Annotated in this window: 203 protein-coding genes, 13 tRNA genes and 2 pseudogenes (1 of these 218 cut by a window edge); 143 read left to right on the top strand and 75 right to left on the bottom strand. The window is 44.6% G+C overall.

Going from position 1 to position 230,686, the window contains the following annotated elements:
• Positions 1 to 1,023, bottom strand: the 5' end (the start) of a protein-coding gene (mutS, locus tag SO_RS16035; RefSeq protein ID WP_011073287.1) for a DNA mismatch repair protein MutS. It extends 1,548 nt beyond the left edge of the window; 1,023 of the gene's 2,571 nt are visible here — the first part of the coding sequence; the start codon lies at positions 1,021 to 1,023; the stop codon falls past the left edge of the window.
• Positions 1,024 to 1,403: 380 nt separating this feature from the next.
• On the opposite strand from mutS, the gene recA reads away from it, so the two are divergent.
• The 13 genes from recA to SO_RS15970 all read left to right on the top strand — a co-directional run bounded on the left by recA (position 1,404) and on the right by SO_RS15970 (position 8,659).
• Positions 1,404 to 2,477 carry a recombinase RecA gene (recA, locus tag SO_RS16030; protein WP_011073286.1) on the top strand — a complete coding sequence of 358 codons (1,074 nt, stop codon included), beginning with the start codon at positions 1,404 to 1,406 and terminating at the stop codon, positions 2,475 to 2,477.
• Between the two features lie 17 nt (positions 2,478 to 2,494).
• Complete coding sequence (locus SO_RS16025) at positions 2,495 to 2,974, top strand: regulatory protein RecX (protein WP_405130462.1); 480 nt, start codon at positions 2,495 to 2,497, stop codon at positions 2,972 to 2,974.
• A gap of 278 nt (positions 2,975 to 3,252) precedes the next feature.
• Positions 3,253 to 5,877: an alanine--tRNA ligase gene (alaS, locus tag SO_RS16020; protein ID WP_011073284.1), complete on the top strand. Its 2,625-nt coding sequence runs from the start codon at positions 3,253 to 3,255 to the stop codon at positions 5,875 to 5,877.
• A gap of 9 nt (positions 5,878 to 5,886) precedes the next feature.
• On the top strand, positions 5,887 to 7,143 hold the full coding sequence (locus SO_RS16015) for an aspartate kinase (RefSeq protein ID WP_011073283.1): 1,257 nt from the start codon (positions 5,887 to 5,889) through the stop codon (positions 7,141 to 7,143).
• A 118-nt stretch (positions 7,144 to 7,261) separates the two neighbouring features.
• Entirely contained in the window at positions 7,262 to 7,459 is a 198-nt protein-coding gene (gene csrA, locus SO_RS16010; protein ID WP_006082602.1) for a carbon storage regulator CsrA, read from the top strand.
• Positions 7,460 to 7,662: 203 nt separating this feature from the next.
• Positions 7,663 to 7,754, top strand: a tRNA-Ser gene (locus tag SO_RS16005).
• Positions 7,755 to 7,774: 20 nt separating this feature from the next.
• Positions 7,775 to 7,851, top strand: a tRNA-Arg gene (locus tag SO_RS16000).
• A gap of 31 nt (positions 7,852 to 7,882) precedes the next feature.
• Positions 7,883 to 7,959, top strand: a tRNA-Arg gene (locus tag SO_RS15995).
• 83 nt (positions 7,960 to 8,042) lie between these two features.
• Positions 8,043 to 8,119 (top strand) — tRNA-Arg (locus SO_RS15990).
• Positions 8,120 to 8,162: 43 nt separating this feature from the next.
• A tRNA-Arg gene (locus SO_RS15985) sits at positions 8,163 to 8,239 on the top strand.
• A 43-nt stretch (positions 8,240 to 8,282) separates the two neighbouring features.
• A tRNA-Arg gene (locus tag SO_RS15980) sits at positions 8,283 to 8,359 on the top strand.
• A gap of 36 nt (positions 8,360 to 8,395) precedes the next feature.
• A tRNA-Ser gene (locus SO_RS15975) sits at positions 8,396 to 8,487 on the top strand.
• A gap of 95 nt (positions 8,488 to 8,582) precedes the next feature.
• A tRNA-Arg gene (locus tag SO_RS15970) sits at positions 8,583 to 8,659 on the top strand.
• 601 nt (positions 8,660 to 9,260) lie between these two features.
• On the opposite strand, the gene SO_RS15965 is transcribed toward SO_RS15970, so the two are convergent.
• From SO_RS15965 to hpf (SO_RS15955), 3 genes are all read right to left on the bottom strand, one after another.
• Positions 9,261 to 12,137: a valine--tRNA ligase gene (locus SO_RS15965; RefSeq protein WP_011073282.1), complete on the bottom strand. Its 2,877-nt coding sequence runs from the start codon at positions 12,135 to 12,137 to the stop codon at positions 9,261 to 9,263.
• Positions 12,138 to 12,152: 15 nt separating this feature from the next.
• Entirely contained in the window at positions 12,153 to 12,617 is a 465-nt protein-coding gene (locus SO_RS15960; RefSeq protein WP_011073281.1) for a DNA polymerase III subunit chi, read from the bottom strand.
• Positions 12,618 to 13,693: 1,076 nt separating this feature from the next.
• The gene (hpf, locus tag SO_RS15955) at positions 13,694 to 14,050 is read right to left on the bottom strand and encodes a ribosome hibernation-promoting factor, HPF/YfiA family (protein ID WP_011073280.1); all 357 of its coding nucleotides are present in this window, start codon (positions 14,048 to 14,050) and stop codon (positions 13,694 to 13,696) included.
• Between the two features lie 300 nt (positions 14,051 to 14,350).
• Between hpf (SO_RS15955) and SO_RS15950 the strand changes: the two genes are divergently transcribed.
• Positions 14,351 to 15,043 (top strand): cytochrome b/b6 domain-containing protein, encoded by a 693-nt coding sequence (locus SO_RS15950; RefSeq protein WP_011073279.1) that lies wholly within the window; start codon positions 14,351 to 14,353, stop codon positions 15,041 to 15,043.
• 82 nt (positions 15,044 to 15,125) lie between these two features.
• Here SO_RS15950 and SO_RS15945 read toward each other — a convergent pair whose 3' ends face one another.
• Positions 15,126 to 15,575: a c-type cytochrome gene (locus SO_RS15945; RefSeq protein ID WP_011073278.1), complete on the bottom strand. Its 450-nt coding sequence runs from the start codon at positions 15,573 to 15,575 to the stop codon at positions 15,126 to 15,128.
• 189 nt (positions 15,576 to 15,764) lie between these two features.
• Between SO_RS15945 and trpR the strand changes: the two genes are divergently transcribed.
• Positions 15,765 to 16,040, top strand: coding sequence for a trp operon repressor (trpR, locus tag SO_RS15940; protein WP_011073277.1), 276 nt, complete (start codon positions 15,765 to 15,767; stop codon positions 16,038 to 16,040).
• 32 nt (positions 16,041 to 16,072) lie between these two features.
• Here trpR and SO_RS15935 read toward each other — a convergent pair whose 3' ends face one another.
• Positions 16,073 to 16,450: a hypothetical protein gene (locus SO_RS15935; protein ID WP_011073276.1), complete on the bottom strand. Its 378-nt coding sequence runs from the start codon at positions 16,448 to 16,450 to the stop codon at positions 16,073 to 16,075.
• A 192-nt stretch (positions 16,451 to 16,642) separates the two neighbouring features.
• On the bottom strand, positions 16,643 to 17,311 hold the full coding sequence (slyD, locus tag SO_RS15930; RefSeq protein WP_011073275.1) for a peptidylprolyl isomerase: 669 nt from the start codon (positions 17,309 to 17,311) through the stop codon (positions 16,643 to 16,645).
• Positions 17,312 to 17,952: 641 nt separating this feature from the next.
• Here slyD and thrA point away from each other — a divergent pair.
• From thrA to SO_RS15905, 5 genes are all read left to right on the top strand, one after another.
• Positions 17,953 to 20,421, top strand: a complete 2,469-nt coding sequence (gene thrA / locus SO_RS15925) for a bifunctional aspartate kinase/homoserine dehydrogenase I (RefSeq protein ID WP_011073273.1) — start codon at positions 17,953 to 17,955, stop codon at positions 20,419 to 20,421.
• Positions 20,418 to 21,356, top strand: a complete 939-nt coding sequence (gene thrB / locus SO_RS15920) for a homoserine kinase (RefSeq protein WP_011073272.1) — start codon at positions 20,418 to 20,420, stop codon at positions 21,354 to 21,356. The genes thrA and thrB overlap by 4 nt, the downstream gene beginning before the upstream one ends.
• Before the next feature lie 72 nt (positions 21,357 to 21,428).
• A complete protein-coding gene (thrC, locus tag SO_RS15915; RefSeq protein ID WP_011073271.1) occupies positions 21,429 to 22,712 on the top strand; it encodes a threonine synthase in 1,284 nt (427 codons plus the stop codon).
• Positions 22,713 to 23,328: 616 nt separating this feature from the next.
• Positions 23,329 to 24,213 carry a substrate-binding periplasmic protein gene (locus tag SO_RS15910; protein ID WP_011073270.1) on the top strand — a complete coding sequence of 295 codons (885 nt, stop codon included), beginning with the start codon at positions 23,329 to 23,331 and terminating at the stop codon, positions 24,211 to 24,213.
• 198 nt (positions 24,214 to 24,411) lie between these two features.
• On the top strand, positions 24,412 to 27,696 hold the full coding sequence (locus SO_RS15905) for a S41 family peptidase (RefSeq protein WP_011073269.1): 3,285 nt from the start codon (positions 24,412 to 24,414) through the stop codon (positions 27,694 to 27,696).
• A 104-nt stretch (positions 27,697 to 27,800) separates the two neighbouring features.
• On the opposite strand, the gene SO_RS15900 is transcribed toward SO_RS15905, so the two are convergent.
• From SO_RS15900 to SO_RS15880, 5 genes are all read right to left on the bottom strand, one after another.
• Positions 27,801 to 28,229 (bottom strand): hypothetical protein, encoded by a 429-nt coding sequence (locus tag SO_RS15900; RefSeq protein WP_011073268.1) that lies wholly within the window; start codon positions 28,227 to 28,229, stop codon positions 27,801 to 27,803.
• A gap of 141 nt (positions 28,230 to 28,370) precedes the next feature.
• Positions 28,371 to 28,808 carry an OsmC family protein gene (locus SO_RS15895; RefSeq protein ID WP_011073267.1) on the bottom strand — a complete coding sequence of 146 codons (438 nt, stop codon included), beginning with the start codon at positions 28,806 to 28,808 and terminating at the stop codon, positions 28,371 to 28,373.
• 113 nt (positions 28,809 to 28,921) lie between these two features.
• A complete protein-coding gene (locus SO_RS15890; protein ID WP_011073266.1) occupies positions 28,922 to 29,275 on the bottom strand; it encodes a DUF3325 domain-containing protein in 354 nt (117 codons plus the stop codon).
• Positions 29,272 to 30,951 carry a PepSY-associated TM helix domain-containing protein gene (locus SO_RS15885; RefSeq protein ID WP_011073265.1) on the bottom strand — a complete coding sequence of 560 codons (1,680 nt, stop codon included), beginning with the start codon at positions 30,949 to 30,951 and terminating at the stop codon, positions 29,272 to 29,274. Before SO_RS15885 ends, SO_RS15890 begins: the two co-directional genes overlap by 4 nt.
• Position 30,952: 1 nt before the next feature.
• Positions 30,953 to 31,321, bottom strand: a complete 369-nt coding sequence (locus SO_RS15880; RefSeq protein WP_011073264.1) for a DUF3649 domain-containing protein — start codon at positions 31,319 to 31,321, stop codon at positions 30,953 to 30,955.
• A 380-nt stretch (positions 31,322 to 31,701) separates the two neighbouring features.
• Here SO_RS15880 and SO_RS15875 point away from each other — a divergent pair, with 380 nt between their 5' ends.
• The 3 genes from SO_RS15875 (at position 31,702) to SO_RS23265 (ending at position 34,403) form a co-directional block, all read left to right on the top strand.
• Positions 31,702 to 33,270, top strand: coding sequence for a methyl-accepting chemotaxis protein (locus tag SO_RS15875; RefSeq protein ID WP_011073263.1), 1,569 nt, complete (start codon positions 31,702 to 31,704; stop codon positions 33,268 to 33,270).
• 231 nt (positions 33,271 to 33,501) lie between these two features.
• Positions 33,502 to 33,858, top strand: coding sequence for a ribosome hibernation-promoting factor, HPF/YfiA family (hpf, locus tag SO_RS15870; RefSeq protein ID WP_011073262.1), 357 nt, complete (start codon positions 33,502 to 33,504; stop codon positions 33,856 to 33,858).
• 404 nt (positions 33,859 to 34,262) lie between these two features.
• Positions 34,263 to 34,403 carry an isochorismatase family protein gene (locus tag SO_RS23265; protein WP_238560605.1) on the top strand — a complete coding sequence of 47 codons (141 nt, stop codon included), beginning with the start codon at positions 34,263 to 34,265 and terminating at the stop codon, positions 34,401 to 34,403.
• 64 nt (positions 34,404 to 34,467) lie between these two features.
• Here SO_RS23265 and SO_RS15860 read toward each other — a convergent pair whose 3' ends face one another.
• The 3 genes from SO_RS15860 to SO_RS15850 all read right to left on the bottom strand — a co-directional run bounded on the left by SO_RS15860 (position 34,468) and on the right by SO_RS15850 (position 38,090).
• Positions 34,468 to 35,190: a YebC/PmpR family DNA-binding transcriptional regulator gene (locus tag SO_RS15860; RefSeq protein ID WP_011073261.1), complete on the bottom strand. Its 723-nt coding sequence runs from the start codon at positions 35,188 to 35,190 to the stop codon at positions 34,468 to 34,470.
• Positions 35,191 to 35,477: 287 nt separating this feature from the next.
• Positions 35,478 to 36,680, bottom strand: a complete 1,203-nt coding sequence (locus tag SO_RS15855) for an IS256-like element ISSod4 family transposase (protein ID WP_005054087.1) — start codon at positions 36,678 to 36,680, stop codon at positions 35,478 to 35,480.
• A 250-nt stretch (positions 36,681 to 36,930) separates the two neighbouring features.
• A protein-coding gene (locus SO_RS15850; protein WP_141135407.1) for an IS3-like element ISSod1 family transposase occupies positions 36,931 to 38,090 on the bottom strand; the annotation gives its coding sequence in 2 pieces (ribosomal slippage) (positions 36,931 to 37,841 and positions 37,841 to 38,090; 1,161 coding nt in all).
• Between the two features lie 244 nt (positions 38,091 to 38,334).
• Between SO_RS15850 and SO_RS15845 the strand changes: the two are divergent.
• Both SO_RS15845 and SO_RS15840 read left to right on the top strand, forming a co-directional pair.
• Positions 38,335 to 39,696: pseudogene (locus tag SO_RS15845) on the top strand (methyl-accepting chemotaxis protein); the annotation flags it as partial.
• 318 nt (positions 39,697 to 40,014) lie between these two features.
• A complete protein-coding gene (locus SO_RS15840; RefSeq protein ID WP_011073260.1) occupies positions 40,015 to 40,239 on the top strand; it encodes a TIGR02922 family protein in 225 nt (74 codons plus the stop codon).
• Positions 40,240 to 40,393: 154 nt separating this feature from the next.
• Here the strand turns inward: SO_RS15840 and SO_RS15835 are convergent, their stop codons facing one another.
• The gene (locus tag SO_RS15835) at positions 40,394 to 40,975 is read right to left on the bottom strand and encodes a TetR/AcrR family transcriptional regulator (protein WP_011073259.1); all 582 of its coding nucleotides are present in this window, start codon (positions 40,973 to 40,975) and stop codon (positions 40,394 to 40,396) included.
• 129 nt (positions 40,976 to 41,104) lie between these two features.
• On the opposite strand from SO_RS15835, the gene SO_RS15830 reads away from it, so the two are divergent.
• Complete coding sequence (locus SO_RS15830; RefSeq protein WP_011073258.1) at positions 41,105 to 42,172, top strand: alkene reductase; 1,068 nt, start codon at positions 41,105 to 41,107, stop codon at positions 42,170 to 42,172.
• A gap of 76 nt (positions 42,173 to 42,248) precedes the next feature.
• On the opposite strand, the gene SO_RS15825 is transcribed toward SO_RS15830, so the two are convergent.
• Positions 42,249 to 44,669, bottom strand: a complete 2,421-nt coding sequence (locus tag SO_RS15825) for a Lon protease family protein (RefSeq protein ID WP_011073257.1) — start codon at positions 44,667 to 44,669, stop codon at positions 42,249 to 42,251.
• A gap of 541 nt (positions 44,670 to 45,210) precedes the next feature.
• On the opposite strand from SO_RS15825, the gene SO_RS15820 reads away from it, so the two are divergent.
• Entirely contained in the window at positions 45,211 to 47,850 is a 2,640-nt protein-coding gene (locus SO_RS15820; RefSeq protein WP_011073256.1) for a sensor domain-containing protein, read from the top strand.
• Positions 47,851 to 47,957: 107 nt separating this feature from the next.
• Positions 47,958 to 49,187 (top strand): DEAD/DEAH box helicase, encoded by a 1,230-nt coding sequence (locus SO_RS15815; RefSeq protein ID WP_011073255.1) that lies wholly within the window; start codon positions 47,958 to 47,960, stop codon positions 49,185 to 49,187.
• Between the two features lie 133 nt (positions 49,188 to 49,320).
• Here SO_RS15815 and SO_RS15810 read toward each other — a convergent pair whose 3' ends face one another.
• Complete coding sequence (locus tag SO_RS15810) at positions 49,321 to 49,830, bottom strand: hypothetical protein (RefSeq protein WP_011073254.1); 510 nt, start codon at positions 49,828 to 49,830, stop codon at positions 49,321 to 49,323.
• A gap of 201 nt (positions 49,831 to 50,031) precedes the next feature.
• On the opposite strand from SO_RS15810, the gene SO_RS15805 reads away from it, so the two are divergent.
• From SO_RS15805 to SO_RS15750, 12 genes are all read left to right on the top strand, one after another.
• Positions 50,032 to 50,985, top strand: coding sequence for a YbgA family protein (locus tag SO_RS15805; protein WP_011073253.1), 954 nt, complete (start codon positions 50,032 to 50,034; stop codon positions 50,983 to 50,985).
• An 87-nt stretch (positions 50,986 to 51,072) separates the two neighbouring features.
• Entirely contained in the window at positions 51,073 to 52,110 is a 1,038-nt protein-coding gene (locus tag SO_RS15800; RefSeq protein WP_011073252.1) for a MerR family transcriptional regulator, read from the top strand.
• The gene (gene phrB, locus SO_RS15795) at positions 52,100 to 53,638 is read left to right on the top strand and encodes a deoxyribodipyrimidine photo-lyase (protein WP_011073251.1); all 1,539 of its coding nucleotides are present in this window, start codon (positions 52,100 to 52,102) and stop codon (positions 53,636 to 53,638) included. Before SO_RS15800 ends, phrB begins: the two co-directional genes overlap by 11 nt.
• Before the next feature lie 44 nt (positions 53,639 to 53,682).
• Entirely contained in the window at positions 53,683 to 54,129 is a 447-nt protein-coding gene (locus tag SO_RS15790) for a nuclear transport factor 2 family protein (protein ID WP_011073250.1), read from the top strand.
• Positions 54,129 to 54,929, top strand: coding sequence for an SDR family NAD(P)-dependent oxidoreductase (locus SO_RS15785; RefSeq protein ID WP_011073249.1), 801 nt, complete (start codon positions 54,129 to 54,131; stop codon positions 54,927 to 54,929). The genes SO_RS15790 and SO_RS15785 overlap by 1 nt, the downstream gene beginning before the upstream one ends.
• The gene (locus SO_RS15780) at positions 54,926 to 56,176 is read left to right on the top strand and encodes an NAD(P)/FAD-dependent oxidoreductase (RefSeq protein ID WP_011073248.1); all 1,251 of its coding nucleotides are present in this window, start codon (positions 54,926 to 54,928) and stop codon (positions 56,174 to 56,176) included. The genes SO_RS15785 and SO_RS15780 overlap by 4 nt, the downstream gene beginning before the upstream one ends.
• Entirely contained in the window at positions 56,173 to 56,964 is a 792-nt protein-coding gene (locus SO_RS15775) for a DUF1365 domain-containing protein (protein WP_011073247.1), read from the top strand. The genes SO_RS15780 and SO_RS15775 overlap by 4 nt, the downstream gene beginning before the upstream one ends.
• 1 nt (position 56,965) lies before the next feature.
• Entirely contained in the window at positions 56,966 to 58,222 is a 1,257-nt protein-coding gene (locus tag SO_RS15770) for an SAM-dependent methyltransferase (protein WP_011073246.1), read from the top strand.
• Positions 58,223 to 58,243: 21 nt separating this feature from the next.
• On the top strand, positions 58,244 to 58,816 hold the full coding sequence (locus SO_RS15765; protein WP_011073245.1) for a DUF2878 domain-containing protein: 573 nt from the start codon (positions 58,244 to 58,246) through the stop codon (positions 58,814 to 58,816).
• 20 nt (positions 58,817 to 58,836) lie between these two features.
• A complete protein-coding gene (locus tag SO_RS15760) occupies positions 58,837 to 59,385 on the top strand; it encodes a chalcone isomerase family protein (protein WP_011073244.1) in 549 nt (182 codons plus the stop codon).
• The gene (locus tag SO_RS15755) at positions 59,373 to 59,924 is read left to right on the top strand and encodes a DUF3833 domain-containing protein (RefSeq protein WP_011073243.1); all 552 of its coding nucleotides are present in this window, start codon (positions 59,373 to 59,375) and stop codon (positions 59,922 to 59,924) included. The genes SO_RS15760 and SO_RS15755 overlap by 13 nt, the downstream gene beginning before the upstream one ends.
• 94 nt (positions 59,925 to 60,018) lie before the next feature.
• Positions 60,019 to 60,228, top strand: coding sequence for a hypothetical protein (locus SO_RS15750; RefSeq protein WP_011073242.1), 210 nt, complete (start codon positions 60,019 to 60,021; stop codon positions 60,226 to 60,228).
• Positions 60,229 to 60,286: 58 nt separating this feature from the next.
• On the opposite strand, the gene SO_RS15745 is transcribed toward SO_RS15750, so the two are convergent.
• A complete protein-coding gene (locus SO_RS15745; RefSeq protein ID WP_011073241.1) occupies positions 60,287 to 60,631 on the bottom strand; it encodes a DUF3634 family protein in 345 nt (114 codons plus the stop codon).
• A 154-nt stretch (positions 60,632 to 60,785) separates the two neighbouring features.
• Between SO_RS15745 and SO_RS15740 the strand changes: the two genes are divergently transcribed.
• A complete protein-coding gene (locus SO_RS15740) occupies positions 60,786 to 60,971 on the top strand; it encodes a hypothetical protein (RefSeq protein WP_011073240.1) in 186 nt (61 codons plus the stop codon).
• 148 nt (positions 60,972 to 61,119) lie between these two features.
• On the opposite strand, the gene SO_RS15735 is transcribed toward SO_RS15740, so the two are convergent.
• From SO_RS15735 to SO_RS15720, 4 genes are all read right to left on the bottom strand, one after another.
• Positions 61,120 to 61,195, bottom strand: a tRNA-Thr gene (locus SO_RS15735).
• 21 nt (positions 61,196 to 61,216) lie between these two features.
• Positions 61,217 to 61,292, bottom strand: a tRNA-Phe gene (locus SO_RS15730).
• A gap of 522 nt (positions 61,293 to 61,814) precedes the next feature.
• Positions 61,815 to 61,890 (bottom strand) — tRNA-Thr (locus tag SO_RS15725).
• 21 nt (positions 61,891 to 61,911) lie between these two features.
• A tRNA-Phe gene (locus tag SO_RS15720) sits at positions 61,912 to 61,987 on the bottom strand.
• A gap of 387 nt (positions 61,988 to 62,374) precedes the next feature.
• On the opposite strand from SO_RS15720, the gene SO_RS15715 reads away from it, so the two are divergent.
• The gene (locus SO_RS15715) at positions 62,375 to 62,926 is read left to right on the top strand and encodes a cytochrome b (RefSeq protein WP_011073239.1); all 552 of its coding nucleotides are present in this window, start codon (positions 62,375 to 62,377) and stop codon (positions 62,924 to 62,926) included.
• A gap of 4 nt (positions 62,927 to 62,930) precedes the next feature.
• Entirely contained in the window at positions 62,931 to 63,506 is a 576-nt protein-coding gene (locus SO_RS15710; RefSeq protein WP_011073238.1) for a YceI family protein, read from the top strand.
• An 80-nt stretch (positions 63,507 to 63,586) separates the two neighbouring features.
• Here SO_RS15710 and SO_RS15705 read toward each other — a convergent pair whose 3' ends face one another.
• Entirely contained in the window at positions 63,587 to 63,865 is a 279-nt protein-coding gene (locus tag SO_RS15705; protein WP_011073237.1) for an oxidative damage protection protein, read from the bottom strand.
• Between the two features lie 9 nt (positions 63,866 to 63,874).
• Positions 63,875 to 64,972, bottom strand: coding sequence for an A/G-specific adenine glycosylase (gene mutY, locus SO_RS15700; protein WP_011073236.1), 1,098 nt, complete (start codon positions 64,970 to 64,972; stop codon positions 63,875 to 63,877).
• Positions 64,973 to 65,151: 179 nt separating this feature from the next.
• Between mutY and trmB the strand changes: the two genes are divergently transcribed.
• From trmB to SO_RS15675, 5 genes are all read left to right on the top strand, one after another.
• A complete protein-coding gene (gene trmB / locus SO_RS15695) occupies positions 65,152 to 65,868 on the top strand; it encodes a tRNA (guanosine(46)-N7)-methyltransferase TrmB (RefSeq protein ID WP_011073235.1) in 717 nt (238 codons plus the stop codon).
• Positions 65,869 to 65,916: 48 nt separating this feature from the next.
• Positions 65,917 to 66,243, top strand: coding sequence for a YggL family protein (locus tag SO_RS15690; RefSeq protein ID WP_011073234.1), 327 nt, complete (start codon positions 65,917 to 65,919; stop codon positions 66,241 to 66,243).
• The gene (gene glsB / locus SO_RS15685; RefSeq protein ID WP_011073233.1) at positions 66,243 to 67,157 is read left to right on the top strand and encodes a glutaminase B; all 915 of its coding nucleotides are present in this window, start codon (positions 66,243 to 66,245) and stop codon (positions 67,155 to 67,157) included. The genes SO_RS15690 and glsB overlap by 1 nt, the downstream gene beginning before the upstream one ends.
• Positions 67,158 to 67,333: 176 nt before the next feature.
• A complete protein-coding gene (locus SO_RS15680) occupies positions 67,334 to 68,155 on the top strand; it encodes a YggN family protein (RefSeq protein ID WP_011073232.1) in 822 nt (273 codons plus the stop codon).
• Between the two features lie 474 nt (positions 68,156 to 68,629).
• Positions 68,630 to 69,568 carry a LysR family transcriptional regulator gene (locus SO_RS15675; protein WP_011073231.1) on the top strand — a complete coding sequence of 313 codons (939 nt, stop codon included), beginning with the start codon at positions 68,630 to 68,632 and terminating at the stop codon, positions 69,566 to 69,568.
• Between the two features lie 627 nt (positions 69,569 to 70,195).
• Here SO_RS15675 and SO_RS15670 read toward each other — a convergent pair.
• The 9 genes from SO_RS15670 to SO_RS15630 form a co-directional block, all read right to left on the bottom strand.
• Entirely contained in the window at positions 70,196 to 72,043 is a 1,848-nt protein-coding gene (locus tag SO_RS15670; RefSeq protein ID WP_011073230.1) for a DUF885 domain-containing protein, read from the bottom strand.
• Between the two features lie 187 nt (positions 72,044 to 72,230).
• Positions 72,231 to 73,436, bottom strand: a complete 1,206-nt coding sequence (locus tag SO_RS15665) for an IS256-like element ISSod5 family transposase (protein ID WP_011073229.1) — start codon at positions 73,434 to 73,436, stop codon at positions 72,231 to 72,233.
• Between the two features lie 62 nt (positions 73,437 to 73,498).
• Positions 73,499 to 74,656 carry a radical SAM family heme chaperone HemW gene (gene hemW / locus SO_RS15660; protein WP_011073228.1) on the bottom strand — a complete coding sequence of 386 codons (1,158 nt, stop codon included), beginning with the start codon at positions 74,654 to 74,656 and terminating at the stop codon, positions 73,499 to 73,501.
• Positions 74,656 to 75,273, bottom strand: a complete 618-nt coding sequence (gene rdgB, locus SO_RS15655; RefSeq protein WP_011073227.1) for an RdgB/HAM1 family non-canonical purine NTP pyrophosphatase — start codon at positions 75,271 to 75,273, stop codon at positions 74,656 to 74,658. Before rdgB ends, hemW begins: the two co-directional genes overlap by 1 nt.
• Before the next feature lie 117 nt (positions 75,274 to 75,390).
• A complete protein-coding gene (locus SO_RS15650) occupies positions 75,391 to 75,825 on the bottom strand; it encodes a DUF4426 domain-containing protein (protein WP_011073226.1) in 435 nt (144 codons plus the stop codon).
• A 67-nt stretch (positions 75,826 to 75,892) separates the two neighbouring features.
• Positions 75,893 to 76,183, bottom strand: coding sequence for a DUF167 family protein YggU (gene yggU, locus SO_RS15645; protein WP_011073225.1), 291 nt, complete (start codon positions 76,181 to 76,183; stop codon positions 75,893 to 75,895).
• Positions 76,183 to 76,731 carry a YggT family protein gene (locus SO_RS15640; protein WP_011073224.1) on the bottom strand — a complete coding sequence of 183 codons (549 nt, stop codon included), beginning with the start codon at positions 76,729 to 76,731 and terminating at the stop codon, positions 76,183 to 76,185. Before SO_RS15640 ends, yggU begins: the two co-directional genes overlap by 1 nt.
• Positions 76,732 to 76,807: 76 nt before the next feature.
• On the bottom strand, positions 76,808 to 77,626 hold the full coding sequence (gene proC, locus SO_RS15635; RefSeq protein ID WP_011073223.1) for a pyrroline-5-carboxylate reductase: 819 nt from the start codon (positions 77,624 to 77,626) through the stop codon (positions 76,808 to 76,810).
• Positions 77,627 to 77,850: 224 nt separating this feature from the next.
• Entirely contained in the window at positions 77,851 to 78,564 is a 714-nt protein-coding gene (locus SO_RS15630; protein ID WP_011073222.1) for a YggS family pyridoxal phosphate-dependent enzyme, read from the bottom strand.
• A gap of 35 nt (positions 78,565 to 78,599) precedes the next feature.
• On the opposite strand from SO_RS15630, the gene SO_RS15625 reads away from it, so the two are divergent.
• The 4 genes from SO_RS15625 to hemH all read left to right on the top strand — a co-directional run bounded on the left by SO_RS15625 (position 78,600) and on the right by hemH (position 82,517).
• The gene (locus SO_RS15625; protein WP_011073221.1) at positions 78,600 to 79,637 is read left to right on the top strand and encodes a type IV pilus twitching motility protein PilT; all 1,038 of its coding nucleotides are present in this window, start codon (positions 78,600 to 78,602) and stop codon (positions 79,635 to 79,637) included.
• Positions 79,638 to 79,646: 9 nt separating this feature from the next.
• Entirely contained in the window at positions 79,647 to 80,759 is a 1,113-nt protein-coding gene (locus SO_RS15620; protein ID WP_011073220.1) for a PilT/PilU family type 4a pilus ATPase, read from the top strand.
• Positions 80,760 to 80,932: 173 nt separating this feature from the next.
• Positions 80,933 to 81,463: a glutathione peroxidase gene (locus SO_RS15615; protein WP_405130463.1), complete on the top strand. Its 531-nt coding sequence runs from the start codon at positions 80,933 to 80,935 to the stop codon at positions 81,461 to 81,463.
• A 70-nt stretch (positions 81,464 to 81,533) separates the two neighbouring features.
• On the top strand, positions 81,534 to 82,517 hold the full coding sequence (gene hemH, locus SO_RS15610; protein WP_011073218.1) for a ferrochelatase: 984 nt from the start codon (positions 81,534 to 81,536) through the stop codon (positions 82,515 to 82,517).
• Between the two features lie 62 nt (positions 82,518 to 82,579).
• On the opposite strand, the gene ruvX is transcribed toward hemH, so the two are convergent.
• The 4 genes from ruvX to SO_RS15590 form a co-directional block, all read right to left on the bottom strand.
• On the bottom strand, positions 82,580 to 83,005 hold the full coding sequence (gene ruvX / locus SO_RS15605; RefSeq protein WP_011073217.1) for a Holliday junction resolvase RuvX: 426 nt from the start codon (positions 83,003 to 83,005) through the stop codon (positions 82,580 to 82,582).
• A gap of 27 nt (positions 83,006 to 83,032) precedes the next feature.
• A complete protein-coding gene (locus SO_RS15600) occupies positions 83,033 to 83,596 on the bottom strand; it encodes a YqgE/AlgH family protein (RefSeq protein WP_011073216.1) in 564 nt (187 codons plus the stop codon).
• Between the two features lie 335 nt (positions 83,597 to 83,931).
• Positions 83,932 to 84,261, bottom strand: a complete 330-nt coding sequence (gene yciH / locus SO_RS15595) for a stress response translation initiation inhibitor YciH (protein WP_011073215.1) — start codon at positions 84,259 to 84,261, stop codon at positions 83,932 to 83,934.
• Between the two features lie 150 nt (positions 84,262 to 84,411).
• Positions 84,412 to 84,726 carry a hypothetical protein gene (locus SO_RS15590; protein WP_011073214.1) on the bottom strand — a complete coding sequence of 105 codons (315 nt, stop codon included), beginning with the start codon at positions 84,724 to 84,726 and terminating at the stop codon, positions 84,412 to 84,414.
• A gap of 180 nt (positions 84,727 to 84,906) precedes the next feature.
• On the opposite strand from SO_RS15590, the gene SO_RS15585 reads away from it, so the two are divergent.
• A complete protein-coding gene (locus SO_RS15585) occupies positions 84,907 to 85,467 on the top strand; it encodes a DUF4136 domain-containing protein (protein WP_011073213.1) in 561 nt (186 codons plus the stop codon).
• A 352-nt stretch (positions 85,468 to 85,819) separates the two neighbouring features.
• Complete coding sequence (locus SO_RS15580; protein ID WP_011073212.1) at positions 85,820 to 86,461, top strand: trimeric intracellular cation channel family protein; 642 nt, start codon at positions 85,820 to 85,822, stop codon at positions 86,459 to 86,461.
• Positions 86,462 to 86,497: 36 nt separating this feature from the next.
• On the opposite strand, the gene tpx is transcribed toward SO_RS15580, so the two are convergent.
• The 3 genes from tpx to SO_RS15565 form a co-directional block, all read right to left on the bottom strand.
• A complete protein-coding gene (gene tpx, locus SO_RS15575; RefSeq protein WP_011073211.1) occupies positions 86,498 to 87,091 on the bottom strand; it encodes a thiol peroxidase in 594 nt (197 codons plus the stop codon).
• 111 nt (positions 87,092 to 87,202) lie between these two features.
• Complete coding sequence (locus SO_RS15570; RefSeq protein WP_011073210.1) at positions 87,203 to 88,030, bottom strand: mechanosensitive ion channel family protein; 828 nt, start codon at positions 88,028 to 88,030, stop codon at positions 87,203 to 87,205.
• Positions 88,031 to 88,061: 31 nt separating this feature from the next.
• Positions 88,062 to 88,592, bottom strand: coding sequence for an OmpA family protein (locus SO_RS15565; protein ID WP_405130464.1), 531 nt, complete (start codon positions 88,590 to 88,592; stop codon positions 88,062 to 88,064).
• A gap of 345 nt (positions 88,593 to 88,937) precedes the next feature.
• Between SO_RS15565 and ltaE the strand changes: the two genes are divergently transcribed.
• Both ltaE and SO_RS15555 read left to right on the top strand, forming a co-directional pair.
• The gene (gene ltaE / locus SO_RS15560) at positions 88,938 to 89,951 is read left to right on the top strand and encodes a low-specificity L-threonine aldolase (protein WP_011073208.1); all 1,014 of its coding nucleotides are present in this window, start codon (positions 88,938 to 88,940) and stop codon (positions 89,949 to 89,951) included.
• 170 nt (positions 89,952 to 90,121) lie between these two features.
• Complete coding sequence (locus tag SO_RS15555; protein WP_011073207.1) at positions 90,122 to 91,585, top strand: HDOD domain-containing protein; 1,464 nt, start codon at positions 90,122 to 90,124, stop codon at positions 91,583 to 91,585.
• A gap of 4 nt (positions 91,586 to 91,589) precedes the next feature.
• Here SO_RS15555 and SO_RS15550 read toward each other — a convergent pair whose 3' ends face one another.
• From SO_RS15550 to SO_RS15525, 6 genes are all read right to left on the bottom strand, one after another.
• Positions 91,590 to 92,162, bottom strand: coding sequence for a nuclear transport factor 2 family protein (locus SO_RS15550; RefSeq protein ID WP_011073206.1), 573 nt, complete (start codon positions 92,160 to 92,162; stop codon positions 91,590 to 91,592).
• 34 nt (positions 92,163 to 92,196) lie between these two features.
• Complete coding sequence (locus SO_RS15545) at positions 92,197 to 93,021, bottom strand: M90 family metallopeptidase (protein ID WP_011073205.1); 825 nt, start codon at positions 93,019 to 93,021, stop codon at positions 92,197 to 92,199.
• A gap of 119 nt (positions 93,022 to 93,140) precedes the next feature.
• A complete protein-coding gene (locus SO_RS15540; protein ID WP_011073204.1) occupies positions 93,141 to 94,865 on the bottom strand; it encodes a GGDEF domain-containing protein in 1,725 nt (574 codons plus the stop codon).
• On the bottom strand, positions 94,862 to 96,307 hold the full coding sequence (locus SO_RS15535; protein ID WP_011073203.1) for an ABC transporter substrate-binding protein: 1,446 nt from the start codon (positions 96,305 to 96,307) through the stop codon (positions 94,862 to 94,864). Before SO_RS15535 ends, SO_RS15540 begins: the two co-directional genes overlap by 4 nt.
• A 176-nt stretch (positions 96,308 to 96,483) precedes the next feature.
• The gene (locus SO_RS15530) at positions 96,484 to 96,912 is read right to left on the bottom strand and encodes a CopG family transcriptional regulator (RefSeq protein WP_164925745.1); all 429 of its coding nucleotides are present in this window, start codon (positions 96,910 to 96,912) and stop codon (positions 96,484 to 96,486) included.
• Positions 96,872 to 97,654, bottom strand: a complete 783-nt coding sequence (locus tag SO_RS15525; protein ID WP_011073201.1) for an AAA family ATPase — start codon at positions 97,652 to 97,654, stop codon at positions 96,872 to 96,874. The genes SO_RS15530 and SO_RS15525 overlap by 41 nt, the downstream gene beginning before the upstream one ends.
• 530 nt (positions 97,655 to 98,184) lie before the next feature.
• Here SO_RS15525 and SO_RS15520 point away from each other — a divergent pair.
• From SO_RS15520 to SO_RS15500, 5 genes are all read left to right on the top strand, one after another.
• Positions 98,185 to 98,643, top strand: a complete 459-nt coding sequence (locus SO_RS15520; protein WP_011073200.1) for a GNAT family N-acetyltransferase — start codon at positions 98,185 to 98,187, stop codon at positions 98,641 to 98,643.
• 302 nt (positions 98,644 to 98,945) lie between these two features.
• Positions 98,946 to 99,155, top strand: a complete 210-nt coding sequence (locus tag SO_RS15515; RefSeq protein WP_011073199.1) for a DUF3820 family protein — start codon at positions 98,946 to 98,948, stop codon at positions 99,153 to 99,155.
• A 126-nt stretch (positions 99,156 to 99,281) separates the two neighbouring features.
• Positions 99,282 to 99,584, top strand: coding sequence for a hypothetical protein (locus SO_RS15510; RefSeq protein WP_011073198.1), 303 nt, complete (start codon positions 99,282 to 99,284; stop codon positions 99,582 to 99,584).
• A 154-nt stretch (positions 99,585 to 99,738) separates the two neighbouring features.
• On the top strand, positions 99,739 to 100,275 hold the full coding sequence (locus SO_RS15505; RefSeq protein WP_164925744.1) for a GNAT family N-acetyltransferase: 537 nt from the start codon (positions 99,739 to 99,741) through the stop codon (positions 100,273 to 100,275).
• A gap of 63 nt (positions 100,276 to 100,338) precedes the next feature.
• The gene (locus SO_RS15500; RefSeq protein ID WP_011073196.1) at positions 100,339 to 100,869 is read left to right on the top strand and encodes a GNAT family N-acetyltransferase; all 531 of its coding nucleotides are present in this window, start codon (positions 100,339 to 100,341) and stop codon (positions 100,867 to 100,869) included.
• Positions 100,870 to 101,210: 341 nt separating this feature from the next.
• Here the strand turns inward: SO_RS15500 and SO_RS15495 are convergent, their stop codons facing one another.
• The 4 genes and pseudogenes from SO_RS15495 to SO_RS15480 form a co-directional block, all read right to left on the bottom strand.
• Complete coding sequence (locus SO_RS15495; RefSeq protein WP_238560491.1) at positions 101,211 to 101,531, bottom strand: pirin family protein; 321 nt, start codon at positions 101,529 to 101,531, stop codon at positions 101,211 to 101,213.
• A 12-nt stretch (positions 101,532 to 101,543) separates the two neighbouring features.
• Complete coding sequence (locus SO_RS15490; RefSeq protein WP_011071113.1) at positions 101,544 to 102,500, bottom strand: IS1595-like element ISSod11 family transposase; 957 nt, start codon at positions 102,498 to 102,500, stop codon at positions 101,544 to 101,546.
• A 40-nt stretch (positions 102,501 to 102,540) separates the two neighbouring features.
• Positions 102,541 to 102,954: pseudogene (locus tag SO_RS15485) on the bottom strand (pirin family protein); the annotation flags it as partial.
• Between the two features lie 10 nt (positions 102,955 to 102,964).
• The gene (locus SO_RS15480) at positions 102,965 to 103,408 is read right to left on the bottom strand and encodes a DoxX family protein (protein WP_011073195.1); all 444 of its coding nucleotides are present in this window, start codon (positions 103,406 to 103,408) and stop codon (positions 102,965 to 102,967) included.
• 162 nt (positions 103,409 to 103,570) lie between these two features.
• Between SO_RS15480 and SO_RS15475 the strand changes: the two genes are divergently transcribed.
• Positions 103,571 to 104,464 (top strand): LysR family transcriptional regulator, encoded by an 894-nt coding sequence (locus SO_RS15475; RefSeq protein WP_011073194.1) that lies wholly within the window; start codon positions 103,571 to 103,573, stop codon positions 104,462 to 104,464.
• Positions 104,465 to 104,531: 67 nt separating this feature from the next.
• On the opposite strand, the gene SO_RS15470 is transcribed toward SO_RS15475, so the two are convergent.
• Together SO_RS15470 and SO_RS15465 are read right to left on the bottom strand one after the other, a co-directional pair.
• Complete coding sequence (locus SO_RS15470; protein WP_011073193.1) at positions 104,532 to 106,283, bottom strand: bifunctional metallophosphatase/5'-nucleotidase; 1,752 nt, start codon at positions 106,281 to 106,283, stop codon at positions 104,532 to 104,534.
• A 97-nt stretch (positions 106,284 to 106,380) separates the two neighbouring features.
• The gene (locus SO_RS15465) at positions 106,381 to 107,472 is read right to left on the bottom strand and encodes a CNNM domain-containing protein (protein WP_011073192.1); all 1,092 of its coding nucleotides are present in this window, start codon (positions 107,470 to 107,472) and stop codon (positions 106,381 to 106,383) included.
• A 144-nt stretch (positions 107,473 to 107,616) separates the two neighbouring features.
• Between SO_RS15465 and rlmN the strand changes: the two genes are divergently transcribed.
• The 18 genes from rlmN (at position 107,617) to SO_RS15375 (ending at position 135,216) form a co-directional block, all read left to right on the top strand.
• Positions 107,617 to 108,738 (top strand): dual-specificity RNA methyltransferase RlmN, encoded by a 1,122-nt coding sequence (gene rlmN, locus SO_RS15460; RefSeq protein ID WP_011073191.1) that lies wholly within the window; start codon positions 107,617 to 107,619, stop codon positions 108,736 to 108,738.
• Between the two features lie 32 nt (positions 108,739 to 108,770).
• Positions 108,771 to 109,559, top strand: coding sequence for a type IV pilus biogenesis/stability protein PilW (gene pilW / locus SO_RS15455; RefSeq protein ID WP_011073190.1), 789 nt, complete (start codon positions 108,771 to 108,773; stop codon positions 109,557 to 109,559).
• Positions 109,556 to 110,680 (top strand): RodZ domain-containing protein, encoded by a 1,125-nt coding sequence (locus SO_RS15450; protein ID WP_011073189.1) that lies wholly within the window; start codon positions 109,556 to 109,558, stop codon positions 110,678 to 110,680. Before pilW ends, SO_RS15450 begins: the two co-directional genes overlap by 4 nt.
• Positions 110,681 to 110,722: 42 nt before the next feature.
• Positions 110,723 to 111,838 (top strand): flavodoxin-dependent (E)-4-hydroxy-3-methylbut-2-enyl-diphosphate synthase, encoded by a 1,116-nt coding sequence (gene ispG / locus SO_RS15445; RefSeq protein WP_011073188.1) that lies wholly within the window; start codon positions 110,723 to 110,725, stop codon positions 111,836 to 111,838.
• 158 nt (positions 111,839 to 111,996) lie between these two features.
• On the top strand, positions 111,997 to 113,274 hold the full coding sequence (gene hisS / locus SO_RS15440) for a histidine--tRNA ligase (protein ID WP_011073187.1): 1,278 nt from the start codon (positions 111,997 to 111,999) through the stop codon (positions 113,272 to 113,274).
• Positions 113,275 to 113,286: 12 nt separating this feature from the next.
• Entirely contained in the window at positions 113,287 to 113,907 is a 621-nt protein-coding gene (locus SO_RS15435; protein WP_011073186.1) for a tetratricopeptide repeat protein, read from the top strand.
• 11 nt (positions 113,908 to 113,918) lie between these two features.
• A complete protein-coding gene (bamB, locus tag SO_RS15430) occupies positions 113,919 to 115,106 on the top strand; it encodes an outer membrane protein assembly factor BamB (RefSeq protein ID WP_011073185.1) in 1,188 nt (395 codons plus the stop codon).
• Between the two features lie 79 nt (positions 115,107 to 115,185).
• On the top strand, positions 115,186 to 116,649 hold the full coding sequence (gene der / locus SO_RS15425) for a ribosome biogenesis GTPase Der (protein ID WP_011073184.1): 1,464 nt from the start codon (positions 115,186 to 115,188) through the stop codon (positions 116,647 to 116,649).
• A gap of 320 nt (positions 116,650 to 116,969) precedes the next feature.
• A complete protein-coding gene (locus SO_RS15420; RefSeq protein ID WP_164925743.1) occupies positions 116,970 to 120,434 on the top strand; it encodes an ATP-binding protein in 3,465 nt (1,154 codons plus the stop codon).
• Positions 120,435 to 120,436: 2 nt separating this feature from the next.
• Positions 120,437 to 121,057: a response regulator transcription factor gene (locus SO_RS15415; protein WP_011073182.1), complete on the top strand. Its 621-nt coding sequence runs from the start codon at positions 120,437 to 120,439 to the stop codon at positions 121,055 to 121,057.
• 197 nt (positions 121,058 to 121,254) lie between these two features.
• On the top strand, positions 121,255 to 123,699 hold the full coding sequence (locus tag SO_RS15410; protein ID WP_011073181.1) for a cell surface protein: 2,445 nt from the start codon (positions 121,255 to 121,257) through the stop codon (positions 123,697 to 123,699).
• Between the two features lie 7 nt (positions 123,700 to 123,706).
• A complete protein-coding gene (locus SO_RS23420; RefSeq protein WP_011073180.1) occupies positions 123,707 to 127,570 on the top strand; it encodes a S8 family serine peptidase in 3,864 nt (1,287 codons plus the stop codon).
• Between the two features lie 668 nt (positions 127,571 to 128,238).
• Positions 128,239 to 129,738 carry a flavocytochrome c gene (locus SO_RS15400; protein WP_011073179.1) on the top strand — a complete coding sequence of 500 codons (1,500 nt, stop codon included), beginning with the start codon at positions 128,239 to 128,241 and terminating at the stop codon, positions 129,736 to 129,738.
• 9 nt (positions 129,739 to 129,747) lie between these two features.
• Positions 129,748 to 130,122: a cytochrome c3 family protein gene (locus tag SO_RS15395; protein ID WP_011073178.1), complete on the top strand. Its 375-nt coding sequence runs from the start codon at positions 129,748 to 129,750 to the stop codon at positions 130,120 to 130,122.
• A 97-nt stretch (positions 130,123 to 130,219) separates the two neighbouring features.
• Positions 130,220 to 131,869, top strand: coding sequence for an HAL/PAL/TAL family ammonia-lyase (locus tag SO_RS15390; RefSeq protein WP_011073177.1), 1,650 nt, complete (start codon positions 130,220 to 130,222; stop codon positions 131,867 to 131,869).
• Between the two features lie 142 nt (positions 131,870 to 132,011).
• Positions 132,012 to 133,136 (top strand): porin family protein, encoded by a 1,125-nt coding sequence (locus SO_RS15385; protein WP_011073176.1) that lies wholly within the window; start codon positions 132,012 to 132,014, stop codon positions 133,134 to 133,136.
• Between the two features lie 121 nt (positions 133,137 to 133,257).
• Positions 133,258 to 134,103 carry a LysR family transcriptional regulator gene (locus SO_RS15380; RefSeq protein WP_011073175.1) on the top strand — a complete coding sequence of 282 codons (846 nt, stop codon included), beginning with the start codon at positions 133,258 to 133,260 and terminating at the stop codon, positions 134,101 to 134,103.
• Positions 134,104 to 134,292: 189 nt separating this feature from the next.
• Positions 134,293 to 135,216, top strand: coding sequence for an IS5-like element ISSod12 family transposase (locus SO_RS15375; protein ID WP_011073174.1), 924 nt, complete (start codon positions 134,293 to 134,295; stop codon positions 135,214 to 135,216).
• Between the two features lie 116 nt (positions 135,217 to 135,332).
• On the opposite strand, the gene xseA is transcribed toward SO_RS15375, so the two are convergent.
• Positions 135,333 to 136,670, bottom strand: a complete 1,338-nt coding sequence (gene xseA / locus SO_RS15370) for an exodeoxyribonuclease VII large subunit (RefSeq protein WP_011073173.1) — start codon at positions 136,668 to 136,670, stop codon at positions 135,333 to 135,335.
• Between the two features lie 122 nt (positions 136,671 to 136,792).
• Here xseA and guaB point away from each other — a divergent pair, with 122 nt between their 5' ends.
• From guaB to tadA, 3 genes are all read left to right on the top strand, one after another.
• The gene (guaB, locus tag SO_RS15365; protein ID WP_011073172.1) at positions 136,793 to 138,259 is read left to right on the top strand and encodes an IMP dehydrogenase; all 1,467 of its coding nucleotides are present in this window, start codon (positions 136,793 to 136,795) and stop codon (positions 138,257 to 138,259) included.
• A 116-nt stretch (positions 138,260 to 138,375) separates the two neighbouring features.
• On the top strand, positions 138,376 to 139,953 hold the full coding sequence (gene guaA, locus SO_RS15360; protein ID WP_011073171.1) for a glutamine-hydrolyzing GMP synthase: 1,578 nt from the start codon (positions 138,376 to 138,378) through the stop codon (positions 139,951 to 139,953).
• A 95-nt stretch (positions 139,954 to 140,048) separates the two neighbouring features.
• Positions 140,049 to 140,633, top strand: a complete 585-nt coding sequence (gene tadA, locus SO_RS15355; RefSeq protein ID WP_274544339.1) for a tRNA adenosine(34) deaminase TadA — start codon at positions 140,049 to 140,051, stop codon at positions 140,631 to 140,633.
• A 459-nt stretch (positions 140,634 to 141,092) separates the two neighbouring features.
• On the opposite strand, the gene mltF is transcribed toward tadA, so the two are convergent.
• A complete protein-coding gene (mltF, locus tag SO_RS15350; RefSeq protein WP_011073169.1) occupies positions 141,093 to 142,529 on the bottom strand; it encodes a membrane-bound lytic murein transglycosylase MltF in 1,437 nt (478 codons plus the stop codon).
• 280 nt (positions 142,530 to 142,809) lie between these two features.
• Here mltF and purL point away from each other — a divergent pair, with 280 nt between their 5' ends.
• The 4 genes from purL (at position 142,810) to cydX (ending at position 150,777) form a co-directional block, all read left to right on the top strand.
• Positions 142,810 to 146,691: a phosphoribosylformylglycinamidine synthase gene (gene purL / locus SO_RS15345; RefSeq protein ID WP_011073168.1), complete on the top strand. Its 3,882-nt coding sequence runs from the start codon at positions 142,810 to 142,812 to the stop codon at positions 146,689 to 146,691.
• A 1,239-nt stretch (positions 146,692 to 147,930) separates the two neighbouring features.
• Positions 147,931 to 149,487, top strand: a complete 1,557-nt coding sequence (locus tag SO_RS15340; protein ID WP_011073167.1) for a cytochrome ubiquinol oxidase subunit I — start codon at positions 147,931 to 147,933, stop codon at positions 149,485 to 149,487.
• 15 nt (positions 149,488 to 149,502) lie between these two features.
• The gene (cydB, locus tag SO_RS15335) at positions 149,503 to 150,642 is read left to right on the top strand and encodes a cytochrome d ubiquinol oxidase subunit II (RefSeq protein WP_011073166.1); all 1,140 of its coding nucleotides are present in this window, start codon (positions 149,503 to 149,505) and stop codon (positions 150,640 to 150,642) included.
• 18 nt (positions 150,643 to 150,660) lie between these two features.
• Positions 150,661 to 150,777, top strand: a complete 117-nt coding sequence (gene cydX / locus SO_RS15330; protein WP_011073165.1) for a cytochrome bd-I oxidase subunit CydX — start codon at positions 150,661 to 150,663, stop codon at positions 150,775 to 150,777.
• Between the two features lie 310 nt (positions 150,778 to 151,087).
• Here cydX and SO_RS15325 read toward each other — a convergent pair whose 3' ends face one another.
• Positions 151,088 to 153,091: a methyl-accepting chemotaxis protein gene (locus SO_RS15325; protein ID WP_011073164.1), complete on the bottom strand. Its 2,004-nt coding sequence runs from the start codon at positions 153,089 to 153,091 to the stop codon at positions 151,088 to 151,090.
• A 272-nt stretch (positions 153,092 to 153,363) separates the two neighbouring features.
• Here SO_RS15325 and SO_RS15320 point away from each other — a divergent pair, with 272 nt between their 5' ends.
• Positions 153,364 to 153,609: an HP1242/YdcH family protein gene (locus SO_RS15320; RefSeq protein WP_011073163.1), complete on the top strand. Its 246-nt coding sequence runs from the start codon at positions 153,364 to 153,366 to the stop codon at positions 153,607 to 153,609.
• Here SO_RS15320 and SO_RS15315 read toward each other — a convergent pair.
• Both SO_RS15315 and SO_RS15310 read right to left on the bottom strand, forming a co-directional pair.
• On the bottom strand, positions 153,594 to 156,674 hold the full coding sequence (locus SO_RS15315) for an efflux RND transporter permease subunit (protein WP_011073162.1): 3,081 nt from the start codon (positions 156,672 to 156,674) through the stop codon (positions 153,594 to 153,596). The two genes, SO_RS15320 and SO_RS15315, sit on opposite strands and share 16 nt — an antisense overlap.
• A 2-nt stretch (positions 156,675 to 156,676) precedes the next feature.
• Entirely contained in the window at positions 156,677 to 157,801 is a 1,125-nt protein-coding gene (locus tag SO_RS15310; RefSeq protein ID WP_011073161.1) for an efflux RND transporter periplasmic adaptor subunit, read from the bottom strand.
• A 136-nt stretch (positions 157,802 to 157,937) separates the two neighbouring features.
• Between SO_RS15310 and SO_RS15305 the strand changes: the two genes are divergently transcribed.
• Entirely contained in the window at positions 157,938 to 158,558 is a 621-nt protein-coding gene (locus SO_RS15305; protein ID WP_011073160.1) for a TetR/AcrR family transcriptional regulator, read from the top strand.
• 175 nt (positions 158,559 to 158,733) lie between these two features.
• Positions 158,734 to 159,609, top strand: a complete 876-nt coding sequence (locus SO_RS15300) for a DUF6268 family outer membrane beta-barrel protein (RefSeq protein ID WP_238560602.1) — start codon at positions 158,734 to 158,736, stop codon at positions 159,607 to 159,609.
• Here the strand turns inward: SO_RS15300 and SO_RS15295 are convergent, their stop codons facing one another.
• From SO_RS15295 to SO_RS15285, 3 genes are all read right to left on the bottom strand, one after another.
• Positions 159,610 to 160,170, bottom strand: a complete 561-nt coding sequence (locus SO_RS15295) for a chalcone isomerase family protein (RefSeq protein WP_011073158.1) — start codon at positions 160,168 to 160,170, stop codon at positions 159,610 to 159,612.
• 275 nt (positions 160,171 to 160,445) lie between these two features.
• Positions 160,446 to 160,925: a DUF2947 domain-containing protein gene (locus SO_RS15290; RefSeq protein WP_011073157.1), complete on the bottom strand. Its 480-nt coding sequence runs from the start codon at positions 160,923 to 160,925 to the stop codon at positions 160,446 to 160,448.
• A 105-nt stretch (positions 160,926 to 161,030) separates the two neighbouring features.
• Complete coding sequence (locus tag SO_RS15285) at positions 161,031 to 163,499, bottom strand: motility associated factor glycosyltransferase family protein (RefSeq protein ID WP_011073156.1); 2,469 nt, start codon at positions 163,497 to 163,499, stop codon at positions 161,031 to 161,033.
• A 270-nt stretch (positions 163,500 to 163,769) separates the two neighbouring features.
• Here SO_RS15285 and SO_RS15280 point away from each other — a divergent pair, with 270 nt between their 5' ends.
• The 3 genes from SO_RS15280 (at position 163,770) to pseC (ending at position 166,895) form a co-directional block, all read left to right on the top strand.
• Positions 163,770 to 164,528 (top strand): IS5-like element ISSod6 family transposase, encoded by a 759-nt coding sequence (locus SO_RS15280; RefSeq protein ID WP_011073155.1) that lies wholly within the window; start codon positions 163,770 to 163,772, stop codon positions 164,526 to 164,528.
• Positions 164,529 to 164,757: 229 nt separating this feature from the next.
• On the top strand, positions 164,758 to 165,753 hold the full coding sequence (pseB, locus tag SO_RS15275; RefSeq protein ID WP_011073154.1) for a UDP-N-acetylglucosamine 4,6-dehydratase (inverting): 996 nt from the start codon (positions 164,758 to 164,760) through the stop codon (positions 165,751 to 165,753).
• A complete protein-coding gene (gene pseC, locus SO_RS15270) occupies positions 165,750 to 166,895 on the top strand; it encodes a UDP-4-amino-4,6-dideoxy-N-acetyl-beta-L-altrosamine transaminase (protein ID WP_011073153.1) in 1,146 nt (381 codons plus the stop codon). The genes pseB and pseC overlap by 4 nt, the downstream gene beginning before the upstream one ends.
• 15 nt (positions 166,896 to 166,910) lie before the next feature.
• On the opposite strand, the gene SO_RS15265 is transcribed toward pseC, so the two are convergent.
• Positions 166,911 to 168,635: a glycosyltransferase family protein gene (locus SO_RS15265; protein WP_011073152.1), complete on the bottom strand. Its 1,725-nt coding sequence runs from the start codon at positions 168,633 to 168,635 to the stop codon at positions 166,911 to 166,913.
• Positions 168,632 to 170,548, bottom strand: a complete 1,917-nt coding sequence (locus SO_RS15260) for a glycoside hydrolase (RefSeq protein ID WP_011073151.1) — start codon at positions 170,546 to 170,548, stop codon at positions 168,632 to 168,634. The genes SO_RS15265 and SO_RS15260 overlap by 4 nt, the downstream gene beginning before the upstream one ends.
• A gap of 207 nt (positions 170,549 to 170,755) precedes the next feature.
• Between SO_RS15260 and SO_RS15255 the strand changes: the two genes are divergently transcribed.
• Together SO_RS15255 and SO_RS15250 are read left to right on the top strand one after the other, a co-directional pair.
• Positions 170,756 to 171,667 (top strand): class I SAM-dependent methyltransferase, encoded by a 912-nt coding sequence (locus tag SO_RS15255; RefSeq protein WP_011073150.1) that lies wholly within the window; start codon positions 170,756 to 170,758, stop codon positions 171,665 to 171,667.
• 20 nt (positions 171,668 to 171,687) lie between these two features.
• The gene (locus SO_RS15250) at positions 171,688 to 172,890 is read left to right on the top strand and encodes a methyltransferase domain-containing protein (RefSeq protein ID WP_011073149.1); all 1,203 of its coding nucleotides are present in this window, start codon (positions 171,688 to 171,690) and stop codon (positions 172,888 to 172,890) included.
• 23 nt (positions 172,891 to 172,913) lie between these two features.
• Here the strand turns inward: SO_RS15250 and SO_RS15245 are convergent, their stop codons facing one another.
• From SO_RS15245 to SO_RS15205, 9 genes are all read right to left on the bottom strand, one after another.
• Entirely contained in the window at positions 172,914 to 174,152 is a 1,239-nt protein-coding gene (locus SO_RS15245; protein ID WP_011073148.1) for an ATP-grasp domain-containing protein, read from the bottom strand.
• A complete protein-coding gene (locus SO_RS15240; RefSeq protein WP_011073147.1) occupies positions 174,149 to 175,336 on the bottom strand; it encodes a class I SAM-dependent methyltransferase in 1,188 nt (395 codons plus the stop codon). Before SO_RS15240 ends, SO_RS15245 begins: the two co-directional genes overlap by 4 nt.
• A gap of 19 nt (positions 175,337 to 175,355) precedes the next feature.
• Positions 175,356 to 176,090: an SDR family NAD(P)-dependent oxidoreductase gene (locus SO_RS15235; RefSeq protein WP_011073146.1), complete on the bottom strand. Its 735-nt coding sequence runs from the start codon at positions 176,088 to 176,090 to the stop codon at positions 175,356 to 175,358.
• Entirely contained in the window at positions 176,083 to 177,828 is a 1,746-nt protein-coding gene (locus tag SO_RS15230) for a thiamine pyrophosphate-binding protein (protein ID WP_011073145.1), read from the bottom strand. The genes SO_RS15235 and SO_RS15230 overlap by 8 nt, the downstream gene beginning before the upstream one ends.
• Entirely contained in the window at positions 177,828 to 178,700 is an 873-nt protein-coding gene (locus SO_RS15225; protein WP_011073144.1) for an N-acetylneuraminate synthase family protein, read from the bottom strand. Before SO_RS15225 ends, SO_RS15230 begins: the two co-directional genes overlap by 1 nt.
• Before the next feature lie 67 nt (positions 178,701 to 178,767).
• Positions 178,768 to 179,037, bottom strand: a complete 270-nt coding sequence (locus SO_RS15220) for a hypothetical protein (protein WP_011073143.1) — start codon at positions 179,035 to 179,037, stop codon at positions 178,768 to 178,770.
• On the bottom strand, positions 179,037 to 180,362 hold the full coding sequence (locus SO_RS15215; RefSeq protein WP_011073142.1) for a motility associated factor glycosyltransferase family protein: 1,326 nt from the start codon (positions 180,360 to 180,362) through the stop codon (positions 179,037 to 179,039). The genes SO_RS15220 and SO_RS15215 overlap by 1 nt, the downstream gene beginning before the upstream one ends.
• A gap of 47 nt (positions 180,363 to 180,409) precedes the next feature.
• Positions 180,410 to 180,485: transfer RNA gene (locus SO_RS15210), tRNA-Arg, on the bottom strand.
• Between the two features lie 55 nt (positions 180,486 to 180,540).
• Entirely contained in the window at positions 180,541 to 181,716 is a 1,176-nt protein-coding gene (locus SO_RS15205; protein WP_011073141.1) for a flagellar assembly protein FlgT, read from the bottom strand.
• A gap of 273 nt (positions 181,717 to 181,989) precedes the next feature.
• Here SO_RS15205 and SO_RS15200 point away from each other — a divergent pair, with 273 nt between their 5' ends.
• Both SO_RS15200 and SO_RS15195 read left to right on the top strand, forming a co-directional pair.
• Complete coding sequence (locus SO_RS15200) at positions 181,990 to 182,622, top strand: FlgO family outer membrane protein (protein ID WP_011073140.1); 633 nt, start codon at positions 181,990 to 181,992, stop codon at positions 182,620 to 182,622.
• On the top strand, positions 182,619 to 183,068 hold the full coding sequence (locus tag SO_RS15195; RefSeq protein WP_011073139.1) for an LPP20 family lipoprotein: 450 nt from the start codon (positions 182,619 to 182,621) through the stop codon (positions 183,066 to 183,068). Before SO_RS15200 ends, SO_RS15195 begins: the two co-directional genes overlap by 4 nt.
• Positions 183,069 to 183,185: 117 nt before the next feature.
• Here the strand turns inward: SO_RS15195 and SO_RS15190 are convergent, their stop codons facing one another.
• The 3 genes from SO_RS15190 to flgA all read right to left on the bottom strand — a co-directional run bounded on the left by SO_RS15190 (position 183,186) and on the right by flgA (position 184,724).
• On the bottom strand, positions 183,186 to 183,611 hold the full coding sequence (locus SO_RS15190) for a flagella synthesis protein FlgN (protein WP_011073138.1): 426 nt from the start codon (positions 183,609 to 183,611) through the stop codon (positions 183,186 to 183,188).
• A gap of 9 nt (positions 183,612 to 183,620) precedes the next feature.
• Positions 183,621 to 183,941, bottom strand: a complete 321-nt coding sequence (gene flgM, locus SO_RS15185) for a flagellar biosynthesis anti-sigma factor FlgM (RefSeq protein ID WP_011073137.1) — start codon at positions 183,939 to 183,941, stop codon at positions 183,621 to 183,623.
• Positions 183,942 to 184,016: 75 nt separating this feature from the next.
• Complete coding sequence (gene flgA / locus SO_RS15180; RefSeq protein ID WP_011073136.1) at positions 184,017 to 184,724, bottom strand: flagellar basal body P-ring formation chaperone FlgA; 708 nt, start codon at positions 184,722 to 184,724, stop codon at positions 184,017 to 184,019.
• Between the two features lie 205 nt (positions 184,725 to 184,929).
• Between flgA and SO_RS15175 the strand changes: the two genes are divergently transcribed.
• The 46 genes from SO_RS15175 to SO_RS14950 all read left to right on the top strand — a co-directional run bounded on the left by SO_RS15175 (position 184,930) and on the right by SO_RS14950 (position 230,626).
• Entirely contained in the window at positions 184,930 to 185,850 is a 921-nt protein-coding gene (locus tag SO_RS15175) for a chemotaxis protein CheV (protein ID WP_011073135.1), read from the top strand.
• Positions 185,851 to 185,952: 102 nt separating this feature from the next.
• Positions 185,953 to 186,792 (top strand): CheR family methyltransferase, encoded by an 840-nt coding sequence (locus SO_RS15170; protein ID WP_164925741.1) that lies wholly within the window; start codon positions 185,953 to 185,955, stop codon positions 186,790 to 186,792.
• A 143-nt stretch (positions 186,793 to 186,935) separates the two neighbouring features.
• Positions 186,936 to 187,340 (top strand): flagellar basal body rod protein FlgB, encoded by a 405-nt coding sequence (gene flgB, locus SO_RS15165; RefSeq protein WP_011073133.1) that lies wholly within the window; start codon positions 186,936 to 186,938, stop codon positions 187,338 to 187,340.
• A 2-nt stretch (positions 187,341 to 187,342) separates the two neighbouring features.
• Complete coding sequence (gene flgC, locus SO_RS15160) at positions 187,343 to 187,759, top strand: flagellar basal body rod protein FlgC (RefSeq protein WP_011073132.1); 417 nt, start codon at positions 187,343 to 187,345, stop codon at positions 187,757 to 187,759.
• A 24-nt stretch (positions 187,760 to 187,783) separates the two neighbouring features.
• Positions 187,784 to 188,563, top strand: a complete 780-nt coding sequence (gene flgD / locus SO_RS15155; RefSeq protein WP_011073131.1) for a flagellar hook assembly protein FlgD — start codon at positions 187,784 to 187,786, stop codon at positions 188,561 to 188,563.
• Positions 188,564 to 188,630: 67 nt separating this feature from the next.
• Positions 188,631 to 189,992: a flagellar hook protein FlgE gene (gene flgE / locus SO_RS15150; protein WP_011073130.1), complete on the top strand. Its 1,362-nt coding sequence runs from the start codon at positions 188,631 to 188,633 to the stop codon at positions 189,990 to 189,992.
• Between the two features lie 172 nt (positions 189,993 to 190,164).
• Positions 190,165 to 190,908 (top strand): flagellar basal-body rod protein FlgF, encoded by a 744-nt coding sequence (gene flgF / locus SO_RS15145; RefSeq protein WP_011073129.1) that lies wholly within the window; start codon positions 190,165 to 190,167, stop codon positions 190,906 to 190,908.
• A 10-nt stretch (positions 190,909 to 190,918) separates the two neighbouring features.
• Complete coding sequence (gene flgG, locus SO_RS15140) at positions 190,919 to 191,707, top strand: flagellar basal-body rod protein FlgG (RefSeq protein WP_011073128.1); 789 nt, start codon at positions 190,919 to 190,921, stop codon at positions 191,705 to 191,707.
• Between the two features lie 12 nt (positions 191,708 to 191,719).
• Positions 191,720 to 192,394: a flagellar basal body L-ring protein FlgH gene (gene flgH, locus SO_RS15135; RefSeq protein ID WP_011073127.1), complete on the top strand. Its 675-nt coding sequence runs from the start codon at positions 191,720 to 191,722 to the stop codon at positions 192,392 to 192,394.
• A gap of 11 nt (positions 192,395 to 192,405) precedes the next feature.
• The gene (locus SO_RS15130) at positions 192,406 to 193,497 is read left to right on the top strand and encodes a flagellar basal body P-ring protein FlgI (RefSeq protein ID WP_011073126.1); all 1,092 of its coding nucleotides are present in this window, start codon (positions 192,406 to 192,408) and stop codon (positions 193,495 to 193,497) included.
• Positions 193,498 to 193,514: 17 nt separating this feature from the next.
• Positions 193,515 to 194,669 carry a flagellar assembly peptidoglycan hydrolase FlgJ gene (gene flgJ, locus SO_RS15125; protein ID WP_011073125.1) on the top strand — a complete coding sequence of 385 codons (1,155 nt, stop codon included), beginning with the start codon at positions 193,515 to 193,517 and terminating at the stop codon, positions 194,667 to 194,669.
• 40 nt (positions 194,670 to 194,709) lie between these two features.
• Positions 194,710 to 196,635, top strand: a complete 1,926-nt coding sequence (gene flgK, locus SO_RS15120; RefSeq protein WP_011073124.1) for a flagellar hook-associated protein FlgK — start codon at positions 194,710 to 194,712, stop codon at positions 196,633 to 196,635.
• An 11-nt stretch (positions 196,636 to 196,646) separates the two neighbouring features.
• Positions 196,647 to 197,858, top strand: coding sequence for a flagellar hook-associated protein FlgL (gene flgL / locus SO_RS15115; RefSeq protein ID WP_011073123.1), 1,212 nt, complete (start codon positions 196,647 to 196,649; stop codon positions 197,856 to 197,858).
• A gap of 95 nt (positions 197,859 to 197,953) precedes the next feature.
• Positions 197,954 to 198,775: a flagellin N-terminal helical domain-containing protein gene (locus SO_RS15110; RefSeq protein ID WP_011073122.1), complete on the top strand. Its 822-nt coding sequence runs from the start codon at positions 197,954 to 197,956 to the stop codon at positions 198,773 to 198,775.
• Positions 198,776 to 199,030: 255 nt separating this feature from the next.
• Positions 199,031 to 199,849: a flagellin N-terminal helical domain-containing protein gene (locus SO_RS15105; protein WP_011073121.1), complete on the top strand. Its 819-nt coding sequence runs from the start codon at positions 199,031 to 199,033 to the stop codon at positions 199,847 to 199,849.
• 129 nt (positions 199,850 to 199,978) lie between these two features.
• Positions 199,979 to 200,365 carry a flagellar protein FlaG gene (locus SO_RS15100; RefSeq protein ID WP_011073120.1) on the top strand — a complete coding sequence of 129 codons (387 nt, stop codon included), beginning with the start codon at positions 199,979 to 199,981 and terminating at the stop codon, positions 200,363 to 200,365.
• A 42-nt stretch (positions 200,366 to 200,407) separates the two neighbouring features.
• Positions 200,408 to 201,778: a flagellar filament capping protein FliD gene (gene fliD, locus SO_RS15095; protein ID WP_011073119.1), complete on the top strand. Its 1,371-nt coding sequence runs from the start codon at positions 200,408 to 200,410 to the stop codon at positions 201,776 to 201,778.
• A gap of 28 nt (positions 201,779 to 201,806) precedes the next feature.
• The gene (locus SO_RS15090; RefSeq protein WP_011073118.1) at positions 201,807 to 202,127 is read left to right on the top strand and encodes a flagella biosynthesis chaperone for FliD FliT; all 321 of its coding nucleotides are present in this window, start codon (positions 201,807 to 201,809) and stop codon (positions 202,125 to 202,127) included.
• 6 nt (positions 202,128 to 202,133) lie between these two features.
• Positions 202,134 to 202,544 carry a flagellar export chaperone FliS gene (gene fliS / locus SO_RS15085; RefSeq protein WP_011073117.1) on the top strand — a complete coding sequence of 137 codons (411 nt, stop codon included), beginning with the start codon at positions 202,134 to 202,136 and terminating at the stop codon, positions 202,542 to 202,544.
• Between the two features lie 294 nt (positions 202,545 to 202,838).
• The gene (locus SO_RS15080) at positions 202,839 to 204,272 is read left to right on the top strand and encodes a sigma-54 dependent transcriptional regulator (protein ID WP_011073116.1); all 1,434 of its coding nucleotides are present in this window, start codon (positions 202,839 to 202,841) and stop codon (positions 204,270 to 204,272) included.
• A gap of 108 nt (positions 204,273 to 204,380) precedes the next feature.
• Positions 204,381 to 205,463: a sensor histidine kinase gene (locus SO_RS15075; RefSeq protein ID WP_011073115.1), complete on the top strand. Its 1,083-nt coding sequence runs from the start codon at positions 204,381 to 204,383 to the stop codon at positions 205,461 to 205,463.
• Positions 205,456 to 206,796: a sigma-54-dependent transcriptional regulator gene (locus SO_RS15070; RefSeq protein ID WP_011073114.1), complete on the top strand. Its 1,341-nt coding sequence runs from the start codon at positions 205,456 to 205,458 to the stop codon at positions 206,794 to 206,796. Before SO_RS15075 ends, SO_RS15070 begins: the two co-directional genes overlap by 8 nt.
• A gap of 191 nt (positions 206,797 to 206,987) precedes the next feature.
• The gene (gene fliE, locus SO_RS15065) at positions 206,988 to 207,326 is read left to right on the top strand and encodes a flagellar hook-basal body complex protein FliE (protein WP_011073113.1); all 339 of its coding nucleotides are present in this window, start codon (positions 206,988 to 206,990) and stop codon (positions 207,324 to 207,326) included.
• A gap of 45 nt (positions 207,327 to 207,371) precedes the next feature.
• Positions 207,372 to 209,060: a flagellar basal-body MS-ring/collar protein FliF gene (gene fliF, locus SO_RS15060; protein ID WP_164925897.1), complete on the top strand. Its 1,689-nt coding sequence runs from the start codon at positions 207,372 to 207,374 to the stop codon at positions 209,058 to 209,060.
• Complete coding sequence (gene fliG, locus SO_RS15055) at positions 209,053 to 210,099, top strand: flagellar motor switch protein FliG (protein ID WP_011073111.1); 1,047 nt, start codon at positions 209,053 to 209,055, stop codon at positions 210,097 to 210,099. Before fliF ends, fliG begins: the two co-directional genes overlap by 8 nt.
• A complete protein-coding gene (gene fliH, locus SO_RS15050) occupies positions 210,086 to 211,036 on the top strand; it encodes a flagellar assembly protein FliH (protein WP_011073110.1) in 951 nt (316 codons plus the stop codon). The genes fliG and fliH overlap by 14 nt, the downstream gene beginning before the upstream one ends.
• The gene (gene fliI, locus SO_RS15045) at positions 211,005 to 212,342 is read left to right on the top strand and encodes a flagellar protein export ATPase FliI (protein WP_011073109.1); all 1,338 of its coding nucleotides are present in this window, start codon (positions 211,005 to 211,007) and stop codon (positions 212,340 to 212,342) included. The genes fliH and fliI overlap by 32 nt, the downstream gene beginning before the upstream one ends.
• Positions 212,343 to 212,353: 11 nt before the next feature.
• Positions 212,354 to 212,797 carry a flagellar export protein FliJ gene (fliJ, locus tag SO_RS15040; RefSeq protein ID WP_011073108.1) on the top strand — a complete coding sequence of 148 codons (444 nt, stop codon included), beginning with the start codon at positions 212,354 to 212,356 and terminating at the stop codon, positions 212,795 to 212,797.
• Positions 212,798 to 212,940: 143 nt separating this feature from the next.
• Positions 212,941 to 214,524: a flagellar hook-length control protein FliK gene (locus SO_RS15035; protein ID WP_011073107.1), complete on the top strand. Its 1,584-nt coding sequence runs from the start codon at positions 212,941 to 212,943 to the stop codon at positions 214,522 to 214,524.
• 82 nt (positions 214,525 to 214,606) lie between these two features.
• Entirely contained in the window at positions 214,607 to 215,131 is a 525-nt protein-coding gene (fliL, locus tag SO_RS15030; RefSeq protein WP_011073106.1) for a flagellar basal body-associated protein FliL, read from the top strand.
• Positions 215,132 to 215,170: 39 nt separating this feature from the next.
• Positions 215,171 to 216,202 (top strand): flagellar motor switch protein FliM, encoded by a 1,032-nt coding sequence (gene fliM, locus SO_RS15025; RefSeq protein WP_011073105.1) that lies wholly within the window; start codon positions 215,171 to 215,173, stop codon positions 216,200 to 216,202.
• A 12-nt stretch (positions 216,203 to 216,214) separates the two neighbouring features.
• Positions 216,215 to 216,589, top strand: a complete 375-nt coding sequence (gene fliN / locus SO_RS15020) for a flagellar motor switch protein FliN (RefSeq protein ID WP_011073104.1) — start codon at positions 216,215 to 216,217, stop codon at positions 216,587 to 216,589.
• A gap of 34 nt (positions 216,590 to 216,623) precedes the next feature.
• Entirely contained in the window at positions 216,624 to 217,031 is a 408-nt protein-coding gene (gene fliO / locus SO_RS15015) for a flagellar biosynthetic protein FliO (protein ID WP_011073103.1), read from the top strand.
• Complete coding sequence (fliP, locus tag SO_RS15010; RefSeq protein ID WP_011073102.1) at positions 217,028 to 217,774, top strand: flagellar type III secretion system pore protein FliP; 747 nt, start codon at positions 217,028 to 217,030, stop codon at positions 217,772 to 217,774. Before fliO ends, fliP begins: the two co-directional genes overlap by 4 nt.
• A gap of 17 nt (positions 217,775 to 217,791) precedes the next feature.
• Positions 217,792 to 218,061 carry a flagellar biosynthesis protein FliQ gene (gene fliQ / locus SO_RS15005; RefSeq protein WP_011073101.1) on the top strand — a complete coding sequence of 90 codons (270 nt, stop codon included), beginning with the start codon at positions 217,792 to 217,794 and terminating at the stop codon, positions 218,059 to 218,061.
• Between the two features lie 4 nt (positions 218,062 to 218,065).
• Positions 218,066 to 218,863 (top strand): flagellar biosynthetic protein FliR, encoded by a 798-nt coding sequence (fliR, locus tag SO_RS15000; RefSeq protein ID WP_011073100.1) that lies wholly within the window; start codon positions 218,066 to 218,068, stop codon positions 218,861 to 218,863.
• 24 nt (positions 218,864 to 218,887) lie between these two features.
• Positions 218,888 to 220,018, top strand: coding sequence for a flagellar biosynthesis protein FlhB (gene flhB, locus SO_RS14995; protein WP_011073099.1), 1,131 nt, complete (start codon positions 218,888 to 218,890; stop codon positions 220,016 to 220,018).
• 377 nt (positions 220,019 to 220,395) lie between these two features.
• Complete coding sequence (gene flhA, locus SO_RS14990; RefSeq protein ID WP_011073098.1) at positions 220,396 to 222,495, top strand: flagellar biosynthesis protein FlhA; 2,100 nt, start codon at positions 220,396 to 220,398, stop codon at positions 222,493 to 222,495.
• An 11-nt stretch (positions 222,496 to 222,506) separates the two neighbouring features.
• A complete protein-coding gene (flhF, locus tag SO_RS14985; protein ID WP_011073097.1) occupies positions 222,507 to 223,883 on the top strand; it encodes a flagellar biosynthesis GTPase FlhF in 1,377 nt (458 codons plus the stop codon).
• A gap of 4 nt (positions 223,884 to 223,887) precedes the next feature.
• On the top strand, positions 223,888 to 224,769 hold the full coding sequence (locus SO_RS14980) for a MinD/ParA family protein (RefSeq protein WP_011073096.1): 882 nt from the start codon (positions 223,888 to 223,890) through the stop codon (positions 224,767 to 224,769).
• Positions 224,762 to 225,475, top strand: coding sequence for an RNA polymerase sigma factor FliA (locus SO_RS14975; protein ID WP_011073095.1), 714 nt, complete (start codon positions 224,762 to 224,764; stop codon positions 225,473 to 225,475). The genes SO_RS14980 and SO_RS14975 overlap by 8 nt, the downstream gene beginning before the upstream one ends.
• A gap of 47 nt (positions 225,476 to 225,522) precedes the next feature.
• Complete coding sequence (gene cheY, locus SO_RS14970) at positions 225,523 to 225,906, top strand: chemotaxis response regulator CheY (RefSeq protein ID WP_007649667.1); 384 nt, start codon at positions 225,523 to 225,525, stop codon at positions 225,904 to 225,906.
• A gap of 13 nt (positions 225,907 to 225,919) precedes the next feature.
• Positions 225,920 to 226,657 (top strand): protein phosphatase CheZ, encoded by a 738-nt coding sequence (locus SO_RS14965; RefSeq protein ID WP_011073094.1) that lies wholly within the window; start codon positions 225,920 to 225,922, stop codon positions 226,655 to 226,657.
• Between the two features lie 15 nt (positions 226,658 to 226,672).
• A complete protein-coding gene (locus SO_RS14960) occupies positions 226,673 to 228,949 on the top strand; it encodes a chemotaxis protein CheA (RefSeq protein ID WP_011073093.1) in 2,277 nt (758 codons plus the stop codon).
• A gap of 20 nt (positions 228,950 to 228,969) precedes the next feature.
• A complete protein-coding gene (locus SO_RS14955) occupies positions 228,970 to 230,094 on the top strand; it encodes a protein-glutamate methylesterase/protein-glutamine glutaminase (protein WP_011073092.1) in 1,125 nt (374 codons plus the stop codon).
• 13 nt (positions 230,095 to 230,107) lie between these two features.
• Entirely contained in the window at positions 230,108 to 230,626 is a 519-nt protein-coding gene (locus SO_RS14950) for a membrane anchored protein in chemotaxis locus (RefSeq protein ID WP_164925896.1), read from the top strand.
• Positions 230,627 to 230,686: the final 60 nt, after the last annotated feature.

The following is a 230,686-nucleotide window of genomic DNA, read 5'->3' as shown; positions in this document are numbered from 1 at the left end:
TGACTCATGCACTGCGGTTTCAAGTAATTCATTGACTGCTGTTTGGCGGGCCAAAATGAGCGCATGATCCCTAAGGGGTTGATGGATCCAGCGTTGCAACATCCGGCTACCCATGGCTGTGGCAGTGTTATCGAGCACTGCAGCTAAGGTGTTATCTCGACCACCACTTAAATTCTGTGTCAGCTCTAGATTACGGCGAGTGGCAGCATCCAAGACAATGGTGTCGGTTTGATTAAAGCGAGTAATAGCATTGATATGGGGTAGGGCGGTACGTTGGGTATCTTTGACATATTGCATTAAGCAGCCCGCCGCTTGCAGCGATAGGCGAGCATCGGTTATACCAAAGCCATGTAAATCCTTAGTGCCAAATTGGGCGAGTAACAGTTTGATGCTGGTATCGTAGTCAAACTCCCATTCTGGGCGGCGGCGTTTACCTTTGAAATGGTGCAATAAATCCAGTGCACCAAAATCTTCGCTATAAAGAATTTCGACCGGATTGGTACGTTGCAATTCGGCTTCGAGGGACTCTTTGGTCTCTAACTCGGCAATAACAAAGCGGCCAGAAGACACATCAAGAGTCGCATAGCCAAAACCTACTTTGCCCTGATAAACAGCAGCTAACAGATTGTCCTGTCGTTCCTGTAATAGGGCTTCGTCGGTTAAGGTGCCTGGAGTGACGATACGTACGACTTTACGCTCAACGGGGCCTTTGGAGGTTGCTGGATCGCCAATTTGCTCACAAATCGCAACCGATTGACCTATCTGTACCAGTTTCGCCAGATAACCTTCCACTGCATGATAGGGAATGCCCGCCATAGGGATCGGATCGCCGCCACTTTTACCACGGGCAGTGAGAGAAATACCTAATAATTCTGAGGCACGCTTAGCATCATCATAGAAGAGTTCATAGAAGTCACCCATGCGATAAAACAGTAACATATCGTGATGTTCTGCCTTCATGCTCAAATACTGACGCATCATTGGGGTGTGTTTTTCTAAATCATCGGTATCTATAGGATTCATTAAATCGTTTTCGTCCGTTATGCCGGCCCTAAATAGGGAATAAAGTCATACAGTAATGGGATCAAAATCAGCAGATTTGTATTCTTACTGTCTAAAATCAATTGGCGCCAATCTTAGCAACAATTTACGGAAAATTGATCCGTAAACCGTGGATATTCACTGTTATCTTGATTAATTCGTCGTGTTGCTATGTAACCGCTTGTCTAAGTTGGAAAATATTAAGACGTAAAAATAATTCATCCTCAGGCCTTGATACTGTATGATTGTACAGTATACTAGTCTGCAGATAATGACAAAGAGCCTCGCTTTTTGATCACCTGCTTTATTAAATTGAATATCACTTTTGACAGTACTGATACTGTCTAGATGAGGGAACAGGAATGAAGGTCGATCCAAACAAAGAGAAAGCACTTGCTGCGGTATTGAGCCAAATTGAGAAGCAATTTGGTAAAGGCTCCATCATGAAGCTGGGCGAAGACCGCTCTATGGATGTTGAGACCATTTCTACAGGTTCTCTTTCCCTTGACGTCGCTCTTGGGGCAGGTGGTTTGCCTATGGGCCGTATCGTTGAGATCTATGGTCCAGAGTCATCAGGTAAAACAACTCTGACATTAGAAGTGATTGCCGCCGCTCAGCGCGAAGGTAAAACCTGTGCCTTTATCGATGCAGAACACGCTCTTGATCCTATCTACGCGAAAAAATTAGGCGTTGATATTGATAACTTATTGTGTTCACAGCCCGATACCGGTGAGCAAGCCCTTGAGATTTGTGATGCATTAACCCGTTCTGGTGCGGTTGATGTGATTATCGTTGACTCGGTAGCGGCATTAACACCAAAGGCGGAGATTGAAGGTGAAATTGGTGACTCACACATGGGCTTAGCGGCTCGTATGATGAGCCAAGCAATGCGTAAGTTAGCGGGTAACCTCAAGCAATCGAACACTCTGTTAATCTTCATCAACCAAATTCGTATGAAGATTGGGGTGATGTTTGGTAACCCAGAAACCACAACGGGTGGTAATGCTCTGAAATTCTATGCCTCTGTTCGTTTGGATATCCGCCGTACAGGCGCTATCAAAGAAGGTGATGAGGTGGTTGGTAACGAGACACGCGTAAAAGTCGTTAAAAACAAAGTTGCAGCGCCATTTAAACAAGCAGAGTTCCAAATTCTATACGGTCAAGGTATCAACCGTACTGGCGAGTTAGTTGATTTAGGTGTAGCCCATAAACTGATTGAGAAAGCAGGCGCTTGGTATAGCTACAAGGGCGATAAAATTGGTCAAGGCCGTGCAAATGCGGGTAAATATTTGACTGAAAACCCAGCTATAGCCGCTGAAATCGATAAGACATTGCGTGAGCTATTGTTGAGTAACCCGAGTGCCCTGGCATCATCGGCATCCGATGATGACAATGTCGAGGGGAATATTGATTTAGAAACAGGCGAAGTGTTCTGAGTCAGTCAGCCCGTCAAATCGCGGTCGCGCTGTTAGCGCGCCGCGATTATTCCCGCCAAGAAATCCGAACCAAACTGCTCGAAAAAGGCTTTGAAGTTCTTGATATCGATCCTGTGCTCGATGATTGTGAAGCGTCTGGATTTATCAATGATAAGCGCTATGCTGAGCTCCTCGTTCGTAGCAACATCGCCCGCGGCCATGGGCCTATACGCATTCGTCAAGCCATCGCTCAAAAAGGGCTTACTAAGGATTGTATCGAGGCTGCGTTAATAGCGACTGATTATGATTGGTTCGAATTAGCCAAAGCCAAAGCCAAAGCCAAAGCCATCAAAAAATATGGTGTCCCTAAAGTGACAGAGGTTAAGGGGTCTCAATCACGAGAGTTGATTGCAAAAGAAAAAGCCAAGCGGGTGCGGTTTTTATTGAGCCAAGGTTTTAGTTATGAACAAGTCATCTATGCCTTAGATTATGACCCTTTGGAAGATAATGATGACTAAGTTAGTGGTATAAACTTGCTTCAGTAAGCTATGCTTGTCATCCCTTATCAATTTCAACACGCCCTAGTTGAATTTGTTCGTTTCCACCACTTTTACGCCACGCTTTGGTGATAAGCCCTGTCTTAGCTGCAAACTCATCGAAAATATTAGATTCCTAAGCGCGATATCGCTATTCAAGGCTGGTCGTCTTTCCTCAGTCTGCTTATAATGCTCGGCAAATAGAAATACGGCTACCTCATGGTGTAGCTGGTCATGCTTACCCAATTCAGGACGATTTCATGTATCAAACGACAGCAGCGCTTAGAAGTGCTTTCCTCGAATTTTTCCGCAGCAATGGTCACCAAGTTGTGGACAGTAGTTCTCTTGTACCAGGCAACGATCCCACGCTCTTATTCACCAACGCCGGTATGAACCAGTTCAAGGACGTGTTTCTTGGCATGGACAAACGTAGCTATACACGTGCGACCACTGCCCAACGCTGCGTCCGTGCGGGTGGTAAACACAACGACTTAGATAATGTGGGTTATACCGCACGTCACCACACTTTTTTCGAAATGCTGGGTAACTTCAGTTTTGGTGATTATTTCAAAGAAGATGCGATTCGTTTTGGTTGGACATTCCTGACCGAAGTATTGATGCTACCAAAGGAACGTCTGTGCGTAACTATTTACCAAACAGACGATGAAGCCTTTGAAATCTGGAATAAAAAAATAGGCGTTGCCGCTGAGAATATCATCCGTATCGGTGATAACAAGGGCGCGCCATATGCTTCAGATAACTTCTGGCAAATGGGCGACACCGGTCCTTGTGGTCCTTGTACCGAAATTTTCTATGACCACGGCGACCACATTTGGGGCGGACGTCCAGGCAGCCCTGAAGAAGATGGCGATCGTTTCATCGAAATTTGGAACATTGTATTCATGCAATACAATCGCCAAGCCTCTGGCGAAATGTTGCCGCTACCAAAACCATCGGTTGATACCGGTATGGGTATCGAGCGTATTGCCGCGATTATGCAAGGTGTTCATTCAAACTACGAAATCGATATTTTCCGCGCTTTGATTGCTAAAGCGGCTGAAATCATCGGTGTGGCTGACTTATCTAACAAGTCACTGCGCGTGATTGCCGACCATATCCGTTCATGTGCCTTCTTAGTTGCCGATGGTGTGATGCCATCGAACGAAGGTCGTGGCTATGTACTGCGCCGTATTATTCGCCGCGCCGTTCGTCATGGTAACAAGTTAGGTGCAACCGAAGCCTTCTTCTACAAGTTGGTTCCGACGCTGATCGATGTGATGGGTGATGCGGCTAAAGGCCTGGCTGAAACTCAAGTTATTGTTGAAAAAGCCCTTAAAGCGGAAGAAGAACAGTTTGCCCGTACATTAGAGCGTGGTTTAGGCATTCTGGATAGCGCATTGAACGAATTACAAGGTGACACCTTAGACGGTGAAACAGTCTTTAAACTGTACGATACCTACGGCTTCCCTGTGGATTTAACTGCTGACGTGTGTCGTGAGCGTAACATTATTGTCGATGAAGCTGGTTTTGAAGCTGCGATGGCTGAACAACGCAGTCGCGCGCAAGCCGCGGGTAACTTTGGTGCCGATTATAACGCAGCACTTAAGATCGATGCTGAAACCGCATTCTGTGGTTACTCAGAACTTACTGGCAATGCCAAAGTCACTGCACTGTACCTAAATGGCGAGTCAGTGCCTGCGATCAACACTGGCGATGACGCTGTCGTTGTGCTCGATGTAACCCCTTTCTATGCTGAATCGGGCGGCCAAGTGGGTGACAAGGGCGTATTAATGGCTCAAGGCATTGAGTTTACGGTTAACGATACGCAAAAGTTTGGTCAAGCTTCAGGTCACAAAGGAACCTTAACGGCTGGCAGTTTAAGTGTTGGCCAAGTGCTTGAAGCCAAAGTGGATAAAAAGCTACGTCACCGCACTCAGTTAAACCACTCTGTAACTCACTTATTGCATGCTGCACTGCGCCAAGTGTTGGGCACTCATGTTACTCAAAAAGGCTCATTGGTTGACCCAGAGCGTTTACGCTTTGACTTCTCCCATTTCGAAGCGGTAAAACCTTTCGAACTTAAGCAGGTTGAAGAGTTAGTCAATACGCAAATTCGTCGTAACCATGAGCTTAAAGTGGCTGAAATGGCGATTGATGAAGCCAAAGAAAAAGGCGCTATGGCGCTCTTTGGTGAAAAATATGATTCACAGGTTCGTGTCGTGACCATGGGCGATTTCTCAATCGAACTTTGTGGTGGTACGCATGTTGGCCGCACTGGTGATATTGGTTTATTTAAGATCACTTCAGAAGGTGGTATAGCCGCAGGTGTACGCCGTATTGAAGCGGTTACAGGTGCTGCGGCTATGGCATATGTGGCGCAGCAACAGGCTGAGCTTGAGGAAGCCGCATCACTTCTGAAAGCTGATGCTCATTCAGTTGTTACCAAACTGAAAGTCCAATTAGATAAAATGAAGCAACTTGAGAAAGAAATGCAGCAACTTAAAGATAAGTTAGCGGCTGCAGCAAGTGCGGATTTAGCGGGTGATGCGGTAGTGGTTAATGGCGTCAATGTGCTGATTAAAAAGCTAGAAGGCGTTGAAGCTGGTGCGTTACGCGGTCTGCAAGATGAGCTTAAACAAAAGCTTAAATCCGCTATTATCGTGTTAGGTGTAGCACAAGAAGGTAAAGTCAACCTTATTGCAGGTGTTAGCAACGACTTAATCGCTAAAATCAAAGCGGGTGAGCTGGTTGCTATGGTCGCCACACAAGTCGGTGGTAAAGGTGGTGGTCGCCCTGATATGGCCCAAGCAGGTGGTAGCCAACCAGAAAATCTGGATGCGGCACTGTCACAAGTATTACCTTGGATTACTGAGCGTTTAGCTTAAGAGGTTGCTGTGCTCGAAAAACGAAAGCTTAGTGGTAGCAAGCTTTTTGTGAAGAAGTTTGGTGGCACTTCGGTGGGTTCAATTGAACGTATCGAAGTGGTTGCCGAACAGATTGCAAAGTCCGCTCACAGTGGTGAGCAGCAAGTATTAGTTCTTTCTGCTATGGCAGGGGAGACAAATAGGCTATTTGCGCTAGCAGCGCAAATCGATCCCCGCGCGAGTGCTCGGGAACTCGATATGTTGGTCTCAACGGGTGAGCAAATTAGTATTGCGTTGATGGCGATGGCGTTGCAGCGTCGCGGTATCAAGGCAAGATCGCTCACTGGCGATCAAGTGCAAATCCATACAAATAGTCAGTTTGGTCGTGCCAGTATTGAGAGCGTCGATACGGCGTACTTAACGTCCTTGCTCGAACAAGGCATTGTGCCGATTGTGGCAGGGTTTCAAGGGATCGATCCTAATGGCGATGTCACAACCTTAGGTCGTGGTGGTTCCGATACGACGGCTGTAGCGCTCGCCGCAGCGTTAAGAGCCGATGAATGCCAGATATTTACCGATGTTTCAGGGGTGTTTACTACAGACCCAAATATCGATAGTAGCGCAAGGCGTCTGGATGTGATTGGCTTTGACGTCATGCTTGAAATGGCAAAGTTAGGCGCTAAAGTACTTCATCCTGATTCTGTTGAATATGCACAGCGTTTTAAAGTACCGCTTCGGGTGTTGTCGAGTTTCGAAGCTGGGCAAGGTACATTAATTCAATTTGGTGATGAATCTGAGCTTGCGATGGCCGCATCTGTACAAGGTATTGCGATCAACAAAGCCTTAGCAACGTTGACCATCGAAGGTTTGTTCACCAGCAGTGAGCGTTACCAAGCACTATTGGCTTGTTTGGCCCGACTGGAGGTAGATGTTGAATTTATCACTCCTTTGAAATTGAATGAAATTTCTCCTGTTGAGTCAGTCAGTTTCATGTTAGCCGAAGCTAAAGTGGATATTTTATTGCACGAGCTTGAGGTTTTAAGCGAAAGTCTTGATCTAGGGCAATTGATTGTTGAGCGCCAACGTGCAAAAGTGTCTTTAGTTGGCAAAGGTTTACAGGCAAAAGTTGGATTATTGACTAAGATGTTAGATGTATTGGGTAACGAAACAATTCATGCTAAGTTACTTTCGACATCGGAGAGTAAATTGTCAACTGTGATCGATGAAAGGGACTTGCACAAGGCGGTTCGGGCGTTGCATCATGCTTTCGAGCTAAATAAGGTGTAATTAAATAACTGTTTGAGTATTGAATACTATTAATTTGTACTCAGCTGACCCTATAATAAGCTCATCTACCGGATGAGTGCCGTGTGTAAGCTGAATTAAGACATAAAGGAGCTATCGAATGCTGATTTTGACTCGTCGTGTTGGCGAAACACTGATGATTGGTGATGAAGTCACAGTTACTGTGCTAGGGGTAAAAGGCAATCAAGTGCGTATTGGTGTGAATGCACCGAAAGAGGTTTCTGTTCACCGCGAAGAAATCTACCAACGCATTCAATCTGAAAAATCAGGTACGCCTTCTGAAGGCGGTAACTTTTAATACAAAGCTTATGCGCGTATTAGCTAGATAAAAAAGTCAGTTTTTTAACTGACTTTTTTATTTTTGAAACCGAAAGATTGGCGTAAATCAACACATTGGCTTGATATAACAGCAATGTGATTAAAAACAGTTCAAATGGAATCGGTTTCAGAAAAAGGGTTTGACTTATTTTCGTCAAACAGTAATATGTGCGCCAAGAAAACGGAGAGGTGGCCGAGTGGCCGAAGGCGCTCCCCTGCTAAGGGAGTATGGGCTTTATCTCCCATCGAGGGTTCGAATCCCTCCTTCTCCGCCATTTCTTACCGATAAAAAACTGCGCGTGTAGCTCAGCTGGATAGAGTACCTGGCTACGAACCAGGCGGTCGGAGGTTCGAATCCTTCCACGCGCACCATTTTTTATTAAAGCAAGATAAAGTACAAGTCGCGCATGTAGCTCAGCTGGATAGAGTACCTGGCTACGAACCAGGCGGTCGGAGGTTCGAATCCTTCCACGCGCACCATTTCTGCATCAGTTATGTTTAACTCATCAGGTTTGAATTTCAGGCGAAATTTTGTAGTTAATTGCTTCAGTAAGTATTTTTAAGCGCGTGTAGCTCAGCTGGATAGAGTACCTGGCTACGAACCAGGCGGTCGGAGGTTCGAATCCTTCCACGCGCACCATATTACATCTCAATGCTAAGGTGTGGAGATAAAAGTTTAAAATGCGCATGTAGCTCAGCTGGATAGAGTACCTGGCTACGAACCAGGCGGTCGGAGGTTCGACTCCTTCCATGCGCACCAATTAGCAGGCAGAGCCAAGGCTTTGTCAGCAAAATGAAAAAATGCGCGTGTAGCTCAGCTGGATAGAGTACCTGGCTACGAACCAGGCGGTCGGAGGTTCGACTCCTTCCACGCGCACCATTTTAGTAAGCAATAGCTTACAAATGCAGATTTTGCGGAGAGGTGGCCGAGTGGCCGAAGGCGCTCCCCTGCTAAGGGAGTATGGGCTTTATCTCCCATCGAGGGTTCGAATCCCTCCTTCTCCGCCATTCTATTCGCAGTGAATGGATTTTATTTGCGAGACTAAAGTGCTTCTTCTAGACTCTAGTCTGTTGATGAATTAGCAACTCAAGTGATCGATTTAGCGCGTGTAGCTCAGCTGGATAGAGTACCTGGCTACGAACCAGGCGGTCGGAGGTTCGAATCCTTCCACGCGCACCATCTATTGATAGATATAGATAAGCCTTGCATAACAGTGCAGGGCTTTTTTATTGGGATTTTTCCGCTGTATCTGCTTTGACCGCAATATCTTTGGTGCTTTAGAGCGTTGATAACCCTCCTTTTACGCTGCCTTATATACTAATCTCCGAGTGTGATTTTATCATCGTAGCTTGCTTCTAAGTGCATAATACCAATCGTATTAACTATCTGTTCATTCAGCGGGAGTTCAACGAGCTTTAGATAAGGCGAAGACTTGAAGGTATAGTGGTGCTCTGTCTAAAGCCTTAAACGTGTATCAAGCGCGTTGCCATGCAGTGGACATCAGCCGCCCTTCGGAAGCCTCACAGACATTCCACTTCTGTTGTTTTGACTTAAAAGGGAATAACCATTTCTGCGTCAATGCGCATTGGATTGAGATGCCTGTGAGCCTCTGAACTGAGTAGATATTTAATGTGATTGCTATAAGGACTGCATTATTAAGGAGCTTGTCTGTTATGCATTGTGAGGTGGATGGCACAACCAATTGATTATAATAAAGCTTGTTTTTTTGGATAAAGAAAAGGGCTGTATGAAACAGCCCTTAGGGGACGTGAGTTAGCTTTTATGCTTCTAACTTAGCAAATTCCGCTTTTTGCTCTGTTAACTTGTCAATATCGCGGCTGAGATCGGCCATTTTGGCGCGCTCTTTATCAATAACGGCTGGCGGCGCTTTTGCAACGAAACCTTCATTGGATAATTTACCTTCGATACGGGCAATTTCTTGGGTTAGTTTTTCAAGTTGTTTGTCGATACGGGCCATTTCGGCAGCCACATCAACCAGACCTGCCATCGGAATTAATAATTCCATCTCACCAATCAAACCCGTAGTTGACATCGGTGCTGTTTCACCTTCACCTAGAATCGTCATACTTTCTAAGCGTGCCAAGGTCGCGAAGAAGGCTTGGTTAGCTTCAATGCGGGCTTTATCTTGAGCACTCACGCCGCGTAATAAGGCGTTTAATGGCTTAGAAGGCGCAATATTGAGCTCTGCACGGATATTACGTACAGCAACAATCACTTGCTTAACCCACTCGAGGTCGGCCATCGCGGTCGCATCCACTTTAGCTGCATCAAATGCAGGGAATGGCGCCAGCATAATGGTGTCACCTTGGACGCCAGTCAGCGGTTTAACGCGTTGCCAGATGGTTTCAGTGATGTACGGCATCATTGGATGCATCAGACGTTGCATCGCTTCTAAAACATTGACCAGCGTATGACGCGTACCACGCATTTGCGCTTCGGTGCCGTTTTGCAGGACAGGCTTAGTTAACTCTAAGTACCAATCGCAGAACTGATTCCAAGTGAACTCGTACAACGTGTTAGCTGCGAGATCGAAGCGGTAGCTTGCCATGTGCTCGTCATAGGTTTTTACGGTTTGGTTGAATAAATCGATGATCCAGCGATCCGCCAGTGACAGTTCCATCTCGCCGCCTTGGTAGTCCGGAGAGTTCGGGCCGCAATCTTGGCCTTCGGTATTCATCAGCACGTAGCGTGACGCGTTCCATAACTTGTTACAGAAGCTGCGGTAACCGTCTAAACGTTTCATGTCCCAATTGATATCACGGCCCGTTGAGGCCATTGCCGCCAGAGTAAAGCGCAGGGCATCAGTACCGTGAGCTTCGATACCGTTCTCGAATTCTTTACGGGTGCTCTTTTCGATCTTGGCGGCTAGCTGAGGCTGCATCATGTTGCCAGTACGTTTTTCAACGAGGGTTTCAAGATCGATACCGTCGATCATATCTAATGGGTCAAGTACATTGCCCTTAGATTTTGACATCTTATTGCCCGCTTCATCGCGGATAAGACCCGTCACGTAGACGGTTTTGAATGGTACTTGTGGTTTACCATCTTCATCTTTGATGAAGTGCATGGTCATCATGATCATACGGGCAACCCAGAAGAAGATGATGTCAAAACCAGTTACCAACACGTCGGTTGGATGGAAGGTTTTTAAATCTTCAACATTGTCAGGCCAGCCTAAGGTGGAGAATGTCCACAGCGCTGAGCTGAACCAAGTATCCAATACATCTTCATCTTGGCGTAGGGCGATTGCATCATCGATATCGTGCTTAGCACGCACTTCTGCTTCGGTGCGGCCTACATAGACCTTACCGTTTGTGTCGTACCAAGCTGGGATGCGGTGCCCCCACCATAATTGGCGAGAAATACACCAATCTTGAATGTCGCGCATCCAAGAGAAGTACATGTTTTCGTACTGCTGTGGCACGAACTTGATATCGCCATTTTCAACGGCTTCGATTGCGGTTTTGGCCATAGGCGCAACTGCTACGTACCATTGGTCGGTCAGCATTGGCTCGATAACTACACCAGAACGGTCACCATAGGGCACTTTTAAGCCGTGCGGCGCGATTTTCTCGAGCAGGCCTAAGGTTTCAAATTCGGCAACGATGGCATCACGGGCTTTGAAACGATCTAAACCTGCGTAGCGCTCGGGTAGGCTGCCATCTAAGCTGGTGTTGATGGTGCCATCAGTGTTAACCACTTCTGCTGATGAGCGAATGGCTGCATCTAAGGTTAACACGTTGAACATGGGCAGCTTGTGGCGCTTACCAACTTCATAGTCATTAAAGTCGTGGGCAGGAGTGATTTTCACACAACCTGTACCAAAAGCCATGTCCACATAATCATCGGCAACGATTGGGATGCGACGATTCACGATAGGCAGCAGAATATATTTGCCAATCAATGCTTGATAACGTTCATCATCAGGGTGAACCGCCACCGCGCTATCGCCCAGCATAGTTTCCGGACGAGTGGTGGCAACTTCTAAATAATCTTTACCATCCGCGGTCAGTTCACCGTCGGCCAGTGGATAACGCAGATGCCACATATGGCCTTGTTTCTCTTTGTTTTCCACTTCGAGATCAGAAATTGCGGTATGCAGTTTAGGATCCCAGTTTACTAAGCGTTTTCCACGGTAAATCAAATCGTCTTCGTAGAGACGGACAAACACTTCTTGAACGGCTTTTGACAAACCTTCATCCATGGTAAAACGCTCGCGATCCCAATCAACCGATGCGCCCATACGACGTAGCTGCTTAGTGATGGTGCCGCCAGATTGTGCTTTCCATTCCCAAACTTTTTCCATAAAGACATCACGACCAAGATCATGGCGGCTCTTGCCTTCTTCAGCTTCAAGCTTACGCTCAACCAGCATTTGCGTCGCAATACCAGCGTGATCTGTACCGACCTGCCACAGGGTATTTTTACCCTTCATACGTTGGTAGCGGATCAAGGTATCCATGATGGTATCTTGGAAGGCGTGACCCATGTGCAGGCTACCCGTCACGTTGGGCGGCGGGATCATGATGCAATAGTTGCCCTGTGAGGCATCGCCGTGGGGTTTAAAATAACCTTTCTCTTCCCAGTTTTGGTAAAGAGTCTGCTCAATGGACTGAGGATCGTATGTTTTTTCCATGGGAACGTATCTGTCTCAAACTAAATTAAGTGGATGTGTCGCTAGATTTTGGGTTGTTAATTCAATCCCTAGGCCACGGTATTGGCGGTAGCGTTCACGTGCTATCACTTTATGTTGGTCGTCATTAGCCACAAAATCGAAGATTTGACCAAAGTTTACCGCAAATGGCGGTACTTGGTCTGCAAGATTAATCAGAAGTTGGCGACTTTTGTTAGGTCCAAGTCGATCAAAACCGATTTCAACGGGTGAACCAGTGGTTGGGCCTTCACCTTTTAGGTTGTGTGGGACAAAAGCACTGGGATCAAACTGCCACAATAACTCGTCAATTTCGAAGGCTACATTTTTATCTTGGCAATGAATGTAGACCTGTTGTTGGTCTATAAACGCTCGTTGGGATAGGCGGCAAGCCAATTGGTATAAATCACTCAGAGCTGTGTTTTCGCCCGTTGGTGGCATCAGATAAAACAGCGCTTGTGTCATGATTTCAATGCCTTGCTTAAAGTTATAGACGAACGGATAAGTTTACACTAAAACTCAGGCGGGGTTAATGTTTGGTATGTGGGTTTTGAGTACTAAATTCGCGAGAATGGTTTATCTAATAATTAGGATATAGAGATGTAAACAGGAAAAATTAAAGCGCACCCGAAGGTGCGCTGGTTGATAAATTGGTCAAGCAAACTGTTCCTCCTCGTTTTTAGGTGTTGTTAACATTAAAGAATGTATTGCTTACTACTTGAATAAACGAATCTATACCCTTTACCACGAATTTTCGTTTATTAAACACTGTAACTCATTATTCAAAAACAAGAATGTAAATAAAGAATATTGGCTAAGATTAGTACACATGAGTACTTAGTATATTTGCTGTTAAGCAGCGAGCCTTGTTCCATATTATTTAGATTCTTCTTGCCAACTCAAAGCAATATTCGCGTCTGCTTATATTGCCGATAATGCTATTAACCTCCTAATATTGTTTGATTGTTCGAAGTTAAATTACAAAAAATATCAATGTAGTGCTTAAAAATTCTAGCGGTATTGCTAACGTCCTCCTCTCTCAGTATTAACATCTATTAGCTATCGCAATTTGCTTGTAACATATAGCGGTTTAAGAGTATGGATCTAATTCTGGAAACGATGTAACAGACAACTCCCTAGTGGTGGTTTGCTTACAATCCCAATTAATGAGTCTTCATTAGCCATAAATTTCTATTTTTTCAGTACTCCATTTAGTGTTAAACCATAAATAAAGAAGTTAAACTGTTCAATTTAATACTAATATTTTGATATGTAGATAAATTCTAAGTTGCTGATATCTTGTGGTTTTGTGTTATTTAAGACTCCTTGTCATAGTACTTAATATATTTTTATAAATTCACATCACTTCGATTCTGATGTCACTTAGTAAAGTGTAGTAGTTATTTAAAGATTCACATTTTTTTTACTAACCATTAAAGCATTTTTTCAAAATTGTGTAAAAATGTTATCTATTAAACTGTATCTACTTAATATCTCTCGAAGTGATGTGGTCTCGCTCTAACGCACTAACATCGAGTAAATTAGGCGGCATCTTCCTCCTCGTAATCCTCCTCTACATTTATTGCTTCTTCAGAGTGATCAATTGATGCAAAACGTTGTGCCTCGGGTTTATGGGTTAATCGATTGAGCTGTTTCTCTAATTTTTGACCCATAGCAGTGATAGCTGCATAAAGATTATCGTGTTTAGCTTGAGCAAAAAGTTCTCCATTTGGGATGCCAACCGATGCTTCAATTTTGAAACCAGGTTTCTCCTCGGTGATAATGACATGGGGATTAATCAACTGCACATCGTGCCTAGAAAGTTTCTCGAAACGGCTTTCAATGCGTTCACGGATTGGGGCAGTTACTTCTAATTGTTTGCTCGTAATCTTTAGCATATGTCGAACCTTCTATTTGTTTTCTTCGGTTTCAGATTACCAATCTATGCCTTTAAAAACGAGAGTTAAATCACACTTTTTACCCGGTTCGATACTGTTCGTTGGATATTTGATCGCTTAGACAAATCTCGGGGATTCTTGGTCGAAAAGACTTGAATTACCAGCCAGAACAGGCCATATTCGATGGGATAACTGCACCGTCTTTCCCCTGATTTACCTATCTTTACTTTAAGTTTTCCACAAGATCCCGATAGAATACCCACTAATTCAATTTCATTGCTCAGGTAAGTGGTAGGTATTATGGAAACCGAACATATCAAGGTTAGAGTCTGGGATTTATCCACGCGCTTTTTTCATTGGGCCATGGTGGCGCTGATGGCATTACTATGGTGGAGTGCCGATGCGGGAGAAATGCAATGGCATCAGATTTTTGCTTACAGTCTGTTAATCTTGATTGGTTTTCGGCTGTTATGGGGCTTGTTCGGCAGTGATACCGCTAAATTCAGCCATTTTGTTCATCATCCCAAGGTCGTGCTCGCCTATTTGAAAGATGTGCGTTCAAAAGGGTTATCTGTGGTACTAGGGCATAATCCGATGGGCGGATACATGGTCATAGCGCTGATTACTATTATTAGTCTGCAGTTAGTCACGGGATTATTTGTAACTGATGATGTGTTTACTGAGGGCCCTTTATATAGCTACGTTAGCTCCGATACCAGTACTTTCCTGACTTGGCTGCATAAGATGAATTTTAACGTGATCCTACTACTGATTGTTGTGCATGTATTAGCTGTGGTTGTGCATGCGGTGAAAGGGGACAAGCTAGTTGGTGCAATGCTCAGTGGCTATAAGCGCATTCCTCAGCGCGAAAATGCTATTGCTGCTAAATCACCGTTAGTTTTTAAGTCTCAATGGCTTGCGCTTATTATTGTGCTGATGCTCGCAGGTTTGGTTTTTGCCAATTTAATGTGGCCAATAGTGCAAGTGTTATAGCGTTGATATCGTTTAGGGTGCATATGTGAGAATAAAAAAGCCTGCAGTAATCGCAGGCTTTTTTAATAACTCAGTCAATCAATTAGTCTTTTTTGTAAACGTCATGACATCCTTTACAGCTCTTACCTGTATCCATAAAGGCTTGCTTGATTTCAGCTTGGTCACCTTTTTGAGCTACGGTAGCAAGAATGGCTGCATTTTCTTGGAAGGTTTTCATCTTAGCGTCAAAGTCGGCCTTATCTTGCCAAACTTTTGCGAGTGCTTCGGTATCGCCTTTATCTGAACCGTCAATAAAACCTTCAAAAGGGATGTGTGAAAGCGCAGCAACATTTTTTGCGCGCATCGCAAAGGTTTCAGCATCGAAAGGCTTTTTACCTTTCATCATGGCGCCCATATCACCAAAGTTATAAGCAATTAGGCTGAATCCAGATTGGCGATATTGAATCGCATCTTTTGCATCTTCAAAATTGTGTGCTTGAGCAGTTGAAGCCAATAAGGTACCGGCAACGAGAGTTAGGAGTATTTTTTTCATCGTATTCTCACAAATTAGCGTCGAAGTGTGACATTGCACTGCTATTGTACACAAATTAACTTAATGTACTAGAAGCAAATTTGTCAGTTTTTGTCTAGAGAAGAGGGATAAACGTAACAAGTTATTTGTTGGCAGAGTAAATCTGCTAAACTGCCGTTGTAATGCTTAAACAATACTTATGGGGCGATTATGCGAGCCAATTGGGACTTAGTATTAGAAAAAATTTTGAGCCATGGGAATTATGAAGAGCTGTCGGTATTATTCCATTTATTGCTGACAGAGGAAGAGCGCAGCGCTATTGCCGGTCGGCTAAAAGTGTTTCAGCTATTGCTAAATGGAGAAATGAGCCAAAGGCAAATTGCAGCCGAGTATCAGGTGAGTATTGCGACCATTACCCGTTGTTCTAACTATTTAAAGAATATGGCACCAAGTCATAGGGATAAAATCCAACAACTCATCAGTTAATTATGTTCGGTGCCATTGGGCCGCAGATTTGATTAAAACTGGGGAGTGGCAGGAATTTTATGGCGACGGTGGATGGAGCGTCTAACGAGAATATACAAACTATAACTGAGTAACATAATGGCCAGCAAAGGATAAAGATTTTTAGGGAAAAATTTAAAAATGGCTAAGGCAGAGAAGAGATAAATAAAAGGCAGTAAATCGTAAATCGTCTTAGGAATATACCCTGATTTTCGGCGTTTGACGGGGTCGGTTCGGCGATTTTGAGAGCGTAAATTGTAAATTCTGGCGCCCAAAACAAATACAACAAAACCAGCAATCAGCGCATAATCAGGTTCGAGCAGCATAAAGCTTAAGCTGCCAGATATCATATAACTAAAGGGTAAAACTTCATATACAGGTTTTGCTAACATATGCACTCCATCGCCTGATGTTTATATCAATTTGAATATATTGATTTTACAGCTGAAAATGCTGTTTTATCTTAAACGTCCCTATTTACCTGCTGATTATACTCATTTGACGATAAAAAAAGCACCTCCTTATTTAAGGAAGTGCTTTTTTATCAGCTCCTCAGGGGGGGCTATTAGGCTTTGCTGCCTATATTAGCCGCGGCAGCCGCAACCACCGTTGCCATCACAACCCGCTTTGGGTGTGTCACAAGCTTCGTGATCATGGTCATGGTGGTGATGGTCATGGTCATGGTCATCAGAGCCACCACAACAGCCACCAGCATCATTGCCTGAACCGCCACAGCATCCGCCGCCATGGCTGTGATCATGGCTATGTCCATGGCCACCGCATCCGCCGTGGGCATGAATATGGCCATGGGCAATTTCTTCCGCTGTCGCTTCACGCACATCGATGATTTCAATGTTAAAACTGAGTGCTTGGCCCGCTAATGGGTGGTTACCATCAACGATCACAACATCGTCTTTTACTTCAACAACTTGAACTGGACGCTGACCCATTTCGGTTTCGGCAATAAAGCGCATACCTGGCACGATATCTTCGATATCACCGAATGCTTCTAATGGTACCGCTTGGCGTAGACCATCATGGTATGGGCCATAGGCCTCTTCGGCGCTGATCGTTACGTCCAGTTTTTCGCCCTTGGCTTTACCTTCTAATGCGGCTTCTAATCCTGGGATCAGGTTTTCTGTACCATGCAGATAGAGCATAGGTTCGGCATCAAAAGAGTTTTCTAAAAGTCTGCCTTCTTGATCTGATAAACGGTAATGAATGGTTACCGCACTGTGTTGGGTGATCTTCATATCGCCTCCGGTTCGGAATGTGCGCGCATAATAACGCGCTTTTGTGGCGCTGGCGATAATTTGAAGTTGCTTATGTTAGATATCGCACAGCTTTTTGTTGGTGGGATTAACCGTCATTTATGATGATAGAAATGCTGAATTGTGATTTTGTACGCATTGCTCTTCGTTGGCAGCTAAAACAGCTTTAAAAGCCTTAATCATATTGAAGTAAAAAATTGTCATTATAATTTATTGAATTTTAATATGTTAAACCGTTTGCAATTGTGCTGCATTACGTTTACGTCAACAGTTATCTGTTGAGGAAAACGTATTTTTACCCTATGAAAACTTGATATTTATTAATCTTGTACCACTAATTTACCCAAGTGAAAGATTTGTTCATAAATAATCCATTTCAGGGGTTGACAAGTCTGGGGGAAAAAAGCAATTCTGTTTTACATCACATTGACATGGATTAGCCCAAACGTATGCATAGCCTAGGTTTCGTAGTAATTACTATTATTACAACCACCACTACAACCAGAGTGGGGGCGGGCTGATACACCCTAAAGAATTTAACGACGAGCCCGCTTCCCACAAAGAAGCGGGCTTTTTTGTTTCTAGCTCTTATTTCTAAGTCGGGCGCGGTACAGGAGATCAAGATGAAAGTAATGAAATTTGGTGGTACCTCGCTGGCAAATTGGCAGCGATTTTCAATGGCGGCGGATATCGTCGCTAAAGCGGCAACAATGGAGCCTGTTGCAACTGTGCTCTCTGCGCCTGCAACCGTGACTAATGCCCTGCTAGAAATGGTGAATTTAGCGGTAAAAGGCGAAGATTATTCGCCTGTTATTCAGCATGTTGAGCGGGTTTTTACCTCTCTGTATCAAGATGCGGTGAGTTCAGGTTTATCGAGTACTCAAAGTGAGCTGCTTTTTGCAGGTCTTGGCGCGCAGCTTGCTCGTTGGCAAGATAGATTACACGGTATCACGTTGCTGCAAGAATGTCCTGACGGTATATGTGCCGAAATCGTGGTGGCGGGTGAGCGATTATCGGCGGCCCTAATGGAACAAGTTATGCTGGCCAAAGGTATTACCTCGGCGCAGCTTGATCCACGTAAGCTGTTTTTAGGCCGTGGTCGTCCGCTCGAGTCAGTGGTGGATATTGCTGTCAGTAAGCCGCGATTTAAGAATCTGTTGCTCGATGAAAAGCGTGTTTGGGTGATGCCTGGCTTTACCGCAGCCGATGAAGATGGCAAGGTCGTGACGTTAGGGCGTAATGGTTCTGACTACTCTGCTGCGGTGCTGGCTGCTTGTTTAGATGCCTCAAGCTGTGAGATTTGGACGGATGTCGATGGGGTTTACAATACCGATCCTCGCGTCGTAGCAGATGCTAAGTTGTTATCGCAGTTAAGTTATCAGGAGGCGATGGAACTATCGTATTTTGGTGCTAAGGTACTGCACCCTAAAACCATTGCACCGATTGCCCAGTTTCATATTCCTTGTTACATCAAAAACAGCTTTAACCCCGATGCGCCTGGGACTTTGGTCTCAAACCTTGCCGACGCAAGTGGGTTACAAGTTAAAGCCATTTCAAACCTCGATAATCAAACAATGTTTGATGTTTCAGGCCCTGGTATGAAGGGCATGGTCGGCATGGCGAGTCGCACACTGGCGGCGATTTCCCGTAGTGGCGTTTCTGTGTCTCTTATTACGCAAAGTTCTTGCGAATACAGCATCAGTTTCTGTGTGGCGACCAGTGAGTCCGCCAAGGTGAAATTGGCGCTGGAGCAAGAGTTTGAGTTAGAAATCAAAAGTGATTTACTCGAACCGATTGAAATGCGCCATGACTTAGCCATTGTCTCGTTAATTGGCGATGGTATGCGCACCCATAAAGGTGTCGCTGCGCGCTTTTTCCAAGCGTTAGCGCAGGCGAGTGTGAATATTATTGCGATTGCCCAAGGCTCTTCTGAACGTTCTATTTCAACAGTTATCGAACAGCGTAAGACCAAACATGCGGTAGCCGCCTGTCATCAGGGCTTTTTCGATGTGCAGCAGTATTTGGATGTGTTTTTAGTGGGTTGCGGCAATGTGGGCGCAGGCTTACTCGAGCAGATCAAACAACAGGCGATCGTGTTAAAAGAGCAGCATATTAGTATCCGTGTCTGCGGTATCGTGAATTCAAGCAAAATGTTACTCGATAGTGCGGGAATCGATTTAAACAATTGGCAAAACCTGCTTGCCGACAGTCAGCAGTCAAGTGATCTTCCTGCATTACTGGCGTGGGTAAAAGAGCAACAATTGTTAAACCCTGTGCTGGTGGATTGCACCTCGAGCGAACAAGTATCGAACCAGTATTTAGAGGTAATGAACGCCGGCATGCATGTCGTCACGCCCAATAAAAAGGCTAACACTCGCGATTACGCCTATTACCAAGCTCTGCGTCAGACCGCGTTGACACAGCGCCGTCAGTTCCTGTACGAGACCAACGTGGGCGCGGGATTACCCGTTATCGATAACTTGAAAAAACTGTTATTCGCTGGTGATAAATTACACAAGTTTAATGGCATTTTGTCAGGCTCTTTATCCTTTATCTTTGGCAAGCTTGATGAGGGGATGTCACTTTCTGAGGCGACTAAACTGGCGCGGGAGAAATGCTTTACTGAGCCCGATCCCCGTGATGATTTAAGTGGCATGGATGTGGCGCGTAAGGTACTGATTTTGGCCCGTGAAGTGGGGTTGAAACTTGAGTTAAGTGATATTGTTGTCGACTCAGTCTTGCCTGAAAGTTTTGATGATTCTGGCGATGTGGAAAGTTTTATGGCGCGTTTACCCGAGGCTGATGCGGCGATTGCGGCGCGAGTCGCTGAGGCGAAAGCGCAGGGTAAAGTGCTGCGCTATGTGGGGCAGATTGAAGAAGGCGCGTGCCATGTGCGCATAGCCGAAGTCGACGCCACCGATCCACTTTATAGCGTAAAAGGCGGGGAAAACGCCCTAGCATTCTACAGCCGTTATTATCAGCCCATTCCCTTTGTGCTGCGTGGATATGGTGCGGGCACAGAAGTGACAGCAGCTGGTGCCTTTGCTGATGTATTAAGAACTTTAAATTGGACTCGTGAGGTGAGTGTATGAGTTTGACCGTTTACGCTCCCGCCTCTATGGGGAATGTGGGGGTGGGTTTTGATTTATTGGGCGCGGCACTTGCACCCATCGATGGCAGTTTACTCGGCGATAGAGTCACTATTGCTGCGGCGGACGGGGGAGTGAGCCTCACTCAAGTGGGGGGGTGGGCGCATAAGTTACCCAGCAATCCCGAGGATAATATCGTTCATCAGTGTGCGGTGTTTTTCTTAAAAGCCCTCGGGAAAGAAAACCGAGGCGTGGCATTAACCCTAGAGAAAAACTTGCCCGTCGGCAGTGGCTTAGGCTCGAGCGCCAGTTCTGTGGTTGCAGCCCTGTATGCGCTGAACGAACATTTTGGTTGCCCCTACGATAAGCAAGCGCTACTCGAACTTATGGGTGAGTTTGAGGGTAAGATCAGCGGCAGTGTGCATTATGATAACGTTGCGCCCTGTTATTTAGGCGGCATGCAGCTGATGCTTAATGTGCCTGGTGCTATCTGCGAGGCGATCCCCAGTTTTAAACAATGGTATTGGGTGGTGGCGTACCCCGGGATTTCACTCTCTACGGCCATGATGCGTAAACTCATGCCAGAACAATACGATAAGTCTGTGGTCATCGATTTTGGCCGTTATTTAAGTGCTTTTGTGCACGCTTCTTATCAGCAAAACGCCCAGCTTGCTATCCAAGTATTAAAGGATGTACTGGCCGAACCTTACCGCGCAGCGGCGATTCCGGGTTATGACAATGCCAGAGCTGCACTCGCCGAATTAGGCATGTTAACCACTGGTATTTCGGGTAGCGGGCCAACCCTGTTTTCGGTGACAGACGATCTCGCCACCGCCAATGCTGCCAAAGCATGGTTAGAGGCCAATTATCTGACCGATGCGGGCGGCTTTGCCCATGTTTGCCGCCTCGATGAGCAAGGTACGCGCAGGGTTGACTAATTTTTCTTACTTTTAAAAGCATTAAGCCCAAGTCTTAAAGGCTTGGCATTAATTAAGGTCGAGTGAGTGAACATGGAACTATATAATTTAAAACACCCTTCGCAGACAGTGAGCTTTAAGGAAGCGGTGCAATTAGGACTCGGTAAAGACAGAGGGCTGTTTTTCCCAACTCAAATCCCGGTGTTGCATGATATTGAGGCGCTTTTGGCGATGCCTTTTGTCGAGCGTAGCAAAAAAGTACTTGGTGCTTGGCTCGCCTCTGAACTGGGTCAAGATATGGTAGATCAACTGGTTGAGCGTGCCTTTAACTTTGATTTACCCTTGGTGGCAGTCGATGAGCAACGTGCGTGCCTTGAACTCTTCCATGGGCCCACCTTAGCATTTAAGGATTTTGGGGCGCGTTTTATGGCGCAATGCATCAATGTCTTTGCTCAAGACTCGCGCTTAACCATTTTAACGGCAACATCAGGGGATACAGGGGCGGCAGTGGCCGATGCGTTTTATGGCCTCGAAAAAGTGAATGTTGTGGTGCTCTATCCTAAGGGCAAGATCAGTGAATTACAGGAAAAAATGTTCACTACTTTAGGCAAGAACATCCACACAGTCGCGGTGGCGTCAGACTTCGATGCATGCCAGCATTTAGTCAAACAGGCTTTTGAAGATAGCGATGTGCGTGATGGTTTGCATTTAAACTCGGCAAACTCAATCAACATCAGTCGCTTACTGGCACAGATTTGTTATTACTTCGAGGCGGTTGCCCAGTCGAAACAGCGTCACGAGGCCGACCCTGTAATTGCGGTGCCCAGTGGAAATTTTGGAAATCTGACCGCAGGCTTGTTTGCCAAAGCCATGGGGTTACCTGTCAAACGCTTTATCGCCGCGACCAACGCAAATGATACCGTTCCACGTTATTTAGATAGCGGTCATTGGCAACCCAATCCTACTCAAGCGACTATGTCCAATGCGATGGATGTGAGCGAGCCCAGCAACTGGCCGCGTGTCGAAGCTATTTGTGAGAAACTTGGTTGGCCACTGGCGGATTTAGTGGGTATTTGCTTGTCGGAAGCACAAACCTCGGAGGCGTTGGTAGATCTTTATGCGAAAGGTTATGTGTCTGAGCCCCATGCAGCGATTGCGGCTAAGGCGTTAACCTTGAATTTAGTGCCTGACGAAGTGGGGATCTTTTTAGGCACAGCCCATCCCGCTAAGTTTAAGGATGTGGTTGACAGGGAGCTTGCCCTTAACTTACCTCTGCCGCCAGAATTAAAAGCGGTAGCGCATAAACCGATATTATCTGCTGAATTAGCCGCTGATTTTGCCCAATTAAAAGCCCATTTATTTGCAGTATTAAGCTGACATTGTAAGCGACGATAAAGGGTATCAGGGTTAAATACAAAGGGAGTCGCTTGACTTCCTTTTTTATAAGTGTAGATAGTGTGTTGATTGTCGTTAACGGTACGCGACTTGTTTCATCCCTCATTTGAGTTAAATGCACTTTAGTTACCCGTCGATTTGCGATTGAAAAATTGGGTAACATTTTTTGTTTAAAGATTTATATCTGAATTTGGTTTTATCTTTATCGTCACTGTTTGTGCGGTTAAACCATAATAATTTCCGCGATATATTAAATAACCATATGATTTTAATGTTAATAAATGAGGTTTTTAACTTTTGTTAGTGGTGTCAATCGTCATATTCATAATCTGATTGATGCTTAAAGATTGACTGTCTTACGGGTGATAAATAAGGCTCTACTCATATAGCATGGTTGCAGACTTATATGGGTGAACGGACAAAAGTAGTTGCGATTATGCATCAATGCCTTCATTCATCTCAGTGAATTGAGTGAGCTGATTAACTTGATGGTATTGGATTAGGTTGCAGATTAATCTTAAAACTCAAAAAGCCGTGCTTGCTCACTGAGCATTAAGCAGTGAATCATCGAAAAATAACTCGAGACGAGGCAATGATAGTGCCAAAGTGCATTGTTCAGTTTAGCCATATCCTGCTGTTATATCTCTTTATCTTTCCCGCTTGGGGCGCGCCATCCGAGGCGAATTTTCCTGTTTGTTTAAATCCGCTTAACGTCGGTTATAACGATTGGCCTCCCTATGCATGGCAGGATGTTCAGGGCGAGGCTCAAGGACTGGATGTTGAATTGCTGCGTACTTTTGCTGAGTTTTTGGGGTGTGAGATTAAGTTTATCAATGTCCCAGCTAAGCGCTCACATCAAATGCTGAAAAGTGGCGCGTTAGATATGATGATGGGGGCAACAAAAATTATAGAGCGTGAGGAATATGCTTTTTTCTCAGAGCCATACCGTGATGAAGAGGTGCGCTTATTCGTATTGGACGAGAAAAAAGATAAGCTTAAGTTAGACCAATGGCAGGATATTTTCACTCAAAAATTACGGCTATTGGTACCGGTGAGTGGCTGGTATGGCGTGGACTATGAGGAGTCTCGGGAGCGTTTAGCCAAGGAAAATTTATTGGTACTGAGTCCCGATGCGGATAAATCGGTGCAAATGCTCACCTATGACAGAGCGGATCTGATTATAGGAGATGCTATGGCGATGCCTTATATTGCGAGCCAACATCAGGGCGTGAGGTTATTGGTACTTAACCCCATTTTGGATCATAACTCAATACACTTAATGCTCAGTAAACAGAGTATGTCTGCCCAACAATTAGCACAATTTAATCGTGCAATTAAGGCGTTAACAACTAATGGCGAAATTGCTCGGATTGTGCACAAATGGCAGCAAATTTCGCTGGCACAGCAAACAAAAATGAGTAATCAGCATGGTCCATTTAATCGCCTGTATGCAGGGCTATTAACGCTTGATTTAGCAAGATAAACATCATTGGAGTTATTGGTGTGGCAAACGTTAATCCTATGACACATTTGCTAAAACTTCTCTTATCTTAAGTTACTGCTCTCTTTATCAATTTCTGTTAGCTTGTTGAATTATTTTCTCAGACTTTGGGCAATTGTTGGTAAATTATGCCCACTTGAAAGTCCATTGCTAACAATAACAATAGGATAGAGACTACACATGAAACTTCGTCACTCAGTTGCCTGCTGCATGCTCGCCCTCGGCACTTTGTCTGCAGCTCAAGTGTTTGCAGCACAATCGACTAGCAATCAAGGTTATTACCGTGCTCCGGCTTTACATGACCAGACCTTAGTGTTTACGGCTGAAGGGGATCTTTGGACGCAAACCCTCGGCCAAAAGGCGGCGACGCGGTTGACCACCTTACCAGCTGAAGAACTCGGCGCGGCAATTTCTGCCGATGGTAAATGGGTGGCCTATGTGGCGAATTACGAAGGTGCGAGTGAGGTTTATGTTATTCCCGTGACTGGCGGTGTCGCAAAACGGGTGAGTTTTGAGAATAGCCGAGTGCGAGTGCAAGGGTGGACCTCTAAGGGAGAAGTGCTTTATTCCACCGACGCTGGTTTTGGCCCCGCGAATAATTGGATGTTGCGTCTTGTTAATCCCGAGAGTTTAACCACAACCGATCTGCCCTTGGCCGATGCGGTGGAAGGGGTGATCGATGCCAATCATCAGTATGTTTATTTTACCCGTTTCGGCCTGCAGGTGACGGGTGACAATGCGAAGGTGTATCGCGGCGGGGCTAAGGGCGAATTATGGCGCTTTAAACTGGGTGGTAAAGACGAGGCGCAGTTACTCAGTGGACAGCACCAAGGCTCTGTCCGCCAGCCGATGCTATGGCAGGACCGACTCTATTTTATTAGCGATAGCGATGGTAACGACAATCTCTGGTCAATGGCCCTTGATGGTAGTGATGCTAAACAGCTAACCCAATATAAAGATTGGCAAATGCGCGGGGCGCGCATGGACCAAGGTAACGTTGTCTTTCAACTAGGGGCGGATATTCATGTTTTTGATATCGCCTCTGCTAAGGATTCATTATTAAACATTGAATTAATTTCAGATTTTGCCCAGCGCCGCGAACATTGGGTAAAAGATCCTATGGATTATGCTACCTCCGCTAATCTTGCCCTTGCTGGCGATAAAGTCGTTATTACTGCCCGTAGCCATGTGGCTATTACTGGGATTGATGGCTCGCGGTTAGTGCAAGTGGCGCTTCCTGGTACTTACAGAGTACGAAATGCCATCCTGAGTCAGGATGGCAAATCGGTTTATGCCATCAGCGATATGACTGGCCAGCAGGAAATTTGGCAATTTCCTGCTGATGGAACCAGTGGTGCTAAACAGTTGACCAAGGATGGCCATACCTTAAGAATGTCGCTGAGTTTATCTAACGATGGTCGCTATCTTGCCCATGACGATAACGACGGTAGTGTGTGGTTATTGGATCTAAAGAAAAATACCAATCAAAAAATCATTAGTAATGGTGAAGGCCTTGGTCCCTATGCCGATATCCGTTGGTCCGGCGACAGCCGTTTTATCGCACTAACTAAATCTGAAATCGGTAAGCAAAGGTCGCAAGTCGTGCTTTATTCGGTGGATGAAAATAAGGCGCAAGCGCTCACCAGCGATAAATATGAATCCTATTCGCCGACCTTTAGCAGCGATGGCCAGTGGTTATATTTCCTTTCTAATCGCCAGTTTACCGCAACCCCAAGCTCGCCTTGGGGGGATCGCAATATGGGGCCCGTTTTTGATAAACGTAGCCAGATTTTTGCGATTTCTTTAGTGAAAAATGCCAAGTTCCCCTTCAGCAAACCAACTGAGTTGACGGCAAAAACGGCTGAAAAAGCCGAATCGAAAGATAAACCGACTCCCGTAAAAATTGATTGGGCGGGGATCAGTGAGCGTCTATGGCAAGTCCCAGTCGATTCAGGCAATTATAGCCAGCTATCTGCTATTGAAGATCGTTTGTATGTACTTGACCAAGCTATTGGTGACGAAAGCCAACCTAACCTCATGACGGTTAAGTTTACCGAGCAGCGTCCTAAAGCTGAGGTGTTTGCTGAAGATGTGGCTAACTACAGTGTCTCAGCTGACGGTAAGAAGTTGTTACTGCGCAAAAAAAGCAATGAAAAGTCGCTGATAATTGTTGATGTGGGCGATAAGTTGGGTGATACCGACAATGCCAAGGTACAGACTGACCAGTGGCAATTAGTAATTTCGCCAACCTTAGAGTGGCAACAAATGTTTGAAGATGCATGGTTAATGCATCGAGATTCTTTCTTTGACAAAAATATGCGCGGTCTCGATTGGCTGGCGACTAAGGCCAAGTATCAACCACTGCTCGATCGCTTAACTGACCGTAATGAATTAAACGACATCTTTATGCAGATGATGGGCGAGTTAGATTCACTGCACTCGCAAGTGCGTGGCGGTGATTTGCCTAAAGATCCTGATGCTGCGAAAGGGGCGAGTTTAGGCGCGCGGCTGCAACAAACCAGCGATGGGGTGAAAATTGCCCATATTTATCGTAATGATCCCGAACTGCCGAGCCAAGCTTCACCCCTAAGCCGTATCGAAGTCGATGCCAAAAAGGGCGATCAGTTACTTGCCATTAATGGCACGCCTGTGACCAATGTTGCCGACGTGACGCGTTTATTACGTAATCAGCAGGATAAACAGGTTCTGCTAGAGCTTAAGCGCGGCGGGCAAAGCCATAAAACTGTGGTAATGCCAGTTAGCACTATGGTCGATAGTCAGTTACGTTATTTAGATTGGGTCAACCATAATGCCAGCGTTGTGACTGAGGCGAGTAAGGGCAAGATTGGTTATCTGCACTTATATGCCATGGGCGGCGGCGATATTGAGAGCTTCGCCCGTGAGTTTTACACCAACTATGACAAAGACGGTTTGATTATCGACGTACGTCGTAACCGCGGCGGTAATATTGATAGCTGGATCATCGAAAAATTATTACGCCGAGCTTGGGCTTTCTGGCAGCCAACCCATGGCACGCCCAATACCAATATGCAGCAAACCTTCCGTGGGCATTTAGTGGTGTTAACGGACGAGCTGACCTACTCCGATGGCGAAACTTTCTCTGCGGGGATCAAGGCACTAGGAATTGCACCGCTGATCGGTAAACAAACTGCCGGGGCGGGTGTATGGCTATCGGGTCGTAATACCTTAACCGATAAAGGGATGGCGCGAGTTGCTGAATATCCACAATATGCCATGGATGGACGCTGGATTCTTGAGGGACATGGTGTTACGCCGGATATTGAGGTCGATAACTTACCCTTTGCCACTTTTAATGGCCAAGATGCACAGCTTGAAACCGCCATTAGTTATCTGAAGGATGAGTTAATAAAGCAGCCGATTCCTGCATTGAAGGCACAACCAATGCCAGCTAAAGGTATGGCAGAAGATATAAAAGCTAAGTAGCTAGCTTTTAAATGAATTTAACTGAAATTTAAGTTAATTCAGTTAAGCTAACCCTGTTCAATGTTTGGGCGTTGTCTGGTAGTTCCCAAGACAACGCCCATTTTTTATGCCCACTCATTAATACTCTCACTGGCATCAACATAAGCTTGCATGGTACTGACTTGCTGTTGGTTCGCCATTTGCGCCACAGTTGCTTCTCTTGCCGAGTCATTGTGACTCAAATAGTAAGCCGTAGGTGCTGAAATTCCATCGCTGGTTCCCATAGCGATACTGGTCATATCCGAAGCAACCTGAGATTTCATCTTTGCGGCTTGGATATTGGCGTATTGCTCCACGCCAGCCTTTATATTACCTATTTCTGGCGTATTTGGTTGTGGAATAGGGTCAACCCGTGTCAGTTCTTTGGCCTCATCGGAAAGCGTCACTGTGGTGGCGCTAGACGAAGCTGGATTTGTGACGTTTGGAGTCGATCCTGCTGGCATCGATTGCTTGTTATATGGCATCGAATTACTGTTATAGGGTTGGATCTGCATGGTTGACCTCACTCGTAATGGTGTTACGTAAGTTTAGCATACGGTAACGAAACTGGATCTAAGCTGAACGAGTGTGATGAAATGAAAGAGCGAGACTGAGGTTCATCGGGCAAGCTCATCTGCATGAGCTTGCCCAAAGGATCAAAACTTAATTTGAATATCTGTTGCTAACGTATTGGCAATAAAACAGTTTGCATGAGCTTTTTCGTGAATTTTCTCAAGGGTCTCTTGTGTGACTTCTACACCATCTGCAAAGACGATCTTAGGATTTAAAATCATTTTCGTGATGGCGAGTTTACCCGCCTCATTTTTTCCTAGTTCAGCCGAGGCTTCATCTACATAGGATGTAACAGGGAGACGCTTTAGGTGAGCAATTGCGAGAAAGGTTAGCATATGGCACGACGAGAGGGCTGCGAGTAGGCTTTCTTCTGGATTGACAAAGTGTTCATTACCCTTGTATTCCGGGGCTGAAGAGGCCTGAATCGTCTGGCCGCTGCCAAAGGTAATGCTGTGATCGCGGCAAAATTCGCCTTCTTCGGCAGGCGAAGTTTGCCAATTTACCGTTAAATTAAAGCCCATAGTGTTCTCCTCATTGCAGGACATGAGGGCACTATAACTTAGCTAAAAAGACTTCTCCAGCATGGTGCGCACAGTTTAGTGCGCCATGTTTGATAGTTAATCTGTTTTAATACTTATTGTATTCCACCGCTTAAGAATAAGGTGCCGGTCAATACACAGCTGGTTACTATGCCGACGGGCAGATGACGAGGGCTGTAACTCAAAGTCAAAATCACCAGCATGGCGGCAAGGGAGATAATTCCCATAAACAGAATACTGCCATAGGTCCAGCCTTGCCCGTGGGCGCAGGTGCTCAAACTTATGACTAATAGCAGCCAAGCAAACAGGGTCAGAAGACGACTTTGCCACTGTGATGGTGGGCGTTTAAACACATCCTTACAATGACCAAACTTTGCTAAAGCAAACAGTGCGAGGGAAAGATAGCTTAGCCCTAAAATACCAAGGACGGGGATAAATGCTGGCATCATGATTTTACTTCCTCCAAGGGAGATGAAGTAAGTTCGGTTGCATAAGTGGTCTCAGCGGTTTTTCGGATAGGTTTTTTATCCGAAATGGTATTTTTTCGAGTCGGTTTTGGGAGTGCTGTTGCCACCTCTGAGAGTCTGGTGCTCGCAAAGAGCATTGCTGCACCTAATAAAACAGCAAATACATCAAAACCAACCAAAGCCCATTGTTGAGACTGGATATTATCAATAAAGTGGCTTGGCGATGTTAAGGCATTGAGGATAGGCAGTGCACAGTAGAGCGCGCCAATCAGCATGAGAGCGACTTGCCAATGGCGTCTGCTTCGTCCGATAAATGCCCATACACCCATGGCGCAAAGGGCGATAAAAAAGCTGTGCACTTCCCATGCTGAACGGGTTGCAAAATCGGCAGGCAAGAGACGATTTGCATAGCAAAATGCTACGGCGCCCAATGGCAAGCCTAAGATAAACATAAAGTTTAACCCTTCGACTAAGCGTAGACCTAGGCCGGCTTTCTCGCCTTTATCGATTACCTTTTGCTGTTTCTGGCGCAGACGAATCGCCCACATTAAGGTGCCTGTTGCCACCATGGCGCAGCCGAGTAGGCCACAGAAAAAGAATAGAATGCGCAGCAGCGGCGCGGCAAAACGGGCAGTGTGAAGCGACATCATCGTATCGTAGGTTACAACGGCACCAGATACCTCGTGAGGGCTGGCATACTTAAGCTCTCCCGTGACGCCACTGAATACTAACAGTGTTGATTCATCCGTAACGTCTTTGCCGGTGTTTTGATAAAAAGTGACTTGGCTATTTTGATCTTTGGGATTTGAAACTGTCACTTGCTTAATCGGTGCATCACCCCATTGGGCTTGAACTCGGGGCAAAAGTTGGCTCAAACGAACCTGTTCAGCCTTGATACCAGAGGCTTTTTCAGTTTGTCTTGCCGGATTGAGTTCTTTTAAAAATGCTTGATTATCCTCTGGATAGGCTGTGCTTACCGTCCATGGAATGTAGATCAGCATTAAGGTAATCAGGCCAGTATAGGTAATCATCAGATGATAGGGCAGGGCAATTACAGAGCTTACATTATGGGCATCGAGCCAAGAGCGCGCGCCCTTGTTTTGACGGAAACTAAACAGATCCTTAAAGATGCGCTTATGGATAACGATACCGCTGATCAGGGCGATCAACATAAACATAGTACAAACACCTACGATATAGCGCGCTGTAATAGCGGGCATATAGTGTAGGTCGAAATGTAAGCGATAGAAGAAGTCGCCACCACGGCTGTCGCGCACATGGGTAATCATGTCGCTGCTATCCGCAAGCGCGGTATGTTGCTCTATTTTGCCACGGCGTTGGCCTTTTTCGGGTGGCAGTTGCCAAGCAAAACTGAGCATTGGGTTGCGCTGGGTCGGAAAGTTAATTAACCAGCGTTGTGCTTCAGCGGGAGAGTGGTTCTCGATATAGTCTTGACCTTTATCAAGCTGGCTGACTACTTGGTTTGCTTGATAGTCTTGAAATGCGCCGCGGTGAAGTTCTGGCTCAGCCCATAGGCTGATTTCATGGCGGAAATAACTTAAGCTGCCAGCAAAGAAGATCAGCAATAATACCCAGCAAACGAGTAAACCCGCCCAAGTATGGAGCCAAGATAAGGTTCTAAAAAAAGTTTCTTTCATCTTACTGTCCACACACCTTAAGCAGAGCAAAACATAGGAGGCTAAATAACGTCAGATCCCGCCACGCATGCCAGGTTTTTCGAACACAAAAAGCATAAATAATGGCGATGGCATAAAATAAAAAAGCCAACATGTTGGCTGTTAAAGTACTTTCAAAGCGCGGCATAGGTAGCACTTGGGTAAGCAAACAGGCCAGCGTTGCTGCAGCAACATAGCCCGCTAGTAAGGCGGCACTTGCACGCACAAACACCTGCAAACCAAACTGAGTTTGCTCTTGTTTTATCCAGCGAATGGCGGCTTGAACATAACCCGAAATAGGTCGAACAGCTGTCGCTGATATGGGGGAATTTGATGTTGGTAGCTGTGGCATAAGTGCTATTTATTTCAGTCAATATAAATCTATTAAGGCAAATACCAATCTAGCTATGGTTGAAGGTGTTTAGCTTTTATCGTGAGGTATTTGTCGATTTTCTGAAGATTATAACGCATTTAATTTAAATGATAAACAATATCATTTGCATTTGTTGATGCTGTGCACAAATGTAGTCAACACATTTTGATGACTTGCTCGCGTTATAATTAACCCTGTGCGAGAGGTCACAAATGTTTGGTTTTATTAATGAGATTGATCTTACTTGTTTAGTATTTAGTTAAATTTTCTATTTCCAGTGTGAACTTAATCAAAGTAGGTATTCTGTCGTTTTGGCAAAATCCTGTGCAACTTTCACTTGGAGTCAATTCGATATCCCTATGCAAACACATTCAAAAAAAGGTGAAAAACACCTATCTGAAAACGCGATACTTCTCTCTACGACCGATCTGAAAGGAAATATTAAGTACGTTAATCAAACCTTTTCGCAGATAAGTGAATATAGCGTTGCTGAGTTGCAAGGGAGTCCACACAATATCGTGCGCCATGAGGATATGCCTGCCGCTGCCTTTAAAATGCTTTGGGATAGAATTAAAACTGGCAAACCTTGGATGGGGATCGTCAAAAATAAGACCAAAAATGGTAGTTACTATTGGGTAAATGCCTATGTCGCGCCTGTGTATGAAGATGGTAAAATCCATGAATATCAATCAGTTCGTCGTCAGGCTACTCCAGAGCAAATCAGGGCAGCAGAAGAGGTTTATCTGGCAATCAATCAAGGTAAACAAGCTAAGACATTAAAAAAAGACCGATTAGGATTTAGGGGGAAAATCCTCACCGCTATGTTTGTTGCTATTGCTGCAACGGCATCTCTGGCGTGTTATTCCCCCCTCTTAGCGGCTCTTGTGGGTGGTTTAATCGCTTGGTTTTTGTGGTACAAGCTGATGCAGCCTTTGCAGGCATTGGTTAGCGTTGCCACTAATATTATTGATGATCCTGTGGCTATGGGGATTTATACCGGCAGGCAGGATGAAATCGGTAAAATTGATCTTGCTCTACGATTTTTAATCTCTGAAATCGGTGGTGTCGTGGGCCGTATGGCGGATTCAGCCAGTGAAATTCAAGAGCAGAGTGTGAATCTTAAACAAACCATCACCAATACCTGGGAACATGCCGATAGTCAGAGCGCACAAACCACACAGGCTGCGACGGCGATGGAGCAAATGAGTGCCAGTTTTGCTGAGGTGACGGATAATATCCACCGCACTGCATCTGAAATGGTCTCCAGCCATGAAGCAGCGCAGCGCGGCCATTCACGGCTTGAAACTGTCATTGAGGCGATTCACCAACTGAGTGTACAGGTGAGCCATTTTTCCGATGTGGTGCAAACGATAGAGCAAGATAGCCAAGCAATTCATCAAGTATTAGAGGTTATCCGCGCTATTGCCGACCAGACTAACCTGTTGGCGCTCAATGCGGCGATTGAAGCGGCGCGGGCAGGGGAAAGTGGCCGGGGTTTTGCCGTGGTTGCCGACGAGGTGAGACAATTATCGAGCCGCACCAGCCAATCGACATCGCAAATTGAGCTGATTGTGAGTCGCTTTAGAGACAGTACCCAAAGAGCGACCTCAACGATGACGGCTGGGCAAGAACAGGTTAAACGCTCCGTTTCCTTAGCGCAGGATGCCAGCGTTGCTTTTGGTGAGCTATTGTCCTCTATCTCCCGAATCAATTCCTTAAGTGATGATAATGCGGCGGCCATGACCCAACAGACAACTGTGGCGGCAGAGATCAGCCGTGCAATCCATGTGATCAGCGATTTAGCTCAACAGAGTCTACAGCAGACTCAAGATGCCGCGGCAAGGGGTGAGCAGGTATCACGTTTGTCTACCAAAACTCATCACCTCTCGCAGCAGTTCTGGCAGCAGAGCGTACAGCGTAAGTATTAAATTATTTGAATCGAGCTGGTTGATTGAATTATGCCTGCTGTTTACAAATCAACCAGTTATTCATTTTTTTAGTTCCCTTGTTGTGTCATTTCTTTGATAGGTCTCACATTTAGTAACTGCTAATACCTGTTTTAGTCGAAATATTTGCCTAGGGGCTTGTGTTTTATTTGCCATGCCCCAAGCTCTAACTGTGAAGCGAAAAAAAAGTAAAGACTCTAAAAGGGACAACCTATGAAAATTAATCTTTCTGGTCACCATGTCGATGTTACTGATTCTGTAAAAGAACACGTTAACGAAAAGTTTTCTAAAATCGCCACTCATTTCCCCACACTCATCGGGCTCGATATCATTATTGCTAAGGAGCATGGCGAGTTTCAGGTTGAAATTCGAACAAATTACGAAGGCAGTCGCATCTCCGCCTCTGGTACGGATGAAGTCATGTATCCCGCGATTGCAAACGCCGCCAAAAAACTTGATGCAGCACTTAAACATCGCAAAGGTCAGCTAAAGGCGGATTTACATGAAAAACCGACTTGCACTACGCCACCTATTGCCCATGAAATCATCCAAGAGATGGATTTGCGCTAGTTTCTCGCAGTAGTAAGCAGATTGAAAAGGGCCTTTATGGCCCTTTTTCGTTGGTGTTGTTTATTAAATTAACCTGAGCCCGGGATAAGTAGAGCCGCTGAATAGGCATCTTTTCGGGCCTCTCTGAGTTGCTCTGTCTAACCATAGCTCGATATGGCGTACGACAGAGCGCCTTGATATGCGCAAAAATCTGCGCATTCAGTCAGAAAAAGACTCTTCTTATCAAAATAATCATTTATAGCATTGATTTAGTTTGTTAAATTTAGATTTTTCGACACTCGTTACCCCGAGTTCAGGTTAATTAATGAGTTAGCAATCAATCCTAAAGTGGATAATATCTTTGAAAAACTAAGCCTAGTTGTTTTTCTCAAACGGGGTTTGCCGAGGCGTTAGCCCATCAGGGGATTACTGACTTAGTGATAGTGGGAATGAATACTCAATATTGTATCGATACCAATTGTCGGATTGCAGCTGAACTTGGTTGGAAGGTGGTATTAGTTGCCGATGCTCATACTTGTATGGATACGGCGCAACTCTCGGCGTAGGCAATTATTGTCTGCAAATAAAAACGCAGCTCAATGGCTGCGTTTTTATTTAGTAAGATTTTAATTAATCTTGAATTTCAGCATTGTGATACACGTTTTGTACGTCGTCACAATCTTCTAATGCAGCGATAAATTTATCGAATACTGCCACATCCTCACCGGACACAGGGGTCATGGTTTGAGGCACGAAAGTGATGTTCTCAACTTCAAAGTTGATATCTGGCATTGCATCCGTCAGTGCCGTTTTAACTTTGAAAAATTCGGTGTGTGGTGCGATAACGCTGATCATGCCATCTTCTACTTCGACATCGTTCACATCGACATCGGCCATCATTAGAATTTCGAGGATGGCATCTTCATCTTCACCGGGGAAAACGAACACGGCAGATTGGTCAAACATGTGGCCTACGGTACCGGGTGTACCGAGTTTGGCATCGTTTTTCACAAAGGCTTGACGGACTTCAGTGAAGGTACGTTTCACGTTATCGGTTAAGCAGTCCACAATAACCATGCAGTTACCTGGGCCGAAACCTTCATAACGGGCTGTATCATAATCTTCACCGCCACCACCTTTGGCTTTATCGATAGCACGCTCGATAACGTGGGCTGGTACTTGATCTTTCTTCGCGCGCTCAATTAAGCGACGCAGTGATAAGTTACCATCTGGCTCGACACCACCTTGCTTGGCGACTACGTAAATTTCCTTACCGTAGCGCGAGTAGAGGCGGGTTTTCTGGCCAGCTGTTTTCGCCATAGATTCTTTACGGTTTTGATATGCTCTGCCCATCTTGATCTCGTTAGCTCAAAAAAATTGCGCCGATATTAGCAGTTTTCTCGCGGTATGTGCAGTCACTCTGCTCGGAATTATTGCCAATAAAGCGATGAATACCACATTTTGTCAGCTAAAAATGACGGGCATTTTTGGGGGCTATTTATTGGATAATTCTGCCAAATCTATACTAAGGTCTAATGCCATAAGCTCGATAGAGCACTGAAGATTGGCTATCGCTCTAAAATAATGCATGAGTGAATAGTTCAATTGAGGGCGTTCAAAATTCTGTGTCAGGCTAATTTTTAAATTTCTAGCACGCTATCTAAACGTCCTTCAAAATAAATCGCTAACTGAGATAAACAAAGGCTCCAATTGTGGATTGGCATGGTCCATTTATCTGAGGCGTTTAATATGCCTGCGTAAAGTAGCTTCAACAAGCTATTTTCATTAGGAAATGCACCTTTGGTTTTGGTGAGCTTTCTAAATTGGCGATGTACAGCCTCAACCGCATTGGTCGTGTAAATCACTTTCCTGATATGTTCTGGGTACTTAAAATAATGGGACAAATTATGCCATTTGCGACGCCAAGAGTTGATTACCAACGGATAAGCATCACCCCATTTGGCCTCCAGTTCGTCCAATGCCATCTCTGCGGCTTCTTTACTCACGGCTCGATACACAGGCTTTAAATCAGCCATAAACGCTTTCTGATTTTTTGAGGCGACATACTTCATTGAGTTGCGGATCTGGTGGATAACGCATAGCTGTGTTTCCGTATGAGGGAAGATACTGGCTATGGCCTCAGGGAAACCGGTCAAGCCGTCAACACAGGCGATAAGAATATCTTTTACACCACGATTATTAAGATCGGTCAGTACGGATAGCCAGTAATTAGCGCCTTCATTTTCGGACAAGTGAAGCCCCAAAATTTCCTTTTTTCCTTTCATATTAAGCGCTAACAATGTGTAAACGGCTTTACTGACGTAACGCCCATCCTCTTTGACTTTATAATGTATCGCATCAAGCCAAACGATAGGATAATGGCTATCTAATGGGCGCTGTTGCCACGCTTTAAGTTCGGGGATGAGTTTGTCAGTGATAGCACTGACTGTTGCGTTAGACACATTGAGCCCATACATATCTTCAACATGTTGATTAATATCGCGATAGCTCATACCTATACTGAACATCGATAACACTTTACGTTCGATTTCATCGGTTAGTGTAGTTTGATTTTTCTTAATCAACTGAGGCTCAAAGGTGCCATTGCGGTCTCTAGGCGCGTCTAACTCAAAGTTACCGGACGGATGCTTAATGGTCTTAGGGGTTTTGCCATTTTTACGATTAGGCTGAGGATCATGCGCTAAATGCTGCTCAAGCTCAGCCTGGAGAGCCGCTTCAGTGAGTTGCTTGATCAGTGGGCCAAGAATGCTGTCTTTACCTGTGAGGCTTTTACCTGACTGCAGATCTTTAAGGGCTTGTTCGAAGTTAAAAGGTTGGGTCATGTGTCATTCCTGTTTTTGAATATTTTACTGAAATGACACAGAATTATGAACACTACCGTTCAATTTAGTCAGAGAGATACAATCACTTACGCCGCTTTCAAATTTGTCTATTTTACTTGCTGTAGCGACTCAAATAGCAATGGATGGTAAGTGAATATTCGTATCTTATTTTGCTTGTGCGTTTTCTCGGTGAAAAACAATATGGAATTACAACATAAAACATCATCGCACTGAGTTTAGTCTGTACTGGTCAACCCAAACTGGACACTTTTACTTGAGAATTCTCAAACTCTACAGGTGACAGATCGTTATTAGCAGAATGAAGTCGCTCCAAGTTGTAATATTTGATGTAAGCCGTCACATCTTGCTTCATAAACTCCCTTGTTGGTTGAGCAACTTTAAAAATCCAATCGTGTTTCAAGCTACCAAAGAATCGCTCAACAACGGCATTATCCCAACACGCACCCACATCACCCATGCTGGCTCGGATACCATAGCTCGATAGCAGCCTACCGAATTGTTTACTGGTATATTGCGAGCCTCGGTCACTGTGAAATACCAGCCCTCGCGCTGGTTGTCGCAGGTTGTAGGCTTTTATTAATGCCTTGGATATCAAATCTGTGGTCATGCGTTTGTCTATGCGCCATCCCACAATCCGGCGTGAATATAAATCCATCACCACAGCTAAGTACATCCAGCCTTCACCCGTCTTTAAATAGGTCACGTCACCCGCCCAGACCTGATTAGCCGATACTGGATTAAAGTTCATGTTTAACAGGTTATCAGCCACTGCATCTGAGTGTTTTCGCTGTGTCGTCACCTTGTAAGCACATCGCTGGGTTGCTTTGAGTCGAAGGCGGTGCATAATTTTACGAACGAGATAGCGACCAACCTGGTAGCCTTCCTTGCGCAATTTCTTCACCATTTCACGATTCCCTAAGCTGCCTCGACTTTGCTTAAATAGCTGTCGAACAAGGCGATAAAGCTTCAGTGTTTCAACGCTTATCACGTTTGCAGGGCGTTTATGCCAATCGTAATAGCCTGACTTACTGACACTCATTACTCGACATAACAGTGTTATGGGAAACAGGTGAGATTGCAGTTTGATGAAACGAAATCTTACTTCATTTCTCTCGCAAAGAAGGCGCTTGCCTTTTTTAGAATTTCTTTCTCCATGCGTAATTCTTTGTTTTCTCTACGCAATCGCTTCAACTCATCACGCTCAGACTCTTCTAAGGTGATGCCTTGTTGCAGGGCTTCGTGTTTTTCCTTCCAGTTGTAAAGCAGGCTCGTGCTAACTCCAAGAGACTTTGCCGCATCGGCAACGCTATAACCTTGCTCCAGCACCATCAAGACGGCTTCATCTTTAAATGCCTGCGGATAACTCTTATGTGATTTTTTCAGACTCATATAGACCTCTTAATTTATTGACCATACTGTCTCAAAATTAAGTGTCCGATGGGATTAGACCAGAACAGTCTTAGTCGTATTTTGTAGCCTTTTACTCAACGCCATCTCCCTCTCAGGTTTAACACATGCCTTGGTTTTAGAGGGGATAGTTTGTGTTTGGGTGTTATGGATTGTTAAGCATGTTTTGAGTCACAAGGCGCAAACATCAAAGGAAGATATTCTTAAACTCAATAGGTTAAGCTCCGCTGAACATGATATTAGTGTCCAAACCAGTAAGATTGCGATTGGTTCAGCTGAGGTCTCACATTTTATTGATTTATTGAAAAAATCCATTGAGTCTAATGGCGAACATGCGAGTGCTATCGCGGTAGCGGCTGCGCAATTGAGTAATACGACTGCTTTGCTTGGGGATAATGCGAGTAGCATTTTAGTCCAAACTCAGGAGGCAGAGCGCTTGAGTGTGCAAGGCCGAACTCAAGCACAAAAGGGCGTGTCTGCTATCGAATCATTAAATACGGATATCAACACAGCCGCTCAGCAAGTGCTGGCCTTAAAGTCAAAAGCTGAACAAATTCAAAAAATCACCGAAGTCATTAATGCGGTGGCTGAACAAACAAACTTACTGGCGTTGAATGCGGCCATTGAAGCAGCGAGGGCGGGAGAGCAAGGTCGTGGTTTTGCGGTAGTGGCAGATGAGGTGCGAAGCCTTGCCGGAAAAACGGCAGGTGCAACTCAGGATATCGGTAAAATGTTGCTCGAAATTCGTGCGGAAACAGATAAAAGTTCGGCCTTAATGGAGCGAGTTGTTCTACAAACTGCTGATGTTGTTAGGGCGATAGCGGCGTTAGATAGCCATTTTACTGATATCTCAACCTCTGTGACTCACTCGGCGCATGCCCTCGGGGATATGGAAGACTCCCTTAAACAATATAATCACACCACCAATGAGATTAGTACCTCGGTAGCACAGATCCGAGACTCATTGACAGTGACGGGTAGACAAAGCATGGTGGTTTCTGAGCAGGCGTTTACCCTCACATTAACAACGGAAGGCATATTTAAAGCGCTGTCGCACTGGGACACTCAAACCTTTGATCAACAAGTGCTATTACTCGCTAACGAAGCGGCAAAAGCTTGCGGCGAGAAACTTGCTCAGGGATTAGCTAACGCTAGTTTTACTGAGGCGGAACTCTTTAATCCTAAATATCAGCCTATTGCGAATACCCAGCCACAAAAATATACCACTGCATTTGACCGCTTCACCGATCAATATTTTCCCGCCATTCAAGAACCGATTCTTGCTAAACATAGTGAGATTATTTATGCCGGAGCCGTTGATAAAAAAGGTTATTTCCCAACCCATAATAAGTGCTTTAGCCAAGCATTAACGGGTAAAGTTGAGGTTGATATGGCGAAAAATCGCACAAAACGCTTATTTAACGATCCTACAGGTATCCGCTGCGGGACCCATACAGATCCCGTATTACTACAAACCTATAAACGAGATACTGGTGAAGTTATGCATGATTTATCAGTGCCAATTTATGTAAATGGCAAACATTGGGGCGGATTTAGAATCGGGTTTAAAGCGAAGTCGCTTCAGTAATATAAAAAGTTAGTGTTTTTATTCTATTTTATGAATAACTACTCACTAGGTGTTGTTGATGAGATGTGATCGGTTGCGCGAATTTGAGTAACAAAATAGAAATAGATTGGCATCTATTTGCTGAAGTGCTTAAATAGCTAAGCATTCATGGCGCGATGATATTTTTATCAGCTGTATAAGTTTATGTCGCTTTGGATTTTTAGTTGATTGATTTTAAATGGTAAAAAATCTTTGACTTTTGTTGTTATAAGAGATGAAGGGAGACTCTTGCCACTTTGATCGATTGCAGTAGATTCTGCTTAATGTGAGTTAAAGGTTATGCAAGCAACACAAGCGACAGTTACCGTTTTGTATTATGATGCACCAGTCGGGTTAATTATGCACAACGCGGTGTTACAAGATTTACCCGTAAGTGAGTCTGGCCGTGTAATGATCCCTACCAGTTTTCGAAAAGGAAAATCCATCATTGCCGTGCTAGAAGGTGAATGCAAGATATTGAACTCACTGGGTGAGCGGGTTTTTGCGCAGGCAAATATCGGTTAATTAAAACAAGAATTGTACATGCAAAATACCTACATAAAGGACGATAAAGCTGATTTATCGTCCTTTTGCTTTATGTTTATTCAGCGCTTAAATTTGATGGAAATGGCGGCCTAACGAGTGAAAATATTTTAGTCTTTATTTATAAAACAAGCAGTTATCTGCAAACATCATCAAACAGTTTGTTGGCTAATTGTTGCAATATCTCTGCCTGCGGATGAGTGTGAGCGAAGGTTCGTAAGCCATAAATGCCCATCATTAGGTATTGTGCTCTTTGCTCGCTATTGAGCTCTCCCTGCAATATCCCCTGAGATGTTGCCAGTTCAAATTGTGCGGTGAGTGCGTTCTGCCATAGCTGTAAATTCTGGCTGATAATATGTTGAATCTCATCATCTTGTTCTGCGATTTCATTTAATGCCTTGGTGAGTAAACAGGCTTGCTGGCTATCGCAACTGATACATTCGACGACTACATTGTCTAAGTAGTTTTTTAAATTATTAAGCACTGGTCGAGTGTTGGAGAAGATAAGCTTAAACTGCTCGTTTCTATCCTGTTGATATTGCTCGATTGCGGCAATGAGCAACCCACGTTTATTACTAAAGGCGCAGTAAATGGACCCAGGGTGCAGTCCGGTGGCTTGGGTAAGGTCCTGCATGCTGGTTTTGGTATATCCTTTTCGCATAAAGGCGGCCATTGCCCCTCTGAGCACTTGTGCCCTATCAAACTCTGCATTTCGCATTGCATTCTTACCTCTAACCTATACTTGCCGGAGATTCTACCTAATATTGAACAAACATTCAAAAATGTTCTTGAATGATCATTCAAATAGTAATATCTTGAACGTACATTCAAGAATGGGGTTAAACCAATGACGATAGAAAATACAGTTAACTCAGTAGAAAATTTATTCGACACCTACAAGCTTAATGACACCATTACCTTAAAAAACCGTATCTTAATGGCGCCATTAACGCGCTGTATGGCCGATGCAAATTTGGTTCCTACCGATGATATGGTGGCTTACTATGCACGCCGTGCTGAGGCGGGGTTGATTATCTCCGAGGCCACCATTATTCGCCCTGATGCCCAAGGCTACCCAAATACTCCTGGTATTTTTACTCAAGCGCAAATTGCAGGCTGGCGTAAAGTGACCGATGCAGTGCATGCCAATGGCGGTAAGATTTTTGTGCAATTATGGCATACGGGCCGTGTTGCTCATCCGCATTTCTTCGGTGGTGGTGATGTGCTGGCTCCTTCTGCTCAGAAAATTGAAGGCAGTGTGCCAAGAATGCGTGAACTCACCTATGTGACGCCAAAAGCCGTAACAGTTGAAGATATTCAGGGGCTGGTGCGTGATTATGCCAAGGCGGCTGAGAATGCGATTGAAGCGGGGTTCGATGGTGTTGAGATCCATGGTGCCAATGGCTATTTGATTGATCAATTCTTACATCACGACAGTAACCGTCGAACCGATGAATATGGCGGCACACCTGTAAATATGTCGCGGTTTGCCTTAGAAGTTGTCGATGCGATTATTGCGCGTATTGGTCACGACAGAACAGGCCTTCGTATTTCCCCCGGGGCCTATTTCAATATGGCAAGTGATAGTCGTGACCGTGTTGTTTTTGATTACTTACTTCCTGAGTTAGAAAAGCGCGATCTGGCCTTTGTGCATATCGGTATTTTCGATGACAGCATCGAATTTGATTACTTAGGCGGCACAGCATCAAGTTATGTGCGTGCTCACTATGGCAAAACGCTAGTCGGTGTAGGCAGCTATAGTGCAGAGACTGCAAGCAAGGCAATTGCAGAGGATAAATTTGACTTAATTGCAATTGGTCGCCCCTTTATTGCTAACCCTGATTATGTGGCTAAAGTGCGTAACAGCGAGGAGCTGGTGGCTTATAGCGACGAGATGTTAGCAAGTTTAATTTAAGGCTTATATCGTAACGCTGATAAAAGGGTTAGCTAAGCTAACCCTTTTGGTTTGTGTATTTGTTGTTTAATCGAGACTATGAATTGGTTTTACTGAGTGCTCTTAAGGCATTAAGTTTTTGCTGGGCAATGCCAAAAATGCACTCCGGTGCATATTGATCTATGTGTTTACTCTCATTGGTTTGTACTGTTGCTGCGGTTTTACCTAATAGCAAGGTCATCGCTTGAGTGACATGGTTAATCGCCCAAATATGGAATTCACCACGTTCAACTGCTTCAACAATATCTTGGCGTAACATTAAGTTAGCGATATTCGACTCGGGAATAATCACCCCTTGACTCGAGGTTCTGCCCTTGATTTGACACACATCGAAAAAGCCTTCAATTTTCTCATTAACGCCGCCGATAGGTTGAGCCTCACCAAACTGATTCATTGAGCCAGTAATGGCAATATCTTGTCTTAAGGGCAACTCACTGATGGCCGAGATAATGGCACAGCATTCGGCCATTGAAGCACTATCACCATCGACACCGCTGTAGGATTGCTCGAAGGTGAGGTAAGTGGTGAGGGGAATTTGCGCGGTTTTACCTAACACCGAGGCTAAATAGGCGGTGAGGATCAGTACGCCCTTAGAATGAATACGCCCACCAAGTTTGACCCTGTGTTCGATATCCAGGACTTCCCCCTTGCCATAAGCAGTCGTGGCAGTGATACGATTAGGCAGACCAAATTGATGTTCTGAAGTGGAAACAACAGATAATGCATTGATTTGACCAACGACTTTATCGTGAGTATTGATTAGCGTCGTGCCATTAACAAAGCTTTCCATAATATTGTCGTGTAGACGGGAGACGCGCTTCTGTTGATTTTTTAGCGCTTGTTCAACATGTTGTTTTTCAATTCGCTTACTTGATACGGCTTTAGCGCAAAAGTTTGATTCCCGTAATAGGTTGGCAATATTGGCGGAGTGGAGCGAGAGCTTTTGTTGATCCTGCGCCTCACGTGAGCTGTATTCAATGATGCGTGCAATGGCGCTGCGGTCGCAGTGCAACATGTTGTTATCGTGGACGATACTGGAAATAAATCGGGCGTAGTGGGCTTCGGAGGCGTCACTTCTGTCCATGACATCTTCAAAGTCGGCAGTTACCCTAAATAGTTCAATGAAATCAGCATCATAATGCTGTAATAGTTGATAGGTTTCATGGTCACCAAATAGGATGATTTTTACATCCAGCGGGATCGGTTCCGGTGCTAATGAAATGGTGCCCGACAGTGAGACTTCCCGCTCTAATGAACTCAGATCCAACTTGCGAGAGCGTAATGCTCGCTTTAAACCATCCCAAACATAGGGGCGTTCAAGCACTTTTATGGCGTCCATTAACAGTACGCCGCCGTTTGCCTTGTGTAAGCTACCAGGGCGGATCAATGAGAAGTCGGTAAACACTGTGCCTCTAAAGGTGGCGTTTTCAACATAACCAAACAGGCTGTGGTAGCTAGGGCTTTCTTCTACGACGATGGGGTATTTCTGCTCGCCTTGGCTCACAAGTACATTGACCTGATAACGGCGGGGCATTTTCTTTTCAAGTGAGGCGTAGGCAAGGGCGAGTTGTTCTTCACTTTCTTCAAGGAAAATATCTAAATTACTTAGGATATCTGCCTGCATGCCGGTTAAAAATGCTCTGACATCAGGTTGGTGTTTGTATTTATCCTTCAAAGGTTTAAAAAAGTGTACCAACACATCCTTAGCAACTTGTTCATCGTGTTCCTGCTGGGTATCACTAAACTCTTCTTCCCATTCGGTATTTTGGCGGATAATGCTTCTTAGTTTTACTTCTAGCCCATTGATATTACTTTCAAATTGATTACGCTCGGCTTCAGTGAGGGCGCTGAAAGTGGCTTCATCATGGGGCTCGTCACCGTTGAGGGCGATCATTTGATAATCCCCCTGCATGGTTAAACTCAGACTAATGTTTTTTTGTTTTGCTTCTTCACTTAACTCTGTGAGTACGGCTTCTTGTTTTTGTGTCAGTTGGCTTTTGAGTTTTTCTGCCCTTGCATAATACATTTCGTTATCAAAGGCTAAGGGTAATGCCCTCACCAATTTGAGCATAAGTTTTTCGATGGATTTCTTAAATTCTAGCCCCGTACCTGCGGTGAGTTTTAATACTTTGGGGCTACGGGTATCGTCAAAGTTCACCACATAGCACCAGTCAAATAACGCGGGTTCAATCGGATCATGGCGATTGAGATAGCGCAACATCATGGTGCGTTTACCGAGACCATTTTGTCCGATAGCGTAAATGTTATAGCCCTTTTCTTTGATCCCCATGGCAAATTCTACCGCCTGCTGGGCGCGTTCTTGACCGACAATATCATCAAGTGGCGTGAGCTGGGCAGTAGAGTGGCATTCAGCACTAAGCTGTTGAAGTTCGGACCTTCGATAAATCTGCTGACTCGTTAATGGGATGGCGGGTACGACTGTAGGCACGGTAGGCATAAAGATCCTTGTTTTTCTTCCTGATTATTTCCATTGTAGACAATAGGATAATGTTATTGTCAATGAAAATGCGGTAATTTCTGTTCAAATAATCTTGCGCGAGCGTACTGCTGTCTTGAAATGCGGATTTGTTTGTTCTGGTAGATTGATGCATACAAAATCAAGACAAGTAAGTTTGTAATCGAATGCAAATGACTGTTGGCTAAATCGTTCGTAGTTTGTCCATTTTTTGAACACTGTCAGCTTAACCTTTACCAGTAAGCGTTCTGTTTGTTGCGATGCTGTTTAAATCGCATTATCTGAACAAAGTAATCAGCAAATAAGTCAAATATTTATGTATTAGTGAATGACGATGATTGAGTGTCTGCGGTAATATCTGCGAACCAGATGTAGGATTGTTACTCGTTTTGGCTGTTGAACCTAGTATTGGTTACCGTCTGATGGTGAGTTATCAATGGTTGCTGTAAGTGCTGTGTTTTAGTGGAGGGCGCTTTTAGCTCTCAGTTAACATGGGATTGTAGAGGCTATAGTTAGTAAGCTTATGATTGATTGTGCAATTTCACAAAAGCAGTTAACAGATTGGGCAAATGACTTACAGTTGGTTGCCGATATCACTCAGTCATATGCGGTGATTTTAAAAGTGAATGCAGCAGGTGAATATCGTCAGTTAATCCAGTCTGAACTGTGCCAACAAGATGATATTGAAGCACTAATACGGCATTTTAATCATAAAGCACATTTAAACCTTTACCAAAACGCCACGCCTAAAGTTAATACCTCATCTACCCGCGCCGCTCCCCATAATCCTTTCAACGAATCAAGCACCTTTAGCCAGTACCAGGTCAATCTTCCAGTGGATGTGCGCCATGCTGCTGCATATCAACAGGCGTTGATCCCAGATGTAAAAGCGATGCCCCAGTGGCGTGATGCAGGGCTTGGAAGCTTGATTTATCTGCCCATTATCTGGAGTTCTGGCGCGCATTTTGGCGTATTTTGTTTATATCATAAGGCGGCTTTGCAGTTAGATGATAAGGCGCTGCAACTCGCATCCCTTACTGTAAATAGTCTGCAGCTTAATTTGAGCGAGTTGCATAGAGCGCAACGACAACAAATGACCGTGTTACGCGGTGATGCACAATCGATTGATATTATTGACTTACAAACCTTTATCGACAGTTTTGAAGAGCATATTTGGGTCAAAAATACCGAGGGTGTTTATACCATTTGCAACCAAAGTGTTGAAAAAGCTTGGGATTTACCCCGCAGTGACATTGTCGGCAAGACGGACGAAGATTTATTTGGCAAAGCGATTGCAGATATTTTTCTCAATGGTGACAGGCTCGCCATTGAGGCTGGGGCGCCGATTATTGTTGCTGAATGTTTGGATGGTGAAAATAAAAACAACCACCTATGGCTTGAAACCCTCAAACTCCCCGCCTTAACGCCCGATGGAGAATTGGCGGGGGTGATAGGCATGACCCGTAATATCTCTAAACATAAAGAAGTGGAAGAACAACTTACCCTCGCCACCAATGTTTTTAAACACTCCTTCGAAGGTGTCGTGGTGACAGATAGGCACGGTAATATTACCGATGTTAATGGTGCCTTTTATGAGATCACGGGGTACTCGCGGGAAGAGTTACTTGGGCAAAATCCACGCTTATTTAATTCTGGCCGCCACGAGAAAGCCTTTTTTGAAACCATGTGGAATAACTTACTCGGAGGCGGTAAGTGGAATGGTGAAATTTGGAATCGGCGTAAAGACGGCACTATTTTTCCGCAAAATATCACGATCAGTGCCATTTATGATGAGGTGGGGGAGATCCGCTATTTTGTCGCAGTATTTGCCGATATCTCCGCTCAAAAACAGAGTGAAGCGCAGCTTGCTCATTTAGCTTATTTTGATCCACTTACCCACTTACCTAATCGCATGAAGTTGATGATACAGCTTAAGCAAGAAATTATGCATGCGAAAAGGCTTAATTCACAGTTAGCGACAGTCTTTATCGATGTCGATTTGTTTAAACACATTAATGACAGTTTTGGCCATAGCATTGGCGATGAAATGCTGGTGGAACTTGCAAAGCGCCTTCGTAGCCAGTTGCAAGAGCAAGACGTGTTGTCACGGATTGGTAGCGATGAGTTTGTGGCGCTGATCTCGGGCATTCAATATCATGAGGATGCAACCGCGGCAATTAACCAATTACGACAAGTGTTTGAGCAGCCCTTTGTGGTAAGCACTGGGGATCATTTGCGTTTAACCGCCACCATGGGAGTATCCCTCTACCCAAGTGATGGGAGTAACGCCGATACGCTGTTACGCAATGCTGATGCTGCCATGTATCGTGCTAAGAGTGAGGGGCGAAATAACTATGCCTTTTACACTGAATCGTTAACCAAAGAGTCAATCGAACATTTAAAATTGCAGAGTGCGCTCTATGGTGCGCTTGAGCAAAATGCGTTGTATTTGATGTATCAGCCCAAAGTGGATCTAGTGACCCGTAAAACTGTTGGTGTTGAGGCGCTATTGCGTTGGAACGATCCGATTTTAGGGCAAATTTCGCCGAGTGTGTTTATTCCCGTCGCCGAGAAAAGTGGCTTAATTTACGATATTGGTTTGTGGGTGCTTGAAACCGCCTGTCAGCAAGGCGTGCATTGGTTGGCCGCGGGTAAACAGTTTGGTCGGATTGCGGTTAACGTCGCAGGGCAGCAGTTGCAACGCAACTCCTTTGTAGAGGATGTAAAACGTATCCTAACGCAAACTGGCTTACCTGCCACTTGTCTGGAGCTTGAAGTGACTGAAAGCGTGATGATGAACAATCCAGATGTTGCGATACGTGATTTAAAATTGTTAGGCGATCTGGGCATCGTGCTTTCAGTGGATGATTTTGGTACAGGTTATTCATCACTTAATTATTTGAAAAAGCTTCCCATTCATAAGCTTAAAATCGATCAGTCCTTCGTTCGCGATATTCCCTTCGATACCAACAATACCGCCATTGCTAAAGCGGTGATTGTACTTGGCCATGCTTTAAAGTTAGAAATCGTGGCTGAAGGCGTCGAAACTGCTGAGCAAGCCGACTTTTTAACTCAAAACCTTTGCGATCAAGCACAGGGTTATCTCTTTAGTCGCCCACAATTACCGGCGGATGTTGAGGCCTTTTTTACCAAACTTAAGTAATAATTAGGCCGTGATTGAGCTGCATGATGTGACTGAGGCGATCGTAAACTGGTCGCTGTCAGTCCGGTCTGCTAACATTGCGACATGATTGCTTTTGGTGATGTTTCATGTCTTTTAGCGCGCTTTCTTTAAATACCCAATTAGTGGACACCTTAGCTGAACTTGGCTATCAGCAGCCAACGCCTATTCAAGTCGAGGCTATTCCCGCGATCTTAACAAAACAAGATGTCATGGCGGGGGCTCAAACAGGAACGGGGAAAACCGCAGCCTTTGCCTTACCGATTCTGCAGTTGTTAATGGCTGATAACCAAAGCGATCACGCGGCGAAAGCAATCCGCGCCTTAGTTTTAGTGCCGACGAGGGAGTTGGCACTACAAGTTCAGCAAAGCTTTGTAAAATATGCGAAAGGAACAGATATTCGTGTAGGGATTGCCTATGGCGGAGTCAGTATTGAAGCGCAGCAAGCGGTGTTTAACGCAGGGATTGATGTCTTGATTGCAACCCCTGGCCGCTTGCTTGATCATTTGCGTCAAGGTGCACTTAATCTTAACCAATTGAACACACTGGTATTTGATGAAGCCGACCGTATGCTTGATATGGGATTTATGGATGAAATCCAAGCCGTGCTAAAACAAGTGCCAGCCCAGAGACAAACCCTGCTGTTTTCCGCCACCTTGGATGATTCGATTTTTAGTTTTAGTAAAAATCTCCTGCGTGACCCCAAACGGATTGAAGTGGCTAAACCTAATACGACCGCAGCCCAGATAGAGCAGCGGGTCTATGCCATTGATAGCGATCGTAAAACTGAATTTGTCAGTCATTTAGTCCGCAGCAAAAACTGGCAGCAAGTGTTGATATTTAGCCGCACTAAACAAGGGGTCGATAAGTTAACAGCCCAACTTAATAAGCTAGGGGTGGCGACGCAGTCCTTCCACGGCGATTTATCCCAAGGTGCACGAGAAAAAGTATTACAGGAATTTAAACAAGGACTTGTGCAAGTCTTAGTTGCCACCGATGTGGCTGCCAGAGGGCTCGATATTGCCGAGCTACAGTATGTGATTAATTTCGAATTGCCGTTTATTGCTGAAGATTATATTCACCGTATCGGTCGAACTGGCCGGGCCGGTAGCGCTGGTTTGGCAATTACGCTTTTTAGCCAAGAAGATGCGCTACTGCTAGAAGAGGTCGAGACACTGCTCGATAAACGTCTGCCACAACAATGGTATCCCGGCTTTGAACCTGATTTTAACAAAATGCTCCCCGAGCCGAGACGCAATAGCAAAGCCGCTCAAAAACAACGGGCTAAAAAACGCGCCTTAGGTGGTAAAAAGCGCTAATTAAGGCGACTAGGGTTGTTTAAGCTTTTATTTGGATAGCGAGCCGCCCTTCGATAGGGCGGACAATCCTTTCGCCAATGGCTTTGCATGACGATGAGGTTGGCTAGTTATGCTTGCCATTCAGCTCGGCCAGTTAACTAAAATACACTTCAGATTGGTTATTGCGTTGCCGCTCTTCATTTTTCTCGGAGGCTTCTCTAATCAGTTTCTCTTTTTTTGCCTGCAGTAATTCAATTTGTTTTGCCTTTTCCTCTTCGGATAAGTTGTTATCGCCAGCTATTTTGGCTATCTCCTCATCTATCTCTTTAAGTTTTTCCCTGTCAACACCAGTGCGTTTGTCGAGGATCGCTAGCATGGCTGCTTCTAATCTATTATCCGGTTTTTTAGTTTCTGTAGCGCCGGCAATATTTTGCACATTGGTGTTGTAGTTTTGTTTGGCGCAGGGCGCTAACTGACTATAAGTATCCCTTGTTTCGGCGTCGCGAGAGTGGTTGCTTGATAGTGTCACAGTATCTTGGGGAGCAGTCGTTTGAGTGCTAGTACTTGCGGCGCCGCTTGATACGGCTTGATTCTGCTGGGTTTGAGCTGATTTTAACTGACTCAGTGCAATTGCCGCATAGCTATTGGTATTGATTACTGTCATGTCCTTATTTCTCCCGAGTTTTGTTTATCGTTTACTTGCCGCGCCAACGGGCCAATAAATTAAGCAATATCAGGGCCAAACTAAGTCGACTTTCGTTGGATTTTTAGGAAGAAATCATTTTTATAGAAATTTGTACAAAAACTTGATCCTTGTACAAGAATGGTCCGTAATAGTATCTAAAGTGATACAAGGAATCTCATTATGTACAAGTTTAATCCACAGCGTATTCAAATAGGGATTAGTGCCTGCCTCTTAGGAGAAAAGGTTCGTTTTGATGGCGGTCATAAAAATTCCTCCTATTGTAATCAAGAAATTGCATCATTTTTTGATTATGTTCCTATTTGTCCAGAAATGGCGATTGGTCTAGGTGCACCCCGTAAAAGTATTCGTTTAGTACGCGATGGTGAGCAAATTCGAGTACAGAGTGGGGATGGTAGCTTGGATGTCACCGAAAAACTCAATGATTTTAGTGAGCGCAAAGTAGAAGAGTTAGATTTTTTAGGGGGGTACCTGCTGTGTGCTAAATCCCCAACCTGCGGAATGGAACGTGTGACAGAGTACAAGATTGGCACCAATAACGGCTCTAAATCCGGTATTGGCGTATTTGCCCGCAAATTGATGGAACGTTATCCCCATTTACCGGTTGAAGAAGAAGGGCGTTTGCACGATATGGTGCTGCGGGAAAACTTTTTTACAAGGGTCTATGCCTATCACGATTGGCACAAGATGCGTCACGAGGGGCTAACTAAGCATAAGTTAGTGAAATTTCACTCCCGTTATAAGTACTTATTAATGGCCCATAGTCCCAAATGGTATCGCGAGCTTGGGCCCATTGTGGCCAATATTGAGGATATTGAAGCGACCGCTGACTGCTATTTTACCGGCTTTATGGCCGCCTTAAAAATCAATGCGACCCGTAAAAACCATACCAGCACCTTACAGCATATTCAGGGCTATTTTAAAAAGCATTTAACCAAGGAGCAAAAGCTAGAGCTGTCAGAGATGATTATGAAGTATCGTCAAGGACTCTTGCCACTATTGGTACCTATCACCTTGATTAATCACTACTTAAGACAATTTCCAACACCTTATATTGAAGATCAAGTGTACTTAAATCCTCATCCAGAGGAATTAAAGTTACGTTACGCCTATTAGTTGGGGGCGGATAAGAGTGGTTTGCGGGGTGGTTTAGCACAACACGCCCTAGGCTAGGCATTCAGACTAACGCGTTAAGAGACAAAAATGGAAGATCATAATTTAGAGCTTGCAGCTGATAATCCCTGCAGTAGCCAATTACTGCCGATCGGTGAGGTGTCGCGGCTTACTGGCGTTAATGCGGTGACATTAAGGGCTTGGCAGCGCCGTTTTGGGCTTGTTATCCCTGAACGTACTCCCAAGGGGCACAGGTTGTATAATGCCGAAAATATTAAACAAATTCATGAGATTAATGCATGGTTAGCAAAAGGCGTTGCCATCAGTAAGGTAAAACCATTATTGATGAGTTCGGCTAAAGCGCTCGATGTCGCGAGTGCGCAATCTCAAAAGTCAGACATTTGGCATCAGCAGATATTAGCGTTAAATGCTGCACTTTTTGAGTTAGATCAGCTCACGTTTCACCAAATTTTGGATGAAACCTTGGGCTTATATCCATTTCAATTGGTTAAACAAAAACTGCTACATGCTTGGTTTGCACAATTAATGCCTTTACTGGAGCCGCGTTTAGATGTTGAGCTGCTGCTTGCTTGGTTAGACAGTGAGTTAGCTAGCCGTATCGGTGGGCGTTTAAGCGCGGCGGGGCTAGCAAGTTCGCCCCAGATTGCGTTAGTGCGTTTGCCTTATGTTACATCGCAAAAAAATACAGAGCCTACTCTTGCGTCCAGTTCAAGCCTTACTAACCGTTTATCTTTCCTCGTAATATTATTGGAGCTTGCCGAGTTAAAAGTCACTGTGATTAATCTTGGCGTGCAACATATCAGCAGTCTTGGGCTTATCAATAACAGACTTAAGGTTGATGCTTTAGTGTTATTACCAGAGGCAAATCATTCGCTATCAAAGCAAACTGAGCTACAAACCTTGCTCGACACAATGCCACTGGCTTGCTACCTCATAGGTCCCTTTGCGCCCACATTAACTGCATTATCAGGTTTTATTGCCCCGAATGTAGCCGACTTGATTGGACAAATCGCCACCGCGAAGCAGCACCACAAAAAGCAGCACCGCAGACAGAAAATCATGGCTAACGCCGAACAAATTCAAGGAGGGATTGTCGATGAGCGTTAATCAAAACAGGTCGGGGAAACATGCATTAATGTGGTTTCGGCAAGATCTGCGCCTTACCGATAATCAAGCGTTTACGGCCGCCTGTGATTGGGTAAGGCAACATCATGCCGCCAAGCTTAAAGCGATTTACATCGCCACCCCAAGTCAATGGCATCAGCATGATATCGCGCCAATTCAACTCGACTTTATTCAGCGGCATGTGAATCTACTGGCCCAAGGACTGGTGAGCTTAGGGGTTGAATTTGAACTCATTCAACTCGATAGCTTTAGAGATATTCCCGCATTTTTAACGAGTTATTGTGAAGAGCATAGTATTGGACGGGTATTTGCAGGACAAGAACCTGAGATCAATGAGCAAAAGCGCGATCAAGCTTGTGTTGAAGCGGGAATTCCTTTGTCACTTAGTGATGAACATTGCTTATTACCACCGGGAACCGTGCTTAATTTAAGTGGTGACATGTATCGGGTGTTCACTCCTTTTAGTCGCAAGTGGCGAGAGGTTGCCGCAAAACAGGCCATTTTGCCGCTAGGTGTGCCCGCGCCGCTAGGCTCTATCTTGTCTGAGCCTAAGCCATTATTTTTTAAAAATATCGGGTCGACTTATTTAGCTGCGAGTAAGGACATTGCGTCATCTAAAAAAGGCTTCAATCAAACCGCACCAAATCCGCTTATCTCGAGTGAGCAGTGGGCGGCAGGTGAAGGGCAAGCCAAGCGGCTGCTTAATCAATTTATTCAGCAAAAAGTGCAAGACTATAAGCAAGATAGAGATTTCCCCGCCATTGATGGCACCAGTGTTATCTCCCCTTATTTGGCGATTGGCGTACTCAGCCCAAGGCAATGTGTCGCGGCGCTATTACAACGTTTCCCTGAAGTCATTGTTGATGACACAAGCCCAGGGCGAACATGGCTAAATGAGCTGATTTGGCGGGAGTTCTACCGTCATTTGCTGGTGGCTTTTCCTGATTTATCAAAGGGAAACAACTTTAATCGCCAAGCCGATCATGTGCTGTGGCGTAATAATCAAAGTGAGTTTTTAGCTTGGTGTGAGGGCAAAACAGGCTATCCGATAGTGGATGCGGCCATGCGGCAACTTAATCAAACGGGCTGGATGCATAATCGTCTGCGTATGGTGGTGGCGAGCTTTTTAACCAAACACTTGCTTATTGATTGGCGTTGGGGGGAGCGGTATTTCCGCCAGCATCTTATCGACGGCGATCTGGCGGCTAACAACGGTGGCTGGCAGTGGTCAGCTGGATGCGGTTGTGATGCGCAGCCGTACTTTCGGATTTTTAATCCTATGAGCCAGAGCGAAAAGTTTGATCCAGATGGCCGCTTTATTCGTAAGTACTTACCAGAACTCGCATCTTGGGGCGTGACGCGATTGCACCAACCCAATCAGCAAAAAATGCCTTCGTTGTTTGAAGCACCGTTATTTGCATCGCAAGCGGATTATCCCAATGCGATTGTTGAGCACAATGCAGCAAGGGCAAGGGCGCTGACGGTACTAGGTGTGCTGAAAAAGGCTTAGACCATAAGTTCAACCTTAATACTTATCCCTCAGGGAGTGTCTGGATGATAAACCAAGCGAAGATTGAGCATAGCGGATTAGTAGATGATTTTATCGGCCTCTATCAAGCGTTAAACAAGGACAACCTGCATCTACTTGCAGAGGTCTATGATGACAATATTTGTTTTATCGATCCTATGCATCAAGTGAATGGCCTAAACGCGCTGACACAGTATTTTGCCAAGCTTTATCAAAATATCGGCTATATTCATTTTGAAATCAAAGAAGTATTACAGGATGACACCCAAGCCTCGCTGTTTTGGCAAATGCAATATCGTCATCCTAAGCTCAATAAAGGAGAGGTAGTTCGGGTTGATGGGATGAGCCAGCTTAAGTTTCATCAGCGGATTTATTTTCATCGGGATTATTTCGACCTTGGGCAAATGCTGTATGAGCATTTGCCTTGTATGGGCGGGCTTATCCGTCTGCTTAAAGACCGAGCTGCAAAGTAATGGCCTCTTTACTCAGCAAAAAAATCAACACAGTGCTGGTAACAGGGGCAAGCTCCGGTATCGGTTTGCAGTTAGCGAAGGATTATTTGGCCTTAGGTTGGCATGTGATTGCCTGTGGCCGTGACGCCACAAAACTTGATTTGTTGGCGCAGACTGAATTGATAGGCGCCACTTGCTTGAGTTTTGATGTTACTGATCGCCTTCAAGTCCAGCAGACGGCCTCTGAGCTAGGCGATATGCTCTCAAGTAGTGAATGTCTATTAGATGTTGTTATCCTCAACGCAGGTAGTTGTGAGTATATCGACGATGCAAAACATTTTGACGATCAGCTCTTTGAGCGGGTAATTCATACTAACTTGATTGCGATGGGCTACTGTTTAGGGGCATTTTTACCTCTAATGCCAAAGAGCGCGCAATTAGCCTTGATGAGTTCCAGCGCGATTTATTTGCCTTTTCCCCGTGCAGAGGCTTATGGCGCATCTAAAGCGGGCGTTAAGTACTTGGCCGCGAGTCTCTCACTCGATCTTGCGCAAGATAATATTGGTGTCAGCGTGATTTGCCCAGGATTTGTGGCAACACCTTTAACCGCCAAAAATGACTTTGCCATGCCAATGCAAATTGATGTGCATGAGGCTTCGCTGGCGATTCGTGTTGGAATAGAACGCGGTGATGCAGAGATCCATTTTCCAAAACGATTTACTTATTTACTGAAATTGATGTCATTTTTACCTGCATTTGTATGGCAAAAAATGATCCAAAGAGATAGCCAAGCACAAGCGCTAAAGGGCACCAAAAGATGAAAAATATTGCCATTGTAGGTACAGGGATTTCAGGTTTGACCTGCGCCCACTTGTTGAGTCAGGCCAACAAGGTAACGGTTTTTGAAGCTAATGATTATATCGGTGGCCACACTGCCACTGTGGATGTGGATTATCAAGGTAAAACCTATGCGATAGATACCGGATTTATCGTATTTAACGATAGAACTTATCCCCTTTTCGAGCGTTTGTTGGCGCGTCTTAATGTCAGTATTTTGCCGACTGAGATGAGTTTTAGCGTGCACAATGTGCTCACAGGGCTTGAATACAATGGCCATCACTTTGCGAGTTTGTTTGCTCAAAAGCGTAACCTTCTGAATCCGCGCTTTTGGGCCTTTTTAAATGAAATTGTTCGGTTTAATAAAAGCTGCAAGGCTATTTATCAGCAGGATCAATATCCTGATACCAACCTAGGGAATTTCCTCGACAGAGAGCGCTTTTCAGCTTTTTTTGCAGAGCACTATATTTTGCCAATGGGCGCGGCAATTTGGTCGTCAAGTATTGAAGATATGCGTGCTTTTTCGCTGCGCTTTTTTATCCGTTTCTTCGAGCATCACGGACTGTTAAATGTGACTGACAGACCACAATGGTATGTGCTGAAGGGCGGCTCTCGCAGTTATATTCCTGATTTAATTGCACCATTTAAAGATAACCTCCATTTAAACAGCCCAGTCAGTTCAATTGAACGCCATGAAGATTGTGTCAAGTTGTGTGTCAATGGTCAGTGGTATGAATTTGATGAAGTAATATTGGCTTGCCATAGTGATCAAGCGCTTGGGATGCTAACCGATGCAACCTCCGCCGAAAAAGCCATTTTGGGCGACTTACAGTATCAAAATAATGAAGTGGTATTGCATACGGATACCCGCATTTTACCTAAGCGTAAAGCGGCTTGGGCAAGTTGGAATTATCGCTTAGATGGCGATAAAAAACGCCCCGCATCAGTGACATATAATATGAATATCCTGCAGCGCTTGCCCGCAGATGCGCCTACGTTTTGTGTGACGCTCAATCAGAGCGAGCTCATTGATGAGTCGAAAATTCTGCGTCGTTTCAACTATGCTCATCCTGTCTTTAACGAACGTAGTTTACTGGCACAGGCAAGGCGGGAAGAGATTTCTGGCCAAAACCGTACCCATTTTGCAGGGGCCTATTGGCACAATGGTTTCCATGAGGATGGTGTACGCAGTGCAGTAGAAGTTTGCGACCATTTTGGGGTCAGTCTATGAGTCAGCTCAAGAGTGGTATTTACTATGGCACGGTGACGCATAGTCGCTTTATGCCTATAAAACATCACTTTAGCTACGAAATGGCGTTGCTGGCGATTGATTTGGATGAGGTTGATTCTATCAGTCGTATGGGGCGGATATTTGCCAGTCAGCGCCGCGCCTTGTTGCGATTTAATCCTGCGGACTATCTCACCACGTTTACCTCAAAGGACAATCTTAGCCGTAAACTCGACGTAGAGGAGCCGAGTGCTTCAGCCCTCAAGAGCCGAGTACTTCAGCAAGTGGCAGAATTAGGTGGCGAAAAGCGATGTAATCGAGTGCTATTTGTTGGACAAATTCGGCATTTTGGTGTGTATTTTAGTCCGGTAAATTTTTACTTTTGTTATCAAAACCAAATACCTTTATATATGCTTGCTGAGGTGAGCAATACACCTTGGGATCAAAGGCACTGTTATTTAGTGGATTTGTCCGTCTCTAACACCACTGATAAAGTGTTCCATGTTTCCCCCTTTATGGACCTCGACATGCGCTACAAGTGGCATGTTGAGCCCCCCTCTGAACGCTTAAATATTGGAATTGAAAATCTGCCGAATCATTCAGGCAAGCGTTTATTTAATGCAACGCTTTCAATGAGTCGCCAAGAAATTAATGCCGCATCACTTCGCACACTGTTGTTTCGCTTCCCTTTTATGACGCTGAAAATTTTCGGTGGGATTTATTGGCAGGCGTTAAAGCTGTTCTACAAACGAGTGCCTTTTGTGCCACATCCTGCTCAAATGGAGAAATAATATGGAAAACACTGCATCGCAATCTTCTGTTGTGACGGCAAAGTTGCCTGACAGTCTTGCCCGTAAGCTACTGCTAAAAGCATTAGAAAATCTTCCAAACGGCTGTTTAACCATAGTCGAGGGCGATAAAAGTTATCGTTTTGGTGAGCATCATAGTGACCTACATGCAACGCTAGTGGTGAAGCATCCGAGCTTTTATCGTCAAGTGATGTTGTCAGGCTCCATAGGTGCTGGTGAGGGCTATATCCAAGGCTATTGGAGCAGCCCTGATTTAACCAAAGTCGTGCAACTTTTTGCCCGAAATCTGCCGCTACTTGACCAGATTGAAGCCAAATTTAGTTGGCTTACTGGCACGATTAATCGCCTTAAGCACTTATTGAATCGTAATTCGCAACAGGGCTCGAAACGCAATATCCTTGCCCATTACGATTTGGGCAATGCGTTGTACGAGCAGTTTTTAGACCGTGAAATGTTGTACTCCAGTGCCTTGTATCCCCATAGCGAGGCAAGTCTTGCAGATGCGCAGCTACACAAGCTCAAAACCATTTGCGAGCGGCTCGATTTAAAGCCGGGGCAAACCCTATTAGAAATCGGTACAGGTTGGGGCGCTTTGGCGATTTATGCAGCTAAAAATTATGGTGTGCATGTTACGACCACCACCATCTCCGATGCCCAATATGCCTATGCTAAAGCGCGGGTCGAACGTGAAGGGCTAAGCGATAGTGTGACCTTGCTGACCGAGGATTATCGAAATCTTAGCGGCCAATACGATAGATTGGTGTCTATCGAGATGATTGAAGCCGTAGGCCATGAATATCTACCAGGGTTCTTTAAAAAGCTAGAATCATTACTCAAACCCGAAGGGCGGATGTTATTACAGGCAATCACGATTTCAGATCAACGTTACGACAGTTATCGTAAAAGCGTTGATTTTATTCAGCGATATATTTTCCCCGGCGGCTGTTTGCCTTCGGTTCAGCAAATGGTTGGCCATTTAGCGAAGCGCACCGATATGCAGGTCTGGTCAATCGATGATATGGGCTTAGATTACGCCAAAACCTTAAAGGATTGGCACGACAACTTTGACCGTTCCGTTGCCCAAATCCAAACCCTTGGTTATGGCGAAGATTTTATTCGCATGTGGAAGTTTTACCTCAGTTACTGCGAAGGCGGATTTTTAGAGCGCACCACAAGCACTGTGCATTTAGTGGCTGTGCGCCCTGGGTATCGTTTACCCAATGCGATTAACCGTTGCTAACGTCGCGCTGAGATGCTCCCTATGGTCAGATACATTAAAAATATGTCAAAGCTTCAAGGATTTATTATCTATAACGCCTTGAGTTTTCAGTGTGTTTGGTGGAGTAGCATCTTATGGGGAAATGGAGTATTGCTTCTCAATATCCCTTTGTTATTGATTCATTTTATGCTGTTGGCTTTAGTTGAAAACCGACAAGCTGTGCTTCGGGACTTCAGTACCATGGTTAAGGTGGGGCTGCTGGGTATCGTTATTGATGTCCTGCTTACCTTGTTCGGGGTATTTGAGTTTACCGTTTTACCTTGGTGGCTCGCCTGTCTATGGCTGCATTTTGCCTTGAGCCTGCACCATAGCCTTATTTTTATGCGTGCTTTACCTATTCTTTTGCAGGTTATATTGGGCGGTGTATTTGGCAGTCTTAGCTACATTGCGGGCGCACAATTTAATGCGGTGACGCTTCCTTTTGGCGAAAGTGTTTCCATGCTTATCCTTGCTGTTGTTTGGGCTATCTTATTGCCGCTGTTTATCAAAATATCCCGTAGTGATAGGCAGATAAGTCGTTATGGGCTAGAAACTCATCGCCTGTGCGATCGTTAATTTTTAAGTGGAGAAGTCAGATGTCTATGCTATCGACTAAAGCGTATCTTAGCGTCATCTTTGGGTTGTTCTTACCCTTTTGTGGATATGCAAATTCAACGTCTGCGGTCGATAACTCGATGACCAAAGATCTTGTTGAGGTTGGGCGCGGCGAAATGGATTGGTTGTGGTTCAACTTATATAAAGCTAGGCTCATGACGCCAACCGGTCAGTATCAACAGGGGGAGTATCCGCAACTGTTAGATATTGAATATTATCGTGATATTGATGCTGCAGATTTACTCGAAGCCACAGCCGAACAATGGCGACATCTAGGTTACGCCGATAGTGATATTGGTAACTGGCTTAATTTACTTAAGGGCATTTGGCCCAATGTTGCGCTAGGTGATCATTTAAGTTTTAAGCTTATAGACTCAAACCAGAGCCAGTTTTATTTTAACCAACAACCCCTCAGGCTCATCCAAGATCCACAATTTTCACAGGCCTTTTTAGCCATTTGGTTATCGACTAAAACCAGTCGTCCAAGTTTACGAGCGCAATTATTAGGAGAAAAATCATGCGATTGTTAAAGCTGAATTGGGGCAAAAATATCATCTTAAGTTTATTGATGCTTAGCCTATTATCGAGTTGTTCCTCGGTTGAGGTGAGTGATTATCAAGGTACAAATCCTCCATTAAAATTGGAAAACTTCTTTAATGGGCCGCTTAAGGCATCGGGTATCGTGGAGGATTTTAGTGGCAAAGTGATCCGCAAATTCAATGTCACTATGGAGGCTAGCTGGCAAGGGAACGAAGGTGTTATCGATGAATGGTTTGTCTATGATGACGGTAAAACTCAAACCCGTATCTGGCGCATAACCTCCCTAGGCGATGGAAATTATACCGGGACTGCTGGCGATATTATTGGTACTGCAGTCGGTGAGGCGAGGGGAAGTGCGCTGCGCTGGCGCTACGATATGTTATTGCCTGTGGATGGCGATGAATACCAAGTGCATTTTGATGATTGGATGTTTTTGGTTAATGACAATACCATCATAAATAAAAGCGACATTATTAAGTGGGGGGTTACTGTTGCTAAAGTGACCTTAGTGATCCAAAAACTCGATTAACTGGCTTGCTCTCAATGTTAACGGTATGGCTTGGCTAATAATCTTTCTTTGACTGCACTAGATTGGCATAAAGCAATCTATCGTGAATCACATAATGAAAAAGCATTGGATGTTACTGGCTGTGTTAGCGAGCATTTCTTTAACTGCTTGTTCTAACATTGATTTTCGTTTCGAAGACACTTCAGAGAAACAAGCTGCTCCTAATCAGTCGAGTAGCGATGCTATGGTGCAAGATAATGAGCGCAGTATTCGCGATGCCCGTCAAGATGGCAAAATGGCACCAAAGGACCCAGTTAAATTCTAACCAGAATTTGAGAAGGTTAGCCCCTACTCATGAAGTAAGGGCTGACAAACAGAAGTGCTTAACCTGCTTGGCGACTATTACCGATAGTTTTTTTATCGTAATACTCAAAGGGAAATAGATTACGGATCCTTTGTTGTAGATTGTCATTCACGTTGGCAGAGATATGCAAACGGACGTCGGTATTTTTCTCAGCTCTGATTGTGCAAGTGAGTTTTTCCGCTTTAGCAAGATGTCGACATTCCTTCTCGAAACGCTCAGGGATTTTGCCTTTATGATGTGTCATGCGACCGTCTTTAAAATGCATTTCGAAAATAGTGAATCCCTTCTTACCACCAAATATCAGTTTATAAACCAGAAACAAACCAATCGCGATAAAAATGAGTTTAAAAACTGTGGCTGTCATAATGCCTCCTATCTTATGTTTGTAAAACAAAGATACTCTGGAGTCGCGAAGTTTAACAGTGCGCCAACACGCAAATTTAATTTGGCAAGCTAAAGATTCTGTCCTAGTCTTAATCGAGTAAGGAAATGTCACTCCCATTGTTAAGGAAAACGCCATGTACCTATCAAACGCTGACCGTTGGTCATTATTATGCAAAAAACAAATTGATATGATTGGTAAACTATCTGCCAGCTTTCCAGAGCGAAAAGAACCGCTTAATGAATTAACTCATAGCTGGCGACATTTACAGCATCAAGTACAAGCCGGTGATAGGCCAGTAATGCATGAGTCAATTAAATAGCTGTTTTTATAGAGTGCAGGTTTTTAGAGTCGAACTCAGAACCCACTGGCATGATTGGAAGTCAGTTGCTATACACTCTTGATGCCTTGATTTTTAGAAACACCATATAAACAAAAAAGCCACTCAATGAGTGGCTTTTTTGTTTATATGGTGCCGGCACCAAGAGTCGAACTCGGGACCTACTGATTACAAGTCAGTTGCTCTACCAACTGAGCTATGCCGGCTAAGCTTTTACTACAGAATAATGGTGCCCGAACCCGGAATCGAACCAGGGACACGAGGATTTTCAATCCTCTGCTCTACCGACTGAGCTATTCGGGCAACTAAACTAAGTGTTAGTAGTCTACTTCAAACTGAGTGTTTGACACCCCAACCGTTCGAAGTGCGCGTATCATATAGTGCTCGCTTTCGCTGTGCAAGCCCTTTTAATTCGACTGGCCAAGTATTAAACAAAAACGCCTTGATAAGTGGTTTCATCCCAGCGATCTTGATTCACTTGGTTAAAGTATCAATGGGTTAATACTGTTTTATGGGCAATTAGAGACAATACGATTAATCGCGAGCTGATAATGACGTATCATTTGTGGCAAAAAGTTCATTAGTAGATTGCAGCATAAACTAATCGCTTCAGGCATTCGTTGTTGAATATGAAAAGCTGCAAATAAAACCGCCACTTGATAAGTTGCGTTTGTATTTAGATAGTGCTGGCAATCACGAGATTGAACCTGTGACCGACTCGAATTATCGGGAGGGAAGTCAATTTCGACTTTCTGTTGATGTATTGCCATTTATCTAAATGGCTGAAACAAAAAAGCCACTCATTGAGTGGCTTTTTTGTTTATATGGTGCCGGCACCAAGAGTCGAACTCGGGACCTACTGATTACAAGTCAGTTGCTCTACCAACTGAGCTATGCCGGCTAAACTTTTACTACAGAATAATGGTGCCCGAACCCGGAATCGAACCAGGGACACGAGGATTTTCAATCCTCTGCTCTACCGACTGAGCTATTCGGGCAACTAAACTAAGCGTTAGTTGACTACTTTAAACTGACAAATTAATGCTGCCTCGTTTGAAGTGCGGCTATATTAACGAGGGTGTTTAGCCTCTGCAAGCGCTTTTTCCTGATAAATGATGCGTTCGACTGTTTAATGTGCACTTTGAGTGTTTTTTATCTATAAACGTGTCCAAACTCGTCGGGATAAGTGGGCTAACACTGTTTTTCCTACCGTTTAGACTCCATTTATCACTCATTCCTAACCAATAAAACACTACTTTGAGCTATTTTTCTAAATTTTAGAAAGATATGGGCGATTTTTACTGATTTTAGTTTTTAAAATTCGTTTTATGATAATGAACATTATTTAATTAATCGACCTAAGTATAAAGGTTTGGAGTAGCTGTATGTTTAGAAATACTAAGTTTAATTATGGACTTATTGCTATTGCTAGCCATTGGTTGAGTGCTGTTGTCGTGATCGGATTATTTGCCGTGGGAGTTTGGATGGTGGAGTTAACTTACTACAGCCCTTGGTATAAAACTGCGCCACATTGGCATAAAAGCATCGGGCTATTATTACTGGCATTAACACTTTTTCGTTTGGTTTGGCGCTTGGTCAATCCAAAACCTGCGTCAGAGCCAAATCACCAGCCATGGGAAAAGTTAGCGGCCCATGTGGCCCATATCGCCATTTATTTTCTGCTGTTGCTGATCATGGCTGCTGGTATATTGATTTCTACTGAAGAAGGTCGCGGAATCATGCTGTTTGACTGGTTTGAATTGCCAAGTTTTAGGCCTTTGTTTGAAAACCAAGCAGATATAGCAGGTGATATCCACCAATACGCCGCCTATAGCTTAATCGCACTGGTTGTGATCCACGCTGTAGGAGCATTAAAACATCACTTTATCGATAAAGATTCAACACTACTCAAAATGATTAAATTTAAACGAGGATAATATAATGAAAAAGCAACTGTTTAGCGCACTGATTGGTGCATCTCTTTTCGCTCCTATGGCGGTTTCTGCGGCTGATTATGTGATTGATACAGAAGGAGCTCATGCTTCTATTACCTTTAAAGTTAATCATTTAGGTTATAGCTATGTGGTAGGCCGTTTTAATGATTTTAGTGGCGACTTTAGCTTTGATGCCGCTAAACCTACTGCAATGAAGGTGAATGTTACTGTTAATACGGTTAGTGTCGATTCAAATCATGCTGAGCGTGATAAACACATTCGTGGCGAAGATTTCCTTAATACTGGCAAATTTGCGAAAGCAACGTTTGCATCGACTTCAGTGGAAGATAAAGGTAATGGCGACTTAGTGATTAACGGTAATTTAACCTTAAATGGCGTGACTAAACCTCTGGCAATTCAAGCCCATGCAGTTGGTGAAGGTCAAGACCCTTGGGGCGGATACCGCGCAGGTTTTACTGGGAAAACCACTTTTGCCATGAAAGATTTCGGTATTAAAATAGATTTAGGTCCAACCTCAAGCCATGTTGAGCTAGATCTTGTCGTTGAAGGCGTGCGTAAGTAAGTTTTCTGACTACTTAGCTAGAAATGTAAAAAGCGCCAAATGGCGCTTTTTACATGTTGAAATAGGCACAGAGCTTGAGATTAATCTTGATCTTTTTCAGGCACAAAACCTTCAATTTCAACGTCTTTACCTTCGAACAGGAAAGAGGTCATTTGCGCTTCTAAAAACTTACGATCATCAACATTCATCATGTTAAGTTTCTTTTCGTTAATCAGCATGGTCTGCTTTTTTTGCCATAGGCCCCAAGCTTCTTTACTGATGTTATCAAAAATACGTTTACCTAAATCACCTGGATACAGTTGAAAGTCTAGGCCGTCGGCTTCTTTGTTTAAATGTACGCAATTGACAGTACGCGCCATGATTATTCCTTACTGACTACAGTGGTTACGAGCAATAGCTACGAGTGATCCCAAATTGGCTAACACGCGCTCAGTTGCGGCGGCGAGTCCCACTTTGGAAGGTTGATTGATGTTATACCAGAGAGACTGGTTTTGTTCCATGATTGCGCCGACGCTTGGTTTACCACTTGCCCATTTATCTAAGTCCAGCAACATAGGCTGAATATCTAAATGGAAATGACTAAAGGTATGCCTAAAACCAATTAATGGTTCAAGTTGAGTTGGTTGATAACCCTGCGCTTCAAGTTCAGTGTTGAGGGCGGCTTCGGAGCTAAATTCAGGGAAGCACCACAGGCCGCCCCAAATCCCAGCAGGTGGGCGTTTAGCCAAAAAGACCTGGTTATCTTTAAACAGAACCAACATCCACGCAGATTTTTCGGGAATAGTTTTCTTTGGCTTTTTACCTGGAAAATCGGTTTGCCTACCCATTAATTGTGCTTTGCAATCGACAGCGACAGGGCAAGCGGCGCAATTTGGTTTGCTGCGAGTACAAATACTGGCACCAATATCCATCATGGCTTGGTTATATTTTTGAATATCTTGCTGTGGCGTTAATTGCTCGGTTAATTGCCAGAGTCGCTCTTCCACAGGTTTTTGCCCAGGCCAGCCCTCAATCGCCCCATGTCTTGCTAGGACGCGCTTAACATTGCCATCGAGGATGGGATGATGTTGCCCAAGTGACAGGGATAACACCGCACCCGCTGTCGAACGGCCTATACCTGGTAGCGCTAACACCTGCTCAAAGTCTGTCGGGAATTGACCTTGATATTCATCGCGGATCATCTTAGCGGCTTTATGTAGATTGCGGGCTCTGGCGTAATAACCAAGGCCAGTCCAATGGTGCAGTACTTCATCATCTGGCGCGTTAGCGAGTGCTAACACATTGGGGAAGCGCTGCATAAAGCGCTGGTAATAGGGGATCACTGTCGCTACCTGCGTTTGTTGCAGCATAATCTCTGAAACCCATACACGATATGGGGTTTTATCTTGCTGCCAAGGGAGGGTTTTACGACCGTGATTGTCGTACCAATTAACGATACGTGTAGCAAAGGAGGCTGTAGATTTCATCGGCGCAGTGTAGCGGGAGATAGGGCGGCAAACAAGTCACTCTCACAGGAAAAACAGTGCTAGATTCGATCTGGCAGAGAATCTTGTTATACTTCGGCTCCATTAGTGCTTGCACTGTAAGTTGAACTTTGGATAATGCCCTTCTTTTTAGAGGGTGTTGTCCACGAGACGAGGCAAAAATGAGCGAAGTCACTACCGCTGAATTTAATGAAGAAGGCAAGTACCTGCGTAAGATCAGAAGCTTTGTCCTAAGAGAAGGGCGTTTGACTAAAGGTCAGGCGCAAGCCATTGAGACTCAGTGGCCAACAATGGGTTTAGATTACAGCCCAGCACCATTGGATCTAGCTGACGTATTTGGCCGCAAAGCTGACACTGTACTGGAAATTGGTTTCGGTATGGGCGCTTCTTTAGTGCAAATGGCGCAAGAAGCACCAGAGCTGAACTTTATCGGTATTGAAGTGCATAAGCCGGGTGTTGGCTCATGCTTAAGTGATGCCGCAGCTGCGGGCGTGACCAATCTTCGTGTGTATCACCATGATGCAATGGAAGTATTAGAACATGCGATTGCCGATGGCAGCCTGACGCGCGTGCAGTTGTTCTTCCCTGATCCTTGGCACAAAAAGCGCCACCACAAACGCCGTATCGTACAAGCTGAATTTGCCGAATTGATCCGTCGTAAGCTGAAGATTGGCGGCGTATTCCACATGGCAACCGACTGGGAAAACTACAGTGAACATATGCTGGAAGTGATGAATGTGGCGAGCGGTTATAAAAACCAATCTGCTGATGGTACTGTAGTACCGCGCCCAGATCATCGCCCATTAACCAAATTTGAAGCTCGTGGTCATCGCCTTGGCCATGGTGTGTGGGATCTGATGTTCGAGCGTATCGCTTAATATCTTCATTTTTTTATTGGATTTTTTAACACAACGGGGAAAATCACTATGGCAACGAATCGTAGCCGTCGTTTACGTAAGAAAATGCGCGTCGATGAATTCCAAGAGTTAGGTTTTGACATCACTTGGACGTTCGATGCATCTGTTTCTGAAGCTGAAATTGATGCAACTGTCGATAAGTTTATTGAAGAGGTGATTGAAGCCCGTAAGCTAGGCTTCCATGGCGGTGGTCATATCGAATGGGAAGGTATTATTGCGACCCAAACAATCGGTAAGTGCACTGAGGAAGATATTGCTGCAGTTAAGGCCTTCTGGGCGGGTCAAAAAGTGACTCAACTCGAAGTTAGCGAACTGTACGATATTTGGTGGAGTTAATGCCAGAAACGGCGTTATTAGAGGAAGTGGTCGACAGAGTTCGACCCTTGCTCGGCCAAGGAAAGGTTGCTAATTATATCCCTGCGCTCGCCAATATTGATCCTGGCAAATTAGGTATTGCCGTTACCACGATTGATGGCGAAACCATAGGCGCAGGGGATTACCTTGAGCCATTTTCAATTCAAAGTATTTCTAAAGTTTTCAGCTTAACCTTAGCGCTAACTTTATATGAAGAAACCGAAATTTGGAGCCGCGTCGGCAAAGAACCTTCGGGACATTCCTTTAATTCATTGGTCCAAGTCGAGTTGGAGCGTGGTAAGCCACGTAACCCTTTTATTAACGCTGGCGCGTTAGTGATTGCTGACTTATTGCAGAGTCGTTTGGGCGCACCTAAACATCGCATGTTGGAATTAGTCAGGGCGCTGAGTCAAAACGATAAAGTCTGTTTCGATAAGCAAGTGGCGGATTCTGAATATCAGCACAGTGCTCGCAATGCGGCCATCGCCTATCTGATGAAATCCTTCGGCAATTTTCAAGGTGATGTCGATACAGTGCTGCGCACTTATTTTCATTATTGCGCCTTAAAGATGAACTGCGCCGATTTATCGAAGGCGATGTTGTATTTAGCTAATCGCGGCAAAACCTTAGATGGCACCGAGCTTATCTCCCAAGTGCAGACGCGCCAGTTAAATGCGTTGTTAGCGACGTCAGGCTTATATGATGGTGCAGGTGAATTTGCCTATCGCGTGGGTATGCCGGGGAAAAGTGGCGTTGGTGGTGGCATTATTGCCGTCATCCCCGGGGAATTATCAGTTTGCGTATGGTCCCCCGAGTTAGACACTCAAGGCAATTCCCTGGCTGGGACAGCAATGTTGGAACAGCTAAGCCAGCGTCTCGGACGTTCAATCTTCTGATTTACCTATTTCTAGCACTCTTAGACTAATGATTAGTGAAAATCACTAATCATCTATCGGTGCTAATTTCTATAACTCCATATTAATTAGCTTGTTACAAAGTTGGCATGTCTTCTGCTATTAGTCTTTTAGCATGTTAGCTTAGTCAAATCCCTCAGATTAAAGGATGAACAACAATGAAGATAAATACGCTATTAACTGGAGTGGCATTATCGGGCGTTATTTTAGGTATTTCCGGATTGCAGTTAGTGCAGGCGAAAACCGAGCCACAAATCCATGATCGTTGTGACGTCTCCCTTAATTATGATGTTAAGGTCGAACCTAAAAAACTTGTGATGAGTGAGAAAGGGCTCGAAAAATATCGCATCGAAGTCGACAAGTTGTTTGTCGAAGGCAAGCAAGTCAATCTCTCCGATAAGCAGAAAAAGCTAGTCACTCAATATGCCGATGAAGTATCGACTCAGGTGCCTGAGGTGATTGGATTAGTGAACGAAGCTGTTGCATTGGCTTCCCAAGCGGTGAGTATGGCCTTAACGCCGCTGATGGGTGATGTCGCGGGAGCTAAATTTGACGAAATGATGGCGGGCGTGCAGAAACGTGTTGATGCAGTTGCTTACAGACAAGGAGATAGTTTTTACCTTGGGGCAACCGATGAGTCGATACAAAGCACCTTTAATGATGAATTTGAGCAGGAAATGGAGCAGTTAATGCAAAACTCCATCGGTACGCTAATGATGAATATTGGTGGGCAAATGCTCTCTGGTGATGGCGAGTCATTCGAAGCTAAGATGGATGCATTCTCACAAAAAATGGATAAGCTTGGCCAAGATATTGAGCAGCAAGTTGAAACTCAATCTAAGGGGCTTGAAGCGAAAGCCGACCGATTATGTGAACGTTTTGAAAGTCTGTTAGTGCTGGAAAATCAGTTACGTAAAGACGTACCTGAGTTAGCGCCTTATGTGTTGACACAAAATACCAGCCATGAGTTACGCGAGTAGTCACCGCAGTCAAGGGGTTCTGACTTGTATTGCTTCAGACTACAGCTCATTCCCCAATGGGTTGCAAGGTTATCATGAGTTCAAACTCGCCCCAGAGGGATGACCGCCTGCGAGTCTTAACGCCTAAAGCTGTTTGTAAATGATAACGCCCCAGCACCTTGGTGTTTGGGGCTTTTTCTTGGGGAATGTTATACCTAGCACCTTGAAATGAATCCCAATGCTTGCGGCTATTTAGTGCGGAATGTTACATTCTTAAGACTAATGTTTGATATACTCTTAAAATATAATGAAAAGCTGGCAACTCAGTCAGATAAAACACTCTACTTTAGCGGACTTTTTCGGTCTAAATCTCTACAACGAACCCATTTGCTGTGAGATATTAAGGCATTATGGAATGCTTTAAGGCATTTATGCTGCATTCCTGCGCTATTCCGAAAGTTTATATCACTGTCGAAACTGCTTAAGGCGACTTTCATGTTAGAACTATTAGAACCTATTGCGATTTTTACTCATGTGGCCAGAGCCGGAAGTTTTAGTGCCGCCGCAAGAAGGCTTGGGATCTCTAAATCTAAGGTCAGTACGCAGGTAGCCGATCTCGAGCATCGACTTGGCGTTCAATTGATCCAGCGTACAACTCGTAGCTTAAGCCTGACCGAAGCTGGACATTTGTTATATCTGCAAGGTGAGGAGTTGCTCCGCGATGCCGAGCAAGCGATTGCCAGTGTGCATAACTTAAACGATGCAACCCGTGGCGTCCTAAAAGTGGGGATTTCCCAATCCTTTGGTGCTATGCATATTATCCCAGCCTTACCCTCCTTTATGGCAAAACACCCTGAGCTTGAGCTACAAGTCAGTTTGCTTGATCATAAGGTTGATGTGGTCAGTGAAGGTTTAGATTTGTTGCTAACTATGTCTGAGCAGTTACCGCTAGGTATGGTTGCACGTCCTTTGATGAAGTGTCAGTTTTTACTCGTTGCTTCACCCGATTATATTGCTAAGCATGGCGAACCGTCGCGCCCTGAACAATTGGTTGACCATAACTGTTTGGTCTATCAAGGTGAGTGGCATGAACACAGCATGTGGCAATTTAAGAAAGGCGATGATTACTGTGAGATTGGTGTCTCGGGTAACTTTAGAGTGGATAACGCACCAGCGTTAAAATCTGCCGCAATCAGTGGCTTAGGGGTTGTTTACCTCGCTAGCTATTTGATGGAAGATGAGATCGCCAAGGGAACTTTAGTACCACTGCTTAAAGATTGGCAATTGACCCATCATCTACCGCTACAGGCGGTGTATCCACGTCGTAAGCATTTAGCGCCTAAGGTCAGCGCCTTTATCGAGTTTATTAAAGACCATATCGGCAACCCGCCTTATTGGGATATCCCTTATGCTGAGCTTTTCAGTGAACGTTAGTAATTTTGGAAACATTGTTCTTAAAATCGCGCCAATACCCTTGTTTGGTATTGGTTGTTAATTTATTTTGTTTTAAATCAATTGGTTGTGATTTGATTGTGCTGTATTTTAACTTGGTTTTTTAGCCTTTGCTTAAACAAGTTTTTTGCGGATGGATTGCGGTCTGTTCTTAAATGGATACAATGGTGGTAGATGATTCGGAATGACCTGAGTCCTATACTTTTATTGGAAATGACCCCTTTCGATATGAGTGTACAGGTCCGCAGTAATGCAGTTTCGAGTCACCGCCAGCAGAAGTTTGCGAACTAAAACAATGTTGGCTTTTAAACCATCATCCTAGTTTTTGGTTTACCTCAGCTTAACTCGGCTGAGGTAATTTTTTTATGATGGCAAAACAGCGGGAAACAAGTTTTGTCTCTCTGTACCCTAAAGTCACACCGAGTGTTAAGTGCTTGCTTAATAAATCAAATATAGTGATCCACAGTGAGATAGGGTTTTATTACCAAGCTGGTGATAAATCCAATAAAAAAGCCACTTGATAGTGGCTTTTTTATTGGCTGCAATTTAATCATTTCATTCGTAACCGCGTTCAAGGGAGACTAGCGTTAGCCTCCCAAGGTTGTAAGCTTAGGCTTTGTTAACGCTGGCAATCCATTGATTAACATGCTCTTCAAGCACATCTAAAGGCAGTGCGCCGTTTGCCAAAATTAAGGTATGGAAATCTCGGATATCAAATTTATCACCTAGCTGTTTTTCAGCTTTGTGTCTTAGTTCGAGCAACTTAATCATCCCGACTTTATAGGCTGTGGCTTGAGATGGCATCACGATATGACGCTCCACCATTTTCACCGCATCGGATTTTGCATTGGGCGTATTGTCAACGTAATAGGCAATACCTTGTTCGCGGGTCCATTTTTTTGCATGAATGCCGGTATCGACGACTAGACGGCAAGCGCGCCATAACTCCATCGCCAGTCGACCAAAATCAGAATAAGGATCGGCATATAAACCCATCTCTTTCGGGAAAGACTCACTGTACAGTCCCCAGCCTTCGATATAGGCGGTATAGCCACCGAACTTACGGAACTTAGGAATATCTTTAAGCTCTTGCGAGATAGCGATTTGCATATGGTGCCCAGGGATCCCTTCGTGATAGGCCAGTGCTTCCATTTGATACTTTGGCATGGCTTTCATATCGTAGAGGTTAGCGTAGTAGCTACCTGGACGAGAACCATCGGGGGCAGGTTGTTCATAAAAGGCTTTACCCGCAGATTTTTCTCTAAAGGATTCAACCTGTTTGACGATCATTGCCGCCTTCGGTTTGACCTTAAAGACCTCATCTAAGCGCGAGTGCATATTATCTATGAGTTGAGTCGCATCGGCTAAATAGGCCGCTTTACCTTCCGGCGTATTGGGATAATAGAACTGTGGATTGTTACGCATAAAGGCGAAGAATGCTTGCAGCGTACCGTTAAAGTGCACTTTTTTCATGATGGCACGCATCTCATTATGGATACGTTCAACTTCGGCAAGGCCGAGTTGATGGATTTCATCCGCCGTCATATCGGTTGTCGTGGTGCGCGCAAGAGCATTGTTATAAAAAGCGTCACCATCGGGTAATTTCCACACCCCATCGCGGGTATCAGCTTTGGCTTCTAAGGTTTTAATATACGAAATGAGTGCCTTATAAGCCGGTGCAACCTGAGAGGTGAGTGCCTTTTCAGCTTCGGCTATCAGTGGGGCTTTCTCTGTTTCAGGGATGCTAAGAGCTTTGACCTTTTTACGAAAATCCGCGAGTAATGCGCTGTCTTCATTTTTATCAAAAGGCGCGCCTTTTAAAATGTTTTGGCTATCAGAAATGACATAACCAAACACAAACTTAGGGGCGATAATGCCTTTCTCTGCGCGAACTTCGAGAGCTTTTTGCAATTGAGTTAAGCGCTTGGGCACCCCATTTAGGCGGCTGATATAGGCTTTAGCATCACTGACATCGGTGATCTGATGTTGATTAATCAGGAAAGAAGCGATCATCGAGTGACCACCACGCATCTGATTAACGGGATAAGTATGATAACGCCATTGATAGTCTTTGATGTCGTTATTCAGGTTTTGTGTTAGTAGTGCAAGGCTTAGGCGAGTTTGCGGGTCAAGCTTACTTGCATCCAGTTGATTAATTTCAGCTAATTGTTTTTGGGTGCGTGCCAGTTCGAGTGCATCGGCCTCATCGCCAATTTCATCCCACTTGTCATAGTCCTGCTTTATGCCCATATAGGTTTGCGCTATTGGACTCGCCATAATGTTTTCCATGAAGATGGTTTCAAACAAGGCGTTAGCTTTTTCTGACTCGCTTTGGGCTGTAACACTTGCACTGGCTACATTATGTGAGTCATTTAAGCTGGGCACTGCACTTGTTGGGAGTGCTAGTAGGGTGGTGAGGGCAAATGCGATTAAGCTGATGTTCGTTTTTATAGGCATGAACAGACTTCCTTAACAATGTTCAGGTAATTCTAAAGAAGCAGGGGGAAAATGTATGAATATAAATGTTAGAAAATGTGTTAGCCATTATCGATGTTTTACTGAAAGAGTTAGGCTAACACATTATTTTTTTAAATATATTTAATCGACTTATTGAGGCTGTTCATAATTCTGTGTCAGGTTAATTTCACAGGTCGATATGGTTTTCTAAGCGCCCCTCAAAATGGATTGAGAGCTGTGATAGCGTCAAATTCCAGTTTTGGATGGGGTGAGTCCAGCGCTCAGAGGCCTTCAATATACCTGCGTAAAGCAGCTTGAGTAAACTGTTCTCGTTAGCAAAACCGCCCTTCGTTTTGGTTAACTTCCTGAATTGCCTATGTACCGCTTCAACGGCATTGGTGGTGTAGATGGCAGTACGGACATAGTCTGGGTATTTGAAATACACCGATAGCAGTGCCCATTTGTTGCGCCATGACTTAATCACCACGGGGTATTTATCACCCCATTTCGTCTCCAGCTCATCCAATGCCATCTCGGCCGCATTCAAGGTGGCGGCCTTATAAACGCACTTTAAATCCGCCATAAAGGCCTTTTGATGCTTAGAGGCAACATACTTCATCGAGTTGCGAATTTGGTGGATGACACACAACTGTACTTCCGTCTGCGGGTAAATGGTTGCAATCGCTTCAGGAAAGCCTTTAAGGCCATCAACGCAGGCGATGAGGATGTCTTTAACGCCGCGATTATACAGGTCGGTTAGCACGCTTAACCAATGGTGAGCCCCTTCATTATCCGACAGATATAAGCCTAATAGCTCTTTTTTACCGTCGACGTTAAGCGCCAAAATGGTGTAAACCGCTTTGCTAATAAAGCGACCGTTCTCTTTGATTTTATAGTGAATCGCATCGAGCCATATGACGGGGTAAAGTGGCTCTAGTTCGCGCTCCCGCCATGCTTGAAGCTCAGGGAGTAACTTGTCAGTAATGGCGTTTACCGTGCCGTTGGACACCGACATGCCGTACATGTCTTCGATATGCGCACGAATATCTTGATAGCTGGAGCCTAATGAAAATAAGCCAATGATTTTACGCTCCATTTCATCGGTAAGTTGGGTTTGGTGCTTTTTGACTAATTGAGGTTCGAAGGTGCCCGCCCTGTCTCTGGGTGTGTTCAACTCGAAGTTGCCAAGGGGGCTTTTAACCGTTTTAGTGGTTTTGCCATTCTTACGATTGGCGCCTTCAGTGCTCGCCAAGTGGCCATCCAGCTCAGCCGCCAAGGCCGCTTCAGTGAGTTGCTTAATCAAAGGGGTTAAGATGCCATCCTTGCCGGTGAGGTCTTTACCTTCACGTAGTGCTTGAATGGCCGCATTGATATCAAAAGTAGGTGTGGTCATAAATCATCTCTTTTTGGTATAGCTTAAAGAAATGACACAGAAATTTGAACACTACCGACTTATTAGCAGAATTGTGTCAATAAATCATTCACAAACATGTGACCTTTATTGGTTAATTGCCAGTGTTCGGCCGATTCGGTGAGTAAACCCCGTTGTTTGGCCTTTTCCATCCCATCCTTCAAGACATCTCGAGGCAACCCCGTTCTATCTTCAAACTCTTGCTTAGGGATTGGCGTCATTAGGCGTAAACGATTCATCAAATATTCGAGTGCGCGATCTTCTTGCGCGACTTCTGTTTGTTCGAAGGTGTAATTATCGGCAGTTAAATAGCCCTTCGGATGCTTGATTTTAACCGTGCGAATAATACGATTTTCTTCGGGTAAGGTGACTTTGCCGTGGGCGCCACAGCCTATGCCTAAATAATCGCCAAATTGCCAATAATTAAGGTTATGCTGGCATTGATAACCGGGTTTGGCATAGGCCGAGATTTCATACTGCTCATAACCTAAAGCCGCTAGCTTTTGTTGCCCTTGTTCATAGATCTGCCAGAGATCTTCATCATCGGGAAGTTGTGGTGGCTTAGAGTGGAACAAGGTATTGGGCTCAATCGTTAGTTGATACCAAGACAAATGCGGTGGATTGAGGGATGCAGCGGTATCTATATCCGCCATCGCTTCTTCAAAACTTTGGTTAGGAAGTCCGTGCATCAGATCCAAATTAAAACTTAAATAGTCCGCTTGACGGGCTTTTTGAGCGGCAGTTTGGGCTTCATTTTGATCGTGAATACGGCCTAAGAGATTAAGCTTATCCTTGGAGAAACTTTGCACCCCAATGGATAAACGCGTTACGCCAGCGGCGCGGTAGGCGCTAAAGTCATCGTGCTCTAAGGTGCCAGGGTTGGCTTCCATGGTGATTTCAATGCCATCACTAAAGGGAATGAGAGCATTGGCATCATCCAATATCCGTTTGATTTGATTGGCATCAAACAGAGACGGCGTTCCACCACCAATAAAAATGGTGTGTAGCTTACGGCCTTGTACTAAGTGCAAGTCTTGGCGTAAGTCCGCCAGCAGAGCATCCACATAGGCTTGCTGGGGTAATTCACCATTTTGCCCATGGGAGTTAAAGTCGCAGTAAGGACATTTTTGTACACACCATGGGATATGAATGTACAAGCTCAATGGCGGTAAGGTTAGCTGAGGTGACACATTCACAGACATTATTGGGCGTTCCTGTCGGTAAATACGCCTTTTTCCTGCATGGCAGTAATCAGTTGCACTAAGGCTTTACCACGATGGCTCAGGGTATTTTTCTCGTCACTGCTCATTTGGGCGGCGCTGCAATCGTGGTGCTCAGGAATAAAAATCGGATCGTAACCATGGCCGTTGTCACCACGTTGCACGAAATCGATTTGGCCTTCCCACGAGGCTTGGCAAATGATTGGGGTCGGGTCCTTGGCATGGCGCATATAGACTAAAACACATTGGAATCTTGCTGTGCGGGGCGCTGGATAATCTTTTAATGTGTCTAAGAGTTTTAACACATTATCTTGATCCTTGGCATTTTCCCCCGCATAGCGCGCAGAGTAAATCCCCGGCACACCTTGGAGTAAATCGACCTCTAATCCCGAGTCATCGGCAATAGCTGCATGCCCTGTGATTTGCGCCGCATGTCTGGCTTTGATAATGGCGTTTTCAACAAAGGTGGTGCCCGTTTCGGCAACTTCGCTAACGTTAAATTGGCTCTGTGGCAGCACTTTTACGCCATAGGCGGCGAGCATTTGATCGAATTCGGCAAGTTTACCTTTATTGCCACTGGCGAGGACGATTTGTTGCATGGGATACCTATTTCATTGGGCGATGTTTATCGCGGCAATGATACCCAAGCTCAGCAGTAAAGGACAGAAAAACGCGGGACGATACATGCGTATCGTCCGAGTAAGGGCGGGTGTCGATTATTCGACGTAGAACTTTTGTTTAAACTGTAGATTAGTGTTTAGTTCATTTCCGTATTTGATGGCGATATTGAAATTGATTTCTTGATCGTCACGGTAAGGTACTTCGGCGATGTAATAAATAGCCTGACCTTCACGGATTTCTCTAAATTTCAAATCGATACGAGCATCGAGTAAGTTATTGGCTACTCCCGTTATCTGTACGGCGACGGCGGGTGAGCCTGCTTCACTTGTATCTAACACGGCGATGTTGATGATGCCTGTGTAACTACTACGTTCAATACCGTAGGATTTGGCTATGCTTGGGGTTAAAAAGGTGCTACCCAGCGCCATGTAATGAATATCAAAATTACCAACGGTTTCTTTTTGCTCGGCGTTTGCTACGCCACATAGGCTAGCGGTTAATGCGAGCATAATGAGGAAATTACGTAACATGATTTGGTACCTTCGTATGGGGGATGACTTGAGTATGAGTCACTGGGGTCAGACTTCTTACTCATTGTTATTCGAGTAGCGCTGATATTTCTGCAGGAACACTCTTAGGCGCATTAATGCGTACCTGTTTATGGCGTCCTAATTCGCCCTTAAGGATATGCACATCGCTTTTAGGCACTTTAAATGCCTTGGCTAAATATTTGCTCAAATGGGCATTGGCCTTGCCATCAATCGGCGGAGCGGTAATGGCCACTTTTAACTCATCACCATGAAGCCCGACTATCTGATCGCGACTCGCCTTAGGTTGAATATACAAATTAAGCAGCAAGTCGCCTTGCTGCATAATGACTGCGCTCATTAAATCACGGCCCAAAACGGCACGTATTGCGCCAACAGCATATTGATAAAATTCATACCGATAATCACTAACATCACCGAGAGATCTAAGCCGCCGATAGGCGGAATAATACGGCGCACGGGTGCTAAAAGTGGCTCGGTTAATTGTCCCATGATCATCACTATAGGGTTATAGCCTTGGTTAAACCAGCTCAAAATTGCACGGATGATCAGCATCCAAAACAGCAAAATGCCTGCTTGTTTGATGACACTGACTAAGGCAAAAACAAAGAACAGCAGAATGTCGATACCACCACCTGCGATAAGGCTTAAGAGCAAGACTTTGGCCATAACTACAAATAATGCGAGGACAAAAGAGGCGGTATCGAATCTTCCGATTGATGGTATCACTCGGCGCATGGGAGCGATGAGTGGGTGAGTTGCTTTAACAATAAATTGACTGAAAGGGTTATAAAAATCAGCGCGGGCTAAGGGGAGCCAGAGCCGTAATATCACTACCATCAAATACAAATCGAAGAGTGTGCTGATCAAGAAAGTTAATGCATTCATCGAGATTTCTGCCTATATGAGTCCGATTAAAAATGTCCGAGTTATATTTGTTTGAGCCGTCGGGAACGTGGGTTAATTAAAACGTTTTTGCCATTTCTTCTGCACGGTTAATGCAGTTTTCCATGGCTTTTTTTACGACGCCACGGAGATCTGCCGCTTCGAACGTGGCGATAGCTTGCGCCGTTGTGCCGCCCTTAGAGGTGACATTTTCCCGTAAGTTACCCAGCGTGAGCTCAGGATTTTGTTTAGCCATCATAGCAGCACCAAGGGCGGCTTGCTGCACTAAGCTTCTGGCTTTGGCTTCATCCATGCCCATTTGTTTGCCCGCATCAATCATCGATTCCATCAGTAGGAAAAAATAAGCAGGCGAACTACCAGCAAGGGCAATCACTTGATTAATGTCAGATTCTTCATTTACCCACACTATTTCTCCGCCGCTGGACATTAAGCGTTCGGCAATGGCTTTTTGTGCATCAGATAGGGATTGCGGTGCATAGAGTCCCGTCATACCTACACCGATTTGCATTGGGGTGTTTGGCATAGTGCGGATAAGTGTAATGGGTTGAGCCAGATACTCGCTGTAGCGGCTTGCTTTGATGCCCGCTGCAATGGTTATCAGAAGCTTATTTGACATATCAATGCCTTGCAGCGCTTGACACACTTGCTCCATCAACTGAGGTTTAACAGACAATATGATCACATCAGCATCCTGTGCGGCGCTTACATTGTCTTGGGAAACACGTACACCAAAATCGGTGGCGAGGGCATCGAGTTTACCTTGGCTTGGGTTGGTCGCCTGAACCTGTGATGCAGGATAACCGCTACGAATTAAGCCGCTAATGATGCTGCGGGTCATATTGCCCGCACCGATAAAGCAGATTTTTTGTTGACTCATGTATTCCCCATAATGTCTGGCCTAGGGCTGAATCCTATGGTTCAGCAATGACAACGATTAGGCCGGATAAAAAATTCTATTTAATGTCTCGTTACAGTATTTGGGCTTTAGCGAGTAAAAACAAGACCAAATACCCAGTCAGTCGCTACAACTTGGTTTTCAATCCGCTATCACGACAATTGTTAATGCAGTCTTCTATGGCAGCAGACTCTGTACGTATTGATTCAAATCGTCGTTTCTTTTGAGGAATAATCCCGCTCACCAAAGATGGCGCTGCCAATTCGTACCATGGTTGAGCCGTAGGCGATAGCAAGGTCCAAATCATTACTCATGCCCATTGAGAGGGTATCTACATCTGGGTAATGCTGTTTTAGCGTATCGAATAAGTGTTTCAGTTCGCTAAGCTCGCGAGTTTGTTGCTCAGTATCATCGGTCGCGCTTGGGATCGCCATTAAACCTCTGAGCCTTAACTGTGGCAGTTGGCTGATGCTATTTGCCAGCGGCAACATCTGCTGGGCATTGATACCAGATTTTGTGTCTTCATCACTGATGTTGATTTGAATACACACATTAAGTGGCGCAAGGTTAGCGGGGCGCTGTTCATTGAGTCGCAGGGCAATTTTCTCACGAGAAAGGGTGTGCATCCAATCGAAATGCTGGGCGACTAAAGTGGTTTTATTTGATTGCAGTGGCCCAATAAAATGCCATTCAATATCGGGGTGAGTGGTTTTGAGTGACTCAATTTTAGTCACCCCCTCTTGGACATAGTTCTCACCAAAGCAACGCTGACCCGCATCATAGGCTGCTATAATATCTGCTATCGGTTTAGTCTTACTGACGGCAAGTAAATGAATACTGTGAGGTAAGCGTGCGCATTTTTGCGCCGCTTGCGCGATCCTGCTCTGGGCTACTGCGAGTCTGTCTGCTATTGTTGTCATGATGTAATTATCTGGTTGCAAGGATATCCCAAACTATGGAAATCACTGAGTTATTAGCCTTTAGTGTAAAACACAAAGCCTCGGATCTACACCTCTCTGCAGGGATATCTCCCATGATCCGTGTCGACGGTGAAGTGAGAAAAATCAATCTGCCCGCGCTCGATCATCAGGGTGTACACAGCCTTGTGTACGACATTATGAATGATAAACAGCGTAAGGACTTTGAAGAACATTTAGAAATCGACTTTTCCTTTGAAGTCCCTAACTTAGCGCGTTTCCGTGTGAACGCCTTTAACCAATCTCGAGGTGCAGCTGCGGTATTTCGTACCATTCCAAGTGATATTTTGTCACTCGAGCAGTTAGGCGCCCCTGAAATTTTTAAAAAAATCTCCAGTTTTCCCCGTGGCTTAGTGTTAGTCACTGGACCAACTGGTTCGGGTAAGAGTACCACACTTGCGGCCATGGTGGATTACATCAATGAAAACCGTCATGATCATATCCTAACCATTGAAGATCCAATTGAATTCGTTCATCAAAATAAGCAATGTTTGATTAACCAACGGGAAGTGCATCGTCATACCCACAGTTTTAACGCCGCATTGAGAAGTGCGTTGCGTGAAGACCCTGACGTCATCCTCGTCGGCGAGATGCGTGACCTTGAAACCATTCGACTTGCGATGACCGCGGCCGAAACGGGTCACTTAGTATTCGGTACCTTGCATACCACCTCGGCAGCTAAGACTATCGACCGTGTGGTTGACGTTTTCCCCGCTGGCGAAAAAGACATGGTACGTACCATGTTATCGGAATCATTACAGGCTGTTATCTCGCAAACTCTGATTAAGAAAATCGGCGGTGGTCGTGTTGCTGCCCACGAAATTATGATGGGTACGCCCGCTATCCGTAACCTTATCCGTGAAGATAAAGTGGCGCAAATGTACTCTGCTATCCAAACGGGGATGGCCCATGGTATGCAAACTCTTGAACAGTGTCTGCAAAACTTAGTTAACCGTGGCCTCATTACCCGAGAAGATGCCATGGCGAAAAGTTCAAACAAACAAGCGACGTTTTAAGGATTTATCATGGATGTCCGTCCGTTTTTAAAAGTCATGGTGGAGCGTAAAGCCTCGGACTTGTTTATTACCGCAGGTTTTCCGCCGAGCGCCAAAATCGATGGTGAGTTACGTCCACTTGCTGAGAGTATATTTACGCCTGCACAATCGTTAGATTTTGTTGAGTCCGTGATGACCGAGGCACAGAAAAAGGAATTTCACACTACCCGTGAATGTAACTTTGCATTTGCCGTTAAAGAGTTAGGGCGTTTTCGTGTGAGTGCATTTTGGCAGCGTGAATCTCCTGGCTGTGTAATGCGGCGGATTGAGACTAAAATCCCAGAAGTCGATGACTTAAAACTGCCGCCCATATTAAAAGATCTGGTGATGAGTAAGCGTGGACTTATCATCATGGTGGGGGGAACGGGTACAGGTAAGTCGACCTCCTTGGCGGCGTTAGTGGGTTATCGTAATTCCCATGCCCGTGGGCATATTCTGACCATTGAAGATCCGGTGGAGTTTGTTCACGATCATCGAAAAAGTATCATTACTCAACGTGAGGTGGGGATTGATACAGAGTCCTTTGACGCAGCGCTAAAGAGTTCATTGCGTCAGGCGCCCGATGTGATTCTCATTGGTGAAATTCGCACCCAAGAAACCATGGAATTTGCGCTCTCCTTCGCTGAAACAGGCCATCTGTGTATGGCAACACTGCACGCCAACAACGCCAACCAAGCCTTAGATCGGATTATGCATTTAGTCCCAGAGAGTAAACACCAACAGCTATTATTCGATTTGTCACTCAACCTTCGTGGTATTGTGGCGCAGCAACTGGTACCCAAGGTCGATGGTACAGGACGGCGGGCAGCTATTGAGGTATTGATCAATACCCCAAGGGTGGCAAGCTTGATTGCTAAAAATGAGCTGCATTTACTCAAAGAAACCATGGCGAAATCCAACGAGCAAGGAATGCAGACCTTCGACCAAGCCTTGTTACAGCTTTATGTTGACGGGGAAATCAGTTACGCCGATGCGCTTCACCATGCTGACTCACCAAACGACTTGCGCTTGATGATCAAACTGCAAAATAAAGAACCTCCCAGTTCGAGTTTTATGGAAGGCGTGACCTTGGATATGGATTAATCCTATTTTGTCATATGTTAAAGCAGCTTTTTGAAGCTGCTTTTTATCGCTTAGGGTAATAGATAACTCCTTGTAGCTTTTATTTTTTTATTCAATATGATCCCTATCGTAGCAAGTTACGTAATAAGAATAAGTTCGCCTATCTTGGATCATTGAATGAGAAGGACATTATGATGAAATTCCCGCTATTTATCTTGACTAGCTTGATGAGCACCAGTGTTTTTGCGGCAACATGCCCAAGCTATCTTGATGTTGAAGTGCGCAAATTGCACTCAGAACAGAGCGTTAACTTATGTGAACTGACTCAGGGTAAGCCTGTGCTGCTGATCAATACTGCGAGTAATTGTGGTTATACATCACAATTTAAAGCGCTTGAAGCACTCCATAAAGAATATAAAGACAAAGGCTTGGTGGTGATTGGTTTTCCTTCGGATGATTTTTTCCAAGAGGAAAACGACGAAAAAGACACCGCTAAAGTATGCTACATCAACTATGGTGTCACCTTCACTATGCTCGCGACGTCTCCTGTGAGGGGGAGTGATGTTAATAGTGTATTCAAGTATTTAGGTGATAAAGCCGGTGCACCTAAATGGAATTTCTACAAATATGTGGTCAGTGGCGATGGCAACACTGTGATGCAATTTAATTCTAAGGTTAAACCCGATAGCACTGAGCTTAAGCAGGCAATAGAATCCGTGCTGTAATGCCTAAAATTTTTCATTTACTTATTTTTAAGAGGCTACTTTGGCTAGGTTTTCAGGATTATCAAAAGAAATGGGTCACGCTGCGCGTGGCAAAGTTGGAGTGCTGTTATTAAACCTTGGCACTCCTGATGCGCCAACAGCATCGGCAGTAAGGCGTTATCTTGCCGAGTTTTTATCTGATCCACGGGTGGTGGAAATCCCAAAACTCCTCTGGATGCTGATTTTGTATGGCATAGTACTTAGGGTACGCCCTGCAAAGTCTGCAGCACTTTATCAAAAGGTGTGGACTGAGGCGGGGTCGCCACTGATGGATATCAGTTTGCGACAAACGGCTAAGCTATCCGATAAATTAACCGCGGATGGTCATCAAGTTTCGGTTCACTTAGCTATGCGTTATGGTAATCCTTCTGTTGCCAGCACTTTACGAGAGATGCACAAACAAGGGATTGATAAGCTGGTGGTTTTACCGCTCTATCCGCAATATGCTGCGCCGACAACTGGCTCGGCTTTTGACGCTATCGCTAAAGAGTTATCCCAATGGCGCTACCTGCCATCGCTGCATTTTATTAATACTTATCACGATAACCCTGATTTTATTGCTGCATTAGTCAATTCGATTCGTGACGATTTTGATAAACATGGCAAGCCGCAAAAGTTAGTGCTGTCTTACCATGGAATGCCTGAGCGCAATCTTCATCTGGGTGATCCATATTATTGTTTTTGCATGAAGACTACTCGTCTTGTGGCTGAGCAATTAGGTTTGAGCAAAGATGAATTTGCGATCACATTCCAATCTCGCTTTGGTAAGGCCAAGTGGTTGCAACCCTATACGGATGCAACGATGGCGGCTCTACCGAGTCAAGGTGTGCGTGATGTAGCGATTGTGTGCCCAGCATTTAGCGCCGATTGTTTAGAGACGCTAGAAGAGATTGTCGGCGAAAATGGCCATATCTTTACTCATGCGGGGGGAGAGAAGTTCCGATATATTCCTGCGCTCAATGATAATGATGACCACATCGCCATGATGGCGAATTTGGTGAAGCCGTATCTGTAAGCTTGAGTCATATTATAGAAAAGGATAGCAACGGCTATCCTTTTGTTTTTTTTAAGCATTAATCAATCACCAAAATGATTTTCAAAATAACTTTCGATAATCAGTACCGCAGAAACCGCATCGACTTGACCTTTTGTTAGCGCTTTATAACCACCTAATTCAAAGAGTCTGGCTTTTGCATCTGTGGTGGTTAGTCTTTCATCTTGGGTGAAAATTTTAACGCCAAACTTTGCGTTAAGTCGGTTGGCAAATTTTCTCGCCCTGTGGGTCATTTCTTGCTCTGTACCATCCATGTTGAGCGGTAAACCGACGACCACTAAATCGGGTTGCCACTCTTGGATGAGTTTTGCGATTTCTTCCCAATTTGGAATGCCATCAACGGCTTTGATAGATAAAAGTGGTGTTGCACTGGCGGTAATTTGTTGCCCTACGGCAACACCTATGCTTTTTGTCCCAAAATCAAAACCTAATACGGTTTTAGCGTTCATCTGATATTAACTCGTAATAAAGTGAGGTTAAGCGTGGCCCGCCTGCGTTGAGAGTTGCCAAGCCTCAAAGCCCAATGAACGGCTAGCTTGTTGCCATCTATCTTCGTGGTTTATATCGAAGAGTAGGGCATGATCGGCTGGGATAGTGAGCCAAGAATTATCGGCAAGTTCTTGCTCTAACTGATTTTTACTCCAGCCAGCATAGCCCAATGCCACAAGAAACTTATCCGGCGAACGCTTACTGCCGATGGCTGTTAATACATCGCGAGAAGTAGTAAGCATCAATCCTGAACCTAATTCCGTACTGTTAGCCCAATAGGGTTGGGATGTATGCAGGACAAAACCTCTGTCTTGGGAAACTGGACCGCCCATTAAGACTTGCGATCCCATTGCCAAATCTGCAGAGACTTGCTCTGTTGGTAGATCCATCTGCTCCAGTAATGAGTTAACTTCAATACCCAGAGGTTTATTAATCACTAACCCCATTGCGCCTTTTTCATCGTGTTCACATAGGTAAATGACGGTTCGCTCAAAAAAAGTGTCATCGAGTGACGGCATTGCAATTAAAAAATGGTTCTGCAAACTCTCCATTAAATACTCCGTTCAGCCGATAGGCATTGATCGAATAACATTAAATCCAGCGACTTAGCGAGTGACTAGGGCGTGTTGACGTTTCAGGGTTATTTTTGCAGCAATTTGGCTGGCTTTTATGCAAGGCAAAGTCCGTGCAGTGTAGTTATTCTACATAAACGGACGATAACGCGGCAGAAAAACCAGCCAAATGCTGCCCGAAGGGTTCGTCTGGCAAGCCCTTGCTCTTTGTCACTCGTCATTTGAGTAGAATAACTACACATCATTCCTCGTTTCGCGAGCACATGCTTGCCAGAACGAACAAAATCTAATCTCGAAACGTCAACACGCCCTAATCAACCACCAGCCAATTTGACTTTGTAGTTTTGTTTTTCAAGCAGCTGTTTGAGTTGTTCACGATTATCGGTTTGCACTTCGATGGTGAAATCCTTAACTGTACCGCCACAACCACATTGTTTTTTAAGGGTTTGCGCTAGCGCTTTTAAGCCTGCTTCGTCAAGCCCAAGGCCTGAAATGACAGAGACGCCTTTGCCTTTACGACCTTTGCTATCTCTATGGATACGTACGATGCCATCGGATGTGGGGATCGCTTTTGCCTCAGGCTCAGCTGTAATACGGCCTTTATCTGTGCTGTACACTAGGGAAACGTTGGGATCTACTCTCATAAGTCATCTTTTAACTGAATTAAAACTGCTTAAGTTTACCAAATTCATTGTGCTTCTGGGAGGTAAAAAAAAGGCCACTGACAGAGACTGAAAGTGGCCGAAGGTAAATGCTAGCTCTTTGCAGGGAAGTAGCATGTTTAAAACGTGGATTTAGAGACGCTGTAAAATCATAGCGATTAATGCCAATGCGGTCAGTAGAGCGCAGGGCATTATAAAACGATGTAATTTAGGGATTGCAATTAAACAAGCCGTAGTAACAAAGCAAAATGCGGCAACCGTTGTATAGTCTGCACCGTTTGATACTGCCTCAAATACCAGCCAGCTCATTACTACTAAAGGTAAAAACAATAGCATTATGGGTAAATGAGGTGCGAGTTTACTGTTATTGGTATCCGCTTGAGCCTTTTGTGGCGCTAGCCAGAAGATTGCCGATGCAACAATCAATGCGCTAATGAACCAGAGCATAGTATTTCCCCCTTAATCGCCTTAACTGATAATCATTATCATTTAAAGTGGTTACTGAAGTCAAGCTGAATAACATACTGCTTTTTCATAATATTGAGTTGTAGAACTAGTCATTGCTCTGTAAGCTAAATTTATGTGTTGGCTTATTTGTGTTCCGTACGAACATCCAAGGAAATTATCATGAAAAATTTAATTATAGGTTTAGCCGTACTGGCCTTAAGTGCCTGTAGCTCTTTAAAGTCTGGTTGGGACTATGATCCGAGTGCTAATTTTACTCAGTACAAAACCTATGCTTGGGTAGCGCAAAAGACCGATTCTTCTGGTTACCATTTAGATGGTTTGATGGATCAGCGGGTGCGTGATGCGATTAATTCGCAGCTTTCAGCCAAGGGCATGACATTAGTAGATGCAAAGGACGCAGATGTCCTAGTGAACTATCTGACCAAAATAGACAAGAAAATTAATGTAGATACTTTCAATACTAACTTTGGTTATAACCCTTACTATGGACCTGGTTGGGGATGGGGTGGCAATATGCAGACCCAAACAACGGTGAGAGAATACGAAGTTGGTACGCTGATTGTTGATTTAGTTGATAATAAAACTGCTAAATTGATATGGCGAGGTTCGGTTGCTGACACCATTCGTGATAAAAATACCCCTTCTGAAAGAGTGCAGCTGATCAACGAAGCTGTAGGCAGTGTGATGGCAAACTATCCACCTAAGCCTGAAAACAAATAATTTACATTTAGTACAAAAAACGGCCGTTAGGCCGTTTTTTTGTGGCCAAAATTTAGGCTTAGGTGACTTAGGAATGACATATTCGCAATTATTTCAACTTTAATTGATTTTGTTTTATTAAAACTTATCAAAAAATAGGGTTAGTTTAATCAAATTAAAAATCACATTTTGGTTAATTTGTTGTTAATTAAGGAAAGAGTCCCTTGCTTTTAGTGGTTAGTCTAGTGGATAAATGCACGGTCTTTTTTAATTGATTATATATTCTAATGGCAAAATTTAAATAATTTCATTATTCCCTATGGGAATTGTCAGGCAAAATCCGTTCTTTATGCATATGTAATAAGTAGTTTAAATGCAAGAAGCACAATTTATCGGATTATTATGGCTGATTGGGATTTTGGCCGAGGCGATGACAGGGGCCTTAGCGGCGGGTCGTAAGCAGATGGATTTATTCGGTGTGGTGATTATTGGCTGCGCTACGGCGATTGGTGGTGGTACCTTAAGAGACATGCTACTCGGAAATTACCCCTTGGTTTGGGTCGAGAATGTTCATTACCTGATTGCGATTGCATTTGCGTCTTTGTTAACGGTCGCGATTGCGCCGGTTATGCGTTATCTGTCTAAGTTGTTTTTGGCAATCGATGCCCTTGGGCTGGCGGTTTTCTCGATTGTTGGCGCGCAAAAGACTCTGATGCTCGGTTTTAGCCCTACGATTGCGGTAGTTATGGGGTTAGTTACTGGCGTTTTTGGTGGGGTGATCCGCGATATTCTGTGCAACCAAGTGCCTTTAATTTTTAAGAAAGAACTCTATGCGGTGATTTCGCTCTTTACCGCAGGCTTATATATCACGCTCAACGCCTACCAATTGGAGGAGTGGATAAACCTAGTGATTTGTTTAACGCTTGGATTTAGCTTACGAATGCTGGCATTGCGCTATCATTGGTCGATGCCTACCTTTGATTACCAGTCCAGTGGTGATCAGCATACACACTGATAAAGAAATGGGGCATTAAATGCCCCATTTTTATGCTTATTGCTGTGCTTGAATGGTTTTTAACGCTTCCAGCGCCGCGTCATAGTTTGGGTGTTCGGTAATGTTAGGTACGAGTTCTTGATACTTCAGCTTACCTTCTGCATCGATGATGAAGATTGCCCGAGCAAGCAAGCCGTAATCTTCAATTAATAGACCATACTTTTCGCCAAAGTCGCGCCAAACAGAATCGGATAACACCTTAATATTTTCCACATTCTCAACTTTGCAGAAACGTTTTTGCGCGAAGGGTAAATCCGTGCTGATGGTCAACATGACTACATTATCGGAAAAGTGGCCCACCTCGCTATTAAAGCGTTTAGTTTGTAGCGCGCAGACACCTGTATCTAAGCTAGGTACTGCACTGATAAGAATGGTCTTTCCTTTAAAGTCAGTTAAGTTGATAGGGTTGAACTTGTCATCAACGACTTTAAATCTGGGGGCCATTTGCTCAAGTTTAGGTAATTTACCTTCTAGGGTGACAGTCTTTTCCCCCATCATGACTTGGGATTTATCGTTGGCAATCGCCATTGGGCTGAGAAGCATTAAACTAAAAACACAGCCAGCGGCTAGAAACGAAACATACTTTGGCATATTTTCTCCCTTACTCAGGTATGTTGTACATATCGAGTTAAGGTACGCCAAAATCTACTTTATCACCATAAAAAAAGCCGGTTTACACCGGCCTTCTAATATTATTGTTGGTTATTTGCTCTCGGGTAGTTGCTTCACATGGATATCCATTTGTGGAAACGGAATTTCAATATCTGCTGCATCAAGCGCATTTTTGATTTGCTCTAAAATTTCGAAACGGGCCGTCCAATAATCCGCTGTTTTTACCCAAGGACGAACCACAAAGTTAATTGAAGAACTCGCCAATTCAGAAAGACCCACGGTGTAACCTGGCTCTTTTAGTACGTATTGGTTGTTGTCCAAAATCTCGGTTAATACTTTTTTAGTTTGGGCAAGATCTGCAGAATAAGATACACAAATCACTAAATCGATGCGCCGATTTTCAGATGCAGAGTAGTTGGTGATTGTGCCATTCATGATTGAAGAGTTAGGTGCAACGATGACTTTATTATCTGGTGTACGTAATTTAGTTGAGAAAATGGTGATTTCGTCAACAGTACCAGCAATACCTGCAGCTTCAATATAATCGCCAACGCGGCATGGGCGGAATAACACCATTAATACGCCTGAAGCGAAGTTAGACAATGAGCCTTGCAGTGCTAAACCTACCGCCAAACCAGCAGCACCAATTACAGCAACCAAAGACGCCGTTTGCACACCAATTTGACCTAAGGTGGCAATAATGGTGAAGACAAACACAACTGCCCACGATAAATTGGCCACAAAAGAGACCACGGTTGGATCAACTTTGCGACTGTTGAGTAGCTTATGCACTACCTTTTGCGCAACGCCGGCAAAATATTTACCGACAAAGAAAATGACAAGGGCAAATAAGATCTTCAGACCATAGGTCATGATAAGATCTGGAGCCTGCTTTAATAAGCCTTCAAGGTTTTCCATTAAATTACTCCCTAAAAATACGCTAACAAAACTAAATATTATTGACGATAAATTGTACTCGTCGATTTAATCCGCGACCTTCACTGGAACGATTATCCGCGACAGGCTCAGATATACCTTTACCGACAACGGTAAAGCGATTTGGGTTGAATCCATAGTCTTCAACCAAAATTCGTTTCACATTTTGTGCCCGTTGAAGTGATAACTGATAATTAAACTCTGGTGTGCCGACAATATCTGTATGTCCCACTAAGGTTAATTTAGTCTCAGTATTCGCTTCTAAAAACGACTTTACTAAGGCTAATGCTTTCCACTGCGATAAATCCACTTCGGCTATGGCAAACTCAAAATACACAATGGCTGTCTCAATATGATGACAATCAGAGGCAGAATAGGTGCTGGGGTCATTGAGATTGCATTGGATGTTATCAGAAGTCACTTCCACTTCATCAACACAACCATTAGCCATCACACTCGTATTTGCGGGTGTATTTGGGCAAGCATCTTTAATATCTGGTACGCCGTCTTGGTCTGTATCCTGCCAAGCATAAGCAGGCAGCATTAGGCTCAAACTTAGTGCTAAACAGGTTAATTCAATCCATTGCTTTACGGATATTTTCACCACAAATCACCTTGCGTATTATGTTGAGTAGTCAAAACCACTAAGAGATTTGCACTGCTTTAGCATGAACATCTTAGTTAAGTATTCTAACTTTTAATTGGTCTAACGCCAAGTTTTGCCATTTATACTTTATAAATCAATCATATTAGATGATATAGCATGACTAGATTGTAGATTTTATCGGCAGGTGTGCCAGCAAACTATACAATTTTTTCGGTTAAGGCTAGAGTCGCTAGGCGCGATTGATGTTCGCGTAGAGGATAGGCAGAAGAAGTTGAGGACAAGATGATCGATTTGCGCAGTGATACCGTGACCCAGCCAACTGAGGCGATGCGTTTAGCCATGTCTAGGGCAGAAGTGGGCGACGATGTTTATGGTGATGATCCGACCGTGAACAGTTTGCAGGACATGGCCGCCGAGATGTTTGGTTTTGAGAGCGCTCTTTTTACGGCATCGGGCACTCAAGCCAATTTGCTCGCACTGATGGCGCATTGCGAGCGTGGGGATGAATATTTATGTGGTCAGCAGGCCCATAACTACAAATTTGAAGGTGGTGGCGCGGCGGTATTGGGTAGCATTCAACCACAACCGTTGACGAATCAACTGGATGGCACTATTGCCCTTACTGATGTTGAAGCAGCCATCAAGCCCGATGATATTCATTTTGCCCGCACACGCTTACTGAGTTTAGAAAATACTATTGGGGGGAAAGTGTTGTCGCAGGCCTATCTTGCCAATGCGCAGGCGTTGGCTTTTCAACGTGGTTTAAAAATTCATTTAGATGGTGCAAGGGTGGCCAATGCTGCAGTAGCACAAGGTATTGCTATTGCTGATATAGCAGCGCATTTTGATTCAGTTTCCATTTGTTTATCAAAAGGATTATGTGCGCCAGTAGGGTCGTTACTCTTAGGGGATGAACGCCTGATTAAAAAAGCGACACGTTGGCGAAAAATGCTTGGTGGCGGTATGCGTCAAGCGGGTATTTTAGCGGCGGCTGGCAAGTTAGCCTTAACTGAACAAGTTGAAAGACTTGCAGAAGATCATGAAAATGCGGCTTATCTGGCTCAGCAGTTAAGCCAGTTGGATGAGTTTGACATTGACTTAGCCTCAGTTCAAACCAATATGGTGTTTGCAACATTGGCATCCCATGTCGATGAACAGGCCTTAGTGAAACGCTGTCGTGGCGAGGGCATTCTGATTAGTCCTGGACGTACCTTACGTTTTGTTACCCATAAAGATGTCTCGCGTCAGGATATTGATAAGGTATTGCAGGTATTTAAATTACATCTGCAGGCGTAATCTACTTTAAGTTTAAGCCCAAGTGATGACTTGGGCTTTTTTATGTTTTTCGTTCACTATATCGCGGATTTAAAAATCAAAAGTTGAATTGTGAGCCAGATGCGAGGCGAATTTTTTTAAGCTTATCTATACTAAAAACAATGACATTACATCATCGAGGAAAAGCTAGGTTGAAACCTAATAATACTAATAAAGGGGTTGATTATTGGACAAAAAGGATCAGTGAGTTGGAAATGCCAGCACTTTGTTCCACCGTCCAAACACTAGAAAAGCTTGCTAAGGATGATGTCTCTTCACTCGCCTTATTGGGCCGTAGCGTGATGCACGATAATGCCCTCACATCGCGTATTTTAAGGGTTGCAAACAGTGCGATTTACCATAAAGGCAGTACGCAAATATCGACAGTAAGCCGAGCTGCCATTGTGTTGGGTTTTGATGCTGTGCGTAATATTTGTATCACGGCGCAATTGTTATCTAGCCTGTTAGAAAGTAAAAATCTTGCACCTTCGGTATATCAAAGATTAATCAAATTAATGGCTAAGGCATTTCAAGCCGCGATGCTAACTCGGATGATGTTGAGTGATTATGATGATGACATTCAAGAAGAGGCCTTTATAGCCTGTTTACTTTTTCATATCGGTGAGAGTGCATTTTGGAGTATCGGGGGGGAATTTACCGAAACCCTCGATAGCCAATTAACAGAATGTGAAACCTCTGCGGATGAGCGAAGCCTTATTCGTGAAACCATAGGTACTTCTTTTTCGCAGTTAACTCAGAGTATTGCGCGCCATTGGGGATTAGGAGAATTATTGATCCAAGCGGTAAATTACCCGGATGACCCTCGTCCCGAGATACGATCTATATTTTTAGCAGATAAGCTTTGTGACACACTCTCGGTGGCCACGCCAGATAAAAATGATTTAGAGAAGTATATCAATCAGGCTGCCAATTTTACTGGGCTTGATGAAACGGAATTCACCTTAAAAATGCAGCGCTGTACCAAGGCGACCCATAAATTAGCTGAAGCCTATGGTGCTAAAGTGCTGATTGATTATCTGCCTGATCCCCAAAGGATTGATAAGCTTGAGCCTTACTTACCTGAAGCCGAACTGCCCATTTTTGAAGCCAATTTAAATGTCCAATTAGTAAAACTACGTGAGCTTACAGCCTTCGCGATCAATAAAGCTGATTTTAATCAAATCATGCAAACCGTGCTTGAGGGGATTTTAGAGGGCGTCGGGGTAGACCGCTGTGGTGTGTTGCTGTTGTCTCCCAGCCGTAAACAGCTACAGCCAAGGATTATGCTTGGCAGAGATGCAGAGGAAATGAAGCGGCAATTTATTATCGAACTTGGGGATAGAAAAGGCTTATTTCCAATGGCGATGGAGCATAAAGAGTCGCTTTGGGTCGACAGTCCCTGCGCTAAAAAATGGCAAGAGCAATGCCGAGAGTTAAAGGTACAACTGCCAGAATCGGGTTTTTTAGTGGCGCCGTTGTTGGTGGACAATAAAGTGATCGGCTTTTATTACGCCGATAGAGGGCCATCAGAGAGGTGTTTTGCAGAAGTGGATTTTCAAGCTTTTATCCACTTCTCACAGCTTGCAAATGTGTGTTTTACCGTGTCCTTAAAATAGCGATTTACTGAGCGTTTTTAATTTCAGTCGTGATTTTTTTCGCAATGCCATTGGGGATGGGAAAGCTCAAATGATATTGGGCTATTTTCCATTCCCCCTTGGTTTTGATTAACGTCCCCGTGCCTCGGCTCACGCCGTAACTTGGGCTGTTTAGCAGCTCATCGAAGAGGATTACATCGCCATGTTGGACTAAATGGCGGCTCGTTAAATCGTAACGCCAGCCTTTTGTCGGGCGGGAATAGCGTTCAAATTCCGCCATTCCCCAACGCTCACTCGCATCTGTTCCAATAAAAATGCCATCTTGTCGATACAGTGCAAAATACTTATCCCAATCGGCACTACTGGAATATTGGTTCAATTGATCAAGCATTTGAGCTGCCGCTTGTTCATCGGCAGTTGCAGCTGATATGGCTGTTGTTACTGGTGTAGAGGGAGTATCACTGGCGCTGGCGCTTGGCACACTAAGTATCAATCCTGCAACCATCAACAGTGTGGTAGTCAATTTACTGAGGCTGTATCGAGTGACGTGATGCAAACTGCTAGAAAGGGTTTTAGGTTGAGTTGTTATTATTGTCATAGGGAATTCCTTTGTTTATTACTTAACAAATACATTAGCGCCAGTTTATCGGATCGACTTGATAGAAATGACTCAATTCGCGATAAAGTGCAGGATGCTCGAGATTAAGTGCTGCTGGTTTTTCAAAAAACACCTCAGTCACCACCGCAAAAAATTCTGCAGGGTTAGTCGCTCCATAGTAATCAAATAGGGATGGCTTACCCATAGCAGCATCATGGACTAATTCATTAAATGCTTGATTGAATACGCTGGACCAAGAACGATAATCCTGACGACGTTGCAAAATCGGGGCGCCATTGGCGTAGCCATCTTCTTGATCTAGTTGATGGGCAAATTCATGGATAACGACATTATTGCCATCATGGGGATTGGCGGCGCCTTCGAGGGTGTTTTTCCATGATAGTATTACTTGCCCATGCTCCCAGGATTCTCCGGCGAGTACATTGCGTTGTTCACTGATTAAGCCAGCGGGATCCTGTCGTTGACTGTCGACAATAAATGCATCGGGATAGACTAAAATCTGTCTTAGTTTGGGGTAAAAATCTGTTTTGCGATTGAGCAATAGCAGGCACGCTTGGGCTGCAATGGTCACTCTAATTTCATCGGTTATTTGTAAACCGTCGCAGCCAACAAAATGCTTTTCAGCCAAAAACACTTGAATGTGACGTTTCAGTTGTAGTTGCAGATCAGCTGGTAATGCGTGAAAGAAAGGGAGTCTTCTTTTTAGTATTGCTCGCCAAGCCTTAGGAAAGGGACTGGCCAATACCCGGTTTCGATGGCGAGTTTTGCGCCAACGACTGGACCCCAGCCAAGCCATTGCACTGAGGCCAAATAGCAGAATGGTTAAAATGGCGAGCATGATCCCTCAGTGCTGAATTGATATTGGGTATATTAGCTAATGGGGGTTATACATGTTGAACTCAATCCCTCCATTGAAATAAAAGGCTTAGCAAATTGATTGGGTTGTCATTGGCAAGGTTATCGAGCGTCGATAAAGACTTCTGTGCGATTTCGTCCGGCCAGTTTGGCACGATAGAGCGCTTCGTCAACATGGCTTATAAGCTTATTAACATCGAATGATTCTGGCGGTTGCCAGCAGGCCACTCCTAAACTGATAGTGACAATTCCCGAGTGCGATGAGCCTTGGTGGATAATATGCAAGTCGATAACAGTTTCGCGCAGGCGTTCGGCAATTTTGTAGGCATCTTCAATATGGCTTGAGGGCAAAAGTAGCATAAACTCTTCACCGCCATAGCGTGCGAGGATATCCGTTGGTCTCTGTAGAATTGATTTGGCCGCGTTGACGATTTGTCGTAAACATTGATCGCCGTTGACGTGTCCGTATTGATCATTGAATTCTTTAAAGTTATCCAAATCGAACATCACAATACTCAAGGGCATATTGTGATCGTTTGCGTAACTCAACTCCTTCAGTATTTGATTGTCCAAATAGCGGCGATTATAGCAACCAGTTAATCCATCGGTTTCAGCCATGGTTTTAACCTGAGCCGCGTAGGTTTTAAGTGTCTCAAGCGAGCTCACCATTTGTTGAAGCTCTAGGTTGTCGGTGGTGGGCATTTGGGTGTCTAGTTTTTCATTGGCGATAGCATTCATTGCATCACGGGTTGCAATAACGGGTTTGATGATGCCCTTCGCCATAAAATGCCAACTGGTGAGCCAGATAAAAAAGCAATAGAGAATACCGCCACAAAAAATCAGGATCACAAAGGAAGTACTATCACTCTTAAGATTGGTGCCTGCGATCTTAATTTCTTCTTCAGCATGGTCGACTAACTCTTGGGTGAATGTCGCTATTTCTTGTGCTGCCTTGGCTTGAAAGCCAAAGTGGGCATTGGCAATTTGAGTGCTTTTTAAGGCATTACGTGACAATTCAAATAGGTTGTCATTACCAGCCATATTTTGTTTTATTTGAGATAGCCACTCGAGGTAAATACTATCGCTTGTATGCATTGAGGCGACGATCTCTTCCATCTGGATCAGTAGGCGCATAGCTTCCCGTTGGAGTCGATTTATTTCCACAATATTCTGGGAATTTTTTACCTCTTCTAATAACGCAAAGAGATGCTCACCTTGATGAAAATATGCGGAGAGTGCTTGATGTTGGTTAAGGTTATCGGAGATTCCATCAAGATTTTTTTGTTCGAGTAACAGATGGAAGTGCTCGTGAGTTAGGTTGAGTTGAGCTTGTATCTCATCGGAAAATGCAGATGACATTCCGGCTAAATTAGCTTGAATGTTTTGTGCCTGTAATTTGGCTTGTAACGCGCTATCCGTGAGGGTATCAAGCAAGGGGAGTTGCTGCTGAAAATAAAGCTGAGTGTCAATCGTACGATTTAGTGCTTGATGGGTATTGGGTGTGGTTTCGAGACTAAATAATACTTTGGTGTCTTTTAACAAATATTCCCATTGGGTGGTCAATTCCTTAAGAAGAGTAAGTCGTTGCTCTTCAGTATCATAATGATTTAATTCAGTGGTAATAATTTGCAATCTTTCGCTATTTTTAGCCAATTGCAATGCAGTCGTCACTTTGACTGCCTCGCTATTTACCAGTTGTTCAATTTCAGTTTTTAATTTTTGTGACAATAGGATAGCGATAATGCCATTGACTATTGCCATGCCGAGGATGATGTAGAAGGCTAGCGTAATTTTATATTTAAGACTGGTGAGTCGTTTTGAGTTCATTTGTTTTTCTTGTCTATTGCAGGGACTTCCCCATGGGTATTCTGCAACTGTTTAATTTTGGTACTTAACTCGATAAAAATATCCGTAATATTGGCTTCGTGCTGGCTGGCTGCATAGCAAGCACGGCTTAACTCAGGATATATCTGTCCCATAGCAGTAGAGGTAAAGTGTCCTAGTTCCAATACTTTAGTAGACCAGAACAAGTTAGCAACGTGACTGGCCTCAAATGCACCCGCAATCGCTCTTTTGGAGGCATTTTTAAATTCGGGCGCAGTGACTACATCCATACGGCAAGGATTTCCGCCACCAAGAGCATAGGCATATTGAGCCTCAAAGGTGCCCATATACTTAAGTAACCAATAGGCGGCTTGAGGGTTTTTACTGTCGTAACTTACCGCAAAGGCATAAGCACCATTATAGGGGGTTCCGCCCGGCACTTGAGAAACACCAAGTCGAGCCCCCGGTATATTGGCTTCGACTTTAAAGGAAGCGTGCCAAAGGTTGTTGTAAGCAAAGGGCCAAATAGCGACCTGGCCAGTCGCCATGGCGTTTGCAGCTTCATTGAAGGCAAACTTATCATCAGCAGGGTAGGCATAAGGCATGAGTTGACGATAAGCAAGCCCTGCCTTTATGGCCTCTTGATTGACGGTAGGCACTTCAAAATGAGTTAGTTTTTTTTGTTGGTTATAGATTGGCCACATCCAAGCGCCGCCTAAACTCCAAATAATGCTCGAAAACTCATCGTTGATATGGGGCTTATTACCCGACATTAATGCCAAACCGTAAAAGTCATGGGTTAATGGTTTTTCGGCAAGCAGTTCCCCCGCTTTTCGCGTAAAAAAAACGGCTTGATCCGCTAATTCTTCAACATTGGTCGCGGGTTTTAGTGGGTAGCCAAAACGTTGCAGAAAGTGAGCCTGTTCGGTTTTATTTTCAAATAGATCGGCTCGGTAATGACTTCCCATCACATAGTTATTGTAGGGTATGGCGTGCAACTCTCTGTTATAGGACAAAATATTAAGTAACGATGGATAGTAGGGTTCGAGATAGCTTTCCATCGCTTTTTCACCATCTGGATCGTACAGCTTGGCTAATTCAAGGAGTGGTACCGTATAGCCGTTAGCCGCCCATTCTTTTGCCCAGCCAGCCTCCATCGTGAGCAGATCGTATTTTCCTTCTCCCATTAGTAATGCTTGGGTCTGGAGCTCAAACATACTCTCAAGCTCGGTACTAATTACATTGACTTTGACACCGGTTTTTTCGGTAAATTTAGGCAGCATTTCTTGGGTGAGGTAGTCAGTCCAAAATCCCTTTTCGGCAACCAAGGTGATTGGAGTCTTATTAGATAGTGGCGGAATTTGGGCCAAGGAGAATTCCGCTAAGGCTGGGGGCGTGAGCGTTAATCCAAGTCCGAATAATAGGAGCGACAAACGTTTTGACAAGAATAACTCCTTAAATACGAGTGTTTACATATTAATCAATATCATTAATCAACTCAGCTGTACATTGTGGATGGGGTTGTTAATAAAGTTAATGGCGTTGTATCAAATATTTTAGGCAAAAAATCCGGTGTTCTAATTAATCTAGAACACCGGAAAAGGTGGGAGATGGTGCGGGACTAAGATTTTTTTATCTGCAGCTCGCGCATCTGCCGTAAGGCGGTGGGCAAAGCATAATGTTGTTCAATTAAAAAACGGACCAATTTAGATTTCGAAATGTCACTTTCCTCGGAGAGTGAGGCTAAATGAGCGATTGCTGCCTCACTCAATGAAAACGTAGCTTTACGGTAATGTGGGCGTTCTTCTTGGCTCACATCAAGCAATATCGGCGACGTTTTAGGGCGTTGCAAGGTCACTACATTAGATGAATCCTGAGTACATTCCACGGGGAATTCTATCACTAACTCCGCCATAGCATTTTGCGCCGTTGGCAGACAGGTCTCTCCCATTGCATAGAGGGTCGCGGCATCAATAAACTCATCAAGGGAAACGGGCTTTGTGCCTCCCCTAGATGGCATAGCGTTTTTCTTGAGGTCGCTGAGTCCCATATTGTCCTCTCAGATGATTCGACTGATTTTGGTTAATTTGACTGTGGTGTCCGGCTATGGATGTGCTTGGCTTGAGTAAAGCTGTTAATGAGGCAGCGCAGTCAACTTGAAACATTTCACAGGCAATGGCACGGATCTCGGCAGCAGCCTTACCTTTGGGTTCTATTTCGAGTACAGATAATCCGGATTCTTCGCTGTCATCATAGATATTTCGACTATAAGTAATCGAATCTAATACATTGATATCATAGGTTTTGCAGATCTCTTTCGCCTCCAGAATTCGATTTGCTTGATTAGGAAGATTGGGGCATTGAGTGATAACGAAAGAGGCATGTAATTTGGGATTAATCATCTTACAGGTTGCGACGATATCATCCATATGACTCACGGTTTTTAAATCTCGGCGTTTGGGCCTGAGTGGCATCAAGATATGGGATGCGACAGACATGGTCGCTCTTAATGCGAGGTTATCCTGCCCGCCACAGTCTACAATGACGAAGTCATAATGTTGTTCTAAGCTCAGAAGATCATTACGGATTTTTCCATAAAGCTGCACGCAATTGATACTTGCAAGTTTAGGATTATTGTTTCTGGCTTGGATCCAATCTGATGTGGTGCGCTGCGGATCGCAGTCGACCATTATGACAGAGGCACCACATTCAGTGGTGAGAAATACTGCGATATTTTGTGCGAGGCAACTTTTGCCGCTGCCGCCTTTTTCGCCGCCGATTAACACTATCATGACGAATTCCTCAATGCTTAGGGTATCACTTGGGCGGCGGTTTATTGCTCGTTGATTTGTTACCGCGCCGAGTAGTCATGAACGAATGTAAACCCTATGTTAATAGCGGTCAATTAGCTGAATTTTGACGTTTTTTCATAAAATGTCGCGGGATTAATATTTGACGTTACAGCAATATATGCCGTTAATTTGACTCTTCTTGATATCAAGCTGAACTTAAGTGTTTTGCAATTAGTTGTTTGATTTTATTATGGTTGTTTATTTTTTTCGGTGATACATCGAAAGCGAAAGCGCTTAATCGTCGGGATGACATCGGTCGCAAGGTTTTATTTATTTCATTGTATCGATTAATTTTATTTTCTTATTTCAAAATATTATTGAAATTGCCGTCTTCCATTATCGTTTTTCAATCGAAAGTTGTCTTGTAGAGAGCTTGAGTGTCATCAAACTGCCACCTAGTTGGGTTAGTATTCTCCTATTATGCCGTCTAATCACCTTGATGTTTCTACCATTCGTGAAGGGATGCCTAAATGGATATTAAAATGCTAATGCCTATTGAATTTGAACTGGTTGAATCTGCGCCGTTATTTCATGAGCTACTGCATCTACGGGATGCGGTTGGTTTGCCTTCTATCGGTGTTGACATGGCTGATGGCCATCCTTTACAACCGCTATATTGGGTATCGATTCATTTAACGGCTAAGCAGGATAAAAATACAGCAACCATAGTTGCGACAGCCTGTGTTTATGGTGATAACGCTAACCATTTTGCTATAGAGGATTTTATTGTTCTACCTGAGTATCGCCATATTGGCTTGGGCAAGATTATCTTAGAGCGGGTGATGGCGTTTGTGGATGATCGTGCAACGCTTGGGACTTACGTCAGTATTAATACCCATGGTGAGCAGGAAAAGCTTTGTACCGACTATGGTTTTGCCCATTCTCATTGTGCCAATCTAGGGCCTAATATGCGAAAAGTGTATGCATAACAGTGCGGATATTTAGGATAAGTTAGGGCGTGTTGAGGTTTCGGGGGAATTGTGCGGCCTAATTCAGCCCGAATAAGGCGTTTCGCAAGCCCTTACTCTACCTATACCGTAAGAACTGCTCCGTCATTTTTTTGGAATTAGGCTCCTCACTCCCGTTCTCTGAGTATCAGCTTGCCAGAATGAACAATATCTCATCTCAAAATGTCAACGACTGAGTCTTCATCAGTTAACTTTAGGTATTTCTCCATCAATGGAGTAGCATCCAGCCTTGAGTCAGTTTTATTGTTTGAAGTGGTTACGCTATGGATCAACAACAGCTTATCGACGCGGTCAATCAGGTGATGCCCTTTGGTAAATATGCCGGTCGACGTTTACTCGAGTTACCCGAGCCCTATTTAGTTTGGTTCCACCAACAGGGATTCCCCAAGGGCAAGTTAGGAGAGCAATTGGCATTGATCTATGAGGTTAAACTTAACGGCCTCGAAGCCATGTTAAAACCACTTTTAAAATGAGTTCCCTACGTAGGGATAAAAATCCTACTTTTGCGATAAGTGTTGTATTTCGTGATAGAGATTGGCGATTTATTGCCTATGGCATGTTTTAATGCCGCATATTAGTAAAACACAAGGAACAACAGCATGATGGCAAAATTGGTAAAATTAGCAGCAGTAGCAACATTAGCGTTAGGTATGTCAAGTGCTTGGGCACAGGGCGTCGTTCATGAAGGTACTGTGGTTGATACTATGAATGGTGGCGGTTACACCTATGTTCAAATTAAAGAAGCTGACAGCACGTTTTGGGCTGCTGGCCCAGAAGCTGAAGTCAAAAAAGGCGATAAAGTGGCTGTGGTTGAACAAATGTGGATGAATCAGTTCACCAGCAAGACCTTAAATCGTACCTTCGACAAACTGTTGTTCGTTGGAAAAATCGAAAAGAAATAATGTTTTCTCAGAGCAACCTCGATGTTGCCAAGAATACCTAAACCGCCTCGCTGAATTCGAGGCGGTTTTGTTTTGGGCGATGTTAGGTTTCAATAAACGGCAAGGCTATCACTTCTCTATAAATAACTGCAAAATACGCCAAATAGTGCCAATTATGGTCGAACATACCTTGCCAACATTTAAACAAACCGATAAACAAATAGAAGTTGTCGCTTACCATCGCCGTTATGCGAGTGCGGTTAGTCAGCTCTTTCATCACTGCGTTCAGCAAATACAACATGAGCGTTACAATGCGGTGCAACTAATGGCTTGGTCACAGGCGCCCCGTTCAAGTAAACACTGGCATTTACGTTTAAGTCGTTCCCAAGCTTGGATTATTTTGGTGACAGATGGGGCGAGCTTAACTAAGATTTGTGCAGGTTTTATCAATGTTGAAACGGATTTTCGCCATAGGGGATATATCGATAGCCTGTATATTCATCCTGATTGGCAGCGGCAAGGTTTGGGTGAACTTGCCTATCGTCAATTAGAACAATGGGCAAGAGCGCAAGGTTATAGCCAATTAAGTACTGATGCGTCTTATCTTTCGCGTGGATTATTTATTAAGCTCGGATTCATCCAGCAGCAACGAAGCTATCAACAAAAACTGGGGCAGGTGTTGCCGAGTTTTTATATGACTAAACAACTGTAACTGAATGGGAATACACTCTAAGTATGCCCATTGGTCATGATTAACCCATAGGAGTGGACTCCAATGCAGATACGCTTATTTTCTCCCCATGATGTAGCGCAACTGGCGGCGGTATTTAACGCCAGTATCATGGAGGGCGCACAGGAATACTATTCGCTGACCGAGCGTTTAGCATGGGCGCAAAATCAAGGAGAGGCGCGCAGTGACGCTTATTGGCTTGCAAAATTGGCAGATACAACCACGTGGGTTGCACTCGAGAACGATAAGCTGGTCGGTTTTATCAGTTTAAGGTTGTGCCCCGATAAAGAGCTTGATTGTTTAGTCGGCGAAGTTGATTGTCTGTTTGTTCATCCCGAATACGGCCGTGCTGGCGTAGCGACACATTTATATTTGGCACTACTCGAAGAGGCCAAAAGGCTAAACCTTAAACGACTCACGGTGGAAGCCTCCTATCAGGCGCGGCCTTTCTTTGAGAAGCAAGGCTTTAATAGCATTCGCCGTAATGAACTGCGTCGTTATTTAACCGCTGAAGATAAGCAAAATGATAAGGCGCAGGTATTAGTTAACTTTAGCTTAATCATGTCGTTATCATAAATTAGCGCTATATAGCCAGTTGATTTAATCCGAGCGATTTAGTTCGGGTCATCTAAGCAACCTGAGCTTGGGATAAGCAGAGCTGCTGAATAGACATCTTTCGGGCCTCTCTGCGTTGCTCGGTCTAACCATCGCTCGCTATGGCGTACGACAGAGCGCCTTGATATGCGCAAAAATCTGCACATTCAGCCAGAAAATAAATTTTTCGTTTCAAAAAATCATTTATAGCATTGGTTTAGTTTATTAAATTTAGATTTTTCAACACTTGTTACCCCGAGTTCAGGTTAAGCAATAAAACCGCCTCGTTATCTTGGCGGTTTTTTATTGGTCCTAATGCATCATCAGGCTAAATCAAACACCAGTGCGGTAACCGAGCCTTGGTATGCGCTAAATAGAACAGCTTGCTCGGCAGTAATATGTGCGCCATCTCCAGGGGTTAATTCAACGTCATTCACCTTAAGCGTCCCTTCTACCAGTTGTACGTATAACTGACGACTCATATCTCGCGTTGGCATCTGCACTTGCTCATTGGGCGTAAGTTGCAGGCGATATAAGATGGCATCCTGCTGTACTTTTAAGGTGCCATGTTCACCGGTTGGGGTGACTACGGCTGTCAGCACCTCCGTTTGTGCAAGGGCTATCCACTTAGCACGACCAACCACTATATATTGTGGTTATCGATTTTTAATTGATTGGTACGTTATCGGCTTAGAACGCACTGCTTGCTCAAGCAACCTGTAGAATAATAATCCCCGAGAATCTGACTTTCTTCTGTTGAAGCGAAATGTAAACTCATCTAAATAATAATCAAGTTGCTTAGCCTTTACCGCACCTTGATACGTACCTAAAAGCCATCTTTTACATAATGATGAGACTCGATGCACCCCAGCCATTGTTTCATGTGCAGGTACAGATGAACCTAAATGCACCATCCGATTATGCTTATATCCTTTTTTGTCTATTTGCTTGTATGCTTGAGAACCATCACTACAAATTGTACTACCAGGCTCTATTACATCTTGAATGAATTGATGGATATGTTCTTTAGTTGCACTTTCTACTTGCCTTAAACGTATCCGCCCAAATCCAGAGGGTGATAGCAGCTCAACAGCCACCAAAACTATAGCTTTACGCTTACCCTGTTGATTTTTAATAGATGATTTTGGAATGACCCCACCTATTAATGTTTCGTCAACCTCTACGATGCCGGACAGTTTATCTCTTTCAGGATCAACCATGGCATATCTTAACTTGTGCATTAAAGACCAAGCAGTTTGATAACTCCCAAGACCTAATAGCCTTTGGACTCCAAGAGCGCTGACCCCATTCTTTTGATTTGTAATAAACCAGACAGCTGCAAACCAACTTTTCATGGGGGTTCTTGTTTTGTCAAAAAGTGTACTTGATGTTACTGAACACTGAAAACGGCAAGCATGACATTTTAACTTGCCATTACTTAACTGATAAGGTGATTGATGGCTCGAACAGCTTGGGCAAATGAATCCGTTTGGCCAACGAAGTGCGTAAAGGTAGCTAGTGCAAGATTGTTCATCATGAAACCAATCAACAAATTCGTCCCAATTTGTAGGGTAATCGACGCCAGCTTTTAATAAATACGATGAAGTTTTCATTACTACATATTGACACTGGTGGCGCTAAATGGATAGCCCTTGTTTGTGCAAAGGCTTTTTGTTGATAGCCAGCATCAATGCCTAAGGTATCTGGTTGGATCCAGATCTGCAAAAAGTGCAGTGGCTCAGTGTTTGATGCATTAAATTCGCTGTGATAAATCCCTTTGCCGGCAGACATTAACTGAAACTCCCCCGCGGGTAAGGTCTTGATATTGCCAAAGCTATCCTTGTGGGCAATGGTGCCCGAAATCACATAACTGATGATTTCCATGTCTTTATGGCCATGGGTTTCAAAGCCTGCACCTGGCGCGACTCTGTCATCGTTTATGACTCGTAAGGATGACACACCCATATGTTGTGGATCGTAGTAGCTCGCAAACGAGAAGGTATGTTGACTCTTTAACCAGCCTAAGTTTGCTTGGCCGCGATCTTGGGCTTTACGTATACGGATCATGGTTAACTCCTTATTTTAAGCGTGTGCTTAACAGGTTATCAGCACTGAGTTTGCCTGCGCCGGAAATGGTCAATGACAGTGTGGCGGCGAACAGTGCTAACCCGAACTCGTAGCCGTTATTACTAAGAAACAAGCCGTTACCTATGTGAACTGAGAAAATCGCGACCACCATAGTAAAGGACAATACCAATGCTGTGGGGCGAGTCAGCAAGCCGATTATTATGAGTAAGCCGCCAAAGAATTCACTTGAACCTGCCATGAGCGCCATTAAGTAGCCCGGAGTTAAGCCGATGGAGGCCATCCATTGTCCTGTGCCTTCTAAACCGTAGCCGCCAAACCAGCCGAAGAGTTTTTGCGCGCCGTGGGCCATTAAAATAATCCCGATGGGAATACGTAGAGCCAATGGGGCTAAACTGGGGGCTGAGGTCAGTAATTTGGTGATGAGTGCTTTCATAGGGGCTTCCTTATTTCAAATTTTTTAACTAAATCGTTAATCGGGCAGTCGTTAGAGATTTGTTGATAATCTCGATTGATTTAGAGTTTAGCCTTGACCCTATCTAAAGAAAATCGGAACATTTTCAATTAATATTTCAAATAATTTGAACTTGAGGCGGCTATGTTGCCAGCGATAAGTCTTGACGGATTAATAGTGCTCGATGCAATTGATAAGAAAGGTAGTTTTTCGGCAGCGGCTGAATCCTTGTTCAGGGTGCCGTCGGCGCTGACCTACACAGTCCAGAAATTAGAGAGCGATTTAGGGGTAAAATTATTTGAACGTAAGGGCCAGCGTGCTGAGCTGACCTTAGTTGGCCAACTCGTGCTGCGCCAAGGGCGGGAGATCCTTGCTGCAACCTCAAGGCTTGAAGAGGCCGTCCGGCAACTTGAAACGGGTTGGGAGTCGACATTAACCTTAGCTATCGATACTGTAGTGCCGGGTTTACCTCTGTTAAAACTCATTGCTGAATTTACCGAATTAGGTAAGCAGGTGACCATTAATATCACTGAGGAATCCTTGGGCGGCGGTTGGGATGCGCTGTATTCGGGCCGCGCCGATATCGCCGTTGGGGTTACGGGGGAGTTGCCCAAGGGGCAATATCATTTAGTTGAAATCGGCATGCTAGAATTTGTATTTGCTCTTGCGCCCAATCATCCTTTAGCGCAGTTTGATCATCCCATTGCGACTGAAGCGTTATTACAATTTCCCTCCGTCGTTGTGGCTGATAGTTCGACCGCCTTGGCGCAGCGCTCCAGTGGCTTGTTTGATAGCAGGCAAGTGATCCGCGTGCCCAATATGCAGACCAAGATTAAAGCCCAGCAGCTAGGGTTAGGTGTGGGCTATCTTCCCAAGCATTTGATAGGCGAAGCTCTCGCAGCAGGGACATTAGTCGCGTGTCAGCTTGAGATTCCAAGGCCTGCACAAGCTGTGTTTTTGGCGTGGCGCAAGGGAAGCCTGGGTAAAGCGCAGGCGTGGTTTGCCGAGCGTTTACCCCATTGTAATTGGTTGTTTTAACAAAAAATGGTCCAACTAAGGTAACAAGTCGCCGTCCCCGCGTCTAAGTGCGGTGACGGCGGTGCGATTACACTGAGCGCTTTAAGTGGCTGGTGTAATGTACGTGGGGCGAGAGCAGATCCGCAAAATTTGGGTTAGGCGCCCGATTGAGGAAGCGAATAAAGGCTTGCGGTAGCGTGAGTGTATCAATCGATTCCTGCCAGCGAGCTTGTAACAGTGGGTGATAACCTTCTTTACCTGCTGCAGTATAAGAGGTGGATACACCAACATATAAAGCGTCTTGTTTGACCGGATACCAGAGTGATTGCCCATCCTGCGGCATCATTTCAAGCTTAAACAAGCGCTCGCCCAATGGACGTCTGCCATCGTAGTAATAACGTAATCCATAGGTGTAGGGGAAACTGCCGGCGCCTGTGCCTCTCACGCTATTATTGGTGGCGGCATTAATTGCTGACTCTAACGCCTGGTATAAATACTCACCTTGGATTTCATATTTCACTAACGGTAGTTCAAAGGGCAATAATTGGCCCAATACATCGGCAAGTGTGAGTTGGCCTTGTGCGACTGATTGGCGCACCCCGCCAGCGTTATGCAGCGCAAAATGAATTCGGGGATCTTCAATCCTCGCCTCTTGGAACATACTGCGGCTGACCCAGGGCGCAATTTCACTGCCATGGGGAAGCGTTTTAGAAGGCAGTCTGGTATGCACAAGGTTTTTAGGCACTAGGGCTAAGATTTTATTTTCCATCTCGGCAATCGCTGGGCGATAAATATCGTGGATTATGTCGTGAATGTCTTCGTCTGCCTCATCCCCAAGAATAAAGGGATGTGCGTCAAAGCGCTGGCGCACGGCTTGATAGTCGGTATCGTCCACTTGTTCACTCGAACTTAAGATAAATTGCTTATCGAGCATAAAGTAGTTGCCACCGCTTAGGCGTATCGTGCGGCCTGCGGCATCAAATTCAACCTCTGCTAAGCCTAGGGTTTCGGCGTATTTTCCTGCATGTACTATAGGGGTGCCGTTCACCATCTCACCGTAGGGCAAGTGACTGAGCCCGAGAGCTGTAAAATCGCCCTGGAGGGTATGGGTATGGCCGCCTACGATAAGGCTTATGCCATCGACTTGCTCGGCGAGCCGTTTATCCTGATCTAAGCCTAAGTGGCTCAGCACTATAATGTGTTTGATGCCTTTGGCATGCAGATGCTCGACGGTTCGCGCCGTGGTCGCAATTGCATCGACAAAGTGAGTATCGGGATCGGGTCTGGCGATGTCTTTCATCTGATCCAGAGTGATGCCGATGACAGCGAGCTTTTTGTCATAGAAGGGCTTTTCAAGGTAACTGGCGAGCTGCGTTTTTTCATCATAGGCCAGAATATTGGCCACTGTGCGCAGGTTACCTGGTTTGCGGATATCCTCTTGGCTCAAGTCCATATTGCCTGCCAGTAGCGGGAAATCGATTTGCTTGGCAAATTCGGCGAGCCGCGCGTTACCTTCGTCGATATCGTGATTACCAATCACCATGGCATCGGGGGCAAGTAAATTCAGCAGATGGGCGTTGGCCTTACCCTTAAAATGACTGAAATAAAGCGTGCCTTGGAAACTGTCGCCCCCATGCAAAAATAAAAACGGCGTATTGCTTTGATCTGCTTGCTCACGCGCCTTGCTAATGTGATAACCCAGACGGGCATAGCCACCGCTGTGACTGGTTATATCGAAGGATTTAAGCCCTAAATTGAGGGAAAAATGTACGCGGCTAGGCTCAAAATTCGAATGGGTATCGTTGATGTGCGCGAGTGAGAGTGAGTATCTCTGTGTCATAACTTACCTCTTTTACGGCGGGAGATTATAACCATCTCCCCTAAAATAACAAAGGGAGCTAAGCTCCCTTTACTTTAACAATGACTAAATAATGTCATTAACCCGAGCGTGCTTCGTCATCTTCGGCGGCGGCTTCAAAGTCACCGTCATCGGAGAGGCGAATGCCTTTCTGTTTCATGCGCTTGGTCCAGAGTTTACGCGCCAACTGCTGCATATCGGTTGCAGGGTCATTGACATCGACAATTTCTAAACCGAGCAGCGATTCGATAATATCTTCTTGAGTAACAATACCTTGGCTGCTGCCGTATTCATCAACTACCATGGCAATTTGGGTATTGCGCTTAATCATTCGCTCGAATAACGGTAGGATTTTGGCTGTTTCGGGCACCACAAACAGGCTACGCTTGAGCTCACCAATCGGCGCGTTAGGGGTGTAACGCTCTGCTAGCAACACATCGGTGCGAGTGATATAGCCGATAACATCGTCGTGGTCTTGGTCATATACTGGAATGCGCGTAAAAGGTTTGTCGCGATATTCTTGCACAAACTCATTTTGAGTCAGCGATATAGGTAAAGAGAACATCACGGTACGCGGCGTCATAATGGCGGTAACGGGCACATCACGCACCTTAAGCATTTGGGTCAAAATCTTGGATTCTTGTTCATCCAGCTCACCGGATTCTTGACCGATTTTGGCCATTGCGCTCATTTCTTGGCGAATATATTGGCCTTCTTCACCTTTACCGAGTAGGCGAGTCACTTGCTGTGACATCCAAATCAATGGCAGGGTAGCACGCTTCATCCACGTGATAGCAATCGATACGCTTGGCGCTAAACGGCGCCAGTGATTTGCTCCCACAGACTTAGGAATAATTTCTGAGAAGAACAGGATAATAAAGGTTAACACTCCGGAGAAAACGCCGAGCATATCATCCCCAAAGACCTTTGCGGCTTGCGCACCGGCAACCGCTGCACCTACGGTATGGGCGACAGTATTGAGGGTCAAAATAGACACGAGTGGCGCTTCGATGTTCTCTTTCAGTTTACGCAACCTTGCAGCCGCAGCACTGTCAGTTTGGTCGAGCGTAGCGATATAACTAGGGGTAACCGAGAGCAACACGGCTTCGAATACACTGCACAGAAAAGAAACTGTGACAGCGACAAGCACTATAATGATGAGGGTTAACATATTGGTGGTATTACAACTCCATAATTTAGGCCAACATTGGCCCTCGGCGATTCTAGCATAGGGGAATGGAGTTGCTGGCTAAAAATTTTCTGCGTCTGTATAATTCGCCGCCCTGTTGCAGGTTTTGGTGTTGAGGTTAGTCCTATGAGTGAAAAAAAGATCAATTTATTAGACCTTGATCGTAAGGCGATGCGTGCATTATTTGCCGATCTTGGCGAAAAGCCTTTCCGAGCCGATCAACTCATGAAGTGGATCTATCATTTCGGTGTCAGTGACTTCGAAGAGATGACTAACATCAACAAAGTGTTACGCCAAAAACTGGCGGCGCGCTGTGAGATTGTTGCCCCCGAAATTTCGGGCTATCAAAAATCCGCCGACGGCACCATTAAGTTCGCCATCCATGTCGGCGAAGGCCAAGAGGTTGAAACCGTTTATATTCCTGAAGATGACCGCGCCACGTTATGCGTGTCGTCTCAAGTCGGCTGTGCCCTCGAATGTACTTTTTGCTCTACCGCACAGCAAGGCTTTAACCGCAACTTAACCGTCTCTGAAATCGTTGGCCAAATTTGGCGTGTTTCCCACTTCTTAGGTTTTGCGAAAGAAACCGGCGAGCGCCCCATCACTAACGTCGTTATGATGGGAATGGGTGAGCCTCTTCTTAACCTTGCCAACGTGATCCCAGCAATGGACATCATGTTAGACGATTTTGGTTTTAGCCTGTCAAAGCGTCGCGTAACGCTATCGACCTCTGGCGTTGTGCCAGCCCTTGATAAACTGGGTGATGCCCTCGATGTGGCGTTAGCCGTGAGTATCCACGCGCCAAACGATGAGCTGCGCGATATTTTGGTTCCCGTTAATAAAAAGTATCCGCTGCAGGAGTTTCTTGCGGGGATCCGCCGTTATATTGCTAAATCGAATGCTAACCGTGGCCGCGTAACTGTGGAATATGTGATGCTCGATCACATCAACGACAGCACCGAGCAAGCCCATGAATTAGCACAATTAATGAAGGATACGCCTTGTAAGGTAAACCTGATCCCGTTTAACCCATACCCAGGTTCGCCCTATGGCCGTTCATCGAACTCTCGCATCGACCGTTTTTCTAAAGTATTGATGGAATACGGTTTGACTGTAATTGTGCGTAAGACACGTGGAGACGATATTGACGCCGCCTGTGGACAGCTGGCTGGAGATATTCGCGATCGAACCAAACGTTTAGCAAAAAAACGCATGCAAGAAAATCAGATTTCGGTCACAATGAATTAACTCTTTGTTTGCACAGATTTATAGGTTTGCCCATGAAGCATGGATTGTCAGGGTTTTCATTAGCAATCGCCCTGTCATTAACAGTGACGGGGTGCGTAACTGAGCGTACCTATACAGGGACTGATATTCCGGTGTCGGAGCGAAAACTCGACAGAGTCGCTGCTGCCCGTGAGCGTATGCAGCTCGGTTTAACTTATCTTAATCGAGGTAACTCGGAACAAGCCAAGTACAATCTTGATAAAGCAATAGAATATGCGCCAGAGCTCGAAGATGTTCATGTGGCAATGGCTTATTACTATCAAACCGTGGGCGATTTAGTACGTACCGAACGGGCGTATCAAGACGCAATTAATACCAAGGACGCCTCTGGCGATTCCATGAATAACTTTGGGGTGTTTTTGTGCCAACAAAAGCAATACGACAAAGCTGAAAAAATGTTTTTGGCTGCAATAGAAATGCCCAAATATACCCGTACCGCATCCAGTTATGAAAACTTAGGCCTTTGCAGCCGAGACGCGGGACGAGCAGAAAAGGCACGACAGTATTTTCAGATGGCGTTAAAGTATGACCCGAGACGCTCGGTGTCGTTACTGGAGCTGGTTGAGCTTGGGATGAATAAAGGTGATTATATCGACGCGCGTAACCAATTAGCGCGTTATCACCAAGTGGCAGCCCAGACTCCGGAGAGTTTAACGCTCGGAATAAAAATTGAGCAGGCCTTGAATGATGATGCGGCTATGAAGCGATTTGGCATTTTATTGCTTGCCAAATTCCCCGCATCGTCTCAAGCCAAGCAATACAGAGTTAATTTGCATCAATGAAAGATAACGAAATAAACGCGTCAGTAGAACCTGTTACAGCAAATGAAGCTGAGTCGACGCCTGATGTAACACTCGGAAGTGTACTTAAATCGGCCCGTGAGCAGATGGGGTTGAGTATTGCGCAGACCGCGGTGAAGCTGCATTTGCGCCCTGGTATTGTTGAAAATCTCGAAGCCGATGATTTTTCCAATATTGCCTCATCGACCTATGTTCGCGGCTATGTTAAAAATTATGCGCGTATGCTGGGGGTCGACAACGCCCTGATTGAGGCATGTCTTGCAAGACAAGTGCCCTTTGTGACACAGCCTCCGATGCAAAGCTTTTCCCGTAAGACGACTTATCAAGCTCGAGACACAAAATTAAAGTGGCTGAGCTTTTTTATCGTCATAGTATTGCTTGGTCTGTTCGTGGTTTGGTGGATGCAGAGAGCGACACTTGTTACCCATGTGGACATCTCAAAACCCACTGCTGAAGAGGTAGCTGCAGCGAATCAAACCCTGCCGGGTGATGTCTTGCTAACTGAAACGGATGCAAGTGCACGTTTAAGTGAGATTGCGGTCAACGGCTCAATGGCAACTGATGGTCCGGTAAAAGATACCGATGTTAGTTCTATCGATCCTAACACGAACGTTATGACGGCTATGGAAGGCGAGCAAACAGCTAACTCAAGCAACGAGTCTAGTCGCAATAGTGTTGCAAAGCCTAACCAGACTGTAACTGCATCAGGTGCGGTGCAAACGCCATCCACCACGGCGACTGTAACAGTTCCGGTGCAAAACACCGCTTCTGCACAAACTCAAGTAACCGCTAATGCCAGTGCGACCAATGTCACCAGCCCAACGACCAACGCGCAAACTATGCCAGCTGTAGCAGGGCAATCAACGCTCAATATTCAACTGACGGGCGATTGTTGGATCAACATTGTCGATGCAAACGGTAAGGCGATTGTTGATGGCGTTCGTGGTGCAGGGGCAAATATTCAAGCTAGTGGTGTGCTGCCATTTAAAGTGATCCTTGGTGCGCCGACTGTCGTTTCGAGTTTTACGGTTGATGGAAAAGCCATTAGTCTTGCTGAATTTCCTAAGGGTCGCGTTGCGCGTTTGACTATTCCACAGGCTTAAGTCTGGCACCTAACGCAGAGTACCGAAAAGAGCGTATTGAGTATGTATAACGAAACCCCCATAAAGAGACGTCCTTCAACCCGCATTTATGTGGGTAATGTGCCCATCGGTGATGGTGCACCGATTGCTGTGCAGTCAATGACTAACACTAAGACCACCGACGTTGAGGCGACTGTTGCCCAGATTCGTGCCTTAGAGAAAGTTGGGGCCGATATTGTGCGTGTGTCTGTGCCAACGATGGACGCTGCTGAAGCCTTTAAACTGATTAAGCAATCTGTCTCTGTACCCTTAGTTGCGGATATCCATTTTGATTACCGCATCGCCTTAAAAGTGGCGGAGTACGGGGTGGATTGTTTGCGGATTAACCCCGGCAACATTGGTAACGAAGAACGTATCCGCAGTGTTGTTGAATGCGCTCGTGATAAAAATATTCCAATTCGTATCGGTGTTAATGGCGGTTCATTAGAGAAAGATCTGATGGACAAATACAAAGAACCCACGCCAGAAGCCCTGCTCGAATCGGCTATGCGCCATGTGGATATTCTTGACCGTTTGAACTTTGATCAATTCAAGGTCAGTGTCAAAGCCTCCGATGTGTTCTTAGCGGTTGAATCCTACCGTTTATTAGCCAAGCAAATTCGCCAGCCATTGCACTTAGGCATTACCGAAGCCGGTGGCGCGCGGGCGGGGGCGGTGAAATCAGCCGTCGGTTTAGGCATGCTGCTCGCCGAAGGTATTGGTGATACCTTGCGAATTTCCTTAGCGGCCGATCCGGTGGAAGAAATCAAAGTCGGCTTTGATATTTTAAAATCACTGCGTATTCGTAGCCGTGGCATTAACTTTATCGCTTGTCCTTCGTGCTCGCGCCAAGAGTTTGATGTGATAAGCACAGTTAACGAGCTAGAACGCCGCCTCGAAGATGTGACCACCGCGATGGATGTGTCGATCATCGGCTGTGTGGTCAATGGCCCAGGCGAAGCCTTAGTGTCACACATTGGCTTAACGGGCGGACATCGTAAGAGTGGTTACTACGATGAGGGCGAGCGTCAAAAAGAGCGTTTCGACAATGACAACTTAGTCGATTCCCTCGAGGCGAAAATTCGCGCTAAAGCGAGCCAAATGGCAAATCGCATTCAAGTTAAAGACACGACTGAGTAACAGACACAGCCGAATCAACCCATAGGTTAAGCGTTATAAAAACACTCAAGGCTTGAGCTAGACCCCGAAACCGACGGGGTCATTTTACGTTTAGTGTTGAACAGCCTATAATGCCTGACATTTTTTATTAATTTAGCGAAATCGGACGAGTCGATACAGTGGCAAAACAGATCCAAGCGATTCGCGGAATGAATGACATTCTGCCAACTCAAAGTCCTCTATGGCAAAAAGTGGAAGCGGTATTACGTTCAAGCGTTGCTGCTTACGGTTACAGCGAGATCCGCACTCCAATAGTGGAAAATACCGATCTTTTTAAACGCTCTATCGGTGAAGTAACTGATATTGTTGAAAAAGAAATGTATACCTTCGAAGACCGTAATGGCGATAGTCTGACGTTGCGCCCCGAAGGCACCGCCTCGACTGTGCGTGCTGGCAATGAGCATGGTTTGCTGTATAACCAAGAACAACGTTTGTGGTACATGGGCCCTATGTTTCGCCATGAGCGCCCGCAAAAAGGCCGTTACCGTCAATTCCATCAATTTGGTGTGGAAATTTATGGTATTGGTAGTGCTGATATCGACGCTGAAGTGTTGATGTTATCCGCCCGTCTTTGGGAAAAGCTAGGGATCACTGAGCATGTGACGCTTGAGCTCAATACCTTAGGCGATCCTGCCGAGCGCGCCGCTTACCGTGAAGCGTTAATTGCCTTCTTAGAACAACATAAAGACAAATTAGACGAAGATAGTCAGCGCCGTATGTACAGTAATCCACTGCGCGTACTGGACTCGAAAGATCCACAAGTACAAAGCATCTTAGCCGATGCGCCTGCGCTGATGGATTACTTAGGTGAAGAATCTTCACAACATTTTGCACAATTGCGTGAACTCCTCGACGCTGTTGGCATCCAATACCGAGTTAACTCTCGTTTAGTCCGTGGTTTGGATTACTATAATCGTACGGTTTTTGAATGGGTTACCAATAGCTTAGGCTCTCAAGGCACTGTGCTTGCGGGTGGTCGCTATGATGGTTTAGTCGCGCAGCTGGGTGGTAAAGAAACGCCTGCGGTGGGTTTTGCGATGGGATTAGAGCGCATCGTCCTACTACTCGAAACCTTAGCGCTGACACAGGATATCCCTGCAGAAGTGGATGTTTATGTTGCCGCTATGGGGGATAACTGCCTAGTTGAAGCCATCAAAGTGGCTCAAGAATTGCGCTCGGCGTTGCCCACCCTGAGAGTCATGAGTCACTGTGGTGGTGGCAATCTGAAGAAACAAATGAAGCGTGCCGATAAAAGCGGCGCTCAAGTAGCCTTACTGATTGGCGAAGAAGAACTCGCCGAAGGTGTGGTTACGGTGAAATATTTACGCAATGACAACGAACAACAACGGGTCGCTCGAAATGCATTAAGCGCATTTTTAGCTGAACTTACCAAATAAGGGGACGTGCGCGTGGAAATTTATAGCACAGAAGAACAACAAGTTGATGCTATCAAGCAGTTCTGGAAAGACTATGGGATCTCGATTGGGATCGGTGCGGTTGTTGGTTTAGGCGGCCTGTACGGTTGGAACACTTATTCCGACATGAAAATCGAGAAGGCTGAAGAAGCTTCACAGGCGTTCCAAGCATTAACCACTAAATCAAGCGATGAAGTCGCCATGCTTGCGGGTGTGGCTGAGTTTTCGAAAAATTACGATCAAAAGGGCTATCAAGCACTGTTGGACTTGATTGTCGCGAAAACGGCGGTAGAAGCGAAAGATTTCCCTAAAGCGGAAGAAGCGTTAAAGAAAGTGATTGCTGCTAAGCCAGGTGCCGGATTAGACACCATTGCAACGCTGCGTTTAGCGCGTATTCAGGCTGAACAAGGTCAAGTTGACACTGCGTTAGCCACGCTAGAACAAGTGACTGATAAAGCCTTTCTAGCACAACGTGAAGAACTCAAAGGCGACTTCTTTGTTCGTCAAGGCCAAGCTGATAAAGCCAAAACAGCTTATCAAGCTGCAATGGATAACGGTGGTGTTGTGACTAGCCCTGCGCTTAAAATCAAACTTGATAACCTAAATCAAGCATAAGGGATCCCTTGATGAAGTCTTGGTGCAAGAACCTGCTAGCCGCTGGGTTAAGCCTAGCTATGTTATCCGCCTGTTCTTCTAGCGATGTGGAAGAAGAACCGGTAAGCGAGTTAACTGCGATTCAGGCAACAGTGTTTCCTGAAGTAAGTTGGAGCGCCTCTGTAGGTGATGGTGTTGGAGATTACTATTCTCGCCTTACACCTGCAGTTCGTTACGGTAAAATTTTTGCTGCTGACCGTTATGGTGCAGTCATGGCCTTTGACGAAGCCTCGGGTGAACAGGTTTGGAGAAAAGATTTTAGTGAAGAGTTTCGTGATAACGCCTTAGCCAAAAACAAAGGTGCACGCTTAGCTGCAGGTATCACTGCCGCACGCAATAAACTCTTTATCGGCGGTGAGAGTGGTCTATTGGCTGCACTGAATGCCGAAGATGGCCAAGTGCTATGGCATGTGATTGCGGGTGGTGAATTATTATCTAAGCCAACCGTGGCTGACGACGTTGTGGTGGTGAGTACTAGTTCTGGTTCACTTGAAGCCTATAACGTTGATACAGGTGCAAAACTGTGGGTCTATGACATGCAGCTACCTAATCTGACGCTCCGGGGTACGGGTTCAGCAGCCTATGAAGCGGGTGGTTTCTTTATCGGTACCGCCGATGGCAAAGTGGCTGTTGTAGTGAAAAACAATGGTCAAGCCGCATGGGAACAAGCCATCTATAATCCAACGGGTGGCAATGAGTTTACCCGTATGGCTGATGTGGATATGACGCCGCTGATCCTTGGCGACAACTTGTATGCCGTCAGCTATAACGGTAACTTGGTTTCGATGGAGCTGCGTACCGGACGGATTATTTGGACTCGTAAGTATTCAAGCTTCAATGAATTAACTACGGCGGGTTTAAGTTTGTTCTTGGTTGATGACCACAGTCGTATCTACTCGGTTGATAGACGTAACGGCCTAGAACTGTGGAGCAACTCTGAGCTGGTAAATCGCACACTCACTTCACCAGAAGTGTATAAAGACTATTTAGTCGTGGGCGATTTTGAAGGTTATCTGCACTTTATCGACCGCAGCACCGGCAGTATTGTCGGTCGTATTCAAGTGGACAGCTCTGGATTATTCAGTCAGCCAATAGTGGTGGATGATAAAATCTACGTGCAAGGCCGCAGCGGAAAGTTAGCTGTTGTAACACTTCCTTAGTTAAAAGTGTTATCCTTGTTGAGCCCCTGGAAGTGTGTTCCGGGGGCTTTTTATTGAAAAGTTTTTTAGAGGCAAAATCATGATCCCTGTAGTGGCCCTTGTTGGTCGGCCGAACGTCGGTAAATCCACCTTATTTAACCGCCTTACGCGTACGCGTGATGCGCTGGTTGCCGACTTTCCTGGCCTAACACGTGACCGTAAATATGGTCGAGCATTCCTATCCGGCTATGAGTTTATCGTGGTGGATACCGGCGGTATCGACGGCACTGAAGAGGGGATCGAAACTAAGATGGCCGAGCAGTCCCTTGCCGCTATCGAAGAAGCCGATGTAGTGTTATTTATGACCGATGCGCGTGCCGGGTTAACCGCAGCGGATTTGTCTATCGCCCAGCATCTGCGTAGCCGCCAAAAAACCACCTTTGTGGTTGCTAACAAGATTGACGGTATTGACGCCGATTCTGCCTGTGCCGAATTTTGGTCGTTAGGCTTAGGCGAAGTCTATCAAATGGCTGCTGCCCAAGGTCGCGGCGTGACCAACATGATCGAGTATGCCTTAACACCTTACGCTGAAGCCATGGGCATTGAGCGCCAAGGTGAAGAGGAAGAGGTCGACGAGCGTCAGTACACTGAAGAAGAAGCCGAAGCCGAGCAAAAACGTCTGCAGGACTTACCGATCAAACTCGCCATCATCGGTAAACCTAACGTGGGTAAATCGACCCTGACTAACCGCATCTTAGGTGAAGAGCGCGTGGTGGTTTACGACGAGCCAGGCACAACCCGCGACAGTATTTATATTCCGATGGAACGCGATGGCCGTGAATACGTGATTATCGACACTGCGGGGGTGCGTCGTCGCAGTAAAGTCCATGAAGTGATTGAAAAGTTCTCAGTGATAAAAACCCTCAAAGCGGTTGAAGATGCTAACGTGGTATTGCTTATCATTGATGCCCGTGAAGGCGTTGCCGAGCAGGATCTCGGCCTATTAGGATTTGCCCTAAACGCAGGCCGCGCGTTAGTGATTGCCGTTAACAAGTGGGATGGCATCGATCAAGGCATAAAAGATCGTGTTAAGAGTGAACTTGACCGCCGATTAGGCTTTATCGACTTTGCCCGTATTCACTTTATTTCGGCGCTGCATGGCACTGGTGTTGGCCATCTGTTTGAATCGATTGAAGAAGCTTATGATAGTGCGACTCGCCGCGTAAGTACCTCAATGTTGACCCGCATCATGCAAATGTCGCAGGATGACCATCAGCCACCATTGGTGAATGGTCGCCGCGTGAAACTGAAATACGCCCACGCCGGTGGTTATAACCCACCAATCGTGGTTATCCACGGTAACCAAGTCAGCAAGTTGCCTGATTCGTACAAGCGTTACATGATGAACTACTTCCGCCGTTCATTAAAAGTGGTCGGTACGCCAATTCAACTGCGTTTCCAAGAGGGTGATAACCCGTTTGAAAACAAAGTGGAAAAGCTGACTATGAGCCAAGAGCGTCGCCGTAAACGCGCCCTGAGCCATATTAAAGATAGAAAAAAATAATCTAGCTTAATTAGGAAGATAACGTTTCAGGATTATTAATCAGCTAAACACTGCCTGTAGGGTTTGTTTGGCCAACCTGTTTTATTACTTTCTTCATAAGAGCTGTTTGTCAGTTGATAGGAATAACGACATGTTATCCCTCGTTTGGCAAACGCGAGCTTGCTTGGCGGAACAACACCTAATCTCGCCACATCAACACCATAATACTTATGCTAAAAAGGAACCTTGTGGTTCCTTTTGTTTTTAAGGGAGTTTTTGCATTTTACTGAATGGTAAGGTCTAATGTTGGCTCACAATGCTATCAAAAAAGACTGACACTTATGAGTCGTTGTTATTACCTATCTATTTTTCTAGTTTTTTGGTCTTTTATTGTATCTGCGCAAGCTAAGGCAGCCTATTATCCCTTAGCACAACAAATTAGTAGTGAAAATGGTCTGTCTCAAAATGTGGTGCTTGCATTAGAGGAAGATAACTATGGGCGTATATGGGTTGGTACCCAAGATGGGTTAAACCTAATTAACAATAATGAACTGCTCGTATTCCGTCGCGACCAAGCTGAGCATCGTTTGTCGGGAACAGTTATCACCGATTTAACATTAGATCAACAAGGGCGATTATGGGTTGCTAGTGATGTGGGCTTAGATTATATAGATACTACTACGCTTGAGAGTCATGTTATTACCTTAAACCAATCTATCTCTCATATGCTGTTACATACTGAGCAGACAATATTTTATCTTTCATCGCAAAAACTTTATCAGTTTCAGATTAACACGGGTCAGGTTCAAGAAGTTAAACTGCCGGAGTTATTCCAGATTATAAATACATTAGGATCTTATGATGAACAGCATTTGCTCTTAATCGGTCCAAATGGTTTTGGGGTATTAAATTTGAGTACTGGGGATGTCACTCCCCTACAACCTGACATTCCCGCAGGAACTTATAAAGCGAGCACTATCTCAGCAGAACGCATTTGGATTAGCCAGATGGAACAGGGACTATACTCCTGTAATTTGCAGGGATTAGATTGCCGCACATATTCCAAAGCAAACCAAAAATTACCTACAAATAATATTGCTCAGATCTACCAGCAAGACACTGCGTTGTTCCTTGCAACAGATAAAGGTATTGGCCGTCTAGATTTGATCACAGATAAGTTAGAATGGATTTATCCACATAGCCAAAATAATGCTTACCAAGCATCACGCATTGCCCGAAATCTCATCCCTGCCAAATCTGGGGATATTTTCGTTGGAACCTTTAATGGCTTATATCGGATACCGAATACATATAAAGAAGTTCAAGCGTTTAATACAGGGATTGGTGGGTATCCTAGTAATCAACTTGCCGTTAATAAGGTCATGTTAAATGGACAAGAGCGATTAGTGATTGCTCAACCTGATAAGCTTACGTTATGGACTTTAGACGCTAGCATTTTGCGTCTATATCGTGAATATGATTACCCTCAGGGATTTGTACCCACAAATCTATTCGTAGATGGGGGGGATATTTATCTATCATCATTAACAAATAACAATCTTATTCTTACACCACATAACGGTGCTTTTACCTCTTTAGAAGAACGATTTGCACAACTCGGAAATGTCCAATTATTTAATATGAATCAACCTCAAGAGGACATTAGAGTATTTCATTTACTAACAAGTATGAAGGTTTACCAACAGCGGCAAAATAAATGGCAATTACTCTGGGAAAAACCATTCTTAACAGGGAGTGCTACGGCAGAATATTGGCAGGGGCGACTCTACGTGGCCTCCTACCAAAATGGCTTGATGTCGGCATCGATGGATAATGACTGGCAAAAACCGCAGCAGTGGCAACAACATCATGGTTTAGGTATTGCGATAAACTTGTTTGCTCAAAAAGATAAACTGTATGTGCTTACTGCAAATCTTGGACTTTTCCAGGTCGATTCATCGAGTCCTATCAGTATTACTCAGGTATCAAGCCGTGATAAATTAGCCAGTCAAACTTTAGTTTGTGCTATCAGAGATCATAATGGGCAGCTCATCTTATCTAGCCATAAAGGTCTCGTCATATTTGATTCTCAGCAGGAATCACTCATTTATTTAAGTTCTTTACAGGGCACTCATGAGCAGGAGTTTAGTCAATTTAGTTGCGGTACTTTGAATAATGTTCCGTACTTTGCTGGAGAGAGAGGCTTGACTCTAGTGTTTGACTCCCAAGCAATCAAAAGTCCAGCCCCTCAAATTACATGGACCCATTTAGATGTTGATGGTCTTACGTATCGTTTGGGTTCAAGTGGAACTGGTAAGTTAACTGCCCCAGAGTTTATTCGATTACATTTTGTTGCAACACCGTCAGATTTACCCAAACAAGCAAGTTACCGCTATCGAATAAAATCGCTTTCTGATGAGTGGGTTGAACTAAAGTCGTCGTTTATCCCCATGATAAACTTGCGGCCAGGTAGTTATCAGGTTGAACTTGAGAGTCGTGATTTTTCGGGGAGAAGTAGCCCTATCGCGTTGGCTACATTAGAAATAGCCCCCGGATTTTGGGAGTCATCATTAGCAATAAGTCTTTATATTTTTATCGGTTTAGTCGTCATTGCTTTACTCGTGAGCCATAGGATTAAAGCAGATAGAAGTCTTTTAGCCCTAGAGGTTGAAAAAAACCGCCACCAACAAGATTATTCCCGAAAACTAGAACATGAAGTTCAAATACGCACGAATGAATTAGCGCAAAAAAAAGAGGAGGCTGAAGAAGCCAATACAGCTAAAACACGATTTATTGCCGCAGCAAGTCACGACCTTAAACATCCTATAGGCTTAATTAGGCTTCAATTAGAACAAATTGAAGATAATAAGCTTAGTTATAAGATTAATACGAGCCTCAGTTTTCTTGAGCAATTGGTTTCATCCATTGTTGAATTGTCACGACTAGATGCCAGAGTATTAGTACCGCAAATCTCATCTTTTGATCTGGGTATATTTATTGCTAAGGTTGCCGAAGAGCACTTAACTTTGGCACAGAGTTTTCGACTTAATCTTATGACTGATATTAAATCGGATGTTTGGGTTGCTAGTGATTCACTGCTTCTTCGACGTGTAATTGATAACATATTGAGTAATGCCATAAAAATAAGTGACCCAGATACCAGTGTGAGTTTAAGTGTTTGCCAAGAACGGCAACATGCAGTCATAGAAGTAATCGATCAAGGACCAGGAATGACTCAGCAGATGCAAGCTGAGTTATTTACCCCTTTTAAACGTTGGACTAGCCGCTATCAAGGGTCAGGTTTAGGGCTTTCAGTTGTGAAAGGTATTGCAGATTTATTAGGGATCTCGCTTTCAATACGTTCCACTTTAGGGGAAGGAACACAATTTACCTTGAAATTGCCATTGATTGATAAGCCTACTTTTAGTCATATTGAAGATGAGGCTGCAATATTTCACTTAGGTATTGTTGAAGATGACTATGAGCAACTCAATCATCTGTGCTCGTCACTCATGGTACGTGGCATAAAAGTAAGTGGTTACCGACATGCGATATCATTACTACAGGATAAAACCGCTATCTTTGATGCAATTCTATCTGACATAGATATAGGAACTGAGCAAGATGGACTTGCATACTTAGTTGAGTACCGACAGCGCTTAACAGATGCTAAACCATTGATTTACATGTCAGGTAATCCTGAAGCAGGACTCCGAATTCCGTCACAAACAGATCTATTTTTCTTTTCTAAGCCCTTGAAATTGGGTAAGCTGATGTGGTTATTAAACCAGAGTAAAAGGAAATAAGTGTGTTGCCGACTTTTCATGTCATGATTGCCGATGACCACCCTTTATACTTAGATGCTTTAGTCAATGGCCTTGTTTCCCATCTCCCCGGTACACAAGTTTCTCAGGCCAATAATTATATTGAATTATTTGATAGTCTTTACCTGCAAGTGGAAGAGATCGATTTGTTAATCATGGATCTGTTCATGCCGGGAAGTAGCGGTTATGCAGGGTTGTCATTTTTGCGAACTCAGTTTCCAACATTACCCATTGTTGTGATCAGTGCATTAGATGATCTTATTGCCCGTAGCCAATGTATTCAACATGGGGCTGCATTTATTTCAAAATCTACGGCCCCTACTAATATTTTTAAACAGGTAGAGCAAATCCTTGATGGTAGTTATCAATTTCCCCTTACTCAAATTAAATCATCTATAGAAACAATCAATGCAAAAAAAATTAAAACACTAACCCCTAGTCAATTCAGAGTGTTACATTTAATCGCTGCGGGTCATTCAAATAAGACTATAGCCGATAGTTTAAATATCTCTGAAAAAACCGTAAAAGCACATATCTCTGCTATTTTTGAGAAGTTAGATGTCAAAAATAGAACCCAAGCTGCACTATTGCTTTCTGAAAGTTAATAGTAAGGCTTTTTATATAAGCACCTATCTAATTTCATTCTCGTTATTAAGTTGTTTTTAGTGGCTCAGCTTGTGAATGGTCGCTAAATATAGACTAGGACTTTAGTCCTAGTAATATGCTCATTAGGTCCCATGGACTTCATATTTATAAAACTCCTTAATGGACATTGTGAATAACAATTAAGGAGTCATATAAAATGACCAAAAAAAGTTACATAGCTGCAGTGATTTCACTTCTGCTTGGGACATCGACGTCAGCTTTTGCTCAATGGCCCAGTACCCCAACATTGGACCCTATTCGTGTTGCACAGGATGCGAATTCACCGCTTATTGCCCCTGATAATGATGGCGGTGCTTTTGTCAGCTTCCGAAATGGTGGATTTTACGATGATAAAGGGGGATTTGATGTTTTAATTCAACACTATGACTCACTTGGAAATCCATCTTGGAATGAGCCTGTACTCGTGTTTGATACAAGCAAAGCTTGGGCTTCTTACTATGGTGCTGTTACCGATTCAGAGGGGAATGCCTATATCGCTTCCGATATATTTGAAGGTAGCAATTATAGTGACCACAGTGCAGTTTATTTAGCCAAAATATCCAAAGATGGAAAGTTGGCTTGGGAACAACCTTTAAATTTAACCCCTAATGTTGATCTTCCCGTTAATAGTCTTGGTATTAGTTTGGGGGCGCATGCAGAGCATATTGTTGCAGCATGGAGTAAGTCTACCTCTAACTATACGGTCGATACTTTTGGTAGTCTTAGTTGTGTCAATAAAGAAGGCAAATTGGTATGGAGTAAAGATATTACTATCAATAATAGCTATACCTTTGCCAGCCAACCGATAGTGAGTGATGATTCTGTCATTGTGTTACTCGAAGTAGGAGCGACACCTGACACAACCGCCTCCCACTTTATGATGCAAAAATACTCCATCGTCGATGGAAAGCCTATGTGGGCAGAGCCTGTTAGCATTACTTCTGGAGACAACTTTCTTCATCAAGTTAATAGTGGACGATCCGTTCAAGTTAAAAGTGATGGAGAAGGGGGCGTCGTTCTCAGTTTTTATCATATTACTGGTCCGAATCAGGGGATTATCCTTCTACAGCATGTGCGGGCTGATGGCCAAAAAGTCTTCTCGGGACAAGGCTTAAGGCTTTCTGGTGATTCATTAGAAAATGGTGCAGTCTCACTTGCCTATGATGGTGAAACTTACTATGTGACTTGGCCAGCAAGTCAGTCAGTGCAAGCGGAAAGCGGTGAAAGTAGCCACTATAGTGCAATTAAAGGTGTTGCTATTAATCAGCAAGGAAAATTTATTTGGAATAGTGATGGCAGTACTCATCCAAGCATGCTGAAAGATTGGAAACGACTCAACACTGAAGGACCATTAGATAACTGGTTTAGCGGTTATACCAACCCGGCTATTACATTAAATGAACATGGTCATCTTAATATGACCTACGGTGAAGAAACGATTTACAAGTATTATTTGTATGCCCAGGTTATTGATACCAAGACTGGGGATAATCGCAGTTTACCGGTTTCATTTTCCGATGGCCCCATTGAAGTTATCGATAATATGGCCTTTGGTAGAACCATTTTTGGTCAACCTCTACTCAGTTATGTTGTTGACTCTGAGACTGACTCATCCGGTGGAACACTTAACCTTCTGAATTTTGATGGCAATGCTAATTCAGGCATCAGTAAAGATATTCTTGTAGAAAAGATCGCGCCAATTAATTTAAGCCCAGGCGAAGATAAATTAATCACATTAAAAATATTAGATTCAAAAAGTCAGCACCATGAGAAAACCGTCTCCTCATCGGCTGGGGTGGTAAATTCACAAGTGCAAGAGGCTGCGAATAAGCTAGCTTTTACAATTAGCACTGATAATTGGCTTGAGCTGCCCGATACCGTCTTAGCAAAAGTGCAAGATTTAGACAATGTCGAACGTGTTGGTTTATCTGTGATAAAAGTTAAAGCACCCAGTTATCGTCCCCCTAAGGTGATGCCATTTAGCAGTATTAGCATTAACGAAGGGGAACATGCACAAATTACCGCAAGCATCGATGCCGCAGCAGACGCCAAACTTGAGTTTAGTTGGCAGCAGACTGCAGGACCTAGTGTTAGCTTTACTAACAATAACAGTCAATTGGATATTGCAACAGATTATGTTGCTGCCGACACCAAATTAACCTTTGCTCTCTCTGTCACTGATGGTGTGCTTGTCAGTCAAGAACACGTTGATGTTATTGTGAAAAACACATCCTCTCCGACGCTCAAGGGCGCTGACACGCAAGCTCAATTAGGTCAACAATTTACCCTAAAACCTATGATTACAAGTGCAAAGTTGCCTATCAGTTATCACTGGTCACAAGTGAGTGGTGCCAGAACCGTTTACACAGTTGGAAATGAAGGCTCACTTAATGGTACGGCGCCTCTGAGTAATGGTTCAGTGACTTTCTTGCTAGAAGCGAAAGATGCGAATGGTGAGATGTTCAGCAAAAGTTTTAACTTAAGCGTTGCAGAACAATCAAGCTCTGACAGTAGCGGTGGCAGTTTAGGTATTTCTCTCCTTTTACTCGGTCTTCTGGGTATATGGAAAAGAATTTTTGGTAAGTCCCAATTTAATGCGTGAGGTTCACATGTTTAATAAATCATTTATCGCGATTGCCATTGGACTTACCGGCATATCTCAAGCGAGTCAAGAAAATCTAAAAGCATATAGTTGGCAGAATAAAGTTAATTATGTCATCAACGCTGATGCTGACGTTAGAGCTGATCACTCTGGCCGTAGTCGTTACATCATACAATTAATGCAAGCTCCAGCTGCAACACACGCTGCGCAATTATTTAATAAAGCACCACAGGATAGGACGAGTGTTAGTAAAGCATCTATCACGCAGAAATTACCGCAAAAGATAAGTCATCTCCTACAAACATCTCAATTAGAACAATATCGTCAAGAGATTGCTCATCATCAAGGTATATTTAAAACGACAGCGAGTAAAACTCTTGGTCGGCCTTTGCAAGCAAAAATGCAGTTCGACACGGCCTTTAACGGTATGGTGTTAGAGTTAACGCCAGATGAAGCAAAAACAATGCTGACAGTACCACAGGTATTGAAGGTGATTAAAGAAACACCAACTGAACTCCAAACGGATAATGGTCCGCAACTTATTGGGGCGAGTAATCTTTGGGATGGAAATGCGACGGGTCTCGCTGCAAAGGGGGACGGGATAATCATTGGTATCTTAGATACAGGGATTAATACGGATAATCGTGCATTTTCTGCTGTCGGAGACGATGGCCACAACATCATTAATCCGCTCGGCTCTGGCAACTATTTGGGCGATTGTGTCAAAGATGCCACCTTGTGTAATGACAAACTGATAGGAGTATATAGTTTTCCTTTAGTTACGGATGAATATAATGGATTGCGTCCAGCAAATGGTGAAGATTATAACGGTCACGGCAGTCATACCGCTTCAACTGCTGCGGGAAATGCATTAGTCAATGTACCTGTGTTAATGCCCAATATTGGTGAGGAAGTGGGAGATGGGATTGAAACTGGCACAGTACTTTCTAATATCTCCGGTGTTGCCCCGCACGCAAACATCATTTCTTATCAAGTTTGCGACCAATCAGGTTGTTACCCGAGCCTGACGATAGCCTCTGTCGAGCTAGCGATAAAAGCAGGGGTAGATGTGTTGAACTACTCTATTGGCCCCCGTGGAGGGGTTCAGAATGATCCCTGGAATACAGCATCGGATATTGCTTTTTTGTCTGCCCGTGAAGCTGGCATTTTTGTGGCTATGGCCGCTGGGAATGCGGGGCCTGATGCTGAAACTGTTGGAAATGTGGCACCTTGGGCGATTTCAGTTGCCGCAAGTTCTCATCAAAGAGTTTGGAGTCATGTACTGAGTGGCTCCGGAGTGACTGGAGATCCTCTACCCCAAATAGAAGGTTTGGCTGATGTATTTACCAGTAATGGAGTGATCAATGCTCTCAGCGATGAAACCGAAATAGTGTATGCAGGTGACTACAAAGATATAAACGGCAATTCGCTTGCCCTATGCAATAGTCGAGTTTATTTTTTTGATCCTGTGATGGCAGATTTAAGAGGTAAAGTGGTTATATGTGATCGTGGTGAAATTTCCTTAGCAGACAAAGTGACGAATATGTTCTTTGCCGCTGGGGTCATCATACGTAATACCCCTACTTCTAACCAGAATATGGCTAGCGCTCGTTATGCATTGCCTTCATTACTCATCAATGAGTTAGATGGCAAACAGTTGTTGGAATGGATGAAGCGCACTGACACTCCTAAGGTGAGCATTAGTGCTGCAAATGCAGAGTATGATCAAGCTAATGCGGATATTTTAGCGGACTTTTCATCAAGGGGGCCTTACAAATGGCAAACTGAGTTGATGGTTCCACATATTGCCGCACCAGGTGTTGATATCTATGCTGCTTATGCGGATGAAATGCCATTTACTTCCGTTAATGATGCAGCCCCTTCGGATTTTGCCTTCTTAAGTGGCACCTCTATGGCTTCTCCGCATGTTGCTGGTAGCGCAGCGTTATTACGTCAACTTCACCCAGACTGGACTCCTGCTGAGATCCAATCTGCAATGATGCTGACTGCAACGACTAATGTCTTAAAAGAGGATGGCAAAACGCCAGCAGGTATTTTCGATATAGGCTCAGGTAGACTTCAAATCGATAAAGCCGCGCAGGCTGGACTCGTTATGGATGTGCCTATCGATGAGTATAAGGCGGCAAACCCAGAATTAGGCGGAGATGTGACATCACTGAACCTGCCAGTGCTGACTTCAACTCAATGCATGAACTCCTGCAGTTGGACTCGTACCTTACGTGCAACACGAGATGGCAGTTGGACTGTATCAAGTAACGGTAATGTCGATGGTGTCACTATTTCTGCTTCCCCTTCGAGTTTTGATATCAAAGAAGGGGAAAGTGTGACTGTTACTTTTACGGCAAATATAGCGTTGCGTGCGAACGAGGATTGGAGCTTTATGCAAGTCAATTTAGCTCCCTCTGATAATTCACCAATGTTATCTTTACCAGTAGCGGTAAAACCCTTAATCGCATTAGTTCCTGCATTTATCACCCAAGATTATTTTTGGAATAAAGGTGACCTAGAACTAGCCGATTTTCACTTTCGTTATCCAGAAAATTTACTTTTCAATATAAAACCGCTGGAGAAGGCAACCTCTTATCATTTAACGCTTGCTGCGGATTCTGATAATCGCTCACCGTTTGATAACGTTAATGACGGCACCGCGCTAAGTTTTATAAATGTACCTGATGGTTCAAGCAATTTGCGTGTCATTGTGGGGGAATCAAGCGCAATAGATATTGATGTTTTTATTGGGTTAGACAGTAATAACAATGGCATACCTGAAATAGTGGAATTAACTCAGGCATGTGCCACAAGTATGAATGTTGGCGAAGCTTGTCGTTTAAATGCGGGAAGTGGCCGTTATTGGGTATTAGCACATAATTATAAAGGAAGTGGTGATCCATTAGACGCTGTTAGACTTGACGTGCTGTTACAGCCAAATACCGAGACTTTGCCAGCACTGGTAACCATTCCAAATATGTCCACAAAGCCATATGACGCATTAAGCGCTCATTTAAGCTGGAGTGGCGATATGATTGAAGGGGTTTATTACAGTGAGCTGGAAGTTTTTGACCGAAATACACCAACAGCTGCACGAGCTATTGCTCGTAGTAACCTAGTGGTTAATCGAGTAAAACCCTCAGTGAAAATAGACTTAGTTAAAGGTGACTTAAGTCATAGGAAAGAGGCTGAACTTAATATCCAACTTCCGACTAACCCGACATCAGATTCGCTAACCTATACGCTTAATTTAGCTATGGCTGATAATTTAACCATAACGGATGTCGAAACGAATGGAGACATAAGTTTAAATCATGACAAAAATAATATTAAGGTGACATTAGCGCCGGGTGAGACTAGTACGCTTATTGTTGCAAAAATCAATCAAAAATCCCCTATAAGTGGTGACTTTAAGGTTGATTGGTCACTCAATACGGATAAATCAGATTTTGATGTACAGCAAGGCAGCTTGATGGTTAGTAATACAAATAAGGCACCAAGCCTTGCTGTTCCAAAAGAAATCAAAGGCAATATGGGGAGTGATGTTAAATTCAACATTGTGTCGGAGGATGCAAATCAAGATCCTCTGTCCTACACTGTCACCCAGATAAGTGGTCCGGCAGTGGATATTAAAGATGACGGTAAAGGTGAGGTGATTTTAAGTTTACCTGAGGTGAATTCAAGCCAAGTTGCAAAGTTCAACGTTAATGTCACTGATGGCGAATTCAGTCAAAGCAGTGATATGTCACTAGAGATAACCTATATCAATACTGAAAATAGCGGTGGGGCAATATTTTGGAGTATCGTCCTGCTAGGACTCTTCGGCCTGCGCCGTAAACGTCTACGTACTAGGTCATACTAAGCTCATTCAGCCTATTGATTGAAGATACATCCCCCATATTGAGTCATATGGGGGTTTTTAAATGACAATTTTATCATCAGTGAATTAATTGCTCCCATCTCCTACTTCATTTCACATATCCTGCTTAACAAGTAACCAATACATTAGAAAGTAAGTAAAATTCTAATGTCACTCCGTAAGAAGTGATTTTTTAATAAAAATTGATTTTTAAAGCCATATATTTGCAGTTCAATCAAAATTAGATGCTAATGACTGTCTGAATTTTAACCGCTACGTTGTAGTGTTTTGCATACTATTAACACTAGATATTCGGATTAATATTATGTGTTTAATCATAGCGATTAGGAGCATTAGTCAGGCGGATTCTCCCTGTATAACAAAGCTATCTCACTCTTTTGTAAGTATACAGATCTCGATCACACTAAGGTGATAAGTGAAACTTATGGCAAAAAATGGCGGCTGTGAGTCACATTAACAATTGTTTAATAAAAATATTATACCACATATCGTAATAAATATTGGCCAATTTTAAACATTGCTTACGTAATGTGCGATTTAGTGTTAGTGGTAAAGTTAAGTTTTACTCTAACGTTTATTGCGGTTAATTCTTTATATTAATTTATGTTTCTTATTTATATTTGCAAAAATATTTAACGGGTGAGGGTATTATGGCCGGAAGAAGAGATTTCCTGAAGTTAGCAACAGGCATCACAGCCGCTATGGCATTTCCAATTAAAGCATCGAATGATAATTATGGAAGAACTTGGGATAAAGAATTTGATATTATCATTATCGGCAGTGGTTTTGCTGGCCTGTCAGCTGCTTATTCAGCCCATAAAGCAGGGATAAAAAATATTATAGTTCTAGAAAAAATGGAGGCATTTGGTGGCAACTCAGCTATATGTGGTGGCTTGATGTGTATGCCATTAACTCCGATGCAAAAAAAATTAGGAATTGAAGACTCCGCAGAATTAATGATCAAAGATATGCTTAAAGCTGGACGTGGTTTTAATCATCCTGAACTTTGCCGCACTTTAGCTACAGAAGCGCACAAAGCTTACGATATGCTGATGGAATGTGGCGTTAAGTTTCAAGACAAAGTGATTCGTCTAGGTGGGCATAGTGCCCCACGTGCACATTTACCCGAAAGTGCATCTGGCGGCGGAATTGTCGTTCCTATGCATAACTACCTTCGCAAGGCTGGGATCATATTTCAAAATAGAACGAATGTTGAAGAAATCATTCGTGGCGACAGCGGTGTGACAGGTATTGTTGTCAGCGAAAAATACGATTTTAAGAGCGGTTCCAATAGAGGTCAATTCGCTTATAAAGCTAAAAAAGGGGTAATTGTTGCTTCTGGTGGATGGGGACAAGATCACCAGTTTATTAAAACAACAATGCCTGCATATCAGAAACTTGAAAGCACTGCTCAGCCTGGTGCTACAGCAACCATGATTAAGTCACTGCTCTCTATTCGTGCACTGCCGGTCATGTTAGACATGTACCAGTTAGGGCCTTGGGCTACACCGGATGAAAAGGGAGCTGGCCCTGCAAGTTTCTTTGCTGATTACGCCTTTGCAGAAGGGATCGCTATTGACCCAAAAACAGGGGCGAGATTCATGAATGAATTAGCAGACCGTCGAACTCGTGCAGATGCGCAGTTGGCAGTGTTGGCCTCAGGTACGAAAGAAAAACCTAATATGCCGTTTGTATTTTGTGGTGAGGCAACGGCAAATCATGCAGAAGGATTTAAAGCGGCTTACCGTGATGGTGCAATTAAAAAGTCTGAAACGCTCGAAGAATTAGCCAAACGTTATGATGTTGATATTAATGCATTACAAAATTCAATAAATGAATGGAATGAGATTGTTCAAGGTAAAGCAAAAGATCCTTTTAACAAACCTTTAGATGAAAAAACAATTTTAAAACCTCCATATTATTCAATCCGTTTGTCACCAAAATTACATTATTGCATGGGGGGGGTTGCTATTACGCCTAACGCAGAAGTCATTGACTCTAATACTTGCGAACCTATTTCAGGCTTATTTGCTGCTGGTGAAGTTACTGGTGGTACACATGGAATGGACCGATTAGGTGGTTGCTCTTCTATTGATGGTCTCGTGTTTGGGCAAATTGCAGGTAATCAAGCTGCCATTAGAAAAGTGTAATAGGTGATAATGATGAAATATATATATAAATTAGGTTTGGTTAGTGCTTTGTTAATGACTTGTTTATCTGCCTACTCTGCGGAGAATACTTTAAGTGGAGTGCCAATTAAAGAGCATCATTTTAAGTTGATGGGGAAAAGTGGAAGTTGTAAAACATGTCACGGTACTGGTGTGCCGAATGAAAGACCTGATTCAAGTTTTTGTATTAGATGCCATGGTACAATGGACGAAATCCCAACGAAAGAAAATAAATACGATAAATTACCCCATGACTCTGCTCATTATCGGAATACATTGGAGTGTACAGCATGTCATTCAGAGCATAAACCATCACATGCTATATGCAGTGATTGCCATATAGTGGAGTTTCCAAATCTAAAGTAAGTTCTATTTAATAAACTCTATTTGTTTGATTGTTAATTAATTTTGATTCGAAAGCTAACTAGGCTTTTTTATATTCAACTAATAATAGGACGTTGACATGAAATTAAAAACTATACCGCTTGTAATAGCCGCTATATTACCTATGACATCAATCGCAGCAACTCATACGCTTGATGGCACTTCATTGACTGTAGATAAACTTTGGGAAATATCTAAGTCTGGTGAAGATGTTAACATTTCGAAAGAAGGTTGGGAGCGTATTCGAGCGTCTTATAAAGCGCCTATTGATGCAGCTGAAGATGGGCGTTCTATTTATGGATTAACCGTTAATTACGGTGCTCTGAAAGACCAGCGTGTCGCGGGGGCTTCGGTCGAAAATGAGCCGAATCGTTCAGAATCTATTAAATTTAATGAGCGGCAAATGCGGATACAAGCAGCGGGGATGGAGCCATTTTTACCTGAAGCTGAATCTAAAATGGCGATGGTTATCCGTTTGAACCAGATGGCTGCAGGATTTACAGGGATGAGTGTTGATGCTGCCAATGCCTATATGGAATATATCAACAATGATGTTTATCCACTTATTCCATCTCGAGGCTCAGAAGGTGCCAATGATTTGAGTATGGTGACACATGTCGGTTTAGCCTTAATGGGTGAGTGGGATGTAATGTACCAAGGAAAGCGTCGCTCTTCAGCTGAGGTTCGTAAAGAGCTAGGATTGAAAAAATATCAGCCATTTGGGATGGATGGTATTTCAATTCTCTCAAATAGTAATGTTGCCGAAGCACAATCTATTACGGCAGTGAAAAAAGTGGAGCATCTACTCGATCTATCATCAGTGATAATTGCGTCTAGTTTAGAAGCGCTAAATGGTAACGTGTCCCCTTTTCTATGGCATACAGTCGATACAAAAGGATGGCCACAGGGACATGAAGCGGCGGAATCAATTTTATCTCATTTAAAAGGTTCATATCTTTGGAGTCTTGATTCGAAGCGAAATTTACAGGACCCGTTGAGCTTTAGATCATCAGGTCAAATTTTAGCGGCAGCGAAAGAAGAATTACGCCAAGCAAAAGAGTTACTTAATACAGCAATCAACCATACGACAGACAATCCAATTGTGCATACAAATGCAAGAGATGATTTATGGTACAGCAATAGCGATTATGTTGATGGCTTACGGGTTGGTGGAAAAAATGTTTTTGTTAACTCAGGTTCTAATTTTGATAATACCCAGCTAGCAGTGCAGTTGGAGTCTTTGAGTCGTGCACTTGCCCAAGTGATTCATATTTCAGCCTGGCGTACTACCCAATTAGATGACGGTCACCGTACAAAATTAACAACATATTTAATTTCTAAGGAAAATGTTGGTGGTGATGGTTTTGCTAATATCGCACAATCTATGTCTGGTCTTTATGCGGAAGCGATGTCTTTGACTAATAGTGCTGCAATTTATGGCGTACCAACATCTGTTGGTATTGAGGAAACCTTTAGTAACGTCAATTTAATTGCAAATCGCTTAGATAAAATTGCAGATATTGCTTATGAAATTTACTCTTATGAGGTGTTGCATACCACACAAGGTATGGATATCAGAACAAAAGAATATAGCCAAAAAATGGGGAATGGTACGAGTGAATTTCTTCATGAATACCGTAAATATGTTCCATTTGTATCTAAAGATAGAATTTACACTCCTGATATAAATAACGGTGTTAAATTTTTAAAAACCTACAGTACAAGATAATTTTTGTTACTTTTTAAATGATGGTTATCGTGCAAGGCATGTTTTATATATGCTTTGCACACTACTAGTCACCCTAATCTAAACTGTTTTCTTGTTCTATGAATAATATAATTAAATCAGTTTAATGTCTTTGGAGTAATTGATGAAAACTAAATTATTATGTAAGTTTATGTCTGCAATTGTTGGATTATCTGCTTTTAGTGTTTATGCAGATAATCCAGATGAAGGAATTAAATTTGGCGGTTCAGTTAGAGCGAACTATGCTTATAGAGATTATGACCAAGCTTCAAAAGATAAGGGGGGAGACTTTTATTTTGATGTTGCAACTTTAACGTTAAATGGAAAAATAGGGGACTGGGGGGTATCTGCAGATTATAGACTGTCATCAAAAACGAATTTCATTAAACATGGTTATGGTTTCTATGATGTAAATGATGATCTGCAAGTTCAAGTTGGTATTAATAAGGTTCCTTTTGGTAATCGAGAGTTAATATCAAATAGTTGGTGGTTTGGTTTGCCATATTACTTAGGGTTTGAGGATGACTCTGACGTAGGTGTTAAAGTGGTTTATGAAAACCAAGGTTGGCATACAGATGTAGCCTTTTATAAAAGTGCTGAATATGGTGCGACCGAGAACAAGCGTTATTCGACCGATTTGTATACCGGTACCATCAATGGCACTGAGTATCACAATGAAGAGACTAACCAGTTAAATGTGCGCCAAACTTATACAACAGAATACGAAGGCGGCTCGACTACCTTTGGTGGCTCTGTGCAGTATGGCCAAATCTACAACAGCGAGACGGGCAACAATGGCGATCGCTATGCCGTAGCATTGCATTTAGACAGCAGCTACAAAGGCTGGAATTTACAAATGCAAGCCATGCAATATGAATACGATGCTGCAGATGCTATCGACTCTAATAAAATTGGCGTGTCAGTAGTAAGCTGGCAGTATGAAATTGCTTCTAAGGGCCAAGCCTATAACATCAACATTGCCAAAACCGTGAACACAGATTGGGGTAGCATTAAGTTCTACAACGACTTTGGTTTAATGACGCCAGATGTTGATGATGATAGCTACGATAACAGTATGCAAAACGTCACTGGTATGGCGATTTCTGCAGGTCCTACCTACACAATGATCGACTTTATTATGGGTAAAAATATGACCTTCTCTACCGCCAATAATGATCATATAGGTTTACCTGAAGTGGGTGATGATTGGGATAAAAGAGTTAATATAAACTTTGGCTTCTATTTTTAGTTGTAGATCTAGCTCACCATAATTTGATATTTGTTACTTTTGACACGTGTTGTGATATTTTTGTTGGGTGGAAGTAAGTTTTTAGCTATATTGTCATTATTTTAAATCAAGGTTTTAATCTATGATTAGCAGTAGCACTGTTCATGCTTTCTATTTCTCAGCAAAATATTCCAGCTTTTCACGGGCTGCGGAGATATTGGAGACAACGCAGCCTAATATAAGTGGACAAATAATAAAATTAGAAAAAGATCTTGATACAATTTTGTTTATTAGAAAGCAAGGCCGTGTTTCACTGTCTAAAGAAGGTGAGAAGCTCTATTTGGTTGCCGAAAAAATAGTTAATAGTTATAAAGAGTTTGATAGTGTCGTAGAATATTTTTTTGAAGAAGAACCTATAGTTATTGTTACTCAGCCTAGGCTTTATACAAAGTATGTTGCACCTTATTTGACAGATGATTTGATAAACAATAATTTATTTCATATAAAAACTGGCGAATTAACAGCTATAAAAAGCTGGTTGGATAAGGAAGATGCAGACATAGTGATTACTGAAGGATTATTTGATAGTCATTCTCGGTATATTAATGAAGGTGTTATTGATGTTTTAAAGTTTAGTTGGGCTAAAAAGGTTAATGAACAGTTTGATTCACCCTGTCCAACACTCGTTCATTCAAAAGTCTGGGATCATTGGCATGATTTATCATCAGCCTTAAATCGAAATAAAGAGTTTAAGCGTAAGTTAATTATTGATACGCCGGATTTTGCTGAGCGTTTGATTGAGTCTGGTGTTGGTATTGGGCTGTTACCAAATGTTATGATTAGTAATAATGCTAATTTAGAAGTATGTCATGGTCCTACTAGAAATAACGTTCTCGGACCAATATGCCTTTATTCAAAGAAATATTCACAACATAAAAATTTAAGGTCATTGGTTAATATGTTTAAAAAAGAATCAAGTGACAGTTAGTCGTTTATATAACGATAATATTTTTAGCCTTTAGGACTAAATCTTTAGTTTATTAGCTGCACGTCATGCGTGGCAGCTAATGCTTGAAGAGTAAATGGCAGAAAGCTTAGGCTTTGTTTCCTAAATAGGTTGAACTAAAACCGTAGCCGCAGATCTGATCGGCATCGCCTATCAACTTACCCATCAACCGTGTCAAAGCCTCGCTATAAAACAACCAACTGGAAGCAATACAACCAAGCCTTAATCAACCGCGGTTCACTTACCTTCTGGATTGATGAGGATGCAATTGCTAAGTGGAAAGCCAAGGTCGAGCCGCCCAAGAAAGGTCGCCCTCAATTATTTAGCGACTTAGCCATTACCACTGCGTTGATGGTTAAGCGTATTTTCTCTATGCCACTGAGAGCCTTACAGGGCTTTATCAATTCGGTGTTTAAACTGGGTGACATCCCATTATCTTGCCCGCATTACACCTGTATCAGTAAACGCGCGAAAACGGTCAATATTGCTTTTAAAACCAAGACTCGCGGCGCCATTGAGCACTTAGCTATCGACTCGACAGGCTTGAAGGTCTATGGCGAAGGTGAGTGGAAAGTGAAGAAACATGGCACAGATGGAAAGCGCAGAGTGTGGCGTAAACTGCATATTGCCGTCGATACACATAGCCATGAAATTATTGCCGCAGAACTCAGTTTATCAGGTGTAACAGACGCTGAAGTGATGCCCAATTTACTTAAGCAAACCCATCGAAAAATCCGCAATATCTCGGGTGATGGTGCTTACGACACGAAAGCCTGTCACGAAGCCGTTCGTCGAAAACGCGCTTTAGTACTGATTCCACCTAGGGAAGGTGCTGCGCTATGGGAAAAAGGGCATCCACGAAACTTAGCCGTCAGTTGGCAACAGCTTCATGGCTCAAATAAGCAATGGAAAAAACGGTATGGTTATCATCGCCGCTCAATCTCAGAAACCGCTATGTACAGGATAAAACAACTGCTAGGAGGCACGTTGAGCATGCGGAATTATAACGCTCAGGTGGGAGAAACCTACGCGATGATTAGGGCTTTGAATAAGCTGACTGGGCTAAGTATGCCTGAAACCCACTATGTAGCTTGATATTTGAACAATAATGAGAGTGTTGTTCGCTGACTCGATTTAGGAAACAAAGCCGAAAGCTTATCACTTGGTGCCACATACTCCCCAATAAACTGCAAAATAATAAAGGCTTAATGTTATGGGAGACGAGTAACGGTAGACATTAGACGCTCGTTGGACAGTTGAGTTGTAATAGTATCACCAAGACTGATTTGACTTGCAGATGTGATAACAGCACCGTTTACGTCAGTGGTGATGCTGTAACCGCGGCTCAATGTCGCCAATGGACTGACAGTCTCTAACTGATGGGCTACATATTTAATCCGCTGCCCGCTGTGGCTGAGTTTGTCCTGCATGGCATCCTGCAACCGCGTCGCTAAATAACTCAAACGATTAGCTTCGAGCGCGAGCTTATGTTTCGGCGATTGTTGCTCTAGGCGACTTGCCAGTTGCTGCTGACGGCGGCTTAAGCCATGCAGCTTGTTGGTAAGCGCGGCTTCGAGCCGTAATTGCATCTCATCGAAACGCTGCTCAAACTGCTGCAAGGTGCGCTTAGGATCTAAGCGTTGCAACCTGTGCTCAAGTAAACTTAAACGTCTCTCCTGCTTGAGTTGATAGTGGCTTGCGCTCTGTTTGAGGCGGGCAAGCACTGTGGCTAAACGTTGGCTTTTATTGTCACTGTCCTGTGAGAGCAGTTCTGCACCAGCGGAGGGGGTGGGAGCTCGTACATCTGCCACATAGTCACTGATCGTGGTATCGACTTCATGACCCACGGCACTCACTATGGGTAACGCACTGTTATAAATGGTATGGGCGAGGGCTTCGCTGTTAAAACACCATAAATCTTCTAACGAGCCACCGCCGCGGGTGAGCAGTAATACATCCACCTCAAGCCGTTGATTGGCGATATTGATTGCTTGGCAGATATTAATATCCGCGTTTTCGCCCTGTACTTGTGTCGGGTAAATAATCACTTCAATCGATGGGTCGCGCCGTGCAAGCACATGTAATACATCGCGAATAGCGGCACCTGTGGGTGAGGTAATAACCCCAATGCGTTGGATATTTTTGGGTAGTGCGCGTTTAGTATCGGCGGCAAATAATCCCAGCGCGGCGAGCTTCATTTTCAACGCTTCAAATTGTTGCGCCAGTAAGCCGTCTCCAGCCGGAAGCATTGATTCAATTAATAATTGATAGTCGCCCCGCGGCTCGTAAACGCTAATTGCACCTTTTACGATCACCTGCTGGCCATTCACGGGTTTAAAGCTAACACTTTGGTTGCGCCCCTTAAACATAGCGCAGCGAATTTGTGAAAAATGATCCTTAAGGGTTAAATACCAATGGCCTGAACTGGGGGTGGAAAAGTTGGAAATTTCCCCATTTAGCCAGATCTTACCCAGTTGTCCCTCAAGAATTTGTCTGACTTCACCATTGAGGCGTGAGACGGTATAAATATTATTTTTAGGGACTTGCATGTGTTTTCTCGCGCAAATGGGATTTTTTCACTATTTTCCATTTACCGCCCCCTAGATGCAAGGTATAATCCCGCCGCAATATTTCACCTCTAAAATCCTACTCAACTGGGGAGATGTTGCAAATGCTACGTTTAATTAAAGAAGCGCTTACCTTTGACGATGTGTTACTTGTTCCTGCGCATTCTACTGTACTCCCAAACACCGCTATTCTTAAAACTCGCCTGACCAATACCATTGAACTGAATATTCCGCTTGTGTCTGCCGCGATGGACACAGTGACAGAAGCGCGCCTTGCGATCGCCATGGCACAGGAAGGTGGCTTAGGTTTTATTCATAAAAACATGAGCATTGAGAAGCAAGCCGAAGAAGTTCGTAAAGTAAAAATTTACGAAGCGGGCGTGGTTCAACAACCAGTAACCGTTACACCTTCAACCACGCTGGCTGATTTGAAAGTACTAACCGCCAAGAATGGTTTTGCGGGTTACCCCGTTGTCAACGACGCCAATGAGCTGATCGGTATTATCACCGGCCGTGACGTACGTTTCGTGACTGACTGGAGCAAAACCGTAGAAGAAGTGATGACGCCTAAAGCGCGTTTAGTCACTGTTGCGGAAGGCACTAAGTTAGATGAAGTGCAAAAATTAATGCACTCTCACCGTATCGAAAAAGTGTTAGTTGTTGATGATAACTTCAAGCTGAAAGGCTTAATCACAGTTAAAGACTTCGAGAAAGCCGAGCGTAAACCTAACGCCTGTAAAGATGAGTTAGGTCGTTTACGTGTGGGCGCAGCCGTTGGTGCAGGCGCAGGTAATGAAGAGCGTGTCGATGCACTGGTTAAAGCGGGCGTTGACGTACTCTTGATTGACTCTTCCCATGGCCATTCTGAAGGCGTACTCCAACGTATCCGTGAAACCCGTGCTAAACACCCAGATTTACAAATCATCGGTGGGAACGTGGCGACAGCAGAAGGCGCATTAGCGCTGGTTGAAGCCGGTGTTAACGCGGTTAAAGTCGGTATTGGCCCAGGTTCTATCTGCACTACACGTATCGTGACGGGTGTGGGCGTACCACAAATTACTGCGGTTTCAGATGCGGCCGAAGCCGTAAAAGGTTTAGGTATTCCTGTTATTGCCGACGGTGGTGTACGTTTCTCTGGCGACTTAGCCAAAGCTCTGGCAGCGGGTGCATCATGCATTATGGCTGGCTCAATGTTCGCAGGAACTGATGAAGCGCCGGGCGAAACGGAACTTTACCAAGGCCGCGCCTATAAGTCATACCGCGGTATGGGTTCACTAGGTGCCATGTCGCAAGGTTCTTCCGACCGTTATTTCCAGTCTGACAATGCTGCCGACAAGCTTGTGCCAGAAGGCATTGAAGGTCGCGTACCTTACAAAGGCAAGCTTAAGGAAATCATCCATCAACATATGGGCGGTTTACGTTCATGCATGGGCTTAACAGGCTGTGCCACTATCCAAGAGCTGAATGAAAAAGCCCAGTTTGTGAAAGTGACTTCAGCGGGTATGGGCGAGTCCCACGTGCACGATGTAACTATCACTAAAGAAGCGCCGAACTATCGTTCAGGTTCTTAAGCGTTTGTAATACCGGGGCGGCAGTTAGCCGCCCCGGTATTAAGATCCGTATGCCCTCAAGATTGCACCTCTCGTCTTGAGCTAAGTTAAAACAATAGATGAAATAAAGGTTATCCATGAGCGATATTCATGAGCATAAGATACTGATCCTCGATTTTGGCTCTCAGTACACCCAACTGATTGCCCGTCGTATCCGTGAAATTGGTGTTTACTGTGAGTTATGGGCATGGGATGTGACTGAAGCCCAAATTCGTGAGTTTGCCCCTAACGGTATTATCCTCGCGGGCGGCCCTGAAAGTGTGACTGCGGATAACTCTCCCCGCGCACCTGAATATGTGTTTAATGCTGGCGTACCAGTTCTTGGTATTTGCTATGGCATGCAAACCATGTCTGAGCAGCTTGGCGGTAAAGTGATCCAAGGCGTGGGTGAAGGCGAATTTGGTTATGCCCAAATTGAAATGCTTGCCGAATCTGCCCTGTTTAAAGGTATTGAAGATGCCGTTAGCAGCGATGGCAAGTCTCTGCTGGATGTATGGATGAGCCATGGCGATAAAGTGTCGGCGATTCCAGCAGGCTTTGTGGCCGTAGCTAAAACCGATACTTGCCCATTCGCGGCCATGTCTTGTGAGGAAAAACGCTTCTACGGCGTGCAGTTCCACCCTGAAGTGACTCATACCCGTCAAGGCATGCGTATGCTGTCGCATTTTGCCTTAGATATCTGTGGCTGTGCCGCAAACTGGAAACCTTCTTCAATCATCGAAGACGCTATCGAGCGCTTGAAAAAGCAAGTGGGCGATGATGAAGTGATTTTAGGTCTTTCAGGTGGTGTCGACTCTTCCGTTGTAGCCATGCTGCTGCACCGCGCAATTGGTAAGAAGCTGACCTGCGTATTTGTTGATAATGGTTTATTACGTTTGAACGAAGCGAAGCAAGTGATGGAAATGTTTGGTGACCACTTCGGTCTCAACATTGTTCATGTGGATGCGGAAAATCGTTTCCTTGATGCGCTGAAAGGTGAAGCCGATCCAGAAGCTAAACGTAAAATCATTGGCCGCGTATTCGTTGAAATTTTCGATGAAGAAGCCAAGAAATGCGTTAATGCTAAATGGTTAGCCCAAGGCACAATCTACCCAGACGTGATTGAATCCGCGGGTAGCGCTACAGGTAAAGCGCACGTCATCAAGTCGCACCATAACGTTGGCGGTCTGCCAGATGATATGGAATTAGGTCTGGTTGAGCCACTGCGTGAACTCTTTAAAGATGAAGTGCGTAAGATTGGTCTCGAGTTAGGCCTGCCATACAACATGCTTTATCGCCACCCGTTCCCAGGCCCAGGTTTAGGCGTGCGAGTACTGGGCGAAGTGAAGAAAGAGTACTGCGATCTTTTGCGCCGCGCCGATGCGATTTTCATCGAAGAGCTGCACAAAGCTGATCTTTATAACAAAGTCAGCCAGGCCTTTACCGTGTTCTTACCCGTTCGCTCTGTAGGTGTGATGGGTGATGGCCGTAAGTACGATTGGGTGGTGTCACTGCGCGCCGTTGAAACCATCGACTTTATGACCGCGCACTGGGCACATCTGCCATACGATTTCCTTGGCCGTGTGTCTAACCGCATCATCAACGAAGTCGATGGCATTTCCCGCGTAGTTTACGATATTTCAGGCAAGCCACCTGCAACAATCGAGTGGGAATAATTTAGGCATGATTAATTAACGAAAGGCGCCAAGTGCGCCTTTTTTATTGGTTATAGGTATAATTGCCCAAATTGTTGAATAAAGAGAATCCTTAAGTGGAGCAGACAAAACCGGACCTAAAAAATCAGGATGCGAATAAGCTTGAGAAAGATGTTTCAACTGTAGAGCACTCCAATGTTGACCAATCAAAAGTCGATGAGCATTGGATGCGAGTCGCGATGGCAATGGCTGAGAAAGCCGAAGCAGAGGGCGAAGTGCCGGTTGGGGCTGTCTTAGTTAAAGATGGGCTGCAAATCGCGACTGGGTATAACTTGTCTATCAGTCAGCATGACCCCTGTGCCCATGCTGAGATCCTTTGTTTGCGTGCCGCAGGGCAAACCGTTGAAAATTATCGGCTCCTTGATGCGACCTTATATGTGACCCTTGAGCCTTGTGCCATGTGTGCTGGCGCTATGGTGCATAGCCGTATTGCTAGAGTGGTATTTGGGGCTCGGGATGAAAAGACCGGCGCCGCTGGAACAGTGCTTAATCTCTTGCAACATCCTGCTTTTAATCATCAAGTTGAGGTGACATCTGGCGTGTTAGCGCAGGATTGTGCTGACCAATTGAGCCGTTTTTTTAAACGTCGTCGGGAGGAAAAGAAGGTTTTGAAACAGGCTCAAAAGGTGCAGCAGGGATAGTATCTTAAGGACTAAACGGTGTTATCTTTCGATTTAGTCTTGGGCTTGCAGAAAGGTAAAAAACAGTTTGTGGCGATTTAGCACCCGGCGATGGCGGATTTTCAGTAAGGTGCGACGGCGAGATGCGTTGTTATTGATGGTTTTTCTTCTCATATAGACCCCGTTTTCAATCTTGTTATTGTTTAAGTTAAGGCTATTTTGCTTTGGTTACCATTTTGTTCAGAGGACAATGGTTAACGTTGCAATCATTATTGTCTTTATCTGTCATTACGACAGTATCAGCAGAGATATCAGGCGGCAATCCCCCATGATGCATCTGCGCGATAAAGCAGCGTTTTTACCCAAAATCGACTCACTTTAGCGTGCATTCACTTAATCTAAGATTAAAATCTAAGGCTTAACGCTATTTAATATCAACGTTGCGGTGTAATTCAAATATTTATGCGGCCGTTTGGGGGACTATTTGGGTTTATCAGGGCTTAAGGTGCCTGGCGCTGGTACGGGTGTTTCTTCCGCAGTGAGGTCGCTCGGTGCAACTTCTTCGCTATTTTGTTGTTTAGATTGATTATCTACCCAGACTAAGGTGTCGTAATAGCGGCGAATACTATCCACGTAATGGACGGCTTCGCTGCCTCGGGCGTAACCATAGCGTGTCTTTTGGTAGTATTTACGTTTTTGTAGCAGTGGCAATACTTTTTTAAGGTCTTGCCAAGCGTTAGGGTTTAACTCCATGGATTCGGCAAGTTTTCGCGCATCTTCTACATGGGCATAACCGATATTGTAGGATGCCAGTGCAAACCACATACGTTGGCTTTCGGGGATCGATTCAGGTAAGCGGTTAATCATATCCCGTAAATAAGCTGCTCCGCCGCGAATACTTTCTTCGGCGTCGAGTCTGTTGGTGATCCCAATCTCTTTTGCTGTCGGCTGCGTCAGCATCATCATACCGCGCACGCCAGTAGGTGAGCGGGCATTAGGATTCCAGTGGGATTCTTGGTAACTGGTCGCGGCCAATTTACGCCAATCTAAGTCACCTGCGTGGGTTTCAAAGTGCTGCCGATAACGTGGTAAAACGGTTTCAATAGCGCGCAGGAAGGCGCGTGTGTCGATATAGTCGAAACGTTTAACATGGCCAAAGTACTTCTCGTTAAGGTGATCGAGTGTACCAGCGAGTTTCTCTTGATGCCAAAATGCTAGCAATTGACTCATCAAGCCATCGCTATGGGTGGGGGGCAACAACCAGACAACATTGAGTTTTTCTTCCAGTACCAGTCCAGATCGTAAGACGGGTAAATATCGGCGGTTAATTTGCACGCTGCTCGAGTCTGCAATGGTGTAGTCAATTTCCTTATTGGCGATCATCGTCAGCAGTTCTTCGTTATCTTTATCCGTCACTTGATCCCACACAAGTGTTGGATGACGTTTCTGTAATTGAGTTAAGGTTTCGACAAACGAAGAGTCGGCAATAACGGTTATTTTACCTTTCAAATCAGAGATATCTTTAGGTGCAGGCATGCCTTCTCGGTAAACCAATACTTGATTAACGCGATACAAAGGTGGACCTAAACGAAAATGCTCTCGACGAGCAGGGGTTTCGGTCATGCCCGCAGCAATGATATCGATCTCGTTTTTTTTCAGCGCATCATAAAGTTCAGCAAGATTTGTATAAGGCACCATTTTTAAGGGAACATCGAGATATTCGGCAAAGAGCACTGCCATATCATAATCGAAGCCACTGTTGCCTTGGCCTGAGGTCATGTAAATTTGTGGGCCATAGAGGGTGCCGACTCTTAATTCGGTGAGTTTATGCGGGACGAATTCTGTTTCTTCCACGGTCTCTTGCTGACAGGCAGTCAGTAATAAACCCAAGATAATAGCGAACAAAAATCGAGTCATTAAATACACTTTATTAAATAAAATCAGTACGATGAATAGTTGGAGGTCAGCGGGGGAACTAAGATAACTTGGCTGACATTGCTGTGATTATATCCGTTTGTTACCAATTACGTAAAAAAAATCGTACTCAATGGCACACAAAGGAGGATAAAAAGCGCGCTTTTTATCTTATAGGAAACACTGTTTTGCGTAAGGTCACAGGTGATTTGTGACAGACATTTCCCTATAATAGCGCCATCTCTGACCCCTGCAATTATAAATAATAAGGTGAATTGACGTGATGGAGATCATCCGCGGAGCCCCAGCACTCTCGACGTTTAGAGTGCAAAAGCTAATGGAGGCCTGCGTAAGCGCGGCGCTTCCGGTACGCCAAATCTATGCTGAGTATGTTCATTTAGCGGATTTGAGCGAGTTGCTTAAGCCTACTGAGCGCGAGCAACTTGAAAAAATTCTCACCTATGGACCTGCTATCGAAGCCCATACCCCCCAAGGTTCACTCCTGTTTGTTACTCCTCGCCCCGGCACAATTTCCCCATGGTCCTCTAAAGCTACTGATATCGCCCACAATTGTGGTCTTGGTAAGGTGAAGCGTTTGGAGCGTGGTATTGCCTATTATGTTGAGTCAGACACTTTGACCGCTGAGCAGCAACGAACCTTACAGGGTTTATTGCACGACCGTATGGTTGAAGTGGTTCTGAACGATTTTGCTAAGGCCGATGTGCTGTTCAAGCGTACAGAACCCGCGCCTTTCAAGAGTGTTAATGTGTTGGCTGAAGGTCGCCGTGCGCTCGAAGTGGCCAACGTCGAAATGGGTTTGGCGCTTGCCGAAGATGAAATCGATTATTTAGTCGAAAATTTTGTCCGTTTGAACCGCAATCCAAACGATATCGAGCTGATGATGTTTGCCCAAGCAAACTCTGAGCACTGTCGTCACAAGATTTTTAACGCTGATTGGACTATTGATGGTAAGGCGCAGCCTAAGTCACTGTTCAAAATGATTAAAAATACTTTCGAAGTCACGCCTGATCATGTGTTGTCTGCCTATAAAGATAACGCCGCTGTGATGGAAGGCTCGGTGGCGGGTCGCTTCTTCCCCGATCCAAATGGGGTTTACAGTTACCACACTGAGCCAATGCACGTACTGATGAAAGTGGAAACCCACAACCATCCTACGGCAATCAGCCCTTATCCAGGTGCGGCGACTGGCTCTGGCGGTGAAATTCGCGACGAAGGCGCAACGGGTCGCGGCTCAAAACCTAAAGCGGGTTTAACAGGCTTTAGCGTATCGAATTTAAAAATCCCTGGCTTTGTTCAACCTTGGGAAGGCAACTACGGTAAGCCAGATCGCATCGTTAGCGCTCTGGACATTATGACCGAAGGCCCGCTCGGCGGCGCCGCGTTTAACAACGAGTTTGGTCGTCCTGCGTTATTAGGTTATTTCCGTACCTATGAGCAAGAAGTCTCTAGCCACAATGGTGTTGAGATGCGTGGTTACCATAAGCCGATTATGTTAGCGGGTGGCTTAGGTAATATTCGCGAAGAGCATGTACAAAAAGGTGAGATCACTGTCGGCGCTAAGCTGATTGTACTTGGCGGCCCTGCGATGAACATCGGTTTGGGTGGCGGCGCGGCATCTTCTATGGCATCTGGCCAATCGAGCGAAGATTTAGACTTTGCCTCAGTACAGCGTGAAAACCCCGAAATGGAGCGTCGCTGTCAGGAAGTGATCGACCGCTGCTGGCAATTAGGTGATAAAAACCCCATTCAATTTATCCACGACGTGGGCGCGGGCGGTTTATCCAACGCGTTCCCTGAACTGGTTAACGATGGCGACCGGGGTGGCATTTTCAATCTGCGCAATGTGCCATCGGATGAGCCGGGCATGAGCCCGCTGGAAATCTGGTGTAACGAGTCGCAGGAGCGTTATGTATTGTCGGTTGCCGCCGAAGATCTACCTTTATTTACGGCGATTTGTGAGCGTGAGCGCGCACCGTTTGCGGTAGTGGGTGAGGCGATACAAGAGCAGCATTTAACCTTAGCTGACAGTCATTTTGATAATAACCCCATCGATTTACCACTTGAAGTGTTATTAGGTAAAGCACCTAAGATGAGCCGTAATGTGGTGTCTGCTAAGGCGGTTTCTCCTGCGCTTGAGCAAAGTCAAATCGATGTGAAAGATGCGGTTAAGCGTGTACTGAGCTTACCGACTGTCGCAGACAAAACCTTCCTTATCACCATTGGCGACCGCACGGTAACGGGTTTAGTTAACCGTGACCAAATGGTTGGCCCATGGCAGGTGCCCGTAGCTGACTGCGCGGTGACTGCGGCAAGCTTTGACACCTACGCTGGTGAAGCCATGTCACTGGGTGAGCGTACGCCGCTGGCGCTGCTCGATTTTGGTGCTTCAGCCCGTATGGCGGTGGCAGAGTCGATTATGAACATTGCCGGTGCTGATATTGGTTCATTTAAACGCATCAAATTGTCTGCCAACTGGATGTCAGCAGCGGGTCACCCAGGTGAAGACGCGGGTCTTTATGAAGCGGTGAAAGCCGTCGGTGAAGAATTGTGTCCTGAGCTCAGTTTGACGATTCCAGTCGGTAAAGACTCCATGTCGATGAAGACCGCATGGCAGCAAGATGGTGTGAATAAAACCGTGACCTCACCAATGTCATTGGTCATCACGGCCTTTGGTGTGGTGCAGGATATTCGTAATACCGTGACGCCAGAACTGCGCAGCGATAAAGGTGAAACCTCGTTATTGTTAGTTGATTTGGGCGCTGGCCAAAACCGTTTAGGTGGTTCTTGTTTAGCGCAGGTTTACGGTGAGTTAGGTGATGTCGCGCCAGATTTAGATGATGCCGCGCTATTACGTGGTTTCTTCGAAACCATGCAAAAGCTGGTGGCTAACAAGTTAGTGATTGCTTACCACGATCGCAGCGATGGTGGTTTATTCACGACCTTAGTGGAAATGGCCTTTGCGGGTAATATTGGTTTAGATATAGATGTAGAAGATCTACAGGGCACTGATTTAGAAAGACTCTTTAATGAAGAGCTCGGCGCTGTGCTGCAAGTGAGTCGTGATAATGCTGCAAAAATTGCTGCCCAGTTTGCCATTGCAGGCGTACCTTGCCATGTGATTGGGACTTTGGCAGATGATCAATGCATCACCATTAAAGATGGCGCGCGTGAAATCTTCAGCGATACCCGTGTTGCACTGCGTACAGTGTGGTCAGAAACCACCTATCGTATGCAAGCCATGCGTGATAACCCTGCGTGCGCGCTTGAAGAGTTCAAGCTCAAGCAAGATGAAACGGATTTAGGCTTAACCGTTAACTTAAGCTTTGACCCGAGTGAAGATGTGGCTGCGCCTTATATTCTTAAAGGCGCTGCACCTAAGATGGCAATTCTGCGTGAGCAGGGCGTTAACTCCCATGTCGAAATGGCGGCCGCGTTTGATCGCGCCGGGTTTGAGAGCCGCGACGTGCATATGTCTGATATTCTGTCAGGTCGCATAAGTCTTGAAGAGTTCCAAGGTCTGGTGGCCTGTGGTGGCTTCTCCTACGGTGACGTATTAGGTGCAGGTGAAGGTTGGGCTAAGTCGATTCTGTTTAACGAGCGTGCCCGCAATGAGTTTTCACGTTTCTTCGAACGTGATTCAAGTTTTGCGCTCGGGGTGTGTAACGGCTGTCAAATGCTATCAAACCTGAAGGAAATTATTCCTGGTAGCGAGCACTGGCCGCGTTTCGTGCGTAACCGCTCTGAGCGTTTTGAGGCGCGTTTTAGCTTAGTCGAAGTGCAACAAAGTCCTTCGCTGTTTTTCCAAGGCATGGCGGGTTCACGTATGCCAATTGCCGTGTCTCACGGAGAAGGGCATGCGGAATTTGCCAGCGCTCAAGCGTTAGCGTTAGCAGAAGCCTCAGGCACTATTGCGCTGCGTTTTGTTAATGGTAAAGGTGAGATTGCGACCCAATATCCACAAAACCCGAATGGTTCGCCCAATGGTTTAACGGGGATCTGTACTACTGATGGTCGTGTGACACTGATGATGCCACATCCAGAGCGTGTATTTAGAACTGTGGCTAACTCTTGGCACCCTGACAACTGGGGTGAAGACAGTCCATGGATGCGCATGTTCCGCAATGCGCGAGTTAACCTAGGCTAAGGTTTTTATTGATAAAATATCTAGTTAAGTGAACTAAAAAGGAGCGAAATTTTTCGCTCCTTTTTTATATATAAAACGCATCTTTAAAAAAATAAGCCATTTTAATATGTTAGCAATATGTGCAGCATTTCTAATGCACTCGATTTGAAATATGCCGACTTAAACGACTAAATACCTCTTAATAAGTAGTTCACACAATTGAAACAAAGCCAGCTCGCCTTTAATTAGGCGTCATATTCGTCATAATTGTTGGATAATAAAAACAAAAAGCCCCCAACTCAATGAGAAGGGGGCTCGTTTTGCGCTAACAAAACTTCAAATCAAATCAGTATTAATTCAGATTAAGCGGTAAACGATTACAGCTCGCGTGCTGTATAAAGTTCAACAAAAACACGCTTATAGCTGTTAACCAGACGTTCAAATAAGTTTGTCATATCTCTATCTCCACACCAAAGTTACACCTATGTGCGCAGAGTTGGGCTTGTCTGGGACGCTTCACCAGTCATATCAAACCGTCTCCTTAACACAGGAGATATATTAACCAATCTTATTGTGTGGCTCAAACGAGAAAAAATACATGTAAGCATTAAAAAAACTAATCATTGATATGGTGTTATTTTAGTTGTAGATGTTTTTATTTTGATTAACTAACTAAAAATAAAGGGTAATTGTTTTTGTTGTGATTTTATGTTTTGTTGCATTTCATTAGTTGCAACATTGTTTTAAATTTGTTTTCTTATATTTTTGATGGTTACGTGGTTAATTTGCAGTTAAGTGCTTAAAAGTTTAATTTTTTATCTGCAGACGATGTTTCTCTACTCTATAATTATTGATATGTCAACTGGCTGGTAAAGTGAAGTGTGTGCCCCGTAGCAAAACCCATCTAAACCCCTGAGTTTGATTGATTTGAATCAAAGGCGGGTGGTATAAAATACTCACAAATGAAAGCGATTAAATATCTTAACTATCTGATATTTATATCGATGGGATCATTTGTAGGATTGGGTGGTGAGGTGGAAGTCTCAAAGCTGAACGATAGTGTGACTAGGGTCTCAGTACGTGCGGAAAAAGGGGATTTTTAGGCCTTGCTGCCTCGATGTAATGAAAAAGATGATATTTAACGGTTTATACTGGCCTCAGCTATAAACACAAAATGAAAACTCACTATCCTACAAAGGCACTTGCTATGAATGGCTCATGTTGTCGTAGCAATTGGACGCACCACGTAAGGAGTCACCGATGATTGTTGAAGAGGTTGTTGAGCTATCGCGGCTACAGTTTGCGCTGACAGCCATGTATCACTTCCTATTTGTTCCCTTAACATTGGGGTTAGCATTTTTGCTAGCTATCATGGTATCACTTTATGTGATGACAGATAAACACATTTATAAAGATATGACTAAGTTCTGGGGTAAGTTGTTTGGTATCAACTTTGCCTTGGGTGTTTCAACAGGTTTAGCGATGGAATTCCAGTTTGGTACTAACTGGTCTTATTATTCGCATTATGTAGGTGACATTTTTGGTGCACCACTGGCCATTGAAGGTTTGATGGCGTTCTTCCTTGAATCAACCCTCGTGGGTATGTTCTTCTTTGGTTGGGACCGTTTCAGCAAGCGCCAACATTTGGCGGTCACTTGGCTGGTTGCGCTAGGTTCTAACCTATCTGCTCTGTGGATCCTGGTGGCAAACGGTTGGATGCAAAACCCTGTTGGGTCAGTATTCAATTACGAAACCATGCGTATGGAAATGACCAGCTTTGCCGAAGTCGTCTTTAACCCTGTTGCACAGGTGAAGTTTGTTCACACTGTGGCTTCTGGTTATGTCACTGGCGCAATGTTCGTGTTAGCGATCAGTTCTTACTACATTCTGAAGAAACGTGATTTACCTTTTGCACGTCGCTCATTTGCGATTGCTGCAAGCTTTGGTATGGCTGCTATCCTGTCAGTTATCGTTCTGGGTGACGAATCAGGCTACAAAGTGGGTGAGGCGCAACGCGTTAAATTAGCCGCGATTGAAGCTGAGTGGCACACTGAGCCGGCTCCTGCTGCCTTTACTGCGGTTGGTTTCCCTAATCAAGAAACCATGGAAACTGACTTTGCAGTAAAAATTCCTTATGCGATGGGTATCGTAGCAACGCGTTCTTTAGATGAACAAGTAACAGGTATTCATGACTTAATTAGCGAGCACGAAGTGCGTATTCGCAATGGTATGAAAGCCTATGCAATGCTAGTTAAACTGCGTGCTGGTGATACCTCCCCTGAATTACGCGCTGAATTTGAAGCGGCAAAAGTAGACTTAGGTTATGGCTTACTGCTGAAGCGTTATACCAATAACGTGGTTGATGCGACTGAAGAGCAAATTAAAGCTGCTGCTAAGGATTCTATCCCCAATGTCGCGCCTATGTTCTGGAGCTTCCGTGTCATGGTTGGCCTAGGTTTTGTCATGCTGTTCGTGTTCGCAGCGGCATTCTGGCAAAGCACGCGTCACCAGATCGAAGAGAATAAATGGGTACTTAAAGCGGCGCTCTTTAGCTTGCCATTACCTTGGATTGCGATTGAGTGTGGTTGGTTTGTGGCTGAATATGGCCGTCAACCTTGGACCATCTCTGAGGTTCTGCCAACCTTTATGTCTGCGTCTAGCTTAACGACTGGCGATTTGTGGTTCAGTATCATCTCGATTTCACTGTTCTACACTGTGCTGCTAGTGATCGAGATATTCTTGATGCTTAAGTTTGCCCGTCTTGGACCCAGCAGTTTAAAGACTGGTCGTTATCACTTCGAGAAATTAGAAGCCTAAGCAGAGGATTTCATTATGTTTGATTATGAAATGTTGAGAGTAATCTGGTGGGCTCTGATCGGCGTACTGTTCATCGGATTTGCGGTCACAGACGGTTTTGATATGGGTGTAGGGGCGTTATTACCGATTATCGGTAAAGACGATACCGAGCGCCGTATCATGATCAATACGATTGCGCCCCATTGGGACGGCAACCAAGTGTGGTTGATTACCGCAGGTGGTGCCCTATTTGCCGCTTGGCCTATGGTATATGCAGTGTCTTTCTCTGGCTTCTATGTCGCCATGATGTTAGTGCTGTTTGCCCTTTACATGCGCCCAGTGGGTTTCGATTACCGTTCTAAAATCGAAAATCCAAAGTGGCGTAAGTCATGGGATTGGGCTCTGTTTGTTGGCGGCTTTGTGCCACCGCTGATCATCGGTGTAGCCTTTGGTAACTTGTTGCAGGGTGTTCCATTCAATTTTGATGAATTCCTGCGCGCGACCTACCATGGCGGCTTATTTGGCCTGTTAAACCCATTTGGTTTACTCGCAGGTTTAGTCAGCGTCACCATGTTTATGATGCAAGGCGCTGCATGGCTGCAAATGAAGACTGAAGGTGAGCTGCGTGTACGTGCTGCCAATGCCACTCAACTGTTTGCACTGTTAGTGGCCGTATTATTTGCCGCTGCAGGTGTGTGGTTAGCCAATGGTATTGATGGTTATGTAGTGACTTCAGCCCTTGACCATAATGCAGTGTCTAACCCAACGTTGAAAACCGTTGCGGTTGAAGCAGGTGCATGGTTAGCCAACTATGACAAGTATCCTATTACCATGCTGTTCCCTGTATTAGGTGTAGCATTACCACTATTAGTGATTGTTGTAAGCCGCTTAAATCGCTCTGGTTTTGCCTTCCTGTTCAGCTCGTTAGCTGTAGCAATGGTGATCTTAACCTGTGGTGCAGCAATGTTCCCATTCGTTATGCCTTCATCATTAGACCCTAACGTGAGTTTAACCATGTGGGATGCGACAGCGAGTGAAATGACCTTAACGGTAATGACATGGGCTGCGATTGTCTTTGTTCCCATAGTGTTAAGTTACACAGTATGGACTTACTTCAAAATGTTTGGCCGCTTAAGCCGCAAGCATATTGAAGATAACAAAGCCTCACTCTATTAGAACTAAGGAGCATCTACTATGTGGTATTTCACGTGGATATTAGGGGTTTTGTTAGCCTGTGCCTTTGGTGTTATCAACGCGCTTTGGCTTGAAAACACTGAGAACATGGACCGCTCAAGCGATGACCCAGAGTAATCGCTAGATCCCTATAGCGTAAACCATTTAAAACCCCGCCAAAGCGGGGTTTTTTATTGCTCTGCAAAACAGCTAAGTGCTTTGGGGGTTATTGGCAGCCTATAGCCCATTTACGGGCAAGTTTTGCAGCAGTCTATATGACCAGCTGTCACTACAGCTATTTGGGCTGTTTATTATTTTGTGCTAGATGCTTAATATCTAAGTGGTCAATGCGCTTATCGAGATCACTTTATCAGTAGAAATTAGAGTGCTAAATAACGTAAAAAAATACCGTCCAGATGGACGGTATTTATATGGGGCTTAGTCTGACTTAGGCCTTAAATTGACTAATTTGCTGCTTAAGCGCAATGGCGAGGGAAGATAACTCATTCGCTGAATTGACTGTCTCGGCGGCTCTGTGCTCTCCTTCATTGGCCAGCTCGCTGATTTGATGCAGATTGTGGGTGATCTCTTGGGCGACGCTGCTTTGTTGCTCGGTTGCTGAGGCAATATTACGTGAGCTGATGGCAAGCTCAGCGATTCTGCGATTAATTTCCTCAAGTTGATGACCGGTTTCTTCCCCTTGATTTGCTGAGGCGATACCGAGCTGATGGCTTTGCGCCATTTGACTCGTTGTGGTTTTGACTTGGGTTTGCAGTTTATCAATGGTTTGACCGATTTCTAGAATCGATGTTTGGGTCCGTTTAGCCAAGGTGCGAACTTCATCGGCGACTACGGCAAAACCTCGCCCTTGTTCACCCGCTCGGGCTGCTTCAATGGCCGCATTGAGGGCAAGTAAGTTAGTTTGCTCAGCAATACTGTTGATCACTTCCGTGACTTTACTGATTGCTTCACTTTCTTGACTGACTTTATCAACGGCTTGATGGCTATTGTTGAGTTGTTGGCTTAGTTTCAGTAAGTCTTGTACCAACCGAGTTTGTTGCTGTTGACCTTCTTTAGCGGCGATGTCGACCTGCTGGTTCTGATTGGCACCCTCTTGAGCATGATTTGCGACATCGCGGATTGACGTTGACATTTCTTCGATTGCCGTCGCAATTTGATCTGTTTGTTGCATTAGCGCTTGAGCTTCTTCGCCATTTTGTTTGGCAATTCGCTGCGCTTTTGACGCTTGCTGCTCAATACTCTGCACTGATGTTTGCAGAGCACTGATTAATTGCCGTAATTCCGATGACATTGTGGAGACGCTGGTGGTGATTTTATCGACTTCATTTTGACTATCAAAAGCCGATGGTGGTAGATGATGGCTAAAGTCCCCTGAACCAATGATTTCCATGTGCTGTTGTAGTGCGTGTAAAGGCTTAAGTGAGCGCAGTAGCACCAAGGACAGCAGCACTGTAATTAACACTATGCCTGATACGGCTACTATGGCATTGATGGTTAATAACAGCAGGCCTTCTTCATTTAATTCATTGGCGTTAACTTGCCCAATCAGCATCCAGTTCCAGCCGTTAACATTTTGGCTGTAGGCAAACATTGGTTGGTTTTTACTGTTGGCATAGCGCCATTCGGCTTGGTTTTGTGTGGCTTGGCTGAGGGTTAGGCCATCAAGCATTGACTCTGTTACTGGTTCGCCAGTATTGAATTTGGGATGCGCGACGAGCACATTGTCAGCTTTACGCATTAACAGAAAATGGCCGCTTTCTTCTAGCGTGATTTTATTTACCGCTTCTTGTAATTGTTTTAAGGATTGGGTTATTTCAAAACCGATAAATAAGATCCCAATGACTTGTCCTTGCATATCCTTAATGGGGCGGTAGACCGTCATATAGTCCTTACCAAAAAGTTTGGCGTATCCTTCATAAATCTCCCCTTTCATCAAGGTGGGATAACCTGGATGGTTTTTTCCTAAAAAGGTGCCTAAGGCGCGGCTGCCATCGGCTTTTTTAACGGAGGTTGCAATGCGGACAAAGTCATCCCCTGCCAGAGCAAATACGGTAGCGGTACCGCCCGTGAGGTTAGCAAAACGGTCGACTTTACTCTTTGAGGCGTTAAGCTGCTCCGTTTCATGCATTAGCGCAGGAGTGTTCACCCCGAGTATATCGACCTTTTTATCTAAGAGACTAAATTGGCCTGGATACATTCCTTTAAACACATCTGCATTGCGTCTCGCTAATTGCAACAAGCTATCGTATTGCAACTCAAGCATATCGGATACTGCGTGCATCTCCGCTTTCATGGCACTGATGCCTTTATCTTCGAGTACATTTGAAGCGGATTTATAGGAGAGGGTACCAAGTATGCAGAAAACAATCAGGGTGAGGACAAACGCGAGGGTACCGATTTGTTTTGCAATAGGCCAATTTTTATAGTTCATTGTGCGATCCTATAGGGTAAAGGTTAACGCTAATCTAACCTAAGTTTTACGTCATGGTCTTGATTTGGGTCTAATATTTTCTATTATTTATTAATAGTTCGCTGACATATTGCCAATTAACGCCCACAATAACTTCACATAATTTTGATGGATTGGAATGTCGTTCTGAAGGATGGGAAAGGTGTTTCAGCGTGATATTTGGGGAGAGCAAATAGCAGATTTACTATGCACTATCGCAATTGAGCTGAGACAAGACAACAAGGAGTGACATTATGCTTGGCGAAAATCATGCGTTAATTTATGAGTTTCCAGATTTTGCTGACCACATTCGTCATCTTAAAAAAAATAATACGATCTTTGCGACTATGGCGCAGCGCTACCATGAATTAGACCACAAAATCCGCGCGTTAGAGTTAACCAAAGTGCCCACTGATGATGAGCACTTTGTGGCCTTAAAATTAGAGCGGCTCCACCTTAAAGATAAGTTGTATCAATATTTGGTTCATGATGCCATTTGAGGCGACAAGGTCGCTGCTTGTGTCGAATGGCGCTTTGTCATCAGTAGTAGATACATGGTGGGCACCCAAACGAGTGATAACAGCGTTGTCAGCAAGGTGCCGCCCGCGATAGCGATCGCAAAGGGTGGCCAGAAGCCACCGCCTGCAATAATAAGCGGAATAAAACCTCCTACAGTGGTGATCGTGGTTGAGCTGATATGACGGCCGCAACTGCTCACTGTGCTAACAATGACCGCCTTATCGCCCATTCTTGCCGCTGGTAACTCTTCAAGCTCAGCTAAGATCACAATGGCAGCGTTGATTGCCAGGCCCATTAAACCTAGCAGCGCAATGATCACGGGGAAGCCAAAGGGATAACCAAACACAAATACTGCAAGTAGCCCCAGTCCTGCCGACTGTAATGCGCTGAGTAAAATAATGGCCGTGAGCCTAAAGGAATTAAAGGATAACACCACGGTTGCTAGTAATAAGGTGACCACTAAAATGATATTTGACAGTAGGTTACCTATCGCTTCATTGCGTTTAGCGCTTTCTCCGCCAATTTCAATCCGATAGCCTGCCGGCAGTTTGATTGCGGCCACTTTATCTTTAACATCATTTAAGACTTGGGCGGGTAATACACCACTGACGATATAGGCTTCGATGGTATTGACCCGTTGGCCATTGCGTCTTGGTATCGCCCCACGGCTTACCTGTACCTCATTATGTGAAAGTGCAGATAACGGGACGGCGGTGCCAGAAGGTGTCATCAGTTGAATTTCCGATAAGCGGCTCGCTTGCTCACGGCTATTCTCGCCTAAACGCACGCGTATAGGTAATGACTCGGTTTGTTCTAACACGCTGCCACCTATCACTCCGGTCGTTGACATTTGGACTTGTCTGGCGATATTCGTCAGGCTTAGTCCGCTGATTAAACTCGCATCTTCATTCACCTGCAGCAATACCTTTGGTGACCCTGCACTTAAGGTTGCGCGGGTGTGGATCACATCGGGTGTCGCGGCCAAAATATGACGGATTTCATCACCGAGTGTACGTAATGTTTCCAGATCAGGGCCGAATATCATCAACTCGACTGGTGCATTAAAGGGGGGGCCTTGCTCTAATTTGCGCACCAGCACCTGAGCTTCAGGAAAGGCTTTATCGAAACGTTGTTGCAGTACAGGTATAAGCGCGTTGGCACGCTCAAAATCGATGGTTTTTATCATTGCCTGTGCATAGTTGGTAGCGCCTTGTTGGCGCTGGGTTAAATTGTAATAAAACGAAGGCGTATTTCCCCCGACAACCCAATCGACTTGGGTAATGCCTTCGATTTGATGCAATTGCTTATCCATCAAATACACTTGGCTTAGCGTATTTTCTAGACTGACGTGGGGCGCGAGATATAGCTCAATTTGGAACATATCCCGATCCGATGGTGGGAAGAATTGTTCGGTCATTTTCCCTGATGCATAAAAACCTAACAGCGGAATGGTGCCGATTAATATGGCGCTGAGCCGTGGGCGGTTTAAGGCAAACCTTAGGCTTGCTTGAAAGTAACCACTTACTAAAGGCAAATTGATCCCATGCTGATACCAAATAGGATTTTTACCTTCAAGGCTAAAACGTCCCGCGAGTCCCGCAATCAAAGTATGGGAAATTAAATAGGAACCAAACAGTGCAAACATTACCGCCATCGCAATGCCACCGACAAACTCTCCTGTTGCGCCCGGCATTAGTACGATGGGAGCAAAGGCTAAAATGGTGGTAATCGTTGAGCCGGCTAAGGGTAACCATAGGTGATGTAAGGCCTCAGTCACTGCGTTTAGGCGACTCATGCCCTGTTGGCGGCGCTGGGCGATGGCATCGACAATCACAATGGCATTGTCCACCATGATCCCAAGGGCTACCACTAAACCGGTGACTGACATTTGATGAATGGGTAAGCCGATGTATTTCATGCAGGCTAAGGTAAACAGGGCGGTTAAGGGGAGGGATATGGCAACAATGACGGCATTTCTCAGCCCTAGGGTCAGCAGTAACACGCTGAGAATAATCACAAACCCTTGTATGAGGTTGATAACGAGTCCACCAAGCCGTTCACTGGTGTAACTATTTTGCTCTAATAACCATTCCACTTTGATATTTGCGGGTAGATCGATATTGAATTCATCGACCAACTGCTTGACTTGTCCCTGCCAGATATCGACGCGAGTATTGTTGAGCATACGTGCCGCGACAAAAACACCTTGCTCGCCATCGACGAGGCCGATACTGTCTGCAGGGCTTTTAGGTTGACGGCTGATTGTCGCAATATCGCCCAAGCGAATGATCTGCCCATCGCTATCCACTTTAAGTGGCACTTGGCGAATACGGCTTTGGGAATCGAGTTCACCAGATACTTCGACTAATGCACGAAAATGATTGTTATTAATCTCACCCGCCGCAATTTTGCTGTCAGCGCTGCGCAGAATGTTGGCGATAGTCCCCGGAGTCAGCTGCAACTGACTCATCTTATAACCATCAAGTTGCACGAGAATTTCTTCTTCAGGCGCGCCATAGAGTTTGACGAAGTCCGTCCCGGCTAAGAGTCTGAGTCTGCTTTGTAATTCTTTGGCGTAGCGATTAAGCATATCAACCCGAGGTTGACTGCTATCGTTCCACACTAGACTTAAAATGGCGGTGTAGGCGTAGCCTACTTGGTCATCTAAGGTGGGTGTTTGTATATCATCGGGTAGGCTGTTTCTCGCGTCAGCAAGCAGATCCCGCGCCCTAGACCACACAGGATCGGTATCTGTTACCGTGTCTTTGAGTTCTAATTGAATCACAGAAATACCGGGTCTTGAGGTCGATTGAATCAGCTTTATTTCCTCAAGGCGGCGTAACTGGTTTTCTAATACTTCAGTGACTAATGCCTCTACCCGCTCGGCGGATGCGCCTGGATACGGGGTTATCACCGAGGCAAAGCGGTTGGTGATATGCGGATCTTCTGTGCGTGGCAAGCTGGACATAGCCCCAAATCCGGCAACTAAAAGCAAGGCGATCACTAGGCTGACTAGGCGGCCATTTTCGACAAAGGCTTTAATCATCATTACCTCGTCGTCGCGAGTGTGGAAACGGCTTGGCCAACGACTAACTTATGTAGACCTTGAGTCACATAGTGTTCGTCGCCTTTAATAGCACCTTGGATATAAGCCATATCCTGCGTGGTGTAGAGGATATCGACATCGCGTCGCTCGATGTGGCGTTGAGTGATATCTGACGATTTGGTTGTTGAATTTTGAGCCGCCACATAGATATTCCAGCGCCCTCGAATACCATCAATCAGTGCTGAAATCGGTACCCAATAACCCGCTTGTTCAACGGTTTGTTGTTGATGTAAATAGGCTATTTCCCCATTAATCACTTTGGCGTGTTCAGGTAGACTGATCCGCAATTGAACAGTGCGGCTAATGGGATTTACTTCGGCACTCATTCCCGCAATTTTTGCCGTAAATGGCTGATTATGTACACTAACCTTGACATTTTGGCCAGTGGAGAATTGGTTAGCAATGGCGACGGGAACACCGATATAGGCCTCGGTATTCATACTGCCAACTAAGGTAAAGGCTGGGCTACCCGCGGCAACCACTTCCCCTAAATTATGTTGGCGCTGACTGATGATGCCATCAAAGGGGGCGAGTAAGTGTGATTTGTCGAGTTTAAGTTGATTGGCATGCTGCGAGGCGAGCAGGCGTTTTTTAGCCGCTTCTAGGCTGGCGAGTTGGGTTTGAGTTTCATCGAGCAATTGTTCTGAGACATAACCGGATTTTTTCAGTTCTAGATTACGCTTAAGCGTGCTTGTGGCAAGGTCAACATCAGCTTGAGTTTGCGCTAAGCTTGCTTGGATTTCTTGGCGCTCGGCTTCAAGCAAGCGAGTATCAAGTTTGGCTAAAACCTGCCCTTGGTGGACGTTGGCTCCACTATCGACATTCAGTTCACTTAATTTTCCTGATAGTTCAAAGCCAACCCCTGTCGTGTTACCAGCGCGAATGGTGCCAGTGAACACTTGCTCACTTTGATAACTTGGCGATAAGCGTAAAGGCGCGGTGATGACATTTTGTAACTGAGCTGTGGTGGCATGCTCAGTGACTTCTTTTTGGCAGGCGGTTAAGGTGGTCGCGGCAATCACACAAAGGGCGAATTCACGCCAAGAACGTCGGGCAGCTATGTCCATCACAATCCTTACTCTGTAAGCGTTAGGTTAATTTTATGTAACTAGACTTGCTAGTCTAGTTGCGCGAAACTGGACTGTCTAGTCCATTTTGTGCTTAACTAAGACGAATTAATGATATTGATTTTTGAGTAATGATATGACGCAGCCTTCTGATATCCCCTTGAGCCGAAGTGAGCAAAAGAAGCAGCAAGTGCTGGTAGCGGCGATTGATTTGTTTTGCCGTCAAGGTTTTCCCCATACCAGTATGGATGAAGTCGCTAAATTAGCGGGCGTTTCTAAGCAAACCGTTTATTCCCACTATGGCAGTAAAGATGAGCTGTTTGTGGCGGCGATTGAATCTAAATGCGTGGGTCACAATTTAAATGATGACTTGCTGAGTGATCCAAGCCAACCCGAAGCCACCATTACCGAGTTTGCCTTGCAATTTGGCGAGATGATTGTCAGCCCTGAGGCGATAACGGTGTTTAAAGCCTGTGTGGCACAATCGGAAAGCCATCCTGAAGTCTCACGCTTATTTTTTGAGGCTGGACCTAAGCATATTGTGGGGTTAATGGCCGATTATTTAGTCGCGGTAGAAGCACTTGGACGCTATCGATTTACTCAGCCACACCACTGTGCAGTACGTTTGTGTTTGATGCTATTTGGTGAGCTAAAACTAAGGTTAGAGCTTGGGCTGGAGGCAGATAACTTAGTGGGAGAACGTGAACAGTATATTCGCGGTTGTGCAGAAATGTTCCTAAAAGCTTATCGTGTTTAACTAAAGTGGCGTTAAGGTATCAGTTTGTATCTTATTCGATTAAGAATGAACTTTTGTCTTGGGTAACGCGTATTATGCGCAACATATCATTTAACCAGTAACGCAAGGAGCAGTCGTGGCTAAACCACTTCATTCACGAGTCAATATTAACCCTAGCATAGTGTGCATAGGGTTGATGCCTTTGTTGAGTTACTCCGTTTTCGCAGCAGAGCCTCGTCAGGAATATAAGCCTTTTAAGGTTAGCGTATCGCAAATTAGTACCCAGAGTGCCAACGTAGCCAATGGTGAGACAGAGTTGCAGCGGGATAGCCTGTTACTTAACGCTGGCGTTACTATGCCCTTGAGTAAACAATGGTCCGTTGGGATGAGACTTGGCTACGACAGACTTGACTACGATTGGCGTAATATTCGTTTAACAGGCGCCAATAATACGGCGGCGTTGTTTAGTGATGCGGGTGCCTCTTGGGAAAATATTGACCGCTACCGTGCGAGCGTATCTGTTAATTATCGGATGGATAAGCATTGGTCATTTATGTTCTCGCCACAAATCCAATATGCTTATGCCGATACCGCGTCCGCCAGTAATGCACAGAGTTATGGTGTGGTTGCATCAGCAATGTATGCCTTTGAGTCGGGAAACATGCTAGGTGTTGGTGTGGCTTACTTGAACGACATAGATGAAGTGCGCACTTTGCCTTACCTTGCTGTGAGCTGGCAGATCAATGACCGCTGGCGTCTAGCAAACCCTTTCCAAGCTGGGTTTAGTGGGCCAGCAGGATTGGAACTCAGTTATCAGTTCAATCCCGCTTGGAACGTGGGTCTGGGGAATTCGCGCCGTACGGAGCGATTTTTAATTGCCGATGATGAAACGGTAGTCGAAACCAATGAATGGGTGAGCTATCTGCGAGCCGGTTGGCGTGTTACACCCGCAATCGCGTTAAATCTCTACGCGGGCTATTACTTTAACGGCGAATTAGAAGTGACCGATGAAGCAGCGCTTGATCTCGATAACCAAGGCGCAGCGGCCTTGGATCTCGAGTTCAGATTTTGATTATTGGCCCAGCATGGCTTCTTTGAGGCTTGCCTGGGCAGGTTTTTCACCTAACCAAATCTTGAGTAAGGCTTGGCGGAACATTTCCCCTTCAATCGTGGCTTGTTCTTGACCGTTTTTATAGGCGGTAACACCACGGCTTTTGTTGGCGACTAAGGTAAATTGGTCGCCTTGTTTAATTTCATCCTTAAATAGCGCCATAAAAGTATCAATTTGAGGCTGAATATCCGTGGTATTATCGGCCGTGGCATACTCAAATCCTTCGATGATTGCATCACGCATTTTCTCTGAGGTGATCATTCCTGAGGTGATATTGAGACGAATCGCGGCTATCGGAGCATTGATTACTTCGGCGGTGGTGTTGCTGTGGGTTGGCACGTACAGACTCCCCACATACAAATCCATAAAAAATTTGCTACGTACCCCCACGCCATTTAATTGCAGTGTCTGAGCATCGAGCGTGATACTGTCAGCAACTTGGACTCCGGAAACCTCTTTAGCGTGAGTCAGTAGTGGGAAAAGTAAAGCAGTGGTAAGCGTCAGAGTTGAGAGTAACTTCATCATACACCTCATATTTTTTTGTTATATCAGTTGAGAGAATTAAAATAGTAGAGTCTCCAACTGGATTAATCGGCTGATTGCGGCAACGATACTAATCGAAACAAAAGGGGAGCGATAGCCAAATTTGTTAACGCTATCGCGCGATTGGGACTAAAACGATACGATCTAACAGCTTTTATCGATACAAAGAGATAGAAGGCTTATCTTAAAACGAGAACGAAAGCCGTTTCGATGGATTGCTACTGCGCTCTGGTTGCTCTCAACTCAGCTAAAGATTAGCCACGAACACCTAATTTATATTGGCCGTTCTGTTCAAACATGACTGCTTGTTTTTGTTTTGGAGAGATCAGAATTGGACCATCATCAAAGAACAAAAAGCACTTCCAATTGCGGACAAACACATCCCAACGAGTTTCAATCACCTGATATTTTTCATAGCAAAAAAAGACAGGGGTATCCTCAGGCCATTGTATAAACTCGGCTAACATTTCGGGTAGGCTGTTATCCTCGCTATCCCATGCGCTTTGCCAATGATCTGTTTGTGTCCATGCATCGGCTTTAGCCGCCCAATCCCCTTTAGTAAATTGCTCGGCGCGGCTGCTCTTATTGCTAATCCACTGATTCCACACCAGCATGGCACTTTTATCCGTTAATGGCAGGATACAAGTTTTGTCTTCATCGCTTACAGGTAAGTCTTTGTGGTTAAAAATCCACTTACGGCGATAGGTGTCTAAAGGTATATAGGTATGTGACAAACAAAATCTCCTAGCAAATGACAAGACTAAAACGGGCTCATTATAAGGTCTGAGGAATAAATAATAAAACCACCGAGCGGAGATATTACCGCTCGGTATCTTTAATTATTGTGCTTCAGCCATGATTCGGGTGAGTTCTGCCACGTAGTGTTGTGCTACTTGATTGCTCGGATCGGCATTGAGGGCATTGCTAAACGCAGTGTGTGCGCCTTCAGCTTGGCCAAGTTCAATCATAAATAAGCCAAGTTTTATCCACGTTTGGGTGTCTGATGCATACTTTTTTAAGTAGTCTAGATAGACGTTGACTGACTCTTGAATTTTCCCGCATAGCTTAAGGATATGCGCATATTGCGGCATATACTCGTCACTGTAGGCCAAAATTTTGACAAGGGTTGACTCGGCGAGATCGAGTTTTTCAAGTTTGAGCGCAAGCAAAATAATGTGTTTTAATTCCATCTCAGTACAGAGATCTTCAGGTAATGCTAATAGTGCATCTAAGGCTTGCTGATACTGCTGCTCTAGGCTGAGTTGTAACGCGAGAGCCAAGTGATACAGTCTTTGCAATTCTGGATTGCCATCGACGAATGGCAGTAAGTTTTCTACTGTTATCGATAGACCTTGATTGTTTCTCATGGCGTAAAGCGTCATGATTTTTGTGTAGATATTTTCCGCAGTAGACGCCTTATTTAATGCCTCAACATAGACTGGGCTTACTAGGGTAATATCCTGAGAAAATTGTTCTGTTAATTCATTCCATATCACCTGCTCGGATTCAGATAATGTAGGATGTTTATGGTATTTATCCCAAATATAAACACGGCCTGATTGAGTTTTTTTCAACCAAATGGGCGCAAGCGGTGTTAATGAGGTGGAATTTAATTCGAGTTGTCGAAATTGAAGGTTGTCATAGGATTTTTTAGCGAGTTCTAAAATATCATGGCATATCGTATTGAAGGCTTCATAATAGTTTAGCGTCATTTCATTGATATGGGTTTGTGTCCAACTATCGGTATTTCTTGCAGTGAGAAAATGTGAGAACTCATAATAACCGTAGGTTTTAATCAACCGAGACAGTGTGGCGTAGTGAAGATTAATCTCTTCTTCTATTTGGTTGATTTTATCCAGCGTTAAGCAGGAATCCTGCGGATCCTCATTCAGTGTTTTTGTAAGCGTAAGTGCTTTTTTAGTTAGCTGCCTTAATGTTTCTAATTGGCTAATGGCTTTACTGCACTCTTGTATTGCTGAGTTTAAGTCATCCTCAGTATCGGGAGTAGCCTCGTTGATCACCTCAATGACGGATTTATCTGTAAAGGATGAAAGCACTATTGCCGTTGTTGGCATGTGAACAATACCCTCAATTTTAGCTGCATTAATTGATAGATTAATAAAGCTAATATCAGGATAGGTCTTGGCCTCCTCAGCAAGGGATTCCATTGCATGAATGAGCTGAATAGGAGTTTCAGCTGGCTGACCAGCGTAGGTTTCAACCCATTTATTATTACGGCCTAGACTTGGACCAATGCTGGCTTCAACCGTACCTTTTGCATGACTATAACCGGATTTTGAATAGCAATAATCGACACCACTTAGCAATAGGGTAGTAAAGCCCATTTCGATAGCAAGGCGTATTGAGCTGTTGGTGACCGTTGGGCCTACGGTGATGATATTGTCATGATCATGCTTGCCACTCCAAGGATAGCGTTGGCCCAAATAGGCTTTAGGGCCATTCCATTGGGAGAGGATTTTATGGCTAACGTGATAGGAATTTACCAGCAAGGTTTGGTGGCTTAATTTAAACATGTCACGGCTTACGTCGAAACTAAAATCCTGAGGGTCGACGCAGGTAATTATGTCTACGGATATGCCATTATCGGCCAATTTTCCCGCGATGCGTGAAACGGCGATAATAAATAAATTGTCGTTATTGTGTTTTATCCAATCGATATGTTCGTCAAGAGAAGGACCGCCAGCAATGACTAAGCAGGTTTTTCCGCTAAATGTATTCCGTAGTATTTTGGCTGGTGTTTGATTATCGGCAATATTTTCAAGCTGGGTTTGGAAAAAGATTTTTTGGGTAAAACCGATCCTATGGGTGAAATAATCATCTTGGACTTTGGTTTCGATGCGATTGAATAAGGCAATATAGACATCTAAGTGCTGGGATGCAACGCCTAAGGATTGATGGATTTCATATTGGCCTTTGATTAAAAAGACTTTTATGTCATCTTGCTCCATTAACTCAATAAAACTGGCCTCATTAACAATACTGATTGCAGATTGTTTGTCTGCGGGGATATCGATGACCAATAAGGGCATGACTTCATCTAATTCAACAAAAATAAATTTGCTGCCGATGGGGAGATCCTGCTCCAACACGTAGTTGGCCAGTAGTCCAGAATCCATTCCAACCACAATATGCAGCTTATCTTGTTGAGAAAACGATTGTCTGAAACGACGATTGTATAAGGTTTTAGAGTCAATACCCTCAAAGGTGTGGCGGTTAATACTAGGTAAGTAGTATTCGTTAAAGCGACTGATCGCAAAGTTATTCAAAATGTGGGCTTGTAGTTGCATGTTTTCCTCGAGTAGAGCGAACAACTGAGCGATTAAAAGGATGAAACGCCAGCATAATGTCACTTCATTCATTGTCTGAGCAAGTGTTGTTAGGACTTAGCAAAATATGTTCCAGCAAAAAATTGACACTAATAGGCTGGTACCTTGCTTGAGCTATAAAGCATTTGTTTGCTAGGTATCTAGGGTCTGTTGATCTTTCGAGAGTGATTTTTAGACAGCATGGCAAGACGTTATAATTTGCTTCGCCAAAAGTAACCATAACCTCAAGCCATGCCAAGACTTATGCTAACCGATGCACGCTGGGAAAAGCTATTTCATTTAATGAAAAGCACAGGCCGTGTTTATGACAAACCTGAACATAGACAAACATTCGAAGGTATTCTTTACCGCCTTAGAACAGGTATCCCTTGGCGAGATTTACCTAAAGAGTTCGGTCATTGGAGCACGGTCTTTAGACGGTTTCATTTATGGTCTAAGAAAGGCGTTCTAGCACATTTATTCAAGGCCTTAGCCAACCTTGCTGATATAGAATGGGTCTTTATTGATGGCTCGATAGTGCGGGCTCACCAGCACAGTGCAGGTGCAGCGACGCTAAGTAATGAGAGTATTGGTAAAAGTCGAGGCGGTCATTCAACCAAAATTCACTTAGCCGTCGACAGCGGAGGATTACCGATTTATTTCGAATTATCAGAAGGCCAAAAACACGATATTACACACGCCCCCAGCTTAATTGAGCACCTGAAGCAGGTTGATACCGTCATTGCAGATAAAGGTTATGACAGCGATGCTTTTCGTGAACTTATCGCCAATAAAGGCGGGAAATCTGTTATTCCAAGGCGCCGCTATAAGAATACACCTCAAGAAAGAGTCGATTGGTGCTTATATCGGTATCGACATTTAGTGGAGAATGCTTTTGGAAGAATTAAACACTATCGAGCAATATCAACAAGATATGACAAGCTAGCAAGAAATTACGCCAGTATGGTGTCACTGGCGTTTATGTTAATGTGGCTGCCGATGTATTGCTGAAGAACATTTGTACAGCAAAGATCAACAGACCCTAGCAATAAGTATATAAAAAATTTATATTTTATCTATATTTGCCTATAATGAGGTAACTTGTATTTACGGCATATTGGCTTATTTTATTCCGACGAGGATTTTGGCGTGGATCTTGTAAGAGTTGGAGAGTTGACGAAATGGCTCATCGTTGTCACAAGTAGCTAATCGAAGGTTTAAATCGTGAGTGGGGAACTCTATGTTTGATAATAAAACAATTTTGATTACGGGTGGCACGGGGTCATTTGGACAAAAATACACCAAAACCATTCTCGAACGCTATAAACCGAAGCGCTTGATCATTTTTTCCCGAGATGAATTAAAACAGTATGAGATGCAGCAAGTGTTTAACGCGCCATGTATGCGTTATTTTATCGGTGATGTGCGCGATGGGGAACGCCTGAAACAAGCCTTTAAAGATGTGGATTTTGTGATCCATGCCGCTGCACTTAAACAGGTTCCCGCTGCCGAATACAACCCGATGGAATGCATAAAAACCAATATCCATGGGGCCGAAAATGTGATCCGGGCCGCCATCAGTAATAATGTTAAGAAGGTCATCGCCCTCTCAACAGACAAAGCCGCGAGTCCTATTAACCTATATGGTGCGACTAAGTTGGCCTCCGATAAGCTGTTTGTCGCCGCCAATAACGTGGTGGGAGATGGCAAAACCCGATTCGCCGCAGTTCGCTATGGTAATGTCGTGGGGTCACGTGGTTCAGTCGTGCCATTCTTTAAACAACTGATTGCCAATGGTGCGACTTCGCTGCCCATTACGCATCCCGATATGACACGTTTTTGGATTACTCTTCAAGATGGTGTTGATTTTGTCTTAAAAAACTTCTCCCGTATGCAGGGCGGAGAGATCTTCGTACCCAAAATTCCTTCCATACGCATCACTGATCTTGCCGCAGCCTATGGGCCGAGTTTGGAGCAGCAGATTGTAGGTATTCGTCCCGGGGAAAAAATGCATGAGGTCATGTGTCCAGGGGATGACTCCCATCATACGATTGAATTTGATGACCACTTTGTCATCACGCCAAGTATTCGTTTTTTTGGGCGTGAAACAGACTTTTGTACCAATGCCTTAGGAGAGAAGGGGCAGACTGTGCCGATGGGATTTGAATATAATTCTGGCACTAATCCACATTTTTTAACACAGGCTGAAATTCTTAAACTGGATACCGTTGCATGATCCCCTATGGCCGACAAGACATCAATCAGGCAGATGTTGATGCTGTGATTGAAGTGCTTAATTCTGATTATTTGACTCAAGGGCCTAAGGTTCCGGCATTTGAGTCAGCAGTTGCTTCCTATTGTTCAGCTCGCTATGGCGTAGCAGTAAATAGTGCGACTTCTGCCTTGCATATTGCATGTCTCGCTCTTGGGGTTGGGCCAAACGATATAGTATGGACTTCTCCAATTACCTTTGTCGCCTCGGCAAACTGCGCGCTTTACTGTGGAGCTGAGATTGATTTTGTCGATGTGGATCCTCTAACGGGTAATCTTTGTCCACATGCATTGGCAATGAAATTAGAACAAGCGGCTCGGATAGGGAAGCTCCCTAAGGTTGTTATCCCTGTACATTTATGTGGTCATAGTTGTGATATGGCAGCGATCGCTGCTCTTGCTGAACAATATAGCTTTCACATCATTGAAGATGCCTCACATGGGATTGGCGGGAGCTATCATGGATACCCTTTGGGTAGCTGCCAATACTCTGATATTACCGTTTTTAGCTTTCACCCCGTCAAAATTATCACCAGCGCCGAAGGCGGTATGGCCATGACAAACAGCTCAGAATTAGCTGAAAAAATGGCCCTTTACCGCAGCCACGGTATCACTAAAGCCCCCGATAAAATGTTAAGACCTGATGAAGGGGACTGGTATTACGAACAACACGCCTTGGGATTTAACTATAGGATGACGGAGTTGCAGGCAGCGCTTGGTTTGTCGCAAATTAGCAGGCTTAATGCCTTTGTTTTGAAACGCAATGAACTAGCCGCTATATATCGTAAAGAACTCATTGGATTACCCTTTTGCTGGGTTGAGCCTTTGTCAAATACTCAAAGTGCTAGACATTTACAAATTATCCGCCTAAATGACGCATCAAGAAGAAAACAGCTATTCAACGATATGAGAGCTGCAAATGTACAAGTGCATGTTCATTATTTCCCCGTACATCTTCAACCTTACTATTTAAAACAAGGATTTAAAGAAGGTGATTTCCCACAAGCAGAGGCATTTTATCAACAGATATTGACCTTGCCACTCTATCCTTTGATGACTGATAAGGAACAAGCTTGCGTTATTAACACCTTGTTAGCTGTACTGTAAGAAAATTCAATAGTGTTAGTTTACCGCTCCCAATAAGTGGTGGATATCATCTATAAGCGCTTGTATTCCTTGGTGTGATTCAAAGACTCTTGTTGCTTGGTTCTGGAGAGACCTTCTTTGTTCGGGCTCTGTAAGCAGTTGTTGTAACATCATCTTTGCTTCTTCCAATGAATCGCTCACTAGACAACAGCGCTCTTGATTGAGAGCGAAAAGTTCGGCTTCATCACAGAGATGTTGGGGGGGAAGAAGTAGGGTTGCTGCTTTCCCATAAATGGACTCAAATAGCGATAAGCCATAACAGCTTAAAATGATCTCTGATTGAGCGATTATCTCTTTAAGGTTGTCAGGATTTTGTTGAACCACTATGGCTGAATTGGGGGTCAGTTGGGGAGCAGGGGCCAGTGGGCCTTGAATCCATAAAATGGGCCAATCAGTACCAATGGAGTCCAGTATCGTAGGGAGTTCTCGGCCATAGCCCAACGCATCGCTACCCCCCGTGAGAACTAGAATTTGTGCTTGCTTAGTCGCTTGTGGAATTGTACTAAAGAGATAATTTCTCCAGCCCGCGGATATTTTTGGATGATGGGTTGGAGAATTGAAGCTTGGAATAAATAGCCAATCCAGTTCATCCAGTAATGGTGCCATTTTATCGATGCCAATCCGCTTTGCACCGTGCTTAGCTAACCCTGCTAGCCTATTGGCAAATGATTCTAAGTCGATAAAGTTAGGATGAAAATCAAGTAGTACTAATGGATTTTGGTCTTCGGTTAATGCGCTGAGTAATGCTTGCTCATCCTCATGCCACACTACTTTTGAGCTTGAGTCTAATCGTTGCCCTGCTTCGCTATAAGCGTGAATATTTACTCCTAGGCTTAAATGCTCCTGCAATGCATTGGCAATTAATTCTGAGCGCTTGAAATGTCCTAAACCTATTTGAGGCCCCAGATGACAATAGATACTCGCCTTAGCATAGTTTTTGTTAGCAGCTTTTTGTTGTACATGGGCATTTATGGCGAACAGAGCAGAATCTTTTAGTAACTCTTCTTGTACCCACTCTAAACTGACAACTGTTTCCGTTGGATTATTTACATACCATCGCCGATAGACTTCAACCATAAAGCGATAGTCAGCATGGGTATCTACTGAAATACGATGGGTAATTTTTCCATAATTACCGCTGTCATCGATATATAGTTTTGTTAATACAGGTCTTAATTTATCACCATATCCCACATGCTCACGTGACATTACACAATCACTAACGGCCATCAACCTATTCCAGCCAGATCTAGTATAAAACCCTATCCCTTCATGGAGTGAAATGATCCCTTCTTTGAGTGTGATAGTGTCTTTATCTGAGGCTTTCAGGGCTAGCAGAGCGTGATCAATAAAATTGGGGTCTATAAGTGGGCAATCACCACAGATATACACGATATAATCAGGTTGTTGTCGCTGGATGATCCTATCAAGCCTGCCCATCAGATCATTAACGTCACCTTCAAAGGGGACACAGGTTAGCTGGTTTTCTTGTGCCCAATTGATTAGGGGCTGGTTGAACTCATCTGCAGTTGTGGCAAGTTCAATTGAACTAATTGTGCTACACGTCTTTAGGCGCCTTAAAATATGGCCAATGATAGGAAGAGTATTACCTGCGGCATCACAAGCGAGTGGTAGCAAATGTTTACCAGCTAAGCGACTAGAGTTAAGGCGTGCGCCAATGATGGCGAGTATTTTGGTCATAGATTAATACTCTCAGGGGTAATACAGAGATTGAAATCGAGTAAATTGCCACCTTCCTTGAGTGTCTCATCGGCTTCGGCTAACGAAAACCATAATCGATTAAGGTATTTATCATCTATTTTTTTACTCGAAATCATGGGGAGTGCAGCACAATTTGCGGGATCCCAAGTTAATCGCACGCCACATTGGCCGCTGCCAAACTGAATCTGGCCAGCAGTAGCACCAATGGCGCTATTTGCGGAAACAATTGAAGAAACAGGAGAACCTTGGTCCATATCCTCTTGTATTTGAAAGAACTCTTCCTGAACACCACCGAGATTGGTCTGGTACCAGGCTCTATTATCACAGCCGAGTAAAGTCAGATAACTGAGTCGGATTGAGGCTTCAGGGCGCTGCTTGTCCTCAAAGAAAAAGCCTGTATGTAAAGATTCATGCTCGATACGGTACCATTTAATGATTGCGCCACTTTTTAATGATTGACGGCAATAAATCACTAAATTGCCCTCTGCGCAGCCCAATTCATAATTCACTCGATTGAGATCGGTGACACGATCACGTGCACGAAATCGTTCCATCAACAAATGATTCGAGTAGAAATCAGCACCATAACTAATATGGTCGAAGTAACCATGGGATAAGGTACCAAGGACGGGTTCAAAGTCGTGGGACTTAAAGGCTAATTTATCAATAGCCAATCCACGGTTACCATTTAGGCTCAGGTGTACCTTAGGGGTACGAATATGCAAACGACGTCTTTGTGTATCGTACTCAATCTGAATATCTTGTTGTGCTTCCCAAGGCGCAAATACTGGCGCATTAGCAGGATTAGCAACCAAGTTAAGTTGCTGATAGCGTTTAGCGGTGAGATGGGTTCGCAGATCGCTTGCCCACATGCGGCACAAGTTTCGCCAGTCTTGCTCTGTTGCATGTGGATTATGTGCGAGTGTGGCGAATCGTTGATAGCATTGACTGTTGAGTAGGAGGTCATTACGACCACTTAATCCCCAGCGGCTAACATTATATTTAGCTTGTTTTTTGACTGAAACCGGATGCTCTGCATTGGTGATTTCCACCGCATTTGATCCTTGCCAAAACTTAAGAATGTGTTGAGGCAACTGCCAACAATAGTTATTCATCTCAGCAAGAGTGTTAAAAAGGGTGGAAATTCGCTGCCATTCCCCTTCAACGTGATCCGCCTCAGTTTGATAGCGACCGGGACGAAAGTCGAACACTTCGGCATCACTGCCATAAACAGGAAAGGCCAACATGCCAGGTTTGAATATTTTAACGAGATAATGCAGATAATCTTCTAGCGTTAATTCGCCATGAACATAACGCTGGAACTTTTGAAAAGCGATTGCGTGGTTCCAAATCACCTTAATTGTTCTACCACTTGCGGCTTGTAAACTCTGTGGCCTGTCTAACAGTGTGTTGGACCAGTTTGGATTATGGGAGTAGGGATTATCCCATTCCACCACTACAGCTTCAAAACCTTGGTCGATATAAACATCTAAGAGCCCTGCTGAAACGGCCTGTTCATTGATATAGGCAATTTGAGGACGCACTCCAAGCAAGGTGTGATAGGTATCCTGACCGAGTCGGAGGTTAGCCTGATTGACTTTCGCAGGAACCAAAGGCCCAATAATTTGGCTATCACCACTGGCGATAAGTTCGCACATCCCTTTTTGGAGCAATAGTTTGAATTCCTCTACCCACAGAGGGTCAACCTGTTGAACTGCTTCTAAGGTATAGGCCGTCATTTCAATTCCGACAGGGATACCTTTTTGCGCTATCTGTAGGAGTGGCCAGTAGCATTTGCGAATGACTTCGCCATGTTGTTCATTTTCAATGGAGGAAAAGGCCAAGTTTAAATGGAACACTGTATATAGTGCGACGGATTGAACCTCTGGCATTTTCGCTTACACCTTAGTTGTTAAATGGCTAAATGAGATAGTTAAGTTTAAAAATTACAAATGCAGTAGATGTATCGCCAGTTACTAACCAACGACTAAAATCTTAGCAGTTATCAGTGGGTTGTTACAACGTCATATTAATTGGCTTAAAATTTGCGTATTCTTTGATACGCCAACTTACTGGCATTATCCACCTGAGGAATAGAGATGCATCAAAAAACATCCGAACAACATATGGGACATCTCGTTGACGAGATCAATGGTTTCCAAGTGATTGAATGTCAAATGTGTGGATTTAAACACATCCATCCTCTGCCAACGTTAGCCGAGCTTGAAAAAATCTATCGGCATGAATACTACACTCTAGATAAACCTCTATTTCTCCAAGAAACAGAAGAGGATAAAAATTGGTGGAACACAGTTTATTCCGATCGCTATGATACTTTTGAAGAGTTTTTACCTACTACGGCTCGACGTATATTAGATGTAGGTTCTGGCCCAGGTTATTTTGTGAGTTATGGCCAGAAGCGGGGTTGGAAATCGATTGGGATTGAACCATCTGCACAAGCCTGTGAACACGCAAGAGGTTTAGGGGCAGAAGTCGTTGAGAATTTCTTTAATCATAAGACCGCGACTTTACTGGGGAAATTTGATGCAATTCATGCAAATGCCGTTCTTGAGCACATCCCTAATCCAAGAGAAATGGTATCACTTTTTAGAGAATCTCTAGTACAAGGTGGGATATTATGTGTTGTTGTTCCTAATGATTACAACCCATTTCAAGAAACGCTGCGAACGTATGAGGGATATCGTCCCTGGTGGGTGGCCCCACCGCATCATCTTAATTATTTTAGCTTTGAGACCTTAGGAAACTTACTGACCTCTGCTGGATTTGAGGTTGTGCTGCAGGAGACGACTTTTCCAATCGATATGTTTTTACTGATGGGGGATAATTATGTTGATTCTCCAGCCCTTGGACGTACTTGCCATAAAAAGCGGATGAGATTTGATACTCAACTATTACACTCTGGTAACAATCAGGTTAAGCGAAAGTTTTATCAGGCACTTGCTTCCGCAGGAATGGGGCGAGAAGTTGTCCTTTTTGCAAAGAAAATCTAGGTAAGTCATTAGGGATATCTATGAGTAATATTAAAGTATTGATCCAAGCTAGCTCTCGTTCTTGGGCTGGAGGACGGGATATTTGCATGGGACTAGTGAATGGTGAAATTACCGTTGCTCGAACGATTAAGCGTGCATTAGAAGCGTTTCCAGCGGCTCAGCTATGTTTGGTGGCTCCAGAATTTGACCAGGATGGGGAATTGGGGGGGGTTATTGAGTATGTTAAAGATAAGCGTTTGAAAGCATTTTACGGGTTTGATGAAAGCCCCCTAAAACGTATGATTGCAGCATCAATAGAGTTAGCTGACAATGATTATATTGTTCGTATTGACGGTATTCATTTCTGTTTTGATGTTGACCTTAGCCAAAAGATGCTAGCTCTTGCACTGCAAAAAAAACTAGATTGTATAAAATTACCTGCTGATTTTCCAGTTCATTTTAGTTCGGAAGTTTTCCGCGTTGGAGCTCTTAGGGAGTTAGTTAAGTTACTGGATAAACCTGAGTTGGAAAAGTTTAATATTCATCCAAAAATTTATTTTGAACTCAATCGTTATAATTATAATTTTGAATATTTAAGGACCTTACCACAATATTCTGATGAATATTTGAGTGAATGTCGAAAGTTGGCGAAGGACATTTATGATATTCCGCGTTTAGAAGTAGGTAGTAAGCGTACGATCTGGGCAGATACACCTAGTTATCACTATCAGCTGGCTCTTGAGTATTTAAACTCTAATATGAAAGTTTTAGATATTGCTTGTGGTAATGGATACGGTGTGAGAATGATGTCTACATTTCTTGCTGAAGTTCATGGAGCTGATTTGGATCCCGAAATTATCAATTTAGCTAAAGCTTATACCCATGAAAAAAATGTAGAATATTATATTGAAGATATTACTAATTTGTCTTTCGAAGATGATAGTTATGATGCAGTTACTTGTTTCGAAACATTAGAGCATATACCTGAGGATGATTGCTTGAAAGAATTACGGCGAATCATTAGGCCTGGTGGTATGTTGGTATTAAGTACGCCTCAAAACAGCTATGGGCATATTCCTGTCAATGCCTGTCATATAGTGGAATACAGTTTAGACGCTCTACTGAAATTAGTCGGACGATATTTTCTCGTAGTGAAGGTGATTGGAATTAAGGCCGGAACTATTCATAGTGATGCCGACCCATACGGAACTAATACGGTTCTAGTTTGTATTAAACCATTTTGAAAAAATTGCTTAATACTTTGATTTTATTTATTTGTTGCTTCGTAAACCACTTTGATTTTTGATAGTGCAGTCTGAGCTCTCGTAATTGCCATAGCTTTATCATCAGCTGTGGCGATTGCAAAACCAGTTCTTTGTGTATGATTGGCAAGTGGATAAATAATACTTCCCGGTTCAATGAATATTTTTAACATTTCAATCCCAGGTACGCTGCTTGCCTCTGAAACTCCTTCAATATGACTCACTTTACCTGAAGGTAAATCAAGGTAACGTATAGCCACTGCGCGCTGTTGCTTGATTGAAACATCTTCATCGCTTAACTGCTCTCCTAAGGCTAGTTTTATAGCCTTTTCAATGAAGTTGACCCCTGTTGCAAGAGGTATTTGGACAGTTGAAAAGAACCCGCCTGAGAGTCTCCCTGCAATTTCAATCACTTTGGCGCCTTGAGCCGTATAGACCATATCTCCCTTGGCTACGCCTTGGTTGATCCCAAGTGCCGCCGCTGCTCGTTCAACAGTGGCAATAACCTCAGCTTTGATGTTTGCACTAACGCCCGTAGGAGCATCGCCGCCATTTTCAATGATAAAAGGCTTCGTTCGAGGGAGCCACTCGTAGTTACGGTCGGCAAAACCGAGGGTATAGTAGCGTCCACGATCGACCAAGGTTTCGGTACTGAACTGTGGACCCTCGAGATATTCTTCCAGCATGACCCTTGAAGTGGGGGATTCTTTGGCTGCCAATTCCCATGCACTATCAAGTTCTGAGGCTATCTCTATCAGTTGAACCCCACGTGCGCCACGGCTATCAACGGGTTTAATAATCAGTGGTAAACCTATCTTAATGGCTTGTTTAAGTAAGACTGACTTATCAGATACATCCGCAAAGCGTGGAATAGGAATCCCCTCTGCTTGCAGCCTCTTTTTCATTGCCAATTTATCAGAAACCCAAAAGGCTGACTCAAGTGACAGGCCTGGTAATCCCAAGTCATTACTGACGATAGCTACACTTAAAGGTACATCTGCACACATGGCGATCGCACCATCAATTTTTACGCCCTGTGTTTGGCGTTTTTTAACTTCAGCTAATATGGCTTGACCATCGTAGGTACTGGCAATAATTGGCCAATCTGCCATGGCCAGTCCTGGGGCTGAGGGATTGCCATCAGCAATGACAAGTTTAAGCCCCATTTCCTTGGCAATGCGGATACCTTCACAGGCTTCTACGCCTGCACCAATGATCAGTAAGTGTTTATTTTTATGCGTCATACGATTGCTCTAGTATCGTCAACATTATGCAGCCGTAATGTATTTACGCCTTTGTCTCGTAGCCAATATAAAGCATCAAAGATTTCCTTTTCAGAGGCATAAGACGAGATTAATACGGTATCTCCAACTTGCCAGTCGATTTGTTGTGGATCTTGGCAAATCCATTCACCCTGCCTTAAGCCCCACTTCAGAGATGAAGTGTCCGTCAAGCCAAAAATCCTGCTGTGGTCAAGCAGATCAGTGTTAGCGAGCAGTTGACAGGTGTGTATTCCTGCACCCCAGAGGAAAATCCGCTGGCTTTGTTGTAATGACACCTTTATACAGTCAACACAGTTTTGCCAATAACTAAGCTCTTTTTGACGGTATTCACTTAGTCTTTTACGGTTTAGCTGGACGTCCATCTTCATCACATCATAGTGGTGCTGCTCACGTGTGCTGGCCAGTATACCTATTATAGGGGAGAGGTTGCTGTTAAAGTGTTCCACCACAGAAACGGGCCAATAACCTGCCTGCGTTAGGCTGCAGATCAGGTTTTCTTTGGTGTAATAGTTAACATGCTCAAAGGTCAAAAATCCTGGACACAAACTTGCAGCGGTAGCCATTAAGGGGACTTCTACATAGATAAATTTTTCACCCGGTGTATTTTGGATTTTACGGCATTTATCGAGGGTCACTTGTGGCTCGTAGATATGCTCCAACACATGGGTTAGCAAGATCAGCTCAAAATCTTTGTCTGTCTCAAAATCTTCAGCTGTTCCATGAATACAATCAATATTATAAAGGCGTTTGGCAATCTCGATTGAAGTACTTCCCGGCTCCACGCCCATAACAAGTTCAACTCCCGCTTGGCGAAATCGTGAGAGGGTGTAACCATCAGAGCTGCCAATCTGCATTGCAGACTTAGGCAAATGACCAATACCCCGCTTAATAAATTGGATTTGTTCATCTAAATCGCGAATTTTTGCGCTACTGGGTAGCCCTTGGCGACCTGGGTTGGTATACACTGCGATTGAACTATAAATAGTCATCATATCATCGTAGCTAACTGATGGACTTTGACATACGGAACCGCACTTAGGGCAGATTGAAAAGCCGATTTCTGTTGGTGCAAGACCCGGCAACATCCAGGTTGAGCTAAAAACATTGTCGGTTTTGGCTGCGCATAAAAAACAATTTCTGATCATTATCGGTCCTTAATCTCGATTAGCCAAAGTACATTCCGCCATTAGCATTTAGGGTTTGTCCACTGAGATAATCACTGTCTTGGGAGGCGAGAAAGAGGGCTATTGAGGCAATGTCTTCTACTTTGCCAAGACGTCCAACTGGAATTGCCGCTGCTTTTTGTTTGCCTGCCTCAGTAGTCAATTCATGCTCCGTCATTTCTGTTGCGACTAAACCTATGGCAATCGTGTTGGTTCTGATCCCATCTCGTGAATAGATTTTGGCAATTGATTGGCTTAGGTTAATAAGCCCTGCCTTGGCTGCGGCATAGTGAACTTGGTTATAGCCTCCCCACTGACCTCCAATGGAGCCAATGTTGATGATTCTGCCAAAGCCATGCTGTTGCATTGCAGGAATACAAGCTTGTGCGAGCAAGAATGGGCCGCGCAGATTAGTGTTCAGCATAGTGGTAAAATCATCGGCAGTAATGTCGCTAAAGGGCTTTTCCTGGGCTATGGCGCCATTATTAATCAGTACATCAATACTTCGATTAAAATATTTTTCGACCTCAGTAATACATTGTTTAATACTCTCAGGTTTTGATTGATCCAATGCAAAAGCGGCTACCTTATCTCCTAAGATGTTAGCTAATGACACGGCTTTATCTTGGTGATTAAGGTAAGTTATAGCGACCCAATATCCCGCCTCCGCAAAGGCTTTGGCGATACCGGCACCAATTCCTCTGCTTCCACCTGTGATCAAAACGAGTTTAGACATTTGATGGATCCCTTGGATTACCTTGCATGTCAAAGTAAGGCCACATTTTATCTGTTGTTTGACCCCCTAATAGCATTGGGAGGACATCATGCTGTGTGGCAATTTCGATATGAAGCAGAATAGATTCATCGGTCTCAATAAATTCAGCCAATGTTTGTTCTAGTTTAGCGCTATCACTACAATGCAATGCTTTAATGCCGTAACCTTGAGCTATTAAGGCAAAATTAGGCGATTGTTTGTTACCGCAAGCAGTATCAGTTTCCCAATTCATTAATTGGAATTGAGATACTAAGCCTAATCTGTGGTTATCCAGAACCAGTATTTTGATCTTAAGGCCTAACTCCTTGATCACGCCCAGTTCTTGGATATTCATTTGAAATGAACCGTCTCCAGCGATACACAAAATGGTGGACTCTGGTGAGTGGATTGCGGCACCTATCGCTGTCGGGAGATCATAGCCCATGGTGCCATGGCCTGCCGAGGTAAAAAGCTGGCGATGGGGGAGGGCAAATCTAAAATGCCTTGCAACCCAATGTTGATGTGCGCCAACACCTGTGGTGACGATAGTGTTCTCTGGTAAAGAGTTGCTTAGTTTTTCTAGCAAGAGTTTAGGTGCAATTCCTGGATAATCTGGGTAGGGCCAAGCTAATTGCGCTTTCCACTGCGAAATGGTGTTATGCCATGATGATAGATTAGGTGGTGATAATTGAGCAAATTTGGGGTGTAAGGCATCAAAAAATTGCTCAAGTTCAGCTTGAACAGCCTTATGGTGAGCGATACGACTATCAGTTAATTCTCCAATATCTAAATCGACTCTAAAAATTTTCGCATTGGAGGCAAAGGCTGTTTTCAGTGTGCCAGTTTGGCGAACATCTAATCTGGAACCTAATACCAGTAATAAATCACACTCAGCAATGGCTTTACCTGCTAATTGGCTACCTGTATGGCCATGAAACCCTAATGACCCAGAATCATCGGTGTCCAAAACTCCAACGCCCAGCAAGCTATGGCTCACAGGTGCAGGCCAGTAGTTTCTTAAGGTACGGATTGCATCCACTAATGCTGGTGATGTCATACCATTGCCGCAAATAATCACTGGTTTTTGCGAATGGTCAATGGCATTGATTAGCTCATCGATAAAAGTGCCTAGCTCTGTGCGATTGACAGGATAAGTAACTATTTCGGGTACTTTGATGGATTTAATTGCTGCACTGCGTTGAACGTCCATTGGTAAATCAATCGAAACTGGGCCTTTTCTGCCTTCTAAAGCCAGTTGCCATGCGATAGGAAGAATAGCGTATAGTTCTTCACTGTTTTTAGGTTGGAATTGTCCCTTAGTGATAGGTTTCATCAATGATGGGGTATCAACTTCTTGGAATCCAGATTGTCTTACTCGTTTTTGGCCTGTGAGGTCGCCAGTACCCACTTGGCCCGTAAATACTAACATCGGAATACCATCAAAATAGGCATCGGCGACGGGCGTTAATACATTGGTTACACCCGGGCCTGATGTTACCGCCACGATACCTGGTAATTGGGTTAGTTTGCCTTGAGCCAGCGCGGCATAACCGGCGCCTTGCTCATTTCGAGAAGTGTAAACGGTTACTCCGAAACGTTTGCAAGCATCTAATAAAGGAGCGATGGTTCCACCGGGATAATTGTGAAATGCTTTAATCCCTTGGTGGGCTAAAAATTCAATAATAGCATCTGCTACTACTGTAATTGGGGACGTACTCATTATTCTGATACTCCAAACTTTTCTCTTTGAGACTTCATAGGGCGTAATCCATCTTGCGGATCGGCTCGCCATTCTCTATCTGAGGCTTCGCTGGCAACAAATTGTTTTACTGGGCTTCCATCAATGACTGTTGCAAGTTTTACCCCCTGAATTACCGTTGCAATTTGTTGTGGTAGCCAGCAATGACCTGCAGCGTATTCATCGCCTGTTTCATCTAAATCTAAATGGAACTCGACAACATCGGCTTCCCATCTGTGTACGGCCCGATTAATGACAGCACTGGAAACAGTATGATCAGACCATCCAACTTTAACTTGGTAACGATTTCTAAAACTACCTAAAACGGCTAAGTTACATTCATGTTCTGGGGTTGGATAGGCAGAAACACAGTGCAGCAAGGTAATGTCACTGGCGCCATTTTCTTTCAAGGTTTTTAGCGCGTGATCGATTTCTTCTATCGTGGCCATGCCCGCTGAAATTACAACTGGTTTTCCTGTTTTCACGCAGGCCGCTAGCAGGTCGTCCCAAAGTAATTCATAGGATGCTATCTTGTAGAAATCCACAAAGGGTTCAAGCTCTGCTACCGCGTCGAGATAAAACGGAGTACAAGAAAACTGAATACCGTATTCATCGCAGGATTGCTTGAGCTGGGGCAGAAAACTGACGGGCAACTCCCATTCTTTACGTTTACGATGCATTTCACTCTTAGATAGAATCTCAGGTGCAAACAGTTCTTCAATTTTAAACAGTTGAAACTTAACTGCATCACAACCGATTTCAGCGGCTGTTTTGATAAACTCAATACAGCGTTGTAAGTCCCTATGATGATTGCTGGACACTTCGGCGATAAATAGGGGGGAATGATTAGTCATAGTGGCTCACAAAATGGCGTTGATAACGTATTAACGGCAAATGACAGGGAAGCTTTAAATTAGCGTTTTAGCGACTGACAAGGCCAATGAGCTCATACTCTAAGTAATCAGCAAGACTAAGCCAATCGTGTTGTTCCTGAGCTTGTAACATTGGCGCCAGCATTTGCTGAAACGAGGGTAATTGCATCAGCTCGGGGTGATATTTCTCAATTGAGTCGAGGCATAAACGAAATTCCACGGAGGCCTGAGCTTCTTTGCCTAAACGGAAGGAGTGGGCTGCTTGGCAAAGCATGTCTTCTAGGGACTGTTTTGGTGAATTATGTGGTTTGAACGACATTAAATCAGCTCCTTATATTGCGAACCGCGGATCTTCGCTCCCGATAAACTGGCTTGGTAAAATTTCACCTGTGGGTGTTTAGCAATATAGCGCTCTAAATGTCGTAAATAAGCGCGAAGATTTAGATCAGTTGCAATCCGTTGGCCTTTGCCATTAATCAACCAATGCTTTGCTTCTCTCACCTTTTGTATCACAGCTTCAACCCAGATTTTTTCAAATTTATCCTTACTTTCAAATGGATAATCATTCCAAAAAGCATGACTCTTATTATTGCAGTAACAAAAGTCACAGCCTAATAGCGTGATTTCCTTAGCATGTAACTTGACGGCTAAATCAATTGCTGGGTGAATCACACTGCCATTTGTAAACAGCCTCAGCTTGGGGTTCAGCTGGGACATGCTGTCGTAAATTTTGCTCGTGCCATAAGCCACAAATCTTGGCCCTAACCAATGGGCTAATACTTCGGGTGCTACCCGAGGAAAATACACAAGATTGATTTCTTGGGTTTCTGACAAAGGCAAATGATAGGAGGAAATTAAACCGTCAATACAGACGACAATATCAGGCTTAATCTGATGATGAAGTAATCCACGCAAAGCCGTATCCGCAGCAATCAATAAGGGTCTCGATGGGCTTAAACTCAACTGCTTAAGATAAGCATAATGTTCTTCTAAAGACGGACCTGAGCCTATGACGATTGCTTTGTATGGATTGTAGCTTTTAGTTAAATGGGCAGCATCGGGATCATTAGTAATAAACACCTGATTATCGGCAAAGCGCTTAAGGATCTCAGGATCATCGATTTGATGGTGTCGATTGGTGAAATCACGATTAAGCTCCATCACTAAGAGATCCCTCAGTGTGGCATTGTCATCACTGACGAGATTAAGATCTGGGGTAATGGCAATATTCGGAAATTGCAGCGTGGCACTAGGTATCGCATTTAATACCACATTCGGATGACTTAGCCATTCCCTCTGATCGGTGTAACAAAGCAGTAACGCGAATACTGCCAAATTTAAAATGCATACTTCAATGCGAGTATAGTGCGGATTTTCAATCAACAGACTTGGAACATCACCCATACCCACGCCATAAACCGTGACTTGGTGAGCATTTGAGGGAAGGGTGCTAATAAACAGCTGTGCTTCAGCGATGCGGTCATGACGGCTGCTGAGCTGAATGCCATTAACACTGATAGTTTGGTTTTGGCCTTGAACTAAGTGCGCATCAAGATGGTCAATTGATTGGCTTTTTATCGCAGCAGCCACAATTGGCCAGCGTTTAGCAATAATACTCAGATTAATGGCAAATAGTTCAGTCATTCCGTTTCCTCGGAAGCTTTCGTTTTGATATTACCGACATCACTATCTGGTCTCTCCACAGGGACTCGAACCCCGATCGGCCGCTTAGGAGGCGGCTGCTCTATCCTGTTGAGCTATGAAGAGACGCTGGTGATTATACTGGTTTTATCTTTGATTAAAAGGCTTATGATTTAGTTGCTTAAATCTTAAGCGCAATGTCGTTTATCTGTACATTGTAAACCGCATTTTGGTCAACGAGTACCGCTGTTGCACTTTCTTCACTCACTTGTTCAATTTGTACTGTTGCTCGGCTTTTGGTAGCAATGGCGCGCATTTCATTGAGTCTATCCGGTAAATTGCGTTGTAACACCACTTGAAACTTATCACTAACACGGATCCCATGTTTACGACCTAAGTTGAGGATAATTCTGTCACCTTGACGGCTGACGACTTGTCCAAGTAGTGGCCTGCAGTTGAGTGTTTTATCAATATCTCGGGTCGCTTCTTGTATAAGTTGACTGATATTTCTGCCATAGGATGAGCGCCAGAATCTATCACTATTAGGGGCTACAATAGCTTGTTCCTCAAATTCCCAACGGGCCGAGGTGCTGTAGGTTTTGCTCCACACTTCTTCACCGCTGATCCCATGATAAAGGCTGAGTTTTATTTGAAACTGCCTTTGTGGCGCTTCGTCCCACCATCCCATAAAGGTGGCTTGTACTGGCTCTGTCGAAATATCAATAATTTGCGGTAGTAAAATATATTGGCTATCGGTAATTTCACTTAGCCAACTCGGAAGCCGATAACCGCGAACATCTACCAGTTCTTGTGCGATATCGAGCCTTTCTTTGGCATGGGTATGGCTAAATCCTGTCGATGAGTAACCATCGATACTATTACCGAGTTTTTCGGAGATAACTTCTTCAAAACCTGATAATTGGCCGTAGCGTAATTGTGCTCGGTCTTTTATTTGCGCTTGGGGAATCAGAATCGCTGCTTTTAATTGACCCGCTGGGCATTGTTGGGTTGGGTCGTCATTGAGGTCGAGTCTAAGCGAAACATAAATTTTATTTCCCTGAATGCGTTCGTTGACGAGTTGAATACTGATTGCTTGGGCATAACGATTAATGGCAAAGCTGTTTTGTGTCAGATTGCCGTTAATGGTTTGTTGTTCACTGGAAATTTGGATCCCTGTACTGAGGGTGGCATAGCTCACCGCTTGATTGATGGCTTCTTCCCTCGCTTGGGCAATGTTGCCGTTGGTGATGATCGCTTCACCACTGGCTTCGACCCATTCAGCGTGCACTTGATTGGCCTGAAGTATTGCCAGCACTAGGCTGCTAATTATGAGCAAGTTCTTTTTGAGTATGTTCATCAATGAGCCCTTACGTAAGTTGTGCCAATCAGTGAGTCAGTTTAATGGCAGTTTTATAGGCTCTAAAAGCAAGTTCCGTGCCTGATTTATGAGATATCCCAAACAACTTGAAGTTGCTGAATAGGTATATAGGGTAAAGTTATTGGCACAGCTGTCGATAATCAGGTGAGTTAGTTGGGCCTGTTTTTTGACTTGGTCTAATAATTGCAATCTTTTTGACAAAGATCGCGGCTCGCTTTGAGGCGCATTGATATCGATAATGAGGTTACTTCCATGCTAAAGCGTGCGTTCATTCCCCTAGCTCTTTTGGTGCTGGTTGGGTGTGCGACCAAACCCGTTGCTCCGCCAAAACCTAGCTTAGTTGATGGCAATGGTTTGCCGCCGACGGCGGTGATTAACCATTTGGCACAACGTATCGTGACTGAGTTAGTCAAGCAAAATGATGCATTGCGTCCTGATCAACCCATTGTCGTTACCACACCTGTGTTAGTGGGTGATATGAGCAGTACCAATGCGGTTGCGCTGCAATTGCAGCAGGGACTCATGGCATCTTTGCACAGTTTTCAATTTAATGTGGTGGAGTTAAATCTTGGTGATGGACTTCGTGTCACAGGCGATGGCGATTTTATTTTGACGCGTGATTGGCAAAAACTATCTACTAACTTGCCTGTCGATCATATTGTGGTCTCCACAATGAGTCCGACAACCAATGGTTTGGCGATTAATACTCGAATTGTAACGTTAAGCAATAATCGAGTGGTCTCTGCTTCGCAAACTTTTGTCACACAAAAAGAATTGAGCAATTATATGCAGCCCTCTGAGCAAATAATCTCTCACGATGGGATTTTATATCGCCAGTCGGCCCCCGGCATGAACGAAGTGCGTGTGTTAGGAGATGAAAAATGAAACGCTACCTTTTAGTTATCGCGGCGCTTCTACTTACTGGTTGTGCCGCTAAAGATAAGTATGTGGAATGGGAGGATGTGCCTCCAACAAGCTTCCCTAAGCTGACGGCTATCGGTTATGCACCTTTGGCGACGCAACCTGCCAAAGAGCAATCCCAAAGAGTCTTGATGGCGATGCAGGCGTCTAAAATTGTGGCTTACCGTGAACTGGCCGAACAAGTATATGGACAAAAGATCACCGCTAACAGCAGTGTCAGTGATTGGATGCTCACAGATGACAATGTTAAGGCTTCTGTTACAGGGGTGATCCGCGGTGCAAGAGTTGTAAAAAGCTATCCCGCAGGTGAGCACTATGTTACTGAGTTAGAACTCGATTTTTCTAAAGTATGGCAAATTTATCAACAGCAGAGTCGCCCACAAAGAATTAAAGAAGTCACTTACTTTTAAGTGATGGCTCAGATCTAGTCTGAACTAATACATCTGAACTCATACAGGCTATCAATAACAAAAACCGCGCTAATTTAGCGCGGTTTTTGTTTCTAACCCGTTTGGATTGATAACGCTTTAAGCTTTTAAATCATTGCCTAAGCTTGAAAAGGTCGATGTTTTGCCTTTATCGTTATACGTCAGCGTGGTGGCATTTCGACTCGCCTGCAAGGCCTGAGCAAAGCGGTTTAGGCTAGCAAGATTCATTTCTATCAAACTGGCATTTTGTGCGTTGAGATCTTTACACTCGATGAGTGCTTCTTTGACCACAGCCATTTTAGCCGACAATTCTGCTTGCTCAGTGAGCAACGATTTATCACTGTGATTGGCAAGAAAGTCATCATTTGCCTTTAGAGCTTGTAAGCATTTAGATTTTTGGTCAGCCAGCGATAAAAGCAAATCGGCGTTCTGGTCAACCAAAGCGCCTTTTTCTTTAAGGATAATTTGTTTAAGAACAGCCAAATGGGCGTGTTGTTGATCTACCAGTTTAGCTATTTCAGTCATAGTTACTCTTTAATTAAGCTCGTTTAATTCTGCTTCAAAGTTGGCGATATTGGCGGCCAACTTTTCGGGATCAATTTTGTAGCGACCTTCTGCAATCGCTTGTTTGATTTCAGCTACTTTCTTTTGGTCGACTTCTGGGAGACTTGCCATTTTAGTGTGAGCTCCTTGTAACTGTTGAGCTTGAGCTGTAATGACAAAAGAATCACCCTTTTGTTGAGTCGATTTAGCCGCTACCTGAGATGATTGCTCGCTTTCGCTGCTCTGTTTAGTGCTGTTTGAACGGACTTGTGCAGCCGTTCCGGCGTTAAATTTGCTAATATCAATTGCCATTTTAGGCTCCAGCGTCATGTATACGGGATTTCTTAACTGGGGTATCGGCAGCTCATCAAAAAGCTTTAGCCTATTTTACATTCTAACTTCTACTTCGCCAATGGCCGTGACTGTGGCATCTAGCTCTTTGTTAGAGCTACTATTTTTGACTCGGATTTGGTCGCCAATATTACCATCTTGTAGCGCTTCTCCCACCGTTTTTAATACAAAATTACTTGAACGTACATAAATCGACACAGCATCATTTTTACAGACAAAGCAAAGGTTGTTAGCAAAAATAGGATTATTTTTCGCAACTCGGCGCTTAACGCGTACGCCTGAAAGCTGATTGATATCGCTAAATTGCATACCGCGCAAACTATTTTGGTCAACGTAGCGGATTTCAACTTGTGTTGGGCTGATTAATTCACCAGGTGCTAAGGGTTCTGTTGCTACAACAACAGGGAAAAGAATATCCACTCGAACAGAGATAAAAATTTGCCATGGATAGGCTAAATCGGGTGTATTACAACTGACTTTAACTGTGTTATTGCGTCTAATTTCACGATCCGATGCCAGTTCGACTTTTATCGGCGACGCGCATTGCGCCGGTAGCATTCGTTGATCGACCGTTTGTGGATTAATGTCGACTTTCGCATTTGCAGGTACTGAAATCTTTTCATTAATAAGGGCTTTAGCTAATTCGGATATCGCCGATACGCTAGGTACCACTGTTTCAGCATTGGCTGCCGTGGAAATAAAAAGTACGAAAATTCTAAAAAAGTGGACTAAATTTACTTTCATAATGAAGAGACTAGCTTGTAACGCCAGAATGCACCTATACTTTTATCAAGCGTGAAACTGTTCAATGCTTCTTTCTAGGAGATCTGGTGTCAGAAGTTTGACTTAGTTTCAACTATGTTTATCGATAACAAGACGTAAGCAATTAATATGCCTATACTCAAACGAGTTTTAGGGCCGTACATAAACAGAACAACAAGGCAGAGTTATGTCGAGTATTCTTGATTCAGTCAACAAACGCACCCAACTCGTAGGTCAAAACCGACTAGAACTGTTGCTATTTAAGTTAAACGGTCGTCAACGGTTTGGGATAAACGTATTTAAAGTGAAAGAAGTTTTGCAATGCCCACCGTTAACGACATTGCCTAAACTGAATCCTTACGTCAAAGGTGTTGCTCATATTCGCGGTACCACTATTTCTGTGATCGATCTGAGTGCTGCAACTGGAGGGCGTCCGCTAGCGAGCACTGAAAATTGCTTTATCATCATTTCGGAATATAACCGTAGTGTGCAAGGTTTCCTTGTCAGTTCTGTGGAACGTATTATCAACATGAACTGGGAAGCCATTATGCCACCACCACAAGGTGCTGGCCGTTATTCTTATTTAACCGCGGTTACCGAGATAGAAGGTGAATTGGTCGAAATTCTGGATGTTGAAAAGATTTTAGATGAAATCTCTCCAGTAAAAACGGCTATTAGTGAAGAGGTCAACCAACAGCTCACCATTGATAGAACCCAGCATTACCATATTATGGTCATTGATGACTCTGCGGTAGCTCGTAAACAGATTATCCGTTCGCTAGAGTCGTTAAATCTACAAATTGATACGGCAAAAGATGGCCGAGAGGCGCTTGATAAACTCAAGGCAATTGCAAGCGAAATGAATAATGTCGCTGATGAGATCCCGTTAATTATCTCCGATATTGAGATGCCAGAAATGGATGGTTACACCTTAACAGCTGAGATCCGCGATGATCCTAAGCTGAAAAATATTAAGGTGGTACTGCATACTTCATTAAGTGGAGTCTTTAACCAAGCCATGGTACAAAAGGTCGGGGCCAATGACTTTATCGCAAAATTCAACCCTGATGAATTAGCTGCGGCAGTGAACAAGCATTTAAGTTTGTAGTGAGAGTGTGGGTTAGTGCCTGGTAGAGCTTTACGCTATAATCTAGCCCTTATTACATGATTGTTGTGCACTTATTTTGGTGCTTGCTATAGGATCTAGGACGTGAATGTGCCTGATAAATCACTCGCAGAAGCAGAATATAATCAATTTAGGTTGTTCCTAGAACAACATAGCGGCATCGTATTGGGGGAAAACAAACAATACCTAGTACGTAGCCGTCTTGCGCCGTTGATGGGCAAATATAACCTACCTTCGTTATCCGATGTGGTAAAGCACTCGATGAAACCTACGGAGCGAGCTTTAAGGGCTGAAGTTATTGATGCCATGACTACGAACGAAACCTTATGGTTTCGTGATCGTTATCCATTTGAATTGCTAAATAATGTACTGCTGCCTGAGTACAGTAAGTTGGGGAGACCTTTGAAGATATGGTCTGCTGCTTGTTCATCTGGCCAAGAGCCATATTCCTTGGCGATGACCATATTAGAGTATCAACAGAAAAAACCTGGTGCGCTGTCAGGTGGTGCCTCGATTCAAGCTACGGATCTTTCTCCTTCCATGTTGGAGCGTTGTAAAAATGCCGAGTACGATAGTTTAGCGTTAGCACGTGGATTGTCTGATGAACGTAAGCGCCAGTTTTTTGATGCTTTGCCTTCAGGTAACATGCGGATAAAAGATAACGTTAAACGTCTAGTGAATTTCCGTGCCCATAACTTGCTTGAGAGTTACACTTTGCTGGGTAAGTTCGACATTATTTTTTGTCGAAATGTGTTGATCTATTTTGCCCCAGAGGCAAAAGCAAAAATTTTGCGGCAATTTGCTGCCGCGTTAAACCCTAAAGGTATCCTCTTTTTAGGTGCATCCGAATCTATTGCGGGTTTGACCGACGAGTTTGACATGGTCCGCTGCAATCCTGGTATTTATTACCAGAAGAAAACATAACATTCTAATTTTAAATAAAAATTACCGACCAAGTTCGGTAATTTTTTTACCAAGAGTTTCCCTTCAAAATATTCTTATCTCTTATTAGCGTATTGGCACATGAATTGCTTTGTTCACATGAGTGACACGATGGAGGCAATTTTATGGCGATTAATTTTGATAAAGCTCTCGGAGTACACCAATTCACTTTGGGGATCCGTTCTGAGCGAGCAGAAGTGCTTGCAAGTAATATCGCAAATGCTGATACGCCGCATTATAAAGCCCGCGATGTCGACTTTTCTGCTGCCTTAAATGTGGCCAAAACGCAGCAACAGCAGCGAAACAGCTTAGAGATGACCGGTGATGAGCAGCATTTTGGTTTGGCTCAATTAACTGGACAGTACGTTAAATTTCGTGTGCCGAATCAACCCGATACTGGAGATGGCAATACTGTTGATGTTCAACAAGAACAATCGGCATTTATGCAAAATGCCCTTGAATATCAAATGTCTCTGGGTTTTTTAGACAGTAAATTTAGCGGCATGAAAAAAGCGCTGAGAGGGGATTAATCATGGGTTTATTTAATATCTTCGATGTTGCGGGTTCTGGCATGTCTGCCCAGTCTCTGCGGCTTAATACCACCGCGAGTAACATTGCTAACGCCGATTCAGTATCTAGCAGTATTGATAAAACGTATCGTTCACGTCATCCCATTTTTGAAGCCGAAATGGCAAAGGCCCAGAGTCAACAACAGGCCTCTCAAGGTGTGGCGGTAAAAGGTATTGTTGAAAGTGATAAGCCCTTATTAAAAGAGTATTCACCGGATCATCCGATGGCGGATGGTGATGGCTTTATTTATAAGCCTAATGTGAATGTCATGGAAGAAATGGCGGACATGATCTCTGCCTCTCGCTCATATCAGATGAATGTTCAAGTAGCTGAGGCGGCAAAATCTATGCTGCAACAAACACTTGGGATGGGTAAATAATATGCGTTATTTAGGAGGTAAGTTGTGAGCCTCATTAACCAAATGAGTCAAACCTCATCGCAGGTGACTCAAACAAAAAATCAACCGAATACGGTATCAACCAATAACACCAAGACGTCGACTAATTCTACCGGCAATCCATTTTTGGATGGATTACGTTTACCGAGTAATTCAGCAGTACCTGAAGCAAAGAGCCAGCAGCTGACCCAAGAGGATTTTTTCTCATTACTCAGTCAGCAGTTATCGATGCAGGACCCCTTTAAGCCCGTTGATAACGATCAGATGATTGCGCAAATGGCATCGTTTTCTACCGTCGATGGCATTTCTAAGCTCAATGATCAAATTGTTAATTTAAACAGTGTGATGACATCGAGCCAAGCATTACAAGCATCGGGATTAGTCGGACGTAAAGTGCTATTACCGACGGATACTGGATATATATCTGCAGAAAGTCCTGGTTTAAATGGCGTAATCAGTACTTCAGAAAAAATTCCCGTCATCAACATTCGAATCGAAGATGAGAAAGGGCAAGTGGTCAGAACATTTACTGTCGATGGTAGCAAGGGCGGTAACACTGATGTCAAGTGGGATGGTTTGAACGATAAAGGGGAACCTGTTGCCGCAGGCAATTACTCCATCAAAGCATCGGGTTTGGTGAATGATAAATCGCAAGCGTTAGCAGTATCGACCTATGGGCATGTGACCAGTGTTTCCTTAGGTACTGCAGCGACCGGTGCCATTTTGAACCTCAAAGGTGGAATGGCCTTTAAGTTGTCGGATGTGCTTGCTATTACAGAAGTTTAATGGTTATCAAGATTGTAAATGGACCTTACTTGTCCATTATTGAATTGAGCAAATGTAGAGGTGAATTATGTCGTTTAACATTGCATTGAGTGGCATTTCTGCTGCGCAGAAAGATTTGAACACTACGGCGAACAACATTGCGAATGCGAATACCATTGGCTTTAAAGAATCGCGCGCTGAATTTGCGGATGTTTACGCTAATTCAATTTTCTCAAACTCAAAAACGGCTGTGGGTGGCGGGGTGGCAACAAGCCAAGTGGCGCAGCAATTCCACCAAGGCAGTCTGCAGTTGACTAATAACTCGTTGGATTTGGCGATTAAAGGTGGTGGTTTTTTTGTGACAGCGTCTGAGATCGGTACATTGGATCATCAGTTTACCCGTGCTGGTGCATTTAAAGTCGATAAAAATAATTATATGGTTGACTCTGCAGGTAATTTTTTGCAGACCTTCCCAGTGGATAAAGATGGTAACTCCACTTCTGTCAGTTTGACTACGGCTAAACCTGTGCAAATTCCTGATACCGCGGGTAGCCCTGTTCAGACTGAAAACGTGACTTTGCAGATGAACCTCAATGCAAAAGAAGGTTCACTCGACCCTGCTGCTTTTGATCCTTTAGACTCCAAAACCTATAACAGCGTTACATCCATGACGATTTATGACTCATTGGGTGAGCCACATATTATGACTACCTATTTTGTGAAGCCAAACAACGGCTCTTACAATGGTGAAAACAACTGGGTTGCCTACTATGCCATTGATGGCAAGCAAGTCGATGTATCAGGTCCCGCAGGAACCTATCAGACAGACACCAATGGTGATGGTACTCCCGATGCAACTGGTACAGCTCAAACCACTGGTGGCTGGAAGGGATCGGTTCTGAAGTTTAACTCTGTCGGTGTGTATACAGGGAGTGATCCTGCAGTAGTTACCACGGAAGCGTTAGGGGTAGGTGGTGCTGGTGTTTTAGGTCCTGGTGCCGATGGCACCCAAGCCGTAAATATCAAGTTCAATGCGCCAACGCAATACTCTGCTCCCTTTGCCGCCACAGAATTGTCACAGGATGGCACCACCGTTGGACGTTTAACCAATGTCGAAATCGGTGAAGATGGTTTGATCACTGCGAGTTACTCCAATGGTTCAACAGTGCCATTAGCCCGTGTTGCTTTAGTACGCTTTGCGAACGAACAAGGTTTGACGCAAGTGGGTAATACTTCATGGAAGGCGAGTTTATCGTCAGGTCCAGCCTTGGCTGGTGAGCCTAATAGTGGCACCTTTGGTAGTCTCAGTTCTTCGGCGTTAGAGCAATCTAACATCGACTTGACGACCGAGCTGGTGGATTTGATTTCAGCCCAACGTAATTTCCAAGCCAACTCACGTACATTGGAAGTGAATAACACGCTGCAACAAACGGTACTGCAAATTCGTTAAGTTGATTTATCCCTCTTCTAAGTGTTGCCGCTTACGGCAACACTTAGCCTCTTTCTGTAATGCCTTCACTTTCTTATTAAACATTTCTAATTTATCAGTCAATTAGCTGCTTGTTTTATTGGCATGATGCTTGCTTTGCTATTGTCATGTTGAAAATTTGACGGAGCAGTCTGTGGACAAATTCCTCTATATATCCATGAGCGGTGCTAAGCAAAATATGAATGAGTTGGCATTGCGTGCCAACAACTTAGCTAACGCCAATACCGACGGATTTAAGTCTGATATGGCACAAGCCAGATCGATGCAAGCCTTTGGTGAAGGATTGCCTACAAGGGTGTTTGCCATGGTTGAAACCCCCTCCGCCAATTTTCGTTCAGGCCCGATTAAAAGCACTGGACGCGATCTTGACGTTGCCATTAAAGGTGATGGTTGGTTCGCTGTGCAAGCACAGGATGGTAGCGAGGCCTATACCCGTTCCGGTAGTTTAAGCTTTGACTCAACGGGTTTATTGCATAACGACCGTGGAAATCCGGTAATGGGTGATGCGGGGCCGATTGTATTACCGCTGCCGATTGAAAAGGTCACGATTTCTCAGGACGGGATTATCTCTGTTCGGCCTCAAGGTGCGACGACGGAAGTCGTCGAAGAGGTTGGACGGTTAAAGCTGGTTAACCCCGGCAACGCACAAATGATGCGTGGCGAGGATGGGTTATTCCGTTTGGTGTCAGGTGATCCTGCCCCAGCCGATCCCAGTGTGTCTGTTGAAAGTGGTGCTGTAGAGGGCAGTAACGTCAATTCCGTGGATGAGATGGTGTCTTTAATTGACCTACAGCGACAATTTGAATTGCAAGTCAAGATGATGAAAACCGCGGAAGAAAATGATCGCGCTTCATCTTCACTCATGCGGATTAGTTAGGAGATAAATTATGCATCCAGCGTTATGGATTAGTAAAACTGGCTTAGACGCACAGCAAACTGATATTTCGGTGATTTCAAACAACGTCGCAAACGCCAGCACCGTAGGCTACAAAAAGAGCCGCGCGGTATTTGAAGATTTGTTATATCAAACGGTTAACCAAGCAGGGGGCATTAGCGCCTCTAACACTAAGTTGCCAAACGGTTTAAACATTGGTGCGGGTACCAAAGTGGTAGCCACTCAAAAAATGTTTACCCAAGGCAATATGCTGACCACGGATAACTCGCTCGATCTGATGATTGAAGGCCCTGGTTTTTTCGAAATCCAGTTACCCGATGGCACTACAGCTTATACTCGTAATGGTCAATTTACCTTAGATGATACTGGGCAAATTGTAACGCCGGGTTCGGGCTATGTGTTGCAACCACCGATCACGATTCCGGAAGATGCGACCAGTATTACAGTATCAGCCGAAGGTGAAGTCTCGGTAAAAACACCGGGCGCGGCAGAAAACCAAGTCGTGGGTCAGCTCAGTATGACCGACTTTATTAACCCATCGGGTTTAGATCCTATGGGACAAAACCTGTACACCGAAACCGGTGCCAGCGGTACACCGATCCAAGGTACTGCATCTCTGGATGGTATGGGGGCGATTCGTCAAGGTGCGTTAGAAACCTCTAACGTGAACGTGACCGAAGAGCTGGTTAACCTTATTGAAAGTCAGCGGATTTATGAGATGAACTCCAAAGTCATTTCGGCGGTCGATCAGATGCTGGCTTATGTGAATCAGAATTTATAGAGGCACATGATCATGGCTAGATATTTACTATTGGCCGCTGCGCTCTTGCTGACGGCATGTAGTTCAACCCCAAAGAAGCCGATTGCGGATGATCCCTTCTATGCTCCTGTTTACCCCGAAGCGCCACCAACCAAGATTGCGGCCACAGGGTCCATTTACCAAGATAGTCAAGCGGCCAGTCTTTATTCGGATATTCGCGCCCATAAAGTCGGCGACATTATCACTATCGTACTAAAAGAAGCGACCCAAGCTAAAAAAAGTGCTGGTAATCAGATCAAAAAAGGCTCTGATATGACGCTCGATCCGGTTTATGCGGGTGGCAGTAATCTGTCTTTAGGCGGTATCCCCCTCGACCTACGCTACAAAGATAGCATGAATACTAAGCGCGAATCCGATGCAGATCAAAGCAATAGCTTAGATGGCAGTATCTCCGCCAATATTATGCAAGTGCTCAATAACGGTAACTTAGTCGTGCGCGGTGAAAAGTGGATTTCAATCAACAATGGTGATGAGTTTATCCGCGTGACCGGTATTGTGCGCTCGCAAGATATCAAGCCAGATAACACAATCGATTCAACCCGTATGGCCAATGCGCGTATTCAATATAGCGGTACTGGTACTTTCGCCGAAGCGCAAAAAGTGGGCTGGTTAAGCCAGTTCTTTATGAGCGACTGGTGGCCCTTCTAAGGAGTCATATCATGAAATGTAAACTCATTTTTGCCGTTTTTATGTTGGCGTTTTCTATGCCCAGCCAGGCAGAACGCATTAAAGATATTGCCAATGTGCAAGGGGTGCGCAATAACCAGTTAATTGGTTACGGCTTGGTAGTGGGGTTACCGGGTACAGGGGAGAAAACCAATTACACCGAGCAAACTTTCACCACTATGCTAAAAAATTTCGGCATCAATTTGCCTGAAAATTTTAGACCCAAAATCAAAAACGTGGCGGTGGTCGCTGTGCATGCTGATATGCCTGCCTTTATCAAGCCGGGTCAAGAATTAGATGTGACCGTTTCAAGCTTGGGTGAGGCAAAAAGCTTACGTGGTGGAACCTTACTGCAAACTTTCCTTAAAGGGGTTGACGGTAATGTGTATGCAATTGCCCAGGGCAGCTTAGTCGTAAGTGGTTTTAGTGCCGATGGTTTGGATGGCTCTAAAGTGATTCAAAACACACCCACCGTTGGCCGCATTCCTAATGGCGCCATTGTTGAACGCAGTGTGGCAACGCCGTTTTCCACTGGCGATTATTTGACGTTTAACTTACGTCGCTCGGATTTTTCGACCGCGCAGCGGATGGCCGATGCGATTAATGATCTGCTCGGTCCTGATATGGCGCGTCCATTGGATGCAACGTCGATTCAGGTCAGTGCACCAAGGGATGTATCTCAACGGGTATCCTTTTTAGCCACGCTAGAAAACATTGAGGTGGAACCTGCTGAGGAGTCCGCCAAAGTGATTGTGAATTCGCGTACGGGCACGATTGTGGTGGGGCAGAATGTCAAGTTATTGCCTGCGGCAGTGACTCATGGTGGTTTGACTGTGACTATCGCCGAAGCGACTCAGGTGTCTCAGCCAAATGCGCTAGCCAATGGTCAAACAACAGTGACCAGTAATAGCACGATTAATGCTACCGAAAGTGATCGCCGGATGTTTATGTTTAATCCAGGCACGACCTTAGATGAATTAGTGCGCGCCGTAAACTTAGTGGGTGCAGCGCCTTCAGATGTGCTTGCAATTCTGGAAGCGTTAAAAGTGGCAGGAGCTTTGCATGGTGAACTTATCATCATCTAATTTCTGTCGGGAAAATCATGGAAAAGCTTTCAAGTTCATCACATTTTCTTGATCTGGGCGGGCTGGATAACCTGCGTGCCCAGGCTCAGAAAGATGAAAAGGGCGCCTTGAAAAAAGTCGCCCAACAATTTGAAGGCGTTTTTGTGCAAATGCTAATGAAGAGCATGCGTGACGCAAATGCGGTGTTCGAGTCCGATAGTCCTCTCAATAGCCAATACACCAAGTTTTATGAGCAGATGCGGGATCAGCAGTTATCCGTCGATTTATCGGATAAAGGCGTATTGGGACTGGCGGACATGATGGTGCAGCAGTTATCACCTGAGTCTAGCCCGTTTACACCGGCATCTGTGCTGCGTAATGACGGTGGCATGAAATTGGAACATGACGCTAAAGCGCTCAATATTCCTACTCAAACGCCATCTACCGCAGAGGCTGAAAGTGCTAACACTCCCGTGGTTGTAGCGCATGGTGTGCCAGCATCAATTGCCCGCCCAAGTGTTGAATTTGAAGACAACAATGGCGTCACCTCTTCACTCGACATTGATAGGCCTCAGCGCTTACTGGCCATCGATACGCCTAAGCCTACTTGGTCTGAGCAACCCTTATCAGCGATAGAACCTGTCATCAGCGGCCAAATATTGCCGACTGTGGCATTTAGAGAAACGCAAAAGACGCTCAAGTTTGGTAGCCGTGAAGAGTTTTTAGCGACGCTATATCCCCATGCAGAAAAAGCCGCTAAAGCCCTTGGCACTAAACCCGAAGTGTTATTAGCTCAATCGGCCCTTGAGACTGGCTGGGGACAAAAAATTGTCCGTGGCCATAATGGAGCCCCAAGCCATAACTTGTTCAATATTAAAGCTGATCGTCGTTGGCAAGGTGATAAAGCTAACGTGAGTACCTTGGAATTTGAGCAGGGTATTGCCGTTAGACAAAAAGCCGATTTCCGTGTTTACAACGATTTTGACCACAGTTTTAACGATTTTGTTTCCTTTATTGCTGACGGTGAGCGCTATCAAGATGCCAAGAAAGTGGCGGCTTCACCGACTCAGTTTATCCGTGCATTACAGGAAGCGGGTTATGCAACCGATCCTAAATATGCTGAAAAAGTGATTAAAGTCATGCAGTCAATCAGTGAAGAGCTGAAGTCGATACTGCCAGGAGAAGACAAATGATCATTCTTCATAAGACGTTAGTATTGGGGAGTATCGGCTAATGGCTATCGATCTTTTAAATATTGCCCGTACAGGGGTGCTCGCTTCCCAGTCGCAACTGGGGGTGACCAGTAATAACATCGCCAACGCTAATACCGTGGGATATCACAGACAAGTGGCGACGCAAACCACCTTAGATTCCCAACGTCTTGGCAGTAGCTTTTATGGGACTGGTACTTATGTCTCTGACGTCAAACGTATTTATAACGACTATGCTGCGCGTGAGCTGCGTATTGGCCAAACGACTCTGAGTGCGGCAGAGGCCAGCTATGGAAAGCTAAGTGAGCTTGACCAAATTTTCTCCCAAATCGGTAAAGTGGTACCACAGAGCTTGACCGATTTGTTTGCTGGCCTCAACAGCTTGGCGGATTTACCTGCAGATTTAGGTATTCGTAGCTCAACCTTAAACGATGCCAAACAATTGGCGAATAGTTTGAACCAGATGCAGTCGACCTTGAACGGGCAGCTCAATCAAACCAATGATCAAATCACGGGGATGACTAAGCGCATTAATGAAATCAGCACTGAGCTTGCTAATCTCAATCTTGAATTGATGAAATCACCTAATCAAGATCCCATCTTATTAGACAAACAAGACGCGTTAGTACAAGAGCTGAGTCAGTATGCGCAGGTCAATGTGATCCCCTTAGAAAATGGCGCCAAGAGCATCATGTTAGGCGGTTCTATCATGTTGGTCTCTGGGGAAGTTGCTATGTCAATGAGTACGGCAACAGGTGATCCTTTCCCAAATGAATTGCAGTTGATGTCTTCCATTGGCTCACAGAGTGTGAAGGCTGATCCTAGCAAGTTAGGCGGTCAGTTGGGCGCGTTATTTGAATACCGTGACCAGACCTTAGTGCCTGCAAGCTTAGAACTTGATCAATTGGCCTTAGGCGTGGCCGACAGCTTTAACAAACTGCAGGCGCAAGGATTTGATCTTAATGGTCAAGTTGGCGCAAATATGTTCAAAGATATCAACGATCCATTGATGTCCTTAGGCCGGGTTGGTGGTTTTACAGATAATACTGGCAACGCGACTTTAGGCGTTAATATCGACGATACCAGTGCCTTAACGGGTGGATCATATGAGTTATCTTTTACTGCACCTTCGACCTATGAACTGCGAGATACGCAAACGGGCGCGATTACTCCGCTTACCTTAAATGGCACTAAGTTAGAAGGTGGTGCTGGGTTTTCAATTGATATTAAAGCCGGGGCCATGGCCTCTGGAGATCGGTTTTCAATACGCCCAACCGCAGGTGCCGCGAATGGCATTGAAGTGGTGATGACAGATCCTAAAGGTATTGCAGCCGCAGCACCAAAAATTACCGCAGATACCGCGAACTCAGGTAACACTCAAGTTAAGCTCACGCAAATTACTGATCGTAATGCGGCGAATTTTCCGGTAAAGGGAGGCGAGTTGACGATTCAGTTAAATACAACTGCCGTGCCGCCGACATTTGAAGCCTTTGATGCAACAGGCGCATCCCTTGGTGCGCCCACCGCCTATACGCCGCCAAGCATCAGTGCCTTTGGTTTTACCTTTGAAGTCGAGAGTAGCGCTGCAGCTGCGGGTGACAAATTTACCTTCGACTTATCCTTTGCCGAAGGGGATAACACCAATGCAGTTGCGATGGCAAAACTGAGTGAAACCAAAGTGATGAATGGTGGTAAGTCAACACTTGCGGATGTCTTTGAACTGACTAAACAGGATATTGGTAGTAAAACAAAAGCAGCCGAAGTGCGAGTGGGGTCTGCGGAAGCCATCTACAAACAAGCCTATGCCAGAGTAGAAAGTGAATCTGGTGTGAACTTAGATGAAGAAGCGGCCAACTTGATGCGTTTTCAACAAGCTTATCAGGCTTCTGCTCGCATCATGTCAACCGCGCAGCAAATTTTTGACAGCCTATTGACTTCAGTACGTTAGGAGAAGTGACGATGCGATTATCAACTGCGCAGCTCTTTAATCAAAGTATTACTAGCGTGCTGCAAAAACAAACGGCAACAAGCAAAGTTTTAGAACAGCTAAGTAGTGGCAAAAAGGTTAATACTTCAGGGGATGACCCTGTAGCGGCCTTGGGTATCGATAACCTGAATCAACGCAATGCTCTGGTCGATCAATTTATGAAGAATATCGATTATGCCAATAACCGCCTTGCTGTCACTGAAAGTAAGTTAGGCAGTGCCGAAGACTTAACTGGCTCTATTCGTGAGCAATTGATGCGTGCTGTCAACGGCACCCTCTCTGACTCAGAGCGGCAAATGATTGCCGATGAGATGAAAGACAGCCTCAAAGAATTGCTCTCCCTTGCCAACAGTAAAGATGAGTCTGGCAATTATCTGTTCTCTGGATTCAGCACCGACAAACAACCCTTTGCTTTTGATAACTCTACTCCGCCAAAGATCGTATACAGCGGCGACTCTGGCGTGCGCGATAGTCTAGTTCAGTCAGGTGTCGCAATTGGAACGAATATTCCTGGCGATCAAGCTTTTATGAAAGCACCCAATGGGCTTGGCGATTATAGCGTCAATTATTTGGCCAGTCAGCAAGGGGACTTTAAGGTTCAAACGGCAAAAATTGCTGATCAGGCAACTTATGTTGCTGATACGTACACATTTAATTTTTCTGATAATGGTGCTGGTGGCGTCAATTTACAGGTATTGGATTCGGCTAACAATCCCGTCGCTAACGTGACCAACTTCGATGCCACGACTCCCGTGAGTTTTAATGGCATAGAAGTCAAGATAGACGGTAAACCCAGTGCTGGCGATAGTTTCAGCATGGAGCCTCAGTCCGAAGTGAGTATTTTCGATACGATCAGTAATGCGATCGCGTTGATCGAAGATCCTAATGTGGCGAATTCGCCCCAAGGTAAAGCTCAGTTGGCACAGATATTGAATAATATCGACAGTGGCGTCAATCAGATGAGTTCTGCCAGAAGTGTCGCAGGGAATAATCTGAAAACCGTCGAGCGTTATAAAGATACTCATACAGAAGAGAAAGTGGTGAATACTTCAGCGCTTTCACTTCTTGAGGATCTGGATTATGCGTCAGCGATTACGGAATTTGAAAAGCAACAGCTTGCATTGAACGCAGTCTCTAACGTGTTTAGTAAGGTGGGTTCTGTTTCCCTGTTTGACTTTATTTAACAGAAAGCAAAGACCTAACCCTCTGTAAGATAAATTGTTAAAAAATTTAGCCAAGCTCCAAGCCTTGGCGGTATAACTAGGAAGAGGAACTCAACATGGCTATTACAGTTAATACTAACGTGACTTCGATGAAGGCACAGAAAAATTTAAATACCTCAAATAGTGGTTTATCCACCTCGATGGAACGTCTATCCAGTGGCTTGCGCATTAACAGTGCTAAAGATGACGCAGCAGGCTTAGCCATTTCTAACCGCTTAAATAGTCAGGTTCGTGGTTTGGAAGTCGGTATGCGTAACGCTAACGATGCTATCTCTATCGCCCAGATTGCTGAAGGTGCGATGCAAGAACAGACTAACATGTTACAACGTATGCGTGACTTGACGATTCAGTCTGAAAACGGTGCCAACAGTACTGCTGACTTGGTTTCTATAAAAGCTGAAATGGATCAACTTGCAACAGAGATTGACAGTATTGGTAATAGTACGGCTTTTGGTAATACTAAATTGCTTACAGGTACCTTTTCTGCTGGTAAGGTATTCCAAGTGGGTCACCAAGAAGGTGAAGATATTAAGGTTACGGTAAAAGCCAGTAATAAAACATCTTTATCAGTAGGTGCGTTGAATAACGCTACGTCAGCAAACAGAGCTTCTTCATTAGCAAAAATTGATGCAGCCATTAAAACAATTGATAGCCAACGTGCTGATTTGGGTGCCGTGCAAAACCGCTTAGCACATAATATCAGCAATAGTGCGAATACTCAGGCAAACGTTGCTGATGCGAAGAGCCGTATTGTCGATGTGGATTTTGCGAAAGAAACGTCAGCAATGACTAAATATCAAGTTTTACAACAAACGGGTTCTGCAATGCTCGCCCAAGCGAACCAACTTCCGCAGGTTGCTTTATCACTATTGGGCTAAGCTTAACACTGAGTGTTTTTGTAGAGTACTTTTGCCTACTTTTTCTAATCAAGGTTAGAAAAGTAGGCAAAGTTTTAGTGGTGATAAATTTTATCTTTATGAAAATAAATGTGTTTTTATAAAGATAAAAATTTTCAAAAATAATCCTAAAGATAAAAAAGCTGCTGCCGCTATATATACTGTAACCACTAAGACCCGCCTGGCTTAAGTAGACAGGCAAGTTTAGACAAGCCAGGTATTAAAGAGGAAACGATCATGGCCATTACAGTTAACACTAACGTCACATCTTTAAAAGCACAGAAAAACTTAAATACTTCCGCTAGCGATTTGGCCACTTCGATGGAACGTTTATCCAGTGGTCTGCGTATTAACAGCGCAAAAGATGACGCAGCGGGGCTAGCTATTTCTAACCGCTTAAATAGCCAAGTTCGCGGCTTAGAAGTCGGTATGCGTAACGCCAACGATGCGATCTCGATTGCACAGATTGCTGAAGGCGCGATGCAAGAACAAACTAACATGCTACAACGTATGCGTGATTTAACCGTTCAGTCTGAAAACGGTGCCAACAGCTCTGCTGACTTAAGCGCACTAAAAGCTGAAATGGATCAACTTGCCAACGAAATCGATGAAATTGGTAAAACTACTGCATTCGGTACAACTAAGCTTTTAGCGGGTGGTTTCTCTGCTGGTAAGAATTTCCAAGTTGGCGCACAAGACGGCGAAGATATTAAAGTAACTGTAAAAGCCAGTAACAAATCTTCTTTATCTGTCGGTTCCTTGGGAAATACGACATCAGCTGCCCGAGCATCATCTTTAAAGAAAATCGACGCAGCAATCAAAACTATTGACGCGCAACGTGCGGATTTAGGTGCTATCCAAAACCGTTTAGCCCATAACATCAGTAACAGTGCTAACACACAAGCAAACGTTGCCGATGCGAAGAGCCGTATTGTGGACGTTGACTTTGCAAAAGAAACATCGCAAATGACTAAGAACCAAGTGTTGCAACAAACAGGTTCTGCAATGCTGGCGCAAGCTAACCAATTACCTCAAGTGGCCTTATCACTGCTTTAATAAACTATTGAAGCATAACGTTATAAGGGAGGTTCGGCGACGGATCTCCCTTTGCCACATAAATGGTCATTAAGTTATAGTGTTTGTTAGGCTGTAAAAGACAAATGCTTATGATGGTGAGGTATAGCTATGGATATCAATATAGCAAGCACATCAATGCAGGTCTCAAACCGTGTTGATTTGGCTCAAGTACCACTGAAAGCACCGACGGCGGATGTTGAGTTAAAACGCAATGCTGCCGTATCAGCTGTTGAACAGTCTACTGAGCAAAGTGGAACGGAAAATGAACAAAATCCTGGAAAGTTAACCCAAGTGGCGACTGAACTTTCCGATATGATGTCAATGATGCGTAAAGGGCTTGCATTTAAAGTTGACGAAAATTCAGGTCAAGCAGTGGTGACAGTCTTGGATAGAGATACTGGTGATGTCATTAGACAAATGCCCAGTGAGGAAGCACTGAAATTAGCAGAAAAACTGTCAGAAGTGACAGGTCTGTTAATGAAAACAGAAGCTTAAAACTCACACAGTAATTTATCCGTTGATGAGTAAGAGGTTTGTATGGCAATATCAGCGACAGGTATGGGGTCTGGTTTAGACATTTCTAACATTGTAAAAGTGTTAGTGGATGCCGAGAAAGCGCCCAAAGAAGCGATGTTCAACAAGACGGAAGACAGCATCAAAGCAAAAGTTTCTGCGATGGGAACTTTAAAAAGTGCGTTGTCTACGTTTCAGGATGCCGTTAAGAAACTTCAAACTGGTGATGCGTTAAATCAACGGAAAATTTCTGTTAGCACTGATGCATACCTTAGCGCCAAAGCTGAAAAAACAGCTCAAGCAGGTAGCTATGGGATTAAAGTTGAGCAGGTAGCAACTAATCATAAGATTGCAGGTACCAATGTTGCTGATGCCACACAACCAGTGGGTGAGGGTAGTTTAGCATTTGGTGTTAATGGTAAAAGCTTTTCTGTTGATATTGCTGCTACCGATTCTTTGGCTGAAATTGCCAAAAAAGTCAATGAAGCCTCCGATAATGTTGGGGTCACTGCAACAGTGATTACCAGTGATGCCGGTAGTCGGTTAGTGTTTAGCGCAAATAAAACCGGTGAAGATAACCAAATTAGTCTCACTGCAACGAACACCTCTGGTTCAGGGGTGACTGATATGTTTGGTTCCGGCAATACTTCGACATTGCAAGATGCTAAAAATGCAGTACTTTACATTGATGGTCAAAAAGTTACCTCACAAAGTAATGAAGTAAAAAATGCCATAACTGGTGTGACACTGAATTTGACGAATGCCGATGTGGCTAAAACCACGACGGTTAAAATTGAGCAAGATAATGAAGCGGTAAAAACAAACGTTCAAGCTTTTGTTGATGCCTACAATAGTTTAGTGACGACCATCGATAAGATGTCCTCCTATGACAAAGATAAAAAAACGGCAGCAGCACTTCAGGGCGACTCTATGATTCGCTCAATTGAATCTCAGCTTCGCAGTGTGGCAAGTGGACGTGTTCCCACTGCGGATGGTGGTTCAATAGCACTTTATGATATTGGTATTAAAGCAGACAGGTACGGAAAATTATCCGTAGATGATACAAAACTCAATAAAGCACTCACCGAAGATATGTCGAGCGTTGAAGCACTATTTGCAACTCCTGATAAAGGTCTTGCTAATCGGTTTAACGATCTTGCCAATAGCTATGTTAAATCAAGTGGGTTAATTGCTGACCGTCAGTCTAGCTATACTACTCAGCAAAGTCGTTTGGCAGATCAAAGAGCGGCATTTACACTGAAGATGGACCAGCTAACCGCCCGTTTAACGAAGCAATTTAATGCGATGGACCTTGTCGTTGGAAAACTCAACCAACAAAGTAGTGGGTTAGTTGACCGACTAAACTCATTGCCTGGTGCGGTTAAAAAGAGCTAAATCGATTTAAGTAAAAAGGAACATTGTTGTGAAGCAACTCGATGAGCTTAATATTACACTTGCGCAAGTGTTAGAACAGCTAAACCGAATTCCTGCTGAGGACGCTCAAACAGATGACTTGGTCTCAAATTTGCAGAACATGGTTGAAGAGCGTCAACTTTTACTCAATGTATTAGTCGCCGATGCCAATATGACGGATGCTAACTATCTTCAGCGTCAGCTTGAATTTACTCAGGACTTTACAAAAAAGGCGAGTATTATCATGGCTGACAGGCAAGCATTATTACATGCGAGCAGTAAGAATAAGCGCCAGATCAGTGTTTACGAGACTATAGATTCAAATAGGTAGGTGTTTATGAGAGGATCACTGCAATCATATCGAAAGGTTTCGCTTGAAAGTGAAATTACCGTGGCTTCCCCACATAGAATTATTCAGTTGATGTTTGCTGGTGCTCTGCAGCGCCTTGCGCAAAGCCGTTATGCCATTGAGCAGAATGATTTAGTCAATAAAGGGATTTATATTAATAAAGCGGTCGGTATCATTATTGGACTGAGTAATAGTTTAAATATGGATGCTGGTGGCCAGATAGCTAAAAATTTGAGTGACTTATACGATTTTATGTTACGTAAGATTTCTGAAGCTAACCTAAATAATGATGTAAAGGCCATTGATGATGTTTGTGATATTTTACGAACCATCAAAGAAGGTTGGGACGCCATTCCCGCAGATAAACACAATATCTCTTCCCATGTAGAAGCGCGCTAAATTCTAGAGCCCTATAAAATGATCAGGAAAGACGCACAGTTTTGTGCGTCTTTTTTTGGCTCGTGTCAACTAATTGACTTCGATGGCTAGAATCATGGCATAAATGAACTAAAATCAATTCAGTTTGGCAGAATCCGCATTCGAAGCTTGCTTCTCGACTGCTGATAATACAATATTCATCACAGTCGTGATGGTGGCACAGATTGTTACATTGAATTTGTTAAGCTTTTACAGCAACTAATCATAAATAATTAATGCGAATTAATACCTAATTAGCGCTTTACGGCCTACTGAATGATGCAAACAGATCAACGAATTTTACTTGTCGGAACCCCATCAGAGCGCTTAAGTCGCCTGTGTTGCATTTTTGAATTTTTGGGTGAGCAGATTGATATCATCACCATCGAAAAATTAAGCACTTGTCTGCAGGAAACCCGTTTCCGTGCTCTAGTGATCAGTATTGATAATATGTCTGCTGATGCGCTCAAGTTAGTTGCTAGTCAGTATCCTTGGCAACCGATTTTATTATTTGGTCATGTCGGTGAGCTGCAAGTGTCGAATGTGCTAGGTCACATTGAAGAGCCATTAAACTACCCACAATTAACCGAACTCCTGCACTTCTGTCAGGTTTATGGGCAAGTAAAACGCCCGCAAGTCCCGACTAGTGCAAATCAAACTAAACTTTTCCGTAGCCTAGTTGGGCGTAGTGATGGCATCGCCAATGTCCGTCACTTAATTAGCCAAGTAGCGACCTCAGATGCCACAGTGTTAGTCCTTGGTCAGTCTGGAACGGGTAAAGAAGTGGTTGCCCGTAACATTCATTATTTATCTGAGCGCCGTGATGGTCCTTTTATTCCAGTGAACTGCGGCGCGATACCTCCCGAGTTGCTGGAGAGTGAATTATTTGGTCATGAGAAAGGCTCCTTTACGGGGGCGATTAGTTCTCGAAAAGGCCGTTTTGAGCTCGCTGAAGGTGGCACGTTATTCCTCGATGAAATCGGTGATATGCCTTTGCAGATGCAAGTTAAATTGTTGCGCGTATTGCAAGAACGGGTGTTTGAGCGGGTGGGTGGTACTAAAACGATTAACGCCGATGTGCGTGTCGTAGCGGCAACCCATAGGGATCTTGAAACTATGATCAGCAGTAATGAGTTTCGTGAAGATCTTTACTACCGCCTCAATGTGTTCCCGATTGAAATGCCCGCGTTAAGTGAACGCAAAGATGATGTTCCATTACTGCTGCAAGAGTTAGTCAGTCGCGTATACAACGAAGGTCGTGGTAAAGTGCGGTTTACGCAGCGTGCGATTGAATCGTTAAAAGAACATGCTTGGTCAGGTAACGTGCGGGAATTATCTAACCTTGTCGAGCGCTTAACCATTTTATATCCGGGCGGCTTGGTCGATGTGAATGACTTACCCATAAAGTACCGTCATATCGATGTGCCTGAATACAGTGTGGAGCTCAGTGAAGAGCAGCAGGAGCGTGATGCGCTTGCTTCGATTTTCACCAGTGAGGAGCCAGTAGAAATACCTGAAACCCGTTTCCCCAGTGAGCTGCCGCCTGAAGGGGTTAACCTCAAAGATCTACTGGCAGAGCTTGAAATTGATATGATACGCCAAGCGTTAGAGCAGCAGGACAACGTGGTTGCGCGCGCCGCCGAGATGCTCGGTATTCGCCGTACGACCTTAGTCGAGAAAATGCGCAAATACGGCATGACAAAAGAATAGTCATTTCGTTATTGTTTATCTATTTGATTTATTGAATTAAATTCATTTCTTAATTTGGCATAGAATGTGCAATCACTCCGTTAGAAGCAATTTTTTGACGGAGTGACTATGTCAGCTCATCCACTAGCGCAACTTGAAACATTCAAGCACACTAGCAAACAATGGAACCAACTGCGTGAGGCCGCCAATATGTCCAATCGGATGGAGCATATTTTACAGGCTATGCCCTCTGGCGTGGTGATTTTGAACGGTGATGGCATTGTCACCGATGCAAATCCCGTTGCAGTGGAGTTGCTTGAACAGTCATTGTGTGGTGCCCGTTGGATTGATGTTATTCATACCGCTTTTGCCCCTCAGGATGATGATGGTCATGAGGTATCTTTGCGTAATGGTCGCCGCGTAAAACTGGCCATCACGCCATTAACGCCCGAGCCAGGTCAGTTAATCGTGCTGACAGATTTGACCGAAACCCGTCTATTACAAAAAAATCTTTCCCATCTGCAGCGCTTGTCGGCCCTTGGTAAAATGGTTGCGACACTGGCTCATCAAGTCCGCACGCCGCTTTCCGCTGCACTGTTATATGCCGCCAATTTAGCTAGTCCTAAGTTATCGGATTCTGCCAAGGTTAAATTTCAGCAGAAGTTAGTCGACAGACTCAACGAGTTAGAACGTCAAGTGAACGATATGCTGCTGATGGCTAAAGGGCGTCAGGATGAGTTGGGTGAGCTGATTAATCTTAATGATGTTATTGAAAATGTCGTTGCTAACTGTGAACCGATTGTAGCTAAACACGGTGCAGAATTGACTGTGACTAATGCCTCTAATGGTTTAATGCTTGCGAATGTGAATGCATTAAGCTCAGCCGTAAATAATTTGGTTATGAACAGCCTTGAGGCGGGAGCGACTCAGATCCAGCTTGTCGCCAATGAGATAGATGATCAGCTACATCTCAATGTTGTCGATAATGGTAAAGGACTGGATGCTAAGATGCAGCAAAGAGTGTTAGAGCCTTTCTTTACCACCAAAGCCCAAGGCACAGGTTTAGGCCTAGCCGTTGTTCAGTCTGTGGTGCGTAATCATGGTGGTCAACTTCAATTAAACTGTATGCCAAATAAAGGCTGCACAGTCTCGCTTACTTTCCCACAGGCGAAATCTGCCACAGTATTGCCGCTGGAGAAATCCCATGTCTGAAGCCAAATTGCTCTTAGTTGAAGATGATGCGTCCCTGCGTGAAGCATTGCTCGATACGTTAATGTTGGCGCAATACGATTGTATCGATGTGGCATCCGGTGAAGAGGCCATTCTTGCTCTAAAACAACATCAATTTGATCTGGTGATTAGCGATGTACAAATGCCGGGGATTGGTGGCTTAGGCTTATTAAATTATTTACAGCAGCATCATCCCAAGTTGCCCGTGTTGTTAATGACGGCTTACGCCACGATTGGCAGTGCGGTAAGTGCTATCAAGCTGGGTGCGGTGGATTATCTGGCAAAACCCTTTGCCCCTGAGGTGTTATTAAACCAAGTATCCCGTTATTTACCGCTAAAACAAAATCGCGATCAACCTGTCGTGGCAGATGAAAAGAGCCTCTCGTTATTGTCCTTGGCGCAACGGGTTGCAGCCTCAGATGCTTCAGTGATGATCCTTGGGCCAAGTGGTTCAGGTAAAGAAGTGTTGGCGCGTTACATTCATCAACACAGCAGTCGGGCTGAAGAGGCCTTTGTGGCAATCAACTGCGCAGCAATCCCCGAAAATATGCTTGAGGCGACATTATTCGGCTATGAAAAGGGTGCCTTTACTGGTGCTTATCAGGCTTGCCCTGGTAAGTTTGAACAGGCGCAGGGCGGTACCTTATTGCTCGATGAAATTTCAGAAATGGATTTAGGTCTTCAGGCGAAACTACTGCGTGTGTTACAAGAACGTGAAGTGGAACGTTTAGGGGGGCGCAAAACCATTAAGCTGGATGTGAGAGTGCTGGCAACCTCAAATCGGGATTTAAAAGCTGTAGTTGCCGCAGGGCAATTTAGGGAAGATCTCTATTATCGTATAAATGTATTTCCACTCACTTGGCCAGCACTGAATCAACGGCCAGCGGACATCTTACCCCTTGCGAGGCATTTGCTTACAAAACACGCAAAGGCGCTTAATGTCGTTGATTTACCTGAGTTTGATGATGCCGCTTGCCGCCGTTTACTTAGCCACCGTTGGCCAGGTAACGTACGAGAGCTGGATAACGTTGTGCAGCGAGCGTTAATTTTACGCGCGGGGGCGTTGATCACTGCCAATGACATTATTATCGATGCTCAAGATGTACCGCTAACATCCGATGACGCCGAATATATGAGCGAGCCTGAAGGTTTAGGTGAAGAGTTAAAGGCGCAGGAGCATGTGATCATTCTCGAAACCTTAGTTCAATGCCAAGGCAGCCGTAAGTTGGTTGCTGAGAAACTGGGGATCAGCGCGCGCACCTTAAGATACAAAATGGCCAGAATGCGGGATATGGGTATTCAATTGCCTAGCTAATCGATTTAGCTATCCTTTTGTCTTACAAGGAATTACTAATAAGTTACCTTATTGGTAATTTGTCCTTTTAGATTTTTGACTTCCTGATTATTTCATTACCGTACGGCCAAGTAAAAACTTGGCCGTAGTTTTGCATATCCTCTTTATCTAGAGAGTTTAATCGTCAATAACTCGACGATGAGGAGCATAACATGCAAATTGGCGCGAATTCATTACTGCAAGAAATGCAGTCACTTAAAGGTGAAGTTACTCCTTCTTTTGGAATATCACCCAATAATATTGTGCAGCAAGTGAATAACACCAGCGGTGCTGACTTTGGGCAATTACTGTCGCAAGCTATTGGTAATGTCAGTGGATTGCAGTCAACCTCATCTAACCTCGCCACGCGATTAGACATGGGGGATACCACAGTGAGTCTTTCTGATAGTGTGATTGCCCGCGAAAAAGCCAGTGTTGCCTTTGAAGCCACTATTCAAGTGCGCAATAAGCTCGTTGAAGCTTATAAAGAAATCATGAGTATGCCTGTTTAGGCCAATGAATAACGCAATGAGCAGGTACGAATCGTGAGCACAGAAATGATTGTCGGATCGAACGCCGGCGCAATGGACCAAGGGGTCCAGCAAGAACATAAATCCGGCGTACTGGGGAACCTCGGTGGCGTCGATATGATGCGCCAAATCACCATGATTTTAGCGTTAGCCATTTGTTTGGCGCTAGCCGTATTTGTCATGATTTGGGCACAGGAACCTGAGTATCGCCCATTGGGTAAAATGGAAACTCAGGAGATGGTGCAAGTGCTAGATGTACTTGATAAAAATAAAATCAAGTATCAAATCGATGTTGATGTCGTTAAGGTGCCGGAAGATAAGTATCAAGAAGTTAAAATGATGCTTAGCCGTGCGGGTATTGATAGCGCGGCAACGTCCAAACAAGACTTTCTCACCCAAGACAGTGGCTTTGGTGTGAGTCAAAGAATGGAGCAAGCCCGCCTTAAGCACAGTCAAGAGGAAAACCTTGCCCGCGCGATTGAACAATTACAAAGTGTGAGCCGTGCAAAAGTGATTTTAGCGCTCCCCAAAGAAAACGTGTTTGCCCGTAACACCGCTCAGCCAAGTGCTACCGTTGTGATCAACACCCGCCGTGGCGGTTTAGGCCAAGGTGAAGTGGATGCTATCGTGGATATCGTCGCTTCAGCGGTACAAGGGTTAGAGCCTTCTCGCGTCACGGTAACGGATTCTAATGGCCGTTTACTGAACTCTGGTAGTCAAGATGGGGTTTCAGCAAGGGCGCGCCGTGAGCTTGAGTTGGTACAGCAAAAAGAAACCGAATACCGGACTAAAATTGACTCGATTCTCTCGCCAATTCTTGGACATGATAATTTCACTTCCCAAGTGGATGTAAGCATGGATTTCACCGCAGTTGAACAAACTGCCAAACGTTTTAACCCCGACTTACCATCGCTACGCAGTGAAATGACGGTGGAGAATAACTCAACGGGTGGTTCGACTGGGGGGATTCCTGGTGCTTTATCGAACCAACCCCCTATGGAATCAAATATTCCGCAGGAGGCTGCGACAGCAGCAACCGAAAGTGTGGCCGCAGGTAACTCTCACCGTGAAGCGACACGTAACTTTGAATTAGATACCACTATTAGCCATACCCGTCAGCAAATTGGCGTTGTGCGCCGTGTGAGTGTATCGGTTGCGGTGGACTTTAAACCGGGCGCCGCAGGTGAAAATGGTCAGGTGGCACGCGTTGCCCGTACCGAGCAAGAGTTGACTAACATTCGCCGTTTATTGGAGGGAGCAGTGGGCTTCAGTGCGCAGCGTGGTGATGTGCTTGAAGTCGTGACAGTGCCCTTTATGGATCAATTAGTTGAAGATGTACCCGCCCCTGAATTATGGGAGCAGCCTTGGTTTTGGCGTGCGGTCAAATTAGGCGTCGGTGCATTAGTGATCCTAGTACTTATCCTTGCAGTGGTTCGCCCTATGCTTAAACGCTTAATCTATCCAGATCGCGTCAATATGCCAGAGGATGGAAGACTGGGGAATGAGCTTGCCGAGATCGAAGATCAGTATGCTGCCGATACCTTAGGGATGCTCAATACCAAAGAAGCAGAGTATAGTTATGCTGACGATGGCTCAATTCTTATCCCTAATCTGCATAAAGATGATGATATGATTAAAGCTATCCGTGCGCTTGTGGCGAATGAGCCCGAGCTTTCTACCCAAGTCGTGAAAAACTGGTTACAAGACAATGGCTGAGAATAAATCAAAAGACGCCGCTGAGACCCCAAGCTTCAATGTAAAGGATCTCAGTGGTATCGAAAAAACGGCGATTCTACTGTTAAGTTTGAGTGAGGCCGATGCCGCCTCCATTCTAAAGCACTTAGAGCCTAAGCAAGTGCAGAAGGTGGGGATGGCGATGGCAGCAATGGAAGACTTTGGTCAAGAGAAAGTCATTGGGGTACATAAGCTGTTTCTTGATGATATACAAAAGTATTCATCTATTGGCTTTAATAGTGAAGAGTTCGTCCGTAAAGCCTTAACAGCAGCGTTAGGTGAAGACAAAGCTGGTAATTTGATTGAACAAATTATCATGGGCAGCGGTGCTAAAGGACTTGACTCACTCAAATGGATGGATGCGCGTCAAGTTGCTACCATCATCCAAAATGAACATCCGCAAATCCAAACTATTGTTTTATCGTATTTAGAGCCAGATCAAGCGGCAGAAATTTTTGGGCAGTTCCCCGAAAACACTCGCTTAGACTTAATGATGCGTATTGCTAATCTTGAAGAAGTTCAACCTGCGGCATTGCAAGAGCTTAACGATATCATGGAGAAACAATTCGCAGGTCAAGGTGGGGCGCAGGCGGCGAAGATGGGCGGCCTAAAAGCGGCAGCTAACATCATGAACTATCTTGATACTGGTGTTGAAAGCCAGTTGATGGAAACGATGCGTGAAACCGACGAAGAAATGGCGCAGCAGATCCAAGACTTGATGTTTGTATTTGAAAACCTTATCGATGTGGATGATCGCGGTATTCAAACTTTACTGCGTGAAGTGCAGCAGGATGTATTAATGAAGGCGCTTAAAGGTGCCGATGATCAGCTCAAAGACAAGATTTTGGGCAACATGTCAAAACGGGCAGCCGAGTTGCTGCGTGACGATTTGGAGGCGATGGGCCCCATTCGGATCAGCGAAGTCGAGATTGCTCAAAAAGAAATTCTGTCAATTGCACGTCGTTTAAGTGACAGTGGCGAAATCATGTTAGGCGGCGGTGGTGGCGATGAGTTCCTCTAATCGGAGTGACAATCAGTTAGACGACAAATTATCCCACAGGGTGGTTAGCGACGCTGAGATTGAGTTCAGCCATTGGCAATTACCCGATGTGACTGAAACCGAAGACGTTAGCATTTCTAACCTGTTTGGTTATAGTGCCCAACAAGCACCAAAAGCTGTTGCCGTCGAAACCGTTGCACCACCGACAATGGCCGAAATTGAAGATATTCGTGCCCAAGCCGAAGAGGAAGGCTTTAACGAGGGTAAAACTCAAGGTCATATCGAAGGATTAGAGCAAGGTAGACTTGAAGGGCTTGAACAAGGCCATAAAGAAGGTTTCACTCAGGGGCATGAACAGGGCTTAGAAACGGGTCTTGCCGAAGCAAAAGCATTACTGAGCCGCTTTGAGGGGTTACTCTGTCAATTTGAAAAGCCACTGCAATTACTTGATGGCGATATTGAGCATACCTTAATGTCGCTCACCATGGCGCTGGCGAAATCGGTGATTGGTCATGAGTTGAAGACCCATCCGGAACAAATTTTGTCTGCGCTGCGCTTGGGGGTCGAATCTCTCCCGATTAAGGAACAAACTGTCAATCTTCGTATGCATCCCGACGATGTGACATTGGTTGAAACCTTATATTCCAGTACTCAATTGACGCGTAATCAATGGCAATTAGAGGCCGATCCTAGCTTAACGGCGGGGGATTGTATTATTAGCAGCCAACGCTCTTTGGTAGATTTAACCCTTTCATCACGCATTGATGCCGTGTTTGAATCCCTTCGCAATCAACAATCTCACTTAGCGTTGCAGCAGCAACAGCGCCAAGCCGCCCTCGATGAGGAAAATGCTGCTAAAATCGTCCCTGAGTCAATAAAGGACGCTGATGAACTGGTCGCTCAGTACCAAGGGGATGGAGAGCAAGATGCACAATCGCCGCCATCAACTGCAGAATAAACTGAATCACTACATCGATAAAGTACCCCCGTTTCGCGCAGTTGCCAGCGGGCAATTAGTGCGCGTCGTCGGCTTAACTTTAGAGGCAAGCGGCTGTCGTGCACCCGTTGGTAGCTTGTGTTCTATCGAGACCATGGTGGGAGAGTTAATTGCCGAAGTGGTTGGTTTTGATGATGAATTGTTGTATCTCATGCCGATTGAAGAGCTGCGTGGCGTGTTACCCGGTGCGCGCGTCGTTCCCCTAGGAGAGCAGGCGGGTCTTAATGTGGGGTTATCCCTGTTAGGAAGAGTGCTCGACGGTAATGGCGTGCCTTTAGACGGTCTTGGCGCGTTATCTACCGAACAGCAAGCGCCAAGGCACAGTAATGCCATCAACCCACTTTCACGCCGCGCGATTACCGAGCCACTCGATGTAGGCGTTCGCGCCATCAATGCCATGCTAACCGTGGGTAAGGGCCAACGTATGGGCTTATTTGCGGGCTCAGGTGTGGGTAAAAGTGTGCTGCTTGGGATGATGACCCGAGGCACGACCGCCGATATTATTGTGGTTGGGTTGGTGGGGGAGCGTGGCCGTGAAGTCAAAGAATTTATTGAAGAAATCCTCGGTGAAAAGGGCAGAGCGCGCTCTGTTGTTGTAGCAGCCCCCGCCGATACCTCTCCTCTGATGCGCCTGCGAGCCTGTGAGACGTCAACACGTATTGCTGAATACTTTCGGGATTTAGGCTATAACGTATTGTTATTAATGGATAGTTTAACTCGTTATGCTCAGGCGCAGCGGGAAATTGCCCTTGCGGTGGGCGAGCCGCCAGCAACCAAAGGTTATCCTCCATCTGTGTTTGCTAAACTGCCGCGCCTTGTTGAACGTGCAGGTAATGGTGGACCTGGACAGGGTTCCATCACCGCATTTTATACTGTGCTTACCGAGGGGGATGATCAACAGGATCCTATTGCCGATGCTTCGAGGGCGATTCTTGATGGCCATATTGTCCTCTCTCGCTCGCTCGCCGATTCAGGGCATTATCCTGCTATCGATATTGAGGCATCCATCAGCCGGGTGGCGCCTATGGTGATTTCCAATGAACACCTTGAGGCCATGCGCCGCGTCAAGCAAACCTATTCGCTTTATCAGCAGAATAAGGATCTGATTTCGATTGGTGCCTATGCGCAAGGGAGCGATCCTCGCATTGATAACGCAATACGTCTGCAACCCGCAATGAATGCTTTTCTGCGGCAAACCATGCGTGATGCCTTTAGTTTTGCCGATAGCCAAGTGATGCTAGGGCAACTTGCAGCGCAATGTAAATAATCGAGGCCGTTATGGCGAATACCGATCCCCTATTACTCGTATTAAAGTTAGCCCTCGACGCAGAGGAGCAAGCTGCACTGTTGCTAAAGTCAGCGCAACTTGAGTGCCAAAAACGTCAAAATCAGCTTGATGCGCTAAATAACTATCGCTTGGATTATATGAAGCAGATGCAGTCTCAGCAGGGGCAGGCCATCAGTGCGAGTCATTATCATCAATTCCATCGTTTTATTCGGCAAATCGATGAGGCCATTGCTCAGCAACAGCGTGTAGTCGCCGACGGTGAAAAGCAGAAAAACTATCGTCAGCACTATTGGCTTGAGAAACAAAAAAAACGTAAGGCAGTGGAGTTACTCCTCGATAATAAAGAGAAAAAGCGCCAAGCGATTGAGCTGAAAAAAGAGCAAAAGATGACGGATGAATTTGCCTCGCAACAGTTTTACCGCCGTAATAAGTAATCATCTAACAAGTTATACCCGCATTTTTTACATCTTTATTTGTTGGCATTTTATTTGCTTGCTTTATGTTAGATATGGCTGAAGCCGCAAAAATTGACGTTTGCCTTTGTTGTTTTTCTTTGGGCGAATGTTTAGGAGTTTATATGCAACAAATGAACAATATCCTATTAGCCTCAAGCGCGAAAAACACTGCTAGCTCAAGTAAAGTCATGGCGCAAGAGACTAATAGTGAAGACTTTTCGGCAGCTTTGGCTTCAGTTGTTTCTGTTTCTGATGCACCAACTAAATCTAACTTATCTAAAGATACGCCTGTCAAATCAGGGCAACCAGAATCCAGTACAGATGAGGATCATGCCGAGGATGCTACCGATATCAACTTGATTTTTGCTCAAATTGGTATGGCAAACGAGATGAAAAAAGCGGCCGCAACGGGCGATGCTTTGCCGCTTGAGGCTCAATTAACGGCAATTGAAGATGCTGCTAGCTCATTATCAGTGTTGGCTGAGGGTGGCTCTTTACCAGCAGAAGAGGCCACTTTTTTAGATGAGCTAGCTAAATTTGCTGAGCCAGGCAAAGACTCCCACGTGAGTGTTACTGCTGATGCAGCTGTTATGACACAAAGCGTAAATCAAACTTCGACCTCAGAAGCGGATAGCGGGCTAGCAAACCAAACTAAAACCGAGCAGGGCACGGTGCAAACATCGCTACAGTTATCACAGCAGGCTTCATCAACGAACGAGTCTGAACTCACCGAATCTATCAATGTGTTAACTTCAACGGCAAATACGGATATTTCCGATAAGACTGGTCTTTTGGATGATGTGGAAGCTATTTTGGGATCGAAAGAGGATGAATTGAATGGCAAATCGATCAATGTGTCGACTCAAGTAGCCGAGAAAACGATTACGCCAACGGTTGATCATTTAGCATCAAACAAAACGACTAATGCCTCGGCGACAGATACACAAGGATTGTCAGTAAATATGGCCACAGGGGTTAACAGCAAAGAGCCTAATACGCTAGGGGCTGTGCCTGTCGATCCGAATGCTAGTGACGATAACCCCTCTCGCGCAGAAATTTCGGCGGGATTATTGTTAAAAGACGCCAAGTTAGCCGTCGCGCTTGATGAACGGCAGGATAACACTTTACCTTCACTCGAAACGGGTAGCGAAAAATCTAGTGCTGAGTTTAAGCCTGTGGAGTTTAAAGCGGTATCGACGTTGCACGCTATAACGAATCAGCAAGTTCATCGCCAAGAAATATCACCTGTTCAGCTTTCCTTACGTCAAGGGGTTGAAAATCAAAACCAAATGCAGGAGATGATCCAGCGCTTTTCTCCTGTGATGAAGCAGCAACTGGTGACTATGGTTAGCCAAGGTATTCAACAAGCTGAAATCCGCTTAGATCCACCCGAGCTCGGTCATATGTTAGTTAAAATTCAGGTTCATGGTGATCAGACACAAGTGCAGTTCCATGTGGCACAATCCCAGACCCGCGATCTAGTTGAACAGGCTATTCCTCGTTTACGTGAATTGTTACAGGAACAAGGCATGCAGCTTGCGGACAGCCATGTCTCCCAAGGTGACCAAGGTCAACGCCGAGAAGGGGGATTTGGTGAAGCAGGAGGTTCAAGCGGTGGAAATGTGGATGATTTCTCGGCAGAAGAGCTAGATTTAGGTTTAAATCAAGCAACTAGTTTAAATTCGGCTATAGATTATTACGCTTAAGCAGGTAACCTATAGTAATAAAGCGGATTATAATCCACGACGTAATCCATTCCCGGATTTAGCCAATTAAAGAGTACAGAACATGGCCAAGGAAGAATCATTAGAACTTGAAAGCACCGAAGCGCCAAAAAGTAAAAAGAAGCTATTTATCTTTATTGGTGTTGGAGTGTTAGCAGCCCTGTTGATAGGCGGCGCGCTTTGGTTTTTTCTCGGTAGTAGTGATGACGCTCCCGTGGAAGCTGCTGAAGGTGTAAAGACCACAGCAGAAGCTCCCGCAGCGGAGCCTGCATTGGCTGCCTATGTGCCTATGCCTCGTCCATTCTTGTTTAACCTCCCTGGACCCGATCGTGCCCGTCTCGTCGAAATTAAAGTGCAACTGATGGTCAGAGGCCAAGACGATGAGGTATTGACCCAAAAGCACATACCATTGATTGAGGATGCGCTGTTAACAACCTTTAGTGGTGCCGATGTGCAAAAGCTGAGTACACAGGCGGGCAAGGATGAATTACGGCAATTAGCCCTGTTGAGTGTACAAAACACTTTGCAACCCGTGACGGGGCGAAAAGTGGTTGAAAAAGTACTCTTTACCGGTTTTGTGATGCAATAACCTTTATCTTCAGCACCTTAAAGAGGCGAAGACAATACTGTGAGTGATTTATTAAGCCAAGACGAAATTGATGCGCTCTTACACGGGGTCGATGACGTCGAAGAGGACAATGAGCTTGATGCCGTTGGGCAGGAAGCTCGCTCCTACGACTTTTCCTCCCAAGATCGTATTGTGCGTGGTCGTATGCCCACGCTTGAAATTGTGAATGAGCGTTTTGCCCGTCATCTGCGGATCAGTATGTTCAATATGATGCGTCGTGCGGCCGAAGTGTCGATCAACGGCGTGCAAATGCTTAAGTTTGGTGAGTACGTACATACCCTTTTCGTCCCAACTAGTCTCAACATGGTGCGTTTCCACCCGTTAAAAGGCACTGCGCTCATCACGATGGAAGCACGCTTAGTGTTTATTCTGGTGGATAACTTTTTTGGTGGTGATGGCCGTTTTCATGCCAAAATTGAAGGGCGGGAATTTACCCCGACCGAGCGTCGCATTGTACAGTTGTTGCTTAAAATTATCTTTGAAGACTATAAAGATGCTTGGGCACCTGTAATGGATGTGGAGTTTGATTATCTCGACTCCGAAGTTAACCCCGCGATGGCCAACATTGTCAGCCCAACCGAAGTGGTTGTAATTAACTCCTTCCATATTGAAGTCGATGGCGGTGGTGGTGACTTCCACATCACTATGCCGTATTCGATGATCGAACCTATCCGCGAATTGCTCGATGCTGGTGTCCAGAGCGATAAACAAGATACGGATATGCGTTGGTCACAGGCGCTGCACGACGAGATTATGGACGTAAAAGTAGGCTTCGATGCCACAGTGGTTGAGCATGAACTCACTCTCAAAGATGTGATGAACTTTAAAGCCGGGGATATTATTCCTATCGAGTTACCTGAGTACATTATGATGAGAATCGAGGACTTACCAACTTACCGCTGTAAAATGGGGCGCTCTCGCGATAATCTAGCACTTAAAATTTACGAAAAAATCCCACGTCCTGAGACGGTCAAATCCGAACTGCAATTAGTGACGCGTAAAGGCAAAGCCAGAGATATATCAGAATTATAAAGGTGAAGTGAGATGAGTACAGATGACGATTGGGCAGCAGCCATGGCCGAACAAGCACTCGAAGAAGCGAATGCCGTTGGTCTTGATGAGCTAGTGGATGACTCGCAGCCGATTAGTAAGGCTGAGGCGGCTAAACTAGACACCATTTTAGATATTCCAGTGACGATTTCGATGGAAGTCGGCCGCAGCTTCATCAGCATCCGAAACCTATTACAGCTCAACCAAGGTTCTGTGGTAGAGCTCGATAGGGTTGCTGGTGAGCCTTTGGATGTGATGGTCAATGGCACGCTTATCGCCCATGGTGAAGTGGTTGTGGTGAACGATAAATTTGGTATTCGCTTAACGGATGTGATTAGCCAGACCGAGCGGATTAAAAAGCTTAAGTAATATAACCGATTAAGACAAAGCCTGAAGGAGCAAGATGAGCACATCGGTAATTCTCAGTCTAGTGTCAGCGACTCAGGCGAGTGTGGCTGGCATTGCCAATGAAGGTAGTGCGGCAACGGCAAAAATAACCGAACCCTCACAAATGGCCGCCGCTGCGAGTATGCTAGGTGGCCTTATTTTAGTGCTATTACTGATTTTCGCCTTAGCTTACTTGCTTAGGCGATTTAATTTAGTGCCTACCAATCATAGTGTACTGAAAACGCTGGCAGTGACCTCACTTGGGCAGAAGGAGCGTTTAGTCTTAGTTCAGGTTGGCGAACAGCAGTATTTGCTGGGAGTTAGCGGGCAACAAGTTAATTTAATTGATAAATTAGCGCAGCCCATTCAAATTGAATCCGTTTCTTTTGCGGACAAGCTACGGCAGGCGAAATTAAAACAATGATGAAGTACATACTCACTTTTATTGGGCTTAGTACACTGTTGTTTGTTACATCGGCAGGGGCGGCTGATGGTGTATTACCGGCTGTTACGGTAAAAACCGCTGCGGATGGCTCAACCGAATACTCAGTGACTATGCAGATATTACTGCTGATGACCTCGCTGAGTTTTATACCCGCCATGGTCATTATGTTGACGTCCTTTACCCGCATCATTGTCGTGCTCTCCATTCTGCGCCAAGCCATTGGTTTACAACAGACACCTTCTAACCAAGTGTTAATCGGTATGAGTCTGTTTATGACCTTTTTCATCATGGCGCCCGTGTTCGACAAAATTTATGACCAAGGGGTAAAACCCTATATTGATGAACAACTCACTTTGCAACAGGCCTTCGATAAGGGTAAAGAGCCATTACGGGCATTTATGTTGGGGCAAGTGCGTACCACAGATCTCAAAACCTTTATCGATATCTCTGGGTACCAGAATATTAATTCACCCGAAGAAGCACCAATGAGTGTGTTAGTGCCTGCATTTATCACCAGTGAGCTCAAAACGGCTTTTCAAATTGGTTTTATGTTATTCGTGCCTTTTTTAGTGCTGGATTTAGTGGTGGCCAGTATCTTAATGGCCATGGGTATGATGATGCTCTCCCCTATGATTGTGTCATTACCCTTCAAGATCATGTTGTTTGTGCTTGTTGATGGTTGGGGACTTGTTATGGGCACCTTAGCCAATAGCTTTGGTTAGACGAGCGGAGAGCTAAGATGACGCCAGAAGCGCTAATCGATATTTTCCGTGAAGCCTTAGCGGTGATTGTGATGATGGTTTCGGCCATTGTATTGCCCGGGTTGGGTATAGGTTTAATTGTGGCGGTCTTCCAGGCCGCTACCTCTATTAACGAACAAACCTTAAGCTTTCTGCCAAGGTTAATTGTGACCTTGCTGGCTTTAATGTTGATGGGGCATTGGTTAGTGCAAACCTTGATGGACTTCTTTATTGAAATGGTTAACCGTATTCCTCAAGTGATAGGTTAAGTCCATGGAGCTGTTGCTCGATACATTAATGCAAACCATAGCCTCCTATATGTGGCCATTGTTTCGAGTTGCCAGCATGCTGATGGTTATGGTGGTTTTTGGCGCGGCAACAACTCCCACTCGGGTGCGTTTACTCCTTGCTATTGCCATTACTTTAGCCATTGCGCCCGTGTTACCCCCCGTTAAAGATGCACAATTATTTTCCTTAAGCGCCGTTTTTATTACCGCTCAGCAAATTATTATTGGCGTGGCCATGGGCTTCGTGACCCAAATGGTGATGCAAACCTTTGTGTTAACAGGGCAAATTATTGGTATGCAGACCAGCTTAGGTTTTGCATCCATGGTCGATCCGAGTTCAGGCCAACAAACGCCGGTGATTGGTAACTTTTTTCTGCTGCTCGCAACCTTAATTTTTCTGGCCGTTGATGGGCATCTATTGATGATCCGTATGTTAGTGGCCAGTTTTGATACGCTGCCGATTTCTAATGTTGGATTAACCCTGACCAGTTATCGCTCGTTGGCTGAATGGGGGTCCTATATGTTTGGCGCGGCTTTAACTATGTCGCTTTCGGCGATTATTGCGTTATTGCTCGTGAACTTATCTTTTGGGGTGATGACACGTGCTGCGCCGCAGCTCAACATTTTTTCGATTGGTTTTCCTATCACTATGATTGGTGGGCTGTTAATTTTGTGGTTAACCTTAACTCCCGTTATGGCTCATTTCGATGAGGTATGGGCATCGGCACAGCTTTTGCTGTGTGATATTTTAGGGCTTCAATGTCAAGCCGATGGCATTCTTTAACTTCTAACCGGGTAGGAAGAGATAATGGCTGAAGAAAGTAGCGGCGAACGCAGTGAGGAACCCACAGGGAGGCGCCTTGATCAGGCGCGCGAAAAAGGTCAGGTTGCCCGTTCCAAGGAATTGGGTACTGCCACAGTTCTGCTTTCGGCAGCGACTGGCTTGTATATGCTTGGCCCTGGGATTGCGAAAGCACTTTCTAATGTCTTCGAGCGCGTATTTACTATGGACCGCGCGGCAATTTTTGATACTAACCAGATGTTTAATGTTTGGGGTGTTGTTGGCAGCGAAATAGGTTGGCCGTTGCTGAAAATTATGTTGCTGATCGTGGTTGTGGCATTTATCGGTAACGTGTCCCTTGGTGGGATGAATTTTTCGACCCAAGCCATGATGCCCAAGGCCAGTAAAATGAGTCCGATTGCGGGCTTTAAGCGTATGTTTGGCGTTCAGGCTCTAGTGGAATTAACCAAAGGGATTGCTAAGTTCTCTGTGGTCGCACTCGCGTCTTACCTGCTTCTAAGTCATTATTTTAATGATATTTTGTTACTTTCAGCAGATCATCTTCCAGGGAATGTGTATCACGCCTTAGATTTACTGGTATGGATGTTTATCCTGCTTTGCTCTTCTGTATTAGTCATTGTGGTAATCGATGTGCCATTTCAGATCTGGAACCATAATAAGCAGCTGAAAATGACTAAGCAGGAAGTTAAAGACGAATATAAAGATACTGAAGGTAAGCCTGAGGTTAAAGGGCGAGTTCGGCAAATGCAGCGAGAACTCGCGCAGCGACGTATGATGGCAGAAGTGCCTAATGCGGATGTGATAGTGGTAAACCCCGAGCACTATGCTGTCGCGATTAAATACGATGTTAAGCGCTCAGCAGCGCCATTTGTGATTGCTAAAGGGGTGGACGAGGTCGCTTTTAAAATTCGTGAGGTGGCTAGAGCGCACAATATTGCCATCGTTACCGCTCCACCTCTTGCGCGGGCGATTTACCATACCACTAAACTTGATCAGCAAGTCCCCGAAGGCTTATTTACTGCAGTAGCGCAGGTGCTCGCCTATGTTTTCCAGTTAAGACAGTATCAAAAAGGGCGGGGGCGTAAACCTATCCCGATCCCTCTTAATCAACCTATTCCTGATGATCTTAAGTACTAGGGCGTGTTGACGTTTCGAGATTAGATTTTGTTCGTTCTGGCAAGCACGCGCTCGCGAAACGAGGAATGATGTGTAGTTATTCTACTCAAATGACGAGCTGCTCTTATGACACAAAGTAAGAGCAAGGGCTTGCCAGATTACCCCTTCGGCAGCATTTGGCTCACCGTTTCTGCTGCGTTATCGTCCGTTTATGTAGAATAACTACACAGCACGGACTTTGCCTTGCATAAACGGTGAGCCAAATCGCTGCAAAAATAAGTCTGAAACGTCAACACACCCTAGATAGCTAAGAACACATAGACCTTGCTATCAGGCAGTTAGTTGTTGGCGTGTTTTTTGCTTTAGGCTGTTATACGTCAAAGTTTAGGTATCTGTTAATGGATGTTAAAGCCACCCTAGGCCAAGTAAAACAGCTGAAACTGAGCTCTTTCAAGGGCATTGGTACACCATTGCTAGTGCTTGCAGCATTAGCAATGATTGTGCTGCCGATCCCGCCGTTTCTACTCGACATCTTATTTTCTTTTAACATTGCGTTGGCTTTGGTTGTGCTTTTGGTCGCCATTTATACCGATAGACCATTAGATTTTGCTGCTTTCCCAACGGTATTGTTAGTCGCAACGCTATTACGACTTGCACTCAACGTGGCGTCGACCCGTGTAGTGTTACTCGAAGGTCACAACGGTGGTGATGCCGCAGGTAAGGTGATTGAGGCCTTTGGCTCCGTAGTGATTGGTGGTAACTATGCCGTCGGCGTAGTCGTTTTTATCATTCTGATTATTATCAACTTTGCCGTTGTTACTAAAGGTGCTGGCCGGATTGCAGAGGTGAGTGCTCGCTTTACCTTAGATGCGATGCCCGGTAAGCAAATGGCGATTGATGCTGACTTAAATGCGGGCATTATCAATCAAGACCAAGCCAGAACAAGACGTGCTGAAGTAACCCGCGAAGCTGATTTCTACGGGGCGATGGACGGTGCATCTAAGTTCGTTAAGGGTGATGCGATTGCCGGTATTATGATTTTAGTGATCAACATACTCGGTGGGTTTATTATCGGGATTGTGCAACATGGTTTGACATTTGCTCAAGCTGCTGAAATTTATACTCTCTTAACCATAGGTGATGGTTTAGTTGCTCAAATTCCAGGTTTATTGCTCTCAATTGCTGCGGCATTAATGGTGACTCGCCAAAATGAATCTGGTGATATGGGTCAGATGTTAATGAGTCAGATGTTTGACAGTCATAAATCCTTAGGGATTGCTGCTGGCGTATTGTTTGTCATGGGCATAGTGCCCGGTATGCCACATATGGCGTTTTTAAGTTTTGCAGTCATGACCGGTGGTGCGGCTTATTTTGTGTTTAAACGCAATGAAGCTAAACGCGCTAAAGCCCTAGAACAAGTGAAAACAGGGCCGACTGAAAGAACAGAAAGAGAGCCGAAAGAACTCAGTTGGGACGATGTTCATCATGTTGACACTATTGGTTTGGAAGTGGGTTATCGTTTGATCCCATTAGTCGATAAAGGTCAAGGTGGGGAATTACTTAGTCGGATCAAAGGTGTACGTAAAAAACTGTCTCAGGAATTGGGTTTCTTGGTTCCTGCTGTACATATTCGTGACAATCTAGACCTTTCACCCAATGCCTACCGCATCTCCTTAATGGGCGTCGTCGTGGGGGAGGCGGACATTCGCCATGACTGCGAGCTCGCCATTAATCCTGGCCAAGTGTACGGTAAGTTAGATGGCATCGAGACTCGCGATCCCGCCTTTGGTCTCGAAGCCGTTTGGATTGCACCGGAGTTACGTGAGCATGCCCAAACCTTAGGTTATACCGTGGTGGATGCCGCGACGGTAGTGGCAACCCATATCAGTCAAATATTGACAAATAACGCTGCTAAACTGCTTGGTTACGAAGAAGCGCAACAACTTATGGATATGCTTGCGAAGCATTCACCCAAGCTGGTAGATGGCTTTATTCCTGATGTAATGCCGCTTGGAAATGTCGTAAAAGTGATGCAAAACCTATTAAATGAAGGAGTTTCTGTCAGAGACTTGCGTACCATAGTGCAAACTTTGTTAGAATACGGTACTAAGAGTAACGATACTGAAGTGTTAACGGCGGCTGTGCGTATTGCATTGAAGCGCATGATAGTTCAAGAGATCTCCGGTCCTGAGCTTGAAATCCCCGTCATAACTTTGGCGCCAGAGTTGGAACAGATGTTGCATCAATCAATGCAAGCAACCGGTGGCGACGGTCCAAATATCGAGCCAGGCCTTGCAGAACGTATGCAGCAATCCTTAGCGGATGCCGCTCAAAAGCAAGAGATGGTCGGACAGCCCGCCATTTTGCTAACGTCTGGTATGTTACGTGCGACCCTGTCTCGCTTTGTTAAATATACTATTCCTAATCTCAGAGTGATTTCTTACCAAGAAATCCCCGATGAAAAGCAAATACGCATTGTATCTGCCGTCGGCCAGTAGAGGACGCATAAGTGAAGATTAAACGTTTTTTTGCCAAAGATATGCGTGCTGCACTGGCTCAAGTGAAAGACACTCTCGGCTCAGATGCGGTGATTATGTCGAATAAAAAAGTTAATGGTGGCATTGAGATCGTTGCTGCGGTTGACTACGACGAACCTAAAGCTAAAGCGTCGGCTGCGGCTCCAACCTTTATGGATGTGAGCGATGACTTAGTTTCTCTTGGCGGTAAGGCTCCTATTCGCGCTGAAACTAAACTTAAACCATCGGCGCCTGCTGACTCATTACAAGCCTTGCTCGAGAAGCAACAAAATCGTTTAAACCAACAACTCACGCATCAACAACAAGATGCCGAGCTTCCTGCTTGGGCAAAAGGATTACAGGCACCTGCTGCGGCTAAAGCTGAGCGCCGTGATATCGCTAATTCCTTCGATAAGAAACCGCAAACTTCGCAAAAGCAAAATGCGGATCTTGAAGCGATGCGTGATGAGTTAGCTTCCTTACGTAATCTGCTCACTCATCAGGTTTCTGCTTTGATGACTGAGCATAAAAAACGTATCGATCCTGTCGGTGCCATGCTCGAATCAAAACTACTGGAGGCGGAGTTTTCTCCAGCAGTAGCGAGTAAGTTAGCCGCATTAAGTCAGCACTATACGCCCGCCGAGTTAGTACGAGCCTTACCACAAAGCTTAGCCAATATGCTGGATAATCAAGGCGATGATATTGTTAAACAAGGCGGCGTTGTGGCGTTGGTTGGTCCAACTGGCGTGGGTAAAACCACCTCCTTGGCTAAACTAGCTGCACGATTTGCCGCCCATCATGGGGCTGACCAAGTGGCTTTGATTACCACTGACCATTATCGTATCGGTGCCTATGAGCAATTAGCAACGTATGGCAAAATTATGGGTTGCCCAGTTAAACAAGCCCATGATCTTGCAGAGTTAGAGCAAATTCTTTATCAGTTCAGAAATCGCAAGCTAGTATTGATAGATACCGCCGGTATGGGCCAACGAGATATGCGGCTTTACCAGCAACTTGATAATTTAACTGCAAATAGCAGAATACCTATCCGCAGTTATCTGGTACTGTCTGCGACTGGACAGCGCCGCGTGCTGCAGGATGCTGTAAATCACTTTAAACGCATTCCATTATCTGGTGTTGTACTCACCAAACTCGATGAATCCGTGTCATTAGCGGGCGCATTAAGTGTGTTGATCCAAAGTGGGTTGCCATTAAGTTATGTTACGGATGGGCAGCGAGTGCCCGAAGATATGAAAGTCGCTGATACTTTAATGCTCGCGGAGCAGGCATTAGCGGCCTTAGAAAACACAGAACAACAATCGTTACCAGACACAGCGTGGTCAGATAATATGACCTGTGCATTCGAGTAGAGTTATGACCCTGGATCAAGCAAGTGGTTTACGTATGATGAATCAACCCTATAACGAAAAAGTGAAAGTAATCGCGGTTACGGGTGGTAAAGGTGGCGTGGGTAAAACCAGCGTGTCCATCAATACTGCCGTAGCATTAGCCGAGAAGGGCAAGCGTGTCTTAGTACTTGATGCTGACCTTGGCTTAGCAAACGTCGATGTCATGTTAGGGATCCGTGCTGAGCGTAACCTTTCCCATGTACTGTCTGGCGATGCTGAATTAGATGACATTATTGTCCGCGGTCCTAAAGGTATTGGCATTGTGCCTGCGACATCCGGTACTCAAGGCATGGTGGAATTGAGCCCAGCACAACATGCTGGTTTAATTCGTGCTTTTAGCGAGATGCGTACCCAGTTTGACATTCTTATCGTGGATACTGCGGCAGGGATTTCGGACATGGTGCTCAGCTTTTCCCGTGCATCACAGGATGTACTCGTCGTCGTATGTGATGAACCAACGTCTATTACTGACGCCTATGCGTTAATCAAAATCCTTAGTCGTGAACACGGCGTCTTTCGCTTTAAAATTGTTGCAAATATGGTGCGTAGTTTGCGCGAAGGTATGGAATTGTTTGCTAAACTCAGTAAAGTGACCGACAGATTTCTGGATGTGGCACTTGAATTAGTGGCAACCATTCCATTTGACGAAAATTTGCGTAAATCGGTTCGTAAGCAAAAGTTAGTGGTTGAGGCTTACCCTAAGTCTCCTTCGGCCATTGCTTACCATGGTCTAGCGAATAAAATTATGAGTTGGCCAGTTCCACAGCAACCTGGTGGGCATTTGGAGTTTTTCGTTGAGCGTTTAGTTCATCGACCAGATTTTCAAGAGGAAAAAACGAGTGAATAAAGCCGCAGCGTATACTTGTTTAGACAATAAAACGTCAATCGTTGAACAGTATGCACCGTTGGTTAAAAGAATTGCACATCACTTGCTTGCCAGATTACCTGCCTCAGTGCAGTTAGATGACCTGCTACAGGCTGGGATGATGGGATTATTAGAAGCATCATCTAAGTTTGATGGCGGTAAAGGTGCAAAGTTTGAAACCTTCGCCGGCATAAGGATCCGTGGCGCCATGTTGGATGAAATCCGCCGTGGCGATTGGGTTCCTCGTTCTGTTCACCGTAATAATCGCCGAATTGCCCAAGCTATTGATGAGTTAGAGCAAGTGCTAGGTCGTGATGCGCGCGACACAGAAATTGCAGAAAAACTTGATATGACGCTCGATGAGTACCATCATATTCTTAACGATGTTTCTGTTGGTAAAATCATAGGGATAGAAGACTTAGGCGTATCAGAGGATATACTCACTACAAGCGATAATGTTAGCGATGGTACGTTTGAGGTATTGGCAGAAACCCAGTTTCATTCTGCACTTGTTGAGGCGATAAAAATATTGCCCGAAAGAGATGCGCTAGTGCTATCGTTATACTACGATGAAGCATTGAATTTAAAAGAAATTGGCGCCATTCTTGAAGTAAGCGAATCGCGAGTTAGCCAGATATTAAGTCAGGCAATGTTGCGACTCAAAGGCAAACTCAAGCAGTGGACATAAGTATAATTATTAATTGAGCACTGAATGTCAGCTCACCGGAGGAAACCTTGGACAAGAATATGAAGATTCTCATCGTTGATGACTTTTCGACAATGAGACGTATCATCAAGAACTTGTTGCGAGACTTGGGCTTTAACAATACCCAAGAAGCAGACGATGGCTCAACTGCCTTGCCAATGTTGCAAAAAGGCGATTTTGATTTTGTCGTAACAGATTGGAACATGCCAGGCATGCAGGGTATCGATTTGCTTAAGGCCATCAGGGCCGATGACTCTCTAAAGCATCTACCTGTATTAATGGTCACTGCTGAAGCAAAACGTGAACAAATTATCGCTGCCGCGCAAGCGGGGGTTAATGGGTATGTGGTTAAACCTTTTACAGCAGCAACATTGAAAGAGAAGTTAGATAAAATATTCGAACGACTCGCTTAAGCAGGGATGAGCTATGAAGTCACAAACATCAGGGCTCATCACGCTCGAGCATGCTCAGCGTTTAGTAGAACTATTAAGTGCAAATGAACACTCTCAAGCTGATGATTTATTTAGGGAATTAGCTGCTCCTCTCCAGAGGGAACTCTTTGATGAGGTGGGTAAACTGACTCGCCAATTGCACAGTGCATTAATGGATTTTCAAATCGATAATCGTTTAGTTGAGTTAGCGAATACAGAAATACCGGATGCTAAAGAGCGGCTAAGTTATGTAATTGACATGACTGAGCAGGCGGCAAATAAGACCATGGATGCCGTTGAGGAATGCTTGCCGTTAGCGAATGCATTAACCGCGAATATTCAACAAGTGATGCCATCGTGGGAAAAATTAATGCGTCGCGAAATTGCCCTAACTGACTTTAAGGTGCTTTGCCATAATGTTCAGCATTTGATGTCGCGCAGTGAATTGGACTCGAACCGATTACGCGAATTACTTAACCAAATATTGATGGCGCAAGATTTTCAAGACCTGACTGGACAAATGATCCGTCGGGTAATCGATCTAGTGATGGAAGTTGAAAGTAATCTGGTGTCTATGCTGACGGTGTTTGGTGAGCAGCCAATGATTGAGAGTCAGATTACTCAGAAAAATAATATTGAAGCTGAAGGGCCGATAATGAATGCCGAGCTTCGTCAAGATGTAGTAACAGGTCAAGACGAAGTGGATGATCTGCTATCGAGTCTGGGTTTCTAACTGGGAGTCAATTTGATGGCCTTTGATGTAGATGAAGAGATACTCCAGGACTTTTTAATTGAGGCGGGGGAAATATTAGAGTTGCTTCAAGAGCAGCTTGTTGCCCTTGAAAATAATCCTGATGATACTGACTTGCTAAATGCCATTTTTAGAGGGTTTCACACCGTCAAGGGCGGCGCGGGTTTCCTTAGTCTGACTCCCATGGTTGATGTCTGCCATGAGGCAGAAAACACATTCGATTTATTACGCACTGGTAAGCGCAGCGTCACAGCAGAGTTAATGGACATCATTCTTCAGGCTGTTGATGCGATTAATACCATGTTTGCTCAAACCCAGCAGGGAGAGCAACAAGATCCCGCGGATGCTGCATTACTCGCCAAATTAAAACTACTGAGCTCAGGTGAGCCACTGCCCTCCGAATTAGGGCAACGTGCGCCAGAGCCTGAACTTATTCCAGAGCCTGAACCCGTTATTGAAACCATCGTTGAAGTGGCCGTAGTTGAAGAGATGCCTGTTGAAACAGTCGACTCTGCAAGCTCAAGCATTGATGAAATTAATGACGCAGAATTTGAAGCTTTGCTTGATGCCCTGCATGGAAACGGAAAAGGTCCTGGCGTAGCGACTTCAAATGTCGCAGCCGCTTCCATCTCTAATGCCGTTAAACCTCCAGCCCAAGCAGCCACCTCGGGTGATGATATCACCGATGATGAGTTTGAAGCGCTACTCGATGAGCTTCATGGCTCTGGTAAATTTAGTGGCAAAGTGGAAGAATCCGTGCCAGCCAAGCTTAAGGCTGAAGTTGTTGCTGCGCCAGCGTCAGCAACAGTACCGACTGCAACGTCTGTGGATTCGGACGAAATTACCGACGATGAGTTTGAACGTTTACTCGACGAACTTCATGGCAAAGGAGGGACGCCAGTCAAAGCAGTAGCGAAAGCTGAAGCTGCGAAAACTGTTCCAACTCCTGTCGCAGCGACTGCGACGCCTGTTGCTCCTAAAGCGAGTGTCACTGCTGCAATACCTCCAACTGTCAAACCTAAGGCAGAAGTTGTCGTTGCTGAAAAAGCCCCCGTTAAAGCAGCGGCCGCCGCATCATCGACAAGCGTGCCTCAAGGTGAAACGACCGTTCGGGTAGACACCGCAAGACTTGACCAGATCATGAATATGGTGGGTGAGTTAGTATTAGTGCGTAACCGCTTGGTAAGTTTAGGTATAAGTCGTGATGACGAAGAAATGTCTAAAGCGCTTGCGAATCTTGATTTAGTCACTGCGGACTTACAAGGTGCAGTGATGAAAACTCGCATGCAGCCTATTAAGAAAGTCTTTGGTCGTTTTCCTCGTGTGGTACGTGATTTAGCCCGCACACTCAACAAAGAGATCGATTTAGTGCTGGTCGGGGAAGAAACTGACTTAGACAAGAACCTCGTTGAAGCTCTGGCAGATCCATTGGTCCACTTGGTGCGTAACTCTGTCGACCACGGTATTGAAATGCCTAATGACCGTGAGGCTTCTGGAAAACCTAGAACAGGCGTGATTACACTTTCAGCGAGCCAAGAAGGTGACCATATTCTGCTAAAAATCGAAGATGATGGTGCAGGTATGGATCCGGAAAAGTTAAAGCAAATTGCCATTAAACGCGGTGTGCTGGACGAAGATTCTGCTGCGCGTATGACAGACAATGAGGCTTATAATCTGATCTTTGCTCCAGGTTTTTCAACCAAGGTTGAAATTTCAGATATATCGGGTCGTGGTGTGGGGATGGACGTGGTTAAAACACGTATCACTCAACTCAACGGCACAGTACACATTGACTCGATGAAGGGTAAAGGCACCATACTTGAGATTAAAGTGCCGTTAACCTTGGCGATTATGCCAACGCTTATGGTTGACGTTGCTAAACAAGTCTTTGCCTTGCCATTATCTAGCGTTAACGAAATTTTCCACCTCGATCTCACTAAGACCAATATTGTTGACGGGCAGCTTACAGTGATTGTTCGCAACAAGGCCGTACCGCTTTTCTATCTAGAGCATTGGTTGCATCGAAATAAAACCAACTTTAAACATGGTGACAAAAAACATGGCCATGTTGTGATTGTGCAGTTAGGTATAATGCAGATTGGTTTTGTTGTGGATGCGCTTATTGGCCAAGAAGAAGTGGTGATTAAGCCGCTAGGGGCCCTGTTGCATGGCACGCCAGGTATGGCGGGGGCAACGATTACATCCGATGGTGGTATTGCGCTGATCTTGGATGTTCCTGGGCTATTAAAGCATTATGCGAAAAATAAAAGTTAGTTTCCAAGTTAAGGAATGGAATGGCCATTAAAGTATTAGTCGTTGATGACTCAAGCTTTTTTAGACGACGTGTTAGTGAAATAGTCAATCAAGATCCTGAATTGGAAGTAATCGCGACGGCCTCTAACGGGGCTGAAGCGGTGAAGATGACAGCTGATCTCAATCCCCAAGTGATCACTATGGATATCGAAATGCCAGTCATGGACGGTATCACAGCTGTCCGTGAAATCATGGCAAAGTGTCCAACACCAATCCTGATGTTCTCTTCATTAACCCACGATGGCGCTAAGGCTACCTTAGATGCGTTAGATGCGGGCGCGTTAGATTTTTTACCTAAGCGTTTTGAAGATATTGCGACCAATAAAGATGAAGCGATTTTATTATTGCAACAAAGAGTGAAGGCTCTTGGTCGTCGTCGAATTTTTCGTCCAATAACACGTCCTAGTGTTGCTCCTGTTACCCCAAGGCCAACTACTGGCTCAGCGGTGGGAAATGCAACCACACCCGTTCAAAGCGCCTCTGCGCCGGTTCGTTCTTCTCCTTTATCGTCTATTCGTGCCAGTGGTAAGCAATATAAATTACTGCTGATTGGCACATCGACAGGAGGTCCTGTCGCATTACAGAAAGTGTTAACTCAGTTTCCTGCAAATTATCCACATCCTATTTTGCTTATTCAGCATATGCCTGCGGCTTTTACCCCAGCGTTTGCGAGTCGATTAAATGGTTTGTGTAAAATTGAGGTAAAAGAAGCGGCAAATGGCGATATTTTGCGTCCTGGATGCGCGTATTTAGCGCCAGGTGGGATGCAGATGATGGTCGAACGTGCAGGTGTTACAGGACGAATTAAAGTGCTCGCGGGTAGTGCCGAGATGAATTATAAGCCTTGTGTTGATATCACTTTTGCTTCTGCTTCAAAAGCCTATGGTGGTGATGTACTAGCGGTAGTGTTAACCGGAATGGGGGCAGATGGCCGAGAAGGCGCTCGAATGCTCAAAGCAGCAGGTGCAACTATTTGGGCGCAGGATGAAGCGAGTTGTGTCGTCTATGGCATGCCTCAAGCCGTCGCAAGCACAGGAATCGCAACGCAGTCTATTTCTTTGGATAACATGGCTGAGTCGATTTTAAAAGAGTCTGCGCGTGGCTAGCAGCAAAGGACAAATAAGCACAAATGTTGTGCTTATTATGGTGTTAATGGGCATTGCGATAGTTTGCCTCGGCGCCTTAAGTTTTGATTATCATCGAAAAAATATCAAACTGCGTGCTGATGTTAAACGCTTAGAGTCAACTCAAGTTATGCTCATGGTGCCAGATGAACAGGCGCAGGTTATTGCTGACTGGCTCGCTACGCATCCAGAGCAAACCAAGGCGATGCTAAAAATGGCTGCACCTGGCGAACATAAAGCTGTCACGCTTGGTCCTGAGGTATCTGTGGCGAATGGAGAAAATATTCCACCATTGCTTGAAAAAGCGCCTGATACTGGCAAGCAACTTTTGCCCGAGCCGCAACCGGCTGAACCATTAGCTATTCAGCGTTTACAGACTGAATCTACAGTGGCAACTGAGCCGCGACAGGAGTCAACTAAGATCCCTGTAGTAATTACAGAAAATGCCGATGGCGTAAAGGTGATCAGTCTGCCAAACGGTGGCATAAGAGTGACTACAAGGGAAGAGGAGTAGTGTGGCATGCCGCCAATTCTCGTCATAAATGGCAAAGTATCAACATTTAAGAGGTCAGTG

The organism is Shewanella oneidensis MR-1, assembly GCF_000146165.2.
GTDB lineage: Bacteria > Pseudomonadota > Gammaproteobacteria > Enterobacterales > Shewanellaceae > Shewanella > Shewanella oneidensis.
This window is presented reverse-complemented; position numbering and strand designations above follow the sequence as displayed.

Coding starts and splice junctions, on each gene's coding strand:
- cydX (WP_011073165.1), top strand. CDS start 150,661: ATGTGGTATTTCACGTGGATATTAGGGGTTTTGTTAGCCTGTGCCTTT.
- SO_RS15600 (WP_011073216.1), bottom strand. CDS start 83,596: ATGGAGAGTTTGCAGAACCATTTTTTAATTGCAATGCCGTCACTCGAT.
- slyD (WP_011073275.1), bottom strand. CDS start 17,311: ATGAAGATCACCCAACACAGTGCGGTAACCATTCATTACCGTTTATCA.
- mltF (WP_011073169.1), bottom strand. CDS start 142,529: ATGACTCGATTTTTGTTCGCTATTATCTTGGGTTTATTACTGACTGCC.
- SO_RS15500 (WP_011073196.1), top strand. CDS start 100,339: ATGCAGATACGCTTATTTTCTCCCCATGATGTAGCGCAACTGGCGGCG.
- SO_RS15080 (WP_011073116.1), top strand. CDS start 202,839: ATGATGCAAACAGATCAACGAATTTTACTTGTCGGAACCCCATCAGAG.
- flgM (WP_011073137.1), bottom strand. CDS start 183,941: ATGGCAATTGATATTAGCAAATTTAACGCCGGAACGGCTGCACAAGTC.
- proC (WP_011073223.1), bottom strand. CDS start 77,626: ATGAGTCAACAAAAAATCTGCTTTATCGGTGCGGGCAATATGACCCGC.
- SO_RS15200 (WP_011073140.1), top strand. CDS start 181,990: ATGCTAAAGCGTGCGTTCATTCCCCTAGCTCTTTTGGTGCTGGTTGGG.
- phrB (WP_011073251.1), top strand. CDS start 52,100: ATGAGCGTTAATCAAAACAGGTCGGGGAAACATGCATTAATGTGGTTT.
- SO_RS15175 (WP_011073135.1), top strand. CDS start 184,930: ATGTCGAGTATTCTTGATTCAGTCAACAAACGCACCCAACTCGTAGGT.
- SO_RS15775 (WP_011073247.1), top strand. CDS start 56,173: ATGAGTCAGCTCAAGAGTGGTATTTACTATGGCACGGTGACGCATAGT.
- SO_RS15075 (WP_011073115.1), top strand. CDS start 204,381: ATGTCAGCTCATCCACTAGCGCAACTTGAAACATTCAAGCACACTAGC.
- SO_RS15205 (WP_011073141.1), bottom strand. CDS start 181,716: ATGAACATACTCAAAAAGAACTTGCTCATAATTAGCAGCCTAGTGCTG.
- SO_RS15530 (WP_164925745.1), bottom strand. CDS start 96,912: ATGGGACTCAGCGACCTCAAGAAAAACGCTATGCCATCTAGGGGAGGC.
- SO_RS15240 (WP_011073147.1), bottom strand. CDS start 175,336: ATGATCAGAAATTGTTTTTTATGCGCAGCCAAAACCGACAATGTTTTT.
- glsB (WP_011073233.1), top strand. CDS start 66,243: ATGCCAGAAACGGCGTTATTAGAGGAAGTGGTCGACAGAGTTCGACCC.
- SO_RS14960 (WP_011073093.1), top strand. CDS start 226,673: ATGGCCTTTGATGTAGATGAAGAGATACTCCAGGACTTTTTAATTGAG.
- fliS (WP_011073117.1), top strand. CDS start 202,134: ATGAGAGGATCACTGCAATCATATCGAAAGGTTTCGCTTGAAAGTGAA.
- thrB (WP_011073272.1), top strand. CDS start 20,418: ATGAGTTTGACCGTTTACGCTCCCGCCTCTATGGGGAATGTGGGGGTG.
- SO_RS15825 (WP_011073257.1), bottom strand. CDS start 44,669: ATGCCTACCGTGCCTACAGTCGTACCCGCCATCCCATTAACGAGTCAG.
- SO_RS15780 (WP_011073248.1), top strand. CDS start 54,926: ATGAAAAATATTGCCATTGTAGGTACAGGGATTTCAGGTTTGACCTGC.
- SO_RS15840 (WP_011073260.1), top strand. CDS start 40,015: ATGCAAGCAACACAAGCGACAGTTACCGTTTTGTATTATGATGCACCA.
- fliR (WP_011073100.1), top strand. CDS start 218,066: ATGGAGCTGTTGCTCGATACATTAATGCAAACCATAGCCTCCTATATG.
- SO_RS15690 (WP_011073234.1), top strand. CDS start 65,917: ATGGCAACGAATCGTAGCCGTCGTTTACGTAAGAAAATGCGCGTCGAT.
- SO_RS15400 (WP_011073179.1), top strand. CDS start 128,239: ATGGCCGGAAGAAGAGATTTCCTGAAGTTAGCAACAGGCATCACAGCC.
- SO_RS15570 (WP_011073210.1), bottom strand. CDS start 88,030: ATGGAAAACCTTGAAGGCTTATTAAAGCAGGCTCCAGATCTTATCATG.
- SO_RS15705 (WP_011073237.1), bottom strand. CDS start 63,865: ATGGCGCGTACTGTCAATTGCGTACATTTAAACAAAGAAGCCGACGGC.
- guaA (WP_011073171.1), top strand. CDS start 138,376: ATGAGCGATATTCATGAGCATAAGATACTGATCCTCGATTTTGGCTCT.
- SO_RS15950 (WP_011073279.1), top strand. CDS start 14,351: ATGGAAACCGAACATATCAAGGTTAGAGTCTGGGATTTATCCACGCGC.
- SO_RS15320 (WP_011073163.1), top strand. CDS start 153,364: ATGCTTGGCGAAAATCATGCGTTAATTTATGAGTTTCCAGATTTTGCT.
- SO_RS15875 (WP_011073263.1), top strand. CDS start 31,702: ATGCAAACACATTCAAAAAAAGGTGAAAAACACCTATCTGAAAACGCG.
- SO_RS15715 (WP_011073239.1), top strand. CDS start 62,375: ATGTTTAGAAATACTAAGTTTAATTATGGACTTATTGCTATTGCTAGC.
- flgK (WP_011073124.1), top strand. CDS start 194,710: ATGGCTATCGATCTTTTAAATATTGCCCGTACAGGGGTGCTCGCTTCC.
- mutY (WP_011073236.1), bottom strand. CDS start 64,972: ATGAAATCTACAGCCTCCTTTGCTACACGTATCGTTAATTGGTACGAC.
- SO_RS15465 (WP_011073192.1), bottom strand. CDS start 107,472: ATGTTAACCCTCATCATTATAGTGCTTGTCGCTGTCACAGTTTCTTTT.
- SO_RS15770 (WP_011073246.1), top strand. CDS start 56,966: ATGGAAAACACTGCATCGCAATCTTCTGTTGTGACGGCAAAGTTGCCT.
- fliH (WP_011073110.1), top strand. CDS start 210,086: ATGAGTTCCTCTAATCGGAGTGACAATCAGTTAGACGACAAATTATCC.
- fliI (WP_011073109.1), top strand. CDS start 211,005: ATGCACAATCGCCGCCATCAACTGCAGAATAAACTGAATCACTACATC.
- SO_RS15395 (WP_011073178.1), top strand. CDS start 129,748: ATGATGAAATATATATATAAATTAGGTTTGGTTAGTGCTTTGTTAATG.
- SO_RS15300 (WP_238560602.1), top strand. CDS start 158,734: ATGCCTTTGTTGAGTTACTCCGTTTTCGCAGCAGAGCCTCGTCAGGAA.
- SO_RS15640 (WP_011073224.1), bottom strand. CDS start 76,731: ATGAATGCATTAACTTTCTTGATCAGCACACTCTTCGATTTGTATTTG.
- xseA (WP_011073173.1), bottom strand. CDS start 136,670: ATGCAAGTCCCTAAAAATAATATTTATACCGTCTCACGCCTCAATGGT.
- SO_RS15315 (WP_011073162.1), bottom strand. CDS start 156,674: ATGATTAAAGCCTTTGTCGAAAATGGCCGCCTAGTCAGCCTAGTGATC.
- trmB (WP_011073235.1), top strand. CDS start 65,152: ATGAGCGAAGTCACTACCGCTGAATTTAATGAAGAAGGCAAGTACCTG.
- fliP (WP_011073102.1), top strand. CDS start 217,028: ATGATGAAGTACATACTCACTTTTATTGGGCTTAGTACACTGTTGTTT.
- SO_RS15665 (WP_011073229.1), bottom strand. CDS start 73,436: ATGACCACACCTACTTTTGATATCAATGCGGCCATTCAAGCACTACGT.
- SO_RS15130 (WP_011073126.1), top strand. CDS start 192,406: ATGAAATGTAAACTCATTTTTGCCGTTTTTATGTTGGCGTTTTCTATG.
- flhB (WP_011073099.1), top strand. CDS start 218,888: ATGGCTGAAGAAAGTAGCGGCGAACGCAGTGAGGAACCCACAGGGAGG.
- SO_RS15760 (WP_011073244.1), top strand. CDS start 58,837: ATGTCTATGCTATCGACTAAAGCGTATCTTAGCGTCATCTTTGGGTTG.
- der (WP_011073184.1), top strand. CDS start 115,186: ATGATCCCTGTAGTGGCCCTTGTTGGTCGGCCGAACGTCGGTAAATCC.
- bamB (WP_011073185.1), top strand. CDS start 113,919: ATGAAGTCTTGGTGCAAGAACCTGCTAGCCGCTGGGTTAAGCCTAGCT.
- flgJ (WP_011073125.1), top strand. CDS start 193,515: ATGGAAAAGCTTTCAAGTTCATCACATTTTCTTGATCTGGGCGGGCTG.
- SO_RS15860 (WP_011073261.1), bottom strand. CDS start 35,190: ATGGGCAGAGCATATCAAAACCGTAAAGAATCTATGGCGAAAACAGCT.
- flhA (WP_011073098.1), top strand. CDS start 220,396: ATGGATGTTAAAGCCACCCTAGGCCAAGTAAAACAGCTGAAACTGAGC.
- SO_RS15670 (WP_011073230.1), bottom strand. CDS start 72,043: ATGCCTATAAAAACGAACATCAGCTTAATCGCATTTGCCCTCACCACC.
- flgE (WP_011073130.1), top strand. CDS start 188,631: ATGTCGTTTAACATTGCATTGAGTGGCATTTCTGCTGCGCAGAAAGAT.
- fliJ (WP_011073108.1), top strand. CDS start 212,354: ATGGCGAATACCGATCCCCTATTACTCGTATTAAAGTTAGCCCTCGAC.
- SO_RS14980 (WP_011073096.1), top strand. CDS start 223,888: ATGACCCTGGATCAAGCAAGTGGTTTACGTATGATGAATCAACCCTAT.
- ltaE (WP_011073208.1), top strand. CDS start 88,938: ATGATCGATTTGCGCAGTGATACCGTGACCCAGCCAACTGAGGCGATG.
- SO_RS15885 (WP_011073265.1), bottom strand. CDS start 30,951: ATGAAAGAAACTTTTTTTAGAACCTTATCTTGGCTCCATACTTGGGCG.
- SO_RS15740 (WP_011073240.1), top strand. CDS start 60,786: ATGTACCTATCAAACGCTGACCGTTGGTCATTATTATGCAAAAAACAA.
- SO_RS15790 (WP_011073250.1), top strand. CDS start 53,683: ATGATAAACCAAGCGAAGATTGAGCATAGCGGATTAGTAGATGATTTT.
- SO_RS15960 (WP_011073281.1), bottom strand. CDS start 12,617: ATGACACAAGCGCTGTTTTATCTGATGCCACCAACGGGCGAAAACACA.
- pilW (WP_011073190.1), top strand. CDS start 108,771: ATGAAGCATGGATTGTCAGGGTTTTCATTAGCAATCGCCCTGTCATTA.
- fliD (WP_011073119.1), top strand. CDS start 200,408: ATGGCAATATCAGCGACAGGTATGGGGTCTGGTTTAGACATTTCTAAC.
- SO_RS15255 (WP_011073150.1), top strand. CDS start 170,756: ATGCATCAAAAAACATCCGAACAACATATGGGACATCTCGTTGACGAG.
- fliF (WP_164925897.1), top strand. CDS start 207,372: ATGATTGTCGGATCGAACGCCGGCGCAATGGACCAAGGGGTCCAGCAA.
- SO_RS14965 (WP_011073094.1), top strand. CDS start 225,920: ATGAAGTCACAAACATCAGGGCTCATCACGCTCGAGCATGCTCAGCGT.
- SO_RS15890 (WP_011073266.1), bottom strand. CDS start 29,275: ATGATGCCAGCATTTATCCCCGTCCTTGGTATTTTAGGGCTAAGCTAT.
- hpf (WP_011073280.1), bottom strand. CDS start 14,050: ATGCTAAAGATTACGAGCAAACAATTAGAAGTAACTGCCCCAATCCGT.
- flgG (WP_011073128.1), top strand. CDS start 190,919: ATGCATCCAGCGTTATGGATTAGTAAAACTGGCTTAGACGCACAGCAA.
- SO_RS15245 (WP_011073148.1), bottom strand. CDS start 174,152: ATGACGCATAAAAATAAACACTTACTGATCATTGGTGCAGGCGTAGAA.
- SO_RS15830 (WP_011073258.1), top strand. CDS start 41,105: ATGACGATAGAAAATACAGTTAACTCAGTAGAAAATTTATTCGACACC.
- SO_RS15905 (WP_011073269.1), top strand. CDS start 24,412: ATGAAACTTCGTCACTCAGTTGCCTGCTGCATGCTCGCCCTCGGCACT.
- SO_RS15585 (WP_011073213.1), top strand. CDS start 84,907: ATGAAAAATTTAATTATAGGTTTAGCCGTACTGGCCTTAAGTGCCTGT.
- SO_RS15765 (WP_011073245.1), top strand. CDS start 58,244: ATGGTCAGATACATTAAAAATATGTCAAAGCTTCAAGGATTTATTATC.
- SO_RS15105 (WP_011073121.1), top strand. CDS start 199,031: ATGGCCATTACAGTTAACACTAACGTCACATCTTTAAAAGCACAGAAA.
- pseC (WP_011073153.1), top strand. CDS start 165,750: ATGATCCCCTATGGCCGACAAGACATCAATCAGGCAGATGTTGATGCT.
- SO_RS15380 (WP_011073175.1), top strand. CDS start 133,258: ATGATTAGCAGTAGCACTGTTCATGCTTTCTATTTCTCAGCAAAATAT.
- SO_RS15390 (WP_011073177.1), top strand. CDS start 130,220: ATGAAATTAAAAACTATACCGCTTGTAATAGCCGCTATATTACCTATG.
- SO_RS15195 (WP_011073139.1), top strand. CDS start 182,619: ATGAAACGCTACCTTTTAGTTATCGCGGCGCTTCTACTTACTGGTTGT.
- SO_RS15820 (WP_011073256.1), top strand. CDS start 45,211: ATGATTGATTGTGCAATTTCACAAAAGCAGTTAACAGATTGGGCAAAT.
- SO_RS15325 (WP_011073164.1), bottom strand. CDS start 153,091: ATGAACTATAAAAATTGGCCTATTGCAAAACAAATCGGTACCCTCGCG.
- csrA (WP_006082602.1), top strand. CDS start 7,262: ATGCTGATTTTGACTCGTCGTGTTGGCGAAACACTGATGATTGGTGAT.
- SO_RS15750 (WP_011073242.1), top strand. CDS start 60,019: ATGAAAAAGCATTGGATGTTACTGGCTGTGTTAGCGAGCATTTCTTTA.
- hemH (WP_011073218.1), top strand. CDS start 81,534: ATGGGTCACGCTGCGCGTGGCAAAGTTGGAGTGCTGTTATTAAACCTT.
- tpx (WP_011073211.1), bottom strand. CDS start 87,091: ATGCCAAAGTATGTTTCGTTTCTAGCCGCTGGCTGTGTTTTTAGTTTA.
- purL (WP_011073168.1), top strand. CDS start 142,810: ATGGAGATCATCCGCGGAGCCCCAGCACTCTCGACGTTTAGAGTGCAA.
- SO_RS15235 (WP_011073146.1), bottom strand. CDS start 176,090: ATGTCTAAACTCGTTTTGATCACAGGTGGAAGCAGAGGAATTGGTGCC.
- SO_RS15250 (WP_011073149.1), top strand. CDS start 171,688: ATGAGTAATATTAAAGTATTGATCCAAGCTAGCTCTCGTTCTTGGGCT.
- SO_RS15580 (WP_011073212.1), top strand. CDS start 85,820: ATGCAAGAAGCACAATTTATCGGATTATTATGGCTGATTGGGATTTTG.
- SO_RS15900 (WP_011073268.1), bottom strand. CDS start 28,229: ATGCAGATCCAACCCTATAACAGTAATTCGATGCCATATAACAAGCAA.
- fliN (WP_011073104.1), top strand. CDS start 216,215: ATGAGTACAGATGACGATTGGGCAGCAGCCATGGCCGAACAAGCACTC.
- SO_RS15650 (WP_011073226.1), bottom strand. CDS start 75,825: ATGTTACGTAATTTCCTCATTATGCTCGCATTAACCGCTAGCCTATGT.
- SO_RS15110 (WP_011073122.1), top strand. CDS start 197,954: ATGGCTATTACAGTTAATACTAACGTGACTTCGATGAAGGCACAGAAA.
- SO_RS15620 (WP_011073220.1), top strand. CDS start 79,647: ATGGATGTCCGTCCGTTTTTAAAAGTCATGGTGGAGCGTAAAGCCTCG.
- SO_RS15800 (WP_011073252.1), top strand. CDS start 51,073: ATGGAAGATCATAATTTAGAGCTTGCAGCTGATAATCCCTGCAGTAGC.
- SO_RS15490 (WP_011071113.1), bottom strand. CDS start 102,500: ATGAAAACTTCATCGTATTTATTAAAAGCTGGCGTCGATTACCCTACA.
- SO_RS15815 (WP_011073255.1), top strand. CDS start 47,958: ATGTCTTTTAGCGCGCTTTCTTTAAATACCCAATTAGTGGACACCTTA.
- yggU (WP_011073225.1), bottom strand. CDS start 76,183: ATGAGCGCAGTCATTATGCAGCAAGGCGACTTGCTGCTTAATTTGTAT.
- SO_RS15630 (WP_011073222.1), bottom strand. CDS start 78,564: ATGACAACAATAGCAGACAGACTCGCAGTAGCCCAGAGCAGGATCGCG.
- SO_RS15880 (WP_011073264.1), bottom strand. CDS start 31,321: ATGCCACAGCTACCAACATCAAATTCCCCCATATCAGCGACAGCTGTT.
- SO_RS15965 (WP_011073282.1), bottom strand. CDS start 12,137: ATGGAAAAAACATACGATCCTCAGTCCATTGAGCAGACTCTTTACCAA.
- SO_RS15515 (WP_011073199.1), top strand. CDS start 98,946: ATGGATCAACAACAGCTTATCGACGCGGTCAATCAGGTGATGCCCTTT.
- SO_RS15280 (WP_011073155.1), top strand. CDS start 163,770: ATGCCAAGACTTATGCTAACCGATGCACGCTGGGAAAAGCTATTTCAT.
- SO_RS15305 (WP_011073160.1), top strand. CDS start 157,938: ATGACGCAGCCTTCTGATATCCCCTTGAGCCGAAGTGAGCAAAAGAAG.
- SO_RS15505 (WP_164925744.1), top strand. CDS start 99,739: ATGGTCGAACATACCTTGCCAACATTTAAACAAACCGATAAACAAATA.
- SO_RS15590 (WP_011073214.1), bottom strand. CDS start 84,726: ATGCTCTGGTTCATTAGCGCATTGATTGTTGCATCGGCAATCTTCTGG.
- SO_RS15450 (WP_011073189.1), top strand. CDS start 109,556: ATGAAAGATAACGAAATAAACGCGTCAGTAGAACCTGTTACAGCAAAT.
- SO_RS15510 (WP_011073198.1), top strand. CDS start 99,282: ATGATGGCAAAATTGGTAAAATTAGCAGCAGTAGCAACATTAGCGTTA.
- SO_RS15310 (WP_011073161.1), bottom strand. CDS start 157,801: ATGGACATAGCTGCCCGACGTTCTTGGCGTGAATTCGCCCTTTGTGTG.
- SO_RS15540 (WP_011073204.1), bottom strand. CDS start 94,865: ATGAACTCAAAACGACTCACCAGTCTTAAATATAAAATTACGCTAGCC.
- SO_RS15220 (WP_011073143.1), bottom strand. CDS start 179,037: ATGTCGTTCAAACCACATAATTCACCAAAACAGTCCCTAGAAGACATG.
- SO_RS15745 (WP_011073241.1), bottom strand. CDS start 60,631: ATGACAGCCACAGTTTTTAAACTCATTTTTATCGCGATTGGTTTGTTT.
- SO_RS15565 (WP_405130464.1), bottom strand. CDS start 88,592: ATGCTGCCTGCTTATGCTTGGCAGGATACAGACCAAGACGGCGTACCA.
- SO_RS15895 (WP_011073267.1), bottom strand. CDS start 28,808: ATGGGCTTTAATTTAACGGTAAATTGGCAAACTTCGCCTGCCGAAGAA.
- SO_RS15545 (WP_011073205.1), bottom strand. CDS start 93,021: ATGCTCGCCATTTTAACCATTCTGCTATTTGGCCTCAGTGCAATGGCT.
- fliG (WP_011073111.1), top strand. CDS start 209,053: ATGGCTGAGAATAAATCAAAAGACGCCGCTGAGACCCCAAGCTTCAAT.
- SO_RS15340 (WP_011073167.1), top strand. CDS start 147,931: ATGATTGTTGAAGAGGTTGTTGAGCTATCGCGGCTACAGTTTGCGCTG.
- SO_RS15805 (WP_011073253.1), top strand. CDS start 50,032: ATGTACAAGTTTAATCCACAGCGTATTCAAATAGGGATTAGTGCCTGC.
- SO_RS15480 (WP_011073195.1), bottom strand. CDS start 103,408: ATGAAAGCACTCATCACCAAATTACTGACCTCAGCCCCCAGTTTAGCC.
- SO_RS15675 (WP_011073231.1), top strand. CDS start 68,630: ATGTTAGAACTATTAGAACCTATTGCGATTTTTACTCATGTGGCCAGA.
- guaB (WP_011073172.1), top strand. CDS start 136,793: ATGCTACGTTTAATTAAAGAAGCGCTTACCTTTGACGATGTGTTACTT.
- SO_RS15265 (WP_011073152.1), bottom strand. CDS start 168,635: ATGACCAAAATACTCGCCATCATTGGCGCACGCCTTAACTCTAGTCGC.
- SO_RS15525 (WP_011073201.1), bottom strand. CDS start 97,654: ATGATAGTGTTAATCGGCGGCGAAAAAGGCGGCAGCGGCAAAAGTTGC.
- recA (WP_011073286.1), top strand. CDS start 1,404: ATGAAGGTCGATCCAAACAAAGAGAAAGCACTTGCTGCGGTATTGAGC.
- flgA (WP_011073136.1), bottom strand. CDS start 184,724: ATGAAAGTAAATTTAGTCCACTTTTTTAGAATTTTCGTACTTTTTATT.
- SO_RS15810 (WP_011073254.1), bottom strand. CDS start 49,830: ATGACAGTAATCAATACCAATAGCTATGCGGCAATTGCACTGAGTCAG.
- SO_RS15470 (WP_011073193.1), bottom strand. CDS start 106,283: ATGACACAGAGATACTCACTCTCACTCGCGCACATCAACGATACCCAT.
- SO_RS15190 (WP_011073138.1), bottom strand. CDS start 183,611: ATGACTGAAATAGCTAAACTGGTAGATCAACAACACGCCCATTTGGCT.
- SO_RS15680 (WP_011073232.1), top strand. CDS start 67,334: ATGAAGATAAATACGCTATTAACTGGAGTGGCATTATCGGGCGTTATT.
- yciH (WP_011073215.1), bottom strand. CDS start 84,261: ATGAGAGTAGATCCCAACGTTTCCCTAGTGTACAGCACAGATAAAGGC.
- flgB (WP_011073133.1), top strand. CDS start 186,936: ATGGCGATTAATTTTGATAAAGCTCTCGGAGTACACCAATTCACTTTG.
- SO_RS14955 (WP_011073092.1), top strand. CDS start 228,970: ATGGCCATTAAAGTATTAGTCGTTGATGACTCAAGCTTTTTTAGACGA.
- rdgB (WP_011073227.1), bottom strand. CDS start 75,273: ATGCAACAAATCGTCCTCGCCAGTGGCAATAAAGGTAAACTTGCCGAA.
- rlmN (WP_011073191.1), top strand. CDS start 107,617: ATGAGTGAAAAAAAGATCAATTTATTAGACCTTGATCGTAAGGCGATG.
- flgH (WP_011073127.1), top strand. CDS start 191,720: ATGGCTAGATATTTACTATTGGCCGCTGCGCTCTTGCTGACGGCATGT.
- SO_RS23420 (WP_011073180.1), top strand. CDS start 123,707: ATGTTTAATAAATCATTTATCGCGATTGCCATTGGACTTACCGGCATA.
- SO_RS15100 (WP_011073120.1), top strand. CDS start 199,979: ATGGATATCAATATAGCAAGCACATCAATGCAGGTCTCAAACCGTGTT.
- SO_RS15215 (WP_011073142.1), bottom strand. CDS start 180,362: ATGACTGAACTATTTGCCATTAATCTGAGTATTATTGCTAAACGCTGG.
- SO_RS15935 (WP_011073276.1), bottom strand. CDS start 16,450: ATGTTAGCAAAACCTGTATATGAAGTTTTACCCTTTAGTTATATGATA.
- thrC (WP_011073271.1), top strand. CDS start 21,429: ATGGAACTATATAATTTAAAACACCCTTCGCAGACAGTGAGCTTTAAG.
- alaS (WP_011073284.1), top strand. CDS start 3,253: ATGTATCAAACGACAGCAGCGCTTAGAAGTGCTTTCCTCGAATTTTTC.
- SO_RS15230 (WP_011073145.1), bottom strand. CDS start 177,828: ATGAGTACGTCCCCAATTACAGTAGTAGCAGATGCTATTATTGAATTT.
- SO_RS15785 (WP_011073249.1), top strand. CDS start 54,129: ATGGCCTCTTTACTCAGCAAAAAAATCAACACAGTGCTGGTAACAGGG.
- SO_RS15260 (WP_011073151.1), bottom strand. CDS start 170,548: ATGCCAGAGGTTCAATCCGTCGCACTATATACAGTGTTCCATTTAAAC.
- thrA (WP_011073273.1), top strand. CDS start 17,953: ATGAAAGTAATGAAATTTGGTGGTACCTCGCTGGCAAATTGGCAGCGA.
- flgL (WP_011073123.1), top strand. CDS start 196,647: ATGCGATTATCAACTGCGCAGCTCTTTAATCAAAGTATTACTAGCGTG.
- fliQ (WP_011073101.1), top strand. CDS start 217,792: ATGACGCCAGAAGCGCTAATCGATATTTTCCGTGAAGCCTTAGCGGTG.
- SO_RS15385 (WP_011073176.1), top strand. CDS start 132,012: ATGAAAACTAAATTATTATGTAAGTTTATGTCTGCAATTGTTGGATTA.
- fliO (WP_011073103.1), top strand. CDS start 216,624: ATGAGCACATCGGTAATTCTCAGTCTAGTGTCAGCGACTCAGGCGAGT.
- SO_RS15550 (WP_011073206.1), bottom strand. CDS start 92,162: ATGACAATAATAACAACTCAACCTAAAACCCTTTCTAGCAGTTTGCAT.
- SO_RS15410 (WP_011073181.1), top strand. CDS start 121,255: ATGACCAAAAAAAGTTACATAGCTGCAGTGATTTCACTTCTGCTTGGG.
- SO_RS15615 (WP_405130463.1), top strand. CDS start 80,933: ATGAAATTCCCGCTATTTATCTTGACTAGCTTGATGAGCACCAGTGTT.
- SO_RS15035 (WP_011073107.1), top strand. CDS start 212,941: ATGCAACAAATGAACAATATCCTATTAGCCTCAAGCGCGAAAAACACT.
- SO_RS15475 (WP_011073194.1), top strand. CDS start 103,571: ATGTTGCCAGCGATAAGTCTTGACGGATTAATAGTGCTCGATGCAATT.
- flgC (WP_011073132.1), top strand. CDS start 187,343: ATGGGTTTATTTAATATCTTCGATGTTGCGGGTTCTGGCATGTCTGCC.
- SO_RS15945 (WP_011073278.1), bottom strand. CDS start 15,575: ATGAAAAAAATACTCCTAACTCTCGTTGCCGGTACCTTATTGGCTTCA.
- SO_RS15285 (WP_011073156.1), bottom strand. CDS start 163,499: ATGCAACTACAAGCCCACATTTTGAATAACTTTGCGATCAGTCGCTTT.
- SO_RS15225 (WP_011073144.1), bottom strand. CDS start 178,700: ATGACTAATCATTCCCCCCTATTTATCGCCGAAGTGTCCAGCAATCAT.
- SO_RS15710 (WP_011073238.1), top strand. CDS start 62,931: ATGAAAAAGCAACTGTTTAGCGCACTGATTGGTGCATCTCTTTTCGCT.
- SO_RS15070 (WP_011073114.1), top strand. CDS start 205,456: ATGTCTGAAGCCAAATTGCTCTTAGTTGAAGATGATGCGTCCCTGCGT.
- fliE (WP_011073113.1), top strand. CDS start 206,988: ATGCAAATTGGCGCGAATTCATTACTGCAAGAAATGCAGTCACTTAAA.
- ispG (WP_011073188.1), top strand. CDS start 110,723: ATGTATAACGAAACCCCCATAAAGAGACGTCCTTCAACCCGCATTTAT.
- SO_RS15855 (WP_005054087.1), bottom strand. CDS start 36,680: ATGACCCAACCTTTTAACTTCGAACAAGCCCTTAAAGATCTGCAGTCA.
- pseB (WP_011073154.1), top strand. CDS start 164,758: ATGTTTGATAATAAAACAATTTTGATTACGGGTGGCACGGGGTCATTT.
- ruvX (WP_011073217.1), bottom strand. CDS start 83,005: ATGAACGCTAAAACCGTATTAGGTTTTGATTTTGGGACAAAAAGCATA.
- SO_RS15295 (WP_011073158.1), bottom strand. CDS start 160,170: ATGAAGTTACTCTCAACTCTGACGCTTACCACTGCTTTACTTTTCCCA.
- SO_RS15420 (WP_164925743.1), top strand. CDS start 116,970: ATGAGTCGTTGTTATTACCTATCTATTTTTCTAGTTTTTTGGTCTTTT.
- fliL (WP_011073106.1), top strand. CDS start 214,607: ATGGCCAAGGAAGAATCATTAGAACTTGAAAGCACCGAAGCGCCAAAA.
- SO_RS15625 (WP_011073221.1), top strand. CDS start 78,600: ATGGAAATCACTGAGTTATTAGCCTTTAGTGTAAAACACAAAGCCTCG.
- cydB (WP_011073166.1), top strand. CDS start 149,503: ATGTTTGATTATGAAATGTTGAGAGTAATCTGGTGGGCTCTGATCGGC.
- hpf (WP_011073262.1), top strand. CDS start 33,502: ATGAAAATTAATCTTTCTGGTCACCATGTCGATGTTACTGATTCTGTA.
- SO_RS15835 (WP_011073259.1), bottom strand. CDS start 40,975: ATGCGAAATGCAGAGTTTGATAGGGCACAAGTGCTCAGAGGGGCAATG.
- hemW (WP_011073228.1), bottom strand. CDS start 74,656: ATGTCTGTGAATGTGTCACCTCAGCTAACCTTACCGCCATTGAGCTTG.
- SO_RS15755 (WP_011073243.1), top strand. CDS start 59,373: ATGCGATTGTTAAAGCTGAATTGGGGCAAAAATATCATCTTAAGTTTA.
- trpR (WP_011073277.1), top strand. CDS start 15,765: ATGCGAGCCAATTGGGACTTAGTATTAGAAAAAATTTTGAGCCATGGG.
- SO_RS15520 (WP_011073200.1), top strand. CDS start 98,185: ATGGATATTAAAATGCTAATGCCTATTGAATTTGAACTGGTTGAATCT.